At 51.9% G+C, this 162,246-nt stretch carries 134 protein-coding genes, 1 tRNA gene and 2 pseudogenes; 52 read left to right on the top strand and 85 right to left on the bottom strand.

Annotated elements, in window-relative coordinates:
• The 7 genes and pseudogenes from BUA28_RS09355 to BUA28_RS09320 all read right to left on the bottom strand — a co-directional run.
• Nucleotides 1–204, bottom strand: a pseudogene (locus BUA28_RS09355) (IS5/IS1182 family transposase); the annotation flags it as partial.
• A gap of 149 nt (nt 205–353) precedes the next feature.
• Nucleotides 354–860, bottom strand: a complete 507-nt coding sequence (locus BUA28_RS09350; RefSeq protein WP_072767849.1) for a DUF302 domain-containing protein — start codon at nt 858–860, stop codon at nt 354–356.
• Nucleotides 857–1,852 (bottom strand): nitrilase-related carbon-nitrogen hydrolase, encoded by a 996-nt coding sequence (locus BUA28_RS09345; RefSeq protein ID WP_072767848.1) that lies wholly within the window; start codon nt 1,850–1,852, stop codon nt 857–859. The genes BUA28_RS09350 and BUA28_RS09345 overlap by 4 nt, the downstream gene beginning before the upstream one ends.
• 387 nt (nt 1,853–2,239) lie before the next feature.
• On the bottom strand, nt 2,240–2,641 hold the full coding sequence (locus BUA28_RS09340; RefSeq protein ID WP_218124753.1) for a cupin domain-containing protein: 402 nt from the start codon (nt 2,639–2,641) through the stop codon (nt 2,240–2,242).
• Nucleotides 2,642–3,025: 384 nt separating this feature from the next.
• Nucleotides 3,026–3,427 carry a cupin domain-containing protein gene (locus BUA28_RS09335; RefSeq protein ID WP_072767846.1) on the bottom strand — a complete coding sequence of 134 codons (402 nt, stop codon included), beginning with the start codon at nt 3,425–3,427 and terminating at the stop codon, nt 3,026–3,028.
• Between the two features lie 86 nt (nt 3,428–3,513).
• Nucleotides 3,514–3,993 carry a carboxymuconolactone decarboxylase family protein gene (locus BUA28_RS09330; protein ID WP_072767845.1) on the bottom strand — a complete coding sequence of 160 codons (480 nt, stop codon included), beginning with the start codon at nt 3,991–3,993 and terminating at the stop codon, nt 3,514–3,516.
• A gap of 946 nt (nt 3,994–4,939) precedes the next feature.
• A complete protein-coding gene (locus BUA28_RS09320) occupies nt 4,940–7,528 on the bottom strand; it encodes a TonB-dependent receptor (protein ID WP_072767843.1) in 2,589 nt (862 codons plus the stop codon).
• A gap of 770 nt (nt 7,529–8,298) precedes the next feature.
• On the opposite strand from BUA28_RS09320, the gene BUA28_RS16295 reads away from it, so the two are divergent.
• The 3 genes from BUA28_RS16295 (at nt 8,299) to BUA28_RS09305 (ending at nt 10,387) form a co-directional block, all read left to right on the top strand.
• Complete coding sequence (locus tag BUA28_RS16295) at nt 8,299–8,661, top strand: hypothetical protein (RefSeq protein ID WP_256598285.1); 363 nt, start codon at nt 8,299–8,301, stop codon at nt 8,659–8,661.
• 99 nt (nt 8,662–8,760) lie between these two features.
• Nucleotides 8,761–9,072 (top strand): hypothetical protein, encoded by a 312-nt coding sequence (locus tag BUA28_RS16290; protein WP_256598284.1) that lies wholly within the window; start codon nt 8,761–8,763, stop codon nt 9,070–9,072.
• A gap of 127 nt (nt 9,073–9,199) precedes the next feature.
• Nucleotides 9,200–10,387, top strand: a complete 1,188-nt coding sequence (locus BUA28_RS09305; RefSeq protein WP_072767841.1) for a geranylgeranyl reductase family protein — start codon at nt 9,200–9,202, stop codon at nt 10,385–10,387.
• A 262-nt stretch (nt 10,388–10,649) separates the two neighbouring features.
• Here the strand turns inward: BUA28_RS09305 and BUA28_RS09300 are convergent, their stop codons facing one another.
• Nucleotides 10,650–10,979, bottom strand: coding sequence for a BON domain-containing protein (locus BUA28_RS09300; RefSeq protein WP_072767840.1), 330 nt, complete (start codon nt 10,977–10,979; stop codon nt 10,650–10,652).
• A 505-nt stretch (nt 10,980–11,484) separates the two neighbouring features.
• Nucleotides 11,485–11,560: transfer RNA gene (locus BUA28_RS09295), tRNA-Met, on the bottom strand.
• 205 nt (nt 11,561–11,765) lie between these two features.
• On the opposite strand from BUA28_RS09295, the gene BUA28_RS09290 reads away from it, so the two are divergent.
• Nucleotides 11,766–12,935, top strand: a complete 1,170-nt coding sequence (locus BUA28_RS09290; protein WP_072767839.1) for a UbiH/UbiF family hydroxylase — start codon at nt 11,766–11,768, stop codon at nt 12,933–12,935.
• Nucleotides 12,936–13,259: 324 nt separating this feature from the next.
• Nucleotides 13,260–13,973 carry a DsbC family protein gene (locus tag BUA28_RS09285; RefSeq protein WP_072767838.1) on the top strand — a complete coding sequence of 238 codons (714 nt, stop codon included), beginning with the start codon at nt 13,260–13,262 and terminating at the stop codon, nt 13,971–13,973.
• Between the two features lie 35 nt (nt 13,974–14,008).
• On the opposite strand, the gene BUA28_RS09280 is transcribed toward BUA28_RS09285, so the two are convergent.
• Nucleotides 14,009–15,196 carry a murein transglycosylase A gene (locus tag BUA28_RS09280; RefSeq protein WP_072767837.1) on the bottom strand — a complete coding sequence of 396 codons (1,188 nt, stop codon included), beginning with the start codon at nt 15,194–15,196 and terminating at the stop codon, nt 14,009–14,011.
• Nucleotides 15,197–15,235: 39 nt separating this feature from the next.
• On the opposite strand from BUA28_RS09280, the gene BUA28_RS16285 reads away from it, so the two are divergent.
• Nucleotides 15,236–15,370, top strand: a complete 135-nt coding sequence (locus BUA28_RS16285; protein WP_256598283.1) for a hypothetical protein — start codon at nt 15,236–15,238, stop codon at nt 15,368–15,370.
• A gap of 198 nt (nt 15,371–15,568) precedes the next feature.
• Entirely contained in the window at nt 15,569–16,912 is a 1,344-nt protein-coding gene (gene gdhA / locus BUA28_RS09275) for an NADP-specific glutamate dehydrogenase (RefSeq protein WP_072767836.1), read from the top strand.
• 60 nt (nt 16,913–16,972) lie between these two features.
• Here the strand turns inward: gdhA and BUA28_RS09270 are convergent, their stop codons facing one another.
• Nucleotides 16,973–18,337, bottom strand: a complete 1,365-nt coding sequence (locus BUA28_RS09270; RefSeq protein ID WP_072767835.1) for an NAD-dependent succinate-semialdehyde dehydrogenase — start codon at nt 18,335–18,337, stop codon at nt 16,973–16,975.
• A gap of 115 nt (nt 18,338–18,452) precedes the next feature.
• On the opposite strand from BUA28_RS09270, the gene BUA28_RS09265 reads away from it, so the two are divergent.
• From BUA28_RS09265 to BUA28_RS09255, 3 genes are read left to right on the top strand one after another with little or no spacing between them, the layout of a single operon-like run.
• Nucleotides 18,453–20,402, top strand: coding sequence for a transglycosylase SLT domain-containing protein (locus BUA28_RS09265; protein ID WP_072767834.1), 1,950 nt, complete (start codon nt 18,453–18,455; stop codon nt 20,400–20,402).
• Complete coding sequence (locus BUA28_RS09260; RefSeq protein WP_072767833.1) at nt 20,399–21,331, top strand: complex I NDUFA9 subunit family protein; 933 nt, start codon at nt 20,399–20,401, stop codon at nt 21,329–21,331. Before BUA28_RS09265 ends, BUA28_RS09260 begins: the two co-directional genes overlap by 4 nt.
• A gap of 26 nt (nt 21,332–21,357) precedes the next feature.
• Nucleotides 21,358–22,590 carry a multifunctional CCA addition/repair protein gene (locus tag BUA28_RS09255; RefSeq protein ID WP_072767832.1) on the top strand — a complete coding sequence of 411 codons (1,233 nt, stop codon included), beginning with the start codon at nt 21,358–21,360 and terminating at the stop codon, nt 22,588–22,590.
• A gap of 269 nt (nt 22,591–22,859) precedes the next feature.
• Here the strand turns inward: BUA28_RS09255 and msrA are convergent, their stop codons facing one another.
• From msrA to BUA28_RS09220, 6 genes are all read right to left on the bottom strand, one after another.
• Complete coding sequence (msrA, locus tag BUA28_RS09250; protein WP_072767831.1) at nt 22,860–23,339, bottom strand: peptide-methionine (S)-S-oxide reductase MsrA; 480 nt, start codon at nt 23,337–23,339, stop codon at nt 22,860–22,862.
• Between the two features lie 234 nt (nt 23,340–23,573).
• Nucleotides 23,574–24,326 carry an SDR family oxidoreductase gene (locus tag BUA28_RS09245; RefSeq protein ID WP_072767830.1) on the bottom strand — a complete coding sequence of 251 codons (753 nt, stop codon included), beginning with the start codon at nt 24,324–24,326 and terminating at the stop codon, nt 23,574–23,576.
• A gap of 22 nt (nt 24,327–24,348) precedes the next feature.
• Nucleotides 24,349–24,996 (bottom strand): thiol:disulfide interchange protein DsbA/DsbL, encoded by a 648-nt coding sequence (locus BUA28_RS09240; protein ID WP_072767829.1) that lies wholly within the window; start codon nt 24,994–24,996, stop codon nt 24,349–24,351.
• Between the two features lie 80 nt (nt 24,997–25,076).
• A complete protein-coding gene (locus tag BUA28_RS09235; RefSeq protein WP_072767828.1) occupies nt 25,077–25,682 on the bottom strand; it encodes an SPOR domain-containing protein in 606 nt (201 codons plus the stop codon).
• Between the two features lie 23 nt (nt 25,683–25,705).
• Complete coding sequence (gene argS / locus BUA28_RS09230; protein WP_072767827.1) at nt 25,706–27,454, bottom strand: arginine--tRNA ligase; 1,749 nt, start codon at nt 27,452–27,454, stop codon at nt 25,706–25,708.
• Nucleotides 27,455–27,709: 255 nt separating this feature from the next.
• On the bottom strand, nt 27,710–28,972 hold the full coding sequence (locus BUA28_RS09220; RefSeq protein WP_083569949.1) for a TIGR03790 family protein: 1,263 nt from the start codon (nt 28,970–28,972) through the stop codon (nt 27,710–27,712).
• 167 nt (nt 28,973–29,139) lie between these two features.
• Between BUA28_RS09220 and BUA28_RS09215 the strand changes: the two genes are divergently transcribed.
• The 11 genes from BUA28_RS09215 (at nt 29,140) to BUA28_RS09160 (ending at nt 41,901) form a co-directional block, all read left to right on the top strand.
• On the top strand, nt 29,140–30,273 hold the full coding sequence (locus BUA28_RS09215) for a rhomboid family intramembrane serine protease (protein WP_072767825.1): 1,134 nt from the start codon (nt 29,140–29,142) through the stop codon (nt 30,271–30,273).
• A 433-nt stretch (nt 30,274–30,706) separates the two neighbouring features.
• Nucleotides 30,707–33,562 carry a ribonucleoside-diphosphate reductase subunit alpha gene (locus tag BUA28_RS09210; protein ID WP_072767824.1) on the top strand — a complete coding sequence of 952 codons (2,856 nt, stop codon included), beginning with the start codon at nt 30,707–30,709 and terminating at the stop codon, nt 33,560–33,562.
• Nucleotides 33,563–33,598: 36 nt separating this feature from the next.
• On the top strand, nt 33,599–34,786 hold the full coding sequence (locus tag BUA28_RS09205; protein WP_072767823.1) for a ribonucleotide-diphosphate reductase subunit beta: 1,188 nt from the start codon (nt 33,599–33,601) through the stop codon (nt 34,784–34,786).
• 126 nt (nt 34,787–34,912) lie between these two features.
• Complete coding sequence (locus BUA28_RS15915) at nt 34,913–35,479, top strand: histone (RefSeq protein ID WP_178297987.1); 567 nt, start codon at nt 34,913–34,915, stop codon at nt 35,477–35,479.
• 296 nt (nt 35,480–35,775) lie between these two features.
• Nucleotides 35,776–36,054 (top strand): hypothetical protein, encoded by a 279-nt coding sequence (locus tag BUA28_RS09190; RefSeq protein WP_072767821.1) that lies wholly within the window; start codon nt 35,776–35,778, stop codon nt 36,052–36,054.
• Nucleotides 36,055–36,321: 267 nt separating this feature from the next.
• Nucleotides 36,322–37,719, top strand: a complete 1,398-nt coding sequence (fumC, locus tag BUA28_RS09185) for a class II fumarate hydratase (RefSeq protein WP_072767820.1) — start codon at nt 36,322–36,324, stop codon at nt 37,717–37,719.
• 203 nt (nt 37,720–37,922) lie between these two features.
• Entirely contained in the window at nt 37,923–39,089 is a 1,167-nt protein-coding gene (locus BUA28_RS09180; RefSeq protein WP_072767819.1) for a patatin-like phospholipase family protein, read from the top strand.
• A 96-nt stretch (nt 39,090–39,185) separates the two neighbouring features.
• The gene (locus BUA28_RS09175; RefSeq protein ID WP_072767818.1) at nt 39,186–39,911 is read left to right on the top strand and encodes a TerC family protein; all 726 of its coding nucleotides are present in this window, start codon (nt 39,186–39,188) and stop codon (nt 39,909–39,911) included.
• Between the two features lie 200 nt (nt 39,912–40,111).
• On the top strand, nt 40,112–40,537 hold the full coding sequence (locus tag BUA28_RS09170; protein ID WP_072767817.1) for a universal stress protein: 426 nt from the start codon (nt 40,112–40,114) through the stop codon (nt 40,535–40,537).
• A 59-nt stretch (nt 40,538–40,596) separates the two neighbouring features.
• The gene (locus BUA28_RS09165) at nt 40,597–41,085 is read left to right on the top strand and encodes a pilin (protein WP_072767816.1); all 489 of its coding nucleotides are present in this window, start codon (nt 40,597–40,599) and stop codon (nt 41,083–41,085) included.
• A gap of 351 nt (nt 41,086–41,436) precedes the next feature.
• Complete coding sequence (locus BUA28_RS09160; protein WP_072767815.1) at nt 41,437–41,901, top strand: hypothetical protein; 465 nt, start codon at nt 41,437–41,439, stop codon at nt 41,899–41,901.
• Here the strand turns inward: BUA28_RS09160 and BUA28_RS09155 are convergent.
• Entirely contained in the window at nt 41,889–42,353 is a 465-nt protein-coding gene (locus tag BUA28_RS09155) for a sodium:proline symporter (protein ID WP_072767814.1), read from the bottom strand. The genes BUA28_RS09160 and BUA28_RS09155 overlap by 13 nt on opposite strands.
• A 407-nt stretch (nt 42,354–42,760) precedes the next feature.
• Here BUA28_RS09155 and BUA28_RS09150 point away from each other — a divergent pair, with 407 nt between their 5' ends.
• From BUA28_RS09150 to BUA28_RS09120, 7 genes are all read left to right on the top strand, one after another.
• The gene (locus tag BUA28_RS09150; protein ID WP_072767813.1) at nt 42,761–43,321 is read left to right on the top strand and encodes a YqgE/AlgH family protein; all 561 of its coding nucleotides are present in this window, start codon (nt 42,761–42,763) and stop codon (nt 43,319–43,321) included.
• 66 nt (nt 43,322–43,387) lie between these two features.
• Nucleotides 43,388–43,831, top strand: a complete 444-nt coding sequence (gene ruvX, locus BUA28_RS09145) for a Holliday junction resolvase RuvX (protein ID WP_072767812.1) — start codon at nt 43,388–43,390, stop codon at nt 43,829–43,831.
• The gene (gene pyrR, locus BUA28_RS09140) at nt 43,818–44,327 is read left to right on the top strand and encodes a bifunctional pyr operon transcriptional regulator/uracil phosphoribosyltransferase PyrR (protein ID WP_072767857.1); all 510 of its coding nucleotides are present in this window, start codon (nt 43,818–43,820) and stop codon (nt 44,325–44,327) included. Before ruvX ends, pyrR begins: the two co-directional genes overlap by 14 nt.
• A 3-nt stretch (nt 44,328–44,330) precedes the next feature.
• Entirely contained in the window at nt 44,331–45,278 is a 948-nt protein-coding gene (locus tag BUA28_RS09135; RefSeq protein ID WP_072767811.1) for an aspartate carbamoyltransferase catalytic subunit, read from the top strand.
• Nucleotides 45,279–45,283: 5 nt separating this feature from the next.
• Complete coding sequence (locus tag BUA28_RS09130) at nt 45,284–46,558, top strand: dihydroorotase (protein WP_072767810.1); 1,275 nt, start codon at nt 45,284–45,286, stop codon at nt 46,556–46,558.
• A 72-nt stretch (nt 46,559–46,630) separates the two neighbouring features.
• Nucleotides 46,631–48,835 carry a M3 family metallopeptidase gene (locus BUA28_RS09125; protein WP_072767809.1) on the top strand — a complete coding sequence of 735 codons (2,205 nt, stop codon included), beginning with the start codon at nt 46,631–46,633 and terminating at the stop codon, nt 48,833–48,835.
• Nucleotides 48,836–49,264: 429 nt separating this feature from the next.
• Nucleotides 49,265–49,822: a cytochrome P460 family protein gene (locus tag BUA28_RS09120; protein WP_072767808.1), complete on the top strand. Its 558-nt coding sequence runs from the start codon at nt 49,265–49,267 to the stop codon at nt 49,820–49,822.
• Nucleotides 49,823–49,844: 22 nt separating this feature from the next.
• Here the strand turns inward: BUA28_RS09120 and BUA28_RS15910 are convergent, their stop codons facing one another.
• Nucleotides 49,845–50,009, bottom strand: coding sequence for a hypothetical protein (locus BUA28_RS15910; protein WP_178297985.1), 165 nt, complete (start codon nt 50,007–50,009; stop codon nt 49,845–49,847).
• A gap of 497 nt (nt 50,010–50,506) precedes the next feature.
• Here BUA28_RS15910 and BUA28_RS09115 point away from each other — a divergent pair, with 497 nt between their 5' ends.
• Nucleotides 50,507–51,454: a class I SAM-dependent methyltransferase gene (locus tag BUA28_RS09115; RefSeq protein ID WP_072767807.1), complete on the top strand. Its 948-nt coding sequence runs from the start codon at nt 50,507–50,509 to the stop codon at nt 51,452–51,454.
• Nucleotides 51,455–51,609: 155 nt separating this feature from the next.
• On the opposite strand, the gene secA is transcribed toward BUA28_RS09115, so the two are convergent.
• Complete coding sequence (gene secA, locus BUA28_RS09110) at nt 51,610–54,363, bottom strand: preprotein translocase subunit SecA (protein WP_072767806.1); 2,754 nt, start codon at nt 54,361–54,363, stop codon at nt 51,610–51,612.
• 88 nt (nt 54,364–54,451) lie between these two features.
• Complete coding sequence (locus BUA28_RS09105; protein ID WP_256598282.1) at nt 54,452–55,123, bottom strand: M23 family metallopeptidase; 672 nt, start codon at nt 55,121–55,123, stop codon at nt 54,452–54,454.
• A gap of 274 nt (nt 55,124–55,397) precedes the next feature.
• On the opposite strand from BUA28_RS09105, the gene BUA28_RS09100 reads away from it, so the two are divergent.
• Nucleotides 55,398–55,880 carry a DciA family protein gene (locus BUA28_RS09100; protein WP_072767805.1) on the top strand — a complete coding sequence of 161 codons (483 nt, stop codon included), beginning with the start codon at nt 55,398–55,400 and terminating at the stop codon, nt 55,878–55,880.
• 255 nt (nt 55,881–56,135) lie between these two features.
• Here the strand turns inward: BUA28_RS09100 and ftsZ are convergent, their stop codons facing one another.
• From ftsZ to BUA28_RS15905, 19 genes are all read right to left on the bottom strand, one after another.
• A complete protein-coding gene (gene ftsZ / locus BUA28_RS09095) occupies nt 56,136–57,302 on the bottom strand; it encodes a cell division protein FtsZ (RefSeq protein ID WP_072767804.1) in 1,167 nt (388 codons plus the stop codon).
• A gap of 139 nt (nt 57,303–57,441) precedes the next feature.
• Entirely contained in the window at nt 57,442–58,680 is a 1,239-nt protein-coding gene (gene ftsA / locus BUA28_RS09090; RefSeq protein ID WP_072767803.1) for a cell division protein FtsA, read from the bottom strand.
• 75 nt (nt 58,681–58,755) lie between these two features.
• Nucleotides 58,756–59,451, bottom strand: a complete 696-nt coding sequence (locus BUA28_RS09085) for a cell division protein FtsQ/DivIB (protein ID WP_072767802.1) — start codon at nt 59,449–59,451, stop codon at nt 58,756–58,758.
• The gene (locus BUA28_RS09080; RefSeq protein ID WP_072767801.1) at nt 59,441–60,361 is read right to left on the bottom strand and encodes a D-alanine--D-alanine ligase; all 921 of its coding nucleotides are present in this window, start codon (nt 60,359–60,361) and stop codon (nt 59,441–59,443) included. Before BUA28_RS09080 ends, BUA28_RS09085 begins: the two co-directional genes overlap by 11 nt.
• Nucleotides 60,351–61,391 (bottom strand): UDP-N-acetylmuramate dehydrogenase, encoded by a 1,041-nt coding sequence (gene murB / locus BUA28_RS09075; RefSeq protein WP_072767800.1) that lies wholly within the window; start codon nt 61,389–61,391, stop codon nt 60,351–60,353. Before murB ends, BUA28_RS09080 begins: the two co-directional genes overlap by 11 nt.
• A 47-nt stretch (nt 61,392–61,438) precedes the next feature.
• A complete protein-coding gene (murC, locus tag BUA28_RS09070; RefSeq protein ID WP_072767799.1) occupies nt 61,439–62,893 on the bottom strand; it encodes a UDP-N-acetylmuramate--L-alanine ligase in 1,455 nt (484 codons plus the stop codon).
• A 38-nt stretch (nt 62,894–62,931) separates the two neighbouring features.
• A complete protein-coding gene (gene murG / locus BUA28_RS09065) occupies nt 62,932–64,011 on the bottom strand; it encodes an undecaprenyldiphospho-muramoylpentapeptide beta-N-acetylglucosaminyltransferase (protein WP_256598281.1) in 1,080 nt (359 codons plus the stop codon).
• Between the two features lie 91 nt (nt 64,012–64,102).
• Entirely contained in the window at nt 64,103–65,266 is a 1,164-nt protein-coding gene (ftsW, locus tag BUA28_RS09060) for a putative lipid II flippase FtsW (RefSeq protein ID WP_072767797.1), read from the bottom strand.
• Nucleotides 65,266–66,696, bottom strand: a complete 1,431-nt coding sequence (murD, locus tag BUA28_RS09055) for a UDP-N-acetylmuramoyl-L-alanine--D-glutamate ligase (protein WP_178297989.1) — start codon at nt 66,694–66,696, stop codon at nt 65,266–65,268. The genes ftsW and murD overlap by 1 nt, the downstream gene beginning before the upstream one ends.
• 11 nt (nt 66,697–66,707) lie before the next feature.
• Entirely contained in the window at nt 66,708–67,793 is a 1,086-nt protein-coding gene (gene mraY, locus BUA28_RS09050) for a phospho-N-acetylmuramoyl-pentapeptide-transferase (RefSeq protein ID WP_072767796.1), read from the bottom strand.
• Between the two features lie 106 nt (nt 67,794–67,899).
• Complete coding sequence (gene murF, locus BUA28_RS09045; RefSeq protein WP_072767795.1) at nt 67,900–69,276, bottom strand: UDP-N-acetylmuramoyl-tripeptide--D-alanyl-D-alanine ligase; 1,377 nt, start codon at nt 69,274–69,276, stop codon at nt 67,900–67,902.
• Nucleotides 69,273–70,844, bottom strand: coding sequence for a UDP-N-acetylmuramoyl-L-alanyl-D-glutamate--2,6-diaminopimelate ligase (locus tag BUA28_RS09040; protein WP_072767794.1), 1,572 nt, complete (start codon nt 70,842–70,844; stop codon nt 69,273–69,275). The genes murF and BUA28_RS09040 overlap by 4 nt, the downstream gene beginning before the upstream one ends.
• A complete protein-coding gene (locus BUA28_RS09035; protein WP_072767793.1) occupies nt 70,841–72,571 on the bottom strand; it encodes a peptidoglycan D,D-transpeptidase FtsI family protein in 1,731 nt (576 codons plus the stop codon). The genes BUA28_RS09040 and BUA28_RS09035 overlap by 4 nt, the downstream gene beginning before the upstream one ends.
• Complete coding sequence (gene ftsL / locus BUA28_RS09030; protein ID WP_072767792.1) at nt 72,568–72,873, bottom strand: cell division protein FtsL; 306 nt, start codon at nt 72,871–72,873, stop codon at nt 72,568–72,570. The genes BUA28_RS09035 and ftsL overlap by 4 nt, the downstream gene beginning before the upstream one ends.
• 41 nt (nt 72,874–72,914) lie before the next feature.
• Nucleotides 72,915–73,850 (bottom strand): 16S rRNA (cytosine(1402)-N(4))-methyltransferase RsmH, encoded by a 936-nt coding sequence (rsmH, locus tag BUA28_RS09025; RefSeq protein ID WP_072767791.1) that lies wholly within the window; start codon nt 73,848–73,850, stop codon nt 72,915–72,917.
• A gap of 19 nt (nt 73,851–73,869) precedes the next feature.
• Nucleotides 73,870–74,313, bottom strand: a complete 444-nt coding sequence (mraZ, locus tag BUA28_RS09020; RefSeq protein ID WP_072767790.1) for a division/cell wall cluster transcriptional repressor MraZ — start codon at nt 74,311–74,313, stop codon at nt 73,870–73,872.
• Between the two features lie 431 nt (nt 74,314–74,744).
• Nucleotides 74,745–76,985, bottom strand: coding sequence for a RelA/SpoT family protein (locus BUA28_RS09015; protein ID WP_072767789.1), 2,241 nt, complete (start codon nt 76,983–76,985; stop codon nt 74,745–74,747).
• A gap of 108 nt (nt 76,986–77,093) precedes the next feature.
• A complete protein-coding gene (locus tag BUA28_RS09010) occupies nt 77,094–79,490 on the bottom strand; it encodes a DNA internalization-related competence protein ComEC/Rec2 (RefSeq protein ID WP_072767788.1) in 2,397 nt (798 codons plus the stop codon).
• 323 nt (nt 79,491–79,813) lie between these two features.
• Nucleotides 79,814–79,981, bottom strand: a complete 168-nt coding sequence (locus BUA28_RS15905; RefSeq protein ID WP_178297983.1) for a hypothetical protein — start codon at nt 79,979–79,981, stop codon at nt 79,814–79,816.
• Between the two features lie 392 nt (nt 79,982–80,373).
• Between BUA28_RS15905 and BUA28_RS09005 the strand changes: the two genes are divergently transcribed.
• Both BUA28_RS09005 and BUA28_RS09000 read left to right on the top strand, forming a co-directional pair.
• Nucleotides 80,374–81,120, top strand: coding sequence for an N-acyl amino acid synthase FeeM domain-containing protein (locus tag BUA28_RS09005; RefSeq protein WP_072767787.1), 747 nt, complete (start codon nt 80,374–80,376; stop codon nt 81,118–81,120).
• 589 nt (nt 81,121–81,709) lie between these two features.
• Entirely contained in the window at nt 81,710–82,684 is a 975-nt protein-coding gene (locus BUA28_RS09000) for an EDSAP-1 family PEP-CTERM protein (RefSeq protein ID WP_072767786.1), read from the top strand.
• 87 nt (nt 82,685–82,771) lie between these two features.
• Here the strand turns inward: BUA28_RS09000 and BUA28_RS08995 are convergent, their stop codons facing one another.
• From BUA28_RS08995 to BUA28_RS15540, 4 genes are all read right to left on the bottom strand, one after another.
• On the bottom strand, nt 82,772–83,563 hold the full coding sequence (locus BUA28_RS08995) for a class I SAM-dependent methyltransferase (protein ID WP_178297981.1): 792 nt from the start codon (nt 83,561–83,563) through the stop codon (nt 82,772–82,774).
• A gap of 494 nt (nt 83,564–84,057) precedes the next feature.
• Nucleotides 84,058–85,101, bottom strand: a complete 1,044-nt coding sequence (locus BUA28_RS08985; RefSeq protein WP_072767783.1) for a methyltransferase — start codon at nt 85,099–85,101, stop codon at nt 84,058–84,060.
• Between the two features lie 382 nt (nt 85,102–85,483).
• Nucleotides 85,484–87,160, bottom strand: coding sequence for an FAD-binding oxidoreductase (locus BUA28_RS08980; RefSeq protein WP_072767782.1), 1,677 nt, complete (start codon nt 87,158–87,160; stop codon nt 85,484–85,486).
• Between the two features lie 187 nt (nt 87,161–87,347).
• Nucleotides 87,348–87,611, bottom strand: a complete 264-nt coding sequence (locus BUA28_RS15540) for a hypothetical protein (protein WP_178297979.1) — start codon at nt 87,609–87,611, stop codon at nt 87,348–87,350.
• A gap of 113 nt (nt 87,612–87,724) precedes the next feature.
• Between BUA28_RS15540 and BUA28_RS08975 the strand changes: the two genes are divergently transcribed.
• Entirely contained in the window at nt 87,725–88,432 is a 708-nt protein-coding gene (locus tag BUA28_RS08975; protein ID WP_256598280.1) for a DUF2062 domain-containing protein, read from the top strand.
• Nucleotides 88,433–88,502: 70 nt separating this feature from the next.
• Here the strand turns inward: BUA28_RS08975 and lolD are convergent, their stop codons facing one another.
• From lolD to BUA28_RS08960, 3 genes are all read right to left on the bottom strand, one after another.
• A complete protein-coding gene (gene lolD / locus BUA28_RS08970) occupies nt 88,503–89,180 on the bottom strand; it encodes a lipoprotein-releasing ABC transporter ATP-binding protein LolD (RefSeq protein ID WP_072767780.1) in 678 nt (225 codons plus the stop codon).
• Complete coding sequence (locus BUA28_RS08965) at nt 89,173–90,420, bottom strand: lipoprotein-releasing ABC transporter permease subunit (protein ID WP_072767779.1); 1,248 nt, start codon at nt 90,418–90,420, stop codon at nt 89,173–89,175. Before BUA28_RS08965 ends, lolD begins: the two co-directional genes overlap by 8 nt.
• Nucleotides 90,421–90,592: 172 nt before the next feature.
• Nucleotides 90,593–92,728, bottom strand: a complete 2,136-nt coding sequence (locus tag BUA28_RS08960) for a TonB-dependent receptor (RefSeq protein ID WP_256598279.1) — start codon at nt 92,726–92,728, stop codon at nt 90,593–90,595.
• A gap of 67 nt (nt 92,729–92,795) precedes the next feature.
• Between BUA28_RS08960 and BUA28_RS08955 the strand changes: the two genes are divergently transcribed.
• The gene (locus tag BUA28_RS08955) at nt 92,796–93,155 is read left to right on the top strand and encodes a hypothetical protein (protein ID WP_072767778.1); all 360 of its coding nucleotides are present in this window, start codon (nt 92,796–92,798) and stop codon (nt 93,153–93,155) included.
• Between the two features lie 102 nt (nt 93,156–93,257).
• Here BUA28_RS08955 and BUA28_RS08950 read toward each other — a convergent pair whose 3' ends face one another.
• The gene (locus tag BUA28_RS08950) at nt 93,258–93,623 is read right to left on the bottom strand and encodes a Fur family transcriptional regulator (RefSeq protein ID WP_256325312.1); all 366 of its coding nucleotides are present in this window, start codon (nt 93,621–93,623) and stop codon (nt 93,258–93,260) included.
• Nucleotides 93,624–93,823: 200 nt separating this feature from the next.
• On the opposite strand from BUA28_RS08950, the gene BUA28_RS08945 reads away from it, so the two are divergent.
• From BUA28_RS08945 to BUA28_RS08935, 3 genes are all read left to right on the top strand, one after another.
• Nucleotides 93,824–95,173, top strand: coding sequence for a right-handed parallel beta-helix repeat-containing protein (locus BUA28_RS08945; protein WP_072767776.1), 1,350 nt, complete (start codon nt 93,824–93,826; stop codon nt 95,171–95,173).
• Nucleotides 95,174–95,227: 54 nt separating this feature from the next.
• The gene (locus BUA28_RS08940) at nt 95,228–97,435 is read left to right on the top strand and encodes a VanZ family protein (protein ID WP_072767775.1); all 2,208 of its coding nucleotides are present in this window, start codon (nt 95,228–95,230) and stop codon (nt 97,433–97,435) included.
• Between the two features lie 124 nt (nt 97,436–97,559).
• Nucleotides 97,560–98,150, top strand: a complete 591-nt coding sequence (locus BUA28_RS08935) for an arsenate reductase/protein-tyrosine-phosphatase family protein (protein ID WP_072767774.1) — start codon at nt 97,560–97,562, stop codon at nt 98,148–98,150.
• Here the strand turns inward: BUA28_RS08935 and BUA28_RS08930 are convergent.
• The 15 genes from BUA28_RS08930 to BUA28_RS16425 all read right to left on the bottom strand — a co-directional run bounded on the left by BUA28_RS08930 (nt 98,134) and on the right by BUA28_RS16425 (nt 116,726).
• Nucleotides 98,134–99,363: a carboxylate--amine ligase gene (locus BUA28_RS08930; protein WP_072767773.1), complete on the bottom strand. Its 1,230-nt coding sequence runs from the start codon at nt 99,361–99,363 to the stop codon at nt 98,134–98,136. The two genes, BUA28_RS08935 and BUA28_RS08930, sit on opposite strands and share 17 nt — an antisense overlap.
• A 46-nt stretch (nt 99,364–99,409) precedes the next feature.
• Nucleotides 99,410–100,618, bottom strand: a complete 1,209-nt coding sequence (locus tag BUA28_RS08925; RefSeq protein ID WP_072767772.1) for an acyltransferase family protein — start codon at nt 100,616–100,618, stop codon at nt 99,410–99,412.
• Nucleotides 100,619–100,733: 115 nt separating this feature from the next.
• Nucleotides 100,734–101,696, bottom strand: coding sequence for a polysaccharide deacetylase family protein (locus tag BUA28_RS08920; protein WP_072767771.1), 963 nt, complete (start codon nt 101,694–101,696; stop codon nt 100,734–100,736).
• A 205-nt stretch (nt 101,697–101,901) separates the two neighbouring features.
• Nucleotides 101,902–103,815, bottom strand: coding sequence for an XrtA/PEP-CTERM system amidotransferase (locus tag BUA28_RS08915; protein WP_072767770.1), 1,914 nt, complete (start codon nt 103,813–103,815; stop codon nt 101,902–101,904).
• 9 nt (nt 103,816–103,824) lie between these two features.
• Complete coding sequence (locus BUA28_RS08910; protein ID WP_072767769.1) at nt 103,825–105,039, bottom strand: TIGR03088 family PEP-CTERM/XrtA system glycosyltransferase; 1,215 nt, start codon at nt 105,037–105,039, stop codon at nt 103,825–103,827.
• Nucleotides 105,023–106,612: an exosortase A gene (gene xrtA, locus BUA28_RS08905; protein WP_072767768.1), complete on the bottom strand. Its 1,590-nt coding sequence runs from the start codon at nt 106,610–106,612 to the stop codon at nt 105,023–105,025. Before xrtA ends, BUA28_RS08910 begins: the two co-directional genes overlap by 17 nt.
• Nucleotides 106,613–106,669: 57 nt before the next feature.
• Entirely contained in the window at nt 106,670–107,875 is a 1,206-nt protein-coding gene (locus tag BUA28_RS08900) for a TIGR03087 family PEP-CTERM/XrtA system glycosyltransferase (RefSeq protein ID WP_072767767.1), read from the bottom strand.
• A 4-nt stretch (nt 107,876–107,879) separates the two neighbouring features.
• Nucleotides 107,880–108,965, bottom strand: coding sequence for a FemAB family XrtA/PEP-CTERM system-associated protein (locus BUA28_RS08895; RefSeq protein ID WP_072767766.1), 1,086 nt, complete (start codon nt 108,963–108,965; stop codon nt 107,880–107,882).
• Between the two features lie 4 nt (nt 108,966–108,969).
• The gene (locus BUA28_RS08890) at nt 108,970–109,812 is read right to left on the bottom strand and encodes an XrtA system polysaccharide deacetylase (RefSeq protein ID WP_072767765.1); all 843 of its coding nucleotides are present in this window, start codon (nt 109,810–109,812) and stop codon (nt 108,970–108,972) included.
• A 135-nt stretch (nt 109,813–109,947) separates the two neighbouring features.
• On the bottom strand, nt 109,948–110,949 hold the full coding sequence (locus tag BUA28_RS08885; RefSeq protein ID WP_072767764.1) for an XrtA/PEP-CTERM system-associated ATPase: 1,002 nt from the start codon (nt 110,947–110,949) through the stop codon (nt 109,948–109,950).
• Between the two features lie 13 nt (nt 110,950–110,962).
• Complete coding sequence (locus BUA28_RS08880; RefSeq protein ID WP_072767763.1) at nt 110,963–112,537, bottom strand: TIGR03016 family PEP-CTERM system-associated outer membrane protein; 1,575 nt, start codon at nt 112,535–112,537, stop codon at nt 110,963–110,965.
• Entirely contained in the window at nt 112,524–113,225 is a 702-nt protein-coding gene (locus tag BUA28_RS08875; RefSeq protein ID WP_371915212.1) for an XrtA-associated tyrosine autokinase, read from the bottom strand. Before BUA28_RS08875 ends, BUA28_RS08880 begins: the two co-directional genes overlap by 14 nt.
• 379 nt (nt 113,226–113,604) lie before the next feature.
• Entirely contained in the window at nt 113,605–115,131 is a 1,527-nt protein-coding gene (locus tag BUA28_RS08870) for an XrtA system polysaccharide chain length determinant (RefSeq protein ID WP_072767762.1), read from the bottom strand.
• Nucleotides 115,132–115,448: 317 nt separating this feature from the next.
• Nucleotides 115,449–116,081, bottom strand: coding sequence for an XrtA/PEP-CTERM system exopolysaccharide export protein (locus tag BUA28_RS08865; RefSeq protein WP_083569946.1), 633 nt, complete (start codon nt 116,079–116,081; stop codon nt 115,449–115,451).
• Nucleotides 116,082–116,513: 432 nt separating this feature from the next.
• Nucleotides 116,514–116,726: an epoxyqueuosine reductase family protein gene (locus BUA28_RS16425; protein ID WP_072767761.1), complete on the bottom strand. Its 213-nt coding sequence runs from the start codon at nt 116,724–116,726 to the stop codon at nt 116,514–116,516.
• 405 nt (nt 116,727–117,131) lie between these two features.
• On the opposite strand from BUA28_RS16425, the gene tsaE reads away from it, so the two are divergent.
• From tsaE to BUA28_RS08830, 6 genes are all read left to right on the top strand, one after another.
• Nucleotides 117,132–117,620: a tRNA (adenosine(37)-N6)-threonylcarbamoyltransferase complex ATPase subunit type 1 TsaE gene (gene tsaE, locus BUA28_RS08855; RefSeq protein ID WP_072767760.1), complete on the top strand. Its 489-nt coding sequence runs from the start codon at nt 117,132–117,134 to the stop codon at nt 117,618–117,620.
• A 59-nt stretch (nt 117,621–117,679) separates the two neighbouring features.
• Nucleotides 117,680–118,933, top strand: a complete 1,254-nt coding sequence (locus BUA28_RS08850) for an N-acetylmuramoyl-L-alanine amidase (protein WP_072767853.1) — start codon at nt 117,680–117,682, stop codon at nt 118,931–118,933.
• 223 nt (nt 118,934–119,156) lie between these two features.
• Nucleotides 119,157–120,371, top strand: a complete 1,215-nt coding sequence (locus BUA28_RS08845; RefSeq protein ID WP_072767759.1) for an efflux RND transporter periplasmic adaptor subunit — start codon at nt 119,157–119,159, stop codon at nt 120,369–120,371.
• A gap of 17 nt (nt 120,372–120,388) precedes the next feature.
• Nucleotides 120,389–121,087 (top strand): ABC transporter ATP-binding protein, encoded by a 699-nt coding sequence (locus BUA28_RS08840; RefSeq protein WP_072767758.1) that lies wholly within the window; start codon nt 120,389–120,391, stop codon nt 121,085–121,087.
• A gap of 76 nt (nt 121,088–121,163) precedes the next feature.
• Nucleotides 121,164–122,321, top strand: a complete 1,158-nt coding sequence (locus tag BUA28_RS08835; RefSeq protein ID WP_072767757.1) for an ABC transporter permease — start codon at nt 121,164–121,166, stop codon at nt 122,319–122,321.
• A 133-nt stretch (nt 122,322–122,454) separates the two neighbouring features.
• Entirely contained in the window at nt 122,455–123,621 is a 1,167-nt protein-coding gene (locus tag BUA28_RS08830) for an ABC transporter permease (protein WP_072767756.1), read from the top strand.
• 116 nt (nt 123,622–123,737) lie between these two features.
• Here the strand turns inward: BUA28_RS08830 and BUA28_RS08825 are convergent, their stop codons facing one another.
• From BUA28_RS08825 to BUA28_RS08815, 3 genes are all read right to left on the bottom strand, one after another.
• A complete protein-coding gene (locus BUA28_RS08825) occupies nt 123,738–124,277 on the bottom strand; it encodes an NUDIX hydrolase (RefSeq protein WP_072767755.1) in 540 nt (179 codons plus the stop codon).
• 92 nt (nt 124,278–124,369) lie between these two features.
• Nucleotides 124,370–125,473: a glycosyltransferase family 2 protein gene (locus tag BUA28_RS08820; protein ID WP_256598278.1), complete on the bottom strand. Its 1,104-nt coding sequence runs from the start codon at nt 125,471–125,473 to the stop codon at nt 124,370–124,372.
• Nucleotides 125,474–125,873: 400 nt separating this feature from the next.
• The gene (locus tag BUA28_RS08815; protein ID WP_072767753.1) at nt 125,874–127,022 is read right to left on the bottom strand and encodes a GNAT family N-acetyltransferase; all 1,149 of its coding nucleotides are present in this window, start codon (nt 127,020–127,022) and stop codon (nt 125,874–125,876) included.
• A gap of 95 nt (nt 127,023–127,117) precedes the next feature.
• On the opposite strand from BUA28_RS08815, the gene BUA28_RS08810 reads away from it, so the two are divergent.
• The 4 genes from BUA28_RS08810 (at nt 127,118) to BUA28_RS08790 (ending at nt 134,998) form a co-directional block, all read left to right on the top strand.
• Nucleotides 127,118–128,734, top strand: a complete 1,617-nt coding sequence (locus BUA28_RS08810; RefSeq protein ID WP_072767752.1) for an NAD+ synthase — start codon at nt 127,118–127,120, stop codon at nt 128,732–128,734.
• Between the two features lie 151 nt (nt 128,735–128,885).
• Entirely contained in the window at nt 128,886–129,224 is a 339-nt protein-coding gene (locus BUA28_RS08805) for a P-II family nitrogen regulator (protein WP_072767751.1), read from the top strand.
• Between the two features lie 306 nt (nt 129,225–129,530).
• Nucleotides 129,531–131,024 (top strand): M48 family metalloprotease, encoded by a 1,494-nt coding sequence (locus BUA28_RS08800; protein ID WP_371915211.1) that lies wholly within the window; start codon nt 129,531–129,533, stop codon nt 131,022–131,024.
• Between the two features lie 662 nt (nt 131,025–131,686).
• Nucleotides 131,687–134,998 (top strand): hypothetical protein, encoded by a 3,312-nt coding sequence (locus BUA28_RS08790; protein WP_178297977.1) that lies wholly within the window; start codon nt 131,687–131,689, stop codon nt 134,996–134,998.
• 291 nt (nt 134,999–135,289) lie between these two features.
• On the opposite strand, the gene glmS is transcribed toward BUA28_RS08790, so the two are convergent.
• The 15 genes from glmS to cysC all read right to left on the bottom strand — a co-directional run bounded on the left by glmS (nt 135,290) and on the right by cysC (nt 150,257).
• Entirely contained in the window at nt 135,290–137,140 is a 1,851-nt protein-coding gene (glmS, locus tag BUA28_RS08785; protein ID WP_072767747.1) for a glutamine--fructose-6-phosphate transaminase (isomerizing), read from the bottom strand.
• Between the two features lie 222 nt (nt 137,141–137,362).
• Complete coding sequence (gene glmU / locus BUA28_RS08780) at nt 137,363–138,745, bottom strand: bifunctional UDP-N-acetylglucosamine diphosphorylase/glucosamine-1-phosphate N-acetyltransferase GlmU (protein ID WP_218587254.1); 1,383 nt, start codon at nt 138,743–138,745, stop codon at nt 137,363–137,365.
• A 342-nt stretch (nt 138,746–139,087) separates the two neighbouring features.
• Nucleotides 139,088–139,507 (bottom strand): F0F1 ATP synthase subunit epsilon, encoded by a 420-nt coding sequence (locus BUA28_RS08775; protein ID WP_072767851.1) that lies wholly within the window; start codon nt 139,505–139,507, stop codon nt 139,088–139,090.
• Nucleotides 139,508–139,584: 77 nt separating this feature from the next.
• Nucleotides 139,585–140,964, bottom strand: a complete 1,380-nt coding sequence (atpD, locus tag BUA28_RS08770; protein WP_072767746.1) for a F0F1 ATP synthase subunit beta — start codon at nt 140,962–140,964, stop codon at nt 139,585–139,587.
• Nucleotides 140,965–140,993: 29 nt separating this feature from the next.
• On the bottom strand, nt 140,994–141,875 hold the full coding sequence (gene atpG, locus BUA28_RS08765) for a F0F1 ATP synthase subunit gamma (RefSeq protein ID WP_072767745.1): 882 nt from the start codon (nt 141,873–141,875) through the stop codon (nt 140,994–140,996).
• 3 nt (nt 141,876–141,878) lie between these two features.
• Nucleotides 141,879–143,420, bottom strand: a complete 1,542-nt coding sequence (gene atpA, locus BUA28_RS08760) for a F0F1 ATP synthase subunit alpha (protein ID WP_072767744.1) — start codon at nt 143,418–143,420, stop codon at nt 141,879–141,881.
• Between the two features lie 12 nt (nt 143,421–143,432).
• Nucleotides 143,433–143,969: a F0F1 ATP synthase subunit delta gene (locus tag BUA28_RS08755; RefSeq protein WP_072767743.1), complete on the bottom strand. Its 537-nt coding sequence runs from the start codon at nt 143,967–143,969 to the stop codon at nt 143,433–143,435.
• A gap of 3 nt (nt 143,970–143,972) precedes the next feature.
• The gene (locus tag BUA28_RS08750; RefSeq protein ID WP_072767742.1) at nt 143,973–144,443 is read right to left on the bottom strand and encodes a F0F1 ATP synthase subunit B; all 471 of its coding nucleotides are present in this window, start codon (nt 144,441–144,443) and stop codon (nt 143,973–143,975) included.
• 37 nt (nt 144,444–144,480) lie between these two features.
• The gene (gene atpE, locus BUA28_RS08745; protein WP_004180856.1) at nt 144,481–144,753 is read right to left on the bottom strand and encodes a F0F1 ATP synthase subunit C; all 273 of its coding nucleotides are present in this window, start codon (nt 144,751–144,753) and stop codon (nt 144,481–144,483) included.
• Nucleotides 144,754–144,812: 59 nt separating this feature from the next.
• Entirely contained in the window at nt 144,813–145,619 is an 807-nt protein-coding gene (gene atpB / locus BUA28_RS08740) for a F0F1 ATP synthase subunit A (RefSeq protein WP_072767741.1), read from the bottom strand.
• Nucleotides 145,620–145,635: 16 nt separating this feature from the next.
• A complete protein-coding gene (locus tag BUA28_RS08735) occupies nt 145,636–146,025 on the bottom strand; it encodes an ATP synthase subunit I (protein ID WP_072767740.1) in 390 nt (129 codons plus the stop codon).
• A 352-nt stretch (nt 146,026–146,377) separates the two neighbouring features.
• Nucleotides 146,378–146,848 carry a DUF3565 domain-containing protein gene (locus tag BUA28_RS08730; protein WP_072767739.1) on the bottom strand — a complete coding sequence of 157 codons (471 nt, stop codon included), beginning with the start codon at nt 146,846–146,848 and terminating at the stop codon, nt 146,378–146,380.
• Nucleotides 146,849–147,023: 175 nt separating this feature from the next.
• Nucleotides 147,024–147,989 carry a polysaccharide deacetylase family protein gene (locus BUA28_RS08725; protein ID WP_072767850.1) on the bottom strand — a complete coding sequence of 322 codons (966 nt, stop codon included), beginning with the start codon at nt 147,987–147,989 and terminating at the stop codon, nt 147,024–147,026.
• A 129-nt stretch (nt 147,990–148,118) separates the two neighbouring features.
• A complete protein-coding gene (locus tag BUA28_RS08720; RefSeq protein ID WP_072767738.1) occupies nt 148,119–149,459 on the bottom strand; it encodes a putative O-glycosylation ligase, exosortase A system-associated in 1,341 nt (446 codons plus the stop codon).
• A gap of 129 nt (nt 149,460–149,588) precedes the next feature.
• The gene (gene cysC, locus BUA28_RS08715; protein WP_083569944.1) at nt 149,589–150,257 is read right to left on the bottom strand and encodes an adenylyl-sulfate kinase; all 669 of its coding nucleotides are present in this window, start codon (nt 150,255–150,257) and stop codon (nt 149,589–149,591) included.
• 672 nt (nt 150,258–150,929) lie between these two features.
• Between cysC and BUA28_RS08705 the strand changes: the two genes are divergently transcribed.
• Nucleotides 150,930–151,907 (top strand): sulfotransferase family protein, encoded by a 978-nt coding sequence (locus tag BUA28_RS08705; RefSeq protein WP_072767736.1) that lies wholly within the window; start codon nt 150,930–150,932, stop codon nt 151,905–151,907.
• Nucleotides 151,908–152,006: 99 nt separating this feature from the next.
• On the opposite strand, the gene BUA28_RS08700 is transcribed toward BUA28_RS08705, so the two are convergent.
• Nucleotides 152,007–152,948: a glycosyltransferase family 2 protein gene (locus BUA28_RS08700; RefSeq protein ID WP_072767735.1), complete on the bottom strand. Its 942-nt coding sequence runs from the start codon at nt 152,946–152,948 to the stop codon at nt 152,007–152,009.
• A gap of 677 nt (nt 152,949–153,625) precedes the next feature.
• On the opposite strand from BUA28_RS08700, the gene BUA28_RS08695 reads away from it, so the two are divergent.
• From BUA28_RS08695 to BUA28_RS08685, 3 genes are all read left to right on the top strand, one after another.
• Complete coding sequence (locus BUA28_RS08695; protein ID WP_083569943.1) at nt 153,626–154,663, top strand: glycosyltransferase family 4 protein; 1,038 nt, start codon at nt 153,626–153,628, stop codon at nt 154,661–154,663.
• A 55-nt stretch (nt 154,664–154,718) separates the two neighbouring features.
• The gene (locus tag BUA28_RS08690) at nt 154,719–155,606 is read left to right on the top strand and encodes an FkbM family methyltransferase (protein WP_072767733.1); all 888 of its coding nucleotides are present in this window, start codon (nt 154,719–154,721) and stop codon (nt 155,604–155,606) included.
• A 323-nt stretch (nt 155,607–155,929) separates the two neighbouring features.
• Complete coding sequence (locus BUA28_RS08685) at nt 155,930–156,562, top strand: FkbM family methyltransferase (protein WP_256598277.1); 633 nt, start codon at nt 155,930–155,932, stop codon at nt 156,560–156,562.
• Nucleotides 156,563–156,692: 130 nt separating this feature from the next.
• On the opposite strand, the gene BUA28_RS08680 is transcribed toward BUA28_RS08685, so the two are convergent.
• On the bottom strand, nt 156,693–157,730 hold the full coding sequence (locus BUA28_RS08680; RefSeq protein WP_072767731.1) for an acyltransferase: 1,038 nt from the start codon (nt 157,728–157,730) through the stop codon (nt 156,693–156,695).
• Nucleotides 157,731–158,085: 355 nt separating this feature from the next.
• Between BUA28_RS08680 and BUA28_RS08675 the strand changes: the two genes are divergently transcribed.
• A complete protein-coding gene (locus BUA28_RS08675; RefSeq protein ID WP_072767730.1) occupies nt 158,086–159,972 on the top strand; it encodes a hypothetical protein in 1,887 nt (628 codons plus the stop codon).
• Between the two features lie 173 nt (nt 159,973–160,145).
• On the opposite strand, the gene BUA28_RS08670 is transcribed toward BUA28_RS08675, so the two are convergent.
• Nucleotides 160,146–161,621 carry a lipopolysaccharide biosynthesis protein gene (locus tag BUA28_RS08670; RefSeq protein ID WP_072767729.1) on the bottom strand — a complete coding sequence of 492 codons (1,476 nt, stop codon included), beginning with the start codon at nt 161,619–161,621 and terminating at the stop codon, nt 160,146–160,148.
• Between the two features lie 229 nt (nt 161,622–161,850).
• Nucleotides 161,851–162,246 (bottom strand): annotated as a pseudogene (locus tag BUA28_RS15900) (IS5/IS1182 family transposase); the annotation flags it as partial.

Below are 162,246 nucleotides of genomic sequence, written 5' to 3'. Positions count from 1 at the left end.
TTGCATCTGTCTGGCATGGGCATAGCGTCCATGCTTGGCCAGGGCAACTTTGGATAAGCGTCGATAGCTTTGACGAAGCTCGATACCCATGCCTTTGGCCATTCTCACCAGTGCACTTCGGGCTTTGTGGTAGAGCCTGGCGTCTGTCGGAAATGCGATGGCTTTGTCTTGTACGGTGGTGTCTACATTGACCACCGCAAGCGAGGTGAGGGATACGGCTCGGGTGGCAAGTCCTGTCCGGACGGTGAGGCCAAGCATGAATTCGCAACCCGCCTCGCCAGTCCGGTGCCAATTTAAATGCCATATCGAGAGTTCAGGGCCTTAGAGTCAGTTGTGACAAGAGGCTGATCAGCCTACGCCATCGTCACCTTTGCAGCCAGCGACTGGAGCTTCGCATCAAGTTCCTTGGCGGCCGCGAGCAGTGGTTCATTTGCCTCGACGGCCATTAGCGATGAAGGCCTTACATATGTCAGGCTGCTTTGATCCCGGTCCTCTTCAATCACGATGAGTTCCACCGGTGCGAAAAGACCTGCCGCCAAATCATGACGCAACATAGTGATGGCCAGCACTGGGTTTCCAATTATGAAGCGGAATACCTTCTTTTGAATGCCAACTTTCTTTATCCAGGCACCATGATTCAGCACAGCGAATAGAATGAATCCGCTGGGCCCCGCATGAGATTCCACTTCCGCCTTGTACGACTCCCAACTTTCAAACTTTGCAGGAAGGTCGTCGATCATCAGTGGTTTTTCTCCGACGTCGGCCAGCAATGCCCGCACGACTTCGTCAAAAGATTTCTTGCTGTCGAACCTGATGCGGACGCCCTGGAAGGGGATTTCTTGCGGGCTGCCAGTTGTCATCGTGGTTCTCCCGCAGTTACGGCGCAATGATGATCTCCTTCCTCGGCAACCGCAATACGGTGAGCGTTGCGCTCTTCGACATGAGCAACAGGCGTGCGATCAATCAACAGGCTGAGGAGTTCCGGGCGACTATAGTGGCCGCGCGAATCCATTTTTCCCTTACGCTTATCGATCAAGGAGAAATCAAGATCGGCAATCACCACCCCTTCACCAGTGCGCAGAGGCTCACCCATCAATTCGCCTTGCGGTGACACAATCGCGGTAAAGCATCCACTAGAGATCGGACCAATGGGGCACCCCGTGTCCTGCATAATCCGAGCTTGTTGATCTGCATTCAGCCAGGCGGTGGCGTTGACAACAAAGCAACCGGACTCCAGTGCGTGTTGGCGGATGTTTACTTGAGCCTGTTCGGAGAAGAGGTCGCCCCCGAACGACCCGGGATACATCGCAGAATGAATCTGCTCGCCATCAGCCATCAATGCGTAACGGGCCAGCGGGTTGTAATGTTCCCAGCAAGCCAGTTGACCGATGCGACCGACTGCGCTGTCGACAGCCCGCAGTCCGGAACCGTCACCCTGCCCCCAGATCATGCGTTCATGGTAGGTCGGGGAAATCTTACGGCGGCGCTGAATCAAGGATCCGTCAGCATCGAACAGCAACTGTGCATTATAGAGGGTGCCGCCATCGCGCTCATTTACGCCAATGGATACCACCACCCCGGCTTGCCTACACGCTTCACTGATGGCGTGAGTAGCGGCCGAGGGTATAGTCACTGCTTGGTCAAGTAATCGGAGGTATTCCGTTTCCATCTCGAAAGGCCGCTGTACAAAGGAGAAATAGGGGTAGTAAGGGACCACCGTCTCCGGGAAGGTGGCGAACTGGACTCCCTGGCGGCCAAGCTCGAAAATCTTCTGTAGAACTTTATCCACGGTACCTTCGCGGCTGTAAAGCACCGGGCTGATTTGTACGGCAGCGCCTTTTATGAGGTTCATTGCAGTACCCTTTACTGGTCAATTATTGAAAGCTGCGGTTCCTGTACGTGTAGTCCACCGAACCGTCCAGCCCCGCAAGCTTTGCTGGTAGCATTTCTCCCGATAGATCCCGAAGCTTCCAATGTAGTTCGTCGAAATTGTCATGCAGTATTGGCTGTTAGTTGTGGGGCAACCGGATAAGCCGCGCTAGGGATGCCAACCGTCGCAAGTGGCTTGGCCGCGAAAGAGCCGGCAAACAACCGGTTTGCAGGATCCATCCTGCACCACAAGCCATGAGAATTGCGTGCATTTGGACATCCACTAAGGACTTCTGACCCCCCAGTATGAATTTCTTTCTGACTCCCTGGGCGACCACTCTAACCCAACGGTGCAAGTCAAAGCGGACCTTTACTTTTCCAGTACCAGAGATGGAGCGCCTTTCTCCTTAACCAGAAAAACAAGGAATTTTGCTGGCTTTGTGCTACTTGCGTTCCGGGAAACGGTGTGAATATCGTTGAGATCTTCATAATAGCTCTGGCCCGGCGTCAGCGTGACTTCCTTTCCGCCTTTCACCTGCGTCACGATGGAACCCTCCAATACGTAAAGAAACACCTGCGCATTGTGGCGGTGGGCAGGGCTCGAATAGCCCGGCGGAAAGTCCACGGTATACATCTGAGCTTCCTTGCCGGAAACTCCTGCCAGATCTTTCGATATGAGCGGCGTGACAATCTCCTGCGCCATCAGGGGACTGATTATGATAAGAGGACCGGTTATGAGAAATGCCAGCAGCAACATTGGTCTTGCAGACATGTGCATTGCTCCTTTTAAATATATCGTGTTTTAGAATTGAGAGGAGACATTAATAGAGCTGGCGCTCGACGAACACATTGTTCCTCCAAGCGCCATACCCGTCCATGGGAGCTTACACTCCTGCCCCTGAAGGCCTGCACAACCTCATCCCCGTGAACGCGCTGCCGTCACTATTCACAACCTCCGGTTTCCTGACAGCCAAGTTAAATAGTTGCGTGTATATGTACAAGGCTCGATTTGACTATAGTACAGAAAGCATTTTTTGCTAAATAAGGATTATGGCAGTCGGAATTAGGCTGAGCGTTGAGCCAGCAAAGCCAAGGTTTTACGCACTCGCCCTGCCATGGATAGTCGAGGGGCCGGTCCTCTTAAGCCGTGTGGGCGTCAGTGCACCGGCGTAAGAACAGGCTCGCCGCTGTTCTTCAACAGGAAGACCAGAAACTTGGCGGGCTTGGTGAGGCTGGCGTTGCGCCCGATGGTGTGCACATCGTTTGGGCCTTCGTAGAAGGTCTGGCCGGGCGTTAGCGTCACCGGCTTTCCGCCCTGCACGCTCATCACAATCGAACCCTCCAGCACGTAGATGAAACCATGCGCATGGTGGCGATGCACGGGGTCGACAGCGCCTGGCGGATAGTCGACGATGAGCATCAGGGTTTCCTTGCCCGGATAATCGGCCAGCGCCTTGGTCATCAATGGCGTCACGCGCGCCGATGCTGGCGCCTGCTGTGCGCTGGCCGTACCGGCTGCCAACAGCAGCAGCACGGCGAGAGTTCTGAAAATAGTCATGGCTTGTTCCTCGTTGCTGGCCTGCGGCCCATGCGTCGTGGTGAGTTCGGCGCGACGACGTACCACGCAGTCGCGCCGATGCCTGATCAGTACAAACCGGATTTGTCCAAGCCGAATGCCTCGTCATATGAGCCGGGTACAGTCTGGAAGCCCACGCTGACGCGATTCCAGGCGTTGATTGACATCACCAGGAAGGTCAGGTCGGACAATTCCTTATCGGACAGCTGCGTGCGAACACGTTCGTAGACGTTATCTGGCACGCCCTGGGCGGGGAGCTGGGTCAGGATTTCAGTCCATGCCAACGCGGCGCGCTCGCGCGGATTAAACAGCGTGGACTCGTGCCAGATCGCGATATGGTGCAGACGGAGCGGTCGTTCACCATGGATCGTGGCTTCCTTGACGTGCATATCCACGCAGAACGCGCAGCCGTTGATCTGCGATGCCCTGATATTCACCAGATCATGAATAGACTCCTCGATCGTGGAGTGCCTAAGGGCCATGCTGAACTCGACGAATTTCTTGAACAGCTCGGGGGATTGCTTCTGGTAGTCAATGCGCTGGGTCATGATGAATCCTCAATGGTTGACAAAGCCCTATGAGGGGTGACTGGGTATCAACCAGTCACACGGGCCGGGACTGACGCGCCGCGGGACACAGTCAAGATGTGAGTCGCTGCTGGCGTTGGGCTATAGGCTTGGCGCGGCGCCGATGCGTTCCTAATCTATCTATAGCACAAATCACGATATGCGGAGCGGGCTCTCGACCTTTAAGATTGAGCTTTAGCTGCCGAATAACCGACGGCATCAAGAACATAAATATTTTTTCAAAGTGAAACTCACCTGGCCTATTCTGAAAATATCCTCAACCATGATAAGATTTCATAGCCATGCCATTATGAGGGGAATCTCTATGCTCAATTTGGATTCGGAGACAATCATCATCAAATGTCCTCACTGTTCAATTAAGTACGAGGAGACAATTTCACGGCTGAAGTACGAACCAAAACTTGCCTGCCCTCATTGCGACAATTACGTTGGAGTCAACCTTCTGGAATTGCATATCGCGCTGGAATCGGTGCAAAAATCCTGTGATGCTTTCCTCAAGAGAATAATGAGAGAGCCCAACCGCAAGCGTTTGCCGTAGGCATCAAATGTTCAATACAGGCGAGTTTTTGCGTATTCCGCGCTGAAAGTTTGTTTTTGCCGTATCTGTTGATGTGCAGTGCTATCGTTCACTTGCCCGATCTCCTCGTCAGTTGTAGGTCGGGCTCCGCCCGACGATCGTAGAATGATGTCGGGCGGAGCCCGACCTACCGATAATTGTGCACGTCGCAGACGATAGAGGATTGCTGAACGCCAACAGGTAATAGACTCAACAGTGGGTACCGGCAGTGGTCAACAATACCGTCTATGCAAATTGCAAGGTAAGCCGGGAGCTGGTTCTGGCAAAACGGGGCTCGACACTCAATTGCGCCTGAGCTACAAACCCGACAACTTTCAAATACCGCCGCTTCTAATAATTAAACTTTAGCTGGGCAAAGAAAGTCCGTTGAGGAAAAGGGTGAAAGATCCAGTACTTGTCATTGTTGACGTTGTTGATGCCGCCGATAGCGGTCCACTGCCGGGTGATTTTGTATTTCGCGATCAAATCGGCGACAACATAGCTCGTTATCCCAGTGTAGGCAAAACCATTCGTATCGCTATTGTTCAACTGGCCAAACTGGCCGCTGCTGTAACGAACACTCACTGAAGCCGTCAGTTTCTCGTTTGCGCGATAAGTGATTATTGCGTTGGCGCGCCACGTGGGAAGTCTGGGTTGGCGTTTGCCGGTTGAGGGAACCGCCGCGTTGGGATTGGCTGCTGTCGGCCCTAATGCCGCCGCTGCCGCATCTGCATCGTGGTTACTGTTTATCCGGGAATCCACCCAGGTGAAATTACCGAGGATATCCAGGCCTTTTATGCCTGCATCCGTTTTCTCACCGGAAACCTCGATGCCATAAGTATCGATTTCGCCCACATTCGAAATAAAGGTTGCTTGCGAAGTGGTGCCGTTAGCCGTAATCAGTCCCGTCTGGGAAAAAATGGCATTTTTTATACGCTCCTGGAACAAGCTGAGACGCAATCTTCCCTTGTCTGGAAAATATTCGGCGGAAAGCTCGGAAGCAAGGGCATCTTCAGGCCGGAGATTGGGGTTTCCATTAACTGATATTGCGGTCGCGCCAGTTCCCACCGTCGTCGTTTGAAACAATTCGGACGCGGTTGCGTACCGATAAGCCTGGCCGATGGCAGCACCGATCTTCACGCGATCCATCGGGCTCCAGGTCAGCTTGCCCTTGGGCGAAAAATTGACTGCGCTCTTGTTAGCCTGATCGACCGTTCTGAGTTCAGTGTGAGCGGGGATACTTCCGTTAGCGGGAATATTTACAGTTGTCGCATTAAAACCGTCATAAGCATGCCATGATTCCAGGCGGCCGCCGACTGTAAAGTTCCAGTCTTCATGAAAATCCCAGGCGTCCTGTATCCAGTAACCTTCAGTCTGCGTCTTTCCGGTCGAGTTTGAAAAGATACTTTGACCGTTGCCGCTTTGCCAATTGCCGGTATTGAACACTGGATTCTTGAGCGTATACAGGTCATGGTGAAAGCCAAAACTGATCTCATGGTAACCCAGCAGATCGACGCTTGGCCGCCAGATGCCCTTGGCGTCAACCGTATGCCAACCGGAGCCGGTCAAACTGGTGATTCTACCCGGTGCATTGCCGGCGAACGCAAGGGTGGGGTCGACCGTGGGTGCGCGAACGGTATCCTTGCCTAAATCAATCACGCTACCCACCAACTCCCAATCAAATTTTCCACCGGTATTGGACCGAAGATTCATGCCGTGCGACCAGGTTGTCTGATCGGTCTGATTGCCCGCAAAGGTGGGGCTATTCGGAGCGGACAGATTGTATCGCCTGCCGCCGATATTGACGAAGCCGCTTTGTACCGGATTCCCCGCTGCATCCCTCAGGTAGCTTTGCGTGTTCGAGCTAGCGTTGTTCTGCCACATGCCCAAGGTATAGGCGATCTTTATGGTTGGGGTAATATCATAGGCCCATTTCCACTTGAAATTATCCTGTACCGTGTGGTTGATGTTCCCCGCGCCCAGCGTCTGGTTGGGCGCATTTGTGGCGTTTGCGCCCGCGAACGCCCCTGTTACCACTGTATCTCCACTGTTGGCTGCGGTGGTCGAGTTGAGTGCTGTCGCAAACGTTATTGGCTGGCTATGGGCATCGAGATGGCTGTAGTCGAACCGGAATGACAAGTCGTTATACCGATGGCCGATATTTCCGGAGTACCGCTGGGTATCGTAGGTTTCTTTTGTGCCATAGAGATTGAAAGTCTGCCAGGATGATTGCGCATCGGCACCCACTTCAAATTTATCCGGCATTCGCGTGGTGATGTTAATCACCCCACCTATTGAATTGCCGGCGTAGGCTGCCGAAAATGGGCCGTACATAATATCGATACGCTCGATTTCAGCGGGCGATACGGTATTCCAGCGAGGCGAACCCGTGTTTGTGTTGTTATTGCCGAGCAACGAAGACAGCAAAATACCATCCGCATAAATCAGGTTGCGCGCGCTGGCTGATGTGCCCGAGGTGCGCATCCCCACGGGCGCGTTGGTGTCACCGATATAGCGACTGCGTACTTGAATGGATGGCATGTACTTAATGGCATCCTCTGTAGCCATGAGGTTGACCGTACTGTCCAGTTTCTCCCTGGTCATGCTCTCTGTGGTCTGGGGTAGCCTGTACCTTTCCTTTTCAGTTTGCTTTGAGATCGGCTTCACTTTTCCTCCGATCGTCATTTCCGGCAATTTAACCGCGGGCTCGCCAGTCGGCGCCTGTTTTTCGGCGGCTCCGGCAGGAGTTTGCGCTATCTCCGTACCAGCGGAACGTGCTGGCGCAGGGGTGCCGGCAAGGGGCTTTTTAATTGGCGCCAATTCGGCCTCGACCTCATCTTTTGCCTGCGACCCATGCTCAGCGGTTGCCCAGACAGAAGATACGCAGAGCAAACTTGCCAAGGCAAACGGCATCGATTTCAGCTTTATATTCGGTTTCATATTTCCTCACCTGCTTTTCTTATTACTGAAAAACAGCTGTTTATCGACGCTGCACGATGTATTTTTAAAAGATTTTCGCCAGTCCGTTGATTCCGCTTGATGTAGTTCAGAAAGCCGAAGTTTTCCATGCCGATCTTGCAGCCGATCGTGATCAGTGAACGCAGGCAACGGAATAGCAGACTGATCAATAATCCAAAGTTCCCACCCTGGAATCGGAACGCGAGAATAATCTATTTCAGTCAGCGCAGGAATGCGGCAAATTGTCGCACTATATAAAACAGTGGTTTATTGATCAGCAAGTTACAGCTCCTGGTTCTTCCATGGCAGCCTTTGAATGAGCAGTCACGATTGGCCTCTAGCTGCAATCGAGAAAATGATTTTTCCCTCATTTTCTATTAGATCAGCGGCTTCCGTTTCGGACATCCGGGAAACAGAGAAGCCCAGGAGTAGTGCAGACATTTACAGGTTCGTAGTCTGTATACCCCCGGGGTATCTATCCGAACTATTCGCCATACTCGGGCGTCGACGCCTCAGCGAAAGTTGGTCAGGCTGAAATCAGGGAATATGTAAATAGACTTGACTATAAAACAAACACTGCTATGAATACATTGAAGGTTTGCAAGAGCTATCGTTTTTCATTTTCAGATGAAGATGCCTATAAAGGCTTATTAATTATGTCGCGACCACCAGCTGAGCGCCGATTTTGAAATTAATCCATTAATCGTTTGAACCACTTGTTATCCGAATCTAAAACAACAGGAGTCACTATCATGAAACAACTGCGCGTGATGGGAACCTTTTCCGCATTGATGGGAATATTGGCTGCGCTTAGCCCTATTGAGGCTATTACCGTATCCCAGGCAGAACCGATGAAACCTTCGAAGATAATCAAGACGGAATATCAATATGCCGCAAAGGTCGCTTGTTCGCTGCTGCTACCGCACCAGGACGGCTCATTGGCGCGCGGCACCTACCGTACGGCTGTCAACATACACAATCCCACCAATAAAGAAGTTACCGTCGCCGCCAAGGTGGCGCTTGCGACACAGTTCGGCTCCGAGCCAGGACCATTCGGCGTAACGCCGTTCAAGGAAGCGGTTCTCCAGCCAGACGGGGCAGTCGGCGTAAACTGATTTGATATTGCAGGTTACTTTTGTCCCATTGATGGCGTTTGTGTCGATTTTGCATTCCTGGAAGGATTCCTGGTAATAAAAAGTCCGGTGCCCCTGGACGTGGTTGGCGTTTATACCGCCCGGCATACGGATGGAGAAGTTGAATCCATCGATGTAGAAGCGGTGGATCCGCGGCAGATTCGCGAAACGGTCAAGATTGGTGCGACAGAGCCAACCAAACCGGGCGGCGGGAAACGCGTCGATTATCCGCCCAAGGGGAGCTCCGCCTATGGCGAGAAGGAACCGAAACAAATGTGTGGAGGAATTGCCGGATTTCCATGCCCTGATGGCAAGAAGTGTGTGGATGATCCTTCTGACAATTGTGATCCCACCCGTGGTGGCGCCGACTGCAGCGGTATTTGCGTGAAATAACTGCGCTCGGTTTAGAAAGAGTTTGTTTTAAAGTTTAAAGCGCAACGCTTGAGCTTGGTCTTGTTGATGGACGGCTGTATCCATGGGGGCACGTGGAAACAACGTTCCGGACACCTGAGACGATCCAATGCGACACGTCTATGACGTCATCATCGTTGGTGCGGGGCCCGCAGGTTGTGCGGCCGCCCGCACTTTAGCCAGCGCTGGCTTTTATGTTGGTTTGTTTGACAAGGCGATCTTCCCGCGTGACAAAACTTGTGGGGACGCCTTGATTCCTGATGCGCATCACGCGCTGAAAAAACTCGGCCTGATGGAGCGCGTTACCAAAATCTCCTGCCCTGCCAAAGGGATGCGTCTGATTGGCTTCAATGGCAGCAGCGTTTTGATCCGAGCGGATAGCGCTTGTGTGCCGCGCCTGAAATTGGATGAGTTATTGCTGGAGAGCGCCATGGAAGCCGGTAGCGAGTTTATACCTGACCACGAGTTCGTCGGCATTCTTGATGAGAACGAGGAAAATTACCAGGTGGAGTTCTCGAGAAATGGTAATTATGTCTTCGCGAGGGCACATTGGATATTGCTGGCAACCGGTGCTAATGTCAGGTCAATTCAGCACGCTGGCTTATTGCTGAGAGCTGAATGTCGCAATTTCGCGGCTCGCCAGTATGTGCGTAATGAACGCTTGGCAAGAGATCTGCACGAGCTGACATTTACTTTTGATCCCTCGGTGAAGGGCGGTTATGGCTGGATTTTTCCGGGGCCGGATGCAATATTCAATATCGGCATCGGATTCTTTGGTTCCGCACATAAATACTGCAACCCTCGTCGCAGCTACGAGCGGTTTATTGCCAAATTACCCCTTGCTCAAGACTTGATGCGAGATGGCAAGATCATCAGCCCTCTCAAAGGCTCACCACTTCGCACCGGCTTGTCCGGTACGCGCTTCGCCCGCGGTGGCTTGCTGGGCATCGGAGAATGCATCGGCGCGACTTTTCCACTTACCGGCGAGGGAATCGGAAAAGCAATGGAAACGGGCATTCTTGCGGCGGAGGCGATTATGGCCCAATACGATCTAGGTCGCGCCGCTGTAGCCCAAGCCTATACCCAAAGTATAAAAGCCCTCCAGCCAAAGTTTGAAGTCTACCGTAAAGCCGAATTTTTATTTAACTGGCCGTACCTGACCAACAAGCTAGTGGGGCATACCGCTAAAAGCGAATATACGCGCGGCAAAGTGGAAGGGTTGTTTAACGAAACGTCCGATCCCGGTTTTTTGCTAACGCTCTCAGGATGGATGAGGATTCTTTTCGCTAATCGGTGAAGCTATGCTTCAATATCGCCTCTATTGATTAGCTCTGTTGATGGGCCAAGTGAATAGTATGAATTTCGTCATTCCGGGGCTTGCCCGGAATACAGTCCAAGCTGACGACGGCATACTTTACATGCCGCCGCAGGCCAGGTCCCACCCCGTAGCGAGACGCAATGACTTGGTTTATTTCTACACGGCAAATACCCGACAAAAAACCGGCCGAATCATCCGGCCGTTGTATTCCTGGTGGAGCTAGGGCACGAGCAGAATTGGCCTAATGCTCTTTCTTGATCTTTATGTGACTTATGACCTTCGTGACACCTTCGACGGCGTGAGCGATCGAATGTGCTTTATCGATTTCAGCTTGACTCCTGGCTGTGCCGCTCAGCACTACTACACCATTCTTATCTGTATCAACCATGATATGCATCGCGCTGACATCCTTTTCGGCCGCCAACCTGGCTTTGATCTTGCTGGTGATTACCGAATCCTTAACAAATTCACCCACACTTGAATCCGAGTCGTGACTTGCGGAAAAGCCCATAACAGGCATCCATAACGTCCCGATCACAAATATACTTGCCAAAAGCTTAGTTGTTTTCATTGTCTTATCCTTCGAAATTGGGTAGGGATACAGAATGTCACTTCCCTCGTGCTCGGTCTGTACGGTGCCGTACACTGGCGCTGCGCCGTAGCGCTCTATATAGCGCTATTCACTTCAGAATGGTACGACACAAATAGGTGCCGTGAAATAAATTAACGGATCGGGATAAAAAGCTTTAATACAGCGAAAGAAGACGGTGTATCGTTGGCGGTAGCTAGCAGCCTGTCGGGCTTGAAGATCACAGCGAAAAAGTGACTGGGTGAGGAGGATTTTAAGGATTTTGAAGGTCAATAATTATTCTATTGGCCGAAAAAGCGGCGAGATATGAACCAGCCAGACGCTTTTGCAGCGATTTCCTTTAAGTACGCAGGCTGCTAAGGGTAGGACCAAGGTATCCATCGGTACGCGCTTGACATACCATTACCCAAATGAAGCATGGAAGGATCTCGGTTCATGCTCCACTACTGCGCGACAAAGTTGTATTACGCTTAATTGCTTGATTTTTTGGTAGCGAATCCCAGATTCGAACTGGGGACCAACGGATTATGATTCCGCTGCTCTAACCACTGAGCTAATTCGCCACGTATAAGCCGAAGAGGTCGAATTTTGCCTTCAGCAAGGGACGCTGTCAAGATTAACAAGGATTTCCCGCTGCTATCTCCATGATCTTGCAGGAAGAAAAAAGATGGCTTTAGCTGAGTTTCATAATACGTTCCGGTATGACGTTTAGCGTCCGGTGATATTCCAACCTCATCCCACCTAAACCAAAGCCTGTATAATGCCTTTATGAAATTCGACGTCATTATTGTCGGCGGTGGCCTGGTTGGAGCGAGCCTGGTCCTTGCTCTCAAAGACAGCGGCCTCAAAATAGCATTGGTGGAGTCGCGCCCGCCTCTTCCGCTACCCGCTGACGACAGTTGGGACAGCAGAATCTATGCCATCAGTCCAGGCAGCATGGCCTTCCTGCAAAACCTGGGGGTCTGGCAAACGCTCGACAAATCCCGGATGAGCCCGGTATACAACATGGCCGTGTTTGGCGATGATAGCGCCGCACGCATTGATTTCAGCGCTTATGATATCGAATTCCCGGAACTCGCTTTCATACTGGAGAATCGCCAGCTTCAGGCTGCGGTATGGGAGGCTCTCAAGCGTCGAAAAAAACATCTGAAGATTTTCTGCCCCGCGCAATGTGTCTCGATTACATGGGCTGACACTCATGCCGATCTGCAGCTCGCCGATGGCAACGTGTTGCAAGGGTCGCTGATCGTCGGCGCGGATGGCCTGAATTCCTGGGTACGCGAGCAGGCAGAAATCACAGTGGTGCGGCGTTCCTATCAGCAGACAGGCGTAGTAGCCAATTTCAACGCCGAGCAGCGCCACAATAATATCGCTCACCAGTGGTTCCGGCGAGACGGGGTATTGGCGCTCCTTCCATTGCCCGGCAACCTGGTATCCATGGTGTGGTCGGCCAAGGAAGAGCAGGCGCGCAAGTTACTGAGCCTACCCGAAGCAGAATTGTGCCAGCAGGTTGCCGAGGCTTCGTGCCACACCCTGGGCGAGATGCAACTCGTCACGCAGCCTGCTGCTTTTCCGCTTAATTTCGTGCACGTGAAAAAGCTGGTGCAGCCGCGTCTTGCGCTTGTTGGCGACGCCGCGCATGGCATTCATCCCCTTGCCGGGCAAGGTGTGAATCTGGGCTTGCGCGATGCGCATGAACTGGCCTCTACCCTCATGGCGCGGGGCTTGCAACCGGACTGCGGTGATTACCAGTTGCTGCGGCGTTATGAGCGGGTACGCAAGGAAGACATCCTGGCCATGGAGCTGGTTACTGATGGGTTACAAAAGTTATTCAGCAATCCTAACCCGACACTGATTCGCTTGCGTAATCTAGGGCTGGGAATCACCAACCGCCTACCCCTCATAAAAGACCGTTTGATGCAGCACGCATTGAGCTGAAACCGAGCCATGGATTGATCGGCTCAAGTACCGTCAGGCTAACGATCAGGCATCAAAAACTACATAAATCTAAATCCGGCAGTTGACCGCTCATTTGTCAACAAAACGCTATAATTGAAAAGGATTTTTCGTACCCCATGAGCTTCACCTTTTTGGTGAGCTCGCTACGGGGCGGATTGAACAGTTTTTGCGGCACAGCGCTGCGTTGCAACTCCTTGGAATGGAATGACCATTCCGCGTCGTTGCGCCTTGCTCTGCGCCTCAAAAACCGCTCACGCCACCCCGTCTAACTGCCGAATTCAGGTTAAACGGAGCAATCAGACCATGCGTATAAATCTTATCTTCTCTTCGCTGCTATTGTGCTTCCTTTTCGGTACGGCTTTTGCTGATGAGGCGTCTTTGAAAAAAGCGATCCAGGCAAATTTCCCGGGGGAGAAAATCGAAAGCCTGAAGAAAACTTCCTATCTCGGGCTATACGAAGTTGTGGTCGGTGGAGAGTTGTTTTATACCGATGAAAAAGCATCCTACCTTTTTTTCGGTCATGTCGTTGATCCACAGACGAAGCAAAGCTTGACCACCACACGCTTGCAGCAGATAAAGGATACACGGCGGATAAGTATTGACTCTCTTCCCTTGGAGTTTGCAATTAAAGCAGTCAAGGGAAATGGAAAGCGCAAGCTCGTGGTTTTTTCCGACCCGAATTGCCCGTATTGCAAGCGTCTGGAACAAGAACTGGCCAACGTTAACGATGTGACTGTCTATACGTTGCTTTACCCAGTGCTTAACGGCTCGGTACCTACCGCCACTTCAATATGGTGTTCACCTGACCGGCTCAAGGCTTGGGAGGATTTCATGCTTAAAGATATTGCACCTACCGGAAAAGACTGTGAGACCCCGATTGGCAAACTTCTTCAGGCGGGCCAGAAGAACGGGATAAGCGGTACCCCGACGCTGATTTTTGCGGATGGCTCGCTTGCGCCAGGATTGATGGCCGCTGAAGCCATAGAAAAGAAACTGGGTGGGTCATCCGCAAAATGACAGGCAATGAGATTGTGGCGTCTGTCCGGTCAAGTTCAATTCCTTCTGGTCTGAACTTCCGGTACATAGCCGGCAGGCATTAAAACCCACATCTTGCCTGGCTGTTTCATCTTGCCTGCCTGTTCCGCTGCCTCGGTTCCAAAACCCCAGAAGAAATCGGCGCGAACATTTCCCTTGATGGCCCCGCCTGTATCCTGCGCCACCATGAGCCGATAAAGCTGCTTATCGGTATTAGGCCAGGTCGTGGCGAGAAAAACCGGTGCGCCCTGAGGCACGGCCCGAGGGTCGACAGCAAGGCTTCTGCCGGCGGTCAGCGGTACACCGAGCGAGCCTAGCGGTCCCGGCACGGCGGTTGGCACCTCGCGGAAAAAAACAAAGCTCGAGTTCTGCCGTAATAATTCGCCCAGCTTATGCGGATTTCTCTGACCCCATGCCCTGATTCCTTGCATCGAAGCTTTTTCCAGGGGTAACTCGCCGCGCTCCACCAACAATTTTCCGATGGATTTATAGGGATGGCCGTTTTGTTCGGAATAGCCCACGCGCACGACCTCACCATTCTCGAGTTGCACCCGGCCCGAACCCTGTATCTGCAGGAAAAACAGGTCGATCTCATCATCCACCCACAGCAGTTCCCTTCCCTGTAGTGGCGCAGGATTACTCACAATGTCAGACCGGCTATAATACGGTACGATTTTGCGGCCTTGCAACCGCCCTCTCAGCCGCATATTTTTGAGTTCCGGGTAGATCTCGCTCAGGTCAACCACCAGAAGTTCATCAGGCGTGCTGTAAAGCGGATAGCGATAATGCTTCGATTGCTTGCGGCTTCCTTTTAACAGCGGCTCATAGTAGCCGGTGATGAGGCCATCGTCGCTACCATCGGAATTCAGTACCTGATGGGGCACAAAGCGGCTCTCGAAAAATCTTCGCAGCGTAGCCCCGTCTTGTCCACGCACGGCGGCAGCCTGGATGCAGGTTTCGCCCCACAGCGGCTTATTTTTTAGAACAGCGCAGCTTCGGAGGAAGGCATCCCATGCGGGTAGGATATCGTCCTCTGCCCAACCCGTCAGGGAGCCCCAGTCGGTTGGCTTGAGCATGGGTACCAGAGAGGTTGGCGCAGCCGGCGTTTCCATAGCGACGGGCGGAGTCGGTGCCGTGGACATCATGGTGCACGCGTTGAGCAATAGTAACGCGGCAACAGCAAGCGAGGCCGATTGGTCTTTCATCAGATTATGGGTTAGAGTTGCGTATGATAAATATACATCATGCTTGATCCTATGTGGATATTACTGCTGGAAGCGGGTGTCGCTCTATCGTTATTTATTCTTGTCGTCTGGTGGACAGCCAAGCCGCGCAAGAAAGATGACGAAGACGACGAAAATGACGGAAAAAACGAATAAAACGCTTTGCTCAAAAGGTGACAGGCGTTTGCCGGGATAGTCGCATCCGCGCCATACGGCAAAGATTGATGGCGGAAGATCAAAAAATTCCGTAACAGTTTCCGCAACTATTCCCAAATATAAATATAATGCGAGTCCACAAGTTATTTGGCAGAATACTCACTTTATGAGTATGGTTTTGTTACGCTGGGGAGCAAAATGAGATACCAAAGTTTTCAGGAGTTCTGCGCTTACATAGCCGAGCGGAACCCGGGCCAACCCGAATATCTGCAAGCGGTTGCAGAAGTCATGGAGAGCCTCTGGCCTTTTATCACCGAAAACCCCCGCTATGGCGAGCACGGCATTCTGGATCGTCTGATAGAAGCGGAGCGGGTAATCATTTTCCGGGTCTCCTGGGTAGATGACAAGGGCGAAGTGAATGTCAACCGTGGCTACCGGATCCAGCACAGTTCCTCCATTGGACCTTACAAGGGCGGCACTCGTTTTCACCCCTCGGTGAATCTTTCCATCCTTAAATTTCTGGCGTTCGAGCAAACTCTCAAAAATGCGCTCACCACGCTGCCCATGGGTGGCGGCAAAGGGGGCGCGGACTTCAATCCCAAGGGCCGGAGCCAGGGAGAGATAATGCGTTTCTGTCAGGCTTATATGAGCGAGTTGTTTCGCCATATTGGTTCGGATATCGATGTGCCGGCCGGGGATATCGGTGTTGGCGGGCGAGAAGTTGGCTTCATGGCGGGCATGATGAAAAAGCTCTCCAACCGTGCCGACTGCGTTTTTACGGGCAAGGGGCTGAGTTTTGGCGGATCGCTGATTCGTCCGGAAGCCACCGGTTACGGCACGGTGTATTTCGCCGAGGAAATGCTCAAGCAATCCGGCCGCGCGCTCGACGGGATGCGGGTTTCCGTCTCGGGCTCGGGGAACGTTGCGCAATATGCCGTGGAAAAAGCGATGGCGCTCGGGGCCAAAGTAATAACCATGTCCGACTCCAGCGGGACTGTGGTGGATGAAGAGGGCTTCACCCCTGAAAAACTGGCTGAGCTGATGGAATGCAAGAACCTTCGCTATGCGCGAATCAGCAATTATGCGGAATGCGCGAAAGCCAATTTTATTCCCAACATGCGTCCTTGGCATATTCCGGTCGATGTCGCCTTGCCATGCGCGACCCAGAACGAGCTAAGTGATGAGGATGCGGCGAACCTGATCAACAACGGCGTGATCTGTGTCGCTGAGGGCGCCAATATGCCTTCCACGGCGGAGGCGGTAAAACGCTTCGAACGCAGCGGTGTTCTTTACGCACCGGGTAAAGCGAGTAATGCGGCGGGCGTGGCTACCTCCGGTCTCGAAATGAGCCAGAACGCCATGCGTCTCTCATGGCCTCGGAACGAGGTGGATGCCAGGTTGCTCGAAATCATGCAGGCTATTCATCGGTCCTGCCTCCAATATGGCCGGCGCAATGACGGCACCATCAGTTATGTCAACGGCGCCAACGTTGCGGGCTTTGTAAAAGTAGCGGATGCAATGATTGGTCAGGGCGTGATCTGATCACTGCGGTGATGTCAACCCTTATCAACCTCTTGTCAACCTCTTCCGCCTCATCTGGCTTTATCTGACCCACACTGTCTTTATGTTAACGAATTCGCGTATGCCGTGATACGACAGTTCCCTGCCAAACCCGGAAGCCTTTGTGCCCCCAAAGGGCAGGCGCGGGTCGGATCTGACCATGCCGTTAATGAAGCTGCAGCCCGCCTGGATTTGCCGTACAAGCCGTTCGGCGTTTTCCGTGTCACGGCTCCAGATGCTTGAACCCAGACCGAAGCGGGTATCGTTGGCAATGCGAATGGCCTCTTCTTCATTTTCTGCACGTATCACGGCGGCCACGGGGCCGAATAGCTCTTCATGATATGCCCGGGTTTTTGCCGTTACCCGATCCAATATCGATGGCGGGTAGTACGCGCCCTCTCCTCGCATTGGTTCGCATCCCATAATCGCTTGCGCGCCTTGTCCGATAGAATCGACGACCTGCCGATGTAAATCTTTCCGCAGATCAAACCGTGCCATCGGCCCGATCTGGGTTGTTTCATTCATGGGATCACCTATTTTCAAGTCTTTTGTTTTTTTTATAAACAGCGATACAAACTCATCGGCAATGTCTGCTACCGGAATGATGCGCTTTGCAGCTATGCATGATTGTCCACAGTTCTGAAACCTTGATTTCACAGCGAAAGTGGCGGCAAGTTCGAGATCGGCATCTTTCAGCACGATGAATGCATCCGATCCGCCCAGCTCCATGACGCATTTTTTCAAGTGCCGACCGGCATGAGAAGCCACTTCGCGCCCAGCGGACTCCGAACCCGTAAGTGTTACCGCGTTGACGTGCTGGCTAGCAATAACCTTGGCTACGTCGGCAGACTCGATCATGAGTGTCGCAAATAGATGTGGGGGAAATCCCGCATCGCGGAACAATTGCTCTAGCGCCAACGCGCATTGAGGGACGTTTGAAGCATGCTTCAAAACACAGGCGTTGCCTGCCATCAACGCTGGGGCGGCAAAACGAATCACCTGGAAAAATGGAAAATTCCATGGCATCACACCCAGCACGACGCCTGCCGGTTCGTAGGAAACATAGCTCTTGCCCGCATCAGTCTGAACCATTTCCGGCTGCACGAAATGCTCGGCGTGCACTGCGTAGTAATCACAGACAAGAGCGCATTTTTTTATCTCTGCATGGCCCTCGCGCACTGGCTTCCCCATTTCAATGGCCATTAGCGCGGCATATTCGTCGATTCGTTCGTGCAACAGCTTGACAACGCTGTGCATGCGCTCGGCCCGGTCGGGGAGCGTCATTTGCGCCCAGGTTCGCTGCGCATTCCAGGTTTTTTCCAAAGCTGCCGCAAGATGATGACTATCCCAACTGGGATAGGTTTTTAGCGTTTCATTGGTGGTGGGGTTCAGGCTGATATATGGCATGATGTGCTATTCTTCAGGAAGAGAAACGCCCTATCCGAACGGGAGACAAATGCGTATGGCGTAAGCCGGTATTTCACCCAATTTTTCAGCTCAATCAATTATTTTATAGCAGGTTATGAAAATCTTTTTTGCAATGTTATTTTTTGCTATGTCTGCCGGAACCGTGGCCGCGAGCCAGGATGACGATTTCATGACCATGAGGCAAGCGTTTCAAAGCGGTGACGCCAGCCGGGTGGCGGCATATGCGCAACGCCTGAGAGGGCATGTACTGGAGCCTTACGCAATCTACTATCAGCTATACCCTCAGCTTGAGAATATCGCCGTGAGCACACAGACGGTCAAAGGTTTTCTCGATCGTTATAAGGATAGCCCGCTGAGCGACAAACTACAGGGTGAATGGCTAAAAAGTCTCGGCAAGGCACAGCAATGGGCATTATTTGCAGAGGGATATCCGGATCTCATCAACAAGGATATTGAGCTTACCTGTTATTCACTTCAACACCGTATCGCCACAAACGATGCCAGTGCATTTACCGAGGCGCGCCCATTATGGTTTAACGCACGGGACATGCCGGAAAGCTGCACGGCGTTGTTCGATGCGCTGGATCTTGCCGGGGAACTGACGGTGGAAGATGTATGGACGCGCCTGCGTCTCGCGCTCGAAGCGGGCAATGTAGGAGTAGCGAAACGCATCAATGAATATCTGCCGGAAAATGAGGCGCTCAATGCGCGCCAGCTTGACTCTGCCGCTGGAAATCCATTGCGCTTTCTGGAAAAACATCGGCATGAGATCGATACTCGTGCCGAGCGTGAAATCGCTCTTTTTGCAATACTGCGTTTGCTCCGTAACAACCCCGAACAAGCTTATGCCTATTGGCCGAGAATGCGCGCGCGATTCAGCGATGCGGATCACACGTATTTCATGGTGCAATTGGCGGATCAGGCGGCGCGAAAGCTGAATCCGCGCGCCCTTGACTGGTTTGCGGAAGCCGCCAGTGCCGACACCCCAGTGGTGTTATCGGATGCACAACTCGGGTGGAAAACGCGTGCCGCCCTGCGTGCCGGTGATTGGGATCGGGTGCTGGATGCGATTGAAGCCATGTCTGCTTCGGAACAGGAGACAGGCGTATGGCGTTATTGGAAAGCGCGGGCGCTGAAAGCCAGAGGTAAAACAACGGAAGCGAATGTTATTTTCGCTCCCCTGAGCACCGAGCACAACTTTTATGGCCAACTGGCGGAAGAGGAACTGGGCGTAACGATCGGCGTTGCGACCGAACCCTATAAACCCACGTCGAAGGAGATTGCCGCCATCGAGCGGCTGCCGGGAATAAAACGGGCCCTTGCCTTGTATCGCCTGAATCTGCGAACGGAAGCCACACGCGAATGGGCTTGGGCGATACGCGATTTCGACGATGGACGCTTGCTTGCCACCGCTGAAGTTGCGCGGCGTCATGGAATCTATGACCGTGCCATCAATACGGCGGATAAAACGGTACGGCAGCATGATTTCACCTTGCGTTTTCTCGCTCCTCACCGCGATGCGCTGCGTAACCTCGTGAAGCAACAGGAACTCGACGAGGCCTGGGTATACGGACTCATCCGTCAGGAAAGCCGGTTCATCAGCGATGCCAGATCCAGTGTCGGTGCGACGGGCTTGATGCAGTTGATGCCGGCTACCGCGAAATGGGTATCAAAAAAAATGGGCGTCCGGAAATTTTCCCCCACGCGCGTATCCGAGATAAACACCAATCTGACTCTGGGTACGTATTATCTCAAGCATGTGTTGACACTTTCGGACAACCAGCCACTGCTGGCTTCTGCCGCCTATAATGCCGGCCCTGGGCGGGCGCAGCAATGGCGCGGCGACAAGGCGATGGAAGGCGCAATTTACGCCGAAACCATCCCTTTCAATGAAACCCGCGACTATGTAAAAAAAGTCATGAGCAACGCGATGTATTACGCCAACACCTTCGGACATCCGACGACGGCGCTCAAGCATCGGCTTGGGGTTGTGATGTCCCGAGAGGAGAGCGAGCGATTTTCAGAAGCGAAGAGTAAACAATGAACATCAAAAACGTCTGTATTTTTGGCGGCAGCGGATTTGTTGGCCGGCATCTTGCAAATCTCCTGACCACGCAGGAAATCTACATGCGGATTCCTACCCGCAGCTACAAGCGCGCCAGGGGTCTGCTGGTTTTACCCACTGTACGCCTGGTGGAAGCGAATATTTACGATGATGCGGAACTTGACCGACTCCTGATCGGCATGGATGCGGTCATCAACCTGGTGGGTATTCTGCATGGGGACTTCAACACTGTGCACGTGGAACTCCCGCGTAAAATTGTGGCTGCATGCAAGCGCAATGGTATAGCGCGTTTACTGCACATGAGCGCACTGAATGCCGATCCTGGCCAACCCAGCGCGTATTTGCGCTCCAAGGCCGAAGGTGAAAAAATCGTGATGACGTCCGGCTTGACCGCAACCAGCTTCAGGCCGTCCGTAATTTTCGGCCCCGGAGATTCGTCGCTTAGCCTGTTTGCCAGGCTGGCGTGGCTCCCGGTGTTGCCCCTGGGATCACCCAATGCAAAATTTCAGCCGGTATTCGTCAAAGATGTCGCGCACGCATTTGCTGCCAGCCTGACAGCAACCCACACCTTTGGTCAGCGCTATGATCTGTGTGGCCCGCAATGCTACAGCCTGCGGCAATTGGTGGAATATGCCGCGCACATCACCGGACAAGACCCGGCCATTATCGGCCTCAATGACAGCCTTTCTTATCTGCAGGCGATGATAATGGAGTTTCTACCCGGAAAACTCGTGACCCGTGACAATTATTATTCAATGAAAGTGGACAGCGTCTGCAATTGTGACGACCCTGGCAATTTTGCGGAAGCCTGGGGTATTTCGCCCACTGCCTTGGAAGAAGTGGCCCCAATATATCTGGCGGGCGATGTGCCGCGGGAGCGATACGATGATTTTCGCGCTGGACGATAGTCCAGTCCTTCCAGGATATACTCATAATGAAGACTTATCTGGTAGGCGGTTCCGTTCGCGATGAAATTCTGGGCTTGCCGGTAACCGACCATGATCATGTGGTTGTAGGATCATCGCCGGACGAGATGATACGGCTTGGCTATCGTCCGGTAGGAAAAGATTTTCCTGTTTTCCTTCATCCCCAGAGTCAGGAGCAATATGCGCTGGCACGTACCGAGCGTAAGGTGTCGCGCGGGTACAAGGGCTTCGAAGTTTATGCCTCGCCTGAAGTCACCTTGCAGGAGGACCTGGCGCGACGCGATCTCACCATCAATTCCCTTGCCAAGGATCAGGATGGCACTATCATCGACCCGTTTGGCGGCCTGTCTGACCTCGAAGCCGGGCTACTGCGTCACATAAGCCCGGCATTCGCTGAAGACCCGGTTCGTGTGCTGCGAACCGCTCGTTTTGCCGCCCGCTTCGGTTTCCGAATCGCACCCGAGACCCTCGCGCTGATGAGCGAGATGGTGCACAACGGTGAAGTGGATGCGCTGGTACCGGAACGCGTCTGGCAGGAATTTGCGCGCGGTTTAATGGAACAACGACCTTCGCGCATGTTCTATGCGCTCCGCGAGTGTAGCGCGCTCGTCCGTATCATGCCTGAAGTGGACGCCTTGTTCGGGGTACCCCAACCGGCGCAACATCATCCTGAAATTGATACCGGCGTGCATGTGATGATCGTTATTGACCATGCCGCTTCCAGGAATTATTCCCTGCCAGTACGGTTCGCCTCGCTGACGCACGATCTTGGCAAAGGCACGACTCCACCGGAGGAATGGCCGCGCCATATTGGTCACGAAGCACGAAGCGTCAAGCTGGTGAAAAACTTATGCGAGCGCATCAGGGTACCTAACGAAGCGCGCGACCTCGCTTTACTGGTCGCACGCTACCATGGCGACGTGCATCGTGCCGCAGAGCTGCGGCCCGTCACTATCGCCAATATGTTGCAAGTTGTGGATGCCTATCGCAAACCGGAACGCTTCGAAGAATTTTTGCAGGCTTGCTCCTGCGATTTTCACGGTCGGCCCGGCTATGTGGAAAAGCCTTACCCCCAGGCTGAGCGGTTACGCGACGCGTTCGATGCGGCCAGAAGCGTGGATGCGGGCGCAATTGCCACTGAGTTGACCAAAACCATCTCCGATCCCACTCGCCTGCCGGGCGCGATCAATAGCAGGGTGAGCGAAGCCCGCATTGCCGAGATCAAAACCCGGCTGGCTTAATCGCCGCGACAACCGGCTGATATGTTCTATACGATTTGCGGTAGGCAGTAGGATGGGTGGAGCAAAACGCAACCCATCATTTGGGCTGACATCTACCTGCGTCACCTTGAAAATCACTTAGCGAACCTGACAAGATGCGGCGGTATCGTTCGTAAATCGATGCGTACGTTGCCCGGTTTTGATGGATTGCGCTTGCTCCACCCATCCTACAAATCTGTGGAACCGAATATGCAATCTCACCATCGCTTGCGGTGCAAGATATCGGTCCTTCAACTGTGGCAATGGCCCCGGACGCCGCGCTTTTCGAAATAGCGTTGATGGTATTCCTCCGCGGGATAAAACTCGGAGGCCGGCAAAATTTCCGTGACAATAGGCTCGCGCCAGCGCCCACTTTGCTGTAATTTTTCCATGGACGCTTTTGCCGCAATCTCCTGCTCAGGCGTGTAAAAGAAAATCGCCGAACGGTATTGCGTACCTACGTCCGGTCCCTGCCGATTGGGTGTGGTGGGATTGTGGCAATTCCAGAACACATCGAGCAACTCATCGTAACCAACCTGAGATGGATCGTATTCCACCTGCACCACTTCGGCATGACCGGTCTCACCCGAGCATACATCGCGATAAGCAGGATTTTTGATATGCCCGCCCGCATATCCGCTTATCACCTCATTCACGCCCTTGACCGCCCGAAAAGCAGATTCCACGCCCCAGAAACAACCTGCTCCAAAAATTGCTTTTTCTGTTGTCATTCCGGCACCTCCTCCACGTAACCACGTAACCGACTCATATGCCCATGCTGATGTTCGAACGGATCGCCAGCATAACCGGAGAATAGCTTTCGTTCTCTATCAAAAAATTCAGAATACCACGCTGGCTGCAAAGCCATCAAACATAGTGGAGCAAGATTTAGTGCCAGTGCCGGCCTGCTCTGGCGCCGCCCGTCATGGATAACATGCAAAAATCAACTGAAAAATCCGGCATGGTTATCTCGGCTTCCGCGGTGCGTTGGCGAATAGGCGGTCATAAAGAAAATTGGGGAGGAACTTTAAAACCCGGGCGACAATCGCCATCTGCCAGGGAATCACGGTGAACAGTACCTTGTTCTCGATAATACGCACGATTTTTTCCGCAACCTCTTCCGCTGTAAGAAGGAAGGGCATGCGGAAGGGGTTATTCGCCGTCATCGGTGTCGCAACATAGCCGGGACAAACGGTTATGACCGATACACCATTGCGGTGCATCTCGACTCGCAGGCTTTCGAGATAGCTGATGGCGGCAGCTTTGGAGGCTGAGTAAGCGCCGCTTCCTGGAAGACCCCGATAGCCTGCAACGCTGGCAATGCCGACCAGGCTGCCTTGTCCGGCTGTCCTCATTACGGAAATAAACGGCTGGAAGAGGTTCACCATGCCGATCACATTGGTTGCGAGGATACTCTCAAAAACTTCGCTATCCTCGGCATATTCGGTAAGCGTACCGCTACTGATGCCCGCATTGGCAATGACGATATCCGGGCAGCCATGGCGGCGCATGAAATCGCGCGCGGCGGCTTGCATTGCGCCGGCATCGCGGACATCGGCCACATAGGTCGATGCACCCGGTAATTCTGCCGCAAGAGTTTCCAATAAATCCGCGCGCCGTGCGATTAGACCCAGCGTTGCCCCCAGACGGGCATAGTGTCGCGCCAATGCTCTACCCAAGCCACTGGATGCCCCACTTATGACAACTTTCAACGGCATCGAACAGCGTCTCGATATCGCACTATTTCTTTACCCGCTCCTTGCGCACTTTTTCAATCAACTCATCCATCGTTCTGATGGTGTCGTCGGGCGTGCCACCCATTTTTCCGCTGGTGAGGTAGCGACCATCCACCACTATCGCCGGCACGCCTGTGAGGCTGTAATCCTTGGACATGTGCGTTGACCGCGACGCCTGGTTTTGCACCGAGAAGGAGTTGTAGGCATCGATAAATTTCTTCCGGTCTATTCCCTGCTTCGCCATCCAGTCGAATAATACCTCGTCCTTGGTCAAATCGATTTTGTCGCGATGAATGGCCTCGTAGACCTTGTCATGCAGCCGGTCTGTCTCGCCTAGCGCGTCCAGCGCATAGAAGGTTTTAGCCCCGGGAATCCAGTTTGCGCGAAAGATGGCGGGAACGTAACGAAAGCTCACATCTTTAGGCTTTCGCTTCAGCCATGCCTTGATTCGCGGATGAAGTTCATAGCAATGCGGACAACCGTACCAGAAGAATTCTATGACTTCAATCTTGCCGTCACTGTCAGTTGGCCGAGGTTGGGGCAGAAGCGTGTAATCCGTCCCTTCAACAATTTCGGCGCGAGCGGCTGAAATACCAGTGAGGCTTATGCCGACCAGAAAGAGGACCGCCGCAAGCAAACGCAATGAATTCATTTTTTTCTCCTGGAAATAGACTGCATATTTATTACGCGCCGTTTATTCGCGCCCGACAGCGAGACTAAAACATTCCTTCTTTACTGCACTCCTTCATGTATTTTAACGAGACTGCTCTGCACACCGCTTTGTTGCAGGGACGCCCGAACCCGGTTGCTATCAGCAACGCTGGAAAAAGGTCCTACACGTACCCTGTGCCAGGTACCTTTTTCCGGCAAATTGGCGGCTTGAACAGATGCTTCCACTCCGAGCATGGCCAGTTTCGCTTTCAAGTTGTCCGCGTCATCGGCATTCTGGAAAGACCCTGCTTGAAGAAAGTATTTATCCTGGGAAGAAGTCCGCTGCGCAGCCTGCTTGATCTGGTGCTCCGGCACGGACTCCTCGGCATCGGGCAGGATTTTGTAGAATTCAAAGCGTGGTTTGGCATCGGGGACGTTGGCCGGCTTGGCTTCCATGCCTGAGGATTGTGCCGGTCTTTCAGTTTGAGTTGCGGCACTTTTCGCCGCGGCGCTCTCCGCAACCTTGTCCTGGGATATAAATGGGCTGGGCGCCTGATTGATGTACATCCATGTGCCGATGGCACTGAGAAGGCCCAGCGCATAGCCGATAAGTACCCCTAGGAGAAGCGTGCTTTTGCTTTTGGCGAAAATTGAAGAGTTGGTGTGGGTTTTATAATCTCGGCTCATGGGAAGCTTATTCAATATGATGGCTACATTTTACCCGGCGCGCTTACGCCCAGCAGTTTCAAACCATTGCTCAATATTTGCCGGATCGCGGCAATTAGCCCTAGCCGGGCCAGTCGCAGCGAAATTTCCGGAACGAGAAAACGGGTAGCATTATAGTAACTGTGAAACTCACTCGCCAGTTCTCTGAGGTAGAAGGCGATCAGATGAGGAGAAAGTTCCTTCGCTGCTGCCTCCACCATTTCAGGATAGTCGATCAGCTTCTGCAAAAGAGATAATTCTGCGGGGTCTGTCAGCGGGGACATATCCGCTGTATGAAGCATCGCCGGGTCTTCACCCCATTGTTCCAGCACGCTGCAAACCCTTGCATGGGCATATTGCACGTAATAAACGGGGTTATCGTTGCTTTGTGATTTAGCCAGGTCCAGGTCAAAATCCAGATGCTGGTCGCTTTTACGCAATACGTAAAAAAAGCGTGCCGCGTCGTTTCCCACTTCCTGACGTAATTCACGCAACGTGACAAATTCTCCCGAACGGGTGGACATGGGCGCTTTTTTTCCGTCGCGGTAGAGCACCGCGAACTGCACCAGCGCAATTTCAAGTTTTCCGGGATCAATAGCCAGCGCTTTCATCGCGCCTTTTACTCGTGGAATATATCCATGATGGTCGGCCCCCCAGACATCGATGACGCGTTCAAAACCACGTTCGAACTTATTGAGATGATAAGCGATATCTGAGGCGAAATAAGTAAACTGCCCATTTTCCCGCTGAACCACCCTGTCTTTTTCATCGCCGAAATCGGTCGATCGGAACCACTGCGCGCCATCCTGTTGATATAGATAGCACCCCTGTTCGAGCAATTGGACTGCATGTGCTACATCACCGTTATCGAACAACGATTGCTCGGAAAACCATGTATCAAAAGCAACACCGAATTCCATCAAGTCATTGCGGCAGTCGCCCAATTGCTCCGTCAGGACGAAATTGTGAATGTATGCGTAATCTTGCCCCAGCAGTTTCTTGGCTTTGGCAATCAGCCCGTCGAGGTCCGCTTCGGTACCGGTATCCGTTTCCTCAGAGATACCTTCAAACAGCAAGTCAGGCCGATGCACGTACCGTCCTGCATGCGCCTTGTAAATCAGGCGGGCCATATCACGTACGTATTGGCCCTGGTACGCGTTGCCGGGGAAGCGCGAAGTGACTCCGTTCAGTTCCAGGTAACGCAGCCAGGTGGAAAGCGCAAGAATATCCATCTGACGTCCGGCGTCATTAACGTAATACTCACGCGCGACGGAATAACCTGCAGCCGCCAGCACATTGGCGAGGCTTGCGCCGAATGCCGCACCTCGCCCATGTCCGACGTGCAAGGGTCCGGTCGGATTGGCCGAAACGAATTCCACTTGTACCTTTTTACCTGCGCCCAGATTAATATGGCCGAACTGCTCGCCGCTCTCCAGTACGTAACGGGGAAACTGCTGCTTGGCGGAAGTCGTGAGAAACAAATTAATAAAGCCGGCACCCGCGACCTCTATCTTTTCCAGATAAGGTGAAGCGGAAAGCACATTGACGAGCAGCGCGGCGATCTCACGCGGACTTTGACGCAGAGGTTTAGCCAATTGCATCGCGAGGTTACAGGAGTAATCCCCGTGGCTTGCCTGGCGGGGACGCGCAAACTCTATATGCGCGTCCAGCGCCAGCGGGCCCATTTCGCTCAAGGGCACGCGCAGGAGCTCAGTAAAATGGGATTTAAAGTTGGGCTGAACGGGAGGAATCATGGCTGCATGGCGATAGCGACAGGTGGGCAGCGGTTATTATAACGACGTTGGGATGAGTTACGCTGCCAGTTTGATCGGCACAGCGATAGATGGAAGGGGAAAACCGCCTCTGGTTCGCTGTGACGGCGCCCACCAGACGATTGTGCAAATAAAGAATAGCGTAAAATTGGCCGGTCAGGCATCACGGCAGCGCCGGATCAATTCGGTATAAACCGGCGTATCAGCGTATCCGGCAATGAGCCAAGCTCAACCCTATCACCATTGCAATCTGAGATAACCTTCTTTTTCAGCGAAATTGAAGCGTATTATATTAGCGCCACGGCTTATAAGTGGCCGCTGAGCGAGAGGCTTGTACGGCCCCACCGCTGAGCGGGACTGCTCCATGCGGAGCCGCCGTTGGCGTGGCGAGAAAATGTGCAGTTCGAATTGCCCCGCACGAATTTCTCTCAGTTCGGGAGCGAATGGCTGGGCCAGCGGTTCGCCCACGAACACGCCCTCGCCCGGCCATGCCACGCTTTTCCAGTAAGATTCAATGGCGCTTTCACCAAGCGCGTAGTGAAACATGGCAACAGCGGGAAAAGGGAACTTCTGTATATGGCTGCATGGCTCGATCACCGTCCCATAACTGGCAGTGGCGCCCGCTTCCAGCCAGCGCAGGCTGCTCATCTGCATTGAATCGGTAAGCTGGCCGCCGGCTGAAGTTAAATGATCTGCCATTGCACCAGGTAGAAAATCCAGTGTATGGAGTTGCGGCACGTCCGCCAGGCCCGTGAAATAAAAAAGAACGTCATGCCTACCTGAAATTGCTTCGGTTTCCAGAATTTCGATGGGAAAAACACCGGCCAGTTCTTTTGCGGCCAGCTCGAAATAGCTCGCTCGCACACTGCGTGCCTTGTCAGGCGTTATTATCAGATAGGCATGACCCTTTGGGAAACTGCGATCAGAGGCGACTCCCCGATCGATCAGTGCCTTGACCTGCTCGAAATCGGTCCCGGCCAGCATCATGGCAGGGCGTATGTTATGGTCGCCAACAGGATGAAGACTCGACGAGTTGAAATATGGGCTGAATCTGGTAGGGCCACACTCGGATGAGCAATAGCGTTCGTCGAAGCCGAAAGCCAGCGCCGAGGTCAGCGACATGCAAGCTACCCGGTAGGGAAGTGTCCAGGCGACCGCGTAGGCTTGAATGTGAGGGGGCGTAGCCTCATCGATTTCCATCTTTAATTGCTGAAACTCATCCCTTGAGAGGGCGCTCCGGCCGGAGGGAAAACTCAGGTGAATCATGTTGGCTGCCGGGATATGGCGCGCCTTCTGGTAGTAATCACCGATTTTAAGGGATTGGGGATCGCTGTCGTTAATGATGACAGCAAGCTCATCCGGCACCAGCCCCGTGCGCGGCAACTCGATTCTCGCTTGAGCATGGACAGGCATTGGCCCGAGCACCAGGGCGATCAGCAGGACGGGGAGGCAGGTCAGAAACTTCCAGCTTGCAAATCGCCGGCGGGCAAGGCGTTTCATCGAAGATGTGGGTAGAGGCGCCCATCCCGGTGCGAAGAACCCCTGCCCTGAAGCCGGGGCTCGCAAATTCCAGTTTTGAGAAACATCCTTGTTCCTCAAGCATATAAAATAAGCAGGCTTCATCCTCGTGCATAATAAACGCTCCGCGAAAATGCGTCCACCGTCCCATGCTGCCTCTACATGATCTTCTCTACCAGCGGTTGCCTGGTATACCCGTTACCAAACTGCTTGTCGGCGTCAACCTCCTGGTCTTCGCAGCCATGCTCGTGGGCGGGGCGGGACTGTGGCATTCTTCCAATAGCGTGCAATTGGCCTGGGGCGCAAATTTTGGCCCGGCTACGCAGGACGGCGAATGGTGGCGCCTGGGTACCGCGCTATTCCTCCACTTTGGCGCAGTTCACCTGACGCTCAACCTCTGGGCGCTCTGGGATGCCGGACAACTCGTTGAACGAATGTACGGGCACGCACGCTTTGCCTGCATCTATTTCGCCAGCGGTCTGGCGGGCAACCTGCTGTCACTCGTTGCACATAGGGGACTAGCCATCTCCGGCGGCGCTTCAGGTGCCATTTTCGGCCTGTTTGGCGCCCTCCTCATATTTCTCTGGCGCGAGCGCCACAATCTTCATCCGAAGGAATTTCGCTGGTTTTTCTGGGGGGCTGCGGGTTTTGCACTTGCCAGCCTTGTGCTCGGCCTTTTAATTACCGGCATTGACAATGCGGCGCATATCGGCGGTTTTTTTTCCGGTTTACTCGGCGGAATAATATTTGCACAGCCTGCCGGTATAACAGAACGCCTCTCCCCTCGATTCCGCCACATCCGCGTTCTTGCCGGAGCCGCTTTTGCACTCGCAATTGTCATCCTGGTCAGCCAGGTTCCCGTGCGCACTTACCGCTGGAGCGAAGAGGTGCTGGCGCGTAAGGAGATCGGCGAATTCTTGCGGGACGATGCAGCGATCACACAGTCCTGGCAGAGCATACTTGATAAGGCCAGGCAAGACGGCACCTCATTCGAGGAACTGGCAGGACGTATCGACACATCTGTTGCAGACCGCTATGAAGAAAGCTTTGAGCTGCTTTCCGAGCTTCCGCCCGATCCTGCCCTGCCCTCCGCCGCCACGGTGGAAATACTGCGCCATTATGCCGAGCGCCGCAGAGATGCATCACGCGCTTTGGCGGAGGGATTGCGCGCCAACAAGCCCCAGCAGATCCGCGACGCCCTTGAAATGGAAAAACAATCGCGGCAGCTCACTCAACCTGAAAAAGATGAGCTTTCCAGGCGTAAGCAAGCAGGGCAGGAATAAAGACAAAGATACGAGCTGAAGGAAATAAGCGTCATCAATCAATAATACGTATGTAGTAGCATTTTACTCGTTCAGTTATCAGCCGCTGGAGTACCGCCTGCAATCATCGGGGGCAATTACCCAAACCATAATTCTATCGCGCTGCTCTGTGATAACGGAGCGTCTAAAAGCGAAACACGCAATAGTTTTGCCGTCCCGCTGAGGCAGCGCCGCATTGTCCGCGATTCGGGTTTTAGTCCGCCCGGTATGCTTTAATCTCATAAAAAGCTTTTGACATACATCAAAAAATATTGCACTGTATGCACTAGTTCTAGTAAAATGTATCCAATATTGCTACTATATGTAGTGGTTTACAGATTTATCGATATCCGCCGCCACCCCCTTCAGCCATGGGGAAGGAGCCGCTTTCCCGTATAGATGAGGAGAATCCGACATGCAGCTTGCAACAGACCACATGAACCGTCCGGCAGTAGCGGGGCACGAGCTTTCTTCAGCCCTTCCCGCCCAGGACACCCGGTATTCCCAATACAAGATCATTCGCCGCAATGGTTCGGTGGTCGGGTTCGAGCCGGCCAAGATTTCCATTGCTATGACAAAAGCATTCATCGCCGTCAATGGCGGCCAAGGTGCGGCTTCGGCCAGGGTACGAGAATTGGTGGCGCGACTGACCGATGACGTAGTCAATGCATTGATACGCCGCCAGCCTTCAGGCGGGACTTTCCATATCGAGGACATTCAGGATCAGGTGGAACTCGCATTGATGCGTTCTGGAGAGCATGATGTGGCGCGCGCTTACGTGCTCTACCGCGAGGATCGCGCGCGGAAGCGGGCGAGACAGAAAGAAATGGGCGTGGTCGAAGCGCCAGCCAGCATTCTGAATGTAATGGAGAACGGCGTCAGGATTCCGCTGGATACGGCGCGCCTGCTGACGCTGATCGAAACTTCCTGCTCAGGCCTGGGCGAAGTGGTAAACCCGGCGCTGATACTGAAAGCCACCTTGAAGGACTTGTACGACGGCGTTCCACTGGAAGAGGTAAGAAAATCGCTGGTGCTGTCGGCACGCGCGTTAATTGAAAAAGACCCTGCCTACAGCTATGTCACTGCGCGGTTGTTGTTGCATTCCCTCCGTTTCGAAGTGCTGGGCGAAGAAGTCTTGCACCAGGAAATGCCCGGTCGCTATGCAGAGTATTTTCCTGACTTTATCAAGCGCGGCATCGATGCCGAGTTGCTGGATGAACGTCTGGCGCAGTTTGACCTGCCGCGTTTGGCCAAAGCACTGGATGCCGGCCGCGACCTCCAATTCGGCTACGTGGGTTTGCAAACTTTGTATGATCGCTATTTTCTGCATATACGGGGCAGTCGTATCGAGTTGCCGCAGGCATTTTTCATGCGCGTGGCAATGGGACTTGCCCTGAACGAAATTGACCGCGAGGGACGCGCATTGGAGTTCTACCACGTGCTCTCGAATTTCGATTTCATGAGCTCCACTCCAACCCTGTTTAATTCAGGGACCCGCCGTTCGCAATTGTCTTCATGCTACCTCACCACTGTGCCGGATAACCTCGATGGCATTTACGAGGCAATCAAGGAAAATGCCCTGCTCGCCAAATATGCCGGGGGACTGGGTAATGATTGGACACCGGTACGGGCGATGGGCTCGCACATCAAGGGTACAAACGGCAAGTCACAAGGCGTAGTGCCTTTCCTCAAAGTGGTCTCCGATACCGCGGTGGCGGTAAACCAGGGCGGCAAGCGCAAAGGCGCGGTTTGCGCCTACCTGGAATCGTGGCACCTGGATGTCGAGGAGTTTCTGGATTTACGCAAAAATACCGGGGATGACCGCCGCCGCACCCATGACATGAATACCGCCAACTGGGTTCCCGACCTGTTCATGAAGCGCGTCATGGAAGGGGGTGAGTGGACGCTTTTTTCGCCCTCCGACGTGCCCGACCTGCATGAAAAATTCGGCAAACCGTTTGAGCAGGCTTATCTCGCCTACGAGGAGAAGGTCGCGCGCGGCGAGCTCAGCCTGTACAAGAAAATTCCCGCGCAACAGTTATGGCGCAAAATGCTCAGCATGTTATTTGAAACCGGCCATCCATGGATCACTTTCAAGGATGCCTGCAATATTCGCTCGCCGCAAAGCCACATCGGTGTAGTGCATAGCTCCAATCTCTGTACCGAGATAACCCTCAATACCAATGATCACGAAATCGCCGTATGCAACCTGGGGTCGGTCAATCTGTCGGCACATATTGCCGACGGCGAGCTCGATGCCGTCAAGCTCAAGCGCACTATCGGTACCGCCATGCGCATGCTGGACAATGTGATCGATATCAATTTCTACGCCGTCGCGAAGGCGCGGAATGCGAACCTCAAGCATCGTCCGGTGGGACTAGGCATCATGGGCTTCCAGGATTGCCTGCATATGCTGCGCATTCCCTACGCCTCGAATGAGGCGGTGGAATTTGCCGATCATACAATGGAAGCGGTTGCCTACCACGCCTACTGGGCCTCCACCGAGTTGGCCGAAGAGCGCGGGCGTTATGCTTCCTATCGCGGCAGCCTGTGGGATCGGGGGATTCTGCCTCAGGATACGCTGGATCTTTTGCGCGAGGAGCGCGGCGGTTACATCGAGGTAGACAGGTCGGCCACACTTGGATGGGATGCGCTGCGCGAACGCATAAGAGAACATGGCATGCGCAATTCCAACTGCCTGGCAATTGCCCCAACCGCAACCATTTCCAATATTATCGGTGTATCGGCCAGCATCGAGCCTGCCTTCAAGAACCTTTACGTCAAGTCCAATCTATCGGGCGAGTTCACCATGGCGAATGAATTCCTGGTAAACGACCTGAAAAAACTGGGACTCTGGGACGAAGTCATGATTTCGGACCTGAAGTATTTCGATGGTGCCCTTGGCCAGATAGACCGGGTACCGGCCGATATTCGCAGGCTATATACCACCGCCTTCGAGTTCGATCCACAGTGGTTGATCGAGGCGGCGGCGCGACGGCAGAAGTGGATCGACCAGGCACAATCGCTCAATATCTATATGGCGGGTGTATCCGGGAAAAAACTGGATGAGACCTATAAACTGGCTTGGCTGCGCGGCTTGAAAACCACCTATTATTTGCGCTCCCTGGGCGCGACTTCAGCGGAAAAATCCACGGGCAGAGCAGGCTCCCTGAACGCGGTGCCCATAGAAGGAAACATGCCAGTGAGCGTGACGGCAACTGACGTGAGTTATTGTGGCATCGATGATCCCGAGTGCGAGTCATGCCAATAATAATTGGCAGGAATTGGAAAATAAAAGGAGAAGGATATGCTGACATTTGAGGACGACACAGTGCAATCGGGAATGCCACGAATAAATGGTGCATCGAGCGACGCAAAAGTGCTGGCTGCATCCAGGCTGAGCCTGCAAGATGCTGGTTCAAATGGGATTGAAGCGCAGAATGGCGAAAATATTGGCAGGCCTGCCGCCGATATAAATCGGCGCCTGTCGGTCGAAGACAAGCGCATCATCAATTGCAAGGCGGATGTCAATCAACTGGTGCCGTTCAAGTACAAGTGGGCATGGGAGAAGTATCTTTCCGCCTGCGCCAACCATTGGATGCCGCAGGAAATCAACATGAGCGCAGACATCGCCTTATGGAAAGACCCCAATGGACTGACCGAGGATGAACGTCGCCTGATCAAACGGAACCTGGGTTTTTTTGTTACCGCTGATTCGCTGGCTGCCAACAATATCGTACTCGGCACCTACCGCCACATCACCAACCCGGAATGCCGCCAGTATCTGTTGCGCCAGGCATTTGAAGAAGCGATCCATACGCATGCTTATCAGTATATTGTCGAATCGTTGGGTCTGGACGAGGGGGAGATTTTCAACGCCTATCATGAAGTGGCGTCAATTCGGGAAAAAGACGAGTTTCTGATTCCATTCATCGACACACTCACTGATCCGGCATTCGAGACCGGCACACCTGAAGCCGATCAGAAGTTGTTGAGGAGCCTGATCGTATTCGCCTGCATCATGGAAGGGCTGTTCTTTTACGTGGGTTTCGTACAAATTCTGGCGCTCGGCAGGAATAGTAAGATGACGGGTGCAGCGGAACAGTATCAATATATTCTGCGGGACGAATCCATGCACTGCAATTTCGGCATAGATGTCGTTAATCAGGTCAAAATGGAAAATCCGCATTTATGGACCAAAGCGTTCCGTGATGAAATCAGCGCGCTCATGCAGAAAGCGGTGGAACTGGAGTACCGTTATGCAGAGGATACATTGCCGCGTGGTGTCCTGGGATTGAATGCGCCGATGTTCAAGGAATACTTGCGCTATATCGCCAATCGCCGCTGCCAGCAGATCGGTCTGGATATTCTCTATCCGGGCGCCAGCAATCCTTTTCCCTGGATGTCGGAAATGATCGACCTGAAAAAGGAAAAAAACTTTTTTGAAACCCGCGTTACAGAATACCAGACCGGGGGCGCGCTAAACTGGGACTGAATTGAGAAAACCGATCAGTATGCTTGATTCACAGTACTACCGGTAATACTGTGAATCTACGTGTAGCGGTAGGTGTAGTATGTGTGACATGCTGTAAACCCTGAGTAATCTTACCTGGAGGTTGAAATGGCGACTACCAAGAAATCCCCGGCAAAGAAACCTGCCGTGACGAAATCCGCGACTGTGAAAAAGCCCGCAACCAGCAAAAAAGCGCCAACCAAAAAAACAACAGCAGCGGAGGAACCAGCCGAGAAGGCCGGGAGCAAAAACGCTGCTTCAATCAAGAAACCTGTAGCAAAAGCGACCGCTTCCACAACGACCTCGGCCAAGCAAGAAAAAAAAGAAAAAACGGCAGCCCCAAAACCGGTTAAAAAAGCGTCCAAGAAAGCGGTCGAGGAACCAGCAGAGAAAAAGACCGAGAAAAAAGCCAAGAAAAAGGCCGAAAAAAAGGCTGAAAAGAAACCTTCCGACTCAGCCAGCAAGTCGGCAGTAAAGAAAGATACCTCGGACAAGACAGCCTCTCCAGGCAAAAAAGCCAGCGCGAAAAAATCCGAAGGGAAGACGGCTTCGACTAAAACCAGGACGGAGAAAAAGACGAAGAAAGCAACCGGCAAAAAAAAAGCGGCTAAATCAGCTAAAGCCAACAGCCCAGCTTCAAGCTGGCCATTTCCTCTTTCAAGATCAAACTCCTGAGCCTAGGGTTGGCATTGCGGATCAGGCTGCTACCGGAGAAGTGATAAGCCGGTCCGGCAACCATAGATATAAACGCTTGCCTTCTCTTTTTAATAATTCTCACAATTGAAACACCGAAAACGGGTTGCTCTTTCTGTCGATCGAAAGCGGCTTCCTCTTCCAATACGTGCGGCCGCGCAACCAAACCATCAATAATCATTGTCTTTTCTCTGCATGGATTATTTACACTGGTAAAATTTTGCAGACGAGGTTAAGATTAAAGCCAGTTCAACCTGTAAATCCTAGTGGAGGTAGTCATGGGTTATAAAATTCCACCAGCGTCACGCGATTACGACACCAAGCGTATTGTCGAACGTCCCGATGGTTTTTATTGGCATGATGAGAAGGAGAGCGACAAGATTTTCGGTCCGTTTCCGACACTACTCGAAGCCAAGCAGGATATGGAATACAACGCGGAATCCGATTATGAACCTGGGGAAACTCTGGAGCAGGCGGAGGAAGAGATTGGAATATCCGACTGGATTGATCCTGAAACCGGCCAGCCTGGTGAAGTTTCATTCCGTCTTGAAAATTGATCAGTGCGGTTTTGGTTTTGCAGATTTAATCTGCTGGCCCGGCATGAGCTCGCCGGAGGTCTGGAAACAAACCCATCGCTTCGGCCAGCCTGGGCACTCGTGATGTGGAATCCCGGGAAGGGGCCTGAAAACCAATCTCAACCGCCTGCTGTGCGATTTCACAACACTGCGCTTTATTCTCTGGTACCGAATCGATCGGTAACTCCGGCTTCCGTTCTGGCCACGCATTCAGAACTGCCTCATCTATCCATCTAGCCGAAGGTCTGCATGAGTTACCGCGAAGAACGCGACAGCATGGGCATGATGCAGGTGCCTGCCAACGCGCTGTGGGGCGCGCAGACGCAACGTTCCCTGCAGAACTTCAGAATTTCCTTCGAACGCATCCCATTTGCACTGCTTCACGCCCTTGCGCTGGTGAAGCGTGCAGCAGCCAGCGTCAATCGCGATTTAGGTCTGCTGGATGCCAATGTCGCCGCTGCCATTACGCAGGCTGCGGATGAGGTAACTTCAGGCCGCCATGATGCGGAATTTCCGCTTGTGGTATGGCAAACGGGCTCCGGTACCCAGACCAACATGAACATGAATGAGGTACTGGCGAACCGTGCTTCCGAATTGCTCGGCGGCGGACGCGGGGTCGAATGCAAAATCCATCCCAACGACGACGTGAACAAGGGCCAATCGTCCAACGACGTGTTTCCTTCGGCGATGCATGTGGCAGCGGTACGTTCGATCGATCAACAATTGATACCCGCCATTGTTGCGCTGAGGCGGACTTTGGCGGACAAGGCGGAGGAATTTTCCGATATTGTCAAAATCGGCCGCACGCATCTGCAGGATGCGACCCCCCTGACGCTGGGGCAGGAGTTCTCGGGTTATGTTTCCCAGTTGGATCACGGACTGGTGCATGTGAACGCATCGCTTCCACATTTGCATGAACTGGCCTTGGGTGGCACTGCGGTGGGAACCGGCCTGAACACCCATCCTGAATTTGCCGTCCGTACAGCAGCGGAATTGGCAAGGCTGACGAATCTGCCGTTTGTCACGGCGCCCAATAAATTTGAGGCGCTCGCCGCTAATGATGCGCTCGTTCATGCCCATGGGGCACTGAAGACGCTGGCGGCGTCATTGATGAAAATCGCAAATGATATCCGTTGGCTCGCTTCCGGCCCTCGTTGTGGTATCGGGGAATTAAAAATCCCCGAAAATGAACCGGGCAGCTCCATTATGCCGGGAAAGGTCAATCCAACTCAATCGGAAGCGATGATCATGATTTGTTGCCAAGTGATGGGTAACGACGTAGCGATTAATTTTGGCGGCTCAATGGGGAATTTTGAGCTGAATGTCATGAAGCCGCTTATCATCCATAACTTCCTGCAAAGCATACGCCTGCTTGCGGACGGCATGACGAGTTTCAACGACCATTGCGCGGCAGGCATATCGGCCAATATCGAACGTATTGATGAGTTGTTGCATAATTCGCTGATGCTTGTGACAGCGCTCACGCCCCACATCGGCTATGATGTCGCAGCAGAAATTGCCAAGAAAGCGCATCGTGAAGATACGACGCTGAGAGAAGCGGCAATTGCCTCGGGTCATGTTACAGCCGAGCAATTTGATGGCTGGATAAGGCCGGAGGATATGATAGGGACAGGCAGGCGGAATTAATTACTGCCCCTGAATTTTCAAGGCGACCAAAATCAGGGCCAGCGCCGGCATGAATGCAAAATCCGGATCTACATCGAAATGTCATGAAATTGCGCGGGATTCCTGAAGTTACGTTTGCTGTGCAGGCTGGCGACTACCGGAATGTTTGCTACGGCAATCTTGCATGAGGCATCAAAGACAGGAGCAGATTTGGCTGCTGGCGAATGAGTTTGATACAGCCATCAACTGCACCGCCTAAGGTCGGTCTTGTGCTGACTGGCGGTGGCGCGCGCGCAGCCTACCAGGTGGGCGTATTGCGAGCCATCGCCGAGATGTTGCCGAAGAGGACACGCAATCCCTTTCCTGTGATTTGCGGTACTTCCGCCGGGGCATTCAATGCCGCAAGTCTCGCAGTTTCTGCCCGGAATTTTCACGAGGGGGTGCGCGATCTGTCTGCGGTGTGGGAGAATGCCCGTGTCAGCCAGGCCTATCGTTCCGATCCCATCGGCGTATATGGAAACGCGGCACGCTGGTTGGCTTCGCTACTGCTCGGTCGCTTAAGAAAGCGTAGCGTAGTCTCTTTGCTGGACAATTCGCCGCTCGCTCAATTACTGGAATACAGCTTGCCGCTTCATGGCATTCAGAGAAGCATCGAAGCAGGTGCTTTGCATGCGCTGGGCATCACCGCATGGGGCTATACTTCCGGCCAGTCGGTTACGTTCTATGAGGGCGTTGACGGTATAGCACCCTGGAAACGGGAACGCCGCATCGGCATATCGGCACGTATCGGGGTTGAGCATCTGATGGCCTCCTCCGCTATTCCTATTCTTTTTCCAGCAATGCGGCTCAATCGCGAATATTTCGGCGATGGGTCCATGCGCCAGCTCGCGCCCATCAGTCCAGCGCTGCATCTGGGCGCGGAACGGGTGCTCGTAATAGGCGTACGCAAGGCTGTCGAAGCGCAACCCGAGCGCGCCACAATCGACAGCTACCCTACTTTGGCGCAGATAGGAGGCCATGTTATGGGCAGCCTTTTTCTCGACAGTCTTTACGTTGACCTTGAGCGCCTGCAGCGTATCAACAATATTATCGGGATGATCCCGGATGAGAATCTGAAAAATAACGGCATGCCGCTACGCCAGATCAAATCGATGGTAATTTCTCCCAGCGTGGAAATCAATAAAATCGCCGAACAGCACGCGCACGCGCTACCGCGTACCGTACGGCTTTTTTTTCGTAACATCGGCGCGATGCGGCGAGACGGCTCGGCACTGCTGAGCTATGTTTTGTTTGAAGAACCCTTTTGCCGTGCACTAATTGAACTGGGATATCAGGACACCGTGCCGCGCAGATCGGAAATTCTTCAATTCATTCACGCTGAGAGCGAGTGAGCGAGACGCTGGTATAATTGCGGTAACGGCCCATTCAAGGAGGACTATATCTTCTTGCCCAAGTTTACGTAGCCACCTAATTTTCAGAGATTATTTATGGACTTCGCCAGTCCGCAATTCTGGGTCGCGGTACTCCAAATCATCGCCATCGATATCGTCCTGGGCGGTGATAATGCGGTCGTCATCGCGCTTGCATGCCGACGATTGCCTGAGAAGCAGCGAAATCTCGGGATTTTTTGGGGGGTACTCGGTGCGATCGGGCTGAGGGTTGTGCTGGTTTTCTTTGCCCTCAATTTGCTGGCGGTTCCATTCCTGAAGATTTTAGCCGCGCTGTTGCTATTATGGATTGGCACCAAGCTGCTTCAACCTGAGCCGCACGACAACGGGCATAAAGTTGATGCCAGCACAACGCTATTTGGGGCGATCAGGACTATCATTATCGCCGACGCGGTGATGAGCCTCGATAACGTCATTGCAATTGCCGGCGCAGCCAAGGACAGTATCGGCCTGGTTGTTTTCGGGTTGCTGGTGAGCGTGCCCATCATTGTTATGGGTAGCAAGCTGGTGATGAAGCTGATGGATCGTTTTCCTGTCACCATCGCCATTGGTGCCGGCTTGCTGGGGTGGATCGCGGGAGACATGAGCATTACCGACGCGGTCAGCAAGGAATGGGTGAATACGAACGCGGCTTATCTGCACTGGCTTGCCCCCGCTTGTGGCGCATTGCTGGTTGTGGTAACCGGTAAATGGCTTGCGGCGCGAGCCCAGGCAAAAAGTGCGGCCGTTGTGGATCTGGTGGATGATGTGAACAAACCGCTATAGTTGCCGCTAGAAGCCTGTCGGGCCTGAAGAATGGCAGCGAAAAAGTGATCGGGTGAGGGCAGATTTTGAGAATTTTGAAGGCCAATAGTTATTCTATTGGTCGAAAAAGCAGCGAAATATGAACCAGCCAGACGCTGTTGCAGGCGATTTCATTTAAGTCCGAGGCTGCTGGATAACCGTCGTTTTGGTGGAGAGAACATATGTTGAAATTCTTGTTACCGGTGGATGGTTCGGACGCTTCTGATAGAGCAATTGCTGAATTTATCACCCTTATTGATTGGTACAAGGAAAAACCGGAAATCCATTTGTTAAACGTGCAATTCCCACAGCGCGGGAATGTACCTCTGTTTATAGACAAGGAGAGTATTGAACTGTATCAGCAGGAAGAAGGGATGAAAGAGCTGCGGGCAGCACGTGAATTACTGGATCGCGCGGGCATCGGCTACAAGCTTCATATCACGGTAGGAACTCCGCCGGATATGATTTTGCGTTATGCGAAGGAATTAAACTGCAATCAAATCATCATCGGGCCGCGGGGATTGGGGGCGGTCAAGGGGATCTTGCTGGGTTCGGTAGCCAGCAAGGTTATTCAACTATCAACAATACCAGTGCTACTTATTAAATGACGAATGGGATGAAAAGCACTGGATATGGCACGAGTTCTAACCAAAGGAGCTTTATCAGGATGGCGCTGGATCGGAAGGGCTTGACCTTGATCGAATTGATGATGGTGTTCGCGATTACTGGCATTTTAGTAACCGTAGCGATCCCGCCTGCATATCTGCTTTATCAGGATTCCCAGGCTCGGGCTCAAGTTACTGAAGCGGTTGATCTTCTGGATAGCGTAAAGGCACCTGTTTCCGCGTTTTATTCGGATAACGGTAGATGGCCTACAAAATCGGAGTTCGATACTCTTGTGAAAACACAGGCCGGAAAGTATGTCGCAGGCCTAACGTCTGCGACCCTGGCTTCCGGATTTCAGGTAACGGCAACATTTAAAAATAATGGGGTGAGCCCTGAGCTCTTGAAGGATAATGTGGGCAGAACGCTGGTTTTAGCAACCACCGATGGCGTAAAATGGATTTGCAACGACAACACTCACCCCGCTGCCGGCGTGCCCGGGCTGACAGCAGGGAGCGTACTACCTCAGCATCGTCCCCCATCTTGCAAATAGCGCCCAGGTAAATATTAACCTGGCGCATGGACGCTATTCGATTACGGGATATCGGTGGGCTATAAAATGATGTTGATTCTTATGCGAATGGTTAATCGGTACGATAGCAGGTGAGCTACCGCAGCTCGGCAATGGACCCTCTCCGTAAAGGGGGATGTGGATTATCCGAAATCGCTGAATTCGTGATGGGCAATTGACCGCGACGACCTAAAGCTTATAATCTTCAAGTACTCCCGCTAAACAGGATAACAGGATTGAAATCCTGTTGCAGCTCAGCTTATTGTATGTATCCCCCAGCGCTATGCCCGCTCGAATATTTTTATAGCAGGACAAGATAACCGGAAAGAATATATGAATGAAGGTAACGACACTATTGCACCGTATGACCAGATAGCAGCATACTTTAATCAAGTCCCCATGTGGCCCCTGGTTCTGCTGGCTGCCGCGACCGTTGTTGCGGGGATTTATGAACTATATTACCGGAAACGCCGGAATGAGGCCGCCGAGGAATTCCGTTCAGCAATTCTGCATACCCTTTCCGGCCTGTATCCCGAGCCTGTCAACTGGCCTAAAAGCATAGATACTTATCTTTGCGCCAGATTACCGGTAATGCAGGAAATTATTGATGACTTTAAGCCCAATATCCGCCAGGAGGAGATACCAGCGTACAACAGGGATTGGGAAAACTACTGCCAGTTTTGCCGGTCCGAGGTGACCGACGAGAAATGTACCGCAGCGGAGAGAGACAATCAGGGGCCGAACCCAAAAAAAACTTTTCACACGCTTGTTTCCAAACTCTTGCGTTATGGGAAGTGAGCTCTCGATAAGACCTTGTACGTACCAGCCAGAGAAATTCCAAACACGACGTGTGTCACCACTGTGATCCAGTCGCGCGCCTCTGAAAACCAAGGGAAAATGGCCGTCACGCCATACATGTTTACTGTATATATCATCAACCCGTAGATAGAACCCGCGAGCAGGGAAAGCATCATTCCGATGCGGGAAAGCAAAAGGGCCAGAATCAGGCTGTAAACAATGGAAATCGCAAAGTGAATAACGGTCGCGATTATCATCACTTTCCAGTCGAGCGTGGCCGGGGGCGGTAGAACGCCTTGCCCCAGGAGGATAGCCGCGGTGAAACGCGCATCTCTATAAAAGATGCCCGGCAACGCATCCGTGAACACCAGCCACAGGGAAATCTGGGCTCCCGTCGCAACCACTCCCGCGACAATGCCGGAACTGATCGCCGGCCTCCAGTTCAACGGCATACGTCGCAAAAAAAAATCAGGCTTTTACCGCTCATATCCTCGCTCACATCCTTCGAACTCCCATTATTTATGTCATACGCCCAACTGAAATCTCCGGGGCTTGCGCCCCCCATTGGAAGACAAATGCCGGGGGAGACGCTGCTGCTGATGGGGCGGGTTCATGGGTCGGCGCAGCTTCGATTTCTTCAAAACGTACTACTGAAAACGAATTCGTTCTACAATGATAGCAAAGCCGCTTTGTAGGCACAGGCGCGAAATGCCGGCGGATAATAATTATATTGTTATCCGAATACTCGTGAAAAATGAACCTGGCTGCAACTAAACGGGAAAGCCGGCAGTCCCTGGATCAGGTGCTGGCAAATTCAGACTCTAGAGATATCTCATAGCAGGATGCAATCAGCCTATCCATGCAAAGCGTCAACTTGACCCATCATTTTTTGATCGCCATGCCCGCCTTGGCAGACCCCTTCTTTTCCAAGACGCTAACATATATCTGTGAACATAGTGATCAGGGCGCCTTGGGCCTGGTGGTTAATCGGCCCATTGACCTTACTCTTAAGGACCTGCTGGATCAATTGGATATTTCTTCCGATGATCAGGCTGTAGGAGGGTTGCCAATCATGTTTGGCGGACCGATACAACTGGATCGCGGCTTCGTACTGCATCAACCTGTCGGTGACTGGCAATCCACAATGGTAGTACATGATAAGGTTGGGCTCACCACCTCACTGGATATTTTACGAGCGATAGCAAGCGGAGAAAGCCCAAAAGAATTACTCGTTGCATTGGGGTATTCGGGATGGGCGCCGGGGCAGATAGAGCATGAATTATCCCAGAATACATGGCTCACCGTGCCCGCGTCACCAAATATCATCTTCGAGTTGCCGGCTGAGGAGCGTTTGACGGCGGCGATGCGTCTGCTTGGCGTCGATTTATCAAGCCTTTCGGATGAAGTGGGGCATTCTTAATAACAGCATTCTATTCATCGGCAATGCTCCACGACGGCAAGCGGGCTTGTCCGGCGACTCCCGACCATGAATATTGAAACCCACCTTATTGGGACGATTTTGGCTTTTGATTTTGGCGAGAGGCGCATCGGTGTGGCGGTGGGTAATCTTGAGCTGGCTTTAGCGCATCCGCTTGCTACCGTAAGCAACAAGAATACAGCGGAATGCTTTGAAAGCATCGCTCAGCTAATTAATGAGTGGCATCCAGCGCTGTTGGCAGTGGGTTTGCCAACTCATGCAGATGGTTCGGAACATGAATTCACCCGGCGGAGCCGTCGTTTCGCGCGCCGCCTTGAAGGCCGTTTTGGCATCAGGACGGTACTGGTAGATGAGCGCTATACTTCAATTGAGGCCGGCGCAGCGCTGCGGGAAGCAGGTGTAAATAAAAAGAAGCAAAAACCGCTATTGGATCAGATAGCCGCTCAGCTGATATTGCAAACCTATTTTGATGGACGAAATGCAATTACCTAATGCAGAACAATTGCTGGCCGAGCTCACCGGAAGAATACGGCCCGATGTCGAAACAACCACCGCGCTTGTCGGAATCCACACGGGAGGGGTATGGCTGTCGCAACGGCTGCACCAGGATTTGAAGCTTTCGCTTCCCTTGGGTGCGCTGGATGTTTCGTTCTATCGGGACGACTTTGACCAGATTGGCCTACATCCTCAGGTTAAGCCCTCAGACATTCCATTCAAGGTGGAAGGCAGTCATATAATTTTAATAGATGACGTGCTCTATACCGGGCGCACCATACGCGCCGCTATCAATGAATTATTTGATTATGGCAGACCAGCAAGCGTCCGCCTCGCTGCCTTAGTAGACCGGGGAGGTAGAGAGCTCCCCATCGTCGCCCAGTATGTTGGAGCAACGCTTGACTTGCCTTCGGATAAAATGCTCGCGCTCGAAAAATCCGACAACGGAAAATTGAGCCTGAGCCTGTACGACAAACGCCGGGATAATGAATAACCCGTGAATAATCCGCAACTGAACAAGAACGGCGAATTGCAGCACCTGCTTACCACTGAGGGATTGTCCGCCGCTATTCTGCTGAATATCCTCGATACCGCCGAGTCTTTCGTCGGGGTTACGGAGCGCGATGTCAAGAAAGTGCCCTTGCTACGCGGTAAATCCATATTCAATTTATTCTTCGAACCCAGTACACGCACTCGCACTACCTTTGAAATCGCGGCCAAACGCTTGTCTGCCGATGTCGTCAATCTCAACATTGCCGTTTCCTCGCAATCCAAAGGTGAAACGCTGCTGGATACGGTGAATAATCTCTCCGCGATGCACGCAGACATGTTCGTGGTGCGGCACTCGCAAAGCGGAGCGGCGCACCTGATCGCCCGCCATGTCCGGCCCGAGATTCATGTCATCAATGCCGGAGACGGCCGACACGCGCATCCTACACAGGGGTTGCTCGATGTATTCACCATTCGCCGTTACAAACCCGATTTTCGCAATCTTCGAGTAGCGATAGTCGGCGATATTTTGCACTCGCGCGTTGCGCGCTCTCAAATTCATGCGCTTACGACACTAGGTGTGCCGGAAGTACGGGTCATTGCACCAAAAACCCTGCTCCCTTCAAAGGTTGAACGTCTCGGCGTACATGTTTATCACGAAATGGAGCACGGGCTAAAAGATGTAGACGTGCTGATGATGTTGCGCCTGCAAAGCGAGCGCATGCTGAGTGCCCGTCTCCCCAGCACTGAAGAATACTTCAAGTATTATGGACTCACTCAAGAGAGGCTGGCGCTGGCCAAGCGTGATGCTATTGTTTTACACCCCGGCCCGATGAATCGGGGCGTCGAAATTGACTCCGCAGTTGCCGACGGCAAGCAATCGGTAATTCTGCCGCAAGTGACATTCGGCATCGCAGTACGGATGGCGGTAATGTCGATTTTGGCAGGCAATTGAAAGAGATGAAAAAGATCATCAGGAGCGGTCGTATCATAGACCCGAGGAGCGGAACTGACGCTATCATGGACGTGTTCATTGCGGCAGGCAAAATCGTCGGCCTGGGTGAAAGCCCGCATGGTTTTCATGCCAACCGGGAAATAGATGCCAGCAACATGATAGTGTGCCCCGGCCTGGTGGATTTATCGGCCAGATTGCGCGAGCCGGGTTTCGAATATAAAGCCACCCTCGAATCCGAAATGGCTGCAGCGGTAGCCGGAGGTATCACCAGCCTGGCCTGCCCTCCCGATACTGATCCCGTACTGGATGAACCGGGGTTGGTGGAAATGCTGAAGCATCGCGCCAGAAGTCTCAATCAGGCTCATGTTTATCCTGTCGGAGCACTTACTCAAGGTTTGAAAGGTGAACGGCTGACGGAAATGGCTGAATTACGTGATGCCGGATGCGTCGCTTTCGGCCAGTCGAATATGCCGCTTCCGAACATACGTGTGATGATGCAAGCCATGCAATATGCTTCTACCTTCGGCTTCGTGGTTTGGCTCCGTCCCCAGGACATGAATCTTGCCGACGGTGGCGTGGCGCATGACGGCGAAGTGGCGACGCGATTGGGCTTGCCCCCGGTTCCTGTTTGCGCGGAAACCGTAGCGTTGGCGAATATTATTTTGATGACGAGGGAAACGGGCGCCAGGGTTCATCTATGCCGTATCTCCAGCGCGGAAGGCGTCGCCATGATTCGCGCGGCCCGGCAGCAAGGCCTGCCCATTACCTGCGATGTATCGGCTAACCATATACATCTTTCCGAAATGGATATCGGTTTCTTCAATTCGAATTGTCATCTCATTCCACCGCTACGGGCTTTAGGAGATCGTGACGCGCTACGAGCCGGCCTTCTCGACGGCACGATAGATGCGATATGTTCGGATCACGCGCCAGTGGATGAAGATCACAAATTGCTACCTTTCGCCGAGGCCGAGGCCGGCGCCACAGGCATGGAATTGCTGTTGCCGCTGGCTTTGAAATGGGGGGCTGAAAAAAAAGCTCCTCTGGCCCAGGTGTTGGCGAAAATCACCGCGGAACCCGCCCGTATACTGGGTGTGGAAGCCGGTTACCTGTCTCTTGGCGCTACCGCCGATTTGTGCATTTTCGACCCCGAACAATACTGGAAGGTAGAAGCAACTGCGCTGAAAAGCCAGGGAAAGAACACCCCATTTCTCGGTATGGAACTGCCAGGCAGAGTAAAATACACCCTGATCAACGGTAACATCGTGCACGAAGGTTGAGGTTTGAAAGTTGCGCCACAACCATGCGTTGTCATTTTCGTATCTCTGCAACTGAACTGATTTCTCGACAATATGATGAATCCTCTGCTTGATTTTTCCGGACTGCCGCGCTTTGCGGATATTCGAATCGAACATATCACCCCGGCGGTAAAACAGTTGCTGGCCGATGGCCGCAACACTATTGACCGGATACGTGATGACAATGCCATGCCGACCTGGCAGAATTTCGTGCAACCCATAACAGACGCCAATGAGCGCCTGTCTCGAGCTTGGGGGCAGGTATCACACTTGAATGCGGTGGCGAATACGCCGGAGTTGCGCGAGACCTACAACGCCAACCTGCCATTGGTCACGCAATATTATGCGGAGTTGGCGCAAGACCCCGTCCTCTTTGAGAAATTCAAACAACTCCGCAACAGCCGGGAGTTCGAGAGCATGAATCAAGCTCGAAAGAAGATAATCGAAAACGACTTACGGGACTTCCGCTTGGGTGGGGCAGAGCTACCGCCTGAGAAGAAAAAGCGATTTCTCCAAATTCAGGAAGAGCTGTCGGCGCTGGGTTCCAGATTCAATGATAACCTGCTGGATTCCACTAATAGTTTTGTATTGCATGTACAAAGCGCGGATGAGCTTTCCGGCATTCCCGACGATGCAGTGCAAGCGGCGCGGGAAATCGCGGAAAAAGATAATGCCCCGGGTTGGAAATTTACGCTGCACGCCCCATCATATATGCCCATCATGCAGTATGCCGACAACCGGGCGCTGCGCGAAACGATGTATCGTGCTTATTCTACTCGCGCCAGCGAGATAAGATCACCGGCTCCGCAAGCTGAAAACGCTGCCAATCTGGATAACACGCCGCTTATTGCGAAAATGCTTGAACTGCGCAAGGAAGAGGCGCAGCTGCTGGGATTCGATTGCTATGCCGAAGTCTCGCTTGCGACCAAAATGGCCTCAACCCCAAAACAGGTACTGGATTTCTTGAGTGAACTCGCAGCCAAGGCGAGGCCCTACGCCGAGCGCGACCTCAAGGAATTACGTCAATTTTCCGCTGAAAAAATGGGATTGCAAAATGTCGAAGCATGGGATCTGGCTTATGTAAGCGAAAAACTGCGCCTCGACCGTTATGCATTCTCTGAGCAGGAGGTGAAGCAGTATTTTCCTGAAACCAGCGTGCTACCGGGCATGTTCAAAGTGGTCGAGCATCTTTATGGCATTACCATTGCCCAGCTAAAGGCTGCCGACATTCAGCTCTGGCACGCCGATGTAAAGCTTTTCAATATCATGGGTGTTCAGGGAAATCTGATCGGCCGTTTTTATCTTGACCTCTACGCGCGCCCAGGCAAGCGAGGCGGAGGATGGATGGATGACGCTATCAGCCGCCGCCGTATCGGCGGAGGTGAAGTGCAAGGGGAAGAAAGCATTCAGGTACCGGTCGCATACCTTAACTGCAATTTCTCTGCACCCGTTCATCTCGATGGACAAACTCGTCCCGCCTTGTTCACCCACGACGAGGTGATTACGCTATTTCATGAATTTGGGCATGGCCTGCACCATCTGCTTACGCAGGTGGAAGACTTGGGCGTGTCGGGCATTCATGGGGTGGAATGGGATGCGGTGGAACTACCCAGCCAGTTCATGGAAAATTTCTGCTGGGAATGGGAAGTCCTGCGTGACATGACCAGGCACGTTGACTCGTTGCCGCGAAGCGGCAGCTTGCGGGAAACGCGCCCTGCTCCGCCTCCCGCCCCGGATGACTCCGTCAACGCCGTATTGCGGGAACCGGCGAGCAGCGATCAATCTCTTCCGCGCGATTTGTTCGAGAAGATGCTGGCAGCGAAGAATTTCCAGAGCGGCTTGCAAATGCTTCGCCAGATAGAATTTGCGCTATTCGATATGCACCTTCATGCTGATTTCCGCCCCGGTGGAGAAAAAACAGCGCAGCAATTACTGGACGAGATCCGTAAGCAGGTTGCGGTAATTATCCCTCCTGAATTCAATCGGTTTCCCAATAGCTTTTCACATATTTTCGGTGGAGGCTACGCTGCCGGCTATTACAGCTACAAGTGGGCGGAAGTGTTATCTGCCGATGCGTATAGTCTTTTTGAAGAAAGTCCTTCCGGGGTTGTAGTCAATCCCGAAACCGGCGCCCGCTTCTGGAATGAAATTCTTGCAGTGGGCGGAAGCCGGGCCGCGCTGGAATCATTTATCGCATTCCGCGGGCGTGAGCCAAAAATAGATGCCTTGTTGCGCCACCACGGAATGGCGCCTGCGTGAAAAATATACGGGAAAGGCTCGACCGCGCAGAAACATTCGGCATCTTTGAGCCTGGAGGAAATTTGGGTGCGGCGGGACTAACTTGAAGGAGTTACAACGGGTGGCCAAGCATTTCTGATATCGTTATCTGCTAAATGGCTCCTGTTGTTCCGAGTTTCCTGCCGGTTTTGCGATTCATTTTGATCAGCCGATTATTCTTGCAACAACGTCTCTCCAACGCTAGTATAGAACTCGGGCAAGTCACTCATACTCTTCTGTCCTTTAATAAGTCTTCAATAAGGACTTGTAATCCGGGAAGGAGGGCAAGCTACATATCCATTTTGCAGCCCTTCAGCCAGGTAAATCAGCTAGATCAACCGGGCTCGGGGACAGCCCGTAAAAACAGCTTATGGGAATTCTTGACGTCGCTGGACAATAGGAGAAAAAAAGATGAAACATGTTACATGGGGGGTCGTTACGGCTGCGGTACTGGCTATGGTGTTTGGAGGTTGTGCGCAGGTGCCGCCATCGCCCCAGGTTCAAAAATACTCGGATAGCGAGTTGCCCGTGCCTGCGGACTATAAGAGCTGGCCAAAGTTTTTATCTGATGTGCAGCGAGCCGACGTCAAGCAAGTCCGCGAAATCTATATCAACCCCGTCGGACATAGCGCCAAAATGGGTGATGAATTTCCTAATGGGACCATTTCCGTGATGGAGATTTACAAGGTTAGGGAAGCTGCCGACGGTACCCCTCTGAAGGGCGCGGATGGTAAATTTGTCAAGGGTGAGCTGTCAAAAATAGGCGTGATGGGCAAGGGCGCGGGCTGGGGTGAAAGTGTGACGCCTCCGGAACTCAGAAACGGCGATTGGGTATATTCCATGTACATGGCTGATGCCAAAACGAAAGCGCCGGACGATACGGCAACCTGTCGCGCATGCCATCTACCGCTCACGGATAAAGACTACATTTTCCGCTACGACGAATATTTTCAGAAACGCGTAAAATAGTCGTGCCTGCAAAACTTCATCTTTAACAAACGGCCATCATTAATCGATGGCTATCTTCATTTTTTTTGCCCGCGGCATTGCAGGCGTTCATGGCATTACCCCGGCGCGCCCATCTGCTTTCATGTGCCCCAATCATCGGCCCCACCGCATTACTATAACCCGATAATCCGGTCCACGTATGCTTCATGGGGCATCTCTACAAGACAACATTTTCAGCGCTCGGAAGCGGCCTTGGTCGGACATTTGGAAGGATAGCGCTGTACCGAGCGGCGAAACATGTGAAGAGGCGAATATTCCATGAGTTGCGCAAATACCAATTTTCCTGAATGCATAATGGGAAATCGCAGAGGGAAAATTACAGCTTTCCAAAAAACTCATGTTGAAACGGTGACACCCTTATATACGGCGTTTCCTGTTGGCAATCAATTTGTTATTTAACCGTCCGAGCTGAATTGCCCGACACTACTGACTCCGGATCTCCATTCGGGCATCAACTCATGCTTAGCCAGTCGCCAACATTGCATTAGTCCTGTGCGTTGCGTAGTATTCATTTCAAGCCATTCGAGGCCGACGAAATCCTTGGAAACTTCATCTTGCCAGTAATGGTCGCCCTTTCTCTATCCCATTCGCCGCTAATTTCCCTCAGGCGGCGAGTTTCGCAAGAAACTCTACAGGAAGAAGAATATGAGCAAAATTTGGTTTGTAAAACGGCAAGAATGCCCAGCATGCGCTTCAGGTAGCTTCAGAACGATATACCAATGCCAATATGACAGATCTCCAATAGCAGATTATTTGGTAGATTTTTATTCGCCACAAGGCATGGTTGAATTTGAGTATCTCGAAGGAGCTGCTTACGTTCTGTCCGAATGCGATGTCTGCGGTTTGATTTTTCAAAGAGATATTCCAAACGATTTTCTGATGGAAAGACTGTATGAACATTGGATAAATCCCCAAAAAGTATTTAGCCACCACTTGAAGAATCGCGGACTTGAATACTATTCACGCCATGCCCAGGAAATTATGCACATTATTGCGTATTTCCGAAAAAATCCTACATCCTTGAATTTTCTCGATTTTGGTATGGGGTGGGGCGAATGGGCGCTGATGGCGAAGGCTTTTGGATGTAATTCATTTGGTTCAGAATTATCTACCGAACGAATACAACACGCGAAGTTAAATGGGATCAGGATTATAAATTGGGACGAGATTCCTCAATATCGCTTCGATTTCATTAACACTGAGCAGGTATTTGAACACATACCAGAACCTTTACAGACATTACGCTATTTAAGCAGCAGCCTAAAAACAGATGGAATTCTGAAGATTAGCGTCCCCTATGCACCTGATATAGAGCAAAGATTAAAAGTCATGGACTGGAAATCAGAAATAGGCTCAAAAAATTCTCTTATGCCTGTTGCTCCTCTCGAGCATATTAATCTTTTTAGAAAGCAGTCATTCTCCAAGATGGCAATTCAATCAGGATTAGAAGAATTACTGATCCCCAAAAAAATACAATATCAATATTTAACCGACTGGGGTGGAGCGAAGAAAATTTTGAAGAGTATGCTCCGTCCGTTTTACAGAAATATTCTAAAAAAAGGGAACTATATTTTTTTCAGAAAGTGTAGATAAAAATAACAAGCGCTAATTTTTTGGAATAACCCTCCGCTCGTAGATTACGACCGGAGGGTCTGGATGTGCCGTGACCCCTTACTACGCGCCCAAGCGCAACGCGCCATGCGCGTGAGGCTACTGATTTGGGGCCACGTCCGCGTATCGAATGCCCATTAACTGAGCTTGCCGTGACATTGTTTATACTTTTTCCCTGATCCGCAAGGGCATGGATCATTGCGCCCGACCTTCTCCCCTTGGCGCACGAATGGCTGATGCTTCTCCGGATGATCCTCGGCGTCGCGATTCGGCTCACCGCCTTCGAAAGATCCCTCTTCACCCAGCGCTTCTTCGAAAGCCGCGTGGTGATACTGTACGTTTATAGGTGAGCGTTGTGTTTCCGCCACGGCTTCCACCTGCTGCTCACTTCTTATCTGCACGGTCATGAGCGTCTTGGTAACTTCCGCCTTGATCCCCTCAAGCATGGAAGTGAATAGTTCAAAAGCCTCCCGCTTATACTCCTGTTTAGGGTTTTTCTGTGCGTATCCTCGAAGATGGATACCCTGACGCAGGTGATCCAGCGCCGAGAGATGCTCCCGCCAATGGATATCGAGACTTTGCAGCATAACGGCACGCTCGTACTGATGCATGACATTCGCGCCAACCTGGTCGACCTTTCCTGAATAATATTCTTGCGCTGCTGCACTGATCCGCTGATGCATGTTTTCGTCATGCAGGTCGGGCTCCTTCTCCAGCCACTCCTGTAATGGCAATGCCAATTGATACTCGGCCGCCAAGGCCTTCTCCAGCCCTGGGATGTCCCATTCCTCCTCTACACTTTGCGCCGGGATATAAAGTGCGACCAGACTGCGCAACACGTCGTCGCGCATTGCCGTAATCGTTTCCGAGATATCTTGCGACTCAAGAAGTTCACCACGTTGCTCATAGATTACCTTGCGCTGATCGTTGGCGACATCGTCGTATTCCAGCAACTGCTTTCGTATGTCGAAATTGCGGGCTTCCACCTTGCGCTGGGCGTTTTCAATCGCGCGAGTGACCCAGGGATGCTCAATGGCCTCACCTTCCGGCATGTTAAGCCGCTGCATGATGCTTGCTACCCGATCAGATGCAAAGATACGCAGAAGTGGATCTTCCAGCGAGAGATAAAAACGGCTGGAACCCGGATCGCCCTGGCGGCCCGAACGGCCCCGCAACTGATTATCCACGCGGCGAGATTCATGCCGCTCTGTGCCGATAATATGTAATCCGCCTTGTTTCAGCACCTCATCATGAAGAAGTTGCCATTGCTGCTGCAATTGCCCGATTCGCTCGCTCTTTTCCGGTTCGCTCATGCTTTCGTCGGCACGAACCCGCTCAAGTTCAGGTTCAGGATTGCCGCCAAGTACGATATCGGTTCCGCGACCCGCCATATTCGTGGCGATCGTGATCATTTCGGGACGTCCGGCCTGGATGACGATCTCAGCTTCTCTTGCGTGCTGCTTGGCATTCAATACCTGGTGCGGCAACTTCTCGCGGGTCAATAACCCGGAAAGCTCCTCATTGTTTTCAATAGAGGTCGTTCCGACGAGAACGGGCTGTCCCCTCTTATGACAATCCCTGATATCTTCAATGATAGCGCGATTCTTTTCTCCCATGGTGCGGAATACCTGATCCATGCGGTCATTGCGGATCATGGGGCGATGGGTTGGAATGATGACTGTTTCCAGCCCGTAGATTTGCTGAAACTCGAAAGCCTCGGTATCCGCCGTGCCCGTCATGCCGGCCAGCCTCTGATACATGCGGAAATAGTTTTGAAAAGTGATCGAGGCAAGTGTCTGGTTCTCCTTCTGGATCGAAACACCTTCCTTTGCTTCCACCGCCTGATGCAATCCTTCCGACCAGCGCCTGCCAGACATGAGCCGCCCGGTGAACTCGTCGACGATGACCACCTCGCCATCCTGTATCACGTAGTGCTGGTCAAGATGAAATAACGCGTGTGCACGCAGGCCAGCGTATAAATGGTGGACGAGATTGATGTTGGCCGGATCGTAGAGGCTGGTTCCAGGAGGCAGCAACCCAGCATCGGCAAGCAAGTTTTCCGCGTGCTCGAAACCTTCCTCGCTCAACAGAACCTGCTGGGCTTTTTCGTCTACGCTGAAGTCACCCGCACTTTTTTCGGTTTCCTGGCGAACCAGTTTCGGAATCAGCGCGTTCATACGCACATAAACTTCGGTGTTGCCTTCGGCCTGGCCGGAGATAATCAACGGCGTGCGCGCCTCATCGATCAAGATGGAATCGACTTCGTCAACGATGGCATAATTAAGTACGCGTTGCACCCGCTCGACAGGGTGGTTCACCATGTTATCGCGCAGGTAATCGAAACCGAATTCATTATTGGTGCCGTAGGTTATGTCTGCCGCATAAGCGGACTGCTTTTCACCGTGATCCATCTGTGAAAGGATTACGCCTACGCTGATACCGAGGAATTGATAAAGATGCCCCATCCACTCCGCATCCCGTTTGGCAAGATAGTCATTCACGGTAACGAGGTGAACGCCCTTGCCAGCCAGTGCATTGAGATAAGCGGGCAAGGTCGCCATCAGCGTTTTACCCTCGCCTGTTCGCATCTCGGCAATCTTGCCGCTATGCAGCACCATGCCCCCGATCAATTGAACGTCGAAATGACGCATCCCGAGCACCCGTTTGCCAGTTTCGCGTACCACGGCAAATACCTCGGGCAGTAAAGCGTCAAGGGTTGTCCCGTCGGCAATGCGCTGCCTGAATTCTTCGGTCTTTGCACGCAGTTCGGCGTCGGTAAGCGCCGCTATCCTGGTTTCCAGTGCGTTAATCGTCGCCACCGTCTGGAAATACTGTTTGATCAGCCTATCGTTACGGCTCCCGAAAACTTTCTTGAGCAGATTGTTCAGCATGAAATCTCAAAAATTCTGTTAGCGACTATCCAAAAAATAAGGGGTGAGGTTTTTGGCCTCACCCCCACCCGCAGAGTATTGACCCGGCTCAACCGGGCATCTTCAAGAATCGTGACGGGTTTTGCGGCGAGCCCTTGTGCCGGACTTCAAAATGCAGATGAGGACCGGTAGAACGACCAGTGCTGCCTACTTCCGCGATCTTCTGCCCGCGCACCACGACTTGGCCCAGCCTGACCAGGCGCTTGGAAGCATGAGCATAACGGCTGACGAAATCATTGCCGTGGTCAACATCGACCATATTACCATATTCGGGATGAAAATCGGAATACACTACCACGCCGCCCGCCGCAGCCACGATGGGCGTACCTGTTGCAGCCGAGAAATCAACCCCTTCATGAAAAATGCGTCTTCCCGTAAAAGGATCTATACGCACCCCGAAACCCGAGGAGTACCATTTTGTGTTCACAGGCATCACGGACGGAAGCATTTTCTTCTTGAGCCTGTCTTGCATCAACAATGAATCCAGTGCGCCAAGCTTGTCGCTACGGTCATCCAATGCGAGCGACAGTTCCTGGATCTTACTGTTGAACTCTGCAAATGACATATCCTCGGATGGCAGCGTCGATACGGTTCCTCCCTGACCGGGATTCTGATTAAACCGAAATTCCTGAGGCTTGATACCCGATAATTCCGCCAGACGAGCGCCCACGGAATCCAGCCGCAGCAGCTGTGCCTGCATCTGACCCATTCTGACTGCCATGGCATTGAGGCTATCGCGCAAGTACGACTGGTTTTTTTTATGTTCCTCCTGCTGTACACTCGAAACGAGCGATCTCAGGGAAAAGGACTGTCGATCTTGTCAGCATACCGAAGAGAAAGATAATTCAACCCCATCGCAAACAATACAGAAGCTAAAACTCCTCCCCCTGCCAGAAGTACAAGATGCACGCCGGTCAGGGTCAAGGTTCTCGGTTTTTTTAAATTATTGGAAATTAGAATAATATGCATCTCATTCCCTAAATTACTCTTTAGCTATGACCGTCCACAAGATAAATTTCTACCTTGGAACCCTAAGGCTGACGCCCAAGCATCAGCGATTATTCAGCTACATGGACGAGTTAACCGCGATGCAACAGGCATTCTCGAAAATCGTTCCGCACCAACTGGTTCGACACTGCACGCTAGGCGGATTCTTTGAAGGAAACCTGACGATATGTGCAGGTAACGGTGCAATTGCGGCAAAACTCAGACAGACGTTGCCGTCATTATTATTAAAATTTCAAGCGATGGGCTATGAGGTTACTGCAATTCGACTTGCTGTGCAAGCAGATTACCGTAATATTCGTAAGGGTGATTTACCCGGTAAAAAAATGCGGATAGGCCGGGCTGGCATGGAAAGGCTGAGTGAATTGGCCGAAGGATTGCCACCATCGCCTCTAAAAACCGCAGTCGAATCGCTGCTGGAAAAACAGCGAATGGAAGGCGAGAAGAACGGCTACGGCTCGGATATTATCTAAAATCCCGGCAATGGTGGGGAGATCGATGGATTCCTGGATGGATTCGTATAACGCATGCGTAGGCGATAGCGTGCCTTGTGCGAAAATTTCGCGCTCTGCGGATGAGTAATGACAAACTTGCCACGGAACGCGAAGGCCGCTGAGTCTTCCGTGCTATCGGCTCAAGCTCCGCTGGCGATCACAGCGATCGCGAACCAGCCTCAGCTCATGAGGCCTATCCGGGCGAACAAATATTTTATTTATTCATAAGCAATGCTAATCCGCTTGCTTCCTCAAGAACGCGGGAATATCAAGGACATCCACTCCCGATTGTTTCATGGCCTCGATGGTGGCGTCGCGCCGTCTATTCGTACGTAACGCGGCCGGGGCATCCAGATCCTTCCAGTTGATACCATCCGCCGAGAGGGCATTATCTGTCCCGGTGCGCGTGTGGATCACGCTTAGCGGTTTAGGTTGTATGCGGTTAACGACACCGCCCAGCCCTGTGGCAACCATGGTCACCCGGAGATTTTCTTCCATATTTTCATCGATGACGGTGCCGACTATCACGGTGGCGTCTTCCGCCGTAAAGTCTTTGATCGTATTCATCACCTCGTGCACCTCGCGCATCTTCATGGCTGAGCTAGCGGTAATGTTCACCAATATTCCTCGCGCACCGGAAAGGTTCACATCCTCCAGCAGGGGACTGGCGACAGCCTGTTCCGCCGCTGCGCGCGCGCGGTCCGCCCCTGAGGCAAACGCCGAACCCATCATTGCCATGCCCATTTCCGACATCACCGTTTTTACATCGGCAAAATCGACGTTGACAAGGCCCGGGCAATTGATAACTTCCGCGATGCCGGCCACGGCGCCGTACAGTACGTTGTTGGCAGCCTTGAACGCATCAAGCATGCTCACGTCTTCGCCTAAAACCAGCATCAGCTTATCGTTGGGAATTACGATCAGCGAATCGACATATTGTGACAACGCTTCCATTCCTGCCTGAGCTGCTTTAAGCCGCCTGCCCTCGAACGAAAAGGGCTTGGTAACCACTGCTACGGTAAGGATTCCCATTTCCTTGGCCACTTGCGCCACCACGGGCGCAGCGCCGGTTCCGGTACCGCCGCCCATTCCCGCGGTAATAAATAGCATGTCCGCGCCTTCGATTAATTCGGCGATCCGGTCGCGGTCTTCCAACGCTGCGTTACGTCCGATTTCAGGATCTGCGCCAGCGCCCAGTCCCTTTGTGATCGCTGATCCCATTTGCAGCAGAGTACGTGCCTGATTACGCTTCAATGCCTGGGCATCGGTGTTGGCACAAATGAATTCGACGCCTTGCACGCCGTTCAGGATCATGTGATCCACGGCGTTACCGCCGCAACCGCCCACGCCAATGACCTTGATGACGGCTTCCTGTGTTTCTGTATCCATGATTTCGAACATTACACTCTCCTTTAGGAATTGTATCAACTGAACAGTATTTGTTATTTAAGTCTTTCCGCTTTTGAACGCTGCTGCCAGCCGCCCCTTCGCTGTCGAAAAGAGACCTCCCCCATTTTTGGGGTCTTCGGATAGGAGGCCCTCAAAAATTGACTTGAAACCAACTTCTCATCCTTTCCAGAATTCGCTTGAACGAGTTGCCCTGCAACCGGGTGTGCTGGTGTCGCTGGAGCTGTTCCATGCCGGCCAGTATCAAGCCAATGCCGGTAGAGCACCGCGGCGTAAGCACCACTTCTTCCAGGCTGCCGTGATAGTGCGGAAGGCCTAGCCGTACAGGCATATGGAATATCTCTTCGCCGAGCTCCACCATACCTTGAAGGGAGCTGCTGCCGCCGGTAATGACGATCCCGGACGACAGCAGTTCCTCGAAGCCACTGCGGCGCAGTTCAGCCTGCACCAGCGAATAAAGCTCTTCCACACGGGGCTCGATGACTTCTGCCAGTGTTTGCCTGGAAAGCTGGCGTGTTCCACGGTCGCCCACGCCCGCCACTTCCACCATTTCGTGCGGGTCAGCCATACCGCGCAAGGCGCAACCGTAGCGGCACTTGATGTCTTCGGCATCCTTGGTAGGGGTGCGGAGCGCCATCGCAATATCATTCGTGATCTGGTCTCCGGCAATCGGAATCACCGCGGTATGGCGAATGGCGCCGTGTGTGAATACCGCGATGTCGGTTGTACCCCCGCCGATATCCACCAGGCAGACGCCCAGATCTTTTTCGTCTTCCGATAGCACGGCCATGGCCGAGGCAAGCGGTTGCAGCACCAGGTCACGCACCTCCAGCCCGCAGCGCCGCACGCACTTCATGATATTCTGTGCCGCGGATACCGCCCCGGTCACGATATGCACTCTGACTTCCAGCCGTATACCGCTCATGCCGATGGGCTCGCGCACATCCTCCTGGCCATCTATGATGAACTCCTGATTGAGTACGTGGAGAACTTGCTGGTCGTTAAGGATATTCACTGCCTTCGCGGTTTCCATCACACGTTCCACATCCAGTCGCGAAACTTCCTTATCCTTGATGGCCACCATCCCATGCGAATTGAAACTTTTGATATGGCTACCGGCAATGCCGGTATAAACTTCCCGAATCCTGCAGTCGGCCATCAACTCGGCTTCTTCCAATGCCCGCTGAATCGCGTTGACGGTGGTCTCGATGTTCACTACAACCCCTTTCTTCAGGCCGCGCGAAGGATGGCTGCCCATGCCGATAACTTCATACCCGCCTTCGGGTTTCACCTCTGCGACAATAGCCACAATCTTCGATGTGCCGATATCGAGCCCCACGATCAGATTTTTTGTTTCGTTGCTTCTATTCATCTATCTTAAAAGCCCTAAATCTGCCGGCATTTCCATCAAATCAAATCCATTTTGTTTCAGCATCGCACCACGTGCTTAGCGGACAGCAAAGCCGCTCGGATAACGCAGGTCAACGTATGTCAATTGCTGATTTAATTGCGCCGTGCTGTGGTCGTGCACCTGTACGTAACGCTTCAGCCGCACGCCCACCTGCTCGCGCCCGAGCTCCAGTATGGTCCCGTTGTCCAGGTGAACCCGCCAGGCCCGACGGTCGGAAAGGCTCATCCGTGCGATGTTCTGATGCAGCGGCTGCAGCATTTTTTTAAACACCGTGTACTGTCTGGCCATTTCGCTTGAGCTTTCCTCCGGGCCTTCAAATTCAGGCAATGGTTCATCGGATGCAGCATTGAATATTTCCCCCTGAAAATTGACCAGTGCGCTGCTACCCCAGCGCGCCAGGGCCATATGTTCCTCTAGCGTTACCTCCAGGCCATGCGGCCAGATGCGACGCACACTGGCGGTCCGTACCCAAGGCAGCTTGACGAAAGCTTTACGGGTCGCTTCCAGATCAACTGTAAAAAAATTTCCCGCGACAGCATTTCGGACTACCCCATCGATCTGTTCTCGCGTCACGTGCTTCAGGCCGCCGTCATTGCCGCCAAGGCTCACCTCCTTCAACGGAAACAAAGGCGAATTGATCGTCAATTGAGTGATCAGGTAACTCACTATCAACGCAGCCAGCGCAAACAGCCAATTCGCCAGCAAGGTGAGCGCCTGATGGTTATCCCACATGGGCCAGTTCCAGTATCCGCAGGACCAGATCGTCAAATGAAATTCCGACGGCTTTCGCTGCCATGGGTACAAGGCTGTGTGCGGTCATCCCAGGCGATGTGTTGGTTTCAAGAAAATATAGCTGGTGCGATGCATCCAGAATGGCGTCTACCCTTCCCCATCCCTCACAACCCAGAATCTTGTGTGCTTGCAATGCCTGTGCCTGAATCGCCTCCTCCTGAGCAGCGGATAAGCCGCTCGGGCAAAAATACCGGGTAGTATCGGACATATACTTAGCCTCATAATCGTACAAGCCGCTTTCCGCCTGGATGCGGACCAAGGGTAACGTCATCTCTCCGAGGATAGCGATGGTAAGCTCCATGCCTTCGATAAATTGCTCCGCCAGCACAGTAGTGTCGTGCTCCGCCGCCAGCTGCAGTGCTGTCGGCAAGTCCGTTGCCTTGATCACCTTGCTCAAGCCGAGGGTCGACCCTTCTCGCGATGGCTTGACAATCAGCGGCAGCCCGAGCTCTCTGGAAACCAGATCAAAATCTGTTTGTTCATTAAGCACGACATAGCGGGGCGTTTTGATTCCAGCAGCTTGCCAAAGCAATTTAGTGCGCCATTTATCCATCGCCAACGCGCTCGCCAGGACACCGCTACCGGTATAAGGCAATCCCATCAGCTCCAGCGCGCCTTGGACGGTACCGTCTTCGCCGTAGCGCCCATGCAGGGCAATATGGACCCGGCTGAACCCCTGGTGCAGAAGCGCCTCCATTGGCTGTTCGGAGGGATCGAACGGATGTGCGTCAACACCTTGGCGCCGTAATGCCTCCAGCACGGCTTTGCCGCTCTGGAGCGAAATCTCGCGTTCAGCGGAACGGCCGCCCAGAAGAACAGCAACTTTCCCAAAATTATGGTTACTCACCATTTTGATCTTCCTTGACAGAATAATGAGTCGCGAAATCGGGAATCCCGCTGCGTTCGCTTACAGCACCGATAATTCGTACTTCTTGCACCAGCTCGACGCCAGTCTGCTCTTTTACCGTGTTACGCACCCGGTCTATCACCGCTTCGATATCCGCCGCTACGGCAGTGCCGGTGTTTACGATGAAGTTTGCGTGCGTCGACGAAACCATCGCGCCCCCAATACGAAAACCTTTCAGTCCGCATGACTCGATCAGTCGCGCGGCCCAGTCGCCCGGTGGATTACGAAACACTGATCCGGCATTGGGCAGATTCAAAGGCTGGCTATTGATTCGTCTTGTCAGTAATTCCTTGATCTTTTGCCGCGATACTGCCTCTTTCTCTGCCGACAATTGGAACCAGCCGCCTGTGAACCATTCCTCATCCGGGAAACTCCCCGATTTGTGCTCGCCCTGTTCCCCATCATTAATCCCAGGCTTCATGGCAACGTGCCGATAACTGATTTCGTAGTCTCCAGGCAGGCGTGCTTGCAATCGCCCGGCACGACCCAGTGTTTGAACCTTGTATACAATTTCCCAGGTCTCGGCACCGTAGCACCCAGCATTCATCGCCATCGCCCCGCCGACAGTACCGGGTATACCGGCTAAAAACTCTGCGCCGGCCAAACTGTGCAAGGCTGCAAACCGCGCCACTTTTGCGCAGGCTACGCCCGCGCCAGCGTATATCAGTGGGTCACCTTTATCCCGCTGCTCCAGCCGCAGGTCGTTAAGCCGGCCATGCAACACCACTACGGTTCCCCGCACTCCTCCATCACGCACCAGAAGATTGCTGCCGAGCCCTATCACATGCACTGGCTCATCCTGCGGCAAGCCGCGCAAGAACTGCGCGAGATCAGCCAGATCTGCCGGCAGATACACGCGCTCCGCCACGCCCCCGGTACGCCATGAAGTATATTTTTTCATTGGCTGATTCACGCGCATCTCGCCCCGAAGTGCACTGGAGCCATGGTTCAAATTAATTTCCGACATATCCATTCGTGAAACCTGCGCATATTCATGTGCGACGAAAAGTGGCCTGATTTTTATCCTTCTCCTTCCACCGCCAGGTCGGCCTCCTGCTCAGCCGTCCATTGGTTCCTTGCAAGGTCAGGGGCCACCCTGCCCACCGATCCCGCTCCCATCACGAGTATCACGTCATTGTCCTGCACCACGCTATGAATGGCGGAAGGCAGCTCGTCCACGGTCTCGATAAAAATCGGTTCCACCTTGCCTAGGACCCTCAACGCGCGCGCGAGCGACTTGCTATCCGCCGCTATGAGCGCGGCTTCGCCCGCAGGATAGACTTCTGTCAACAGCAGCACATCGACGGTCGATAACACTTTAACGAAATCCTCGAACAGATCGCGCGTGCGCGTATAGCGGTGCGGCTGAAACGCCAGCACCAGCCTGCGGCCAGGAAATGCGCCGCGCGCAGCCGCGATGGTGGCTGCCATCTCGACGGGATGATGACCATAGTCGTCGACAAGCGTAAAGCTGCCGGCCCCCGCGTTTCCGTTGCCGGTCAGTTTGATTTCGCCATAACGTTGAAAACGCCGGTCTACGCCCCTGAAGCCGGCCAATGCCCCGATTATGGCAGCGTCCGGCAAACCCACTTCATTGCATACCGCGATTGCTGCAAGCGCATTCTGCACGTTATGCAATCCTGGGAGGTTAAGCATGCATTTGAGCTTGCGCGTCTTGCCGTTTGTTCCTACGAGCGCGGTAAAATGCATCCGACCTTCACTATGGCGGATATCGGAAGCACGAACTTGTGCGTTATCCGATAAGCCGTAAGTTGTAATGGGCTTGGTAATGGCAGCCATGATTTCGCGCACGCTTGCGTCATCCACGCACAATACCGCCATACCGTAAAAAGGCAGGTGTTCGATAAATTCCACGAATGCCTGCTTGAGCTTGTTGAAATCGTGACCGTAAGTCTCCATGTGATCGACATCTATATTGGTCACCACCGCCAGCACAGGCTGCAAATAAAGAAAGGAGGCATCGGATTCGTCGGCCTCGACCACGATGAATTCACCACGGCCCAGCTTCGCGTGGGACCCTGCCGCTTCCAGCCTGCCGCCGATAACGAATGTCGGGTCCATGCCCGCTTCGGCAAAAATGCTGGCAATCAGGCTGGTGGTAGTGGTCTTGCCATGGGTGCCCGCAATCGCGATCCCCTGGCGTAATCTCAGCAATTCCGCCAGCATGATGGCACGAGGAACCACCGGTACATTACTTTCTCGCGCTGCCAGAACTTCCGGGTTGTCCGCCATTATTGCCGTCGAAGTCACCACCGCATCAGCGGATGCCACATGACTTCTCGCATGGCCGACATGAACGACGGCACCCAGTTTTCTCAGGCGCCGAGTGGTTGCGCTGGCGGACAAATCCGAGCCGCTCACCTGATACCCCAGATTAAGCAACACTTCAGCGATTCCGCTCATACCCGAACCGCCGATGCCCACAAAATGGACATGCTTGACCTTATGCCTCATGATGGAAATACAGTAGTTTTATTCATTTCCTGACGCTTTCATTTTTGTGCTTTTATCATTCCCATGCATGCTTCCGCCACTAATCTGGTCGCATCCGGGTTTGCCAGTTCACGGGCTTTCATGGCCATTTCCATGAGTTTTTCGCGGCTGAATCCCATCAATAATTCGGCCAGGCCTTGCGGCGTCAAATCATCTTGCGGCACCAATACCGCCGCATTCCTGTCACTCAGAAATTTCGCATTGCATGTCTGATGATCGTCCACCGCGTAAGGAAATGGCACCAGAATGCTTGCAACACCCGCCGCACTCAATTCAGCGATAGTAAGCGCCCCGGCACGACAGATCACCAGGTCGCTATCGGCGTAGCGGACCGACATGTCGTCAATGAATGTGACCAACTCACCCTCCACCTCCGCCTCGGCATAGTTTTTTTTTAGCCCGTCCAGATGCCTTGCGCCTGCCTGGTGCGTTACCAGCGGGCGCAACTTCTCGGGAATCCGCTTCAACGCCTGTGGCACGACACTATTCAGCGCTTGCGCACCCAGGCTGCCGCCAACCACCAGTAACTTCATTGGCCCGTCGCGCATGGCGTATCTTTTTTCCGGCGCTTCCAGCCCGCTAATTTCTTTACGAACAGGATTACCGAAAAATGCTACTTTTTTGCTTTTTTTGATCGCATCCGGAAAACCCAGCAGCACTCTGTCAGCAAGTTTCGCCAATATCCTGTTAGCGAGGCCGGGAATGGAATTCTGTTCGTGTATCAGCAGTGGCTTATCCAGCAACGAGGCCATCATGCCGCCGGGAAAGGCCGGATAGCCGCCCATACCCAGCACTACGTCCGGGCGCACCCGAAGTATCACTTTGGCGCTTTGCCAAAATGCGATCAACAGGCGCAGCGGTAACGTCAGCCAGGTTCGGACGCTCTTCCCGCGAAGGCCCGAAAAACGGATAGTTTCCAGGTGATACCCTTGCCGCGGCGCCAGCGTGGTTTCCATTCCACCTTCGGTTCCCAGCCACACCACACGCCATCCCGCGGTCTTCATATGCTCCGCGACCGCCAACCCTGGAAATACATGTCCGCCCGTTCCGCCGGCCATAATAAGAATGGTATGGATCAAGTCAGCTCCCGTTATCAGGAACCGCTCCATAAGCCCATGCTGGCCTCATGCAACAATTCTTCAGGTTTGCGATTCGGGTTTTCGTCCGCTTTCATACTGTATAACCCTTCATCAACTGCCGATTTTCCCAGTCCACCCGCAGCAGGACCGCCAGCGTAATGCAACTGACGACAACACTGCTGCCGCCAAAACTCATCAGCGGCAGCGTTAATCCCTTGGTCGGCAGCACACCCATGTTCACACCCATGTTGATGAATGCCTGCACGCCCAGCCATACGCCAATACCTTGGGCCACCAGGGCCGGAAAGTGCCGCTCTCTCATCGCTGCCTGGCGGCCGATAATGAAGGCGCGTATTATCAGCCACGCAAACAGCGCCACTACCGTCACGACCCCGATAAAACCAAGTTCCTCCGCGATCACCGCAAGCAAAAAATCGGTATGCGCTTCAGGCAGATAAAAAAGCTTCTCGACGCTGCCACCCAGGCCGACACCCAGCCATTCACCCCGCCCGAACGCAATCAGGGCATGGCTCAACTGATATCCTTTTCCGTAGGGATCGTCCCATGGGTCCATGAATCCAAAGAAACGCTGCATGCGATAAGGCTCGATCCAGATGAGCGCCAACAGGGCGACTATCAAAAAACCAATCAACCCGGTGAACAGCTTCAGGTTTATTCCTCCCAGGAACAATATCGCCATCATGATGGCGGTAATAACGACGAATGCGCCGAAATCAGGCTCGAGCAGCAGCAGCGTACCTATAACGAGCGTCACGATCAGCATGGGCAGAAAACCTTTACGAAAACTCCCGAGGTAAACCGCCTTGCGAACGGTATAGTTGGCGACATAAAACACCATGAACAGCTTCATGAACTCCGACGGTTGAAAATTCACGACCGCCAGCGATATCCACCGTCGGCTGCCATTGACTTCGTGGCCTATGCCGGGAATCAGCACCAGCAGCAGCAGCACTGCTCCGAGCAGAAACAGGTGGAAGGAATATTTCTGCCACATCTGCATCGGCACCTGAAATGCGATTAAACCCGCCAGCAAACCCACCACCAGATAAATACCATGCCGAACAAGGAAATATGCAGGGTAGCCATCGGTGCCCCGCCCTGCCTCGGCGATCGAGATGGAAGCGGAATACACCATTACCAGCCCCAGGCCCAGCAATAATATGCCCGACCAGATCAAGGACTGATCAAAGTGGGGTAGTGCTTCCTGGTTCCCGATATGGCTCCGATAGATCATCAGCGAGTGACGTGATTATTCATGACTGGAGTCCTGGCCTGCACTCGTCTCACCGCCGCAATGAACGCCTCGGCGCGATGCGCGTAATTCTTGAACATATCGAAGCTGGCACATGCGGGCGACATCAATACCGCATCGCCTTCCTGCGCCAGCCAAAAACTTTTTTGTACCGCCTCTTCCATTGTCGATGCATGATGCAACGGCACGCCGCAATGATTTATGGCGCTCGCGATTTTGCCTGCATCCCGTCCGATCAGCACCACAGCCCGCGCATGTTCCGTTATCGGCCTTGCCAAAAGTGTGAAATCCTGTCCTTTGCCAACGCCACCGGCTATCAAAACGACGCTTTGCGTCATGCCGGTCAGCGCTGCGGCTGTCGCGCCGACATTGGTACCCTTCGAGTCATCGTAGAAAGTGATACCACCATGGGTTCCAACGTTCTCCATTCGATGCGGCAAGCCCCGAAATTCACGCAAGGCCTGCAGTAATGGCTCAAACGGCAACGCAACGGCACGGCACAGCGCTAGCGCAGCCAGCGCATTCGCCGCATTGTGCAAACCATGAACGCCAAGATCACTGGTTTTCATCAAGCGCGTGGCTCCCTGCACCAGCCATGAATTGCCGTCTTCACGCAGCAGGCCGAAATCGCTGTGGCCGACGGGTAAATCCAAGCCGAAAGTTATATTCTTGCGGCCCCTCAGCGCCATTTCACGCACCATGGAATCGTCACGATTCAATATTTGCATCCCTGCATCGTCGCCTTGGTCAACGGCAGCATCCCGAAATATTCTCGCCTTCGCCGCGGCGTATTCCCGCATTCCATCGTAACGATCAAGATGGTCTTCACTTAAATTCAGCACAGTGGCCGCATCAGGGCCGAGATTTTGCATGGTTTCCAACTGAAAACTGGAAACCTCCAATATCCAGGCTCGAGGCAGTCGTCCTGAATCTACCCGCCGCATCAGTGCATCAAGCACAGCGGGGCCGATGTTTCCCGCCACCTCGACATCCCACCCGGCTTTTTTCACCATTGCCCCCACCATGGCCGTTACCGTTGTCTTGCCGTTGGAGCCGGTAATAGCCACTATTGTTGGCCTTGAAGCACTTAGCGACCTGATTGCCAACGCAAAAAGTTCCATGTCCCCCATCACCGGCACGCCGTTCTTCATTGCCTGCTGCACAAGCTTTTCAGTCAGAGATACGCCGGGGCTGATAGCGATCAGGTCGATATCGGCAAACGCCTCGGCTGTAAATGCCCCGGTAAACATAAGGGCATGAGGCAGAGCCTGTTTTAAATCTTCCGTACAAGGGGGAACTGTGCGGCTGTCAGCCACGCGAACGATTGCTCCCATGCGAGACAGCCACTTGGCCATGGAGAGTCCGGTCTCGCCCATCCCAAGCACCAGTACGGTTTTATTTCTCAAATTCATCAATTTATGGGTCATCTCAACTTCAGCGTGGACAAGCCAAACAACACCAGCATCATGGTGATAATCCAGAACCGAACCACTACCTGATTTTCTTTCCAGCCCTTCAATTCGTAGTGATGATGCAGCGGCGCCATACGAAAAATACGTTTCCCGACCAGCTTGAACGAGGCCACCTGCAGCATGACTGACAAGGTTTCCACCACAAATACGCCGCCCATAATGACCAGCACGATCTCCTGGCGTACTATCACGGTCACGATTCCGAGTGCGGCGCCAAGGGCAAGCGCGCCGACGTCCCCCATGAATACTTCTGCCGGGTAGGCGTTGAACCAGAGAAAGGCGAGCCCGGCACCCGCCAGCGCACCACAGAAGACAGCCAGCTCGCCCGCATGGGGGATATGAGGAATACCCAGATATTTCGCAAATACCGCGTGCCCCGCCACATAGGCAAAAATCGCCAGGGCGCTGCTGATCATGACGGTAGGCATAATGGCGAGGCCGTCAAGACCGTCGGTCAAGTTCACCGCGTTGCTGGTACCCACTATGACGAAATAGGCAAGCGCGACAAAGCCGGTAACACCAAGCGGTATCGCCACTTGCTTGAAGAATGGGACGATCATGGTTGTCTGTGCAGGCAACTCGGCCGTTAACGCGAGATACAACGCCACCAGAATCGCTATTGCCGATTGCCAGAAGAGCTTGGCTTTGGCGGAGAGTCCCTTTGGATTGCGATATACCACCTTGCGATAATCATCTATCCAGCCGATGATGCCGAAACCCAGCGTGGTGATGAGCACCACCCATACGTAACGATTGCTCAGATCCGCCCACAGTAACGTTGAAAAGGCAATCGATACCAATATCAGAGCGCCACCCATCGTGGGCGTGCCCGCTTTGACAAGATGGGTCTGGGGCCCGTCGCTGCGCACCGATTGCCCGATTTTGTAAGCAGTCAGCTTACGTATCATGGCGGGGCCTACGATGAATGAGATCGCAAGAGAGGTAAGCGCCGCGAGAACCGTGCGCAATGTGATGTACTGGAATACGTTGAATGCACGGATGTCCTTCGCCAGCCATTGAGCGAGTTCTAGCAGCATCGCGCCCACCACAACAGAATATTGTTCGAGACTCGTGGAAAGACCAATTGGCCCAGCCTGCTCATGATTTCAAGATAACCAAAATTTATGGCGCACACGTCAGGAGTCATAACTCGATACTCTTGACCACACGCTCCATTTGCATGAAGCGCGACCCCTTTATCAGTAGCGTAACGCCAGGCTTCAGCAGACTCTCTACCTCGGCCAGTAATTCCTCGATATCCGTAAAATGCCGGCCGCCCGAACCAAATTTTTTTGCGGCATGAACGCTCAACTCGCCCAGAGCCAATAATTTATCAATCCCGGCCATTTTTGCCTCTGTACCAATGCGTTCATGGAAATCCCTCGCGCTACCGCCGAGTTCACCCATATCACCCAAAACCAGGATCTTTGTCCCGACAGCTTTTGCCAGCACCGCCAAAGCGGCCCGTACCGAATCGGGGTTGGCATTATAGCTATCGTCTATCAATGTTGCCTCGCACCGGCCGTGTTTTTTCTGCATGCGTCCCTTCACGCCGTGGAATGCGCTTAGTCCCGACGCTATTGCTTCCGCGTCAATACCCAGGGCTACCGCAACCGCTGCCGCTGCAAGCGCGTTTCGCACGTTATGCTCGCCTGGGACTTGTAATTGCACCTCTTTAACCCCGTCAGGCAGGACCAACGCCACGCTGCTGCCGAAAAGATCAGGGCGATAGCGCGCGCCCACTTTTGGCCTGTCCGCAAGGCCGAAATCGATGACTCTTCTATTGCCGGCGAGTTTGCGCCAGAGCCGAGCGTTCGGATCATCAGTGTTGATGACAGCTATTCCGTCCTGATCGAGCCCCTCGAAAATTTCGCCTTTTGCCCGTGCCACTGCTTCCACCGAACCCAGTCCCTCGACATGCGCCGCCCCTGCATTGGTGATCAGCGCGACGGTGGGCTTTACCAGACCAGTCAAATATGAGATCTCGCCGGAATGATTCATTCCCATCTCAATCACCGCATAGCCATGCCGTTCGCGCATCCGCAAGAGCATCAGGGGCACGCCGATATCATTGTTAAGATTGCCCTCCGTCGCCAGTACCGTATCCGGGTCATTCATCTGCCCGTCCGGCCCGGCCACCCGTCGTAAAATCGATGCAATCATTTCCTTTACCGTGGTCTTGCCATTGCTCCCGGTCACCGCAACCATCGGTATCCTGAAACGCCCGCGCCAGTGTGCTGCGAGCCGCCCTAATGCCAGTCGGGTATTCTCCACACGTATCAGAGGAATTCCAAGTTCCCCGACTCCAGGTTCAGCCTCTTGGCAGATCATTGCCGCCGCTGCGCCTTCGTCCCTCACCACGGCAATAAAATCATGGCCATTAAAATTTGGCCCTACCAGCGCTACGAACAAATCGCCGCGCCCTACTGTACGGCTATCGGTGCTGACTCCGGTAAAGCAAGCGTCTCCGCCAGACTGCTTACCGTTCAAAGCGCTGGCTGCGTCATGCACGGTCATCATGCTTGTACCCGTGCCCTTTCCATCAGTGCCCGCCTGGCAATCTCAACATCGCTGAATGGAAATTTTTGCCCATCTATTTCCTGATAGGCTTCATGTCCCTTCCCCGCGATTAATATGACGTCACCCTTTTTCGCGTAATGAATCGCCCGGAAAATAGCCTTTGCCCTATCCTTTTCAATGTGATGGTTGATGCCTGCCCCCGCCACAATCTCGCTGATGATGACGTTGGGGTCTTCCTGCCGTGGATTGTCATTTGTGATGATGACCTCGTCAGCCAGTTGTGTCGTCACTTCGCCCAGTAGAGGCCGCTTGCCACGGTCGCGTTCGCCACCACAGCCAAACACGCAGATCAATTTTAGGTTTCGGGCATGTGCTCCATTACTCGATGCAGAACCGGAATGAAGAATTTCACGCAGCGCGGTCAATACTTTTTCCATAGCGTCAGGCGTATGGGCGTAATCCACGACGACAAGAGGCTGATCGCCTCCGCCTATTTGCTGCATTCTCCCCGCGACAGGGCGGATTTCCCGCAAAGCTCGCGCTGCGTCGGCCAAGCTGATGCCGCTGGCCAGCAGGCTAGCGAGCACTCCCAATAAATTTGAAGCATTGAAGCGTCCTGACACTTCAGTTTCAAGTTCCAGATGTTCGGCTTCAAATTCAATATCAAACGCCAAGCCTCGAGGGCTTGCCTTGAGATTGTATCCTCGCAATATCCTGAATTTCGTCGTGTCCCGAGTTCGGGTTGCTGCTTCCGTGAACCCATATCCTATTATTTGCGTGTCCGTTTCCAGAAGGTGATTTGACAAGTCAGCACTAAACGCATCATCAAGATTCAGTACGGCATACCTGAGCCCGGGCCAGCGAAATAACCGCGCCTTGGCGGCAGCATATGCTTCCATGCTGCCGTGGTAATCGAGATGGTCGCGCGAGAGATTCGTAAACAAGGCGACTGAGAATGTCGAGCCGTTGATGCGCTCCTGCATAATCCCGTGCGATGACACCTCCATTGCCAGGCAACAGGCGCCACGCTGTAATAGATCCGCCATGTTCTGCTGCAAAAACACCGCATCCGGCGTGGTGTTGGCGGTAAGCTCCAGTGCGTCACAAAAACCGGTTCCCAAGGTGCCGATAACCGCGGTTTTCTTGCCCAGCGCAGTCAGCGCCTGAGCAATCCAATGGCTGCAGGAGGTCTTGCCATTCGTTCCTGTGATACCGATGAGCCACAATTTTTGCGACGGGTGATCATATACATGGTCGGCAATAATGCCCACCTTGGTTCGCAGCCCTGGGATCGGCAAATTTGGCGCTTTCCATACAGAATCCCATACAAAGCCTTCAGGTTCCCACAATACCGCATTGGCTCCTGCGGCGATGGCCTGGCGAATGAAGTTTCTGCCGTCGCTCCTTTCTCCGGCATAGGCCAGAAATGTATCGCCCTGTTTCACCGTGCGGCTATCGGTGGCAAGACTGCTGATTTTGACGCTCAACTCCTTAAAAATACGAAAATCAAAATGCACCGGTGATCTTTCCGAAAACTTGCGGCCTCTAACGTCAAGACTTGAACTCATACATCACCATTCAATCCTGGCGCTGCGGTGAGAGACATTACCTTATCCTTATCCACAGGTGCATCATGCGGTACATTCAGCATACGCAGCGTGCCATCCATAAGCCGGCTAAACACGGGTGCCGCTACTACGCCGCCAAAATATTGGCCAGCGGAAGGCTCATCCAGCATTACCGCGATAACGAATCGGGGACTGGAAGCCGGCGCATAACCCACGAATGTCGATAGGTAACGGTTTTTTGCATAACCGTTACCTTCCAGCTTATGTGCGGTACCCGTTTTCCCAGCTACCCTGTAACCGCTCACCTGAGCTTGCGGCGCGGTCCCTCCTGGTTGCGCTACCATTTCCAGCATGCGGCTCACAGCCAAGGCAGTGTCGCGCGATATGACGCGTTTGCCCGGCGAGGGTGACTCCAGCCTCAATAGCGAAATCGGCTTCAATTCTCCTTCCGCGGAGAACAGCGTATAAGCGCGTGCCAATTGCAGCAGGCTCACCGCGATGCCGTGGCCGTATGACATAGTTGCCTGTTCGATGGGGCGCCATGTACGGTAGGGGCGTAGCTTACCGCCGGCTTCCCCGGGAAACCCAGAGCCGGTTGACGTACCAAACCCCGCATCGTTCAACATTCCCCACAACGTTTGTGGCGGCAGCGACAGGGCAATCTTTGCGGAACCGACATTACTGGACTTCTGGATCACTTGCGTGACCGTCAACGCGTCTTCCTTATGCGAGTCTCGTATTGTCGCCTTACCTATGGAAAATGTACCGGGCGCTGTTTCAAAAATGGTGTCGGGCTTGATTCCGCCTGCCTCCAGCGCTGCCGCTATGGTGAACGGCTTCAGCGTCGAGCCCGGCTCGAATACGTCAGTAAAGGCTCTATTACGAGCGCGCCAGCCGTTCATGCTTGTCCGGTTGTTAGGGTTATACGCCGGCAGGTTGACCAGCGCCAGCACCTCGCCCGTCTGCGCATCCAATACTACGACTCCCCCTGCCTTGGCCTTATGCGTTTCCATCGCCTGCTTCAATTCACGGTAAGCGAGATATTGGATTTTACTGTCTATCGACAGGGCAACATCCTGTCCTGACCTGGGCGCCCGGATACTTTTCACATCCTCGACGACTCGTCCTTTGCGATCCTTGATTACGCGGCGGCTTCCAGGTTTGCCCGCAAGCTCTTCCTGCCATGCCAGCTCCAAGCCCTCCTGCCCCTTGTCATCCACGTCAGTGAAACCGAGCACGTGCGCGGTCAACTCGCCCGTTGGGTAATATCGCCGGAACTCGCGTTTTAGAAATATGCCGGGCATGTCAAGCTCGACTATCCTGGCGGCGACCTCGGGTGACAAGTGCCGCTTCAAGTATACGAAGTCGCGCTGTGGCCCATCGATGCGGCGGCGAATTTCCTTGATATCCACGTCGATCAGGTTGGCCAGTTTTACCAGTTGTTCGGGTGTGGCGTGCATGTCCTGAGGACTCGACCATACCGATTCAACGGGTGTGCTGATTGCGAGCGGTTTGCCATGCCGGTCCGTAATCATGCCGCGGTGTGCGCTCATTTCAAGTACGCGGCCATAGCGTGACTCGCCTTTCTGTTGCAGGAATCCGTTGTTCATTCCCTGCAGATAAGCAGCGCGCCCCGCCAATGCCGCCAACCCAAGCAGCAGCAATGCCAGCAACAGGCGCGAGCGCCCCGCAGGCAGTACGAGATATATTGTGTGATCGAACTTCATGGTTCCGGTGCTTCCAAGAGATCGGCTCGACTTAAGCGAATCCCAAACGGAACAACCCGGATGCGAGATGCATCGGGCATACGCATGTGCAATTTCCCGGTAGCGATTTTTTCAACGCGCGTATGCATTGCCCAAGTGCTCTGCTCAAGCTGAAGCTGGTCCCATTCCACCGCTAGCTGTTGTGCCAATTCCTGCTCTTTTTCGAGTTCTACAAAAAGCTTGCGCGCTTTGTGCTGTGAGGTCACAACACTCAACGCGCAGGCGATGAGAATTAAGGTCAACAAAATATTTAGTCTGGCCACATCAGTCTCTCATTAACCGGGAACGGCGTTGTGGCTGTTCCCTATGTCGTATTTGTTCGCTCCGCCACGCGCATTATTGCGCTCCTCGCCCTGGGATTGCTGGCTATTTCCTTCGTATCCGGACGTATCGCCTTGCCTATCAAACGCAATTTCTGGCGACTCAAAAGCTGCACTTCCTTTTCACGTAGCGGTAATTCCTTCGGCAGCCTGTCCGAATCTGCCAATTCACGCATAAAACGTTTCACTGTCCGGTCTTCCAGCGAGTGAAAACTGATCACGACCAGCCGGCCGCCGGCGTTCAGCATCTCCACGCATTTCGGCAGGGCAAGCGACAGCTTCTCAAGCTCCTGATTGAGGTAAATCCGTATAGCCTGAAAAGTGCGCGTCGCCGGATTCTGCTTATCTTCCCGCCCGCGCGAGCGTACGGTCGACGCCACGATCGAAGCAAGCTGATGTGTAGTGACGATGGGCTGCCGACCTCTAGCCGCAACAATCGCTCTTGCAACCTGTTTAGCAAACCGCTCTTCGCCATAGTTCCTGATCACCTCTTCCAAATGGATTTCGGGAGCGGAAGCAAGCCACTCCGCGGCCGTCGGTCCTTGGCTTGTGTCCATGCGCATATCGAGCGGACCATCCAGGCGAAAACTGAAGCCGCGACGAGCCTCTTCAAGCTGCGGCGAAGATATTCCCAGATCCAGCAATATCCCGTCCACCCGATCCACATCCAACTGCCGCAAGACCTCCTGCATCCTCGAAAAGCTCTCGTGAATTATATGGAAACGCTCATCTTCAAGAGCCTGCCCAACTTCAAATGCGGACGGATCCTGATCGAACGCTATCAGCCTTCCATTTTTTCCTAAACGCTCCAGTATCAGCCGGCTATGCCCACCACGGCCGAAGGTTCCATCCACGTATATTCCGTCCGGCTTGACGGCCAAAGCGTCCACCGCCTCATGCAGCAAAACTGCGGTATGCATATACTTATCAACCACAGCATTAGAGCGAAAAACCATCGAGCTCGGGCGGAATGCCATCTTTGAAAACGAGCGCACTCTCGATTTGGAGGTTCCATTTTTCATCGTCCCACAACTCGAATTTAGCGCCCTGCCCCACCAAAACCACGTCTTTATTTAAACCAGCAAACTGACGCAAGGGAGGCGGCACCAAAATGCGGCCTGCACCATCCATCTCCACGTCACTGGCGTTGCCAACGAGAAGACGTTGCAAGCTACGCGTTTGTGGATTGAAGCTGGAAAGACTGTTGAGTTTTTGCTCTATCGGTTCCCACACGGGCTGGGGATAAACCAGCAAACAACTGGAAGGATCAGCGGTGATAACCAAGCGACCGGCGCAAAGAGATATCAGACCTTCGCGGTATTTCACGGGCACCGCAAGTCTACCTTTGTTATCCAGGCTGATAGGTGTGCCACCGCGAAACATTTTGCCCCTTTATTTGCCGGAAGGAATACCAGAAACTTCCTCCACTTTTACCCACTTTTGCCCACTGTAAATAAAACGATAGGCAAAGTCAAGGAAAAGAATAGGGGTTTTTGCGGTAGTGGCAGAGGCGTGGATCGGGAAGCGCCTGAAAAACCTGGCAGGCAAATACATAAATAAAATCAGATAATTAAGAGGATCAATTTGATATATGCAGCAAGCGTCATTGCGAACGCCATCGACTTACATAACAATTTTAAGGAATTGTCCCTCCGGAGAAGCCGTAAGGTGCGCAGTCATAAGAGCACATGGAATCGAGCTGAATTGCTTACCGACTCCTTAGTCTACTTGACCACGAAGCATTCAACTGGACGGCATGAAAGCGACGCACGCATGAATAATTCGATATGGCGGCCGGGCTCTGGCGTTACGCTCTATTTCCGCCAGACAGATATCACCCCTCGAACATTCTGTATCAACCCAAGGACACGGTTAAGCTGCGTCAGGCCGCTGATTTTCACGGTAAATTGCATCGCTGCGATATCCCGGCTTTGGGTTCGGGTGGCGGTGACATCGATTTTCTCGCGCAGCAGGATATTGGAGATATCACGCAACAAGCCTTGCCTGTCCTGCGCCTCGACCTCGATATCGACCTCATAGCGCTCACCTTTCGATATATCGTCCGATACATCCCAGTCCGCCGCAATGATGCGCTTGGCACTTTCTTCGCTTAGGCGGGACAAACTGGCGCACTTCCGACGGTGTATCGTAATGCCGCGTCCGCGGGTGACAAATCCAATGATGGGATCGGGCGGAGCAGGCTTGCAACATTTTGCCAACACAGTGAGCAATTTACCTACACCCGCAACAAGGATGCCACCGCCGGATGGTGCAACGGTCTTGCTACCCTCCGGCAACGCCAGGTCCGGGACGGCTATTCCGGTCCCGCCGCTTAGAAACGCAGCCAGTTGGCGGCTACTGATATCGCCCCGGGCAACAGCGGCCAGAAATCCATCAAGTTTGGGAAACTTGAACTCACCGGCCAGCTTGTCCAGCGATAGCGCTGTCATACCGTAGCGCTGCAGTTCCTTTTCCACGAGCGCACGGCCTTGCGCCAGGGAAGTCTCGCGCTCCAGGTAACCAAACCACTGCCTGACCTTCGATCGTGCCCGATGGCTTTTTAGATAACCCAGGACAGGATTGAGCCAGTCACGGCTTGGCCCCCCCTGCTTACCCGAAATGATTTCCACTTTTTGCGCATTTTGCAGTGGATAATCAAGCGGCACCATAACACCATCGATTTTTGCGCCACGGCAGCGGTGGCCGAGATCGGTGTGCACATGGTAGGCAAAATCCACTGGCGTCGCGCCCTTGGGCAAGGCAATGACCCGGCCCTGCGGCGTCAATACATAGACAGAGTCCTCGAACAGCGCGACTTTAAAATGCTCGGCCAGTTCTCCTGCGTCCTCAACATCATTCTTCCATTCCAGTATCTGCCTCAACCAGGCAATTTTTTCTTCATACCTGGCGTCACGCTTCGCCCCTTCCTTGTAGCGCCAATGCGCGGCAACACCCATCTCGGAATGCCTATGCATCTCGTGCGTTCGGATTTGAACCTCAACCACCTTATCCTCCGGACCAATGACGGCGGTATGCAGAGACCGATAATCGTTGCCTTTTGGCCGGGCGATATAATCGTCGAATTCCTTCGGGATGGGTATCCAAAGATTATGCACCACGCCCAGCGCGGCATAGCAGTCCTTCACATCGTCCACAAGAATCCGTACGGCGCGAGCATCGTGGATTTCCTTGAAGTCCACACCTTTGCGTTTCATTTTTTTGTGGATGCTGTATATATGCTTTGGGCGGCCCGTAACCTCAGCCTTGATTCCCGTCCGCTGCAAGTCGTTCTGCAGGTTATCCACCATCAGGGCAATATACTGTTCCCGAATGCGGCGCGTATCCTCAAGCAATGTGGCGATTTTTTTATAGCGTTCCGGCTCAATGATCCGAAATGAAAAATCTTCCAACTCCCATTTCACCTGCCACAATCCCAGCCGGTTCGCCAGCGGCGCGAATATATCCATCGTCTCGTGCGCAATCTCCGCGCCTGCCGGAACGTTATTCGCAGCGATATATCGCATCGTTTGCACGCGATCTGCAAGGGCAATGATGACGACACGAATGTCCTCCACCATCGCCAATAGCATTTTGCGTAATGCCTCGACTTGCGCATTGCGGTCTCCCGCAGTCGAGGCGCCCCCTGGCCCCAGCGTTCGGATCCGGCCCATCCGTGCCACCCCTTCCACAAGGTGGGCTATGGTGGGATTGAATGCCGCATGCAATTTTTCCTCGTATCCATCCAGATAATCCGGCACCGCATGAAGTATTCCGGCGGCCAGCGTATCGCTATCGACCCGTAATGATGCCAGGATCAATGCTGCACCCTGTATGTGCTGAGTAACCAGCTCGCCGGTAGACAGGTATTTGTCTTTATAAAGTGAATGGCAAAAATCCAGTGCATGCCCAAGTATTTCGATTTCACCCGGGGAAAACATGGTTGCGGTGGCTTCTGGCCAGCAAAACCCATCCCAACCTCCGCTGCCCGAAGAAAGCGTTGCGGAAGAAGAAGCCGGAGAAATCCCTGAATCTCTATCTGTTAGCTCATCGCGCATTTTTCGGTTTTTGCAGTTGTCCGGGGAACGGGTTTAAAGGAATATCGTCCACGAAGGTGGAATCCGGAGATATTACCCTGCTTGATAGCAGCGCAATAATGCATTAAGTCAATATTGCGGGATATCTTGCCAGTAGCGGCGCCGCAGCATGCGCGAAGTTTCCACAGCGAAACCATTATCCGCAAAGCGCAGCAGTATCGCGCCATCGGCATCACTGCGCAGCAGTCTGCTTCCAAGTGACCGGTAGCGCTCCATCACTTCATCTTTTGGGTGCCCGAAGCGGTTGCGATAGCCTACGGTGAATATTACCAGCCTGGGATTCACCTGGCGTATAAACCCCTCCGTTGAAGAGGTTTTGCTGCCGTGATGGGGTGCGATGAGCACCGTCGAGGAGAGCGCGTCGCCGTCCCGGGCGAGTAACTGATACTCGGATTTTTTCTCGATGTCGGCTGGCAGCAATACGCTGCCGTGGGCGGTGGTGATCTTTAGCACACAGCTCAATGCGTTGGTTTTGGGCTTGGGCTCACTGTAATTCTGCTCCAGCGGATGGAGCATATCGAAGCGAATCCCATCCCACTGCCACGATTGCCCGGCACGACATCGGTATCCCGAGGAAGCGGCTCGCTGTATCGGGTGGTCGTCTCTCAAAGACGAGACCAGCCATTCCACCGGCACCGCTTCCAGCACCGACAATGCGCCGCCGCTGTGGTCCGTGTCGGCATGCGTCACGATCATGCCGTCAAGCTGCTTTATACCTTCGCCCCGGAGGAAAGGGACGATGGTGCGGCTTCCGCTATCCGCCTCGGCGCTGAACCCCGGACCCGTATCGTAGAGTAGCGCGTGATTTTCCGTGCGCGCCACTACCGCGAGTCCCTGACCGACATCCAGCACCGTCAGCCATAATTCCCCCGATGCCGGTTTAGGAGGAAGGACCAGAAATAGCGGCAGCAGCGCTATCATCCCCAGCCAGCGGGCGGGAAAACCTGTGGTAAGTCCCAGCCCCAGTCTCCCCGGCAGCAACATCCAGAAAATTCCGGCCACGCCGGTTGCGACCGCCCACGCAGGCGGCGCATGCTGGCTCCAGACCGCCTGGGGTACATCGCTCATCCACCGCATTGCCTCCATGCAAACGCTTAATACCCAGTGCGCGGGCAACAGCATGAAGTCGAGCGGCGGGAATGTAGCCAGCAGTGTTAAAGGAACCACCACCAGACTCACCAGCGGGATCGCTACTGCATTGGCGATCGGCGAAACCAGCGATATCTGTTGGAACATGGCCAGAAGGAGGGGTATCAGACCGAGCGTTATTGCCCACTGAATCCGAGCCCAGCCGGATAACCAGTGCATCTTGCCGATGCGCCCGGCCGACGTCAGCATGATGACCGCTATTGCGCCAAACGATAACCAGAAGCCAGCAGAAAGTACCGCCAATGGATCAAGGAGTATTACCGCCAGCAATGCCCAGGCCAGTACTGCGGTCGCTGAGGTAAAGCGGCCCAGCCATAAAGCAATGGCCACTACCCCGAGCATATACACTGTACGCTGCGCCGGTACAGCGAAGCCTGCAAGCAGCGCGTACCCTAGCGCTGCCGCCAGCCCCGCGACGACCGCCGCCTTGCGCGCCGGCAGCCACAGCGTTAAATAGTGGCTTCTGCGCCATAGCCAATACACCAACGCAAAGATGAGACCGGATACCATGGTAACGTGCAGCCCGGATATACTCATGAGATGATTTACACCGGTCCGGGTAAATACTTGCCATTGTTCGCGCGGAATGGCCCGCTGATCGCCAACCGCCAGTGCCACAAGAACGCCGGTATAAGCATGGTCGGGCGATGCCTGGATGAAACGCTCGCGAATCTCCTGGCGCAGACGTTCAACCTGGTAAGCCGGACGATCGACCATTTCATCCAGGCGCATATTCTCGCTATTTTTGCGCACGTAACCCGTGGCGCGGAGATTCCGCTCCAGAGCCCACTGCTCAAAGTCGAAGCCGTGGGGGTTGACACTGCCATGCGGGCGCCTGAGCCGGGCTGTGATGCGCCAACGCTCGCCGGCGTTGATCAGCGGCGGCGCGGCCTCTATGGCCGTCACCTGCTTTCCCCGCTCCTTATACCAGGCGAGCGAAATGCGCGCGGGGACGACCGCCTCTTCGGTCAGTACGCGCTCCACTTCGAAAGCAAAACGGACGCTGTTCTCATTGACTTGCGGCAGTTCCGCAACTACCCCGATCAACTGGATATCGCGCCCTTCCCATTCATGCGGGAGCACATCGGCCAAGCGCGACTGGGCGAAAACAGCCGCCCAGAAAAATCCCGCGCTCAAGAAAATAGCAGCAAACAGTACTTTGCCAACGGCTGTAAAAACGGGCTCGTGGGAACGGCAGAGCAGGAATGCCGACGCCGCACCAGGCAATAGTGCCCACGCCCATGAAATTTCCGGCAGCGAGGCCTGCTGCTGCAGCAACACCACCCCGAGCGCAAACGCAAGGATGCCGACTTGCATTAAAGGTTTGTGCCGCTATTGAAACCCATACTGACGTGTGAAGTTTGCAGACATATAGAAGAGATGCTCTGCGGTAAATAACAGGAGCTTCAAGCTAAAATTAAAATCGACTAGCTGGAGGTTGGGGCTTTGAAGGCATATCAATAGCTGACGTAGGTAAAACTGCTAGTGAATATTTACCCATGTAGAGAATTGCTGCTAGCCCAACATAGCAGGGCAAGGGTTCCAGGTTCTAGGAGCGCCAAAGAGCCACACTCCCCAGGTGTGGATGATATAAATGCTAACCCATGTACCTCAATGAACGGGGGCGACTCCAATCTCTGCTATTCGTCCTCTATAGATTTACGCGAAGGAGCTATGCTTCGCGGCGGGACCCTGAAAAAAATACCGCTTATATCGAAGGCTGGCGTATCGAAACTAGCGTCTCCGATAGCTTTGACTTCCCTCAGCACCGCGCCATTCTGCTCCATGGTGAAATATTTCTCCGTCATGCAAAACCCCAGCCATTAAAGATAAGTTTCGCTGAAAGCCAGCATCGTCCCTGGCTCACTTTTGGGAGCCGGGTATCTTTCTTACCAAGGATATAAACGTCATCCGTTCATTTTTCGATGGTGAGTTAACTGAGGCACGAACACATCGTTTGTCTCCAAATGACGACAAAAAAAAGCATTATAAATCAGACAGAGATAAATAATTGACAAATTTTGCCCAATATTGGAGACAGTTCTTCCTTTTGCTTATAAGGTATCTTATTGATAATTAGTAATTAATATATATGGTACAAAAATTGCTTTTGCTTCGGACTAGATCTTCATCACATCCATATATGGTCATGCATACTATACAAACATCTTATCCCTTAAGCCCTAAAACGCCTATCTTCATGCCTCAAGACGAAGAAACAATTATTTCTTTTAGCTCATCATCTCCCCAGTTAAGAGAAATGTGCATTCAGGAGTCAAGTTCAGATGTTAATCCTGATCATGTGATCGACCAGCAGGTATTTAATATCCGGATGGTAAATTCGGAAGGTAGACGGGAAGCAGCTTCCCTGTTGATCCGTAAACGGTATGGTTGGAGAGGCTATTCTATTGATCCTTTCTCGGATAATGAGCCAAATCGGATCATATTAGTCGCTGACACTGAAGGAAAAACCGTTGCTACCATGACGCTTTGCCTTGACGCAGACATCGGCTTGCCGGCGGATGAAAACTTTCGTGACAAGCTCGACGAACTTCGCTTGCTAAGACGTAGATTATCTGAGCCATCCAGATTGGCAATTGAAGATAACATTCCCAAACGAGTTTTTGCCTCGCTGATCCATATTTCTTATATCTACGCGCATAACATCTTTGGTTTTACTGACTGGGTGATTGAAGTCAATCCCCGACATGCTATGTTTTACAAAAAGATGCTTGGGTTTCAACTCTTCGGAGAAAAAAGAGTTTGTACGCGAGTTAATGCGCCTGCAGTATTACTCAGGCTGAAGCTTGAGTATATGTCTGAGCAAATCCGTAAATTTGGCGGGTTAATGGAACAGCGCGGGCAGGAAAAATCATTTTATCCATATTTTTTCTCGCCACGGGATGAGCTAGGTATCACTGGCAGGCTCAAAACGGGAAGAACCTGATACGACCGGATCGGTACGGGGTATGTTCCAAAGTACCCAAGTTCAAGTTGCACCCAAATTGCCCAGACTGGATGACAGCAGTTTTTCCTAAGGAATCAAATAAAACAGCACATTCTGTCGAGATTCTTTACAGATGCCTATATGCATTATAGGTCTGGTTTCAGGTTTCTTCCTCTCCAGCTAAGCTGCTGAGATCTTCGGTCCCATCTGTTTTTTCCACCGCCTCGCCAATTTAACGCTGCCAAACAAGCATTTGTCTACCAAAAATAGGCGACAGGCAGCGACGTCGAGTCTTTTGCAAAATGGCTTACGATCCTTTAGCGGATGTTGTCCACCGGTTTCAAGCTGCTGCACTCACAAAGCTGCAATGATGGGCATAAGACTCCAATTGAATGTCGTATATTTTTACACTTTCGTGGAATTAATTTTACATTTCTTTTTAACCATTTGATGCTAAAAGATATAATGTTATTGGTATGAAAATTGCGTGAGAGAGGTAAAAGAAAAGCAGCAATAAGCTGATACTTCAAGTACACAAGAGGGTTGACATTTAAAAAGTTATTAGTCTTCTTACCGTGGAGTGTCAATCATGATCATGAATCTTTTTAAAAAAAACATCATAACCGTAGCCGTTGCCACGACCTTGAGTTTGGGAATCGCGTCGAATTCCCATGCAGGTGCACTGTCGTTTTCTCAGTTGTCGATCAACGGCCTTACGATAAGCAATTCGGGGGGCACTCAGTATGATATTTCTGACTTTGCCTCAATCGATATTGGGAACCTTGGATCTGACACCGCATCGTTAAATGGCGCGGCTTCTACCAGTCATACTCTAGGCCCAATTCCGGGCAATGTTGCGCTTCCGCAGGCGTGCCAAGGCGCGGGTTGCCCGGCTGATAATACTTTTACCCCGCAAGTCGCTATAACCACACCAAACCCGGTTGTTCCAGTACCAGGGATACAATTTGCGCGGGGCGATATGGATTTGAACGGCGCTATCATTACAGGTACGCCAGTCGGAAGTTCGGCAAGCTCCGGTCAAGTCTCAGAAATCGAACTCAATCAAACTGGGGATGGCAATGGAAGTACAACCGCTGGTACCGGCACTCAATTCACGTTTCAGTTGGCCAGTGCCGATTCGTTGACGTTTAATGCTAGCGCATTGGGGCTAACACAGGTTGCGCTAGCGGCAGATGCCATTAGCGGACTTTCTACTTCGGGGTTCTCTTTTTCTATAAGCATTAGAGATATTGGTACTATAGCGGTGCCGACCAATGACCTGATTTATACTTTCCAACCAGCCGAGCTCAACGCTAACTCCAGTCTCTCTATAGCGTCCCCGGGCTCGGTTGAATATAGTTTAGCTCCCACGCTCTTTTCTGCGTTAGGGGGCAACGTCTCACCGGTGCTGAATAGTACCGACAGGTATATTCTGACAATCGATTCTCATACTCAGGCCGGCGCCAGGGTCGTGGAGGGGGTTGTCCCCGAGCCAGCATCCATAGCGCTGCTGGGGGCTGGCTTGCTTGGGATGGCAATGGTACGCAGAGGTCGCAAGGCATAAACCATCGGTGGAGCACGTTTTCCGGGGGGATTCTTTCCCCCGATTTTCTTCAGTCGTACACCGGTTCTCTTTTTGCGCGTTTCATCATTACGCCAATAAAGTCGATTTTAGCCCGCCAAGCTTGAACAAACTGATTAGATCTTTTAGGTCGCGTTGCTGGGGAATAGGCAGGGCACGCCGCAGCTCAGCCAATTTCTGCGTCAACGCCGGCTCTACTTGCCCACGTTTGGGACTCTTTATCGTTACCATGAGGGGTATTAAGAACGTCGAATAAAGGCAGGCGCGCCCCGCTAGATACTTTGCGCTCAGGCGCTGGAAATCAGCCAAATGAAAGGCTGCCCTTAAAGAATTGAGATAGTCGATTGTGAAGAGTTCGGGTTGTCGCTCCCGGTGCTGGTACGCAAAATGTTGCATGGACTTTTCCGAATTCAAATGTCCGAAATCGGACAGATAAATACCACCATCCGGTTTTACGATGCGGGCAACTTCTGAAAACGTGGATTCCAGATCATGGACCGTTGGTAAATGATGCAGGGATAGCGTGGAAAATACCGTACCTATGCTTTTGTCATGGAACTGACTCAAATCGGTAATATCACCAATTTTTAGATCAACATTCTTTAGGCCAAGCTCTTTAATATGGTCCTTAGCCTCCTTAAGCATTCCCTCTGACAGATCGATACCGATAAATTGCGAATTCGGATTCATCTGAGCCACCATGCCCAACTGGGTAGCTGGGCCACACGCTAGATCCACAACTGTCTCACCGGGGCAAATGACTTCACAGATGTGAGCGCAATGAAAAAGATAGGTTGGGGCAACAATCGCAGCCTCGCGTCCAGCGCGTACGAAGGCACTTACCTTGTCAGGGTCATCCATTACCAGATCCGGTTCCGGAATACGCGAACTCGATTCCCCGGTAGTGAGTTCACGTATTAGCGTGCCAACGATTCCGGCAGTAGACATAAAGTCTCCATGATCAAAAATAATAAAAATTAATAAATATCGTGCGTAACATTAATGCTGAGAGGATTATTTTCCTCCTCCAACCATCTTGGCGCAGCAAAGTCACCTGCTATCGCCGCCGGCGCCACGTTGGCTTCGAATACCGCTGAGTGCGTCCTCTCGCTTTTTTTGCCATTTTCTGCTCCGTATCAAAGCCCCGCAGCCACTTATAGACTTGTTCAAATTCCCGGCGCGACTTCTATCAGTTTCTATCAATGCATGGGCTTTCATCAATGCGCTATCGCGGTTTTCGCGCACTTCCATTTCCATCAATTCAAACTCGTTTGCATCTGCTTACCCTTCGTTGTCTCGTCTCCAATTCTGATTCATTCCCGTCTAATCAGTTCAGTTGTGCAGAGATCCTTACTCTATTTCGTACCAATCAATATGCCATGATTAAGCGGTAACTCATCATATTTTTGAATTTTTAAGAAACCCGCTGCTTTAAGCCAAGCTTCATAATTGGCCCACGAATAAAGCATGCCCTCACCAGTGGCAATCGCTTGGAAATAGGGTGAGCCAAGGGCAGTGCTTATTGGGCCGCTATCATCATCATTTCCCATCATGTTAAAAATTATAATACTTCCCCCTTCTGGCAAGGCTTCGTAAGCCTTTTTTAATAATCGCAAATTAGTTTCAGGTGACCAGATAGTAAGTATGTGAGAATATAAAATCGCATCAATATTCTTTGGAAAAGGATCACTAAGAAAATTACCTGTGTAGGTTTTTATGCGTTCCAACAGACCTTCTTTTTCTACTTGTTGCATTGCAATTTTGCATACTGAATCAGAATCGAAGATGCTGACATTCATATCAGGATAGTTGTTACAAAGAAAAATTGCATTTGTCCCATCGCCACCACCGGCATCAACCAAGTGGTGTATATTTTTCAGCGCCTCTAAATCGCATAAACAGAAATTGGCTTGGTGTGACAAAGCGCTCATCGCCTTCTGAAAAACTTCTTCTTTAAAAGGATCATTGACAAGACGTTCATAAAGGGTGTTGCCCTTTCCAGGGAAACGCCTTAGACCGATATTGTCGTTTTTCCTAAGCGAGTCTACAAAATCTATAAGTCCTTCGTAAACAATATAACGCTGCCAACCCAAAACAGGTGCAAATGAATCTGGTTTATTGGTGACGAGCATTTGTTCAGTCAATCGCGCATTGGTATATTGGTTATTTTTTTTCTTAATGACTTTCAAAGCTGTTAAGCCCGTCAGTAATATTCGAGTAGGCTGCGGCTGCAAATTAAGATGATTGGCAATATCATCAAATGAACTTTGTAATTCTTTGGATAAAAAGTCGTAAAGTCCAAGTTCAACACCTGCCCACAGTAGCTGAAAAGCGGTATGTCCTGTAGAAATTAGAAAAAATGAATCGAGATCTAGTTCATCTGAAGGTTTAGGAGACATTTGTAGATTCCTTTTTAAGGATGTGATTGGGCGAGGTGCTTCCGCTGGACAACATCCATTAATAAACATATCCGATCCATGCTCTAAGCGACCAGTTGATACGGATTCCATTAGCAGGATTTCCCAACGCATAGCAGCCAAGGGACGTGAGTTTATCTATTATATGACCGGTGACCACAAATGCCATCGCAAGCTTCTTCGCAAAGGAGGACTAAACTTGTTAAATATTGGTGACATTTAATCACGGGACACGTTATTGGTTTAAGATGAATGTCATAGAAACTTACCATAGTCAAGTCTGGCAAGATGATTATACCCAAGGGATATTTCTTGTTTTCTTCATTACAAAGGCTTCCCCATCAAGTAGATAGTTCTTTTCTTGTTAGGTCATATTATTGTAAGAAGCATTGCGGGGTGCTCGTTCCGGCTGGTAACGCCCTGGCGCAATAATTTCCTGAGGATCGAGAGCCATTTTTATGGCTCTAGTAGTACTCCAAAAGTTGTCGGAACCTTGGTCAAGGTCCGCCATGGATTGGATACCCACGCGATAAGGAATATAGCCGGCTTCCATAACAGATCGGAACAATGCACGATAGCATGCTTGCGCCCGTTCAGTTTCAGCGGTTTCCTCCTTGTCATAAGCTATCGTAATCACAGTCCCTAGAGCGCGTTCATTAAACATGCTAAAAGTAATGAAGAGGTCAAACCTGTGTTGTTCGAATATAGGCTCAATGATGGCGTACAGTCGCAGCACGTCTTCCCCCCGCATAGGGATAACCGGAGAAAGCCATAAAAATCCGCAATTGTCCGCAGCCGGATCGGCATTCCTGGGAAAATTTGAGGGTAGACCAGCGCGCCTGCGCCAGTAAGCACCCGCGAGAAATCTCCCATTAGGAATGCCTCTGTTCATGTCAAAAAGAGCGTTGCCAACTTGAATCTTGGTTTTTAGACGCGACGCTAGCGCTGAATTGCCCAACATGCGTGCAATCATCGCGCCAAATGCGAGTCTTCGCTGGGTGAGAAAAACAGGTGTAGCTCCTGTGCCCTTGAGTGCATTTCTGAGGATTTTACGCGTAGTGGAAACCTGCCGTGGTGTGCCATAGAGCGCGCCGGATACGGTCCAAGCTCCCACTCCTGCTTCGATGCGGAGCGCTTTTCGCAAATCCGCAGGCAGAGGAATATTGCCCCGCGCGGATTCCAGGGGATAGGATCGACCCCCCGAGATCAATCTAAGGTCATTACCGATATGAACATTACTTCGCAGCGTGCCATCCATACGCAATGGACGTAGCGCATCAACGACTGGTTGAATATTTTCATGATTCTCGATAAAACAAAGAAAGTGATTGATGCATTTTGATGCGGGCATTAACCACATTCCTAACCGGGTTATGATACCAAGGTTCGATTGCGTGAACAACCCATCCAGATAAGGACCGACACCGTAGGGAAACAAGTAAGTGGTCTTGGCTTGCGGGTAATGCCCGAAGCCCGTTTGAAGGACTTGTCCATTTGCGAGCACAATTTGCAAGCCAGCCACGGTTTGGAAGCGATTGCCATAAGGAGAATGCCCGAAGCCACGTTCAAGGATATTGCCAACGAGACTGGTATCAGGGCCGGCGCCGGTGCAGTCCATCCACAATGGGATCTTGCGGTCCAGTAAATACATCGAAAGTTGCTCCTGAGTAACGCCAGGCTCGATCACAGCAAAAGCCAGGGTCTGGTCGACTTCAATAATTCGATCCATTCGGCCTAGGTCAACAATGACCTGTCCATCCGTAACGGCGCAGGCGTCTCCATAGCCCCAATTCTTTCCCCGACTGATGGGATAAAGAGGGATACAAAAAAAACTCGCAATTTTTACGATCGTGACAACATCTTCGGTAGAGCGAGGGCGTAGAACAGCCAAAGGTTGGGTACCGCATGATGAAGTACTTCGGGCATAAACAGCTAGCGTTTCCGCATCGTTAAGCACGTACTCCACGCCCAGAAGTTCAACCCATTGCTGAATTGCCGTTTCAAGGCGATGCAGGTTGGATACATCGGTATAAGTTGTCATAACTCATGATTACTTTTAATAGCGTTTCTGCCTTGTGCGACTGCGATAAGTACTATTTTAGGTTCACGATCAGACGGTGGTTTTGCTTGAGCCATAGTGGAGAATATTTATTTATTAAGCATACATTATAGATTATTTTGTTTTCTAGAAATAGCACTACCCCGATCAACTGGATATCGCGCCCTTCCTATGCGTGCGGGAGCACATCGGTCAAGCGCGACTGGGCGAAAACAGCTGCCCAGAAAAACCCCATACCCAGCAAGACGCCAGCAAATAACACCTTGCCCGTAATGGTAAAAATGTGGGTCCGGCAGCGCGAAGCAGGAGCGCGAACACCCCGCCAGGCAGGAGCGTCCATGCCCATCGAACATTCGGCAGTTCCGCCTGCTGTTGCAGCAGCCATACTCCAAGGGCAAATGCCAGAATACATGCTCGCATCAGTGATTTTCACGATTAAAATCGTATGATAAAAAGGAATGCTGAACCACTGACAAAGGTAATACCGGGCAAGATCGACCGCGACTTCAAGCTATAACAATAGATGTCGGTTTGTTGAGCGCACGCGTGTCGCGAAAAGACGCGCAGCGGGCGTCTTGTTTTGCTTTAAGCTGGACGGACTTCTGGTCAGGATCGTCTCTTGATGACAAGTTATTATGTTTGCATGGCTCGCCGGTATTTCCGTACACTCATGCCATGGTTCGAAAATTCTTCAAAAAATACCTGCCTTCTCACGAGACCATTCGGCAGAACCGATTTGTCGGACTATTCGGAGAAAAGTTGCATCATCACAACCTGTGGCATCTGCATCGACGTTCAGTTGCAGGTGGCGTCGCAGTTGGATTGTTCACCGGCCTGATTCCCGGCAGCAATCCGATACAATTCTTTTTTGCCGCTTTGTTTGCCATCATTTTCAAGGTTAATCTCCCGGTGGCTGTGGTTACCACGCTCTATTCCAACCCCTTCACTATCCTGCCCATCTATATGGCTGCATATGCCATTGGCGCGTTCTTTACGGGTAACGGTAACGAAAACATGCCTCAAACAGAGCTGCACCTGATGGATAAAAGCATTAGCGAGTGGGCACCGGCACTGATGGACTGGGTGGTCTCGCTCGGAAAACCTCTACTCCTGGGTATGTTCCTGCTGGCGCTGTTGCTCTCTCTCGCAGGCTACCTCCTGGTGCGCGGAGGATGGCGGCTATACACTATTCATGAATGGCGCAAGCGGGCAAAACGGCGTGCGGCTATAAAGCGCACCGACCACATGGAATAAATAAATGATGATGAATATTCATCGCCATTCAGGCAGCGATAGCGAGATATTGAAGCGGTACGTGACCGTGTTATTCGGCTAATATCCCATCCTCCAGGTGCAGCGTCCTGCCCGCCTTCCTGGCCAATTCCGGATCGTGGGTGACAATGACAAGGCTCGCGCCCATGTTGTGATTAAGATCCATCATCAGGTCGAAAACACCCGCCGCGGTGCGCCGGTCGAGATTACCGGTAGGCTCATCCGCAAGAACACAGGCCGGCCGGGTGACCAGCGCGCGCGCCACCGCCGCACGCTGGCGCTCACCACCCGAAAGCTCTCCGGGGGTATGGGAAAGACGATGGCCCAAGCCCACCTGCGCCAAGACTTTCGCCGCATTCTCATATGCTTCAGCATTTCTCATGCGTCGAATGAGCAACGGCATGGCGACATTCTCCAGCGCGCTGAATTCGGGCAGTAAATGATGAAACTGATAAATGAAACCGAGCGATCTATTTCGTAACCGGCATCTTTCTTCTTCATCGATGGCGGCAATTTCCTGCCCCATGATGCGTATGTCGCCTCCCGTGGGCGCGTCCAACCCCCCCAACAGATGTAGCAGTGTACTTTTTCCGGAACCCGACGTGCCGACGATCGCAACTGTTTCTCCCGCTTTCACATTCAGGTCTATTCCCAAAAGTACCGGCACTTCAAGTTTGCCTTGATAATAACTTTTGCGCAGATTGCGGCAGGCAATAATCGTTTTATTCATACCGCAGCGCTTCTGCGGGGTTGACCCTGGAAGCTCGATAGCTCGGATACAGCGTCGCCAGCAATGTCAACACAAACGATACCGCAGCGACGGTTATCACGTCGGCGAAGTGCAGGTCCGACGGAATCTCGCTGATGTAATATACCTCCCGCGAAAGGAATTGCACACTGAACAGGCGCTCGATAGTCGCTATCACCGCCTCTACGTTATAGGCCAGCAGCACGCCGCCGATCACGCCCAATGTCGTGCCGAGGATACCGATCAACGTACCCTGAACAATGAAAACCTTCATTATGCTTCGCGGGCTGGCGCCCAGCGTGCGTAGTATCGCAATATCAGACTGTTTGTCGGTTACGGCCATGACCAGGGTAGAAACGATATTAAAAGCCGCAACCGCGATGATGAGGGCGAGAATAAGCGACAGCATGCGCTTCTCAATCTGGATTGCGCGGAAATAATTGGCATGCTGACGGCTCCAATCGGTGATATGAACATCCGCGGAAATCAGTGGTACAAGCTCTCGCGCTACTTGCGGCGCCTGGAACAGATCATCCAGCTTCAGCCGTACACCCGATACCTGATCCTCCTCCATGCGATACAGCTTTTGTGCGTCCGCCAAATGGATCAGTACCAAACCTGAGTCATACTCGAAATGTCCTGCTTCGAAGATACCGACAATTGTGAACTGCTTGAGGCGCGGCAATATGCCTGCCGGCGTGACCTGTCCCTGCGGCGAAATCAGGACAATTTTGTCACCCGTGAATACCCCCAAGGCGCGCGACAATTCCCGGCCGATGACAATACCAAATCTTCCCGGCACAAGATCTTCAAGCTTGCCGTCTATCATCATCCGCCCCAAGTCCGCTACGCGGTCCTCCATGTCGGGAAAAACACCTCTAACCACAACGCCACTTACAATCTGGTCGAACGAAACCATGCCTTGCGCGCTGACATAAGGTGCGGCAGCTTCTACCTCCGGATGCTTAAGTGCCTCATCGGCGACCTTGCGCCAGTCGGTCAACGTGCCGTTGATGCCGCTCACCTGAATGTGGGACGCCACACCAAGGATGCGGGTCCGGACTTCTTTCTGAAAACCATTCATGACCGACATGACGGTAATAAGGGCTGTCATGCCGAGCGTGATACCCATCAGGGAGATCAGGGAAATGAAAGAGATGAAGTGATTTCGGCGTTTGGCGCGGGTGTAGCGCAAACCAATAAAAAGTTCGTACGAAGACACGGATCAACATACCGAATATGGGGTAACCTGATAGTTTGCCACATTACGGCATGTCTTAATAGATAAACGCATATCGCAGTGATGGTATCGGCAAATTTTTTTACCTGAAATAGCCCTCCAGGGCTTCAACCAGAGTTGGGCTCGGGTATAGTTTTTTTTTGCAATGCAGCGCCTAGAATTCGCCTCTCAAGCCCACCACCAGCGATCTCCCCGGCAGGGGCGCGAAATCCTTTAAAAAAGAGGTATGCACGCGCATCTCCTCATTAAGCAAGTTCTTGCCCTGGATGAAGATTTTGATACCGTTTGATTTCGTTTTCTTGATCCGGTACGTTACCTCGACATTCACCAGGGTGTATCCGGGAGTACTGGTTTCAAGCTCCGCGCGGTGGTTTTGACGCATCACTCGCGTCGCGCTTACGTTCGCCGTCAAGGGCCCGCTCCTGTGGTTGAATTCCAGTCCAAACCGGGGTGGGGTGATACGGGGAACGTTGCCTCCATTATTCAGTTTTCCACGCACATAATCTGCAAACAGCCGCAAATCGATAGTGTCGGGTTTCAATGTAAAGATAGCTTCTGCTTCAGCGCCATAAAATCTCGCGCCGGTCTGCGCAAAATTCTGTATCAGAAAATCGCCATTGGGATCCAGCGCCCCGGTATCGTCGGCGCGATCCGCCACCCCATCACCATTGACGTCGGCATTGCGAACAAAAATGTAATTGTCAATCCAGTTATGGAAAACATTGACCTTCCATTTCACTATGCCGGCGGTCTTGCGTAGCGCAAGATCGATATTGTTGGTTGTCTCACTGGACAAGGTGCTGTCACCGGTCTGGAATGTGGCCGTGCCACGGTGAGCCCCGTGCATATACAGTTCCTCGGTAGACGGAGCACGCTGCCCCCGCGTGCCAGTCAGGCCTAAACCATAGCCATCCATGAATTTCCACGAGGTGCCCGCAGAGACGTTATAGAGGTTGAATGCACGCGACGGATTGATATTGTTCTGCGGATCCTGCGTCGCGCGCTCGATCCGGCCGCCGAGTTCCAGCCGCCAACGATCCCAGTTCCGCTCTTCGACCAGGAATAGGCCGGCAGAATTGGATTTTGTAACCGGCACTACGGCTTCCTCGCCCAAGGCGGAAAAATTTCGATCCTGGAATTGGAAACCGAGTGCACCCTGCCACTTTGCTATCGGTGCATGCAAAAGCTCGGCGCGGCTTTCCAACCCCTGGTTTCTAAACCGGGTCGCAATTTCGCCGGTGTTCTCTATTTCATTATGCTTGTAATCGTTGTAGCCTACTCGTACCTTAAGCCGGTCAAAGCCACGCACCGGCTCATTCAGTTCACCCGACATATCATAACGGGTCTGCTTGAGATCGATCTTTGAGCCTTCAGGGCTGGGTATGCCGTATTTGCTCTCCAGGTGCGAGACAGATATACCCAAAAATCCTTTCTCGCCAATGTAAGAACCACCCGCATAACCACTTGCCGAATTGACTGCGCTGTTTTCAACTATTCCCTTTTTACTGTTCGGGTCGCTTTCATCCGCTCGTCCGGGAATGTGATAATCATCGGTTTTGCGCCTGAACCCTCCTACGCTCCAGGATACCTTCCCAACGCTGCCGGATGCGTTTAAAGCGCCGCTACGTTCCACTGTTGCGGTATTGCCGCGAATCTCGACATCACCCTTGAGAGATTTAAACAGTTGACTGGGGATCCGGCCGTTTACAACATTAACCACGCCGCCGGATGCTCCGCTGCCATAGAGCAGTGTAGCCGGACCTCGCAGTATCTCGATTTGGGAGGCGTTGAACGATTCAACCGTTACTGCATGGTCCGGACTGATGGTTGAGAGATCGAGCGTACCGATACCGTTCTCCAGTACTCGAATGCGAGGGCCGTCAAGACCGCGAATGATCGGACGGCCTGCGCCCGGACCGAAGGAAGAGGATGCCACACCCAACTCGCGTGAAAGCGTATCGCCCAGGCTCGCTTCCCGCTTGCGGCGCAAATCGTCACCCTTCAATACTGAAACGGGCTGAGCCATATCGAGCTCACTCCGATTGTCAAAAGGGGTCGCAGTCACAACGACCGGCTGCAATACCTTGTCCTGGCTGTGCTGCTGAGCCTGGGCGCATGCCATGCTGAATATGGCAAGCACTGCCATAGCAACAATTAATCTCGATAATTCCTGCGCACTATGCAGAAGTGCATCCAAACCACAACTTGAACAGTTCATGCTGACTTTCTGAAAACGGAAACCTGGGATTTCAATCACCCCAGTTACGCCGCGCGCCAATTCGGTTGGCATCGTCGACTGCCGCCAGTCTCGATGAGCAGGAGATGGGCGTGACGTAAATGGATCGGCAAACGTCAAAATGACGAGTACCGTTCGAGATCAACTATTAAAAAAGGGAAAATTAAGCTTGCGGTGGCCCGCGGGTGAAATAAGGGAAAGAGAAACTCTGGAGGATAGGCCTCGATACCAGGTACGGCAGAGGCTGGCGCCTCCTCTGGTCAAAGAAGAAAACGGGCAGGATGGCAACAGCAATACTGAACCCTGTCAGCGCCAGGCAGTCAAGACAGATCTTGTCTCCGTCGACACCATCGTCGGGATCGAGCTTGCGCTCTTTCTGCCCATCATCGGCATAAGTGTTGCCGATGTGATCGGCGTCACCGACGTGAGTAAGGGCATGGGCCGCCTGAAGGACCGGGACGACCGACAACGCCACCACTAAAATCAAAAATAATATCTTACGCAAAATCATCTGATAGCATTACGCCAATAACTGCCGCGCTGGATATTCAGACTGATGCTTGATGCACAGAAGGAAATCCCGTCATGCGCACTCGGCACATAATCCTTTGACCCTTAATTCAATTTCCCGGGATTGATAACCAGCGGGCAATGGAGAATCATACTCGGCCTTCATATCATCAAGACAAACCACCCTGGTACAGCGCATGCATTCAAAATGCGCATGCTGGTGATAGGTTGTTGGACTATTTGCACGAAAATGCCATATTCGGTCGTCGCCCACCACTTTATGCACGAAACATTTTTCGTTCAACCATTCGAGTACGCGATAGAGCGTCACCCGGTTCAGTCTGGGCTTGTCAGATAAACGCTTTTCAATTTCGTGATGCGTGACAGCCCGTTGTTCCGCAAGCAGAATGGCGAGAACCTGGATTCTGCCAGTTGTCACGCGTTCTCCGCAACGGCGGATCATCTCTTCTGCTTGTTTCTGCGGGTTAAACATAACGTTAGTATTGCAACATAGTTGCATTTAATATAACTGAATAATTGTGTACGCGCAATCACCGTTTGGTGATACCTTCAAAGATGAAATGCGTCGTTTGATAAACTGGCGTCTGCGGCTCCCCGAACTCACTGATATCCATGTAAATGATCAAATCAGGTCGTATTCTTTGGTTTTACTTCATCCTGGTGCTCGCCAGCATTATCGTCGGACTAGCGTCTGCTTCCGCAGGCGCCACCTATACAGCCAATCCGGATAATTATCTCGCCACATTGAAAATACTGGAACCAGGCACTTACTTGCGGTTGCTGCCGGGAGAATATAAGAACGGTCTGCCGATACACTATCTACGCGGCACCGCACAAGCACCGATTACGATTTCGGGGCCGGAAAGAGGCCCGCGCGCGGTTTTTGTGGCGCGACCTGGGCATAACACGATCAGCATCATCAATTCGAGCTACATCTCTATTCGTAATCTGGATCTCGATGGCCGCCGCCTGCCGGTTGATGGCGTGAAATGCGAAGGACATGCGGACTGGGCACACCACATTACCCTTGAGGGGTTACGCGTGCTCGGCCACGGCAATAATCAGCAAACGGTAGGTATTTCCACCAAATGCCCGGCCTGGGGCTGGATAATTCGCAACAATGTGATCGAGGGCGCCGGGACCGGCCTCTATCTCGGAAACTCGGATGGACGCGCGCCATTCATTGCCGGGTTGATCGAGCACAATCTGGTAATTGATACGCTCGGTTATAACTTGCAGATCAAACATCAGCAATCTCGCCCAATATTGCCGGAGATACCGAATGGACGCAACGCAACGATCATTCGCCACAATGTCTTCAGCAAGGCGAATGGAGGATCGTCCCAGAAGATGGCGAGGCCCAATGTACTGATTGGGCACTGGCCGCTTATGGGATCGGGTGCAGATGATCGTTATCTCGTCTATGGCAATTTTTTCTATCAGAATCCGCATGAATCGCTGTTCCAGGGGGAAGGCAATATCGCGTTGTACAATAATTTGTTCGTAAATCATTTTGGCGATGCGATACGGATTCAACCGCATAACGATACGGCACGCGTAATAAGTGTGTTCTACAATACGGTGATAGCCAACGGGTCGGGCATAACACTTTCACGACGCGAGCACGATCCAGCCTATCCACAACTCGTCACTGCCAATATGGTGTTCGCCAGCTCACGAATACACGATGCTTTCCTGGAAGGGAATCTAACTGGCGAGCTCAACGAGGCCTCGGATTTTCTTACTCGGCCGTTTGCGCCTTTAGGCGAAATGAACCTGGCACCGGCAGACGGCAACGTACGGAAGCATGCGAAAGGCAATGTGCGTTTCGATATATATCCGGATGCCGGCCTGGATTTCGATGGCGATTTACATGGCAAAGACGGGATAGGCGCTTATGCGCTTGGCAAAGCCAAGCCCCGCTGGGCCCCAATGCTGGAAATCAAGCCAGCGCCCCTTAAGCAATAATGGAGTGTCATCCGTTGCGCTCAGTTTAATTTTATCCCGCTATCGCTAGGAAAAATGCGCGTTCTGTCCGTTATCGTCGTATTGATTGCCTATGGATCGCTATATCCCGGCGATATTTCCGAACCTGGCGCGGGTGCTGTAAAGCAATTCCTTACCGATTGGAATTTATTGACTTCCCGGGGGGATATGCTGGGTAATGTTGCACTGTTTTTTCCACTGGGAATGGCAGGAATATTATTTACCCGAAAAAGATCTGATAGCAGGATCGGTGTCGCCACGCTACTCTTTCTGGCGCTGATATATTCCTTCGGCCTGCAGTTAGCTCAGGTTTGGCTTCCGTCTCGCTCCGCGGCGCTGGCGGATGTGGCATGGAATATGGTAGGTACGGCAGCAGGCATAGCGACAGCACATCTGATAGCAACGCGTTCATCTGCGAGGGGACAGCCACTGGATGTCCCCTCGCTCGTACCTCTGGTGGTATTGGTACTATGGCTGCTCACCGAATTGTTGCCGCTGGTGCCATCGCTGGACATACAAAAATTCAAGGATGCACTAAAGCCGCTTTTCCTCGTATTCAGCTTTTCTTTCCCGGCAACCACGATGCATGCAGCCGGTATAGTTGTCGCAGGCAATGCTTTCACGGCATTGGGGCAACGGGCGGCCTGGTGGCTGGGGGCCTCGATCCTGCTGCTCTGGGCTGGTAAAGTCGTTATCGTGAATTTGACACTGGACGCATCGCTTCTCCTGGGGACCCTGGCAGGTTATGGCGGATATTTGATCGCGTTGCGCGCCGGGCGCAAAATGCCGTTTGAAGTGGCATTCTGGCTGCTGCTGGCAGCGTGGAACATCAACGCGCTAACACCTTTTTCTCCCGCTCCGGGCGGAACCTTCAATGGCATTCCTTTTGCCACGATGCTCGGGGGTTCAATGGAAGTAAATGTTCGAGTGCTGGTCCAGTCATTATTTACATATACAGCCATGCTATGGCTCATACAGAAAATGGGGGTCAGCATCAAGGGAGCGGCGTTTGGTCTGGCCATATGGTCAAGCTTGCTTGAGTTGATACAGATGGGGTTGCTTGGTCGCACAGCGGATGTGACAGAGCCAATTCTGCTATTGGGCATTGGCTGGGCGCTATCCGCTGCACAAGGTTCGATCCCGCAACCACATCCACAACCAAGTGGTGCCAGGGACGCTGTGCATGCCGGAAAACAGCATGGCGCAACACTCACAAGCTCGCGCGATGCCTGGTGGATGTTGCAGGGGTTTATTTTGTTATGTTTCGCGGGCTCGATCTGGGGCGTGCTGCGCATGCCGGGCATACCCTATAATCTGCGTGAAATGTTCCTTGGCGATGCTCACTTTTTTTTCTTGCTGGTGTTTGCGGGCGCATTGTTATGGGTGGGCGCCGGCGCAGTATGGGCCAGCAGAAAAATCGGGACCAGCAACCTGCCCTTCCTCAGCTTTCCGATTTGGGCACTTTTAGTGAGTCTCATTAGCCTGATGCTGCTAGCTACGAGTGTTACTCAGGAAAGTATCGATGATATTGTGGGATCCAATAACTTATATTGGTTCGTCGTCAACTGGGACATTTGGGGTAGCGGTTGGCGGGAATTCTTTCTCTTGGCAGGCCCGGATGTGATTGGGTTACTCGAACGGTTGGGACGCTATACTGCGCTGTATGGCCCGCTGTTAATTTTTTTGGTGCTAATTTTTGTTTCCTTTGATCTGCACGAGCATGGGTCACCGCGTGTGCCTCATGCTATTTTACTGATCGCAAGTGCTCTGCCATGGCTATGGCTGGCTAAATCTGTCACTTTTGACTGGTCTTCCACGGATAATCTGAATGAGCTCATAATGCGTGACGGTCCAATGGGGTGGGGAGGCGGCGGTTACCTTTATGCTCTGCTTGGGCTGGTTTGCTTTAACGCGGTATCACTAGGGCGTGGAATGTGCAGTTTTCAGCATCTCCCTATAGTGATTATTGGTTCCATTGCTGGGCTGCCAGTGGGATGGTGGCTGCTGAGCATGGGTTTGGAGCCGAACGTGGAGAAATACGGATTTACATTCTCTGGCATACAATTCTTGCTCGGACCGGATCGTGAGCATTTACTGTCAAATCTGGAATTGTTCGTGCGCTGGTGCGCAGTTCAGCTTGGATTCATAATCATAGTGGCGCTCGGAATTCGCATTGGTATGCTAAATCCCTACCAGACCCGGAATGCTTCAATTGCTGATGCTTCGCAACACAGGCCTTATTAATAAGGCCTGTGATCGTTCAATATTTACCCGGTCTAATGGGTTGGACCGTTATCTGACAGCATTAGCAACAACTTCAATACATCATGATGGGAAAATATTATATTCATAGAAAGCGGACAATGTAATGCGGCAATTTCTCGCCCCAATCAATCGGCGCTTCGGAACCTATCGTGGTCTTATTCGTCTTGGACTCGCTCATGCCGAGTACAGGAGCGGGCGGTTACGCCCTTTTATGCGCCATGATCTGGGTCATGTGAACCGCTTGGTGTTCGTCTGCCAGGGAAATATATGCCGCAGTTCGTTTGCGGATCACCTGGCGCGCTCACTCGGCATTCCCAGCGTATCCTTCGGTCTGGCTACAACAACGGGTATGCGTGCCGATCCCACAGCGATGAAGACCTCCCTTCAGTTTGGTGTAAATCTGAAGTCGCACCAGGTTACCGATATCGGTGATTTTCAATTCCATGGGGGCGATTTATTACTGGCGATGGAAATCCGGCAAGCACGCAAGCTAATTTCCTTATCGCTTCCTGATGAAGTACACGTCGGTCTGCTGGGAAGTTGGAGTAAACCGCGACGTCTCCACATACATGATCCTTTTTCACTTTCCGATGACTACTTCGTTACCTGTTTCCAGGTAATCGAGACGGCTGTGAAACAGTTGTGTGCTGAATATGCGGCGGCAAAGGGTATGGAGATCAAAGTTGACGTCTAACTACACTGCGCACGCGCGAAACCAAGGAGAGAGCAATATCCACGAAGAATGGCATGGGATCCCTGAATGAGAATACATAATAACGAACCCCAGGACGCAAAAACTCCAGGATAAAGCGTCCGAGCTCCCGCCAACGTCCAAAATGCAACGAACGGTCTTGAATCAGATGCGGTTGAAATAGTATTCGTAATAACCGCTTGGTTTCCGGAATCATAAAACGGCAACGCAAATCATCACGTGATTTTGGAATACCAGGATGTTCGTCGTTACCGTGCACCGCGTAAGTCAGCCAGCCGAATGCGGCGCCACAGTGGTAAGCCAACGGTAAACTCCCCCAGAAACGTCCGTTTATTTCCATTAGCGCGGCTTGACCCGTGAGAGGATCGAAACGATACTCAACCATTCCCACCCCTTCCCAGCCAATGGATCTGAGGAGGGCAATCGATTTCTCCATCAGCACCCGGTGTTCGGTAAGCGGCACTGCTTCGCAGGTAGAAGAAAAGCCTCCTTCCGGCGGCCATTCGGAAACGCGGCGATGCTGGAATGTGAGCAGAGCATTACCTTTATGCATAAATACGAACTGACCTAATCCGTAGCCTGGGCAATATTCCTGAACTAACGGAAACTCGCCAATTGCTATGTATGGCGTGAGCACCGCATGAAGATCCGCGGGGTTATGGCAATAGATCATCTTCTCCAGTTTGAGCCCGGCTACACTCAATTTTGCGGCGACCGCGTTTGGATCGCGCCACTTCAGGACAACCGGAAAATACAAGCGCGGCATTATCGTATCCCAATCATCCATACTGCGAAGCTTGAAAGATTTGGGCACCTGGATGCCCAACGGCTCAGCCATGGCGTAGGTCTTTGTTTTGTCGAGCACCCATGCCATATTCTCTGCCGTCGGCATCAGAAGACGTATTTCTCCAAATAGCGAGCGGTGGTTATTCAACAGCGCAATATCGCCTTCCGAAATTGCCATCACATGGCAGGGTTTAAGTGCATGAGCAAGCGCCACAACCTGGCGCGCCACGCCTTCGCGTGAAGACTCGCGAAAATGGGCTTGCGTCAGGTAACGGGAGTACAGCCCAAGCGCTGCACGGTCATGGGCGATACCGTGTACCTCGACACCGTGTTGCGCGAGCTCGCGCACAATCGCAAGGCCAATCGGAGTATCGATGCCAAGTAGCAGCACACGCGACTGGGCCTTCATTATGTGAAAGATCCCATAATAAGGGAATGCGTCATCATTCAATGCATCAGGCGGGCAGCGCTTTCAGAATCAGCGGCAGGATTCGTCGCTGCCACACCGGGCTGCGCTCAATGCTGGCGATGCGTGCCTGGATCCACTTGCGTAGTGGAAAGCGCTGTTTCTCCAGGATTGTCCCGATAACGATAATACTCATACAAGTTGTTGCCATGATCGCCAAATAGAATGCATAGCCTTGTGATGGCCAGTTTATAAGGGATGCCGAAAACAACAATAACGGTTGATGCAGGATATACAATGAAAACGTGAAATTTGAAATCCGGCGAATTGTTCCCGAACCTTTCAACATCGAACTGGATACCCGATCCGCGATGCGGCGCGCGCCAATAAAGTTGATGAACATGATTGCACCAAGCAGATAATCGCCGATAAAAAACTTCGAGAAGGCAAGTTGTTTATGCCAATGGTCGCCAATAGCTTGCAATAGCCAACGCGACAGAACTTCGGTGAGCTGAAAGTGACTGTACAAGCCAAATAAAATCACCGACAGCAAGAAAAATGCCCAGCCCGCCCATATCGGGAGAAGATATGGCGCCTTCCACCGGTAAATAACCACCCCGATAACCCACAACGGTAGCAATAACAAAATCTTGGGACCGACAAAGATACACACGGCAGCGATGAGGACCGTTCGCCGACGTCCATTGAGATGTACATATAGCGAAAACAAAACGTAGTACCACATTTCATAACAAAGCGACCAATAGGGAACATTCGAGAAAGACATGATGGATACCCACGCTTCGTTTGTGAATAGCCAACTCGAAACCAGCCTGATGTACCAATAATCGTGGGTGGTCACTCCCTCATAAAATCGAGGCGCCAAACGCTCTCCGATGGTATCAAGAATAATTGTAAGCAGAATTGCCGGGATCGCCAGCGAATAAATCCGTGCCAAGCGGCTCGCCCAATAAGCGATTGGTGCGCGTTCCTTGGTATCGGATACGTATGCAATTACATAACCGGAGAGTACAAAAAAAACGATTACTGCCTCGTGACCGTAACTTGAGAAGGGAATCCACTCTTTCGTGAATAGGGGATTCCGAGAATGATAGATGACGACCAGGCAAGCGGCCATGAAGCGCATCACATCCAGATAAGTAGAGAAAGCCGCGGTCATGATCAACAGATAACAGGTCAGGGAAAGGACTTTAAAGTCTGCATGAGCGGCAGATGCCAAAGGATCGGGGACGGGCATGAATATCTCGTGCGTGCGTAATACCGGTAGCCGGTACACCTTTCACCCATCCGAAAATACGACTTATTGCCAAGCTGAAGCTGCATAGGTCCCTGTTGATGACGCCATACCTGCTTCAACGAAGCCCCCGCCGCACACCTTGTTCCAGCATCCTAAGTCCGGTTTTCCAGATCGGCGAGGTAAGCGGCGCCGGCTGCGAAAACACCGTAGTAGGGGTCAAATCATTAAACCCGCGGACATTAAAGCAATCCCGATGGCGATCCAGAAATGAGCAGAGCTTGCGAAAGCGGGCTACTACGATATCATCCGGCCGGCTCATACTACTATTAAGCAACTCGAAGTTATGGGAGAGGATAACAAAAGCCTTCCGTCCGGCTTCCAGTGCTTGCCAGAGCAAGCCCTCCATCTCCCGATAGGAACATGCGGTCACCTGCACATGCCGCAGTGAATGCATACCCCCATCAAAAACCGTCATGGGATACTCGAAAACCCCTTCACACTCAACCGGCTCGACAAGCGTAACATCTGGCTTAACCCCGCTATCCAGCCCCAACATGCTGGCGTTGTAGCTGCTATCGAAAGCAATGCGATTTGCGGCAAGGGCACGAAGCGAATCCCTGTTGAAGCCGAAGCCCCCCGCGCGAAACGCGTTAACGCACTGCCCACCAGTCGATTCAATTAACTTCGCGCCTGCATGAATCAAAATTGTCTGTTCTTTTAAAGAAAAATATCGCAGGAACTGCTTTTTGCCCGTTATATTGTCGAGCAAGGGCTCGCTGGACTCGTCAACCCATTCAGTATGCAGGTGAAGCTGTATTTCATGACCTCGTTCCCGAACAAGGCCGATAATTTCGGCTAATGGGTCCAGGCCAAAGCGGGTCGAGAAAAGGGGCTCAACAAAAAATACGCCGGTCAGACCATGTTCCTGTAACTGATGCAGTTGATGCGGTAAACCGTAATTACCCCTTGGCGTAGGCCCGTAAATATATCGCTGAAAGGCGGCGGGGAATTTGGCATCAATGTCGTCCCAACCATCACACCAAACTTCTACGTCAACGGTGAGAAATACGTCCATCATCTTGTTGCACCTTCCAGGATTTTTGCTCCGCCAGCAGGAGAAACGCGGCCATTAGCGCTAACGGCTCAACGAAATGATCAGATCGCCTTACGTCAGAAATAAATGAGAGGCCGGCGATGCTATTTTCCACGTAATCACATGATCCAGGGATTGTGGAATTTGCCGAGCTTCTGCCATGGAACGTCATACCACCCTGAGGTCATTCTTAGGCACGCCGGGGTTGCTCTGTATCGAGCACATTACGCAAAAACGATTCGAACATCAGCAGTGACCAGAGCGAAGCACTATAATCGCGCCGTCCCGATTGATGCTGCTCAAGCATTTCCTTTAGAAACGCCTTATTGAAGAACCCCGTGTCGGCCAAAGTCGGGCCCATTAATGCATCGTTTAGTCTTTGGCGTAGCGGGCCGCGAAACCAGCTTGCCAGCGGTACCGAAAATCCCATTTTGTCCCTGTAAAGGATGTCATCGGAAAGGTAGGGTTCCAGCGCTTTCTTGAACACGTATTTGCCTTCCTGGCCGCGCAGCTTAAGCGAGACTGGAAGGCCGGATATCCACTCGACCAGCTTATGATCCAGCAGCGGGACGCGTACTTCCAGTGCATGCGCCATGCTCGCCCGATCCACCTTGGTAAGGATATCGCCAACGAGGTAAGTCTTCATATCCAGGTATTGCACAAGGGAAAGGGGATCCTGTACAGGGCATTTTCCCGCATGCGTGCGTAGCACTTCCACTGCATCATATCCCTGGAGATTGCGTTTGAAAGAAGCACTGAACAGGCGTTGGCGCATTCGATCCTTCATGATGGAAACACCGTGGAAGTATCCTTCGACGGTGTCGCGGGCGAGCGCTTCAAATGTGGATTTTGCACGTAAAACCTTGGGTGCCCAATCAGCTTTGGGGTAGGCATTTCCCAGCAGGCCGAACAAGGGTTTACGAAATCCGAGCGGCAACATGGATCTCATCCGTTCCTCATAAAGGTGCCAACGGTAGCGGCGATAGCCGGCAAGATTTTCATCGCCGCCGTCTCCTGACAACGCAACTGTGACACGTTTTCTGGCCAGCTCGCAAACCCGATAGGTAGGCATTGCCGAACTGTCGGCGAATGGCTCGTCATACAGAGAGGCCAGCTTGTCTATAAGGTCGAAATCGTCTGCGTCTACCTGCTCTGTATTATGCTGAGTGTGGTAACGATCGGCCACTTTTTGCGCATATTGGGATTCATTGAATGAGGGGTCGCCAAAGGAGATGGAGCACGTATTAACCGGTTCTTCGCTCAGGTTGGCCATCATCGCCACCACCGCGCTGGAGTCGACGCCACCCGACAGGAAAGCGCCCAGAGGAACTTCAGTCATAAGGTGGATCTTTACTGATTCACGCAACCGCACAATAAGCTCTTCCTGCGCCTCTTGCACATCGGTACATCCATTCGGAGTGAACGGTATCTCCCAGTACTGGCTCGGGCGCAGCGTGCTCTGGCCTCGATGAAGCTTCAGTGTATGAGCTGGCGGCAGTTTAAGACTTTGCGTGAATATGGTTTTTGGTTCAGGAACATAACCATAAGCAAAATAATCTTCGATGGCGTGGGGATCCATGTCCCGGCGAAAATCCGGGTGCGCAAGCAGAGCCTTTAGCTCGGAAGCGAAAAGGAATGTGCCATCGTTCAGCAGACTATAATAGAGCGGCTTGATACCAAGCCGGTCGCGCGCAAGAAACAACACCTCGCGATTACGATCCCACAAACCGAAGGCAAACATGCCGCGAAACCGATCTACGCAACGTTCACCCCACTCTTCCCAGGCATGGACAATGACTTCCGTATCACAATGGGTGCGAAAATCATGTCCCAGAACGGCAAGTTCCTTGGCGAGTTCCTGAAAATTATAGATTTCACCGTTGAAAACGACGACAACGGAACCGTCTTCGTTAAAAAGCGGCTGCTGTCCGCTGGAAACATCCATTATTGAAAGGCGGCGGTGGCCAAGACCTATCCCTGCCTCTGTATATAGTTGCCCTTCATCCGGCCCACGGTGAACCTGCGTCTGATTCATGCGCCCGAGCAATTGCCGGTCGATTTCTCTCTGGCCTCGTGTATCAAACAGTCCGACGATTCCACACATGCTTTTTCCTTAATCCGAGCGCAGGCGTAATGCCTCGTCATAGACCCGCAGATAGCCCTGGGTCATGGCATCCATGCTGAAGCTTGTCTCAATTTGTTGCCGGGCTGCTTTGCCGTGATTGGCAATCAAATCCGGGTTTCGATAGTATTTTAATATCGCTTTCATCATAGCGGCCGGCTCATCTGGCGAAATGAGCATCCCTGTAACACCCTCCCTCACAAGCTCCACATTGCCACCAACGCGAGTTGCTACCGTCGGCAAGCCGGTGGACATGGCTTCCAATATCGTATTCGAAATGCCCTCGCCCAAAGAAGGCAGCACAAACAGGTCCATCGCCCGCATCAACTCCGGAATGTCGGCTCGTTCGCCTGGAAGCCAGGCGAGGGTTTCTGCTCCGGCTTCGCGCAACATCCCGATGCATTCCGACCGCGAATTTCCGTCACCCACGATCAGAAGCCGAAGTCTTTCCCGAGCGGCGGGCATTTCTTGCAACAGCATCAGGAAAGCCCGAACCAGACTGGGAAAATTTTTTACGTTGCTCATTCTACCGACACTACCAATGACAAAGGTATTCTCCGTAAAAAATCCTTCCCGCAGCTCCGGGAAATTTTCCGCTCGGGAGTCTTTGCGATTGCGCGGATGAAAACGCAAACTGTCGACTCCATTGTAGATCTGGTTGATGCGATCCGGCGTGGCCCCCACGGTGTTGGCGAGCCAATTCTCCAGATCTCTGCTGACAGCGATGAAATGACTCACAAAAGGTCGAATTACTTTTCTCAGAAGGTTGTATTTACGGTTCTTCCCATACAAATCAAACATATCCCGGCCGTGTTCGCCATGCACTCGTGCCTGCGTGCCCGCGAACGCCGCGATCACCTGGCCCTCCAGCGTGCCGAGATTGCGAGTATGTACAATATCCGGTTTCAATCGCTTGAAGGTTTTGAAGAGATTGATATAAACGCTGAAATCGTTCCCCTCGCGCTTATTCAACGCCACGATTTCCACATTCTCGGTCATAATCCGCTGGCTAAAATCGGAGTAGCCCTTCAAACAAACGATGGCATGTCGGTAACGCTGGGGCGGAATATGATTGATCAGGTTCACAAGCCCGTTTTCCAGGCCCCCGACACCCAAGTGGTAAATTACATGGACAATAAGCGGAGGCTGCTCAGCACCGCCAGCGGATTTTTTCCCATCGCTGCGGCCGCTAGCGACTGTCTGCATTCTGGAGCGCCTCAGTTATAGCAGGCAACATATCGTCGAGAAAACCCTGAAGTACCGGAACCGCTTCCTCTCGAGTATCTTCATAACGGGTAGCGATAATAACCTCAGCCCCATCAGCGCCCCTTTGCAAAAGCTTGTTCCTCGCCAAGATAAATTTAGCCAGGTAGGGATTTGCCGTACTCTCCCCGCGCAGCCAATACCATCGCCATATCAACAGCTGTGTTGAGGAAGATCGCAATTGACTCTGGTTGACGAGTTCGTGCCGGGACCCCAACGCTATGCTGCGCGTTTCCTGCTTGATGTTGTGCCAACCTGGATCAGCTTCCGATACCAGCGTATTTTGGGAGTTGATCAGTTCTGAATCCTGTGTTTGATTACGGTAATAACTGATATAAAGATCTACCGACATTCCGTCTTTCTGATAACTCTGCGACAATTGAGTTACGGCGCCGACGTATTTCGGCCTCCAGTCAGGGGTTCGGCTTGAACTGATCCGCCACTTTCCCTGGATATCCGGAATATCAATTCCTGGCTCTGTGCCAGGGGAAGAAGCGCGCTCCAGGTGCCCGGCATATAGCGGCCAGATGAAGGCCACCGCAAGGACTGCGCCGGCGGCGGAAACTGTATTTTTTAGCGGAATTTTCCCGTTGGCATGACGTCCGGTTTCTATTTCTGTAGTGGGCCCGGCACTGTCGTTAGCATATGTATTGTCATCCTCCCGCCAGAAAGAGCCGATCCAGAATAATAACAACATCACGAAACCGAAGAAAACCCAACCGTAGATTAGATGGTCGACCCCTACAGCCAGTTGCATATCGCTCAGATGGCCGGTCATTACAATCATATAAGCGCGGATGCCGTTCGCAACGATGGGGACGATCAGCGAGAGGGCAATGAATATCAGGCGCCGCTTCAGGCTATGATATGTAAGATACGCGTAAAGGGTACCCAATGTAAACGATGCGATCAGGTACCGTATGCCGCTGCATGCCTCCACCACGGACCAATTTCCGCTCGGTATGGAAAAAAAACTGCCCTCCCGGTACACCGGTATGCCGGTCAATTGAAGCGCCTTTACGGTAAAGTCGGCGGTAAAGTCTATGAGTGGCGGGATCAGCGCTTCCCCAAATGGAACCGCAAGCGCGAGATAAGCCAACGGAAAGGCAAGCGCCCAGACCATTCGGCGCCCCAGAATTGCCCAAACTGCGGCTGGAATCATTGCTATCAACAAAAACTGCTTAAATACCTGAACGCTGGCAAGCGTTGCCAGTAGCCAACTGAAACCCAGGCTTGCAAGCACCAGCAGAGCAAGCGGACTTGGCTGGCATAGCGCCTCACTAAGGTGCTTGCGCTGACCCCATATCAGGTAAGCGCTGAAGGGAAAGATCAGGAAGCCATGTGCGAATGTCTCGGATCGCATCCAGATTGAAATCATGGACCCGGTAGTCTCATGATAGCCAGCCAAAATTCCGGTAATGGTCGCGAGCGTCAATAGCGCGGCTGCCTTCAGCTTTTGCTGATCTGGCGCCACTATGGAATCATGCTCAACTTGTTTCGGCGTATGCGCACTCATGCCATTCCATTTCCCGCAGCTCGAATATTGTTTTGCAAGATATGCAAATGGCCCTTGTTAAATTGTCTGCGGCTGGGACAAGAGCGCATCGATTCGCCCCAGATTTTTTCCCCAATTATAATCTGCTAGAACACGAGCCCTGGCGGCGCGGCCAATGGTACAGCTCGGCCCGTTCTGCAGGAGTTTGATAATTCGGTTAATGAAATCACTTTCATCGTTAGCAACTACCATATCCCTATCAGGGCGCGCATTGATCCCCTCTATGGCTTGCGGAGAGGCAACAACCGTTTTTCCCATAGCCATTGCCTCCAGGACTTTATTCTGAATCCCGCGTGCGATACGCAGCGGCGCCACCGCCATGGATGCATGGGCAAGGTAGGGCCTGATGTCGGGCACTGACCCGGTAACGATGATGCCCGGAAGATCGGCTAAAGCCATTACCGCCGCTGATGGACGGGCGCCAACGATATAAAACTCGACCTTGGGCAATTGCAGACGGATAGCGGAAAAAATATTGCTTGCAAACCACCGTACGGCATCAATATTGGCCCAGTAATCCATGGCGCCAGTGAAGACAAGGGTGTCTATACCTGCCAAATAAGGATTAGGGTAGATATTGTGCGGGGAGAAATAATCAGCGTCGACCCCGTTATTAAAGTAGGTAACCTTTGCCGCAACCTCGGGCGCAAGACGTTTAAATAGATCGGCCTCGGTCTCGGAAACGAAGGTCGCACTATCGAAGAGCCTGGCGACCTGCTTTTCATAATCGAGCAGCAATTTCGACTCACGCCGATATATCCAGCTCATCGGCCAGGTAGTGGTTGCCGCATATTGCATCCATTTGTCCGAATCGATATCTACAAAATCCATTACCCGGCGGATATTCATAGCATGGCTGACGTATTGAGCCATGGCTGCCGAGAAAACCAGAATGGTTCCGATAGGCCTTGTTGCAAGCAAATTGCTGACCCATGCCTGCAAGCGCTTATCATGATAATAGGGCAAGGTGAGTGGCTGCCCCGAAAGCAGACCAGTCAGGCTACGAATTCGTGCTGACCTCGGGTTGAGATCGAGGAAACACGTTTCCCCGCACATATCCCTGACTCTCTCAAGATACTTATGGTCCATCTCATCATCAATAAAAGTGCCGAGATGGATGCGATAGCGCTGGCTGAGATGCTTGAGCAAATGAAAGGACCGAATTTTGTCCCCCTTGTCAGGCGGGTAGGGAAAGCGATGGACAAGATAAAGCAGCTCCTGCACTGATCTAGCCCAGATTCTTTACTATGTAAGGCCCGACGAAATTGGCAACGGAAATGGGGAGTTTCCGCCAAGCCTTGATGAAAAGCTGATATTTGGGATTAAGCGGATTATGATCAGGCATCGCCTCGGACCGGTGTAGCTGGTATTCGTAGTAAAGCGGTTGCGGCTCAAATCCCCAATTCTTCTTGAAATCGAAAGACCCGGTGTTATGTTTACTGCGCCCGAAATCGAAGATTTTATAGCCTCTTTCACAAGCACGCCGCATCAGCTCCCAGTACATAAAGTCGTTGCCGGCCAAATCCCGTGCTTCGCTGGTTCCCCCTCCATAATAAGGCGAGACCTCGTCACGAAAATAAAAACTCATCACGCCGCTGACGGTGTGCCCTTCCTTGATGATGATCATAAGTTCGCAGTCATCCGTGAAAACCTCTTTGAGTATGCGAAAATATTTTTTCGAGAAAACGGGGGTGCCAAGGCGGTGAAGGCTTGCCGAATAGGCTGAAAAAAAACGCTCGATATCCTCATCTACGACACTTTCCAGCCCGGCCTTGATACCCTTGCGCACCATTGCGCGCTGCTTGCGTGGAATTTCCCGCATGTTCTGCTCTATTTCCGGCGAAATTTCCTTTCGAAAGGTCGCATAGAGATCCTTGGTGGGCCAGTCCGAATGCCGCATTTTCAAATTCCGGTATTCCAGATAGTCCACTCGCAGCCGTGAAGCAAGCGCCTGGGCAGCTCGGTCAAGCACTTCCCGGCCGGGCTCGGAAATTGCGGCAATACCGCCGTAGACACAAAATGGCAGGGAGCTCAGGGAATGACCAAAAAGGTGGCTCTTGACCTCTGCCAGCGGCAGCACACCTTGAATTTCGCCCTCTGACTCAGCATAAAGAAACCAGGTTTTATGCCCAAATGCACGCTGAATAACGGCTTGCCAGCCTGCACGATGAAAAAAGGTGGCCTCGGGACAGGCCGATACAAATTTATCCCATTTCTTTTCTTCTTGCGGCTGCAGCAAGTGCACAGACGGCGCTTCAGTCTGAAGGGGGCGAATTTGTTGTTCCTCCCGAAAAGCGTCGACGATGCAACTCATACGTTTAACCCAGGAAAATCCGATCTACGCGATCCCACTCGAAATCGCGGGTGAGGGCTTTGACACGATCTTCCATTCGATGAAGATTATAATAGTGGCGGAAGCGGGTTTTCATACTGATACCCTTCTGGCGCGGCTGCTGATGATCTATCTCCCATGGGTGGAAATAAAAGATCGCGGATTGGTGCTCGATGTGATTCAGTCTCTGCAGGAACCATTTTGAAACCGGATAGGGCCAAAGCCGGAAATAGCCGCCCCCACCTGCGGGGATGTTCCGCTTGAATAAGCGCATCGTGGTGATAGGCAATTCGAGTAATCGGTTATTGCTGCGGGGATAATAGGCGAAACGGGGCGCATCCGGCATGCCGTAGTGGTCGTGTTTGATCGGGTAAATACTTGAACTGTAGCGATAGCCTGCTTCTGCAAGCAGATCCAGCGCCCATTGATTATGGCTGCCGATGGAAAAGCTCGGCGCTCGGTAGCCAAGCACCGCCTGTCCACCGATATCCTCGAGAATGGCTTTGCTTTGAATAATGTCGTTTCGAAACTCATGGGGTTCCTGATCCGAAACACGGCAGTGACCCCAGCCGTGGCTGGCGAGTTCATGGCCGCCAGCGACAATTCGTTTTACCATGGCGGGGTAACGATCGGCGATCCATCCAAGGGTAAAAAAAGTTGCTTTTGTGCAATCCTCGTCCAGCAAAGCAAGAATACGGTCGATATTTACCTCTACACGGCAAGATAAGGATGACCATGATTCCCGTGGAATATGATTGGCAAAGGCAGAAACCTGGAAGTAATCCTCCACGTCGACCGTCATCGCATTACGTATACGCGCTGGGGTCATCGGAGGGCCTTCATCCCATGTCTCTCAACAACGTCCGCAAATCGCCACTTCTGCCCGCTATTTTCAAATTGTCCATAAATAGTCGGTGCTTTCTGGACCGCCAGGTCGAAGCAGTAGCGCTTGTGCCGTTGAGCATTATGTTTTATCCTCTGGCAGGCTCTTGTTTGCTCGGCCCAGCGAGAGTATCTGCTTGAGCAGTCCCACCAAGGAGACAACTGAGTCCTCCAGCCTGGCAATTCGGGTGCTCATGCTTTCGAGATCGGAAAGAGGTTCTTCTCTAACGGAGCCAATGTCGCTATCCGATGCGCCGGCTGTTATCGGAATCTCAAATTCCTGTTGTATATCGCGGATCACCTCGCTGACTTCCTCGCTGCCGAAGTTGTGCAATTTCTCCAGACAACCCATCAATAACAGACGATCGCACAACGCATTGATCCTTCTGGGTATCCCGCCCGCGTGGTTGTGTATAGTTTCAAAAGCATCTTCTTCAAATGATGGGTCACCGCACCAACCCGCTGTCTTTAATCTATGTTCGATATACGATCGTGTTTCCGATAAATCCATGGGTCCAAGGTGATAAGTTGCAATCACTCTTTGCCGCAACTGCTGCATATCGCTGCTAAGCAAAGTTTTTCGGAACTCCGGTTGGCCGAGCAGGAATGTCTGGAGTAAAGACCTGTCATCCGTTTGAAAATTGGAAAGCATCCTCAACTCTTCCACGGTCCGTCGCGAGAGATTCTGCGCTTCATCTACAACCAAAAGCGCGCGCTTTCCTTGCTGGTCGCATTGGCGAAAGAACTGCTCGAGGCGAATGAGTAGAGAAGCCTTATCTGAATTCTCGTAAGCGAGCCCAAACGCTGCAGCGACCAGCTTTAATGTATCGGCAGATTCCAGATCGGTATTGACGATCTGAGCGGCAAGAATTTTTTCGGCCTCCAGTTTGCGGAAAAGATTGCGCACCAAGGTGGTCTTTCCCGCACCGACTTCTCCGGTAACCACGATGAAACCTTCTCTTTGGGAAAGCCCATACTCAAGATAAGCCATGGCACGTTTATGGCCCCTGCTTCCAAAGAAAAAATTGGGGTCAGGTTTCAATTGGAAAGGCTTGACTCTGAAGCCGTAAAAGGGTCCGTACATTCGTCTATTTCCGTTAGAAACTCATGCTCAAGGACGCGATCGCGGCATTCTCATGATAATTTGCCCCTTGGTTGGAGTTGCGCCGATTGTGCCGTACTTGAAGCGTGCCCACCAGATTAGGCATAATTTCCGGAAGTTGCCTCCTCAACCCCGTGCTGAATAACATCATATCGTCTTGTCTGGCGGCGCCAAGAAAACTGAACCTTGCATATCCAAAATTCAGGTTGGCAGTCGTTAACCGAGAAATTCTATAGCTCCACAATGCATTACCACCGCTCTGTCTGGTATGGTTGAGCAACGACAAGTCTGCGTCATTTCCCAACCCGACATCGACTGATTCTGGCGAAAATGCCTGACGTGTCATATTGAATAACCGGAATGCGAGCGTATTTCTTGTCCCATTCATAGCGACGGATGCCTGGAAGCGCTTCTGCAGAAAGAGCCGGTTCGTTAAAAAATTGTTGGGATCAGCAAAAGCACCTGAACCTCCAAATCCAAGAAGCGCGCCGGTATTTTGCTGAATAACATCTTGGCTGAGATTGGGGTTTTGGGCAGTAAGAAGCTGGCTTAGAGTACCCCCCATGCTGAACATGGAGCCAGCCTGAAGCTGTTGGTTGAATGTCGTAAGGCCTTCATCATAACGCGCCTCCCATGCGGTCAAGCGGGTGCGGTGCCGCGCGAGAGCCGAATAGGTGTCGCCGAAAAACCTTTGACCTCCACTGATCGCTATACTGGTTCTTTCAGTGGGTGTCCATAAAAAGCCTACTGACCAGGTAGGGCTGGATGGATTTCCTCGAATTGAAAGAAAGCTATTCTTTTCGTAGCCTCCCGTTGCAGTTAGGCTAAATTGCGCCGTAACCCGGTAACGAAGGTTGGCGGTGTAGCGTTCGAACTCGACGTTCCGGTTTGAACGGTCAAAGTGAACCGTTTGATTGCTATAGTTAAAACCCCAACCTAGTGTGCTGAACGCGCTGCCGCTGTTCAAGGAAAATAAATAGCCGGTTCCTTGGCTGTTGAAAAGTGCGTTGGCGTCTGAAGTAACCTGGTTATAGTTGTAGCGCAACTCCGTGGATGCAAAATCCTTGAACCGATGCCGAAGATAAGGGCTGATTCTATATGTTCTTACATCAGCCCTGTTACCCGTGACGTTAACGTTGTCAAGCGATTGCGGTCCCGTTAGCGAAAGATTTTGCTGCGTCATTGCGGCTCGTCCATCCACAAAAAACAGGTCTTCAATCAGCTCGGCGGTTCCTGTAGCATTCAGTTGATGCCTGGTTCGGGTCAGGTTGCTGTTCTGAGCGTAGAAAAGATTATTCATCATATACATCAGATTGAGATTAAAGCGTGGTCCTAACCCATTCATGTACAGGCCGGGATTGACCTGACTGATAAAATCGCCTGATCCGGATCCGTTTGATGTTCTTCCCAATCTAATATTATCAGAATAACTTTCGATCACATTCATCCGGGGAGTAACTCGCCATTCGGCCGCATCACAATAAGTGGACAGGAGTAACAACACCGTTGCGGCGGAGTGGGCAACCGTGAACAATGCCCTTTGACAGGGCTTATTCTCAGGCACTCTCATGATAATAGTAACCGTAATACTCACTGCCAGAAAATGATCTGGCCTTGTTATAGATCAGATTTACGACATCGCAGGATTCGATCTGACGGAGGGTTTCCTTAACAGCCTGTTGTGATGTGGTTTCGGCCTCCACTACCAGTACAATTTGTCCCATCTGGGTCGCCAGAACGCGGGCCTCGCTCGTCAATAGCAGTGGCGGCGAATCAAAAATAACGACGCGATCGGCATAGCGTTCCGCGAGCTCCTTTAGCAATTCGCCCATGCTCTGGCTTGCCAGTAGCTCTGTGGAATGAGAATGGCGCGTTCCGGCGGTGAGAAGAGTCAACTTCTCGATATTGGTTTTAATCAGAACGTCGGCCAAATCAAGTTTTTCATCGAGCAGAATATCGAGCAAGCCTCTCTCTTTTCCAACACCAAGGATCCTGGGAACCGTAGGACGCGCCACATCAGCGTCGACCAGCAATACCGTGCGGTCCATTTCCATTGCTATGCTCATAGCCAGATTGACAGTACAAAAACTTTTCCCTTCCCCCGCAAGAGCGCTAGTCACCATGATCAGATTTCCGTTCTTGACCCTGCCCGGCCCCTTGCTAAAAGCGTTGGTGAGCAATGGTCGCTTGATCACGCGGAATTGCTCGGCTATCTGCGTTCTTCCTTCGTCCGGCGTGACAATGCCATGCTGGCGCATTTTCGCGAGGTTTAGCGTAATTCGCTTCGACGTCGAGCCAGGGTTTGGCGGACAATCCTGACTGAGTTCTTCCCTGGGAACATCATTTTCGATTATGAGTTTTTAATCCGGATTTATGGCAGCGGCTGATGGGGTATTCCGGGCATTGGGCTCCGCTTCTTTTTCGAGTTTAGCTGCCGCTTTTTCAATAATGCTCACGCTTTCTCCAATATTCTGATTTTGGACTTACCAGATGTCGCTTGTATTTAATTGCGAACTGCCTGTTCTAATGTAGGCCGGACGGGGCGATGGAGATTTAATGGCTAATGCGGCGATCGCGGCTAATTTTTCAATTCTGGCACCCTGCCGTTTTATTCGAGAAATAGCGCCTGGACTTCGGTCAAGCAATTTTCACCATTAATGTTGCATACAGGCCCAGCAAAGATAGCAGGGAAAGACCAAACGCATAAAGCCGCTTTTTGCGTTTACTTTTTTCCTGATCGGTCCAGATCATGGGGATAGAACCCAATATGGGCTTACCGGAGATTTCACGCAGACTCGCTTGACTATGGAATGTCGGCCTTACCTGGCTGACAACAAATGCTATTCCGATTCCCGCCAATAAGGCGCCAAGGAAAACAATAGAAAAAAACTTGGCGCGATCTGGGCCTACCGGCCTGTCCGAGACCGTTGGTGGATCGATAATCCTGAACGATACCAAATCGGTAGCGGAACCCAAGTCTCCCGATATCTTTGCGGATTCACGGCGTTCGAGAAGTTTTTCATAATTGGATTTATTAACCTGATAGTCGCGGTTAAGTTGCGTAAGCTCGGCTTCAACTTGAGGCACGGCATTGCTGAGGGCTTTCATTCGCTCATATCGGGAAGTATATTCCTCCACACGAGCTCTCATTGAAGCGACGTCAGCCTCGGCTTCCGCTAAAGCCACGTTGAGCTGCTGCAGCATGGGACTATAATTTTTACCAGGATCAGCGCTAGGCTTGATCAGCTTTGCTTCTTCCTTTTTACGCTCCTCAAGCTGCGCAATAAGACGCTTCGTCGATATGATGTCCGGGTGCAGTTCCGTAAAGTTGAGCCTGAGAGCATCCAGATTCTTGTCGAGCGCCTCAATTCGAGAATCAAGCTCCACATTGACTATGGACGAGATTGAGTCATCTTGATCCACCAGAAGAACGGGCTCGTCACCGGTAATTTGTCTTTTGATCGCATCGCGTGCCTGCTCGGCCTCCCGCAACTCGAGCCTTGTTTTATTAAGATCTTCCACAGCCTGAGATAACTGCGAGTAATAATCTCCGCCCTGCGCGGGCATTATTCCAATGTTCTTCTGCTTGAATGCCTTAAGGTTATTTTCTCCCACAACCAATTTCTCCTCATAACTGCGGATCTGCTCATCAATAAAGCGAATCGCAGACGAGGAGTCCTGTGTCTTGCCTCCAAGCCCCCCCTCAACAAAAATGGTGAGTAGAGATTGAACAATGTCTTTGGCAAGTTTTGGATTCTGGTCGTTATAGTGAATGGTAAAAAGGTTATCACGACCAGTCGTCCCGAGCTTGATCTTATCCATGAGGTCCTTGACGAGATTTTCCTGCTCTTTGACGTTTTTTGCCTTAATATCCAGGTCCACCATCCGAATGACTCTTTCCACATTGGGCCGGCTGATCAAAGTACGACTCATGATGGAAACCTGCTGCTGAAGATCCGGAGACACGGTCATCCCAGCCATCAAAGGCTTCAATACATTTTGAGTATCGACGTAAATCCTTGCAGTGGACTGATAATTATCCGGCAGCTTATAAACAATTGTCCATCCCGCCATAGCAACGACCCAGGCGGCAACCACCGCAACCCAGCGATATTTCCAGGCCCCTTTCAGGTAAACGAGTAGTTGGGCTGTAAGTTCCTCCATATGTCAAACGGCCCGTAAAAATGCTATTGTCGAGGTTATAGCAGAAAAATTATTTCCGTTGTCTTTGGGCCCATAGTCCCGAAACAGGACTACTTTTTCTTCGTCGATATGTTTTAACGTCTTCATTCTAAAGGTGAAACCGTTCTGATTTCTCATAATAAAATGTCAGTTGGACAAAACTGTCTATCGCCAACAGGCTGTCTGTAATGAAACGTGCAGGAGAAGCCCTTTTGCTGCATAGCCGCAGAACAGAACCTCATCAGTAGAATATTTCGACTTTCTAATGCGAACTGAACCAGCGTACGCAAATATTTAAATCAGAAGAAACTTTCCGGTATGACAAGAACATCCCCTTGTTGCATGGGTACGTTGGCCGAGATATCGCCGTCCCTGATCAAATCATTTAATCGAACGCTAAATTGGTGCTGTTTCCCATTTATGTTACGAACGATCCTGGCCTTGTTGCCCGCCGCAAAATCCGTTATGCCCCCCACCGCAATCAAAACATCCATAAGCGTCATTTCTTCACGATATGGAAGTGCTTGAGGCTTCGCGGCCTCCCCTATGACCCGGATTTGTTCCGTGTAAGGGCCGACAAATTCCGTCACGACAACGGTCACAACTGGTTGCTGAATATACTTCGACAAAGCTTCTTCAATATCTCGCGCCAACTGCGTTGACGTTTTCCCGCTGGCAGGTAAATCCTCCACCAGAGGGGTCGTGATTTTCCCGTCCGGCCGAACCGGTACCGCCATGGAAACTTCCGGATTTCGCCAAACAATGATATCGACGTTGTCGCCGGGACCGATAAGGTAATCATGCGCGAGATGCTTGTCGTCCGGAGAAAGCGATGGATACGATTTACAGCCGCCGCTGAGAAGGACAGGAAAAACAATAGCAAAACAAGCCAGCCATTTCCTGATACTGATATACGAAGACGAAGCGCTCACTGAACTTCCTTTTCTTGTTTATTGATTATTAAAGTCTGCTGGGGCCGCTTGAAGAGGATTTTTAGTAAAAGTAAAAAGCCATAAATCTATTTCTCTTTTGAAGGCGGCATGATCAAGCCCAAGGCTGATCGACTATTTATAGCATGTAATCCTACACCGTCAAGGCTGGCATAATAGCATTTTACGCGATTCAAGCGCTGAACATGACGCCAGCTTTCGGAATTCAAAAAGTTTATTCCATCAAACGAGCTGCAGAAGGAAATCCATTTAATTTGCCAACTGACGATACTTGCATCTTATCAATTTCAGCAGCAGGACTAAATTGGACTTTGGTACACCCCATGAGAGCAAGGTTATTAATAACGTGTATAGCTTACCTCGAGTTCGAGCTATCGCGATCCTTGGAACTAAGGGCTAAATACCTTCTTCATGCTAATGTAATGCCCAGCGCACGTGTTCGCGTACCAGGAACGAAACATCGTCCCGGTGTCCTTGCAACGCCCCCATCACCCCCGCGGAAAACGGCGCGTTACCCAGTCCCACGGCCAGGTTACGCAACCATTGCTCATGCCCGATCCGGCGGATGGAGCTACCAGCCAGTCCAGTGTCAAACTCTTCTTTGGTCCAACCGAATAGCTCAACCAATGATGTATCGTCCAGGCCATTGCGGTAATCTCGCCCCGGTGATATCGGGAAATAAATGCACTATCGCCATCGTGAACCACTTGCCAGCTGTCTCTCGCTGGCGGCATGTAGTTCATGCGTGCCGGGAACAAGTTCCGCCGGACGGGTACGCCGCGTACCGTGCTTTGCCATATAATCCATCTCGCCGTGACAACCTTTGCTCAGCCAGTCCTGCATATCTGATTCGGCCTGCTTCATCTCGGTGCGTGCATCGATAATGCTGATATCCTGAACGCCGAGTTCATTACCCAGGCTTTGATCAACTCGGCGAGCTGGGTAAAATCAACCGCTGCATCTGGGAAAATCTTCAGCGGATCTTTGGAAATTTTTTCTTGCATAGTTCGCATCATACCTTTCCTGGCCGTCATGCATCACGCTAGCCGCCATCACGTCAATTGCGATCTTGCCGATGAAGCCGCGACGCTAGCGTTTGGCGCAAAAATCGCAACCATATTGCATCCCGGCCTAATTATTTTCCTGAGTGGCGATCTCGGTGCAGGCAAGACTACGCTGGCACGGGGAATCCTCCGGGGTTTGGGTTATCAGGCAAAAGTAAAAAGCCCCACATACAATTTGGTTGAACTTTATAAAATTTCTAGGTTATACTTCTATCACTTTGATTTTTATCGATTCAAAGATCCCTTTGAATGGGAAGAAGCAGGTTTCCGGGAATATTTCAACGCGAACTCAATTTGCCTGGTGGAATGGCCTGAAAAGGCGGCTGGCCTATTGCCTAAGGCCGATTTGAGTTTTCTGTTCCATATTGCTGAAGCTGGCCGCAATGTGGAAATTCAGGCAGACACGGAGGCCGGTAGGCTGTGTTTGAAACATTGGCAATCCCTGAAAAATCCTTGAACGCGGCAACATTCGATTGCCGCAATGTTCGTACCCAATCCATATTCGTCACCTGGTTCATGGCGGCTGCACTCCTGTTTCTGCCGCTCAGCAATTTCGCCTTCGCTGACATCAAGGTCAGCTCGGTCCGTATCTGGCCAGCGCCGGAGTATACCCGCCTCACGCTGGAATCACCCCTGCCTATACGGTATTCGCTCAGCATCGTAAAAAATCCGGATCGCGTCGCGATCGATCTGGAGCAAGTCGTGCTAACGCCCGAACTCGAAAAACTGGCAGATAGAATTGACGCCACGGATCCCTATATCCAGGCAGTACGGATCGGGCGCTTCAAACCGGGCATATTGCGCCTGGTACTGGACCTCAAAACCCAAGCGGTGCCGCAAGCTTTCGTGCTCAAACCCGTGGGCGACTACGGGCACCGGCTGGTGCTGGATATTTATCCCGTTGTTCCGCCCGATCCGCTGATGGCGCTTCTGAACGAAAATACCACGGCGACATTACAATCTGACGCCAATCCCGGCACTAATATAAATTCAAAAGCGGAAACCAGGTCTGCGCGCACTTCAGCCTCCAAAAAACATAAGCCCGAGATGATACGTCTCATAACCGTCGCTATTGACCCTGGGCACGGCGGGGAGGATCCTGGGGCAATAAGCCAACGTGGCACACATGAGAAGAATATCACGCTGGCGATTGCCAAAAAACTCAAGGCCAAGATAGATAAAGAACCCAATATGCGGGCCGCGCTGACACGGGAAGGAGATTACTTTATTTCGTTGCCCATGCGTCTGGTAAAGGCACGCCAGTTGAACGCCGATTTGTTCGTATCGGTGCATGCAGATGCCTTCATCAAGCCGCATGCGCGCGGTTCCTCCGTATTCGCACTGTCCGAACGTGGCGCAACCTCGGCTGCCGCGCGCTGGCTGGCAAAAAAAGAAAACGACGCGGACTTGATCGGCGGAGTCAACCTGGATATTAAGGACCCCTATCTCAAGCAAACTTTGCTTGATTTGTCACAAACGGCAACCATCAATGACAGCCTCAAGCTCGGTAGGGAAGTGCTTTCAGAAATCGGCGATATCAACCATCTGCATAAAAGCAGCGTGGAGCAGGCGGGCTTCGCTGTCCTCAAATCGCCGGATATCCCTTCAATCCTGGTTGAAACCGCTTTCATCAGTAATCCGGACGAGGAAAAGAAACTGAAAGATACCGCGTATCAAGACAAACTGGCAGACGCCATACTTGCCGGCATCAAGCGATATTTCGCAAACAATCCCCCGCTTTCGCGCTCAAGAATGGTGTTGCTTGAGTAAGCCCTTTCCATCATCCGAAATTACGCGCTATTCTCATTGCTGACAGGTTTCCTGAAACCTCTGCCACAATCAAGGAGGATAGCGCGTGCGCCTGCCGTCGTCTGCTCGTCTTTCTCCTCCTGCCCCTATACTGTCGTCATGTCCGTGTGCTGAACCAGAGGCTTCTAGCTGTGATAATGCTTCTACTTCATAATCGCGGCGTTTAATTATCCGAGACGTTGTCGTGAGCAACGAAGATCTTTCCAGACTGAAGATAGACCGGGGCAGTGCCGCAACGGGTACGCGCAAGAAGCGCTTCCCCCTCGCAGCCTGGCTCGCCATCGCTGCAATGCTTGTGGTGCTCGGGTTTCTCTATTTCCGAAGCGGCATTGCAGTAGAGGTGGAGTCAGCCACGGTGACCACTGCATATCCGTCACAATCATTTACATTGCTCAACGCAACCGGTTATGTGGTTGCGCAACGTAAGGCAGCAGTGGCGTCCAAGGCTACCGGACGGGTGGAATGGCTGGGCGTAACAGAAGGCAGCAAGGTGACGGAAGGCGAGATTATTGCGCGACTGGAGAATGCCGATGTCAGCGCTACAATGGACCAGGCAGCGGCCAGCGTCAACGTAGCCAAGGCAAACCTGCAGCAGGCACAAGCGGAATTGGTCGATGCCCAGGCAGCGTTCACCCGGAATAGGGAGTTGCTTGGCAAGGGTTTCATCTCGCCATTCGCATACGATACGGTAACTGCCCGCTATCACAAGGCTCAGGCTGCCCTTCGGGGTTTCGGCGCCGAGGTCGCCGTAGCCGAGGCAAATTACCGCGCAGCCCGGATAGCGGTGGAGCAAACACTGATCCGTGCGCCGTTCGACGGAGTGGTACTGACGAAAAGCGCGAATATCGGGGACGTCGTCACTCCCTTCTCCTCCGCGCTTGACGCCAAAGGTGCAGTAGTGACGATGGCAGACATGGATACGCTTGAGGTAGAAGCCGATGTATCCGAGTCCAATTTGCCAAAAGTAAAGCTCGGGCAACCTTGCGAAATTCAACTGGATGCGCTTCCCGATCTGCGTTTGCGCGGGATGGTACAGCGGATCGTGCCAACGGTGGATCGTGCTAAAGCGACCGTGTTGGTAAAAATACGATTTGTCGACCATGATGCGCAGGTACTGCCGGAAATGAGCGCCAAGGTCGCCTTCCTGGAAAAAGAAATGGCCTCTGACCAACGCACTGCGCGTGTTGCTGTATTGTCCGACGCAATTACACAGAGAAATGGCAAACGCGTCATATTCCTTTTAAAGGACGGAAAGGCAGCTGAGACGCCTATCGAAACCGGAGAAAAAATTGGCGATATGGTTGAAGTCCTGAAAGGCGCAAAGGCGGGCGACAAGGTAATACTAAGACCGGGAGACGGGCTCGACAACGGCGATAAGGTCAAAACGGCGGTTAAATAAAAGGCAGCAGGGCTTGCATGGAAAACGCTTCCAAATCGATTGTCGAGATCAGGCAGCTCACCAAATCCTACCGCCGAGGCGGCCAAGTGGTGCCTGTCTTGACCAACATCTCTTTCGACATCATGCCGGGCGATTTCATCGCATTGATGGGCCCTTCCGGTTCCGGCAAAAGTACGTTGCTCAACCTTATCGCGGGTATCGACAAGCCCGACAGCGGTTCGCTGAAAGTTAACGGAATCGATATCGCCCTGCTTTCCGAAGCGGAACTGGCCGACTGGCGAGCTGCCAATGTCGGGTTCATTTTCCAGTTCTATAACCTCATGCCCGTACTGACCGCGTTCGAGAACGTTGAGCTGCCGTTGTTATTGACAACACTTTCGCGCAACCAGAGACAGGAGCGCGTCGAACTTGCGTTATCGATGGTAGGTCTGACTGACCGTATGGCGCACTACCCTTCTGAACTGTCCGGCGGTCAGCAGCAGCGCGTGGCAATCGCCCGCGCCTTTATTACAGATCCGCTCATTCTGGTGGCGGATGAACCCACCGGAGATCTTGACCGGGTATCAGCGGACGATATTCTCGCCATGCTTGCGCGCTTGAACAGCGAGATGGGCAAAACGATCATTATGGTGACGCATGATCCGCACGCGGCCAAATCAGCCCATTCGATTCGTCATCTCGAAAAAGGCAAACTGGACGTAACCCCTCAACAGTAAGCGGCAGCATGGTGCGTTCTCCTTTGCTTTTTCCGACGTTTCTTACAGGACGTGCCATGACGAATCTGCTACCAAAATGCACTTCCTGAAGCTTATTTCAAGAAATACGCTGCGCCATAAGCTGCGCACCGGGTTGACCGTGCTGGGCCTGGTGGTGGCGATACTTGCTTTCGGACTGTTACGGACAGTGGTTGATGCCTGGTATGCGGGGGCGGAAAACGCCTCCTCCACCCGCCTGGTGACGCGAAGTTCGATTTCGCTGGTATTTCAGCTACCCATCAACTACCAGGAGCGGATTCGCAAAATTCCGGGCGTATCGGCGATCAGTCATGCGAACTGGTTTGGCGGAGTCTATATTACCGAGAAAAACTTTTTCCCGCAGTTCGCGGTAAATGAAAAAACCTATTTCGATCTTTATCCGGAATACCTCATCCCGCCGGCGGAAATGAAAGCATTCCGGGCCGACCGCAAGGGCTGTGTGATCGGCCGCAAGCTGGCAGATACGTATGGTTTTAAGGTCGGGGATACAATCCCCCTTCGGGGAACGATTTACCCAGGTGCATGGAGTTTTACGGTGCGCGCTATTTATGACGGCGCCGAAGCGGGAACGGACACCTCGCAGCTTTTCTTTCACTGGGATTACCTCAATGAAACGTTGAAAAAGACGATTACCCGTCGATCCAATCACGTCGGTGTATACATAATCCAGATCTCGGATGCGGACAGGGCTGCGGAAATATCGACCGAGATCGACGCATTGTTCAAAAACTCTCTCGCGGAAACCCTTACCGAAACAGAGAAGGCGTTTCAGCTGGGTTTTGTCGCCATGACCGAAGCCATCGTCGTGGCGATACGCATCGTTTCGTTCGTTGTGATCTTCATTATTCTTGCGGTAATGGCGAACACCATGGCAATGACTGCGCGCGAACGCATCGGCGAGTACGCCACGCTCAAAGCATTGGGGTTCGGGCCGCGCTTTCTTACCGGCCTGATTTATGGCGAATCCCTGGCTATTGCGCTCGCGGGTGCGGTGATCGGAATTCTGCTTACTTTTCCGGTCGCCCATGCATTCAGCAAACAGGTGGGTACACTGTTTCCGGTATTCGGCGTCTCGCTGGAAACGGTCTTCATGCAAATTGCCGCCGCAATCGCGGTCGGCTTTATTGCAGCAGTGATGCCTGCATTGCGCGCGTCGCGAGTGTCTATTGTGGAAGGACTTCGTCACATCGGATAGCTTTAACCTAAATCCGGTAGTTGACCGCTCATTTAATAGATTAGTGTTATGATTAATAACATTATTTCATATTATTTGACGTTCACCTTCCGAGTGCAGTCGCTACGACTAACGGATTCAGGATCAAATCGATATGTCGATCCCTCTTTCATACACGTGGCGCAATCTCGCCGCTCGCAAATTGACGACGCTGCTCACTGCTTGCGGAATGGCCCTCGTGGTTTTCGTATTCGCAACCGTGTTGATGCTGGAGGAGGGTCTCAGGAGAACCATGGTGGATACAGGGTCTCCAGATAATGTAATAGTCACGCGCCGCTCAGCCGGCACGGAGGTGCAGAGTCTAGTTGAGCGCGACCAGGCCGCCATTGTGGAAAACCAACCGGAAGTCGCCTACGGCATAAACGGCGCGCGCCTTGCATCGAAGGAAACCATCGTATTGATTGCTCTTGCCAAGCGCGACTCGAATAAAGCTTCAAACGTATTGATACGCGGCGTCGGGCAAAAGGGAATCGAATTGCGTCCTCAGGTAGAAATCATGGAGGGACGCATGTTTCATCCCGGCTCAACGGAAATTATTGCGGGCAAGAATATTGCCGAGCGCTATAAAGGCGCAGGTGTGGGCGAAACGTTGCGCTTCGCGCAACGTGAATGGACCGTGGTCGGCATTATGGATGCAGGTAAAAGCGGTTTCGATTCGGAAATATGGGGAGACGTGGACCAGTTGATGCAGGCATTTCGCAGACCAGTCTATTCTTCAGTAATACTGAAATTGAACGACGCAGCAACGTTTCCTGAACTCAAGTCCCGCATTGAAAATGATCCCCGCCTTACTCTGGAAGCCAAGCGGGAAAGCGTTTTCTATGCCGAGCAATCGCAAGTGCTGGCAAATTTCATCCGCTACCTGGGGATGATGTTGTCGATCATTTTTTCCGCAGGCGCAATTATCGGTGCAATGATCACCATGTACGCCTCCGTTGCTAATCGTGCCACGGAAATCGGCACCTTGCGCGCATTGGGTTTTCGACGAAGAAATATTCTCTCCGCATTTCTTGTGGAAGCATTGATGCTCGGCGCGACGGGTGGCGTCATCGGTTTGACAATGGCGTCTTTCATGCAGTTCTTTACCATTTCCACCATGAACTGGCAGTCCTTCTCCGAGCTGGCATTCAGCTTTATCCTGAATCTGGAAATTATCCTTAAATCGTTTGCGTTCGCGCTAATCATGGGCGTAGTCGGCGGCGTTCTCCCAGCCGCGCGGGCCGCGCGGCTGAAGATCGTGGACTCTCTGCGGGCAGTGTAATCACGGGTATGAATGTGCGTTTACACCACTTCATTTTCTATATTCCGTATCCGACGAAACTCCCGCCCTGCGAGAGCGAAACACATTTCCTGACGGGCCTTTGCAAATTTGAAAAATTATTTTTGAAGCACTTCTATGGTACCCATGTGGAAGCCCAGCTTTCCTTTGCGCCGCTCTTCAAAGTAGCGTCTCAGCGGTTCGCTAATGACACGAAAAGCCAACGTATCCCAGGGAATTTCCGCTTCGTGGAAAAGCTTGACATCCAGGCTTTCAATTCCTGGCTTGAAGTCAAGATCCAGCATCCGTGCACGAAACAATATGTGCACCTGATTGATATGAGGCAAATTGTAGATGGAATAAAGATCGCCCATTTCCACCCGGGCGTTGGCTTCTTCCAAAGTCTCACGTTCGGCGCCCTGGACCAAAGTCTCGGCATTTTCCATGAACCCCCCCGGCAATGTCCATAACCCATGGCGCGGCTCGATGGCTCGGCGGCATAGCAATATCTGGTCCTCCCATTCGGGTATGCTGCCAACCACGATCTTGGGATTCTGGTAATGAATAATATTGCATGCGGAACAAACGTGACGCGGCAGCGTATCGCCCTCAGGAACTCGCAATTCCACTAAAGTACCGCAGTTACTGCAATATTTCATTGGGATTGATTGTATAGGTTATTTATGCTGATGCTTACGCTACGTAGCGAGATATATTTTGCGGCCAAAGAGGTAACTGTGCAATTCCCGAATTAGTCTTCGACATGTTTGAAAGTCCAATAGGAGTTGAGGAAGTAATTTATCAAGGTGGCGGGTATGATTCCGATAAATTGGTGAACCTGGGGCTGCACGTCAGGAAAGAATAAAGAAAGTGTGACGAAGGTGCCGTAGCTCAAGATTAGCGAGAGGAGCGAGACTGTATTGAATTTAAGGCCTTTTATTCTGGTTTTGTCCTTGGTATTGCGATCGCGAAATGTCCAGTAGTTGTTGAAAAGGAAGTTGGATATTATCGATATTTCTATGGAAATAGGTGAAGCAACGAATTTGTTCAAGCCTAGAAAAAGTAGTAAGGTAAAAAATCCCAGATTAACGGCGACGCCCGTGGCACCGACAGCCAAAAATTTGATGAAGGTTTTTGAACTCTCGAAACGTATCCACCACGCATTGGCGACAAATTCGACGATATCTCGTAATCCCAGTTTTGAGTCACCATAGCAGCGATCAATAAAATTGACCGGGACTTCAACAATTCTGGCCTTCTCGACTGTGACCGCGTGAAGAAGGGCAACCTGGAATGCATAGCCTTGCACCCCCAGTTTGGCAAAATCGATGCGGCGCAAAATAGATGTGCGGATTGCCCGAAAACCGGCAGTGCAATCACGCACCGAATAAATTCCCGCCAAATAGCGTGCGACAATGTTTCCAAACCGCGAGTTTAGACGACGGTATAGACCCCATTCCTTTGGAATGCTCCCGCCTGGCACATAGCGGCTACCGATGACAAAATCAGCCCCATGTTCGATTTCAGCCATCAGTCGCGGTACATCCTCCGGCTTATGTGAAAAGTCTGCATCCATCTCAAACACGACTTCCGCATGCAATTCGTCCATCGCATGCAACATTCCGCGGATATAGGCGACCCCCAAGCCTTTTTTCTCCCCCATAAGCAGATGCAAGTTGGAATGGTCGGCCTGTAATTCGCGAACAAAATCCGCAGTTCGGTCCGGTGAATTGTCATCCACCACAAGTACATGCATGTCGTGGGTCAGTTTCTCAAACTGATGCTGTAGCGCCGCGATCAGAGGGCCTATATTTTCCCGTTCGTTGTATGTTGGGATAATGATAACAGTCTTCAATGAGTCAACTCTCCTAGGCATTTTTGGCCGAGACGTATTATCTTAGAAAATTCCAGTTCTTGTCTTTACAGCAGAGAGTGACTCTCACTATCTCGGCTAAATGTCTTCCATCAATCGGGAAAAGCTCACCTATAGGTATCCAATTCCATCATCTGATTCCTGGGGCTGATTCATGAGCCATCGCAGATGAATATAGACGGTGGCATAAATACGCAGGTTGCCGAAACCAGACCGGTTTCCAAAGTAGTAAACCCATATTTGGAAGAGAGATATGGCGCGGCTTTGCGGGACAGGACGTCCCATCGAAAAGCAAGTTGAACTGAACGCGTTCCCTACGAAGCCGGCAAAGCACGCCGGGTGAAAGTACCGTCCAAGCGGCGGAACTCGGCAATTATCCCATCTATTCTTTCCTGAACGGTGAACTATCGTTCAATTCGTCCAGATAATGATCGATGTCCTGTGCTTCCCGCTCCAGATAATTTCCGATAACCCTGGCGAATTCCGGATGCGCAAGCCAATGCGCCGACCAGGTGCGGACGGGAAGAAAGCCGCGCGCAAGCTTATGCTCTCCCTGTGCGCCCCCTTCGAACAACTTGATACTATGTGCGATGCAGTATTCGATGGCTTGATAGTAGCAAGTCTCGAAATGTAAGCCGGATATAAATTCCTTCGTACCCCAATAGCGGCCGTACAGCGTATGTGTGCTGTGTAAATTGAGGGCGGCGCCAACCGGTTTGCTATCGCGCAATGCCAAAATCAGAAGCACATTCTCTGGCATGCTTTTGCCAATCCTCATGAAGAATTCCAGATTGAGGTACGGCATGGAGTGGTGCTCGTCGTAAGTCTTGTTATAACAGTCGATGAAGAAATGCCAGTGATCGTCGCTGATGTCATTTCCCGACAGCCACTGAAAATGGATGCCTGCAGCTTGTACTTTACGTCTTTCCTGCCGGATTTTCTTGCGCTTGCCATGACTCATCCCCGCCAGAAACATCTCGAAATTTTCATAACCTTGTCCAGTCCGGTTCTGCCAGTGAAACTGGATCCCATGCCGCAAGGTCATGCCCGCCTCTTCCATTTCGCGCGCTTCATATTCCTGCGGAAAAAGGCAATGGAATGACGATATTCCCTCCCCGCCTCTGTCTTTAATCATTTTCATTGCAGCCGAGATAAGCAGGGCGCGGTGCTCTGGAGTCTCCGCGAGCAATCGCCGCCCCGTCACCGGACTGAAAGGCACCGCGCTCAAAAGTTTGGGATAATAAGGGTAGCCATAGCGTTGATAAGCGTTTGCCCAAGCCCAGTCGAACACATACTCACCGTAGGAGTGGCTTTTCAGGTAAAGCGGCAACGCGCCACGCAGGACGTTCCCCTCCCATAGCGTGACAAACTGCGGCAGCCAGCCCGTTTTTTTTGAGGCACACCCGGTTTCATGCATGGCGGATAAGAACTCGTGCCGCAGAAATGGATCGTCTCCGGTGAGGGCATTCCATGCCGGGACAGAAATGCCGGCAAGAGAATCGACTATTTTTATTTCAAATCCGGCGCTCATGCGGGATTGTCGCGCTTGCCGGCCTTGGGCGCAAGGCAGCTCATTCTGGTATTATTTGGCGGACTGTCAACAGAAACTCAACCGGCCGCCACACCATGAAGCTCGCCATTGCCCAAATCAATTGCACAGTCGGCGACCTGAGCGGCAATACCCGAAAAATACTTGATTACGCCAATCAGGCGAAGAAGGCGGGTGCGCAACTGGTTATCACGCCCGAGATGGCGCTGTCGGGCTATCCGCCGGAGGACCTGCTATTGCGAGCGGGATTTCGTTTCGCTTGTGAGGATGCGCTTGCAGAGCTGGCCAAGGAAACGAGCGGGGTGACACTGCTGGTTGGGCATCCTCATCTCAAGGATAATAAGCTTTACAATGCAGCCTCCGTGATACGCGACGGCAAAATTGTCGCGACGTATCTCAAGAATCTGCTTCCCAATGATAGCGTATTCGATGAACGGCGTTATTTCGAACCCGGCTCCAATCCCTGCATATTTGAACTGAATGGGGTAAAGTTTGGCATCAACATTTGCCAGGATGTTTGGCAAAAAGGCACAGCCACTCGCGCCAGGGAGGCGGGAGCGGACGTGCTCCTGGTGCTGAATGCTTCACCCTACCACATGTGCAAGCAAGCCTTGCGCTATCAACTGGTACGGCAGCGCATCGGCGAGACGGGACTTTCGGTGGTTTACGCCAACATGGTAGGCGGACAGGATGAACTGATATTCGACGGCGCTTCTTTTGCCTTGAATAGCAAGGGCGAACTGACCCATCAATTTGATGAATTCGGGGAAACGCTCGGCCTGATCGAATTGCAAAACGGGAATCCCATAAGCGGCTATATCGCGGCTTCAAATACCCTGGAAGCAAGCGTTTATCAGGCGCTGTGCCTTGGCGTAAAGGATTATGTCGGAAAGAATGGCATACCCGGGGTATTGCTGGGCCTCTCCGGCGGCGTCGATTCGGCGCTCACAATGGCGATTGCGGTCGACGCCCTGGGCGCCGAGAAAGTGAAAGCGGTAATGATGCCTTCACAATTTACCGCCGATATAAGCTTATCGGATGCACGTGCCATGGCCCAGACGTTGGGTGTAGGTTATAGCGAACTGCCCATCGAACCCGTATTCGGCAAATTCATGGATACGCTGGCCGATGAGTTTCCCACGCTGCCCCAGGGCAACACCCAGGATATCACGGAGGAAAACCTGCAAGCGCGTGTACGCGGCACCTTGCTGATGGCATTATCGAACAAGTACGGCTCGATCGTGCTCACCACCGGCAACAAGTCCGAAATGGCAGTAGGCTACTGCACCTTATATGGCGATATGGCCGGCGGCTTCGCTGTGCTGAAAGACGTCAGTAAAACCATGGTGTACCGGCTTTGCCGGTACCGCAACAATTCAGGTAATGTTATCCCGGAGCGTGTCCTCAACCGGGCGCCCTCGGCTGAATTACGTCCTGACCAGACCGATCAGGACAGCCTTCCGCCTTACGATGTGCTCGACGCTATCCTCGAAGCTTATATGGAAAAGGATATGTCGATGCAGGTGATTCTAGGCATGAACTATGCCGAAGCCGACGTACGTCGGACAGTGCACCTTATCCGTCAGAATGAATACAAGCGCCGCCAGGCGCCGCCGGGCATTCGCGTTACCCCGCGAGGCTTTGGCAAAGACTGGCGCTATCCGATTACATCGAGGTATCAAGATGAATTTTGAAAATGGTGCGCGTGGATTCCGGTCATCCGGGCTTCATGAAGGCTTTCCGAATTTATAACCGCTTAAACCTGAATCAATGGCAACAACCGAACAGCTTGAAGCATGACTGTGATACCAGTCTCCATATAATATCTGCTCAAAGGAATGTACTGTGAAAAAAATCGAGGCTATCATCAAACCCTTCAAGCTCGACGAAGTGTGCGAAGCGCTCAATGAAATTGGCATAACTGGGCTCACCGTTACTGAAGTCAAGGGCTTTGGCAGACAGAAGGGCCATACCGAGCTCTATCGCGGCGCCGAATACGTCATAGATTTTCTGCCAAAAGTAAAAATTGAAATAGTCGTGCTTGAGAAACTGGTGGATAGCGTTATCGAGACCATCGTCAACACCGCGCGTACCGGCAAGATCGGTGATGGCAAGATCTTTGTAACGAGTATCGAACAGGTAACGAGAATACGCACCGGAGAAACAGATGAAGCAGCGATTTAGGCTGGGTGGGTCCGCAATACGGATATCAATAGCAGCGCGCCATATGAACGATAGGCGGAAACAATCTTGAAGGGTTTTTCCATTCCTGAAAAAGCGTTTTTATGCCGAGCCGGTCAAGCATGCTGATGGTATTTGCGCACTGGCGTTTCCGGTTGGAAAAGTACGGTCCGGCGCTATTCCTTCCATAGCTTTTTCATGCCGGCCCCATCTTGAGATATCAGCCCTGTTTCGGCTATCAGCCCCGTTCGGCGTAATGGAACTTCGGTCGCGAAGCGTTATCCTACCGACATGAAAATGCGCCATGTAATGGCTATTTTGCCAGTATTGTTTGCGCTGAATGGTTTTGCCAACGAATTGCCTGAGCTCGGCGATGTGTCCCGGGCAACGATGTCGGCGCACCAGGAACGGGAGCTTGGCCTCAAGATCATGTCCGAGATCCGCGCCGACAGCAGTTATATGGATGATGCCGAAATAACGGACTATCTTGCCAGCCTCGGCAATAGGCTGATTCTTGGCTCGAATGAAGCTCACCCCAACCAGGAGTTCGAATTTTTTGCCCTCCGAGACCCGACCATCAACGCATTCGCGTTGCCGGGCGGCTTCATGGGCTTCAACAGCGGGCTTATCCTGGCGGCGGAGAGCGAATCCGAACTGGCGGGCGTCATGGCGCACGAAATAGCGCATGTCACTCAGAAACACCTTGCTCGCATGATCGCCTCGCAGAAATACAGCATGCTGACATCACTGGCGGCGGCAGCCCTCGCCATCCTGGCGGCGCGTACCAATTCGCAGGCGGGGCAGGCGATTTTGGTTGCGTCCCAGGCGCGCCAGATTCAATCGCAACTGGACTTTACTCGCGACCACGAAAAAGAGGCTGATCGCATTGGCTTCAACATATTGGTCAGTGCGGGATTTGATCCACATGGGATGCCGGCTTTCTTCGAACACATGCAGAAAGCAACCCGATTCTATGAAAATGGCGCCCCAGCATATCTGCGTACCCACCCAATTACTTATGCGCGCATTGCGGATATTGAAAACCGCATGCAGGATATGCCTTACCGGCAAGTTCTCGACAGTTTGGATTTCCGGATGGTGCAGGCGAAGCTGCGCGCTTCCATCGATGAGCCGGCGGATGCGATACAGCATTTCGACTCCATCCTGCGGGACAGGCGTTATACCAGTGAGACTGTGGAACGCTACGGACTTATCAATGCCCTGCTGCGCGGACGAGATTATCCGCGCGCGGATAAGGAGCTGGAGCGTCTTTACGACACCTTGCAGCACGATGCGGTGGATGAAGCGCTGGAAAATCATCATCTCGGTACATCCATTCAGATAGAACGTAAAGCGCCCCCTTCCAATGCCATGATCGAAACCCTGGCGGCTCGAGTCAAACTTGCTCTCGGCCAAACCAAGGATGCCCTCGATATCTACCAGGCCGCGCTGCAAACGTTCCCCCACCACCGCGCATTAATCTACGACTATACAGACGCGCTTCTGCGCAATAGGGGCGCCGATAAGGCGCTCAAGTTCGTCAGCCGGCAATTGCAGTTCACTCCAAATGACATACGCCTTTATAAATTACAGGCGCAGAGCTATGCGGCGCTTGGCAATGTGATGTCCGCGCATCGTGCGCAGGCGGAAGTTTATTCACGGCAGGGCAATTATCATGCTGCCGTTGAACAACTGCAGATCGCGTTGCAAAACAGCGACGGCGATTTTTACCACAACTCCAGCGTCGAGGCCCGCCTCAAGGAGCTACGCGAACTGGCTGCCAACCAGGACAAAAATAAATAGGTCCTTTCCCCTGTTCTTCATCCGATCCAGCGTCGATTCCCGTCTGCGTCACGCTCTGCCCCAGCCGTATTCTGAAGCACATTAAAGCAACTCCGCGGTGCCCACCGGGCGGTCGTGTGGCTGAGGTGGTATTGATGCTCGCGGACGGTCAAGGTGCGCCGACCATCGGTTAATCAGAAATCCGTGATCTGTCCCTAATTGTTACTAATTGTTATTCATGCGACCGGTATATCACCGTCGCCCAAATGGCGACCGATTTTTGGATGAAATCCACTGTAGAGAAAACTTGAATTTCTGATGCAAGAGCAAGTTCATGGTCGTCGATCACCCCATGTTAAACCCTGCCATGTGCAAATAATGGTGTCTGATCTGTCTGACCCCATCATTTTCTTCCACTAAAGCTCCCTGTTCGTTTCGGAGTTGAATTTCCCAGACTCTTCCTCTATGGTTAAACTGAATATGTTCAGTACGCACCACAAGACGTTGGCATATGTAATAAAGGTACATCGGTAAACGGACAGGTTTTGCTTTCTTTTTTTTCAAGCTCCCTTGTTCCATCATTGCTGTGAATCGCACACTTGCTCAGCATTTTGAGCCAGATCTGCAATTTCTTCGAAGTGGAGTAGCAAAAAAAAATGCCCGCCCTTGAAAAAGAAGAAAAAATGTCAGTCCTCGAAAAAGAGCTCATCGACACGGCGTTTCGTGGCAACTGGGCAGGACCTGCCAAACTTCCCGTTCTTTCCGAGTTTTTTGCGCAAGAAGATTCAAGGCTTTTTGTGCAGGAAGAGGCCGATATCACCGTTCGTGGAATTTTTCTGCGAGAACTCCTGCTTGGTTTGCGAGCCCCCGCTAAGGATGCGGAGGCAACTTCACGTCTGCACGGCGTCCGGCTACGCGGCGCCATTATCAAGGGCGAGATTGATTTGAGCGACTGCAAAGGAGCGGGGGGGACGCCATTGCCGCCACTACTGCTGGATCGCTGCATTATCCACGACGGACCCATAATAAAGTACCCTGCTGTCCGCAATGGCGCCAGCGTAGAGGAAAAAATTCTCAATGCAATAAATGCCAGCAATGTGCGGCTTAGCCGCCTATCGCTTTGCGGATGCAGAATCTCCGGACGTGTTGACCTGACCGACGCCACTCTCGATGGGGATCTTGAGATTAGCGATGTTGCGCCGCTCGATAATGGTAGCCCTTGCCAGATCTTTGCTCGCCGATGCCGCATCGGTGGCTCCGTGATTGCTCAACGAACGCACTTCAGAATCCAACCTGGCCAGTGCACCGAGTTCGGCATTCCGGATTACGCGCTCAATCTCGTCAGCGCCGAGATCCACGGATCCATCGTGCTCCAGCCAGACTTTCATGCCCAAGGCGGCGTGAGCGTCAGAGGTGCTCACGTCAGTGGCGACATCTGGGCAGAAGCCGCTAAATTCGTTGCCCCTGGCAAGATTGCGTTTCGAGCCGAGTCGCTGCAGTGCGATGGCACGGTAGCCTTGCATGGGAGTGAAGATAAGAATAAAGAGCATTATGAGGTGGAGGGGAACCTCGATTTCCTTAGCGCCACAATTGGCTTTCTCGATCTCCGCGGTATCCAAATCCGCAAGGTCGCCGCTCAGGACTACGCGCTCAATCTGAGCCTTGCGCGCGTACGGACGAATCTCTGGCTTCACAATCTTCCATCAGGGCCCAAAACTATTGTTGAAGGTGTGATTGACGCGCGTGGGGCGACCGTGGGCGGAGATTTGAATCTTAATGGACTAACGCTGAATCCGCCCCCTGACTGGGCGCACGCGAGTATTCTCGCATCCAACCTTCGAGTCGGCGGCGACCTAATTCTCGATGATCTTACGACCTCTATTGATCTGGAGAGCAGCCATGTCGAGAGCAACCTCAATGTAAACAATACGGTCATGAAATCGCCGAATAATCAGGAATACGGCCTATACGCGCACAACATAACAATCGGTAACGACTGCAAACTGACAAAGATAGCCGGCACTGTTGATCTGGGGCTTTCGCGCATTGGCGGCGCGCTAAAGGTGCATGCACAATATCTTGCCTCGCTGAATGCCAAGGATGCCGAAGTGCGAGGGTCGGTGTCAATCAGCGGCATATTTATGCCGCTGATGAAAAAGCATCGAATAAATTTCGACGGCGGCAGCTATCGGAGCGGGTTCTCCATCGGTGATCTCGAAAATAGTCTCAGATTTATAAATCCTCCGAGTTCTCTCGTGACTGACATTAAGAATATGCCCATTCCTACTCTCAGTATCGAGGATGCGTGCATCGCAAATGATTTCCAAGTGACGAAGGTTCGGGCAGCGGAAGTGCTCGTTATCGAAGCCTATAAGGCGCCACTTTCTTTTTATCCCGATTGGGTGCTTGTCGAAGCGCTATGTCAGCTTGAGAAAGAACGCAAAGCTATTATCGCTTTCCTAAAGCATCAATCGGATACGACAATGGAATCAATTCTGCTTGGGGGGCAGTCGACACCAATTCATCAACTGAATGGACGTGGCACGCTGAAACTTGATTCCGCGCCGATGGTACGGGATTACCTGAGATTTTTCTGTGCCTATGTTTGGGGAGGAGATGAAAGAGAGGAAGGCGCCTTCCTTATTATCGAGACGGAGAAAGCGCTCGGCGATGCGAAATTATCGGCTCCAGTGGAATTTGCTGAGGTATCGGTAAAGAAAGACGAGGAAAAGGGTTGGAGCTGTACAGCCATGATCCGCTACGCCAACAAACTGTATCGCACTGAGCTGCACGTATATCCTGATGGCAATGTGAAGATGACCAAGGATGATTTTTTAGCTGATATTGAAGAAGAAAACCCGATTACATTTGATCCGCCCTTACGCATCATTACTGATTCACACATCAAAGCTGATCCTGGCAGTGCGCCATTCTGGTTGAGGACGATTTTACCTGCCGCGCAGGTGGAGAAGATCACGCGCGAAGAAATTTCTCAGAATATTGAGCCCATCTTGTTGCAACAACTGGTACAACCTGGCATTCAGAAAAATGAAGCTGCTACTGCAACAGGCCGTGCGGAAGTCTCTCTACGTGGTCTCAAGGCCAGGGTGTTTCATCATAACCTCCGGCAGTCCGGTTCCTGGGGACCCGGTATAAGGCTAAAGCTTGACGGGTTCGAATATGATCGTGTCGAAACCGAGGGAGTTGAGGGTAAGGACAAGATAGTTAAGCCCATTAACGATAATACCGGTCCAAAAAAAGCATTTAACAAAAAGGAAACACCGAAACCGGAGAAACCGAAAATACGTTCGTCAAAACGCGTAGATGAAACGGCCGATGCTTACATCGGTTGGCTGACCCGGCAATATGATTGCCCCCACGCAAAATCTCATAAGCACGCCCGTGACCGATTAATAGCTTGCGCCATCGAAGCGGATAGCGCTAAGTCGGCACAGGGAGAGAGTGTCTATGAGCCGCAACCTTACGAACAACTGGCGCGCGCATTACATAATGAGGGAAAGTATGAGGTTGCTAAGCGCATCACACTCGCGAAACTCTCGCTCGAACGTCGATTTGTCCATCACCAGTGGATTCGTCCGTTTCTATGCATAATGGAGAAATGGTTCGACTATGGGTTGTTTCCAGGGAAAAGCGTGTCGTGGTTCCTTATGTTATGGTTGGTCGTCGGTACAGGTGCTTTCTATATTGCAAATTACCATGTTGATGAGCCTGTGCTTGTGCGGAATTTAGGGGCAGGTACGTTAGCATTACCCGGGCAACGTTGCGGCGAAGAAATCGATTCCTTATGGTATGCGCTGGATGTGTTTGTTCCAGGACTGGACCTCAAGCAGGAGGATAGATGCTCAATTGCTACTCGCGATGAGGCGCGGCCGTGGCGTGCTTTCAGTGTAATATACGAAATATTGGGCGCAATAGTGACACCCATCATGTTGCTCAGCGTGACAGGCATGCTACGCCGATATATCGAGCGATGAACGGATTGATTATGCTGGCATAGTTTCATCGCGCCTTATCTTCATTATCTTCAGCCTGTAGGATATTCTTACCTGTGATCAGTTTGTCGGAAGTCTCAATAGAAAACTGAAAATAGACCTGGCACTGGGATTGCCAACCGCGAAAACAAGAAGCTAACCTACGAAGAGCGGTGTTCGGAAAATGGTTTAATTCCGAAGGTCCGACGCAGAGTCAAGTCCTGGTTCATCAGGAGGACTTCCTGCAGGGCAGATAATTCAATCCCAACGCAAGTCGAGCTATCACAAACCTAATCACTCCACCGTCACCGACTTCGCCAAATTCCGCGGCTTATCAACATCCGTGCCTTTCTGCAGCGCTACATGGTAGGCAAGCAGTTGCAGGGGGATTGTGTGGAGGATGGGACTGAGCAAGCCAGCATGTTCCGCTAAGCGGATAACGTGGACACCTTCGCTTTCCTGGATGCGGGAATCGGCATCGGCGAAAACATAGAGTTCACCGCCGCGTGCGCTGACCTCCTGCAGGTTGGACTTGAGTTTTTCCAGCAGCGTATCGTTGGGGGCGATGGCGACTACCGGCATATCCTTATCCACCAAAGCGAGGGGGCCATGCTTTAGTTCACCGGCGGCGTAGGCTTCGGCGTGAATGTATGAAATTTCCTTGAGCTTGAGGGCACCTTCCATGGCGATGGGATAATGCATGCCGCGCCCAAGGAACAATGCGTGGCTTTTCTCCGCGAATCTTTCGGCCCAGGCCTTGACCTGCGGTTCGACCTGTAACGCGTTCTGTAGCGCAACGGGCAGATGCCGCAACTCGGCGATCATCTCCCGCTCGCGTTCACCGGATAATTTACCGCGCATTTTTGCTAGTGTCATGGTGAACAGCATCAGCGCCGCCAACTGGGTAGTGAATGCCTTGGTGGAGGCTACGCCGATTTCGGGGCCTGCACGGGTGAGAAAGCGCAGGTCGGTCTGGCGCACCAGGGCACTTTCGGCCACGTTGCAGATGCCGAGGCTGTAACGGTGCCCTAATGATTTCGCATAGATGAGGCCAGCCAGGGTGTCGGCTGTTTCTCCCGATTGGGAAATTCCTACCACCAGGGTATTCGGACCGACCGCGGGATTACGGTAGCGGTACTCGCTGGCGATCTCGACATTGCAGGGAATTCCCGCTACGGTTTCGAGCCAGTAACGGGCTACCAATCCAGCGTGGTAGCTGGTGCCGCACGCAAGTATCAGGATGCTATCGGTGTTATTGAAAATATTCTCCGCTTCGCTGCCAAACAACCTTGGGGAAATGGATTGGGCGTTGAGGACCATCTCCAGGGTATTGGCCACCACGCCGGGTTGTTCGAATATTTCCTTTTGCATGAAATGGGCATAAGGCCCCATCTCTACCGCATCGTTGCTGAGCTCACTTTCTTGCACAGTACGCGTCACTTCCTTGCACACATTATCATGCAGGCAATTGATAATGCGATAGCTGTCGCGGTGCAGTTCGGCCACATCGCCATCTTCGAGGTAGATCATGCGCCGGGTGACCTGCAGCAGTGCGGAAGCATCGGAGGCAGCATAGTTGCCGGAATCGCCCAGCCCCAGCAATAACGGCGCGCCGTTGCGGCAGACGACTATGCGTTCCGGGCGCGACTCTTCCATGACCGCGATTGCGTAAGCTCCCTGCAATTCGGCTATGGCACGGCACACTGCTTCAAATAGATCGGGTGTTTCGTTCAGATGAAATGAAATAAGGTGGGCGATCACTTCGGTGTCCGTGTCCGAAGTAAATATAAATCCGTCATTCTCCAAGCGCTGGCGCAGCAGTTCGTGGTTTTCGATGATGCCGTTGTGGACGACTGCGACTTCTTTTGATTTTTTACCTGCAAAATGCGGGTGAGCGTTGCGCTCGGAGGGAGCGCCGTGGGTAGCCCAGCGGGTATGAGCGATACCCGTTTCACCGCTAAAATTCTGGCTATCTGCAAGTTTGCTCAATTCCGCAACGCGGCCGGTGGTACGCAGTCTATGCAGTCCGCCGTTGTTGAGCGCGATCCCGGCGGAATCGTATCCCCGGTATTCCAAGCGACGCAAGCCTTCAAGCAGGGTGGGAACAATGTTACTTGTTGCTACTGCGCCGACTATTCCACACATTTGATAGCATCCTTCTATAGGTTTGGCGAACAAACAGTACAAACGTCATACTGGAGAGAGCGAGTATCCGATGATGTACAAGCAGTACCTTACGCGCGTCACTGTTGACTTGGATGGATTCCAGGTAGAGCCCGGAATGAAGAAATATCTGTTACTTGCGAGATAAACAGGGTTTGACAATGAAATATAATCCGGAAAATTCCGCTGTTCCAGTTCCAGTGTTCATTTCTCACTCTTCGGTTTTTTAACAGGTCGCTGCCAGCCCTCGATACTCAGTTGCCTGGCTCGCGACAGCGTCAATTTATTCGGCATCGTGTTTTTGGTGATGGTTGAGCCGGCACCGATGGTGGAACCTTGCGCTACTGTTACCGGTGCGATCAGTTGAGTATCGGAGCCAACAAAAACATCATCCTCGATGATCGTCTGGTATTTATTGGCACCATCGTAATTGCACGTAATCGTGCCGGCACCGATATTGACGTTTTTTCCGATTACGGCATCGCCGATGTAACTCAGGTGATTTGCCTTGCTGCCGGCGGCGATGCTGCTATTTTTGACTTCGACGAAATTACCGACATGGACGTCGTGATCTAGCCTGGTTCCGGGACGGATACGTGCGTAAGGTCCAACTCGGCAGTTATTTCCGATTTCAGCCACTTCGATCAGGCTGAATGGCGCGATTGCCGATCCGGCAGCGATCTTAACATTCTTCAAGATACAGTGAGCGCCCACTTTCACGCCATCGTCCAGCTGCACGTCGCCCTCGAAAATACAGTTGATGTCTATTTCCACATCCCTGCCACAGACGAGCTGGCCGCGAATATCGATACGGGCGGGATCCGCCAGCGTCACACCCTGCTCGAGTAATTTTGCTGCAAACTGGTTCTGGTAGACCCGTTCAAGCGCCGCGAGCTGTGCCTTGCTGTTGACGCCAACTGTTTCCCAGGCATGGGCCGGTTGAGCGACCTTTATTCTGACGCCGTCCTTGACTGCCATCGCAATAATGTCGGTAAGGTAATATTCCTTTTGCGCGTTTTTGTTTTCCAGCTTGTGCAGCCAGCCATGAAGATACCGGTTAGGAATCACCATAATGCCGGTGTTGATTTCGCGGATTTGCCGCTGGGCCGCAGTTGCGTCTTTTTCTTCGACAATGGCGACGACCTCGCATGTTTCGCCATTGCGCACGATTCTGCCGTAACCGCAGGGATCGGCTAACTCCACAGTCAGCAAGCCAATGGTTTTTTCTCCGGCGGTCGAGATCAGTCTTTTTAACGTTTCGATGCTGGTAAGCGGTACATCGCCATACAGGATGAGTGTCATACCATGCTCATCCAGATGGGGCAGCGCCTGCTTCACCGCGTGACCGGTGCCAAGTTGCGGCACCTGCTGCGCCCAGCTGAGGCTTTTGTCATTTATCGCGTCCGGGACGGCTTCGCCGCCATGACCATAAACAATACAAATTCCTTGGGGCGACAACGCACGAGCTGTATCCAGCACATGTGCCAGCAGAGCCTTGCCTGCGAGTGGATGCAAAACCTTGGGCAAAGCCGAGTTCATGCGCTTGCCGAGTCCGGCAGCGAGAATTACGATATTCAGTTTAGACACGTCAATGAAAGTGCGGTCAACGAAAGGAAATTCTGGCGAACAGCAGACGTCTATCTGATTTATACGCCTTGCCGCACGATGATAATATTCGGCAACATATGCACGATAAAGGCGACAACGTCGTGCCGATAACTTTGGTAAGCTAATTTATCACATCATGGGATCAGAATCCATCTACAGCCTGCCTTAGCATCAGGCGTGGTGCTAAGCGTGGTGCTACGCTTGACAGGCTTGACGTTGTACAAGCATTTTGTTTTGCGGGCTATTTGCCATCGTGCGGCTTATTCAGACATAAAAAAAGGCGGTTGTCGCCGCCTTTTTTTATGTCTGGAGCCCCGGTTATCAGTGCCCGCCTTTTCGCAATCTCTGAATGGTGGCCAATTGCGCGATTGCTTCGGCTAGCTCAGCCTGTGCCCGCGCATAGTCCATTGCGGAAGACCGGTCTCTCATGGCTTCCTCTGCCCGTTTCTTGGCGTCAATCGCCTTCAATTCATCGAGATCGGCGCCCCGCACAGCCGTGTCGGCAAGAATGGTTACTACGTCCGGCTGAACTTCGAGCATACCGCCGGAAACATAGACCAGTTCCTCTTCTTGCAGAGGCGCCTTGATGCGTACCGACCCCGGCTTGATTCTTGTCAGCATCGGTGTATGTTGCGGATAAATCCCCACTTCCCCCGCCTCTGCCGGCGCTACCAGGAACTCAGCAGGGCCGGAGTATATCGATTCCTCGGCACTGACAATATCAACGTGAAACACACCCATTTTAGCTTCCATTCAGCATTGATTGGCTTCTCTCGTTATTGTTCATAAAGAGAAGACCGGATTCATGCATATCTTTTCTATTGTAACGTCTTGGCTTTTTCGACTGCTTCGTCTATTCCGCCAACCATGTAAAACGCCTGTTCCGGCAGGTGATCATATTCGCCGGCAACAATGCCTTTGAAACCTTTGATGGTTTCCTTCAGCGATACATATTTTCCGGGTGAGCCGGTAAATACCTCGGCCACGTTAAACGGCTGCGAAAGAAAACGCTGAATCTTGCGCGCCCTGGCCACAGCCAGTTTGTCTTCGGGAGAAAGCTCATCCATTCCAAGAATGGCGATAATGTCGCGCAACTCCTTGTAGCGCTGCAGAGTTTGCTGCACGTCGCGCGCGGTATTATAGTGCTCTTCGCCAACCACGAGCGGATCAAGCTGCCGCGATGTGGAATCGAGCGGATCCACCGCTGGATAAATGCCCAGCGACGCGATGTCGCGCGATAGCACTACGGTTGCATCCAGGTGACCGAATGTTGTTGCAGGCGAGGGATCGGTCAAATCGTCCGCTGGAACATATACAGCCTGGATCGATGTGATGGAGCCGGATTTGGTGGATGTGATACGCTCCTGAAGCCGACCCATTTCCTCGGCCAGCGTCGGCTGGTAACCCACTGCGGAGGGCATCCGGCCCAGCAAAGCCGATACTTCAGTCCCCGCCAGGGTGAAACGGTAGATATTGTCCACAAAAAGCAGCACGTCCCGCCCTTCATCACGGAAATATTCTGCCATGGTCAGGCCCGTCAGGGCCACCCGCAGCCGGTTGCCGGGTGGCTCATTCATTTGGCCGTAAACCAGCGCTACCTTATCCAGCACATTCGAGTCTTTCATTTCATGGTAGAAATCGTTGCCTTCGCGAGTCCGTTCGCCGACACCCGCGAATACCGAAAAACCGCTGTGCTCGATGGCGATGTTACGGATCAATTCCATCATGTTGACGGTCTTGCCCACCCCCGCGCCACCAAACAGCCCTACTTTTCCGCCTTTGGCGAACGGGCAGACCAGATCGATAACCTTGATGCCGGTTTCCAACAATTCCGTAGAGGCGGAAAGCTCGTCGAATGCGGGCGCCTTCCGGTGAATCGACATGGTTTTTTCGGCGCCGATATCGCCCATCTCGTCTATAGGCCTGCCAAGAACGTCCATGATCCGGCCCAGGGTCTTGGTGCCGACGGGAACCTTGATCTGTTCGCCGGTATTCGTAACCATCATGCCACGGCGCAGCCCATCCGAAGATCCCAGCGCAATCGTGCGCACCACGCCATCTCCCAACTGCTGCTGCACTTCAAGCGTCAACTCTGTTCCCTCAAGCACAAGCGCGTCATATACTCTGGGCATTTCTTCGCGCGCAAACTCGACGTCAACCACCGCCCCGATACACTGAACAATTTTTCCCTGGTTCATGTTGTTCCCTAAAATGCTATATCAAAATATTAAACCGCTGCCGCGCCACCGACGATTTCCGACAATTCCTTGGTGATAGCGGCCTGGCGCGATTTGTTGTAAATCAGCGTCAATTCGTTTATGACATTGCCGGCATTGTCCGACGCCGCCTTCATCGCCACCATTCGTGCGGACTGCTCGGATGCCATGTTTTCCGTCAACGCCTGATAAATAAGGGCCTCGACATACCGCACCATTACGTCGTCGATAACAGGCTTGGCTTCAGGTTCGTAAATGTAATCCCATACGCCCCGCTGTCCCGTCGGACCATCGCCCGTTTTGAGCTGCTCGTCGGAAAGTGGAAGCAATTGTTCCATCACCGGCTCCTGCTTCATCGTATTGATGAAGCGCGTATAAAAAATATACACGCGGTCGAAGCGATCCTGGGTATAGCCATCCAGCAGGACTTTTATCGCACCGATCAGTTTCTCGAGATCGGGCGCATCGCCCAGGCCTACGACATGCGAAATGACATTGGCACCGAGCCGGTTCATGAATCCAAAACCCTTGTTGCCGATGCAGCACGCTTCAATCTGCTCGCCTTCCGCTTCCCACGCTTTCATCTTACCTATCGCCATGCGCAACACGTTCGTGTTGAGTCCGCCGCATAATCCCTTGTCGGAAGTAACGACGACGATACCGATCCGTTTCACCGTATCACGGTCTATCAGAAACGGGTGGCGATACTCGGTATAGGCCCGGCTCATGTGCGCGGCTACGTTACGGATTTTCTCGCCATATGGACGCGCCTTTTTCATGCGCTCCTGCGCCTTGCGCATTTTGGAGGCCGCTACCATTTCCATGGCGCGCGTGATCTTCTGCGTGTTCTTTACGCTTTTGATCTTGTTGCGTATTTCTCTGCTGCCGGCCATGGGTTAGTATGTTCCGTTCTTCTTGAAATCCTGAATCGCAGCGTCGAGCGCCTTCTCGGTCTCTGCGTTCATATCCTTGGTGGTTTCTATCTTGTCCATGATGGCGCCATACTTGCTGCGTATAAAGCCTTTCAGCGCCGACTCGAACGCAAGGGCACGCTTGACTTCAACATCGTCCAGATATCCCTTGTTGACAGCGAACAGGGTGAGTGCCATCTCGGATACGCTCAAGGTGGCGTATTGCGGCTGCTTCATCAATTCGGTCACCATCTTGCCCCGTTCCAATTGCTTGCGAGTGGCCTCATCGAGATCGGACGCGAATTGCGCAAATGCCGCGAGTTCGCGATACTGCGCCAGCGCGAGACGCACGCCGCCGCCCAGCTTCTTGATAACTTTTGTCTGCGCAGCACCGCCGACGCGCGACACTGAAACGCCGGCATTGATAGCAGGGCGAATACCCGCATTGAACAAATCGGTTTCCAGAAAAATCTGGCCATCGGTAATCGAAATAACGTTAGTGGGAACGAAAGCGGTTACGTCGCCCGCCTGAGTCTCGATCACCGGAAGTGCCGTAAGTGAACCGGTCTTCCCTTTGACCTCGCCATTGGTTGCTTTTTCCACCCAGGCCGCGCTTACCCGCGCTGCGCGTTCCAGCAGGCGCGAGTGCAGATAAAACACGTCGCCGGGATAAGCTTCGCGTCCAGGCGGACGCCGCAGCAGTAGCGATATCTGGCGATAGGCCCATGCCTGCTTCGTCAGATCGTCATAAATGATGAGTGCGTCTCTACCCGAGTCGCGGAAATACTCGCCCATGGTGCAACCCGAGTAAGGCGCAATAAATTGCATCGCTGCCGACTCCGACGCGGTGGCCGCCACCACAATCGTGTATTCCATTGCGCCGTGTTCTTCCAGCTTGCGAACGACGTTGTTGATGGACGAGGCCTTCTGTCCGATCGCAACGTAGATGCAAGTCATATTCTCGCCCTTCTGATTTATGATTGCGTCTATCGCAACCGCGGTCTTGCCTGTCTGGCGGTCACCGATGATCAATTCACGCTGTCCCCGCCCAACGGGAACCATGGCGTCAATGGATTTAAGCCCTGTCTGCACGGGTTGATTCACCGATTGACGCCAGATAACACCGGGCGCTATTTTTTCAATCGGCTCAGAACGTTTCGTGTTTATCGGACCTTTACCGTCGATCGGCTGCCCCAACGCGTTCACTACCCGGCCTATCAGCTCCTCACCCACCGGGACCTCAAGAATACGGCCGGTACATTTGACGATATCGCCTTCGGTGATATGCTCGTATTCGCCCATGATTACCGCGCCAACGGAGTCGCGCTCAAGGTTGAGGGCGAGACCGAAGGTATTGCCGGGAAATTCCAGCATTTCGCCCTGCATCACGTCCGCGAGACCGTGAACACGCACGATCCCGTCGGTCACCGACACAACGGTTCCCTGAGTGCGAACTTCCGCAGAAGCGGGGAGCCCTTCAATTCTGCTTCTAATCAGCTCACTGATTTCGGATGGATTTAACTGCATTTCAAATAGCTCCTAGCTTTTAAGTGCAACAGCCATGGCTTCCAGTTTAGCTCGTACGGAAGCGTCAAGCACCTCGTCGCCGACTTCAACTTTCACCCCGCCTATCAATTCCGGATCGATGCTTACTTTGGCTTCTATCTTGCGCTTGAACCTGGCCTCGAGGTCGGCCACCAGATCTTTCAATTGAGCATCGCTCATGGCAAACGCGGAAGTCACTTTTGCGTCCAATACCCCATCGTGGCGGGTCTTGAGTTGTTCGAACATCTCGCTCACCTCGGGCAATACTTCTACCCTGCTGTTTTCCGCAAGCAGTAAAACAAAATTGCGGCCTTCATCGGTGAGTTGGTCGTCACATATGCCGAGAAGCAACTCGCCCAACCGTTTAGGCGGGACTTTAGGATTACCGACAAGCGCCTGAATTCGCTCATCCATCGCTATTGCCGCTAGAAGCTGCAACATTTCCGACCAGGCGGGAAGTGTGCCGCTGGTTTTTGCCAACTTGAAAACGGCTTCAGCATAAGGCCGTGCGATCGTGCGCGTTTCGGCCATCGCCTAGAGCTCCGCTTTGATGGATGCGAGCAAATCCGCGTGCGTTTTGGCATCTACTTCGCGGCGCAAAATTTTTGCGGCGCCGGCCAAGGCCAGGTCCGCCACGTTCTGCCGCAACGTTTCCCTTGCACGAAATACTTCCTGCTCGACCTCGGCCTTGGCGCCGGTAAGGATGCGGCCGCCCTCATCTTTCGCCGCCGACTTTGCTTCCTCGACAATCTCGGAAGCGCGTTTCTCCGCCTGAGCAATAATTTCGGCTGCTCGCTGCTTGGCGTCCCTAACGACATCAGCGGAACGATGGCTGGCCAATTCAAGTTCGCTTTTACCTCGCTCGCCTGCAGCCAACCCATCCGCAATCGTTTTCTGCCGGTTTTCGATAGCGCGCATCAACGGCGGCCAGACAAATTTAACTGTAAACCAGATAAAAATGGCGAAGGCCATTGCCTGGGAAAGAAGCGTCAAGTTGATATTCATGGCTAGTCTCTGATAATGGTACCGGGAAGGGGCATTATTATTTGATGACGGCCAGCAATGGATTACCGAACGCAAAAAGCATGGCCAGACCAACACCGATAATAAACGAGGCATCGATCAACCCGAGTAACAGGAACACTTTGCCTTGCAGTGTCGGAATCATTTCGGGCTGACGCGCAGCGCCTTCAAGGAAGCTACTGCACATGATACCGATACCGATACAGGCGCCGGCTGCGCCAAGGCCGATCATCAGACCGATACCAATGCCTGTATAGGCCTGAATCATCGCCAAGTATTGCAAATTGTCCATCTCGATTTTCCTCTCTTCGTGGTAGTAAATAGTAATCTGGAAAGCGGGGTGAAGCTGAATCAGTGGGATTCGTGCGCCATGGAAAGATAAACGACCGTCAGCATCATGAAAATAAACGCTTGGAGCGTAACGATCAAAATATGGAAAATGGCCCATCCCGCACCAAGCACCGTGCCGAATAGCGTACCGGCCAAACCGGTGGCAGCCCACATGCCGAGCAGCAGAAAAATAATTTCCCCGGCGTAAATATTTCCGTAAAGACGCAGGGAGTGGGAAAGCGGCTTGGAAACGTATTCAACCAGATTGAACAGCAGGTTGACCGGCCACAGTAAGGGATTCTTGCCGAAGGGAGTGCAAACCAGCTCATGTATCCAGCCGCCCAACCCCTTGACCTTTATGTTGAAAAAAATCATCAGCAGCCATACGGAAAGCGCCAGCGCAAATGTGGTATTCACATCGGCGGTCGGAACACTGCGCCAGTTGTGCAGCCCCAATAGTTCATAGACCGAAGCCATGATATCAATCGGCAAAAAGTCCAGTGCGCTCATCATGAACACCCAGACAAACACCGTTAGCGCCGCAGGCGCGACAAAGGCGTGCCGATCGCCATGGAAAGTGCTCTTGACCTGGTTATCAACAAACTCGATGGCCAGCTCGACAAATGCCTGGCGTTTGCCGGGAACGCCGGAGGTCGCGCCGCGGACCACCCACCACAGGAAGCCGAAGCTGATGATACCGATCAGCGACGACATCACGAGGGTGTCCACATGCAACGTCCAGAACGAGCCTTCACCTACCGAACTGGTCAGGTTCGTCAGATGGTGATCCATGTATGAGGTTGGGGTGAGTTCCTTATCCGATGCCATTTTTTGCCTATTCAAACTATTTAATTCGGGCAACCTTTGCGTCGTCCCTTACAAATAACGCCATTGCGAAAATCAGGACCGTCAGTGCGAATGTTCCGATAAACCCGGCCGCGACAACATCCTTGTAAAGCGTCAACACCAGCCAAAGCAGGACAATCATGACGACAACTTTCACCGCCTCCGCTTTTAGCGCCGTTATCAAGACGCTCGTTGCGGTAGAGCCGCTGTACCGTGAAATGATTGCCGAAAAAGCCGCTGCGGAAACCAGGCTGACCGCACCCCCCAGTAATGCGGAAGCGGCGCCATGAAATCCCCACAACAGGCCAAGACCCACCACCATCGCCATAGTGACGATCAGTTGCCAGCGCATGACAATGCGCACTGGCTTGTTTCGTATCAAAGGCATTGTTTTCTGGTGTCTGTCAGAGGCAACTGACTAGCGTGAAGCCAGGCGAATTACCATTCTGTTTCGGAAGACCTGATTTTCGTTCCCGGCCGGCGCCCTCTTCGGGTTTTTTAGCCCCTGCCGGATTGCGGAACCCGACGTTGGCTGATTTCAAAACACGCGGATTCTAAACTTCTTGAGCGCGACAGTCAATTAAAACCACCCTTGGAGTAGGTAATACTAGCGGCATTTTGGGGGTAGAACTGCGCCAGTCATACGCTTTAGCCATAAAGCAGCTACAAGAAGGTATAGGGCGCCGGGATTTCGTTCTCCGTCGGTTGCGGATGGCTTTATGAGCAGTAACGCCCGGATATTACAAATTTTGGTCCGGTGCGCGGTAAAATTCGACAAAGAAACGCGCAGCGCCTTGAAGTTCCACGTGATGCGGAACCTCCGGCACAACGATTCCGAGGTTGTCAGCAGACACCTCGGTGTCTGCGTTCAGAGCGGCTACGCGATATCGGAGCTTTCCTTCCAGAACCGTTATTTTTGCCCATACACCGGCTTTCGTGGAGTGGTCCTTCCTCAACGCAGCGGGAACCGATTCCTCCGTAAACACAGGCGTCCGCTTGTACGGAATAAAGCCATCCGGCATCTCGAACTTATCGCACCGAACGCAATTGAGCATTTTTCCTATCATTTCATTACGGCCTTCCTCGGTAATAACCCACGGGCGATTGATAAAGGGCGGATTATGCCGTACATGCTGCGCATGGCCGCAACTGAGGAGCGCTCTCGGGTCGCCTTCGCTGTCCAGGTCAAATCCTGTAATTGGTCTTTCCATAAGTAATGAGGGTACCGTTAAATTTATTGGCCAAGTTCTGGAACAGATTGCTTATCAGACTCGTTTTCTGAAGATGGCTTCCTGCTGCCAAGCCTGATTCTTTCCGGGAAAGAAGGGTTAATGAGGCAATCCCGAACTCGGGATATGAAATGCAGATGAGCTTATGTGGATGCTGCTAAACCGTTTCCACGGTCCTGAGCATATTTTGAACCATCCGAAGGGTTAAACGTACCGGCCCCCGATCCCATGGGGTAAACCGCGGGAGCTGATATAAATCACTGCCCATCCTTGCTGCGCCATGAGCAGTTGAAACCGCCGCATCGAAGCCCAGGTCCCTAACCATCCTGACGTGGTCTGGCAAATAGTCTTGTCCCGGTTTTCCGTTTGGATAAGCGAAAAGCCGTACCGGCGCGCGAATAATGCCCTCAAGTATTTCCTTGCCATGGGCGATGTCGGCACAAGCTGCGCTATTTTCCATTTTTGCAAGAATGGGATGGCTAGCGGTATGTCCGCCAATTTCCATCCCTGCCTCGTGCAGAGCCCTGACTTGATCCGAGGTCATCATGAGATTGCTGCCGGAACCCGGGGTGACGGAAATGAGCCCGCCCATCCCCTCTACTTTCGATTGCCTCATCTCGAGAGGCAAGTACTTGAGCTCACCTAACAGATACTCGATGGCTTGACGACGCTGGGAAATAGTCTCAATCTCGAATTGCCCCAACCCCAGACTGCGGAGATCGATTATACCTGTGGTTGCATGGCGGATCAATTCGATGACTGTGTCGTTCCACATCCTCCCGCCATCGAGGAAACTGGCCGCCACAAAAAAAGTAGCCGAAATGCCATGTTTTTTCAAAATCGGCAAGGCGACTTCCGCATTATCGGCGTAGCCGTCGTCAAAGGTGATGGAGGCGGCGCGCGGCGGCAACTTCCCACGGCGCAGGCCTTGTATTGCATCCGAGAGCGGTATTATCCTGAAGCAACCCGCAAGCTGTTCCATGTGCCGGTCAAAGTCTTCCGCATGACCCTCTTCCGGAAATAACGGGTCCCGCCGAGGCAATACGCGATGATAGATCAGTATCGACAAACGATTGCGCGCGCCGCCGGGAGAAAACAGGTGCAGGAGCGCGCGGCTCGGCATTAGGATTCGAGGTTGCATAGGGTTCGGGTGATTTGCAGCGTAATCAGATTCATGCGCCGGCATGGGCGAAATTCCGGAATGCTGATGCTATGGAATTTACAGGAGAACATCCTTACCGATATACATATCCTAGCTTGAGTCCCGGGTAATGGGTTGCGGGGGAGATGGCTCCAAGGTACCCAGGTGTCGTGGCGAGCCTGTACCTTTCTTGCCGGCCAGCGACAACGCTCTCTGCTTAAGTTCTTTTTCTACCAGAACACGCGTGATTATCATGGCGCCCATAAGGTAATACGGCACATCGTAATAGAGCAGGCTAAGAAATGTCCCACCTACCGCAAAGCCGATAATTGACACCTGAATCATCGTTGCCAGGCTTGAGGCCCACTTGTATTCCTCGAGTTTTTTTGTATTGCGAATGATCCATGAACCCGTTTGCCACGTATATAACCCCAGCAGCAGGTATAACCCCAGGCCGACAAAACCATGCTCGCCGAGGGCTTGGAAATAAATGCTGTGGGCGGCATGTATGTCCGTGGGATTAGGCGCATAAGCCCAGAATAGTGCAGGCGTAATGACTTCGAAACCGCCGCCGGTCAACGGGTGGTCCTTGGCCAGATTGTATGCCATCCACCAGGCATTGAAACGGCCCTGGACGGAGCCGTCCTCCTCGAAATTGTTAATGGAATCCATCCTTTCGGTCCACTGAGCGGGCATGAAGGCGAGCGCTGGCGGAATAGCGAGCATAAACAACGCGCCCATCCGGGCTTTATGCCGGCTTTTAAGCCATAGAAAAGCAACCATCGCTGCAATCGCCAGCAACGCCCCCCGCGAATACGAACCGAGCGCGGCAAGCGCGCAAAGCATCATGGCCGCTGTGAGGCTATAACGCACCCATAGCTTGGGGGAAATCGTCTGCAGATAGTGCATCAGGGGAATAGTCATGATAAGCGCCATGGCGATTTCGTTATTCCCCCCGATAAAGGTGCCTTCCGGTCCCAGGACCATGTCCACCCCACCGCCTACTACCGTGAAGATACCGCCCTTTACGCCATAATAGCCAAGCGAGATCACGATTATCCAGATAAGCCAATTTATATGGTCTTTTGTCCTGATCAGCATGATGACGACAAAGGTCATCAGCATGATCTTCATCACCTTGCTCCACTGGTCATACACAAGCTCGGGATAAATAGAAAATACAGTGCTCACGTTCATCCACAACACGAAAGCGATGAAAATCCAGGTCAGCGACGTTATCGGAAGGTTTTTTGGCTCCTTGGTAGCTATAAGCGTTAGTAATGTGACACCGCCAATGACAGCGGCGAAGGGAAAGGTGGTCGCAAATCCCCACGCCTGAGTATGGGGATTCATGACGCTGATCCACACCCACATCAATGCCCCCCTATGCGGCTTTTTGAAGATGGTGGGCAGAAAACCGAAAACGATCAGGGTGACGAGAATGTCTCTCATGTTTGCATGACAAGACTTTGAACTGTTCGCATCTCTTTATGAGGCAAAGAAAAGAAGGGGTTGTTCCGGAGAGTCAATCACGCCAGAATGGTCTGGCTCAATGACATTCGACCCTGCATAAAGCAATAGTTAATCAGTGGTGCTGTTCACGGTTCTGCTTCGTCCGGCTTGAAATCTATTTGCGTCGTTGCTGCCCAGGTTCTCCCTGAAGACATTCCGCTGTTTCAGATATTCAATCACCTGCGCGACACACTCTTCAAGGGGCAATTCACCCGTTTTAACTGCAAGTTCCGGATTGAGCGGGGCCTCGTACGGCGATGAAATTCCTGTAAATTCCTTTACCTCGCCCGTTCGCGCGCGATGGTAGAGGCGTTTCACATCACGCTGCTCACACACTTCCAGGCTGGCCTCACAAAAAATTTCGATGAAATCGCCGTGGGGAAAAATCCCACGTGCCCTTTGACGGTCAGCCCGAAACGGCGAAATAAAAGCCGTCATCGCGATCACGCCGGACTCGACCAGCAGTTTTGCCGCTTCGCCTATGCGGCGGATGTTTTCGGACCGATCCTGTACCGAAAAACCGAGATCCGAACATAAGCCCTGTCGCACATTATCACCATCCAGGACAAAAGTGCGACAACCCAACTGGTATAGCTTTTCCTCCACCGCATGAGCCAATGTAGATTTACCCGAACCGGAAAGGCCGGTGAACCACAGCACCGCCGAATGGTGCACATTCAACCGCTCACGGAGAGCACGGGTTATCGTGGCGCTATGCCACACTGTATTGTTATTCATGTTGTCAACCTGCAACTCTCCGTTTCCGGCTGTCCAGAATTATAGCTGCGCCCGTTCATTAACGGCTCAAGGATCGGAATCTTTGATTTATTCAACCGATCGGCTCGCCCTTGGACTTGAAATAATGGAGAAAATGTTTCGACTGATAAATTCCTGCCTCCAAATTCTGGTGCAGCAAAGGCGATATCGGGTGGGAAATTACTTGATGCGGAAGCTTCTCGCCATGAAGGTTTCTGAAAATTATCCGTGCTTCTGACGAACCCTTGGGACCTGATCCCTCCATTCTCAGATTGAACACAAGGACCGAGTTTTACCATTAAAAAGCTGAAATAATTATGGCAGCAAGCTGCTGCTCACACAATCTGATTTTAGACCCTTTCAGCCTCTTTGATAAATCCTCTTTGATTCCCCTTTGGTGCGACTATCGACAGTTGGTCTACAATGCTTAAACCTGAATCCATTAGTTACCCGCTCATTTTTCAATTCGTCGGCAACTTAAGCGATAACTGAAAGGGATTTTTTGTGCCTGAGCCTCACCTTCTTTTGCAAGCTTGATGTGGGGGGCAGATTCAGGCTAAACCGTTTCGGTAGGGTCGCCGTTATGTGCATAAGGCGTGATATGGATGAATGCTGTGCGGACAAAGGACAAGCGTATATGAACAGAGGACTTGAGTGAAAGAGAACAACGCATTGATCATTTTAGGCATGCATCGTAGCGGCACTTCGCTGCTGACGGGGTTGCTGAGCCAGGTTGGCGTCAAGATGGGGAAGCGCCTGTATGCGCCCCAGAAAGGTGTTAACGAAAAAGGATTCTGGGAACATGAAGATATAGTCGATACACATGATGAATTACTATTGAACCTGGGCTCGCAGTGGGATGATTTGTTGCCTCTGCGCGACCGATGGTGGAAGGATCAAGCGATTCAGCCGTTCATTGCTCGATTGGACAAACTGGTGAGACGGGATTTTTCGGACGCTTATGCCTGGGCGCTGAAGGACCCGAGGATGTGCCGGCTGCTGCCTTTATGGATTCCCATCCTTGAAGCCCGGCAGGCCCAGCCAACTTTTATCTGCATGAACAGGAATCCGTTCGAGGTGGTCGCGTCCTTACAAAAACGGGATGGGTTTTCCAAAGAAAAAGCACTGGTTTTGTGGTTGAGCCACTCGCTATCCGCCGAGTTTCATTCGAGAGGGTTGCCTAGGGTCTTTGTCGACTTTGATCAGATTGTAAAAAATCCTGTCGAGGTATTGTCAAAAATAGAACGGGAGGCAAATCTCGTCTTTCCACTATCCATAAAAGAAGCGAAAGAAAACATTAATGACTTTGTCTCTCCCGATCTGCGCCACCATAAGGCCGATGAATTGCTAAAGCATGAGGATGAGGCATTACCATCAATGGCGCACGAACTGCACCGTATCTTCCTGGAAATGACTGTTGAAAATAATGGCCGTTACGAGTTGATTGATAATGTTGCGGCAGATTTCGCGGCTTATCGGAAAAAATGGAATGTGGAATTACTTGAGCAGATCCGTAATCTCAACCAGGAGCACGCGGATTACAGAATCAAGTTTTTTCGGATTTATACCTCTTGGAGCTGGTTGCTAGCCAAGCCGTTCTGGCTAATAGAGAAAGTATTGCGCAAATATTGAGAATTCATGATCCCGTCTAAGATCTTGATCCCATCACTGTGAGGTTTTTCCATTACGGAATATCATCTGAAGCACACCGCAAGGTTTTACTCGCGGTACTCACCACTTCGGCCGCCACCCCAGTAAGCCCGCAGGAACATATGCAAGGATTTTCAAGTTGATTGGATGCTTTAGCCAGGCCTTCAGCAAAAAACGGTTAGCTATCTTAAGGTTACCAGATGCGAGGTGCCGGAGACCAAACTCCATTTGATAGCGGGCGATGTTTTGGGCGAACTCGCGCTCTGTAATCCGACGGCCATCCCGACTGCATAGCCCCCATTTCACCGCTGCTTTGCATAACAGCTCAGTCCGATAGTCGATAGTCCTCGCTACACGGTTTCCCTGTTTCGGGTGTTGGCGATACAGGGTTAACGGTTTGTTCAACTTAATAACCTGATACTCCCTGGAAATACGCAACCAAAGATCCCAATCCTCACTATAGGGAAGAGATTCGTCGTAGGCATCACACTTATCGAACACCTCCGAGCGTATTAGCGCCGCGCTGGTCAATATCCAGCAATCAAGTAAAAGCAAGTGATATATCCAGCCCGAAAACTCCTCGTCGATGCCTCCCAGCGATGATGCCGTTTCAATACTGGCGGGATCAGGAAATATCCCTTTTTCGTCGGGATGCCACCAGATAAATGAGCTGTAGACCAACCCGATCTCTGGATGGGCTTCCATTTGCTCCACCTGAAGTGCAAGTTTGTCGGGTAACCAAAAGTCATCGTGATCCATCAGGCAGATATATCGGCCTGATGCCTCCCGGATTCCATAATTGCGGGCTGCACATACGCCCGAGTTGGCTTGCGCCAGGAGGCGAACAGACGAACCATAGGAAGCGACGATTTCACAGGTGCGATCCGTAGAACCGTCATCGACTACGATTAATTCCAGATTGCCGAGGGTCTGGCTGAGTACGCTATTGAGCGTCTCCGCGATATAGGCCTCGCAATTATAGGTAGGAATAATAATGGAAACAGTTGGCTTTAGTGATGCCATGCTGGAAAGTGATCTCTTATAAGAGGGTAGCTGCAAGAGCCAAGAGGGCTAAGAGGTTTAATCTTAATTCAAAATTTAGGAGTTATATATATCCAGGTCGAGACATTCCATTTAAACTGTGTACTATCTATAGCAGACCCTCAGTCATGAAACATGAATCCAAGTTTAAGGGATTGTTCACGCACAGCGGAATATCCCGCCGACGGTTTTGCTCTGTTTTTTCATTCCCCCTCAATGTCTGCTCCTTTTTATTTTTATAGCAGGCTACCATCTTTAATGATGGTCCGGAAATTCGGATCCATTTTATTAATCTGCACTTTTCTCCTTTTTCATGCAGTAAGCTGATACATTTCCGTGAAATGAAATTATTGTTGACTCGCAACTATCGCACGAATTTCACTTCCTTTCTTGAGGAGAAGAAGCACAAATGCCCCGCATTTCAAGGGTGATGAAAAATAGCGCTTCAGAACACGCGCCACGTTCCGTAAATAGAATAATATCGAACTGATTAGTATGGGTAGCGGTTGCCGACAAACCTCCGCAGCATTTCTTCCGGAAGAGGCATAGTGCATCTAAAGCACAGCATTGAGGCTGCGACACGCTTGTTGGCGAGTAAGCACTCCAAACGGCATAGACGTCGACTTGACAATAAAACGCATCCAGGTAATAAACTATAAATGGTAGACACCAAGCTGTACGTTGGGGTTTATCAGGGTCCCGACATCCCTCAAAGCTTCCGAGTTTATGCCGAGAATGTCCAGAGATATCTGCCTGGGCAAGGCGTGTCAGTCATCCCTTTTATAGATAAGAGATCCCTGCCAAAATCAGTGGATGTGCTTTGGGATATCCGTTCTGGCGGCGGCAATCCTCCTCCCCATTTTCTCTTGGGAAACCATCTTCCTCCTTTGGTCGTGACTGTGCATGGTTTCGCCCCTGTGGCGCTAAACGGCTGGGAATATTTTCGCACACTGAAAGGTTTGATCATGTCAGAGCGATATGCCAACCGAAAACGCGCATTGTGGGAAGATGCTCATACTGCGGTGGCGGGCATTATCGCTGTTTCCGCATTTGTGAAAGAAGAAGCGGTTCAATTTACGAATGTTTCGGCGGAAAAAATTTACGTTTGCCATCATGGAGTGGATAAAGAAGTTTTCACCACTCAGCCTGGAGTGGAGCCAGAAGGTTATTTTTTCCATATTTCCAATGGCGAACCGCGCAAAAATATCCATAGAATTGTGCGGGCATTTCGAAGGCTCAGACGAAACCACAATGCTCAGCTCGTGTTAAAACTTCCTGAACATAGTGCGCGGCAATATGAAGGCATTGATGGGGTACGCGTAATCACCGGTTTTTTGAAGGCCGACGAATTAGCCGATCTTTATTGTCGTGCGCTCGCTTTCATCTTTCCGTCATTATATGAGGGCTTCGGTATACCCATCATCGAGGCGATGGCATGCGGCTGCCCAGTTATTACATCCGATACTTCAGCATGCCCCGAAGTCGCAGGAGAAGCGGGCTTGACTGTTGACCCACGTGATGAGAACGCGCTGCTGGAAGCCATGCTGGCGTTCTGTCATGACATGAAAAACAGACCTGAGAGGGTAGCGTCAGGTTTGCGCCGGGGTGAGGATTTTTCCTGGTCAAAAAGCGCGCAATGCCATGTGGGCGTTTTACGCAAGACAGCACAGATAGGCTGCCGGATCGATGAATCATGATGTATCGTCCCGCTGCTATTTTATTCACAATAGCGTTCCAAGGGTTTGATAAGCAATGTTAAGTGTGTGGGCTCGCCTGTTACAAACTATTGTGCGCAGTGCACTGGGGGTAGCTGTTTTAAAGGATTGGGCCTGGCGATTGATATTTAAGCTTCGGTACGACTTCGCGCGGACCACCCCGCCTTTGGAGCTGGAAACGACTTTTGACGACAATATACGAATTATTACGTCGTTATCCGACCACATCGAGTCTCAGGTATTCTGGCAAGGTTTTCAGGAAGCTGATGAAGGCGTGATTGTGCTTCTTAAACGTCAATTACCCAAGAATGGTATTTTCATAGACATAGGAGCAAATATTGGTACATTTACACTCGTGGCGGCACGTCGCGCGTTACTCGGACAGGTGCATGCTTTCGAACCGAGTGCACATCATTTTGCCCGATTGGCACGTAATATCGAACTGAATCATTTTGGAAACGTTTTCCTCAATCAGAAAGGGATATATGACCAGCCAGGCGAAGCTACTCTGTTTCTGCCATCTCAAGCGGGAGAGATGAATAACAGCGGTGCCGCGAGCTTGTATACATGCAGGACCGAAGAAGCAGAGCAAGTTTCCGAGGGAGTGTCCCTAATCCGCCTGGACGACTATATCCGAGATCGAAGCGTCGAGTGCGTAGACATTATCAAGATTGATATCGAGGGCGCGGAAATAAAGGCTTTGGAGGGTGCTCGAGAAACAATCATGCGATTCCGCCCGCTTGTTTTCATGGAACTCGACCTGGACAATCTGGCACGCGCTGGCCAATCGCCAGATGAAGTGCTTGAGCTCTGGAAATCCCTGAATTATGAGGTTTCCATAATCCTCGTTACAGGAAAAACCATACCGGTCAATAATCCGAATGAATTCGGACCTCATCAAAACTTGGAATGCCGTCCTCGATAGAGGTTGTATCTCGTAACGCAGTCTAGCAGGTGTCAGCTTGCTGAACTGCTTTTCGAGCAATAAGAGAGCCCGCTAGAATTATGCTAACAAAACTAAAAAAAATTGCACATGATTTGACGATCTCCCTGGAAGATCTCACGATTACAGCAGACCGAAACTATCAACTTTCTATACACGCCGAAATAGATCGCTTGCGGGGAAGCGTACGTTACAAAATACCTAAAAGTCTTATACCTTTCGGGGGGAAAATATATTCGCAAAATGATGAAGATGGGATCATAAGAGAAATTTTCACCCGAATTGGCACAACCAACAGGATATTCGTGGAATTTGGGATTGGAAATGGCCTGGAAAATAATACGCTTGCTCTTCTTTTCGACGATTGGCAGGGTTTATGGATTGATGCGTCCTCCGGCTCCATCGCGAATATACGCACCCATTTTGCGGAAATCATTCAACAGGGAAAGTTAGCGGTTATCGAATCCTTTATCACTAAAGCAAATATTAATGACTTGATCTCCGCGAACGTTAAACACAGCGAGATTGACCTTCTTTCCATAGACATCGACGGGAATGATTATCATGTTCTCAACGCCATATCATGCATCAAACCCAGGGTGATTGTAATTGAATACAACGCCAAGTTTGCACCACCTGTTCTGTACTGCATGGATTATGCGGAAACGCATATATGGAAAGGAGACGACTGCTTTGGAGTTTCTCTGAAATTCCTCGAAATCAACCTGGATAGAATGGGATATTGCCTCGTTGGTTGTAATTTATCCGGGGCGAATGCATTTTTTGTTAGAAAGGAACTTGTCGTCGACAAGTTCCTGGAGCCTTTTACTGCGGAAAATCATTTCGAACCGGCACGATACTACTTATCCGGATACGCTTCAGGCCATCGCCCCACTTATCAAACGCTGGCAAAATCGCTAACGATGCGACCCACTTAACCTCAAACGTTCCGTTTATTGCGAGCCCCGCTGGCTGAGATCAAACGAGGAAATACCGGATCCCGTTATGGAATAAGTCGATATCGAAGCGCTTGCCGGGCGCAGGTTCTGGGGCTGGTTTCGCTGGATGCTACTCGACGATTTTCCTCATATACTTGTTTTTTGAAAGTAGCATAGCGGCGCCAGCTGACAGCAATAAAATAACGAGGACTTTCCCAATTTCCCATAAAGGATTGGATATGAGTTGACTAACTGGACTTAAGATATCAACGAATATGTAATGAATTACATAGATGCCGAGGACGTATTTCCCCATCTTTGCAAGAATATCGATATTTAAAATACGGGGGTTTGACAGAGCCGCCAATGTGATTCCAACGCCCATACAGTAGGTTCCTATCGTATAACTATGTGTATTAGGGTCTGTCCCATATAACTTCCATAATGTATAAATTTCAGTAAAGTGAATCGCGGCTCCAAAAACGAAAATCATGACACCCAGAGAAAACCAGAGGGGCTCAGGTTTGTAGTTTGATAGCCGGTAGCCAGTGACAAAAAAAATAGTACTGAAAAACACATGGTTGCGTATGTCGAAATTAAAATGTATGCCAAATGGACTGTTAGCATAACTCTGCCCAAGAAGTCCCAGGATATAAAGAATGATCGCGATAATGTAAATGCTTCTGTATAGCTCCAGGTATCGAAACGCTCCCGTGAACAACACCGCCCATATAAGTCCCGCCAGGAACCACAGATGAGCCTTTGTGCCATGAAAAATCAACCTAATCGGGTCTGATGACAGGCTTATCAAATTCCAGTATGCGACCTTAAAAGGGCCAGATATTCCATATTCATATATAGCACCTACGTTATACGGAAGAAGATATATTAGAGACCAGGCCACAAAAATTAAAAGCAATCTTTTTACCGTGCTGACGGTGGTTGATATAGTTTTTAGGTTATTGCGACGCTCCTTAACGCCAAAAAAATACCCTGAAACTACAAAGAAGAAGGGAACCGCAAATCTTGATGATTGGCTTAACAAGATTTCGAGCTGTCTATACAAGCTCCCTTCAAACGACGTATCGGAGAATGGCGCAGCATGAATCACAATTACGCCGGTAACTGCGATTATCTTTATGACGTCAACACTGCGGATGCGATTCAATTAACTCTATCTTCCGGCCAACTATCAATATATATTGATGAGATATTGTCTTATAAGCTATTGTTCGAACGGCGCAAACATTTTGTTAGAACGAATCTCGTCGGCCCGTAATTTTTTGGAACCCTCGCTGCGGAGAATCCGCTATTCCTTTTTAAGCCTGCACGATAGACTGCCAGGCAGTCGCTTGATACCGGCGCGGCCCCAAGCCGCGGGATATCCACCATTCCCTGCAAGGCTTCCATCCCCAGGATGTCCGGAATGGAACTTGGCCCGCTTAAAACAATTCCGAAATCAGCCTTTAAAAACGCCTCGTGCAGAATGTTCCCGAGTGATCCGTTGATACTGTTTCGAATTAATGCTGGTCAAAATCGGCTATACCAATTGTCACTTGGAGATCACAGTGCATTTTACTAATAACAATCCCGAATCTTATACAAGTGTCATTATAGTAAAGTCTGTCCTATTTTGGCTAATGGGTCTGCTTGCCTGCTTGACTATACTTACTCATGTTGCACAGGTTTCCGGTATTACTTTCAAAGTTTATGCTTATACGGCTCTTTTTTTAATGCTGGTCATGCCACTATTGGTATGGATTTTTTTTCATGAGCAGTACAAAAAGGTTACCCGGTACGATCCGAAAACATTATTGTTTCTAGTCATTATCTGCCTTGGCGGGGCATTTCTCGCAAGTTTCTTTAATTCTGGCGCCACTAAAATCAGTACAGATCTTTTTTATTACGTTCCTAATGCTGTCTACCATCTTCAAAATCCCGATTCGCCGATGGATTTCGCGATTCATTTCATCGAAACCGGTAGTGAGCCCTTCACGTCATACTTTGTCGCCACTTCCGTGCCCTTTGAATATACTCAGGCTGTAATAGCATATTTTCTAAATATTGATTATCTCTCGGCTTATTTTCTATTTTCTCCAGCCTTGCTCGGCTGTCTAATTCCAATCGCACTCTATTACCTTATTTGCCAATTTGTTGATCCGAAGTTGGCAGTAGTTGGCGCGCTATTTACAGTCGCAATTGTTCTGCTACTAGGCGAGACGTCCAGAACTCCGGGTACGTGGTCGTTTCCCAATATTTATAGCGGAAAAGTTTTTTTTATTTCGATAGGAATACCTTTATTTGCGGCAGCAACAGTCAACTCCTTTCGTACGGCCTCTCCATCTGACTGGGCGCTTACTTTTGCAGCCACTACAGCCATGGTGGGTGCGACAAGCTCCACTATGGCAATTCTTCCGCCTTTAGCAGTTGTCCTTGTCGTAGCTTGTGCAGCAGTAAGCGGTGGTGAATATAAAACGTTTATAAAAAATTTATTTCTCTATTCATGCAGCTTGAGTTATTTGATCGTATATACCTTGGTGGCATTCTTCAACTTACACTCTGACGTAGGTACGAATAGTCCTATCAGCGAAGATTTTCCTGTTACTTTTTTAGGACATGCAGGCTTCTTTTTCGAAAAATCAGGACCTGCCACGGCGCTTGTTTTAATAGTTTCCACGGTATTAGCGCTACTGATGACTTCAGGCAAAGTCCGAAAATTCACGTTGGTATGGGTTGTCGCGACCATCGTTTTATTTCTCAATCCCATTGTTGCCCCACTTTTAATCAAGTACTTAACTACGCCGAATATTTATTGGCGCCTATTCTATATCTATCCGTTGCCGCTTTTACTGGGTCTAACGGGAGCCAAACTTTTTGAATACGCAGGCCGATTCTCCAAACCAGTTCAATTAGGTTTTATCTCCGTCACATTTTTTATCCTTTTCATTTCCCATTTTGTACCGTTTACCACCTCGGTTTTATACTTAAGGACTGAATTTGCATGGCCGCGCTACAAAATGCCTCCTGCATCCCAAAGGGTGGCCCTGGCGGTAATCGCGGTCACCCCTCCAGGACCCATGCTTGCGCCACTACCGCTGGGTGGTATTGTCGCTATGCTGAGTGCAAAGTATCCACAGATGCGTGTTTTCAATGAAGCAGAGAAAGTATGGTTTGGAGAACGTGGACTCCGTACCGAGATTGATAACCGAATCTGCGCATCGGAATTTGTAAATGGTGACAAACCTGATTGTTTTCCGGAGTTCCAGGCCCTGTTGGGATACACCAATCTTCGATCGGTCGTTATCGCTAAATCTGCCACCCTTGATTCTAAGGTCTCAAGTGCGCTGAATGAAAATGGCTTTACAAACCGTAGAGAAATTGACGATCTACTACTGGTCTATTGGAAGTAACGAGCCGCTGTGCCCCTGATTGCGGCAGACTTGCTCATCGGATTTGAATAAAAGAAATCACTAAAACTGTTAGGAAAAATCTGGTTTCTTTCGAATCCTCGTAATCTTCATTTCTACTCGTTTTGCATTATTGCAATCACGACAGATCTTTAGTATCCAGATGCTGTTAATTTCTATGCTGGGGAGCTTTTGTTGCGCCTCCCCAGGAATAGTCCAATTGCGTCCTTCAGAAATCGACCATAGAAAATTCGTAGCGTCAAAAAATAGATTATTGCGCCCAAACTGACGTCGATAAGTAACCCGGTAAGACTGACGTGACTCCCAAACACCGCTTTTGCGCCCAGAAGACAAGCGGCCATGACAGCGGAGGAAATGATGGCAGGGCGGTAGCTTTCTGCTATCGTTGTGAGCGAAACACCTAGAACAGCCTTGCTCATGCTGATAGTGGAAAAAGCGACAATCAATTCGGTAGCCATTATGGCTGCAACCAGCCCGATCACTCCATATTGCGCACCTATCAATATTAGAGGCAGCAAGATAATCAACGCGGCGATCGTGGACTTCAGCGACAGGTCCGCTCGCCCCATGCTGGCCAATATCGGCCGGAGGAGAGACGTTGTCATTCTAAATGGCATTACAAGCGACAGCAGCGCAAGCGGCAGGGCGACTGCCGACCATTTGGCGCCCAGCACTGTTTCCACAAACCCTTGGGAGATACAGGCAAGACCTATCATGATAGGGAACAAGCCGAGCGATACAATACCGAATGACCTCCCCAGATAGTACCCCGCCACTTCTTTCTGCTCCTGGAATTTGGAAAATGCTGGAAAGATAATTGGGTTAATTACCGGCATGATTTTGGCAAGCGGAAGCAAGGCAAACTGAAAAGTGACCGCAAAAATGCCCAGTAATTCAGCACCCAGGATAGGGCCCGCAATCAGTGTGGCGAGCTTGTCGGTAACAAGAACGACTGCGCCCCCTAGCGATAATGTGCCGCCGAAGACCATCATCGCACGCACTGCGGAAAAGCTTAAGGACGGAACCATGATCCAAGGCTGCAGAATCATCAATATGACAGCCAGAAGAATACGGCTTATCAGCATGCCTGCTACCAATGCCCATACCCCGGCCCCCAGAATGGCAAGCACCAGCGTCGCGATTGCTGCGCTAGTGCCTGCGATAAATTCCGCGAGGGCTCTCAATTTAAATTTCAGGTTGCGATCCAGGAGTGCATTGGGGATCACCCTGAAAGGCGCAAGGAGGAAAACAAAAGCCAGCACTTTGCTCAACAACTCAAGACGTGGTTCATCGAAATAAATTGCTATCAGGGCACCGCCAAAAAAGTATGCTAGAAAAAGTACACCGTTGATTAGCAAAAGCCAACCGAAGACGCTGCGCAATTCTTCCTGCTCAATGCTTTTCGACCGGACCAGCGCAAGGTCAAGGCCAAATGTGCTTAACAATGCCAGAAGCTCCAGTGGCGCTTCCAACATTGCATTGAGCCCATAATCTTCTGGACTGATAAAGCGCACCACCACGATAGTGCTGAGCCAGCTGATGGCCTGCCCAAACAATCGCAGTATCACTGCCCAGCGAGCGCCGGACAAAACCTTGCCGATTACCTCTATATGATTTTGCTGCTTATCCATGAACTCACATTTAACGGTGCAGCGTACATTCCGCCATTGTCTTTATTATTCATCGCATGAACTGGCTGTACTCGCCATGCGCCCAGGATTGATGGTTTTTCCAATATTGCCTGGAAGCCAAGCCAAGCGATTTCACCGCAAATATTTACAATCACTCTTTCCGGGTCAGACTAGTGCAACTTTGCTTTGACTTTGCTCACTACATAGTCGTCCCTGAAAAACCTCATCTTTAACAAACTTCCATCATTAATCGATGGTTCTCTTCATTTTGTTTTTGTCCGAGGCATTGCAAGCATTCCAGGATTTGGGCGTACAAAAGCGCCAACCGGCGCAGGATTTTGCGCAGGTTGTGCCCAGCGCCACATAACAAGGCGTTCATGGCATCCCCTCGGGCGCCCTTGAGGAAGTTTCTCCCCAGGCGCCCATCTGCTTTCATGTGCCCAATCACCGGCTCCACGGCATTACGGCGCTTGAGCTTCTTCCTGATGGCTGCGGTGACACCCCGTTTGGCACCAGCGATCCACACCTTAAGCCCGTCCAGGGCGATGCCGTGGCCCCGATAGCCCCGGTCCACGTACGCTTCCCGCGGCATCATTCCCGTCAGCCGCTGGGTCTGCACCAATGA

Origin of the sequence: Nitrosospira sp. Nsp11, assembly GCF_900142705.1 — a bacterium.
Taxonomy (GTDB): domain Bacteria; phylum Pseudomonadota; class Gammaproteobacteria; order Burkholderiales; family Nitrosomonadaceae; genus Nitrosospira.
This window is presented reverse-complemented; position numbering and strand designations above follow the sequence as displayed.

Bases quoted from the DNA above. Each gene is read 5' to 3' on its own strand.
- BUA28_RS09015 (WP_072767789.1), bottom strand. From the start codon at position 76,985: ATGCGCGATGAGCTAACAGATAGAGATTCAGGGATTTCTCCGGCTTCT.
- cysC (WP_083569944.1), bottom strand. From the start codon at position 150,257: ATGAATAACAATACAGTGTGGCATAGCGCCACGATAACCCGTGCTCTC.
- BUA28_RS08720 (WP_072767738.1), bottom strand. From the start codon at position 149,459: ATGAGAGACATTCTCGTCACCCTGATCGTTTTCGGTTTTCTGCCCACC.
- xrtA (WP_072767768.1), bottom strand. From the start codon at position 106,612: ATGAGTGCGCATACGCCGAAACAAGTTGAGCATGATTCCATAGTGGCG.
- msrA (WP_072767831.1), bottom strand. From the start codon at position 23,339: ATGACAACAGAAAAAGCAATTTTTGGAGCAGGTTGTTTCTGGGGCGTG.
- murC (WP_072767799.1), bottom strand. From the start codon at position 62,893: ATGAGGCATAAGGTCAAGCATGTCCATTTTGTGGGCATCGGCGGTTCG.
- BUA28_RS08830 (WP_072767756.1), top strand. From the start codon at position 122,455: ATGTCGATCCCTCTTTCATACACGTGGCGCAATCTCGCCGCTCGCAAA.
- secA (WP_072767806.1), bottom strand. From the start codon at position 54,363: ATGCTGAACAATCTGCTCAAGAAAGTTTTCGGGAGCCGTAACGATAGG.
- BUA28_RS08730 (WP_072767739.1), bottom strand. From the start codon at position 146,848: ATGGAAAGACCAATTACAGGATTTGACCTGGACAGCGAAGGCGACCCG.
- rsmH (WP_072767791.1), bottom strand. From the start codon at position 73,850: ATGCATACCGCAGTTTTGCTGCATGAGGCGGTGGACGCTTTGGCCGTC.
- BUA28_RS09005 (WP_072767787.1), top strand. From the start codon at position 80,374: ATGCCTCAAGACGAAGAAACAATTATTTCTTTTAGCTCATCATCTCCC.
- BUA28_RS08955 (WP_072767778.1), top strand. From the start codon at position 92,796: ATGACGAGTACCGTTCGAGATCAACTATTAAAAAAGGGAAAATTAAGC.
- BUA28_RS09235 (WP_072767828.1), bottom strand. From the start codon at position 25,682: ATGAGCCGAGATTATAAAACCCACACCAACTCTTCAATTTTCGCCAAA.
- BUA28_RS09320 (WP_072767843.1), bottom strand. From the start codon at position 7,528: ATGAAACCGAATATAAAGCTGAAATCGATGCCGTTTGCCTTGGCAAGT.
- atpG (WP_072767745.1), bottom strand. From the start codon at position 141,875: ATGGCCGGCAGCAGAGAAATACGCAACAAGATCAAAAGCGTAAAGAAC.
- BUA28_RS08810 (WP_072767752.1), top strand. From the start codon at position 127,118: ATGAAGCTCGCCATTGCCCAAATCAATTGCACAGTCGGCGACCTGAGC.
- BUA28_RS09035 (WP_072767793.1), bottom strand. From the start codon at position 72,571: ATGAAGTTCGATCACACAATATATCTCGTACTGCCTGCGGGGCGCTCG.
- BUA28_RS08890 (WP_072767765.1), bottom strand. From the start codon at position 109,812: ATGACCCCAGCGCGTATACGTAATGCGATGACGGTCGACGTGGAGGAT.
- BUA28_RS08800 (WP_371915211.1), top strand. From the start codon at position 129,531: ATGGCTATTTTGCCAGTATTGTTTGCGCTGAATGGTTTTGCCAACGAA.
- BUA28_RS08840 (WP_072767758.1), top strand. From the start codon at position 120,389: ATGGAAAACGCTTCCAAATCGATTGTCGAGATCAGGCAGCTCACCAAA.
- BUA28_RS09165 (WP_072767816.1), top strand. From the start codon at position 40,597: ATGGCGCTGGATCGGAAGGGCTTGACCTTGATCGAATTGATGATGGTG.
- mraZ (WP_072767790.1), bottom strand. From the start codon at position 74,313: ATGTTTCGCGGTGGCACACCTATCAGCCTGGATAACAAAGGTAGACTT.
- BUA28_RS08690 (WP_072767733.1), top strand. From the start codon at position 154,719: ATGTTAAGTGTGTGGGCTCGCCTGTTACAAACTATTGTGCGCAGTGCA.
- BUA28_RS08850 (WP_072767853.1), top strand. From the start codon at position 117,680: ATGGCGGCTGCACTCCTGTTTCTGCCGCTCAGCAATTTCGCCTTCGCT.
- BUA28_RS09000 (WP_072767786.1), top strand. From the start codon at position 81,710: ATGATCATGAATCTTTTTAAAAAAAACATCATAACCGTAGCCGTTGCC.
- BUA28_RS16295 (WP_256598285.1), top strand. From the start codon at position 8,299: ATGAAACAACTGCGCGTGATGGGAACCTTTTCCGCATTGATGGGAATA.
- BUA28_RS08870 (WP_072767762.1), bottom strand. From the start codon at position 115,131: ATGGAGGAACTTACAGCCCAACTACTCGTTTACCTGAAAGGGGCCTGG.
- BUA28_RS09205 (WP_072767823.1), top strand. From the start codon at position 33,599: ATGCTGACATTTGAGGACGACACAGTGCAATCGGGAATGCCACGAATA.
- BUA28_RS09105 (WP_256598282.1), bottom strand. From the start codon at position 55,123: ATGGCAGTCAGAATGGGTCAGATGCAGGCACAGCTGCTGCGGCTGGAT.
- argS (WP_072767827.1), bottom strand. From the start codon at position 27,454: ATGATTCCTCCCGTTCAGCCCAACTTTAAATCCCATTTTACTGAGCTC.
- BUA28_RS08945 (WP_072767776.1), top strand. From the start codon at position 93,824: ATGATCAAATCAGGTCGTATTCTTTGGTTTTACTTCATCCTGGTGCTC.
- BUA28_RS09040 (WP_072767794.1), bottom strand. From the start codon at position 70,844: ATGAGTTCAAGTCTTGACGTTAGAGGCCGCAAGTTTTCGGAAAGATCA.
- BUA28_RS08670 (WP_072767729.1), bottom strand. From the start codon at position 161,621: ATGGATAAGCAGCAAAATCATATAGAGGTAATCGGCAAGGTTTTGTCC.
- BUA28_RS09240 (WP_072767829.1), bottom strand. From the start codon at position 24,996: ATGAATTCATTGCGTTTGCTTGCGGCGGTCCTCTTTCTGGTCGGCATA.
- BUA28_RS09330 (WP_072767845.1), bottom strand. From the start codon at position 3,993: ATGACCCAGCGCATTGACTACCAGAAGCAATCCCCCGAGCTGTTCAAG.
- BUA28_RS08980 (WP_072767782.1), bottom strand. From the start codon at position 87,160: ATGACAACTTATACCGATGTATCCAACCTGCATCGCCTTGAAACGGCA.
- BUA28_RS09280 (WP_072767837.1), bottom strand. From the start codon at position 15,196: ATGAAAGACCAATCGGCCTCGCTTGCTGTTGCCGCGTTACTATTGCTC.
- murD (WP_178297989.1), bottom strand. From the start codon at position 66,696: ATGAATTTGAGAAATAAAACCGTACTGGTGCTTGGGATGGGCGAGACC.
- BUA28_RS09115 (WP_072767807.1), top strand. From the start codon at position 50,507: ATGAGCAAAATTTGGTTTGTAAAACGGCAAGAATGCCCAGCATGCGCT.
- BUA28_RS08750 (WP_072767742.1), bottom strand. From the start codon at position 144,443: ATGAATATCAACTTGACGCTTCTTTCCCAGGCAATGGCCTTCGCCATT.
- BUA28_RS09120 (WP_072767808.1), top strand. From the start codon at position 49,265: ATGAAACATGTTACATGGGGGGTCGTTACGGCTGCGGTACTGGCTATG.
- BUA28_RS15910 (WP_178297985.1), bottom strand. From the start codon at position 50,009: ATGAAGCATACGTGGACCGGATTATCGGGTTATAGTAATGCGGTGGGG.
- BUA28_RS09010 (WP_072767788.1), bottom strand. From the start codon at position 79,490: ATGCAAGTCGGCATCCTTGCGTTTGCGCTCGGGGTGGTGTTGCTGCAG.
- gdhA (WP_072767836.1), top strand. From the start codon at position 15,569: ATGAGATACCAAAGTTTTCAGGAGTTCTGCGCTTACATAGCCGAGCGG.
- BUA28_RS09170 (WP_072767817.1), top strand. From the start codon at position 40,112: ATGTTGAAATTCTTGTTACCGGTGGATGGTTCGGACGCTTCTGATAGA.
- BUA28_RS08815 (WP_072767753.1), bottom strand. From the start codon at position 127,022: ATGAGCGCCGGATTTGAAATAAAAATAGTCGATTCTCTTGCCGGCATT.
- BUA28_RS09220 (WP_083569949.1), bottom strand. From the start codon at position 28,972: ATGAAACGCCTTGCCCGCCGGCGATTTGCAAGCTGGAAGTTTCTGACC.
- BUA28_RS09130 (WP_072767810.1), top strand. From the start codon at position 45,284: ATGAAAAAGATCATCAGGAGCGGTCGTATCATAGACCCGAGGAGCGGA.
- BUA28_RS09335 (WP_072767846.1), bottom strand. From the start codon at position 3,427: ATGACTATTTTCAGAACTCTCGCCGTGCTGCTGCTGTTGGCAGCCGGT.
- BUA28_RS09125 (WP_072767809.1), top strand. From the start codon at position 46,631: ATGATGAATCCTCTGCTTGATTTTTCCGGACTGCCGCGCTTTGCGGAT.
- BUA28_RS09155 (WP_072767814.1), bottom strand. From the start codon at position 42,353: ATGCCGTTGAACTGGAGGCCGGCGATCAGTTCCGGCATTGTCGCGGGA.
- ftsZ (WP_072767804.1), bottom strand. From the start codon at position 57,302: ATGTTCGAAATCATGGATACAGAAACACAGGAAGCCGTCATCAAGGTC.
- BUA28_RS09175 (WP_072767818.1), top strand. From the start codon at position 39,186: ATGGACTTCGCCAGTCCGCAATTCTGGGTCGCGGTACTCCAAATCATC.
- BUA28_RS08930 (WP_072767773.1), bottom strand. From the start codon at position 99,363: ATGAAGGCCCAGTCGCGTGTGCTGCTACTTGGCATCGATACTCCGATT.
- BUA28_RS08825 (WP_072767755.1), bottom strand. From the start codon at position 124,277: ATGAAATATTGCAGTAACTGCGGTACTTTAGTGGAATTGCGAGTTCCT.
- BUA28_RS08725 (WP_072767850.1), bottom strand. From the start codon at position 147,989: ATGCCGAGCCGCGCGCTCCTGCACCTGTTTTCTCCCGGCGGCGCGCGC.
- BUA28_RS09305 (WP_072767841.1), top strand. From the start codon at position 9,200: ATGCGACACGTCTATGACGTCATCATCGTTGGTGCGGGGCCCGCAGGT.
- atpA (WP_072767744.1), bottom strand. From the start codon at position 143,420: ATGCAGTTAAATCCATCCGAAATCAGTGAGCTGATTAGAAGCAGAATT.
- ftsW (WP_072767797.1), bottom strand. From the start codon at position 65,266: ATGATCTATCGGAGCCATATCGGGAACCAGGAAGCACTACCCCACTTT.
- BUA28_RS08920 (WP_072767771.1), bottom strand. From the start codon at position 101,696: ATGATGGACGTATTTCTCACCGTTGACGTAGAAGTTTGGTGTGATGGT.
- BUA28_RS08755 (WP_072767743.1), bottom strand. From the start codon at position 143,969: ATGGCCGAAACGCGCACGATCGCACGGCCTTATGCTGAAGCCGTTTTC.
- atpE (WP_004180856.1), bottom strand. From the start codon at position 144,753: ATGGACAATTTGCAATACTTGGCGATGATTCAGGCCTATACAGGCATT.
- BUA28_RS08735 (WP_072767740.1), bottom strand. From the start codon at position 146,025: ATGCCTTTGATACGAAACAAGCCAGTGCGCATTGTCATGCGCTGGCAA.
- murB (WP_072767800.1), bottom strand. From the start codon at position 61,391: ATGGATATGTCGGAAATTAATTTGAACCATGGCTCCAGTGCACTTCGG.
- glmS (WP_072767747.1), bottom strand. From the start codon at position 137,140: ATGTGTGGAATAGTCGGCGCAGTAGCAACAAGTAACATTGTTCCCACC.
- tsaE (WP_072767760.1), top strand. From the start codon at position 117,132: ATGCATCACGCTAGCCGCCATCACGTCAATTGCGATCTTGCCGATGAA.
- BUA28_RS08995 (WP_178297981.1), bottom strand. From the start codon at position 83,563: ATGGATGACCCTGACAAGGTAAGTGCCTTCGTACGCGCTGGACGCGAG.
- BUA28_RS08910 (WP_072767769.1), bottom strand. From the start codon at position 105,039: ATGCAGACAGTCGCTAGCGGCCGCAGCGATGGGAAAAAATCCGCTGGC.
- BUA28_RS09350 (WP_072767849.1), bottom strand. From the start codon at position 860: ATGACAACTGGCAGCCCGCAAGAAATCCCCTTCCAGGGCGTCCGCATC.
- pyrR (WP_072767857.1), top strand. From the start codon at position 43,818: ATGCAATTACCTAATGCAGAACAATTGCTGGCCGAGCTCACCGGAAGA.
- BUA28_RS09300 (WP_072767840.1), bottom strand. From the start codon at position 10,979: ATGAAAACAACTAAGCTTTTGGCAAGTATATTTGTGATCGGGACGTTA.
- BUA28_RS08895 (WP_072767766.1), bottom strand. From the start codon at position 108,965: ATGAGTTGCATCGTCGACGCTTTTCGGGAGGAACAACAAATTCGCCCC.
- lolD (WP_072767780.1), bottom strand. From the start codon at position 89,180: ATGAATAAAACGATTATTGCCTGCCGCAATCTGCGCAAAAGTTATTAT.
- BUA28_RS08915 (WP_072767770.1), bottom strand. From the start codon at position 103,815: ATGTGTGGAATCGTCGGACTGTTTGATACACGAGGCCAGAGAGAAATC.
- fumC (WP_072767820.1), top strand. From the start codon at position 36,322: ATGAGTTACCGCGAAGAACGCGACAGCATGGGCATGATGCAGGTGCCT.
- BUA28_RS08875 (WP_371915212.1), bottom strand. From the start codon at position 113,225: ATGCGCCAGCATGGCATTGTCACGCCGGACGAAGGAAGAACGCAGATA.
- BUA28_RS08960 (WP_256598279.1), bottom strand. From the start codon at position 92,728: ATGCCAACCGAATTGGCGCGCGGCGTAACTGGGGTGATTGAAATCCCA.
- BUA28_RS09215 (WP_072767825.1), top strand. From the start codon at position 29,140: ATGCTGCCTCTACATGATCTTCTCTACCAGCGGTTGCCTGGTATACCC.
- BUA28_RS09265 (WP_072767834.1), top strand. From the start codon at position 18,453: ATGAAAATCTTTTTTGCAATGTTATTTTTTGCTATGTCTGCCGGAACC.
- murF (WP_072767795.1), bottom strand. From the start codon at position 69,276: ATGATGACCGTGCATGACGCAGCCAGCGCTTTGAACGGTAAGCAGTCT.
- BUA28_RS09100 (WP_072767805.1), top strand. From the start codon at position 55,398: ATGACCGTCCACAAGATAAATTTCTACCTTGGAACCCTAAGGCTGACG.
- BUA28_RS15915 (WP_178297987.1), top strand. From the start codon at position 34,913: ATGGCGACTACCAAGAAATCCCCGGCAAAGAAACCTGCCGTGACGAAA.
- BUA28_RS09340 (WP_218124753.1), bottom strand. From the start codon at position 2,641: ATGTCTGCAAGACCAATGTTGCTGCTGGCATTTCTCATAACCGGTCCT.
- BUA28_RS09260 (WP_072767833.1), top strand. From the start codon at position 20,399: ATGAACATCAAAAACGTCTGTATTTTTGGCGGCAGCGGATTTGTTGGC.
- BUA28_RS08675 (WP_072767730.1), top strand. From the start codon at position 158,086: ATGCTGGTCAAAATCGGCTATACCAATTGTCACTTGGAGATCACAGTG.
- BUA28_RS08775 (WP_072767851.1), bottom strand. From the start codon at position 139,507: ATGGGTGTGTTTCACGTTGATATTGTCAGTGCCGAGGAATCGATATAC.
- mraY (WP_072767796.1), bottom strand. From the start codon at position 67,793: ATGCTGCTAGAACTCGCTCAATGGCTGGCGAAGGACATCCGTGCATTC.
- BUA28_RS08985 (WP_072767783.1), bottom strand. From the start codon at position 85,101: ATGTCTCCTAAACCTTCAGATGAACTAGATCTCGATTCATTTTTTCTA.
- BUA28_RS08835 (WP_072767757.1), top strand. From the start codon at position 121,164: ATGCACTTCCTGAAGCTTATTTCAAGAAATACGCTGCGCCATAAGCTG.
- BUA28_RS09190 (WP_072767821.1), top strand. From the start codon at position 35,776: ATGGGTTATAAAATTCCACCAGCGTCACGCGATTACGACACCAAGCGT.
- BUA28_RS08700 (WP_072767735.1), bottom strand. From the start codon at position 152,948: ATGGCATCACTAAAGCCAACTGTTTCCATTATTATTCCTACCTATAAT.
- BUA28_RS09255 (WP_072767832.1), top strand. From the start codon at position 21,358: ATGAAGACTTATCTGGTAGGCGGTTCCGTTCGCGATGAAATTCTGGGC.
- BUA28_RS09345 (WP_072767848.1), bottom strand. From the start codon at position 1,852: ATGAACCTCATAAAAGGCGCTGCCGTACAAATCAGCCCGGTGCTTTAC.
- atpD (WP_072767746.1), bottom strand. From the start codon at position 140,964: ATGAACCAGGGAAAAATTGTTCAGTGTATCGGGGCGGTGGTTGACGTC.
- BUA28_RS08885 (WP_072767764.1), bottom strand. From the start codon at position 110,949: ATGTACGGACCCTTTTACGGCTTCAGAGTCAAGCCTTTCCAATTGAAA.
- BUA28_RS09080 (WP_072767801.1), bottom strand. From the start codon at position 60,361: ATGGTGAGTAACCATAATTTTGGGAAAGTTGCTGTTCTTCTGGGCGGC.
- BUA28_RS08935 (WP_072767774.1), top strand. From the start codon at position 97,560: ATGCGGCAATTTCTCGCCCCAATCAATCGGCGCTTCGGAACCTATCGT.
- BUA28_RS15905 (WP_178297983.1), bottom strand. From the start codon at position 79,981: ATGACGGAGAAATATTTCACCATGGAGCAGAATGGCGCGGTGCTGAGG.
- BUA28_RS09285 (WP_072767838.1), top strand. From the start codon at position 13,260: ATGCGTATAAATCTTATCTTCTCTTCGCTGCTATTGTGCTTCCTTTTC.
- BUA28_RS08925 (WP_072767772.1), bottom strand. From the start codon at position 100,618: ATGCCCGTCCCCGATCCTTTGGCATCTGCCGCTCATGCAGACTTTAAA.
- BUA28_RS08940 (WP_072767775.1), top strand. From the start codon at position 95,228: ATGCGCGTTCTGTCCGTTATCGTCGTATTGATTGCCTATGGATCGCTA.
- BUA28_RS09245 (WP_072767830.1), bottom strand. From the start codon at position 24,326: ATGCCGTTGAAAGTTGTCATAAGTGGGGCATCCAGTGGCTTGGGTAGA.
- BUA28_RS16285 (WP_256598283.1), top strand. From the start codon at position 15,236: ATGCTTGATCCTATGTGGATATTACTGCTGGAAGCGGGTGTCGCTCTA.
- BUA28_RS09210 (WP_072767824.1), top strand. From the start codon at position 30,707: ATGCAGCTTGCAACAGACCACATGAACCGTCCGGCAGTAGCGGGGCAC.
- BUA28_RS09270 (WP_072767835.1), bottom strand. From the start codon at position 18,337: ATGCCATATATCAGCCTGAACCCCACCACCAATGAAACGCTAAAAACC.
- BUA28_RS09085 (WP_072767802.1), bottom strand. From the start codon at position 59,451: ATGTGGGATAACCATCAGGCGCTCACCTTGCTGGCGAATTGGCTGTTT.
- BUA28_RS09160 (WP_072767815.1), top strand. From the start codon at position 41,437: ATGAATGAAGGTAACGACACTATTGCACCGTATGACCAGATAGCAGCA.
- ruvX (WP_072767812.1), top strand. From the start codon at position 43,388: ATGAATATTGAAACCCACCTTATTGGGACGATTTTGGCTTTTGATTTT.
- BUA28_RS09150 (WP_072767813.1), top strand. From the start codon at position 42,761: ATGCAAAGCGTCAACTTGACCCATCATTTTTTGATCGCCATGCCCGCC.
- atpB (WP_072767741.1), bottom strand. From the start codon at position 145,619: ATGGCATCGGATAAGGAACTCACCCCAACCTCATACATGGATCACCAT.
- ftsA (WP_072767803.1), bottom strand. From the start codon at position 58,680: ATGAATAGAAGCAACGAAACAAAAAATCTGATCGTGGGGCTCGATATC.
- BUA28_RS09180 (WP_072767819.1), top strand. From the start codon at position 37,923: ATGAGTTTGATACAGCCATCAACTGCACCGCCTAAGGTCGGTCTTGTG.
- BUA28_RS08880 (WP_072767763.1), bottom strand. From the start codon at position 112,537: ATGAGAGTGCCTGAGAATAAGCCCTGTCAAAGGGCATTGTTCACGGTT.
- BUA28_RS08790 (WP_178297977.1), top strand. From the start codon at position 131,687: ATGTCAGTCCTCGAAAAAGAGCTCATCGACACGGCGTTTCGTGGCAAC.
- BUA28_RS09290 (WP_072767839.1), top strand. From the start codon at position 11,766: ATGAAATTCGACGTCATTATTGTCGGCGGTGGCCTGGTTGGAGCGAGC.
- BUA28_RS08695 (WP_083569943.1), top strand. From the start codon at position 153,626: ATGGTAGACACCAAGCTGTACGTTGGGGTTTATCAGGGTCCCGACATC.